This is a genomic window from Microbacterium sp. K2 (genome assembly GCF_051365005.1).
In the GTDB taxonomy this organism is placed as follows: domain Bacteria; phylum Actinomycetota; class Actinomycetes; order Actinomycetales; family Microbacteriaceae; genus Microbacterium; species Microbacterium foliorum_B.
In genome coordinates this window covers 1,412,512-1,635,332 of sequence record NZ_JBLWII010000001.1, presented here as the reverse complement: position 1 = coordinate 1,635,332, position 222,821 = coordinate 1,412,512, and the positions used below count along the sequence as shown (strand labels likewise).

Annotated in this window: 219 protein-coding genes and 3 tRNA genes (2 of these 222 only partly in view); 142 read left to right on the top strand and 80 right to left on the bottom strand. The window is 67.9% G+C overall.

Going from position 1 to position 222,821, the window contains the following annotated elements:
* From hrpB to ACLKOY_RS08050, 3 genes are all read right to left on the bottom strand, one after another.
* Nucleotides 1-253 carry the 5' portion of an ATP-dependent helicase HrpB gene (gene hrpB / locus ACLKOY_RS08060; RefSeq protein ID WP_436453158.1) on the bottom strand. Its footprint begins 2,300 nt before the window's first position, so 253 of the gene's 2,553 nt are visible here — the first part of the coding sequence; its start codon is at nt 251-253; its stop codon lies beyond the left edge, outside the window.
* An 88-nt stretch (nt 254-341) separates the two neighbouring features.
* The gene (locus ACLKOY_RS08055) at nt 342-1,937 is read right to left on the bottom strand and encodes an SPFH domain-containing protein (protein WP_140036194.1); all 1,596 of its coding nucleotides are present in this window, start codon (nt 1,935-1,937) and stop codon (nt 342-344) included.
* A gap of 259 nt (nt 1,938-2,196) precedes the next feature.
* A complete protein-coding gene (locus tag ACLKOY_RS08050; RefSeq protein ID WP_363572146.1) occupies nt 2,197-2,625 on the bottom strand; it encodes a MarR family transcriptional regulator in 429 nt (142 codons plus the stop codon).
* Nucleotides 2,626-2,918: 293 nt separating this feature from the next.
* Here ACLKOY_RS08050 and ACLKOY_RS08045 point away from each other — a divergent pair, with 293 nt between their 5' ends.
* Nucleotides 2,919-3,494 (top strand): VanZ family protein, encoded by a 576-nt coding sequence (locus tag ACLKOY_RS08045; RefSeq protein ID WP_436453157.1) that lies wholly within the window; start codon nt 2,919-2,921, stop codon nt 3,492-3,494.
* Between the two features lie 25 nt (nt 3,495-3,519).
* Here the strand turns inward: ACLKOY_RS08045 and ACLKOY_RS08040 are convergent, their stop codons facing one another.
* Entirely contained in the window at nt 3,520-4,140 is a 621-nt protein-coding gene (locus tag ACLKOY_RS08040) for a DUF1349 domain-containing protein (protein WP_436453156.1), read from the bottom strand.
* Nucleotides 4,141-4,300: 160 nt separating this feature from the next.
* On the opposite strand from ACLKOY_RS08040, the gene ACLKOY_RS08035 reads away from it, so the two are divergent.
* From ACLKOY_RS08035 to ACLKOY_RS08015, 5 genes are all read left to right on the top strand, one after another.
* Entirely contained in the window at nt 4,301-5,032 is a 732-nt protein-coding gene (locus ACLKOY_RS08035) for an ATP-binding cassette domain-containing protein (protein ID WP_436453155.1), read from the top strand.
* Nucleotides 5,032-5,856 (top strand): hypothetical protein, encoded by an 825-nt coding sequence (locus ACLKOY_RS08030; RefSeq protein ID WP_436453154.1) that lies wholly within the window; start codon nt 5,032-5,034, stop codon nt 5,854-5,856. Before ACLKOY_RS08035 ends, ACLKOY_RS08030 begins: the two co-directional genes overlap by 1 nt.
* Before the next feature lie 32 nt (nt 5,857-5,888).
* Nucleotides 5,889-7,115 (top strand): serine hydrolase domain-containing protein, encoded by a 1,227-nt coding sequence (locus ACLKOY_RS08025; RefSeq protein WP_436453153.1) that lies wholly within the window; start codon nt 5,889-5,891, stop codon nt 7,113-7,115.
* A 68-nt stretch (nt 7,116-7,183) separates the two neighbouring features.
* Entirely contained in the window at nt 7,184-8,416 is a 1,233-nt protein-coding gene (locus tag ACLKOY_RS08020; RefSeq protein ID WP_436453152.1) for a sensor histidine kinase, read from the top strand.
* A complete protein-coding gene (locus ACLKOY_RS08015; RefSeq protein WP_436453151.1) occupies nt 8,413-9,072 on the top strand; it encodes a response regulator in 660 nt (219 codons plus the stop codon). Before ACLKOY_RS08020 ends, ACLKOY_RS08015 begins: the two co-directional genes overlap by 4 nt.
* A 37-nt stretch (nt 9,073-9,109) precedes the next feature.
* On the opposite strand, the gene ACLKOY_RS08010 is transcribed toward ACLKOY_RS08015, so the two are convergent.
* Together ACLKOY_RS08010 and ACLKOY_RS08005 are read right to left on the bottom strand one after the other, a co-directional pair.
* Nucleotides 9,110-9,550 (bottom strand): GNAT family N-acetyltransferase, encoded by a 441-nt coding sequence (locus ACLKOY_RS08010; protein WP_436453150.1) that lies wholly within the window; start codon nt 9,548-9,550, stop codon nt 9,110-9,112.
* 159 nt (nt 9,551-9,709) lie between these two features.
* Complete coding sequence (locus ACLKOY_RS08005; protein WP_436453149.1) at nt 9,710-10,354, bottom strand: hypothetical protein; 645 nt, start codon at nt 10,352-10,354, stop codon at nt 9,710-9,712.
* Nucleotides 10,355-10,487: 133 nt separating this feature from the next.
* On the opposite strand from ACLKOY_RS08005, the gene ACLKOY_RS08000 reads away from it, so the two are divergent.
* Nucleotides 10,488-11,495, top strand: coding sequence for an endonuclease/exonuclease/phosphatase family protein (locus ACLKOY_RS08000; RefSeq protein ID WP_436453148.1), 1,008 nt, complete (start codon nt 10,488-10,490; stop codon nt 11,493-11,495).
* A 94-nt stretch (nt 11,496-11,589) separates the two neighbouring features.
* On the opposite strand, the gene ACLKOY_RS07995 is transcribed toward ACLKOY_RS08000, so the two are convergent.
* Nucleotides 11,590-12,309, bottom strand: coding sequence for an alpha/beta fold hydrolase (locus ACLKOY_RS07995; RefSeq protein WP_436453147.1), 720 nt, complete (start codon nt 12,307-12,309; stop codon nt 11,590-11,592).
* A 143-nt stretch (nt 12,310-12,452) separates the two neighbouring features.
* Here ACLKOY_RS07995 and ACLKOY_RS07990 point away from each other — a divergent pair, with 143 nt between their 5' ends.
* Together ACLKOY_RS07990 and ACLKOY_RS07985 are read left to right on the top strand one after the other, a co-directional pair.
* Nucleotides 12,453-13,118, top strand: a complete 666-nt coding sequence (locus tag ACLKOY_RS07990) for a GntR family transcriptional regulator (RefSeq protein WP_436453146.1) — start codon at nt 12,453-12,455, stop codon at nt 13,116-13,118.
* Between the two features lie 146 nt (nt 13,119-13,264).
* Nucleotides 13,265-13,624, top strand: a complete 360-nt coding sequence (locus ACLKOY_RS07985) for a nuclear transport factor 2 family protein (protein ID WP_436453145.1) — start codon at nt 13,265-13,267, stop codon at nt 13,622-13,624.
* 54 nt (nt 13,625-13,678) lie between these two features.
* On the opposite strand, the gene ACLKOY_RS07980 is transcribed toward ACLKOY_RS07985, so the two are convergent.
* From ACLKOY_RS07980 to aztB, 5 genes are all read right to left on the bottom strand, one after another.
* The gene (locus ACLKOY_RS07980) at nt 13,679-14,209 is read right to left on the bottom strand and encodes a MarR family transcriptional regulator (protein ID WP_363572118.1); all 531 of its coding nucleotides are present in this window, start codon (nt 14,207-14,209) and stop codon (nt 13,679-13,681) included.
* A gap of 166 nt (nt 14,210-14,375) precedes the next feature.
* On the bottom strand, nt 14,376-15,587 hold the full coding sequence (aztD, locus tag ACLKOY_RS07975) for a zinc metallochaperone AztD (protein ID WP_436453144.1): 1,212 nt from the start codon (nt 15,585-15,587) through the stop codon (nt 14,376-14,378).
* Between the two features lie 29 nt (nt 15,588-15,616).
* Entirely contained in the window at nt 15,617-16,528 is a 912-nt protein-coding gene (aztC, locus tag ACLKOY_RS07970; RefSeq protein ID WP_436453143.1) for a zinc ABC transporter substrate-binding protein AztC, read from the bottom strand.
* 1 nt (nt 16,529) lies between these two features.
* The gene (locus ACLKOY_RS07965; RefSeq protein WP_436453142.1) at nt 16,530-17,753 is read right to left on the bottom strand and encodes an ABC transporter; all 1,224 of its coding nucleotides are present in this window, start codon (nt 17,751-17,753) and stop codon (nt 16,530-16,532) included.
* A gap of 55 nt (nt 17,754-17,808) precedes the next feature.
* Nucleotides 17,809-18,660, bottom strand: coding sequence for a zinc ABC transporter permease AztB (gene aztB, locus ACLKOY_RS07960; RefSeq protein WP_436453141.1), 852 nt, complete (start codon nt 18,658-18,660; stop codon nt 17,809-17,811).
* Nucleotides 18,661-18,715: 55 nt separating this feature from the next.
* Between aztB and aztA the strand changes: the two genes are divergently transcribed.
* A complete protein-coding gene (gene aztA, locus ACLKOY_RS07955) occupies nt 18,716-19,366 on the top strand; it encodes a zinc ABC transporter ATP-binding protein AztA (protein WP_436453140.1) in 651 nt (216 codons plus the stop codon).
* A gap of 87 nt (nt 19,367-19,453) precedes the next feature.
* Here the strand turns inward: aztA and ACLKOY_RS07950 are convergent, their stop codons facing one another.
* A complete protein-coding gene (locus ACLKOY_RS07950) occupies nt 19,454-20,464 on the bottom strand; it encodes a GTP-binding protein (RefSeq protein WP_436453139.1) in 1,011 nt (336 codons plus the stop codon).
* An 83-nt stretch (nt 20,465-20,547) separates the two neighbouring features.
* On the opposite strand from ACLKOY_RS07950, the gene ykgO reads away from it, so the two are divergent.
* From ykgO to ACLKOY_RS07920, 6 genes are all read left to right on the top strand, one after another.
* Entirely contained in the window at nt 20,548-20,670 is a 123-nt protein-coding gene (gene ykgO, locus ACLKOY_RS07945; RefSeq protein WP_036311902.1) for a type B 50S ribosomal protein L36, read from the top strand.
* Nucleotides 20,671-20,779: 109 nt separating this feature from the next.
* Nucleotides 20,780-21,904 (top strand): FecCD family ABC transporter permease, encoded by a 1,125-nt coding sequence (locus tag ACLKOY_RS07940; protein ID WP_436453138.1) that lies wholly within the window; start codon nt 20,780-20,782, stop codon nt 21,902-21,904.
* The gene (locus tag ACLKOY_RS07935) at nt 21,901-22,734 is read left to right on the top strand and encodes an ABC transporter ATP-binding protein (RefSeq protein WP_436453137.1); all 834 of its coding nucleotides are present in this window, start codon (nt 21,901-21,903) and stop codon (nt 22,732-22,734) included. The genes ACLKOY_RS07940 and ACLKOY_RS07935 overlap by 4 nt, the downstream gene beginning before the upstream one ends.
* Complete coding sequence (locus tag ACLKOY_RS07930; RefSeq protein ID WP_436453136.1) at nt 22,727-23,749, top strand: ABC transporter substrate-binding protein; 1,023 nt, start codon at nt 22,727-22,729, stop codon at nt 23,747-23,749. The genes ACLKOY_RS07935 and ACLKOY_RS07930 overlap by 8 nt, the downstream gene beginning before the upstream one ends.
* A gap of 3 nt (nt 23,750-23,752) precedes the next feature.
* Nucleotides 23,753-25,432, top strand: a complete 1,680-nt coding sequence (locus ACLKOY_RS07925; RefSeq protein ID WP_436453135.1) for an ABC transporter ATP-binding protein/permease — start codon at nt 23,753-23,755, stop codon at nt 25,430-25,432.
* A complete protein-coding gene (locus tag ACLKOY_RS07920; protein WP_436453134.1) occupies nt 25,429-27,087 on the top strand; it encodes an ABC transporter ATP-binding protein in 1,659 nt (552 codons plus the stop codon). The genes ACLKOY_RS07925 and ACLKOY_RS07920 overlap by 4 nt, the downstream gene beginning before the upstream one ends.
* Here ACLKOY_RS07920 and ACLKOY_RS07915 read toward each other — a convergent pair.
* Both ACLKOY_RS07915 and ACLKOY_RS07910 read right to left on the bottom strand, forming a co-directional pair.
* Entirely contained in the window at nt 27,053-27,730 is a 678-nt protein-coding gene (locus ACLKOY_RS07915; protein ID WP_436453133.1) for a LuxR C-terminal-related transcriptional regulator, read from the bottom strand. The two genes, ACLKOY_RS07920 and ACLKOY_RS07915, sit on opposite strands and share 35 nt — an antisense overlap.
* Entirely contained in the window at nt 27,705-28,997 is a 1,293-nt protein-coding gene (locus ACLKOY_RS07910) for an ATP-binding protein (protein WP_436453132.1), read from the bottom strand. Before ACLKOY_RS07910 ends, ACLKOY_RS07915 begins: the two co-directional genes overlap by 26 nt.
* A gap of 114 nt (nt 28,998-29,111) precedes the next feature.
* Here ACLKOY_RS07910 and ACLKOY_RS07905 point away from each other — a divergent pair, with 114 nt between their 5' ends.
* Together ACLKOY_RS07905 and ACLKOY_RS07900 are read left to right on the top strand one after the other, a co-directional pair.
* Nucleotides 29,112-30,650: a PspC domain-containing protein gene (locus ACLKOY_RS07905; RefSeq protein ID WP_436453131.1), complete on the top strand. Its 1,539-nt coding sequence runs from the start codon at nt 29,112-29,114 to the stop codon at nt 30,648-30,650.
* Complete coding sequence (locus ACLKOY_RS07900) at nt 30,647-31,012, top strand: hypothetical protein (RefSeq protein ID WP_436453130.1); 366 nt, start codon at nt 30,647-30,649, stop codon at nt 31,010-31,012. The genes ACLKOY_RS07905 and ACLKOY_RS07900 overlap by 4 nt, the downstream gene beginning before the upstream one ends.
* A gap of 116 nt (nt 31,013-31,128) precedes the next feature.
* Here ACLKOY_RS07900 and ACLKOY_RS07895 read toward each other — a convergent pair whose 3' ends face one another.
* The 3 genes from ACLKOY_RS07895 to ACLKOY_RS07885 are packed head-to-tail and all read right to left on the bottom strand — an operon-like array spanning nt 31,129 to nt 35,062.
* Complete coding sequence (locus ACLKOY_RS07895) at nt 31,129-32,349, bottom strand: acyl-CoA dehydrogenase family protein (protein ID WP_436453129.1); 1,221 nt, start codon at nt 32,347-32,349, stop codon at nt 31,129-31,131.
* Complete coding sequence (locus ACLKOY_RS07890) at nt 32,349-33,575, bottom strand: acyl-CoA dehydrogenase family protein (RefSeq protein ID WP_436453128.1); 1,227 nt, start codon at nt 33,573-33,575, stop codon at nt 32,349-32,351. The genes ACLKOY_RS07895 and ACLKOY_RS07890 overlap by 1 nt, the downstream gene beginning before the upstream one ends.
* Nucleotides 33,572-35,062: an LLM class flavin-dependent oxidoreductase gene (locus ACLKOY_RS07885; protein ID WP_436453127.1), complete on the bottom strand. Its 1,491-nt coding sequence runs from the start codon at nt 35,060-35,062 to the stop codon at nt 33,572-33,574. The genes ACLKOY_RS07890 and ACLKOY_RS07885 overlap by 4 nt, the downstream gene beginning before the upstream one ends.
* A 180-nt stretch (nt 35,063-35,242) precedes the next feature.
* Here ACLKOY_RS07885 and ACLKOY_RS07880 point away from each other — a divergent pair, with 180 nt between their 5' ends.
* From ACLKOY_RS07880 to ACLKOY_RS07865, 4 genes are all read left to right on the top strand, one after another.
* Entirely contained in the window at nt 35,243-36,583 is a 1,341-nt protein-coding gene (locus ACLKOY_RS07880) for an ABC transporter substrate-binding protein (protein WP_436453126.1), read from the top strand.
* The gene (locus tag ACLKOY_RS07875; protein WP_436453125.1) at nt 36,576-37,487 is read left to right on the top strand and encodes a carbohydrate ABC transporter permease; all 912 of its coding nucleotides are present in this window, start codon (nt 36,576-36,578) and stop codon (nt 37,485-37,487) included. Before ACLKOY_RS07880 ends, ACLKOY_RS07875 begins: the two co-directional genes overlap by 8 nt.
* A complete protein-coding gene (locus tag ACLKOY_RS07870; RefSeq protein ID WP_436453124.1) occupies nt 37,480-38,298 on the top strand; it encodes a carbohydrate ABC transporter permease in 819 nt (272 codons plus the stop codon). The genes ACLKOY_RS07875 and ACLKOY_RS07870 overlap by 8 nt, the downstream gene beginning before the upstream one ends.
* Before the next feature lie 137 nt (nt 38,299-38,435).
* The gene (locus tag ACLKOY_RS07865; protein ID WP_436453123.1) at nt 38,436-40,070 is read left to right on the top strand and encodes a DUF5979 domain-containing protein; all 1,635 of its coding nucleotides are present in this window, start codon (nt 38,436-38,438) and stop codon (nt 40,068-40,070) included.
* 66 nt (nt 40,071-40,136) lie between these two features.
* Here the strand turns inward: ACLKOY_RS07865 and ACLKOY_RS07860 are convergent, their stop codons facing one another.
* Nucleotides 40,137-40,679, bottom strand: coding sequence for a small multidrug efflux protein (locus ACLKOY_RS07860; RefSeq protein WP_436453122.1), 543 nt, complete (start codon nt 40,677-40,679; stop codon nt 40,137-40,139).
* A gap of 155 nt (nt 40,680-40,834) precedes the next feature.
* On the opposite strand from ACLKOY_RS07860, the gene ACLKOY_RS07855 reads away from it, so the two are divergent.
* Both ACLKOY_RS07855 and ACLKOY_RS07850 read left to right on the top strand, forming a co-directional pair.
* Nucleotides 40,835-42,058, top strand: a complete 1,224-nt coding sequence (locus ACLKOY_RS07855) for a sensor histidine kinase (RefSeq protein ID WP_436453121.1) — start codon at nt 40,835-40,837, stop codon at nt 42,056-42,058.
* Entirely contained in the window at nt 42,055-42,657 is a 603-nt protein-coding gene (locus ACLKOY_RS07850) for a response regulator transcription factor (protein WP_140036226.1), read from the top strand. The genes ACLKOY_RS07855 and ACLKOY_RS07850 overlap by 4 nt, the downstream gene beginning before the upstream one ends.
* Nucleotides 42,658-42,863: 206 nt before the next feature.
* On the opposite strand, the gene ACLKOY_RS07845 is transcribed toward ACLKOY_RS07850, so the two are convergent.
* Nucleotides 42,864-43,550 carry a cation transporter gene (locus ACLKOY_RS07845; protein ID WP_436453120.1) on the bottom strand — a complete coding sequence of 229 codons (687 nt, stop codon included), beginning with the start codon at nt 43,548-43,550 and terminating at the stop codon, nt 42,864-42,866.
* Nucleotides 43,550-43,897: an ArsR/SmtB family transcription factor gene (locus ACLKOY_RS07840; protein ID WP_436453119.1), complete on the bottom strand. Its 348-nt coding sequence runs from the start codon at nt 43,895-43,897 to the stop codon at nt 43,550-43,552. The genes ACLKOY_RS07845 and ACLKOY_RS07840 overlap by 1 nt, the downstream gene beginning before the upstream one ends.
* A 101-nt stretch (nt 43,898-43,998) precedes the next feature.
* Here ACLKOY_RS07840 and ACLKOY_RS07835 point away from each other — a divergent pair, with 101 nt between their 5' ends.
* A complete protein-coding gene (locus tag ACLKOY_RS07835) occupies nt 43,999-44,478 on the top strand; it encodes a GNAT family N-acetyltransferase (RefSeq protein ID WP_436453118.1) in 480 nt (159 codons plus the stop codon).
* Nucleotides 44,479-44,484: 6 nt separating this feature from the next.
* Here the strand turns inward: ACLKOY_RS07835 and treZ are convergent, their stop codons facing one another.
* From treZ to ACLKOY_RS07815, 4 genes are read right to left on the bottom strand one after another with little or no spacing between them, the layout of a single operon-like run.
* Nucleotides 44,485-46,242: a malto-oligosyltrehalose trehalohydrolase gene (gene treZ / locus ACLKOY_RS07830; protein ID WP_436453117.1), complete on the bottom strand. Its 1,758-nt coding sequence runs from the start codon at nt 46,240-46,242 to the stop codon at nt 44,485-44,487.
* Nucleotides 46,239-48,587 (bottom strand): malto-oligosyltrehalose synthase, encoded by a 2,349-nt coding sequence (treY, locus tag ACLKOY_RS07825; RefSeq protein ID WP_436453116.1) that lies wholly within the window; start codon nt 48,585-48,587, stop codon nt 46,239-46,241. Before treY ends, treZ begins: the two co-directional genes overlap by 4 nt.
* Nucleotides 48,584-50,794: a glycogen debranching protein GlgX gene (glgX, locus tag ACLKOY_RS07820; RefSeq protein ID WP_436453115.1), complete on the bottom strand. Its 2,211-nt coding sequence runs from the start codon at nt 50,792-50,794 to the stop codon at nt 48,584-48,586. The genes treY and glgX overlap by 4 nt, the downstream gene beginning before the upstream one ends.
* Nucleotides 50,791-51,075 carry a hypothetical protein gene (locus ACLKOY_RS07815; RefSeq protein WP_363572065.1) on the bottom strand — a complete coding sequence of 95 codons (285 nt, stop codon included), beginning with the start codon at nt 51,073-51,075 and terminating at the stop codon, nt 50,791-50,793. The genes glgX and ACLKOY_RS07815 overlap by 4 nt, the downstream gene beginning before the upstream one ends.
* 177 nt (nt 51,076-51,252) lie before the next feature.
* On the opposite strand from ACLKOY_RS07815, the gene thrC reads away from it, so the two are divergent.
* A complete protein-coding gene (thrC, locus tag ACLKOY_RS07810; protein ID WP_436453114.1) occupies nt 51,253-52,656 on the top strand; it encodes a threonine synthase in 1,404 nt (467 codons plus the stop codon).
* A gap of 27 nt (nt 52,657-52,683) precedes the next feature.
* Here thrC and ACLKOY_RS07805 read toward each other — a convergent pair whose 3' ends face one another.
* The 3 genes from ACLKOY_RS07805 to ACLKOY_RS07795 all read right to left on the bottom strand — a co-directional run bounded on the left by ACLKOY_RS07805 (nt 52,684) and on the right by ACLKOY_RS07795 (nt 54,657).
* A complete protein-coding gene (locus ACLKOY_RS07805) occupies nt 52,684-53,094 on the bottom strand; it encodes a VOC family protein (RefSeq protein ID WP_140036235.1) in 411 nt (136 codons plus the stop codon).
* A 94-nt stretch (nt 53,095-53,188) separates the two neighbouring features.
* Complete coding sequence (locus ACLKOY_RS07800; protein ID WP_363572059.1) at nt 53,189-53,455, bottom strand: thioredoxin family protein; 267 nt, start codon at nt 53,453-53,455, stop codon at nt 53,189-53,191.
* Between the two features lie 191 nt (nt 53,456-53,646).
* Complete coding sequence (locus ACLKOY_RS07795) at nt 53,647-54,657, bottom strand: FUSC family protein (protein ID WP_436453113.1); 1,011 nt, start codon at nt 54,655-54,657, stop codon at nt 53,647-53,649.
* A gap of 143 nt (nt 54,658-54,800) precedes the next feature.
* Here ACLKOY_RS07795 and ACLKOY_RS07790 point away from each other — a divergent pair, with 143 nt between their 5' ends.
* Together ACLKOY_RS07790 and ACLKOY_RS07785 are read left to right on the top strand one after the other, a co-directional pair.
* A complete protein-coding gene (locus ACLKOY_RS07790; RefSeq protein ID WP_436453112.1) occupies nt 54,801-56,144 on the top strand; it encodes a M20/M25/M40 family metallo-hydrolase in 1,344 nt (447 codons plus the stop codon).
* A 58-nt stretch (nt 56,145-56,202) separates the two neighbouring features.
* Nucleotides 56,203-57,657: an MFS transporter gene (locus ACLKOY_RS07785; protein ID WP_436453111.1), complete on the top strand. Its 1,455-nt coding sequence runs from the start codon at nt 56,203-56,205 to the stop codon at nt 57,655-57,657.
* A 2-nt stretch (nt 57,658-57,659) separates the two neighbouring features.
* Here ACLKOY_RS07785 and ACLKOY_RS07780 read toward each other — a convergent pair whose 3' ends face one another.
* The 5 genes from ACLKOY_RS07780 to ACLKOY_RS07760 form a co-directional block, all read right to left on the bottom strand.
* On the bottom strand, nt 57,660-58,475 hold the full coding sequence (locus ACLKOY_RS07780) for an acyl-CoA thioester hydrolase/BAAT C-terminal domain-containing protein (protein WP_436453110.1): 816 nt from the start codon (nt 58,473-58,475) through the stop codon (nt 57,660-57,662).
* A 17-nt stretch (nt 58,476-58,492) separates the two neighbouring features.
* Nucleotides 58,493-58,750 carry a hypothetical protein gene (locus ACLKOY_RS07775; RefSeq protein WP_056376442.1) on the bottom strand — a complete coding sequence of 86 codons (258 nt, stop codon included), beginning with the start codon at nt 58,748-58,750 and terminating at the stop codon, nt 58,493-58,495.
* Nucleotides 58,751-58,907: 157 nt separating this feature from the next.
* Nucleotides 58,908-60,077: an RtcB family protein gene (locus tag ACLKOY_RS07770; RefSeq protein WP_436453109.1), complete on the bottom strand. Its 1,170-nt coding sequence runs from the start codon at nt 60,075-60,077 to the stop codon at nt 58,908-58,910.
* A gap of 275 nt (nt 60,078-60,352) precedes the next feature.
* The gene (locus tag ACLKOY_RS07765; RefSeq protein ID WP_042538932.1) at nt 60,353-60,757 is read right to left on the bottom strand and encodes a VOC family protein; all 405 of its coding nucleotides are present in this window, start codon (nt 60,755-60,757) and stop codon (nt 60,353-60,355) included.
* A gap of 33 nt (nt 60,758-60,790) precedes the next feature.
* Nucleotides 60,791-61,558, bottom strand: a complete 768-nt coding sequence (locus ACLKOY_RS07760; protein WP_436453108.1) for a siderophore-interacting protein — start codon at nt 61,556-61,558, stop codon at nt 60,791-60,793.
* 102 nt (nt 61,559-61,660) lie between these two features.
* On the opposite strand from ACLKOY_RS07760, the gene ACLKOY_RS07755 reads away from it, so the two are divergent.
* The 4 genes from ACLKOY_RS07755 to ACLKOY_RS07740 are packed head-to-tail and all read left to right on the top strand — an operon-like array spanning nt 61,661 to nt 65,465.
* Complete coding sequence (locus tag ACLKOY_RS07755; RefSeq protein ID WP_436453107.1) at nt 61,661-62,653, top strand: siderophore ABC transporter substrate-binding protein; 993 nt, start codon at nt 61,661-61,663, stop codon at nt 62,651-62,653.
* A gap of 52 nt (nt 62,654-62,705) precedes the next feature.
* On the top strand, nt 62,706-63,695 hold the full coding sequence (locus ACLKOY_RS07750) for an ABC transporter permease (RefSeq protein WP_436453106.1): 990 nt from the start codon (nt 62,706-62,708) through the stop codon (nt 63,693-63,695).
* Nucleotides 63,688-64,713: an iron chelate uptake ABC transporter family permease subunit gene (locus tag ACLKOY_RS07745; RefSeq protein WP_436453105.1), complete on the top strand. Its 1,026-nt coding sequence runs from the start codon at nt 63,688-63,690 to the stop codon at nt 64,711-64,713. Before ACLKOY_RS07750 ends, ACLKOY_RS07745 begins: the two co-directional genes overlap by 8 nt.
* On the top strand, nt 64,710-65,465 hold the full coding sequence (locus ACLKOY_RS07740; protein WP_436453104.1) for an iron ABC transporter ATP-binding protein: 756 nt from the start codon (nt 64,710-64,712) through the stop codon (nt 65,463-65,465). Before ACLKOY_RS07745 ends, ACLKOY_RS07740 begins: the two co-directional genes overlap by 4 nt.
* A 4-nt stretch (nt 65,466-65,469) precedes the next feature.
* Here ACLKOY_RS07740 and ACLKOY_RS07735 read toward each other — a convergent pair whose 3' ends face one another.
* Genes ACLKOY_RS07735 through ACLKOY_RS07725 form a run of 3 tightly spaced genes read right to left on the bottom strand, consistent with a single transcriptional unit; the run spans nt 65,470 to nt 67,404 of the window.
* The gene (locus ACLKOY_RS07735; RefSeq protein ID WP_312171936.1) at nt 65,470-65,667 is read right to left on the bottom strand and encodes a hypothetical protein; all 198 of its coding nucleotides are present in this window, start codon (nt 65,665-65,667) and stop codon (nt 65,470-65,472) included.
* A 37-nt stretch (nt 65,668-65,704) separates the two neighbouring features.
* Nucleotides 65,705-66,664 carry a DNA-3-methyladenine glycosylase family protein gene (locus ACLKOY_RS07730; protein WP_436453103.1) on the bottom strand — a complete coding sequence of 320 codons (960 nt, stop codon included), beginning with the start codon at nt 66,662-66,664 and terminating at the stop codon, nt 65,705-65,707.
* Between the two features lie 35 nt (nt 66,665-66,699).
* The gene (locus ACLKOY_RS07725; protein ID WP_140036250.1) at nt 66,700-67,404 is read right to left on the bottom strand and encodes a winged helix-turn-helix domain-containing protein; all 705 of its coding nucleotides are present in this window, start codon (nt 67,402-67,404) and stop codon (nt 66,700-66,702) included.
* Between the two features lie 330 nt (nt 67,405-67,734).
* On the opposite strand from ACLKOY_RS07725, the gene ACLKOY_RS07720 reads away from it, so the two are divergent.
* From ACLKOY_RS07720 to ACLKOY_RS07700, 5 genes are all read left to right on the top strand, one after another.
* Entirely contained in the window at nt 67,735-68,043 is a 309-nt protein-coding gene (locus ACLKOY_RS07720) for a GNAT family N-acetyltransferase (RefSeq protein ID WP_258184399.1), read from the top strand.
* Between the two features lie 53 nt (nt 68,044-68,096).
* Entirely contained in the window at nt 68,097-68,564 is a 468-nt protein-coding gene (locus tag ACLKOY_RS07715) for a DIP1984 family protein (RefSeq protein ID WP_436453102.1), read from the top strand.
* Nucleotides 68,565-68,893: 329 nt separating this feature from the next.
* On the top strand, nt 68,894-70,339 hold the full coding sequence (locus ACLKOY_RS07710) for an MFS transporter (protein WP_436453101.1): 1,446 nt from the start codon (nt 68,894-68,896) through the stop codon (nt 70,337-70,339).
* 109 nt (nt 70,340-70,448) lie between these two features.
* Nucleotides 70,449-71,603, top strand: a complete 1,155-nt coding sequence (locus tag ACLKOY_RS07705; RefSeq protein WP_436453100.1) for an exonuclease SbcCD subunit D — start codon at nt 70,449-70,451, stop codon at nt 71,601-71,603.
* A 72-nt stretch (nt 71,604-71,675) separates the two neighbouring features.
* Nucleotides 71,676-74,720, top strand: coding sequence for an AAA family ATPase (locus ACLKOY_RS07700; protein WP_436453099.1), 3,045 nt, complete (start codon nt 71,676-71,678; stop codon nt 74,718-74,720).
* Between the two features lie 52 nt (nt 74,721-74,772).
* Here ACLKOY_RS07700 and ACLKOY_RS07695 read toward each other — a convergent pair whose 3' ends face one another.
* Nucleotides 74,773-75,330 (bottom strand): phosphorylase family protein, encoded by a 558-nt coding sequence (locus ACLKOY_RS07695; RefSeq protein WP_436453098.1) that lies wholly within the window; start codon nt 75,328-75,330, stop codon nt 74,773-74,775.
* A gap of 112 nt (nt 75,331-75,442) precedes the next feature.
* On the opposite strand from ACLKOY_RS07695, the gene nadE reads away from it, so the two are divergent.
* The 3 genes from nadE to ACLKOY_RS07680 all read left to right on the top strand — a co-directional run bounded on the left by nadE (nt 75,443) and on the right by ACLKOY_RS07680 (nt 80,609).
* Complete coding sequence (gene nadE / locus ACLKOY_RS07690) at nt 75,443-76,261, top strand: ammonia-dependent NAD(+) synthetase (RefSeq protein ID WP_436453097.1); 819 nt, start codon at nt 75,443-75,445, stop codon at nt 76,259-76,261.
* Between the two features lie 71 nt (nt 76,262-76,332).
* Entirely contained in the window at nt 76,333-79,803 is a 3,471-nt protein-coding gene (locus ACLKOY_RS07685) for a TM0106 family RecB-like putative nuclease (protein ID WP_436453096.1), read from the top strand.
* Nucleotides 79,804-79,832: 29 nt separating this feature from the next.
* On the top strand, nt 79,833-80,609 hold the full coding sequence (locus ACLKOY_RS07680; protein WP_436453095.1) for a hypothetical protein: 777 nt from the start codon (nt 79,833-79,835) through the stop codon (nt 80,607-80,609).
* A 93-nt stretch (nt 80,610-80,702) separates the two neighbouring features.
* Here ACLKOY_RS07680 and ACLKOY_RS07675 read toward each other — a convergent pair whose 3' ends face one another.
* Together ACLKOY_RS07675 and ACLKOY_RS07670 are read right to left on the bottom strand one after the other, a co-directional pair.
* Complete coding sequence (locus ACLKOY_RS07675; protein ID WP_436453094.1) at nt 80,703-81,764, bottom strand: methionine synthase; 1,062 nt, start codon at nt 81,762-81,764, stop codon at nt 80,703-80,705.
* Complete coding sequence (locus ACLKOY_RS07670) at nt 81,761-82,750, bottom strand: putative oxygenase MesX (protein WP_436453093.1); 990 nt, start codon at nt 82,748-82,750, stop codon at nt 81,761-81,763. Before ACLKOY_RS07670 ends, ACLKOY_RS07675 begins: the two co-directional genes overlap by 4 nt.
* Nucleotides 82,751-82,872: 122 nt before the next feature.
* On the opposite strand from ACLKOY_RS07670, the gene ACLKOY_RS07665 reads away from it, so the two are divergent.
* Nucleotides 82,873-83,847 (top strand): LysR family transcriptional regulator, encoded by a 975-nt coding sequence (locus ACLKOY_RS07665; protein WP_436453092.1) that lies wholly within the window; start codon nt 82,873-82,875, stop codon nt 83,845-83,847.
* On the opposite strand, the gene upp is transcribed toward ACLKOY_RS07665, so the two are convergent.
* Nucleotides 83,832-84,464, bottom strand: coding sequence for a uracil phosphoribosyltransferase (gene upp / locus ACLKOY_RS07660; RefSeq protein WP_042538962.1), 633 nt, complete (start codon nt 84,462-84,464; stop codon nt 83,832-83,834). The two genes, ACLKOY_RS07665 and upp, sit on opposite strands and share 16 nt — an antisense overlap.
* Before the next feature lie 81 nt (nt 84,465-84,545).
* On the opposite strand from upp, the gene ACLKOY_RS07655 reads away from it, so the two are divergent.
* Nucleotides 84,546-85,001: a nucleoside deaminase gene (locus tag ACLKOY_RS07655; protein WP_436453091.1), complete on the top strand. Its 456-nt coding sequence runs from the start codon at nt 84,546-84,548 to the stop codon at nt 84,999-85,001.
* A 21-nt stretch (nt 85,002-85,022) separates the two neighbouring features.
* Here the strand turns inward: ACLKOY_RS07655 and ACLKOY_RS07650 are convergent, their stop codons facing one another.
* Complete coding sequence (locus tag ACLKOY_RS07650) at nt 85,023-85,994, bottom strand: cation diffusion facilitator family transporter (RefSeq protein WP_436453090.1); 972 nt, start codon at nt 85,992-85,994, stop codon at nt 85,023-85,025.
* Nucleotides 85,995-86,054: 60 nt separating this feature from the next.
* On the opposite strand from ACLKOY_RS07650, the gene proC reads away from it, so the two are divergent.
* Both proC and ACLKOY_RS07640 read left to right on the top strand, forming a co-directional pair.
* Nucleotides 86,055-86,894, top strand: coding sequence for a pyrroline-5-carboxylate reductase (gene proC, locus ACLKOY_RS07645; RefSeq protein WP_436453089.1), 840 nt, complete (start codon nt 86,055-86,057; stop codon nt 86,892-86,894).
* Nucleotide 86,895: 1 nt separating this feature from the next.
* Nucleotides 86,896-87,183, top strand: a complete 288-nt coding sequence (locus ACLKOY_RS07640; RefSeq protein WP_290159876.1) for a DUF1905 domain-containing protein — start codon at nt 86,896-86,898, stop codon at nt 87,181-87,183.
* Between the two features lie 21 nt (nt 87,184-87,204).
* On the opposite strand, the gene ACLKOY_RS07635 is transcribed toward ACLKOY_RS07640, so the two are convergent.
* Both ACLKOY_RS07635 and ACLKOY_RS07630 read right to left on the bottom strand, forming a co-directional pair.
* Nucleotides 87,205-87,876, bottom strand: coding sequence for a potassium channel family protein (locus ACLKOY_RS07635; RefSeq protein ID WP_042538973.1), 672 nt, complete (start codon nt 87,874-87,876; stop codon nt 87,205-87,207).
* Nucleotides 87,869-89,299, bottom strand: a complete 1,431-nt coding sequence (locus ACLKOY_RS07630; protein ID WP_436453088.1) for a TrkH family potassium uptake protein — start codon at nt 89,297-89,299, stop codon at nt 87,869-87,871. The genes ACLKOY_RS07635 and ACLKOY_RS07630 overlap by 8 nt, the downstream gene beginning before the upstream one ends.
* A 103-nt stretch (nt 89,300-89,402) precedes the next feature.
* Between ACLKOY_RS07630 and ACLKOY_RS07625 the strand changes: the two genes are divergently transcribed.
* Nucleotides 89,403-89,819, top strand: coding sequence for an ArsR/SmtB family transcription factor (locus tag ACLKOY_RS07625; protein ID WP_140036267.1), 417 nt, complete (start codon nt 89,403-89,405; stop codon nt 89,817-89,819).
* Nucleotides 89,820-90,030: 211 nt separating this feature from the next.
* On the opposite strand, the gene ACLKOY_RS07620 is transcribed toward ACLKOY_RS07625, so the two are convergent.
* Nucleotides 90,031-90,849, bottom strand: a complete 819-nt coding sequence (locus ACLKOY_RS07620; RefSeq protein WP_436453087.1) for an ABC transporter permease — start codon at nt 90,847-90,849, stop codon at nt 90,031-90,033.
* Nucleotides 90,846-91,739 (bottom strand): ATP-binding cassette domain-containing protein, encoded by an 894-nt coding sequence (locus ACLKOY_RS07615; RefSeq protein WP_436453086.1) that lies wholly within the window; start codon nt 91,737-91,739, stop codon nt 90,846-90,848. Before ACLKOY_RS07615 ends, ACLKOY_RS07620 begins: the two co-directional genes overlap by 4 nt.
* Nucleotides 91,740-91,852: 113 nt before the next feature.
* Here ACLKOY_RS07615 and ACLKOY_RS07610 point away from each other — a divergent pair, with 113 nt between their 5' ends.
* The 7 genes from ACLKOY_RS07610 (at nt 91,853) to ACLKOY_RS07580 (ending at nt 94,941) form a co-directional block, all read left to right on the top strand.
* The gene (locus ACLKOY_RS07610) at nt 91,853-92,785 is read left to right on the top strand and encodes a TetR/AcrR family transcriptional regulator (protein WP_436453085.1); all 933 of its coding nucleotides are present in this window, start codon (nt 91,853-91,855) and stop codon (nt 92,783-92,785) included.
* Between the two features lie 95 nt (nt 92,786-92,880).
* Nucleotides 92,881-93,072, top strand: a complete 192-nt coding sequence (locus ACLKOY_RS07605) for a helix-turn-helix domain-containing protein (protein ID WP_042538977.1) — start codon at nt 92,881-92,883, stop codon at nt 93,070-93,072.
* A 135-nt stretch (nt 93,073-93,207) separates the two neighbouring features.
* Complete coding sequence (locus ACLKOY_RS07600; RefSeq protein ID WP_003792170.1) at nt 93,208-93,306, top strand: 30S ribosomal protein bS22; 99 nt, start codon at nt 93,208-93,210, stop codon at nt 93,304-93,306.
* An 81-nt stretch (nt 93,307-93,387) separates the two neighbouring features.
* On the top strand, nt 93,388-93,690 hold the full coding sequence (locus ACLKOY_RS07595) for a rhodanese-like domain-containing protein (protein WP_140036271.1): 303 nt from the start codon (nt 93,388-93,390) through the stop codon (nt 93,688-93,690).
* Nucleotides 93,687-93,977, top strand: coding sequence for a glutaredoxin family protein (locus tag ACLKOY_RS07590; protein WP_140036272.1), 291 nt, complete (start codon nt 93,687-93,689; stop codon nt 93,975-93,977). The genes ACLKOY_RS07595 and ACLKOY_RS07590 overlap by 4 nt, the downstream gene beginning before the upstream one ends.
* Nucleotides 93,974-94,273: a Dabb family protein gene (locus ACLKOY_RS07585; RefSeq protein WP_436453084.1), complete on the top strand. Its 300-nt coding sequence runs from the start codon at nt 93,974-93,976 to the stop codon at nt 94,271-94,273. The genes ACLKOY_RS07590 and ACLKOY_RS07585 overlap by 4 nt, the downstream gene beginning before the upstream one ends.
* A gap of 44 nt (nt 94,274-94,317) precedes the next feature.
* Nucleotides 94,318-94,941 carry a 4'-phosphopantetheinyl transferase family protein gene (locus ACLKOY_RS07580; RefSeq protein ID WP_436453083.1) on the top strand — a complete coding sequence of 208 codons (624 nt, stop codon included), beginning with the start codon at nt 94,318-94,320 and terminating at the stop codon, nt 94,939-94,941.
* 10 nt (nt 94,942-94,951) lie between these two features.
* Here the strand turns inward: ACLKOY_RS07580 and ACLKOY_RS07575 are convergent, their stop codons facing one another.
* The 3 genes from ACLKOY_RS07575 to ACLKOY_RS07565 are packed head-to-tail and all read right to left on the bottom strand — an operon-like array spanning nt 94,952 to nt 100,870.
* Nucleotides 94,952-96,259, bottom strand: coding sequence for a M1 family metallopeptidase (locus ACLKOY_RS07575; protein ID WP_436453082.1), 1,308 nt, complete (start codon nt 96,257-96,259; stop codon nt 94,952-94,954).
* The gene (locus ACLKOY_RS07570) at nt 96,256-100,173 is read right to left on the bottom strand and encodes a Pls/PosA family non-ribosomal peptide synthetase (protein WP_436453081.1); all 3,918 of its coding nucleotides are present in this window, start codon (nt 100,171-100,173) and stop codon (nt 96,256-96,258) included. Before ACLKOY_RS07570 ends, ACLKOY_RS07575 begins: the two co-directional genes overlap by 4 nt.
* A 1-nt stretch (nt 100,174) precedes the next feature.
* Complete coding sequence (locus ACLKOY_RS07565; protein ID WP_436453080.1) at nt 100,175-100,870, bottom strand: hypothetical protein; 696 nt, start codon at nt 100,868-100,870, stop codon at nt 100,175-100,177.
* A gap of 235 nt (nt 100,871-101,105) precedes the next feature.
* Between ACLKOY_RS07565 and ACLKOY_RS07560 the strand changes: the two genes are divergently transcribed.
* From ACLKOY_RS07560 to ACLKOY_RS07550, 3 genes are read left to right on the top strand one after another with little or no spacing between them, the layout of a single operon-like run.
* Nucleotides 101,106-101,921: a transporter substrate-binding domain-containing protein gene (locus ACLKOY_RS07560; RefSeq protein WP_056375690.1), complete on the top strand. Its 816-nt coding sequence runs from the start codon at nt 101,106-101,108 to the stop codon at nt 101,919-101,921.
* Nucleotides 101,922-101,955: 34 nt separating this feature from the next.
* On the top strand, nt 101,956-102,753 hold the full coding sequence (locus ACLKOY_RS07555; protein WP_140036278.1) for an amino acid ABC transporter permease: 798 nt from the start codon (nt 101,956-101,958) through the stop codon (nt 102,751-102,753).
* Nucleotides 102,750-103,505, top strand: a complete 756-nt coding sequence (locus tag ACLKOY_RS07550; protein WP_140036279.1) for an amino acid ABC transporter ATP-binding protein — start codon at nt 102,750-102,752, stop codon at nt 103,503-103,505. Before ACLKOY_RS07555 ends, ACLKOY_RS07550 begins: the two co-directional genes overlap by 4 nt.
* Before the next feature lie 81 nt (nt 103,506-103,586).
* Here ACLKOY_RS07550 and ACLKOY_RS07545 read toward each other — a convergent pair whose 3' ends face one another.
* Genes ACLKOY_RS07545 through ACLKOY_RS07530 form a run of 4 tightly spaced genes read right to left on the bottom strand, consistent with a single transcriptional unit; the run spans nt 103,587 to nt 107,537 of the window.
* Nucleotides 103,587-104,666, bottom strand: a complete 1,080-nt coding sequence (locus ACLKOY_RS07545; protein ID WP_436453079.1) for an ABC transporter ATP-binding protein — start codon at nt 104,664-104,666, stop codon at nt 103,587-103,589.
* The gene (locus ACLKOY_RS07540; RefSeq protein ID WP_436453078.1) at nt 104,663-105,457 is read right to left on the bottom strand and encodes an ABC transporter permease; all 795 of its coding nucleotides are present in this window, start codon (nt 105,455-105,457) and stop codon (nt 104,663-104,665) included. The genes ACLKOY_RS07545 and ACLKOY_RS07540 overlap by 4 nt, the downstream gene beginning before the upstream one ends.
* Entirely contained in the window at nt 105,454-106,401 is a 948-nt protein-coding gene (locus ACLKOY_RS07535; RefSeq protein ID WP_436453077.1) for an ABC transporter permease, read from the bottom strand. The genes ACLKOY_RS07540 and ACLKOY_RS07535 overlap by 4 nt, the downstream gene beginning before the upstream one ends.
* The gene (locus ACLKOY_RS07530) at nt 106,398-107,537 is read right to left on the bottom strand and encodes an ABC transporter substrate-binding protein (RefSeq protein WP_436453076.1); all 1,140 of its coding nucleotides are present in this window, start codon (nt 107,535-107,537) and stop codon (nt 106,398-106,400) included. The genes ACLKOY_RS07535 and ACLKOY_RS07530 overlap by 4 nt, the downstream gene beginning before the upstream one ends.
* A 180-nt stretch (nt 107,538-107,717) precedes the next feature.
* Between ACLKOY_RS07530 and ACLKOY_RS07525 the strand changes: the two genes are divergently transcribed.
* Complete coding sequence (locus tag ACLKOY_RS07525; protein WP_436453075.1) at nt 107,718-108,551, top strand: sulfite exporter TauE/SafE family protein; 834 nt, start codon at nt 107,718-107,720, stop codon at nt 108,549-108,551.
* 180 nt (nt 108,552-108,731) lie between these two features.
* Here ACLKOY_RS07525 and aspS read toward each other — a convergent pair whose 3' ends face one another.
* Nucleotides 108,732-110,513, bottom strand: coding sequence for an aspartate--tRNA ligase (gene aspS, locus ACLKOY_RS07520; protein WP_436453074.1), 1,782 nt, complete (start codon nt 110,511-110,513; stop codon nt 108,732-108,734).
* Between the two features lie 129 nt (nt 110,514-110,642).
* On the opposite strand from aspS, the gene ACLKOY_RS07515 reads away from it, so the two are divergent.
* Nucleotides 110,643-111,017 carry a DUF5684 domain-containing protein gene (locus ACLKOY_RS07515; protein ID WP_042539011.1) on the top strand — a complete coding sequence of 125 codons (375 nt, stop codon included), beginning with the start codon at nt 110,643-110,645 and terminating at the stop codon, nt 111,015-111,017.
* A gap of 1 nt (nt 111,018) precedes the next feature.
* On the top strand, nt 111,019-111,648 hold the full coding sequence (locus ACLKOY_RS07510; RefSeq protein WP_436453073.1) for a histidine phosphatase family protein: 630 nt from the start codon (nt 111,019-111,021) through the stop codon (nt 111,646-111,648).
* Between the two features lie 88 nt (nt 111,649-111,736).
* On the opposite strand, the gene ACLKOY_RS07505 is transcribed toward ACLKOY_RS07510, so the two are convergent.
* A complete protein-coding gene (locus tag ACLKOY_RS07505; RefSeq protein ID WP_436453072.1) occupies nt 111,737-112,636 on the bottom strand; it encodes an NAD(P)/FAD-dependent oxidoreductase in 900 nt (299 codons plus the stop codon).
* Between the two features lie 60 nt (nt 112,637-112,696).
* Here ACLKOY_RS07505 and ACLKOY_RS07500 point away from each other — a divergent pair, with 60 nt between their 5' ends.
* The 5 genes from ACLKOY_RS07500 (at nt 112,697) to ccsB (ending at nt 117,419) form a co-directional block, all read left to right on the top strand.
* Nucleotides 112,697-113,101: a MerR family transcriptional regulator gene (locus tag ACLKOY_RS07500; protein WP_042539017.1), complete on the top strand. Its 405-nt coding sequence runs from the start codon at nt 112,697-112,699 to the stop codon at nt 113,099-113,101.
* Between the two features lie 64 nt (nt 113,102-113,165).
* A complete protein-coding gene (locus tag ACLKOY_RS07495) occupies nt 113,166-113,819 on the top strand; it encodes a TlpA family protein disulfide reductase (RefSeq protein WP_290159839.1) in 654 nt (217 codons plus the stop codon).
* Between the two features lie 16 nt (nt 113,820-113,835).
* A complete protein-coding gene (locus ACLKOY_RS07490; protein WP_436453071.1) occupies nt 113,836-114,615 on the top strand; it encodes a cytochrome c biogenesis CcdA family protein in 780 nt (259 codons plus the stop codon).
* A gap of 28 nt (nt 114,616-114,643) precedes the next feature.
* Nucleotides 114,644-116,428 (top strand): cytochrome c biogenesis protein ResB, encoded by a 1,785-nt coding sequence (resB, locus tag ACLKOY_RS07485; RefSeq protein WP_436453070.1) that lies wholly within the window; start codon nt 114,644-114,646, stop codon nt 116,426-116,428.
* Between the two features lie 4 nt (nt 116,429-116,432).
* The gene (gene ccsB, locus ACLKOY_RS07480) at nt 116,433-117,419 is read left to right on the top strand and encodes a c-type cytochrome biogenesis protein CcsB (RefSeq protein WP_436453069.1); all 987 of its coding nucleotides are present in this window, start codon (nt 116,433-116,435) and stop codon (nt 117,417-117,419) included.
* A 15-nt stretch (nt 117,420-117,434) separates the two neighbouring features.
* Here ccsB and ACLKOY_RS07475 read toward each other — a convergent pair whose 3' ends face one another.
* The 3 genes from ACLKOY_RS07475 to ACLKOY_RS07465 all read right to left on the bottom strand — a co-directional run bounded on the left by ACLKOY_RS07475 (nt 117,435) and on the right by ACLKOY_RS07465 (nt 122,955).
* On the bottom strand, nt 117,435-118,031 hold the full coding sequence (locus ACLKOY_RS07475; RefSeq protein WP_436453068.1) for a 2'-5' RNA ligase family protein: 597 nt from the start codon (nt 118,029-118,031) through the stop codon (nt 117,435-117,437).
* A 161-nt stretch (nt 118,032-118,192) separates the two neighbouring features.
* On the bottom strand, nt 118,193-120,157 hold the full coding sequence (locus tag ACLKOY_RS07470) for a YhgE/Pip domain-containing protein (protein WP_436453067.1): 1,965 nt from the start codon (nt 120,155-120,157) through the stop codon (nt 118,193-118,195).
* On the bottom strand, nt 120,154-122,955 hold the full coding sequence (locus ACLKOY_RS07465) for an MMPL family transporter (RefSeq protein ID WP_436453066.1): 2,802 nt from the start codon (nt 122,953-122,955) through the stop codon (nt 120,154-120,156). The genes ACLKOY_RS07470 and ACLKOY_RS07465 overlap by 4 nt, the downstream gene beginning before the upstream one ends.
* 121 nt (nt 122,956-123,076) lie before the next feature.
* Here ACLKOY_RS07465 and ACLKOY_RS07460 point away from each other — a divergent pair, with 121 nt between their 5' ends.
* Nucleotides 123,077-123,700: a TetR/AcrR family transcriptional regulator gene (locus ACLKOY_RS07460; protein WP_436453065.1), complete on the top strand. Its 624-nt coding sequence runs from the start codon at nt 123,077-123,079 to the stop codon at nt 123,698-123,700.
* A gap of 31 nt (nt 123,701-123,731) precedes the next feature.
* On the opposite strand, the gene ACLKOY_RS07455 is transcribed toward ACLKOY_RS07460, so the two are convergent.
* On the bottom strand, nt 123,732-124,709 hold the full coding sequence (locus ACLKOY_RS07455; protein ID WP_436453064.1) for an o-succinylbenzoate synthase: 978 nt from the start codon (nt 124,707-124,709) through the stop codon (nt 123,732-123,734).
* A 59-nt stretch (nt 124,710-124,768) separates the two neighbouring features.
* Nucleotides 124,769-125,788 (bottom strand): GNAT family N-acetyltransferase, encoded by a 1,020-nt coding sequence (locus ACLKOY_RS07450; protein WP_436453063.1) that lies wholly within the window; start codon nt 125,786-125,788, stop codon nt 124,769-124,771.
* A 115-nt stretch (nt 125,789-125,903) separates the two neighbouring features.
* Between ACLKOY_RS07450 and ACLKOY_RS07445 the strand changes: the two genes are divergently transcribed.
* The 11 genes from ACLKOY_RS07445 to ACLKOY_RS07395 all read left to right on the top strand — a co-directional run bounded on the left by ACLKOY_RS07445 (nt 125,904) and on the right by ACLKOY_RS07395 (nt 135,795).
* A complete protein-coding gene (locus tag ACLKOY_RS07445; RefSeq protein ID WP_436453062.1) occupies nt 125,904-126,236 on the top strand; it encodes a PadR family transcriptional regulator in 333 nt (110 codons plus the stop codon).
* Nucleotide 126,237: 1 nt separating this feature from the next.
* A complete protein-coding gene (locus tag ACLKOY_RS07440) occupies nt 126,238-127,197 on the top strand; it encodes a permease prefix domain 1-containing protein (protein ID WP_436453061.1) in 960 nt (319 codons plus the stop codon).
* A 79-nt stretch (nt 127,198-127,276) separates the two neighbouring features.
* Nucleotides 127,277-128,188, top strand: coding sequence for a 1,4-dihydroxy-2-naphthoyl-CoA synthase (locus tag ACLKOY_RS07435; protein WP_140036302.1), 912 nt, complete (start codon nt 127,277-127,279; stop codon nt 128,186-128,188).
* 16 nt (nt 128,189-128,204) lie between these two features.
* Nucleotides 128,205-129,365, top strand: coding sequence for an AMP-binding protein (locus ACLKOY_RS07430; RefSeq protein WP_436453060.1), 1,161 nt, complete (start codon nt 128,205-128,207; stop codon nt 129,363-129,365).
* A 53-nt stretch (nt 129,366-129,418) separates the two neighbouring features.
* Nucleotides 129,419-130,210: a class I SAM-dependent methyltransferase gene (locus tag ACLKOY_RS07425; protein ID WP_436453059.1), complete on the top strand. Its 792-nt coding sequence runs from the start codon at nt 129,419-129,421 to the stop codon at nt 130,208-130,210.
* Nucleotides 130,211-130,274: 64 nt separating this feature from the next.
* Nucleotides 130,275-131,450, top strand: coding sequence for a sensor histidine kinase (locus tag ACLKOY_RS07420; protein ID WP_436453058.1), 1,176 nt, complete (start codon nt 130,275-130,277; stop codon nt 131,448-131,450).
* Complete coding sequence (locus tag ACLKOY_RS07415; RefSeq protein ID WP_436453057.1) at nt 131,447-132,082, top strand: response regulator; 636 nt, start codon at nt 131,447-131,449, stop codon at nt 132,080-132,082. Before ACLKOY_RS07420 ends, ACLKOY_RS07415 begins: the two co-directional genes overlap by 4 nt.
* Nucleotides 132,083-132,180: 98 nt before the next feature.
* Nucleotides 132,181-132,942, top strand: a complete 762-nt coding sequence (locus tag ACLKOY_RS07410; RefSeq protein ID WP_140036307.1) for an ABC transporter ATP-binding protein — start codon at nt 132,181-132,183, stop codon at nt 132,940-132,942.
* Nucleotides 132,939-134,411, top strand: a complete 1,473-nt coding sequence (locus ACLKOY_RS07405; RefSeq protein ID WP_436453056.1) for an FtsX-like permease family protein — start codon at nt 132,939-132,941, stop codon at nt 134,409-134,411. The genes ACLKOY_RS07410 and ACLKOY_RS07405 overlap by 4 nt, the downstream gene beginning before the upstream one ends.
* Before the next feature lie 82 nt (nt 134,412-134,493).
* Nucleotides 134,494-135,150, top strand: a complete 657-nt coding sequence (locus ACLKOY_RS07400; protein WP_363571932.1) for a 2-phosphosulfolactate phosphatase — start codon at nt 134,494-134,496, stop codon at nt 135,148-135,150.
* A 138-nt stretch (nt 135,151-135,288) separates the two neighbouring features.
* The gene (locus tag ACLKOY_RS07395; RefSeq protein WP_436453055.1) at nt 135,289-135,795 is read left to right on the top strand and encodes a DUF3054 domain-containing protein; all 507 of its coding nucleotides are present in this window, start codon (nt 135,289-135,291) and stop codon (nt 135,793-135,795) included.
* An 86-nt stretch (nt 135,796-135,881) separates the two neighbouring features.
* On the opposite strand, the gene ACLKOY_RS07390 is transcribed toward ACLKOY_RS07395, so the two are convergent.
* The 3 genes from ACLKOY_RS07390 to ACLKOY_RS07380 form a co-directional block, all read right to left on the bottom strand.
* Nucleotides 135,882-136,370 carry a SprT-like domain-containing protein gene (locus tag ACLKOY_RS07390; protein ID WP_436453054.1) on the bottom strand — a complete coding sequence of 163 codons (489 nt, stop codon included), beginning with the start codon at nt 136,368-136,370 and terminating at the stop codon, nt 135,882-135,884.
* A 46-nt stretch (nt 136,371-136,416) separates the two neighbouring features.
* Nucleotides 136,417-136,944 carry a hypothetical protein gene (locus ACLKOY_RS07385; protein ID WP_290159804.1) on the bottom strand — a complete coding sequence of 176 codons (528 nt, stop codon included), beginning with the start codon at nt 136,942-136,944 and terminating at the stop codon, nt 136,417-136,419.
* A 111-nt stretch (nt 136,945-137,055) separates the two neighbouring features.
* Entirely contained in the window at nt 137,056-137,916 is an 861-nt protein-coding gene (locus ACLKOY_RS07380) for a spermidine synthase (protein WP_436453053.1), read from the bottom strand.
* Nucleotides 137,917-138,116: 200 nt separating this feature from the next.
* Between ACLKOY_RS07380 and ACLKOY_RS07375 the strand changes: the two genes are divergently transcribed.
* From ACLKOY_RS07375 to ACLKOY_RS07355, 5 genes are read left to right on the top strand one after another with little or no spacing between them, the layout of a single operon-like run.
* A complete protein-coding gene (locus ACLKOY_RS07375; RefSeq protein ID WP_436453052.1) occupies nt 138,117-139,409 on the top strand; it encodes a sugar ABC transporter substrate-binding protein in 1,293 nt (430 codons plus the stop codon).
* A gap of 14 nt (nt 139,410-139,423) precedes the next feature.
* Nucleotides 139,424-140,401: a carbohydrate ABC transporter permease gene (locus ACLKOY_RS07370; protein ID WP_140036315.1), complete on the top strand. Its 978-nt coding sequence runs from the start codon at nt 139,424-139,426 to the stop codon at nt 140,399-140,401.
* Nucleotides 140,398-141,231, top strand: coding sequence for a carbohydrate ABC transporter permease (locus ACLKOY_RS07365; protein WP_140036316.1), 834 nt, complete (start codon nt 140,398-140,400; stop codon nt 141,229-141,231). Before ACLKOY_RS07370 ends, ACLKOY_RS07365 begins: the two co-directional genes overlap by 4 nt.
* On the top strand, nt 141,228-142,739 hold the full coding sequence (locus tag ACLKOY_RS07360) for a glycoside hydrolase family 3 protein (protein ID WP_436453051.1): 1,512 nt from the start codon (nt 141,228-141,230) through the stop codon (nt 142,737-142,739). Before ACLKOY_RS07365 ends, ACLKOY_RS07360 begins: the two co-directional genes overlap by 4 nt.
* A 14-nt stretch (nt 142,740-142,753) precedes the next feature.
* Nucleotides 142,754-143,620 carry a MurR/RpiR family transcriptional regulator gene (locus tag ACLKOY_RS07355; RefSeq protein ID WP_363571918.1) on the top strand — a complete coding sequence of 289 codons (867 nt, stop codon included), beginning with the start codon at nt 142,754-142,756 and terminating at the stop codon, nt 143,618-143,620.
* Nucleotides 143,621-143,674: 54 nt separating this feature from the next.
* On the opposite strand, the gene ACLKOY_RS07350 is transcribed toward ACLKOY_RS07355, so the two are convergent.
* The gene (locus ACLKOY_RS07350) at nt 143,675-144,595 is read right to left on the bottom strand and encodes a sugar kinase (RefSeq protein ID WP_436453050.1); all 921 of its coding nucleotides are present in this window, start codon (nt 144,593-144,595) and stop codon (nt 143,675-143,677) included.
* 167 nt (nt 144,596-144,762) lie between these two features.
* Here ACLKOY_RS07350 and ACLKOY_RS07345 point away from each other — a divergent pair, with 167 nt between their 5' ends.
* From ACLKOY_RS07345 to rpoC, 6 genes are all read left to right on the top strand, one after another.
* Nucleotides 144,763-146,436 carry an ABC transporter substrate-binding protein gene (locus ACLKOY_RS07345; RefSeq protein ID WP_436453049.1) on the top strand — a complete coding sequence of 558 codons (1,674 nt, stop codon included), beginning with the start codon at nt 144,763-144,765 and terminating at the stop codon, nt 146,434-146,436.
* A gap of 86 nt (nt 146,437-146,522) precedes the next feature.
* A complete protein-coding gene (locus ACLKOY_RS07340; protein WP_363571912.1) occupies nt 146,523-147,527 on the top strand; it encodes an ABC transporter permease in 1,005 nt (334 codons plus the stop codon).
* Between the two features lie 34 nt (nt 147,528-147,561).
* Nucleotides 147,562-148,527, top strand: a complete 966-nt coding sequence (locus ACLKOY_RS07335) for an ABC transporter permease (RefSeq protein WP_436453048.1) — start codon at nt 147,562-147,564, stop codon at nt 148,525-148,527.
* Nucleotides 148,524-150,230 carry an ABC transporter ATP-binding protein gene (locus ACLKOY_RS07330; RefSeq protein WP_436453047.1) on the top strand — a complete coding sequence of 569 codons (1,707 nt, stop codon included), beginning with the start codon at nt 148,524-148,526 and terminating at the stop codon, nt 150,228-150,230. The genes ACLKOY_RS07335 and ACLKOY_RS07330 overlap by 4 nt, the downstream gene beginning before the upstream one ends.
* A 230-nt stretch (nt 150,231-150,460) precedes the next feature.
* Nucleotides 150,461-153,964 (top strand): DNA-directed RNA polymerase subunit beta, encoded by a 3,504-nt coding sequence (gene rpoB, locus ACLKOY_RS07325; RefSeq protein WP_363571906.1) that lies wholly within the window; start codon nt 150,461-150,463, stop codon nt 153,962-153,964.
* A gap of 86 nt (nt 153,965-154,050) precedes the next feature.
* Complete coding sequence (gene rpoC, locus ACLKOY_RS07320; protein WP_042539086.1) at nt 154,051-157,926, top strand: DNA-directed RNA polymerase subunit beta'; 3,876 nt, start codon at nt 154,051-154,053, stop codon at nt 157,924-157,926.
* A gap of 64 nt (nt 157,927-157,990) precedes the next feature.
* Here rpoC and ACLKOY_RS07315 read toward each other — a convergent pair whose 3' ends face one another.
* Complete coding sequence (locus tag ACLKOY_RS07315) at nt 157,991-158,584, bottom strand: hypothetical protein (protein ID WP_436453046.1); 594 nt, start codon at nt 158,582-158,584, stop codon at nt 157,991-157,993.
* A gap of 85 nt (nt 158,585-158,669) precedes the next feature.
* Between ACLKOY_RS07315 and ACLKOY_RS07310 the strand changes: the two genes are divergently transcribed.
* On the top strand, nt 158,670-159,599 hold the full coding sequence (locus ACLKOY_RS07310; protein ID WP_436453045.1) for a carbohydrate kinase family protein: 930 nt from the start codon (nt 158,670-158,672) through the stop codon (nt 159,597-159,599).
* A gap of 86 nt (nt 159,600-159,685) precedes the next feature.
* Nucleotides 159,686-159,770 (top strand) — tRNA-Tyr (locus ACLKOY_RS07305).
* A gap of 97 nt (nt 159,771-159,867) precedes the next feature.
* On the opposite strand, the gene ACLKOY_RS07300 is transcribed toward ACLKOY_RS07305, so the two are convergent.
* Nucleotides 159,868-161,985 carry an MMPL family transporter gene (locus ACLKOY_RS07300; protein ID WP_436453044.1) on the bottom strand — a complete coding sequence of 706 codons (2,118 nt, stop codon included), beginning with the start codon at nt 161,983-161,985 and terminating at the stop codon, nt 159,868-159,870.
* Nucleotides 161,986-162,064: 79 nt separating this feature from the next.
* On the opposite strand from ACLKOY_RS07300, the gene ACLKOY_RS07295 reads away from it, so the two are divergent.
* The 4 genes from ACLKOY_RS07295 to ACLKOY_RS07280 all read left to right on the top strand — a co-directional run bounded on the left by ACLKOY_RS07295 (nt 162,065) and on the right by ACLKOY_RS07280 (nt 164,461).
* Nucleotides 162,065-162,562 (top strand): MarR family winged helix-turn-helix transcriptional regulator, encoded by a 498-nt coding sequence (locus tag ACLKOY_RS07295; protein ID WP_436453043.1) that lies wholly within the window; start codon nt 162,065-162,067, stop codon nt 162,560-162,562.
* Nucleotides 162,563-162,712: 150 nt separating this feature from the next.
* The gene (locus ACLKOY_RS07290; protein ID WP_436453042.1) at nt 162,713-162,979 is read left to right on the top strand and encodes a hypothetical protein; all 267 of its coding nucleotides are present in this window, start codon (nt 162,713-162,715) and stop codon (nt 162,977-162,979) included.
* Between the two features lie 15 nt (nt 162,980-162,994).
* Complete coding sequence (locus ACLKOY_RS07285) at nt 162,995-163,858, top strand: hypothetical protein (protein ID WP_436453041.1); 864 nt, start codon at nt 162,995-162,997, stop codon at nt 163,856-163,858.
* Between the two features lie 129 nt (nt 163,859-163,987).
* Nucleotides 163,988-164,461, top strand: coding sequence for a heme-degrading domain-containing protein (locus tag ACLKOY_RS07280; protein ID WP_436453040.1), 474 nt, complete (start codon nt 163,988-163,990; stop codon nt 164,459-164,461).
* A gap of 71 nt (nt 164,462-164,532) precedes the next feature.
* On the opposite strand, the gene ACLKOY_RS07275 is transcribed toward ACLKOY_RS07280, so the two are convergent.
* The 3 genes from ACLKOY_RS07275 to ACLKOY_RS07265 are packed head-to-tail and all read right to left on the bottom strand — an operon-like array spanning nt 164,533 to nt 166,971.
* A complete protein-coding gene (locus ACLKOY_RS07275; RefSeq protein WP_436453039.1) occupies nt 164,533-165,003 on the bottom strand; it encodes a hypothetical protein in 471 nt (156 codons plus the stop codon).
* Nucleotides 165,004-165,035: 32 nt separating this feature from the next.
* The gene (locus ACLKOY_RS07270; protein ID WP_375137401.1) at nt 165,036-165,551 is read right to left on the bottom strand and encodes a gluconokinase; all 516 of its coding nucleotides are present in this window, start codon (nt 165,549-165,551) and stop codon (nt 165,036-165,038) included.
* A 10-nt stretch (nt 165,552-165,561) separates the two neighbouring features.
* Nucleotides 165,562-166,971, bottom strand: coding sequence for a GntT/GntP/DsdX family permease (locus tag ACLKOY_RS07265; RefSeq protein ID WP_363571892.1), 1,410 nt, complete (start codon nt 166,969-166,971; stop codon nt 165,562-165,564).
* 137 nt (nt 166,972-167,108) lie between these two features.
* On the opposite strand from ACLKOY_RS07265, the gene ACLKOY_RS07260 reads away from it, so the two are divergent.
* The 9 genes from ACLKOY_RS07260 to ACLKOY_RS07220 all read left to right on the top strand — a co-directional run bounded on the left by ACLKOY_RS07260 (nt 167,109) and on the right by ACLKOY_RS07220 (nt 173,649).
* On the top strand, nt 167,109-167,816 hold the full coding sequence (locus tag ACLKOY_RS07260) for a FadR/GntR family transcriptional regulator (protein ID WP_436453038.1): 708 nt from the start codon (nt 167,109-167,111) through the stop codon (nt 167,814-167,816).
* A gap of 69 nt (nt 167,817-167,885) precedes the next feature.
* Nucleotides 167,886-168,776: a bile acid:sodium symporter family protein gene (locus ACLKOY_RS07255; RefSeq protein ID WP_436453037.1), complete on the top strand. Its 891-nt coding sequence runs from the start codon at nt 167,886-167,888 to the stop codon at nt 168,774-168,776.
* 9 nt (nt 168,777-168,785) lie between these two features.
* Nucleotides 168,786-169,277 (top strand): FBP domain-containing protein, encoded by a 492-nt coding sequence (locus tag ACLKOY_RS07250; RefSeq protein ID WP_436453036.1) that lies wholly within the window; start codon nt 168,786-168,788, stop codon nt 169,275-169,277.
* 46 nt (nt 169,278-169,323) lie between these two features.
* Nucleotides 169,324-170,118, top strand: coding sequence for an enoyl-CoA hydratase/isomerase family protein (locus tag ACLKOY_RS07245; RefSeq protein WP_436453035.1), 795 nt, complete (start codon nt 169,324-169,326; stop codon nt 170,116-170,118).
* Nucleotides 170,119-170,231: 113 nt separating this feature from the next.
* A complete protein-coding gene (locus ACLKOY_RS07240) occupies nt 170,232-171,206 on the top strand; it encodes a hypothetical protein (RefSeq protein ID WP_436453034.1) in 975 nt (324 codons plus the stop codon).
* Nucleotides 171,203-171,997, top strand: coding sequence for an inositol monophosphatase family protein (locus ACLKOY_RS07235; protein WP_436453033.1), 795 nt, complete (start codon nt 171,203-171,205; stop codon nt 171,995-171,997). Before ACLKOY_RS07240 ends, ACLKOY_RS07235 begins: the two co-directional genes overlap by 4 nt.
* A 124-nt stretch (nt 171,998-172,121) precedes the next feature.
* Complete coding sequence (locus tag ACLKOY_RS07230) at nt 172,122-173,402, top strand: M23 family metallopeptidase (RefSeq protein WP_436453032.1); 1,281 nt, start codon at nt 172,122-172,124, stop codon at nt 173,400-173,402.
* A gap of 67 nt (nt 173,403-173,469) precedes the next feature.
* A tRNA-Thr gene (locus tag ACLKOY_RS07225) sits at nt 173,470-173,541 on the top strand.
* A 34-nt stretch (nt 173,542-173,575) separates the two neighbouring features.
* Nucleotides 173,576-173,649 (top strand) — tRNA-Met (locus tag ACLKOY_RS07220).
* Nucleotides 173,650-173,694: 45 nt separating this feature from the next.
* On the opposite strand, the gene ACLKOY_RS07215 is transcribed toward ACLKOY_RS07220, so the two are convergent.
* A complete protein-coding gene (locus tag ACLKOY_RS07215; protein WP_436453031.1) occupies nt 173,695-174,258 on the bottom strand; it encodes a GNAT family N-acetyltransferase in 564 nt (187 codons plus the stop codon).
* A 126-nt stretch (nt 174,259-174,384) separates the two neighbouring features.
* Here ACLKOY_RS07215 and ACLKOY_RS07210 point away from each other — a divergent pair, with 126 nt between their 5' ends.
* Nucleotides 174,385-174,567 carry a hypothetical protein gene (locus tag ACLKOY_RS07210; RefSeq protein ID WP_056375780.1) on the top strand — a complete coding sequence of 61 codons (183 nt, stop codon included), beginning with the start codon at nt 174,385-174,387 and terminating at the stop codon, nt 174,565-174,567.
* A gap of 65 nt (nt 174,568-174,632) precedes the next feature.
* Here ACLKOY_RS07210 and ACLKOY_RS07205 read toward each other — a convergent pair whose 3' ends face one another.
* Together ACLKOY_RS07205 and ACLKOY_RS07200 are read right to left on the bottom strand one after the other, a co-directional pair.
* Nucleotides 174,633-176,309, bottom strand: a complete 1,677-nt coding sequence (locus ACLKOY_RS07205; protein WP_436453030.1) for an MDR family MFS transporter — start codon at nt 176,307-176,309, stop codon at nt 174,633-174,635.
* Complete coding sequence (locus ACLKOY_RS07200) at nt 176,310-176,921, bottom strand: TetR/AcrR family transcriptional regulator (RefSeq protein ID WP_436453029.1); 612 nt, start codon at nt 176,919-176,921, stop codon at nt 176,310-176,312.
* A gap of 106 nt (nt 176,922-177,027) precedes the next feature.
* On the opposite strand from ACLKOY_RS07200, the gene ACLKOY_RS07195 reads away from it, so the two are divergent.
* The 7 genes from ACLKOY_RS07195 (at nt 177,028) to ACLKOY_RS07165 (ending at nt 182,553) form a co-directional block, all read left to right on the top strand.
* The gene (locus ACLKOY_RS07195; RefSeq protein WP_436453028.1) at nt 177,028-177,636 is read left to right on the top strand and encodes a TetR/AcrR family transcriptional regulator; all 609 of its coding nucleotides are present in this window, start codon (nt 177,028-177,030) and stop codon (nt 177,634-177,636) included.
* Nucleotides 177,633-179,069 carry an MFS transporter gene (locus ACLKOY_RS07190; RefSeq protein WP_436453027.1) on the top strand — a complete coding sequence of 479 codons (1,437 nt, stop codon included), beginning with the start codon at nt 177,633-177,635 and terminating at the stop codon, nt 179,067-179,069. Before ACLKOY_RS07195 ends, ACLKOY_RS07190 begins: the two co-directional genes overlap by 4 nt.
* Nucleotides 179,070-179,072: 3 nt before the next feature.
* Nucleotides 179,073-180,266 carry a M20 metallopeptidase family protein gene (locus ACLKOY_RS07185; protein ID WP_436453026.1) on the top strand — a complete coding sequence of 398 codons (1,194 nt, stop codon included), beginning with the start codon at nt 179,073-179,075 and terminating at the stop codon, nt 180,264-180,266.
* Between the two features lie 159 nt (nt 180,267-180,425).
* On the top strand, nt 180,426-180,893 hold the full coding sequence (locus ACLKOY_RS07180; RefSeq protein WP_436453025.1) for an Asp23/Gls24 family envelope stress response protein: 468 nt from the start codon (nt 180,426-180,428) through the stop codon (nt 180,891-180,893).
* Nucleotides 180,894-181,016: 123 nt separating this feature from the next.
* A complete protein-coding gene (locus tag ACLKOY_RS07175; RefSeq protein WP_436453024.1) occupies nt 181,017-181,583 on the top strand; it encodes an RNA polymerase sigma factor in 567 nt (188 codons plus the stop codon).
* Nucleotides 181,580-182,203, top strand: a complete 624-nt coding sequence (locus ACLKOY_RS07170) for an Asp23/Gls24 family envelope stress response protein (RefSeq protein WP_436453023.1) — start codon at nt 181,580-181,582, stop codon at nt 182,201-182,203. The genes ACLKOY_RS07175 and ACLKOY_RS07170 overlap by 4 nt, the downstream gene beginning before the upstream one ends.
* Nucleotides 182,200-182,553: a hypothetical protein gene (locus ACLKOY_RS07165; RefSeq protein ID WP_436453022.1), complete on the top strand. Its 354-nt coding sequence runs from the start codon at nt 182,200-182,202 to the stop codon at nt 182,551-182,553. Before ACLKOY_RS07170 ends, ACLKOY_RS07165 begins: the two co-directional genes overlap by 4 nt.
* 66 nt (nt 182,554-182,619) lie before the next feature.
* Here ACLKOY_RS07165 and ACLKOY_RS07160 read toward each other — a convergent pair whose 3' ends face one another.
* Complete coding sequence (locus ACLKOY_RS07160) at nt 182,620-183,465, bottom strand: SDR family oxidoreductase (protein WP_436453021.1); 846 nt, start codon at nt 183,463-183,465, stop codon at nt 182,620-182,622.
* Between the two features lie 94 nt (nt 183,466-183,559).
* Here ACLKOY_RS07160 and ACLKOY_RS07155 point away from each other — a divergent pair, with 94 nt between their 5' ends.
* From ACLKOY_RS07155 to glmM, 9 genes are all read left to right on the top strand, one after another.
* On the top strand, nt 183,560-183,925 hold the full coding sequence (locus ACLKOY_RS07155; RefSeq protein ID WP_436453020.1) for a winged helix-turn-helix transcriptional regulator: 366 nt from the start codon (nt 183,560-183,562) through the stop codon (nt 183,923-183,925).
* Nucleotides 183,926-184,024: 99 nt separating this feature from the next.
* Complete coding sequence (locus ACLKOY_RS07150; RefSeq protein WP_363571855.1) at nt 184,025-185,566, top strand: APC family permease; 1,542 nt, start codon at nt 184,025-184,027, stop codon at nt 185,564-185,566.
* A 55-nt stretch (nt 185,567-185,621) separates the two neighbouring features.
* Nucleotides 185,622-186,470 carry a tRNA pseudouridine(38-40) synthase TruA gene (gene truA / locus ACLKOY_RS07145; protein ID WP_436453019.1) on the top strand — a complete coding sequence of 283 codons (849 nt, stop codon included), beginning with the start codon at nt 185,622-185,624 and terminating at the stop codon, nt 186,468-186,470.
* Nucleotides 186,467-187,723, top strand: coding sequence for a hypothetical protein (locus ACLKOY_RS07140; protein WP_436453018.1), 1,257 nt, complete (start codon nt 186,467-186,469; stop codon nt 187,721-187,723). The genes truA and ACLKOY_RS07140 overlap by 4 nt, the downstream gene beginning before the upstream one ends.
* Entirely contained in the window at nt 187,720-188,613 is an 894-nt protein-coding gene (locus ACLKOY_RS07135) for a hypothetical protein (RefSeq protein ID WP_436453017.1), read from the top strand. The genes ACLKOY_RS07140 and ACLKOY_RS07135 overlap by 4 nt, the downstream gene beginning before the upstream one ends.
* 96 nt (nt 188,614-188,709) lie before the next feature.
* Nucleotides 188,710-189,378 (top strand): endonuclease/exonuclease/phosphatase family protein, encoded by a 669-nt coding sequence (locus ACLKOY_RS07130; protein ID WP_436453016.1) that lies wholly within the window; start codon nt 188,710-188,712, stop codon nt 189,376-189,378.
* 178 nt (nt 189,379-189,556) lie between these two features.
* Nucleotides 189,557-190,003 carry a 50S ribosomal protein L13 gene (gene rplM / locus ACLKOY_RS07125; RefSeq protein WP_042539156.1) on the top strand — a complete coding sequence of 149 codons (447 nt, stop codon included), beginning with the start codon at nt 189,557-189,559 and terminating at the stop codon, nt 190,001-190,003.
* A 27-nt stretch (nt 190,004-190,030) separates the two neighbouring features.
* Nucleotides 190,031-190,516: a 30S ribosomal protein S9 gene (gene rpsI / locus ACLKOY_RS07120; RefSeq protein ID WP_042539158.1), complete on the top strand. Its 486-nt coding sequence runs from the start codon at nt 190,031-190,033 to the stop codon at nt 190,514-190,516.
* Nucleotides 190,517-190,530: 14 nt separating this feature from the next.
* Nucleotides 190,531-191,889, top strand: a complete 1,359-nt coding sequence (gene glmM, locus ACLKOY_RS07115) for a phosphoglucosamine mutase (protein ID WP_436453015.1) — start codon at nt 190,531-190,533, stop codon at nt 191,887-191,889.
* 34 nt (nt 191,890-191,923) lie between these two features.
* On the opposite strand, the gene ACLKOY_RS07110 is transcribed toward glmM, so the two are convergent.
* The gene (locus ACLKOY_RS07110; RefSeq protein ID WP_436453014.1) at nt 191,924-192,868 is read right to left on the bottom strand and encodes a Ppx/GppA phosphatase family protein; all 945 of its coding nucleotides are present in this window, start codon (nt 192,866-192,868) and stop codon (nt 191,924-191,926) included.
* 36 nt (nt 192,869-192,904) lie between these two features.
* Between ACLKOY_RS07110 and coaA the strand changes: the two genes are divergently transcribed.
* Together coaA and glmS are read left to right on the top strand one after the other, a co-directional pair.
* Nucleotides 192,905-193,849, top strand: coding sequence for a type I pantothenate kinase (gene coaA / locus ACLKOY_RS07105; protein WP_436453013.1), 945 nt, complete (start codon nt 192,905-192,907; stop codon nt 193,847-193,849).
* Between the two features lie 57 nt (nt 193,850-193,906).
* The gene (gene glmS, locus ACLKOY_RS07100) at nt 193,907-195,754 is read left to right on the top strand and encodes a glutamine--fructose-6-phosphate transaminase (isomerizing) (protein WP_436453012.1); all 1,848 of its coding nucleotides are present in this window, start codon (nt 193,907-193,909) and stop codon (nt 195,752-195,754) included.
* Between the two features lie 100 nt (nt 195,755-195,854).
* Here glmS and ACLKOY_RS07095 read toward each other — a convergent pair whose 3' ends face one another.
* A complete protein-coding gene (locus tag ACLKOY_RS07095; protein WP_436453011.1) occupies nt 195,855-196,685 on the bottom strand; it encodes an endonuclease domain-containing protein in 831 nt (276 codons plus the stop codon).
* A gap of 358 nt (nt 196,686-197,043) precedes the next feature.
* Here ACLKOY_RS07095 and ACLKOY_RS07090 point away from each other — a divergent pair, with 358 nt between their 5' ends.
* The 9 genes from ACLKOY_RS07090 (at nt 197,044) to ACLKOY_RS07050 (ending at nt 203,351) form a co-directional block, all read left to right on the top strand.
* On the top strand, nt 197,044-197,403 hold the full coding sequence (locus ACLKOY_RS07090) for a holo-ACP synthase (RefSeq protein WP_363571838.1): 360 nt from the start codon (nt 197,044-197,046) through the stop codon (nt 197,401-197,403).
* On the top strand, nt 197,400-198,506 hold the full coding sequence (gene alr / locus ACLKOY_RS07085; protein ID WP_436453010.1) for an alanine racemase: 1,107 nt from the start codon (nt 197,400-197,402) through the stop codon (nt 198,504-198,506). The genes ACLKOY_RS07090 and alr overlap by 4 nt, the downstream gene beginning before the upstream one ends.
* Nucleotides 198,503-199,000 (top strand): tRNA (adenosine(37)-N6)-threonylcarbamoyltransferase complex ATPase subunit type 1 TsaE, encoded by a 498-nt coding sequence (gene tsaE / locus ACLKOY_RS07080; protein ID WP_436453009.1) that lies wholly within the window; start codon nt 198,503-198,505, stop codon nt 198,998-199,000. The genes alr and tsaE overlap by 4 nt, the downstream gene beginning before the upstream one ends.
* 20 nt (nt 199,001-199,020) lie before the next feature.
* Nucleotides 199,021-199,644 (top strand): tRNA (adenosine(37)-N6)-threonylcarbamoyltransferase complex dimerization subunit type 1 TsaB, encoded by a 624-nt coding sequence (gene tsaB / locus ACLKOY_RS07075; protein WP_436453008.1) that lies wholly within the window; start codon nt 199,021-199,023, stop codon nt 199,642-199,644.
* Nucleotides 199,641-200,147, top strand: a complete 507-nt coding sequence (rimI, locus tag ACLKOY_RS07070; protein ID WP_436453007.1) for a ribosomal protein S18-alanine N-acetyltransferase — start codon at nt 199,641-199,643, stop codon at nt 200,145-200,147. The genes tsaB and rimI overlap by 4 nt, the downstream gene beginning before the upstream one ends.
* On the top strand, nt 200,144-201,214 hold the full coding sequence (tsaD, locus tag ACLKOY_RS07065; RefSeq protein ID WP_436453006.1) for a tRNA (adenosine(37)-N6)-threonylcarbamoyltransferase complex transferase subunit TsaD: 1,071 nt from the start codon (nt 200,144-200,146) through the stop codon (nt 201,212-201,214). Before rimI ends, tsaD begins: the two co-directional genes overlap by 4 nt.
* Complete coding sequence (locus ACLKOY_RS07060) at nt 201,214-201,720, top strand: hypothetical protein (protein WP_436453005.1); 507 nt, start codon at nt 201,214-201,216, stop codon at nt 201,718-201,720. Before tsaD ends, ACLKOY_RS07060 begins: the two co-directional genes overlap by 1 nt.
* Nucleotides 201,721-201,955: 235 nt before the next feature.
* Nucleotides 201,956-202,135 (top strand): hypothetical protein, encoded by a 180-nt coding sequence (locus tag ACLKOY_RS07055; RefSeq protein WP_436453004.1) that lies wholly within the window; start codon nt 201,956-201,958, stop codon nt 202,133-202,135.
* Nucleotides 202,119-203,351 (top strand): hypothetical protein, encoded by a 1,233-nt coding sequence (locus ACLKOY_RS07050; RefSeq protein ID WP_436453003.1) that lies wholly within the window; start codon nt 202,119-202,121, stop codon nt 203,349-203,351. Before ACLKOY_RS07055 ends, ACLKOY_RS07050 begins: the two co-directional genes overlap by 17 nt.
* 20 nt (nt 203,352-203,371) lie before the next feature.
* On the opposite strand, the gene ACLKOY_RS07045 is transcribed toward ACLKOY_RS07050, so the two are convergent.
* Nucleotides 203,372-204,580 carry a class I SAM-dependent methyltransferase gene (locus ACLKOY_RS07045; RefSeq protein ID WP_436453002.1) on the bottom strand — a complete coding sequence of 403 codons (1,209 nt, stop codon included), beginning with the start codon at nt 204,578-204,580 and terminating at the stop codon, nt 203,372-203,374.
* 143 nt (nt 204,581-204,723) lie between these two features.
* Here ACLKOY_RS07045 and groES point away from each other — a divergent pair, with 143 nt between their 5' ends.
* A complete protein-coding gene (groES, locus tag ACLKOY_RS07040) occupies nt 204,724-205,020 on the top strand; it encodes a co-chaperone GroES (RefSeq protein ID WP_039394204.1) in 297 nt (98 codons plus the stop codon).
* Nucleotides 205,021-205,104: 84 nt separating this feature from the next.
* On the opposite strand, the gene ACLKOY_RS07035 is transcribed toward groES, so the two are convergent.
* Nucleotides 205,105-205,980, bottom strand: coding sequence for a helix-turn-helix transcriptional regulator (locus ACLKOY_RS07035; protein WP_436453001.1), 876 nt, complete (start codon nt 205,978-205,980; stop codon nt 205,105-205,107).
* A gap of 102 nt (nt 205,981-206,082) precedes the next feature.
* Between ACLKOY_RS07035 and ACLKOY_RS07030 the strand changes: the two genes are divergently transcribed.
* The 3 genes from ACLKOY_RS07030 (at nt 206,083) to ACLKOY_RS07020 (ending at nt 209,949) form a co-directional block, all read left to right on the top strand.
* On the top strand, nt 206,083-207,498 hold the full coding sequence (locus tag ACLKOY_RS07030; RefSeq protein ID WP_436453000.1) for an MFS transporter: 1,416 nt from the start codon (nt 206,083-206,085) through the stop codon (nt 207,496-207,498).
* A 103-nt stretch (nt 207,499-207,601) separates the two neighbouring features.
* Nucleotides 207,602-208,540, top strand: coding sequence for an EamA family transporter RarD (rarD, locus tag ACLKOY_RS07025; protein ID WP_436452999.1), 939 nt, complete (start codon nt 207,602-207,604; stop codon nt 208,538-208,540).
* A gap of 143 nt (nt 208,541-208,683) precedes the next feature.
* Nucleotides 208,684-209,949, top strand: a complete 1,266-nt coding sequence (locus tag ACLKOY_RS07020) for an ABC transporter substrate-binding protein (protein WP_436452998.1) — start codon at nt 208,684-208,686, stop codon at nt 209,947-209,949.
* Nucleotides 209,950-210,099: 150 nt separating this feature from the next.
* Here ACLKOY_RS07020 and ACLKOY_RS07015 read toward each other — a convergent pair whose 3' ends face one another.
* Genes ACLKOY_RS07015 through ACLKOY_RS07000 form a run of 4 tightly spaced genes read right to left on the bottom strand, consistent with a single transcriptional unit; the run spans nt 210,100 to nt 214,208 of the window.
* Nucleotides 210,100-210,873 carry an ABC transporter ATP-binding protein gene (locus tag ACLKOY_RS07015; protein WP_140036369.1) on the bottom strand — a complete coding sequence of 258 codons (774 nt, stop codon included), beginning with the start codon at nt 210,871-210,873 and terminating at the stop codon, nt 210,100-210,102.
* Entirely contained in the window at nt 210,870-211,886 is a 1,017-nt protein-coding gene (locus tag ACLKOY_RS07010) for an ABC transporter ATP-binding protein (protein ID WP_375137393.1), read from the bottom strand. Before ACLKOY_RS07010 ends, ACLKOY_RS07015 begins: the two co-directional genes overlap by 4 nt.
* A complete protein-coding gene (locus ACLKOY_RS07005; protein ID WP_436452997.1) occupies nt 211,876-212,853 on the bottom strand; it encodes a branched-chain amino acid ABC transporter permease in 978 nt (325 codons plus the stop codon). The genes ACLKOY_RS07010 and ACLKOY_RS07005 overlap by 11 nt, the downstream gene beginning before the upstream one ends.
* A gap of 8 nt (nt 212,854-212,861) precedes the next feature.
* Nucleotides 212,862-214,208: a branched-chain amino acid ABC transporter permease gene (locus tag ACLKOY_RS07000; protein ID WP_363571810.1), complete on the bottom strand. Its 1,347-nt coding sequence runs from the start codon at nt 214,206-214,208 to the stop codon at nt 212,862-212,864.
* A gap of 216 nt (nt 214,209-214,424) precedes the next feature.
* Here ACLKOY_RS07000 and guaB point away from each other — a divergent pair, with 216 nt between their 5' ends.
* The 9 genes from guaB to ACLKOY_RS06955 all read left to right on the top strand — a co-directional run.
* Nucleotides 214,425-215,927, top strand: coding sequence for an IMP dehydrogenase (guaB, locus tag ACLKOY_RS06995; protein WP_140036371.1), 1,503 nt, complete (start codon nt 214,425-214,427; stop codon nt 215,925-215,927).
* Nucleotides 215,928-216,106: 179 nt separating this feature from the next.
* Nucleotides 216,107-217,165, top strand: coding sequence for a response regulator (locus tag ACLKOY_RS06990; protein ID WP_436452996.1), 1,059 nt, complete (start codon nt 216,107-216,109; stop codon nt 217,163-217,165).
* The gene (locus tag ACLKOY_RS06985; RefSeq protein WP_436452995.1) at nt 217,165-218,154 is read left to right on the top strand and encodes an ATP-grasp domain-containing protein; all 990 of its coding nucleotides are present in this window, start codon (nt 217,165-217,167) and stop codon (nt 218,152-218,154) included. The genes ACLKOY_RS06990 and ACLKOY_RS06985 overlap by 1 nt, the downstream gene beginning before the upstream one ends.
* Nucleotides 218,151-218,864 (top strand): PHP domain-containing protein, encoded by a 714-nt coding sequence (locus tag ACLKOY_RS06980; protein WP_436452994.1) that lies wholly within the window; start codon nt 218,151-218,153, stop codon nt 218,862-218,864. Before ACLKOY_RS06985 ends, ACLKOY_RS06980 begins: the two co-directional genes overlap by 4 nt.
* Nucleotides 218,864-220,351 (top strand): glycosyltransferase family 2 protein, encoded by a 1,488-nt coding sequence (locus tag ACLKOY_RS06975; protein ID WP_436454107.1) that lies wholly within the window; start codon nt 218,864-218,866, stop codon nt 220,349-220,351. The genes ACLKOY_RS06980 and ACLKOY_RS06975 overlap by 1 nt, the downstream gene beginning before the upstream one ends.
* Nucleotides 220,348-220,491, top strand: a complete 144-nt coding sequence (locus ACLKOY_RS06970) for a hypothetical protein (protein ID WP_200955156.1) — start codon at nt 220,348-220,350, stop codon at nt 220,489-220,491. The genes ACLKOY_RS06975 and ACLKOY_RS06970 overlap by 4 nt, the downstream gene beginning before the upstream one ends.
* Nucleotides 220,488-220,835: a response regulator transcription factor gene (locus ACLKOY_RS06965; RefSeq protein ID WP_436452993.1), complete on the top strand. Its 348-nt coding sequence runs from the start codon at nt 220,488-220,490 to the stop codon at nt 220,833-220,835. Before ACLKOY_RS06970 ends, ACLKOY_RS06965 begins: the two co-directional genes overlap by 4 nt.
* Nucleotides 220,832-222,616, top strand: a complete 1,785-nt coding sequence (locus tag ACLKOY_RS06960; RefSeq protein WP_436452992.1) for an ATP-binding protein — start codon at nt 220,832-220,834, stop codon at nt 222,614-222,616. Before ACLKOY_RS06965 ends, ACLKOY_RS06960 begins: the two co-directional genes overlap by 4 nt.
* A 68-nt stretch (nt 222,617-222,684) precedes the next feature.
* On the top strand, nt 222,685-222,821 hold the 5' end (the start) of the coding sequence (locus tag ACLKOY_RS06955; protein WP_436452991.1) for an ABC-F family ATP-binding cassette domain-containing protein. Its footprint extends 1,552 nt past the window's final position; 137 of the gene's 1,689 nt are visible here — the first part of the coding sequence; it begins with the start codon at nt 222,685-222,687; its stop codon lies beyond the right edge, outside the window.

Here is a 222,821-nt window from a genome sequence, read left to right as displayed (position 1 = left end):
ACGGCGAGCCGTCGAGCTGTGCGAGGCGCCGTGCGGCTGCGCGAGCGGCGACGCGGCGCGGCTGGGTGACGATCACTCGTCCGGTCGACCGCGATGCGAGGAGCGGGGGCACGAGCGTGGTCTTGCCCGTGCCCGGGGGTGCGCTCACCACCACGGAGGAACTCGCGTCGAGAGCCGCGGAGAGCTCGTCGAGAGCAGCCGCGAACGAGAGAGCCGCGCCGATGGCGGCGAGGTCGAAGGCGGCGGGTGGCATGCCTCCAGTCTGCCGGGTCTCGGACTCCCGGAAACGACGGATGCCGCGACCGATCCGGCCGCGGCATCCGCTGTGTTCTGTGTGCTGACTACTCCGCTGCGGGAGCCGGCGGTGCGGGCGGCGGCGGAGTGGTCGGGGTCGACTGGCGCGGCGCCGGAGCAGTAGCAGCGGCCACACCCTCGCCGATGCCACGGCCGACGGCCTGACCCTGGATGATCGACGCGAGGTCGAGGCCGGTCGCCGAGCTGACACTGTCGAACACCGACTTCAGCGCCTTCGCGCTGTCGGCGCCGACGAGGTCCGAGGCGCCGCCGTCGCTCGAGCCGCCGATGATCGAGACGTTGCCGATCGCGGCGTAGCCCTTCGAGAACTCCGCCATGATCGACGGCAGCACATCGAGCACGCGCTGCGACAGGAACGCGTCCTGGTTCGACGCGATGGCCTTCGCCTCTGCCTCGACGGCTGCGGCTCGCGCCTCACCCTCGGCACGGATGGCGTCTGCCTCGGCGTTCGCCCGCAGGCGTCGAGCCTCGGATTCGGCCTCGGCCTGAGCACGCAGTGCGTCGGCCTCACCGGTCGCGCGGGCGATCGCTGCTGCGGCCTCACCGGCGGCCTTGGCCTTATCGGCCTCGGCCTGCTGCTCGGCGATGCGGGTGCGGGCCTCTGCCTGCTTGACCTGCTCGATCGCGCCGGCCTCTGCGGCACGCTCACGCGTGTAGAGCTCGGCCTGGGCCCGGGTCTCGGCCTCGTATCGCTGGGCGTCGGCGACGCGCTTGACGTCGGCGTCGAGCTGAGCCTGGCGGTTCTCGGCCTGCTGCTGCAGAACGGCCTGCTGAGCCTGCTCACGGGCGAGGTTCTCTGCCTGCTCGGCCTCGGCACGCGCACGGCCGATGCCGGCGTTCGAGTTCGCCGTGTTCGTGTCGAGCGCGGTCTGCTCGATCAGGTTGGCTTCCTGATTGGCGATGTTCTTCTGGTTGATCGCACGGTCGGCGTTGGTCTGCGAGATCTCGGCGGACTGACGCTTCGCCTGGATCTCGGGAGCACCGAGCGACTGGATGTAGCCGACCTTGTCGGTGATGCCCTTGATCTGGAACGAGTCGAGGATCAGGCCCTGCTCGGCGAGCTCCTGCGAGACGTCGGCGGCGATCTGGTCGGAGAACTTCTTGCGCTCGCGCATGAGCTCGACGACCGAGAGGGTCGCGACGATTCCACGCAGCGCACCTTCGAGCTGCTCGGTGGTGAACTGCTCGATCGCCTTGTCCTGCGAAGCGAAGCGCTCGGCGGCTCGGCGCACGAGGATGGGGTCCGAGCCGATCTTCACGATCGCGACGCCGTCGACGTTGAGCGTGACGCTGTCGAGGGACTGCGCCTCGGCGTTCAGCGACACCTGACGCGAACGCAGCGAGATGATCTCGTGGCGCTGCGTGATCGGGTTGACCAGCGACTTGCCGTTCACGATGACCGTGACGGGCGACTCCGACATCTCGTCTTTGGTCGAACCGTCTGCGCCGATGACGGCGCGCGCCACCTTCTGTTTGCGTCCCGAGATGACGAGCGCCTCATCGGCGCGCGCGACCTTGATCCAGCTGCGTGCGAACAGCAGCAGGATGAGCAGGACGACGATAGCGATGGCTATGCCGATCCCGACGATGATGAGGATGCCGACGATTCCGGCGATCTCCATGGATGACCTCCCTGGTTCCCCCCGAGGGGGCGGTCTTGGATGCCGGCGCGGCCGCGCGGGCGTTCACGCTCCACCCTGCCAGAGATCGGGGGATGCCGTCGAAGGAGTCGAGGACTCTTGATGCCCTCAGGAGGAGAAATGCTCTTCGGGAGGAGCCTCCAGCCCGAGGTCTCCTCCCGTGAGGCAGATCTCCTCCCTGGGGCAGCGGTCCTCCCGTTGGGCAGATCTCCGTCGGGTCAGGACGAGGCCTGCACGCTGCTCAGCGGCCGCGGAGCTTCTCCGCCAGATCGCGCAGCGTCTTCAGCTCGGCGTCGTCGAGTCGCGACATCCGCTCGGCGATCGACCGGCCATGCACCGTGGCGACGCTCCGGAACTCACGGACGCCGGCATCCGTCGCCCTGATCAGCGCACCGCGCCCGTCGTCTGGGTCGGGGCACTTCGCGACGAGCCCGCGCGCGACCATGCGGTCGACGAGACGAGAGACGCTCGGCTGGCTGATCAGCATGTTCGCGGTGACATCGCGCAGGCGGGCTGACATGCCGGGGGAGCGGGTCACGGTGAGCAGGACGTCGTACTCGGCCTGGCCGAGATCGGTGTGATCGAAGTCCGTGTTCATCTCGGTGAACAGCTCGTGCTGTGCGCGGAACAGGCTCTCCCATGCCTCGAGGGCGAGCTTGCGATCGGTCATGGAGAACAGCGTACTGGCAACAGTAAAGGGCCGGTCGGAGAGGCTCCCGACCGGCCCTTGTCCCTTGCACCAAGAGTGTCCTGCAATCACATGCGGTGTATGCCACAGCAAACATTCACCGTGCGATCACTCTATAACGGCGAGATAACGAATGCAACGGTTTGGTCACGGAATCTTCGGTGCTCCCGAAGCGTCGAGCGGGTCGAGCTCCGCGGGCCTCGTAGCAGTTCCCGTTCTCTGTACGATCGGTGCGGTGCCTCTGCACCGCACCATGTAGTCGCCGGAAGCAGTGAATGAAGTTCATCGAAGTCCCCATGCTCCCGATCGTGATCCCCTTCGGAGTCGTGATCTTTCTCCTGTCGATCTGGGCCCTCCGGTCCCGCGGGGGCGTCACACTTCCCCGGGCGAGCGTGGCCGCCATCCTCGGGATCTATGCGGGCGGAGTGCTCGCCAACACCGTGTTCCCGATCTTCCTCCGCGTCGGGACAGGGTTCTATGACGGGCCGCGCCCGCTGGCGCTCTACCTCGTGCCGTTCGCCGACTACGGGATCGAGGACGCTCTCATCAACGTCGCGGTGTTCATCCCGCTCGGCGGGCTCGTCCCGCTGCTCATCGCACGGCCGACCTGGTGGAAGGCGGTGATGATCGTCGCCGGTGCGAGTCTCGCCATCGAGCTGGCGCAGATGGCCACCGCCCGGCTCGCTCTCGGCGGACACCTCGCGGACATCAATGACTGGTTGACGAACATCCTGGGTGGGATCATCGGCTACGGCCTGTTCGTCCTCCTGACGCGCTCGAAGAGGGTCGCGCGATTCGTCGAGCAGTTTCGGTGGCCGGCGCGCGAGCGCGCGAGCAGCCAGCCGGCCTGAATCCCGCCGCCGGACCGGGTGTTCGTCAGGAACCGTCGCGAAGATCGCCGAGCGTCGCCGCCGTGTATGTGACGGCATCGAAGCGCACGTCGCAGCCGTTTCCCATGGGGCTTTGGGCTTCGAGCCCGACAGTGACCTGCTGTTCTTCGGCCCCCAGTGCGAACCCTCGAACGAAGTCCCATCGCGTGCCGTCGACCGATGCGTGGAAGGCGTAGACCGTTCCGATGCGTGCGATGCGCAGCCAGACCTCGTCGCCCTCGACGATGAACGCGTTCGCGTCGTCCGAGACTCCGCGGGTGACGACCGACACGACCATGGGCTTTCGATCGGGGGAGAACTCGAAGCAGAGCTTGGCCCACAGCGTTTCGTCGGCCCAGACGATCAGCACGCCGGCATCGAACGTGTCGGTGAAGTCGACGTGAACTCGAGCGGTCAGAGTGAAGTCGCCCTCAGCGGGATGACCGGTCAACGAGACCGCGTTCAGCTGACTCTCCGCAGCCACGCTGCCGCTCCCGCGCGGGTCGACGAAGAAGTCGCTGTGCGGCTTGGCCGTCACCAGGACGCTGTCTGCCTCTACTCGCCACGGCCAGTCCTCGGAGGGGTGCAGAGGGAAGGGGACGCCAGGGAGATCGACTCGAGTGTTCATCACACCATTGTGGCCAATCGAGATGCCTCGCAGATGAGAGACGGTCGACGCCGTCGGGTGGTGGCCAGCCCGGCTGAACGATCAGGACTGTCCTTTCGGACAGGGCGATCCCGTGCGCCGGGCGGGGGTGCTCGAGAGCCGTGCTGGCGAGGCTGGAGACATGAACATCTCCACATCTCCGCCGCTCCAGGCGCGCGGACTGCACAAGTCCTTCCATGGGCGCGCTCGCGTCGACGGAGTCGGTTTCACCATCGAGTCAGGGAGGGTCGTCGGGCTGCTCGGGCCCAACGGCGCCGGCAAGACGACCACGATCCGGCTGCTGCTCGGACTCATCGCGGCGGACCAAGGCGAGGCACTGGTCTTCGGCCGCCGCTACCGCGACCTCGAGCGGCCGGCCACGATGGTCGGCGCGGTGCTCGACGCCGGTGGCCTGCACCCCGCCCGCACCGGACGTGAGCACCTGCGCATCGCCGCGGCCCGCGCCGGCGTCTCCGTCGAGCGCGTCGACGTGGTCCTCGCCGAGGTGGGCATGACAGCCGATGCCGACCGCCGGTCCGGTGGCTATTCGCTCGGCATGAAGCAGCGCATCGCGATCGCGGCAGCGCTCCTCGGAGAGCCGAAGATGCTCGTCCTCGACGAGCCCTCCAATGGCCTCGACCCGGCCGGCATGCGCTGGCTTCGTGATCGCCTGCGGGCGTTCGCGGACGCCGGCGGTACGGTGCTGCTCTCCTCTCATCTGCTCTCCGACGTGCAGGACATCGCCGACGACATCGTCGTGATCGCCGATGGACGGGTCGTCGCAGACGTGACCCTGGCGGATGCCGTCGCCACGGCGAGCGGAGATCTCGAGGGCTACTACCTCCAGGTCACCGGAATCGCGGGGGTGCGCTGATGTTCCGCGCAGAACTCCTCGGACTGACCACCACCACTGCGACGAAGGTCAGCGCGCTCGTCGCCGTCGTCGGCCTCATCCTCACCCAGCTGATGTTCGTGACCGTGCTCCCCGCGCTGGCTCGCGGCGACATCGGTCCCGGCGCAGCGGCGCTCGGAGCCGACCTCCCCGTGCTCGACCTGACATCGGCAGCGGCGCAGCTCGACGCGATCAACCCGCTCGGCGCGTCGATGGGAGGCGGATCGATCGGCATCGCGCTCCTCGCCGTCGTGCTGCTCGGCACCCTCGCCGGCACCAGTGACGACCGGTACGGCGGCATGGTCGGAGCAGCCCTCGCGTCTCCGCGACGCGGTCGCATCGTCGCAGGCAAGGCCACGGCCGTCACGGTCGCCGGTGTCGTCATCGGCGCCGTCATGGCGGTCGTCAGTCTCATCGCCCTGCTCGTCGCGCTCGCGATGACAGGAACGCCCTTCATCGTCGGCGCCGGCGACGTCGCCGCCACCCTCGGACGGGGTGTCGTCGCGGTCGCGGGCCTCGCCCTGATCGGCCTCGCGGTCGGCATCCTGGTGCGGACGCAGCTCGCCGGCATCCTCACCATGCTCGCGGTGCTCTTCGCCGAGCCCCTCCTCACCGCCATGACCTCGCTGATCGGCGGCGGCTCCGCGCCCGTCTGGACGCAGTTCCTCCCCGTCGCGCTCGCGCAGAACGTCATTCACGGCGGGTCGGCCGACGTGCACGTCGGAGTGGCGCTGGCGGCCCTCGCCGCACTCACCGCGGCGGCGCTCGCCGCGGCATCCGTCGCTCTCTCCCGGCGCGACCTCTGATGTCCGACCCATCCGACAGCAAAGGACACACCATGAACGGCAGCCCCACACCCCAGAACCAGCCCGCTCCCCGACGCAGGACGCGGACGGTGATCGCGATCGCGGCCGCCGCCGTGCTCGTTGCGGGAGCGATCACGGCCGGCGCGCTCTTCCGGGCATCCGATCGACCGGCATCGTCCGCGAATGCGGCGACGACCAGCGATCTCGAGACCAGATTGGAGTCTCTCGTCGATGCCGGCTACCCGGCGGCACTCGCGTCGGTGACCTCGCCGGACGGCGAGGTGGAGAACGCCGTCGCCGGCGAGGGCGACATCGAGACCGGCCAGGCGCCTCCGCTCGACGCAGAGGTGCGTATCGCCAGCAACACCAAGATGTTCGTCGCGACGATCGTGTTGCAGCTGGTCGATGAGCGTCTGGTCGACCTGGACGCCCCGGTCGACACGTATCTTCCCGGACTGATCAGGGGAACGGGGATCGACGGCGCCGGCATCACCGTGCACCAGTTGCTGCAGCAGACGACCGGACTGCCGGAGTACGCCGACCAGATCGCGGCCGATGCCTTCGGCGCGCAGGAGAGGTACATCTCTCCGCGGGACATGCTCGACATCGCCCTCAGTCGTCCTGCGAGCTTCGCGCCGGGGGAGAAGTGGGAGTACAGCAACACGAACTATCTGGTGCTCGGGCTGCTGATCGAGGCGGTCACCGACCGTGCGATCGCCCAGCAGATCGAAGAGCGCATCGTGACGCCGCTGGGACTCGAGCACACGTACTTCCCCGCGCCGGGCGAGCTCCCGCTCCGTGGCGAGCACCCTACCGGATACCACGCCGATCTTCCGGGAGAGCTGCGTGACATCTCCGCCATGGACACCTCCTTCGCCTGGTCGGCCGGCGCCATGGTGTCCACCCCGGCAGAACTCAACACCTTCATGCGCGCGCTGCTGAACGGGGAGCTGCTGAGCGGTGCGGCGCTCGAGACGATGAAGACCTCTGTGCCGGCAGGCGATGAGCTCTGGCCGGAGGCCGAGTACGGACTCGGTCTGCAGCGGTACCCCCTCAGCTGCGGAGGATTCGCCTGGGGGCACGGTGGTGACATCCCCGGCACCCAGACGCGCAACGCCGTCGCGCCGGACGGCACCGCCGCCACGATCGCGGTGACCGCGCTGCCCTGGGCGGTGGTCTCCCCGGATGACGAGGAGGTGCTGCTCGAGCAGTACCGGATCGTCGTCGAGGCGCTCGATGAGACGCTGTGCGATCGGTGATCACACCTCGGTCCACTCCGGGTCCTGCCCCCAGACGGGGGCGGGGCCCGGCGTGGTTGACTGAGTCCATGTCCCCTGCGGAGCCGCCCTCCCGCGCCGAACGCGTGCGCCGCGCGATCCCGCCGGCGCTCGTGCTCGCTGCGGCCATCGGCTACCTCGGCGCCGACCTGTGGATCGACGAGCTCCCCGCGACAGTGCCGGGCGATGTGTCGCCGTTGGTGCACGCCGCTCTGGTCGCCCTGCAGGCCGTCCTTCTCGTGTTCCGCCGGCGCGCGCCCATCATCGTCTTCGCCGGAGCCGTGCTGCTCGACGCCGTGATCCTGGCGACCTCGGCGGGGGAGCTGGGGGTCGGCTCGCTGGGCGTGATCCTCGCCGCCTATGCGATGGCCCGGCACAGCCCGCGCAACCCGGCGCTGACCGCGCTCGCCCTCGGCGCGCTCGTGACCACCGGCGTCGGTGCGAGTGCCCTGTTCTTGGGTTCCCGCGAATCGGTGCTCGTCCTGATCCTCACCGTGATCGCCCGCGTGGTCCTGCAGTACGCGGCTCCCGCCGCCGTCGCCGAGTATGTCCGCGGTCGCAAGCGTCTCGCGGATGCGCTGCAGGAGCAGGCGCGGATGGCCGAGCACGAGCGGCGCGAGCGCGCCGAGCGCGAGGTGCGTGCCGAGCGCGAGGCCCTCGCCCGGGAACTGCACGACATCGCCGGACACCACCTCTCGGGGATCATCGTGAGCGCCCAGGCCGCCACCGCTCTCACCCGCAGTGATCTCGACCGGGCGCGGGAGATGATGCAGACGGTGCAGGACGATGCCCGCATCGCGCTCGCCGACCTCCGACGGACGGTCGGGCTGCTGCGCAGCGGCGATGACACGCCTTCCGGCGCCCCGAGTCCGGTGCCGACCATCGCCGGCACCGGAGCGCTCGTGGACGTCGCGCGGGAACGCGGTCAGCGCGTCTCACTCACCACTGCGGGGGATGCTCGCCCGGTGGGTGCGCTCGCCGAGACCACCGCGTACCGGATGGTGCAGGAATCGCTCGCGAATGCCGCCAGACACGCGCCCGGCGCGGCGTGCGCCGTCACCGTGCGGTTCGGAGCGGATGCCGTGCAGATCACGGTCGCCAACGAGCCCTCCGCCGAAAGCCGAACACGCGAGACGACGGAGAGATCGGGCGTCGGCTACGGGCTCTCCGGCATGGCGGAGCGGGCCGAACTCATCGGGGCGCACCTCTCGGCCGGGCCCGACGACGGCGGCGGATGGACCAATCGCCTGGACATTCCCTTCGACGGACGGAGCGCCCCATGATCCGTGTCCTCATCGCCGACGACCAGGCCGTCGTGCGCGCCGGCCTCGCCGTGATCCTCGGAGCCGAGGTCGACATCGAGGTGATCGGCGAAGCGGTCGACGGCGCCGACGCCGTGCGTCTCGCCCGCAGTCTCCGCCCCGACGTCGTCTGCATGGACATCCGGATGCCGGGAACAGACGGCATCGCGGCCACCCGCGAGATCGTCGGAGACGCCGCCCTGGCGACCGACGTGCTCATCCTGACCACCTTCGACGTCGACGCCGACGTCTTCGCCGCTCTCGAGGCCGGCGCCGCCGGGTTCCTGCTCAAGGGCGCCGACGAGCACACACTGCTCGGGGCGGTCCGCTCGGTGGCCGCCGGCGACGGAACCCTCGACCAGCGGCTGACTCGCCGCATCCTTCACGAGTTCGGCGAACGCCGTCGAGCGAGCAGCGCGCAGATGCCGGCCGAGGGTCCTCCGCTGACCGAGAGGGAACTGGATGTGCTCCGGCTCCTCGCCGAGGGGCTGTCGAACGCCGAGATCGCCGACCGCCTCTTCGTCGAGCTGACGACCGTCAAGTACCACCTCGCCGGCGTCCTCCAGAAGACCGGAGCCCGCGACCGCCTGCAGGCCGTGCTCTGGGGAATCAGGGCCGGGGTCGTCGAGGCGGGGTGACTGCGGCCGCGGTCGAGAGCCACACGGGGCTCGACGTCTATCCGTTCTGATTCGCGTCCCGCGACGTGGGCTCGATGAGCCGGAACAGCCCGGTCATGTCGCCGGAGCTGAAATCGCGAGAGGCGTAGAGGCCGGCGCCCTCGGTGGTCGAGAACAAGCCGACGAAGGCCGTTGCGGGGGCGACCTCAGCGATTCGCTCGGCAAGCTGGTCCAGCATGCGCGCCCCCAGGCCGGTGCCCTGGAAAGCCGGGATGACAGCGAGATCCTGCACGTAGAAGTACTTCACGCCGTCTCCGACGACGCGCCCCATGCCTACAGCCTCGTCGCCGGCATACGCGACCACGCCGAAGGTGGAGCCGGCCAGCGAATCCGCGATCGTCGCCCAGTCGAAGGCGTCGTGCCAGCCCACCGACTCAGCAATCGATCGATGCTCCGCAGCTGTCGCCACGCGGTCGAGGATTGTTGTCGCGTCAGTCATCTCGTTCCGTTCGTGTGTCTGGGGTGTAGCGATGTCGACACCCGGATCGCCGTGATCGAGCGCTGCCGAGCAGTCTGCCACGGTCAGCGCAACCCTTGGAGACTCTCCGAGATCGATGGATGGCGCGCTCGTTGACCTCCGCAAGTCTCCGCCACGGCGTCAGATGAACGTGCTCAACGCACGCCGGTAGCTGTCGCTGTGCTCCCGTGTCGCAGAGGTCGTGAGTAGGGCGTTCTCGCCGACTCTGCGGGTGAACTCACCTGCGCAGGGAACGGTCACGACCTTCGTCAGACCGGCATGCCACGCCGGGATCAGCGCCGACAGATCGCGCCGTTCGGGGTGGTCTTCGAGTCGTGTCGGCATCATCGCCATATGGGCCTCCGCTCCCTGCTGTGACCAGGTGGCGAACGATCCATGGTCGAACGCGGTGTCGCCGAACTCGTCGCGCCAGCTGGGTCCGGCTATGCGGTGGAGAAGCTCGGCGCGTTCGGGTGAACCGTTCGCGGTGGTCGTAAGCTCGTCGAACGACCGCGGATCCTGGTCGCGGCCGGCGTGAGCCAGGGCCGCACGCCAGATGCGGGGCCACGCGGTTGCCCACTCGTCGCGGGTGGCGGCACTGACTGTGGGATCAGGAACGGCGACGGGCGTATCCACCAGCAGCGGAGGCAGGTCATCGCCTTCGGGCTGCAGTTCATACGCTTCCCGCAGCCACAGCAGCTCCATGAGGATGTGCGGGCGGTCGTCGACCGTGATCGACATGTCGTGCGGCCACGGGTTGCCCGGCATCGGTGCGCTGGATCTCATGGTTCCCCCCTCCGGCCCACCCATCCTGGCGGTCTCGCCTGCTCGAAGCAACGTGCGGGACGAAGGACGCTCCTGCCCGCGACCGGAACGGACATCACGGGAACTCCCATGCGGTGTGCGGTTGACTGGACTGATGCGCGCCCCTTCGGTCCGTCCCCTCCGTCTGGTCGCGACCCTGCTCGTCGCGGGGGCGGTCGTGACACTGTTCTCGTGGCCGCAGCTGTTCGGCCTGCAGCGCGCTCTCGTCCTGTCGCAGGTCGTCGCGTTCAGAGCGCTCACCGGCATCGCTCTGTGCGCGGCCGCAGCCTTGTTCGCCCTGGTGGCGTGGCGCACGAAGACCTGGAGCATCGCGGCGGGGCTGGCCGTGGTGTGCGGCATCGCGGGCATCGCGAGCGGCGCCGTGCTCGTCGGGCGGGGCACCGCCGCCGCCTCCTCGGTGCGCGGCGAGATGACGGTGGCGGCGTGGAACACGCAGGGAGGCGCGGTGACCCCCGCGAGCATCGCGCGGCTCGTGTCGGACGTGGGCGCCGACATCGTCAGTCTGCCGGAGACCGACGAAGTCGCTGCCGAAGCGGTCGTCGATCTGCTCGCTCTGGAGGGCTACGCGGTGACCGCATACACGACGCACGGTGAGACGGGGTACTCGGAGATCCCCACTTCCGTGCTCATCGCCGACCATCTCGGCGCATACCAGGTCGACGAGCGCGCGGGCACGACGCCCGGTCTGCCCAGCGTCGTATTGATGCCGACGGACGGTACGGGGCCGACCATCGTGGCCGCGCACCCGTTCCCTCCACTGCCGTGGCAGATGAGCGCCTGGCGCGACGGGCTGGACTGGGTCGCCGACCAGTGCGCCTCCCCGGACGTGATCGTCGCCGGTGACCTCAATGCCACGGTCGACCACCTGTGGGGGCTGGGTGACGGCGACGGGCTGATCGGCTCCTGCAAAGACGCGTCGCTGGAGGTCGGTACCGCTGGAGTGGGAACCTGGCCGGCCTCCGCGCCGCCCTGGCTCGCGTCTCCGATCGACCATGTCCTGATCGGGCCGGCGTGGATCGTGCGGGGGGCGTCCGTGGTCACATCCTTCGATGACGCGGGGAGCGATCATCGCCCGGTCGTCGCGGTGCTCGACAGGCGGTAGCGTCGCCCGGCGCCATGGGAGTGAGCTCTCCGTCGAAGCGGACCGGGGTCAGCGCGCATTGCGAGCACGCTGCCCCCGGGCCCGGTGAATGGCGTCAACGGGCGACAGCCGCCGGCGCCGAGGCAGCGGCGCCCGCTGCGGTGGCGATCACATCGGCGACGGTGTCGGCCTGGGTGATGAACAGGGCATGGCTGCCCGGGACGTTGGTGATGTCGGCGCCGACGCGGTTGGCCATGTGCTGCAGCATGGCCTGGTCGAACGCCCTGTCGTCGGTGGCGATGACCGCCCAGCTCGGCTTGTCGTGCCATGCCGCCTGTGTGACCGCCTCGCTGAAGACGGCCATGTTCACCGGCACCTGGCTGTCGGCCATGAACATCGCATCGGCGCCTTCCACGTCGGCGGCGAACCCCGAGTGGAAGGCTTCGCGGTTGAGCACGCCGAAGCCCTTGTCGTCGACGTCGATGATGAACTCGGGCGTTGCGGCGAAGCCCTCGTACTGCTGTCCGCTGGTCTCGCCGACATCGGGTATGAGCGCGGACACGTAGACCAGGCCGGCGACCTTCGGGTGCACACCCGCCTCTGTGATGACGGTGCCGCCCCAGGAGTGCCCGACGAGAATCGTCGGGCCGTCCTGCGCGTCGAGCACGCGGCTCGTCGCCGCGACGTCATCGGCGAACGAGGTGAGCGGATTCTGGACGATCGAGACTCGGTAGCCGCGAGCGCTGAGGACGTCGTATACCCGGCGCCAGCCGGACCCGTCCGCGAAAGCCCCGTGCACGAGGACGACATTCTTGATGCTTTCGGTGGTTTCCATGATCTCTCCTTCGATTTCAGCTCTGAATGAGCGGTATCAGTGGGTCTAACGCCAGCGATACGCAATATATTGCATAATTCATCCGATACGCAATGGGGCGTGTCAACTTGCGGGACCAGGCATCGGCGTGTGCAATATATTGCATGCCGATTCCTCAGCAGACCACCAGTGTCGACCGCACGCTCCTCCGCGATGATGTTTTCCGTCGGCTGCGTGATGCCATCGTCGACTGCACATTCCTTCCGGGCGAGCAGCTGAAGGATGTGGATCTCGCCGAATGGCTCGGAGTGAGCCGGACGCCTGTCCGTGAAGCGCTCCTGCGTCTGGCGGCGAGCGGGCTCGTGGTGTCGAAGCCAGGCCGATCCACCACCGTGAGTGCGATCGACCCCAAGGCTGTTCGGGATGCTCGGGACGTCGTCGCGGCGATGCACGTGCTGGCTGTTCGGGGGATGGCGGGTGGTGCGACCGAGGATGATCTCGACCGCATGAGGGGGGCGAACCGCCGCTTCGCCATGGCGTTGGACGCCGGAGACGTCTCTGCGGCCGTGGATGCTGACGAGGAGTTTCATCAGGTGCCCGTCGCGTCGCTCGGAAACGATGCGATCGTGGCGGTTCTGGATCAGTTCGGCCCTGTCGTGCGTCGCGCAGAGCGGTCGCGCTTCGCGGCAGACGGGCAGGCATCCCTTGAGCGTCACGAGCAGCTCATCGCGCTGCTGGCGAGCGGAGACGCCCGGGGAGCCGAGGATCTGACTTTCGACACCTGGCATTCCCTGTCCGTCGACGAAGACGCCTCGGCGGAACCTCGCTGAACCGAGCGCAGCACGCGAGCATCGGCTGCCTGTGAGATCACCGAATGCTGTCCCTGGGGACAGCATTCGGTGATACTGTCCTGTAGGACGGTTTCCGGATCGGGGCCGAGGAGAGCACCGCAATGCTCGCGAGAGAAGGGAAGACGATGAGCAAGACACTGAGGAACGACGAACTTCCAGCCGCCGCGCACGGCTTCGTCGACGGATGGCAGGGGCGGGACGCGCGGAAGGTCGAAGCGTGGTTCACTGAGGCCGCAGTGGTCTCCGACCAGGGCGAGACCTTTCGTGGCCTGGATGAGATCCGGTCATGGATCAGCGGATCGATCGACCTGTTCGCGACCACACTCACGTTCCTCGGAGCGCGCGAGGTGGACGGAATGGTGGGAGCGTCATACCGCCTCGAGGGGGATTTCCCGGGCGGAGTCGCAGAGTTGGAGTATCAGTTCCATCTCGACGACGAGGGGCAGATCGTTCGGCTCGACTTCGCGCCCGCGCATTCGGTCTAGTCGACCCGCACAGACGGAAGAGGCCGCCTCGGATCGGAGGCGGCCTCTTCGGCATCACTTCCGGGATGGGAGGAGGCCGCGTTCGAGCATCTTCTCGGCCGAGGTGATCGCATCCTTGACGAATCTCGCCGTCAGCTCGGTGTACGTGTGGACGTCGCTTTCGGACCATCCGTCGAGGACCTCGGCGATCATTCGGTCACCGAGCGCATACACGCCGTGCGCCGCGGCTTCGCCGGCCTCCGTGAGGGTGATGAGGGTCGCCCGACGATCGGAGGGGTCGGTGGTCCTCTGCACCCATCCGTCCGCTTCGAGCCGGCGGACGATCTTGCTCACGTGGGATGCCCCGGTCGCAAGTACTTCGGCCAGGGCGGTCGGTCGCATCGGACCCCAGGCGAGCAGGTGCCGGAGAGTGGCGTGCGCCTGCTGGTCGATGCTCTCTCCGCTTGCCGCCAGCACATCGCCTTGGAAAGCCGGAGAGTCCCACAGGAGGATCAGTGCGCTGAGGTTGGCGAGGAGCTCGGAGCGGTACGGAAAGTCGCTCGCGCGGCGTGGCCGCGCCATGCCTGAGTCTGCACTGTTGTCCATCCTCAGACTCTACTGACGCATCCCCGAAAAAGTGTCGAGGAAGACACTAAAGCGCGCCTGGTTCGACGGGATGGAGTGCCGTGGGAAGAGCGCGGAGTGACAGGCCCACGACTGAAGATGGGGCGGCGTGCGTCGATCTGCACTCCGCCCCATCTCGATCCTGAGGTCAGCCCGCGGCGGGAGCGATCTCGTTCGGCGTCACCTCGAGCTCGGTGCTCGCGAGCACCTCACCGGTGGTGAGGTCGACCGCATGCACGCTGTTCGCTGCCGGTTCGGTGACGTAGGCGATGTTCCCGGCGACGACGATCGCGGGGTGGGCGTCCTGCCACTCGGCCGGGCCCTCCCATGCCTCGACGACGGGGAAGCTGTCGGTGATCTCGCCGGACTCCGGGTCGAGCACGTGGATCGATCCGTCGCTGCTGAGGATGTACGCGAGGTCCTCCGGTCCGCGCACGACGTCGCGGAAGGTGTACTCGACGCCCTCGGGAAGGTCGACGACCTCGAGCGTCTTGGCCTCGGTGTCGATCAGAGTGACGGCGCTGAGCAGGTAGCCCTCGGCGTCGATGTCGTTCTTGTAGTCGCCGACGATGATCGGGCTGGTCTCGCTGACGTAGGCGTTGCCCATGCGGCCGTACGGCTGGTCGGGAGCATCGACCTTCGTGATCTCGCCGTCGTGGTAGATGATCGCGCCGTTCTCGCAACCGAAGACGACGGCCTCATCCTTCGCGGTGCCCTCGCCGTGCACGCCTGGGCACTGGTCCGACGACGCGATCTCGGTGCCCTCGGCATCCTTCGCGACGATGCCGTTGCGGCCGTCGGCGTTGCCCACCGTGGTCAGGAACGTGCCGTCCTCGAGCACGACCGAGACGCCGTGGTGCGCCTCGACACCAGGGATGGTCTCGACCTCGGGCAGGCCGTCGGCGCTCGCCAGGTCTGCGGTGTCGAAGATCGTGGTGTCGCTCGTGCCGTCGGCGTAGAGCACGGTCTTGTCGGCGTGCCGCACGACGTGTCCCGGAGTGTCGGCCTCGAAGATCGTGTCGGTGAGCTCGGGTTCGTCGGTCGATCCGGCGGCGGTGTCGAGCACCTGGAAGCCCTCGCTCATCGTCACCATGACGTGTCGGTCGTCACCGGCCGGGTTGAGACGCGTGAACGGCTCCGACTCGAAGTCGGCGACGGTGTCGAGGGTCTCGCCGTCGAGCACGAGGATGCCGCCCTCATAGGAGACTGCGACGCGGGGGCCCGATTGCGAATCGGATCCGCTGTCGTCGGGGGTGGATGCCGGCGCGGTCGAGCCGCCGGCGGCGCACGACGCCAGCGTGACGACGGCGCCGAGCGCCGCGGCGCTGATCAACGCGCGACGAAGGGGGGAGGTTCGCATGTGCATTCCTCTTTCTCTGTGATGAGGTCTCACTGGGTGAGACCGGTGGTGATGCGTTCGGTGTTGACGCGCATCATGGTCAGGTAGTCGGGTGCGCCCTCGTCGGGTGCGGTGAGCGACTCGGTGAAGAGCTCGATGACCTCGACCTGCACGTTCGCCTCGCTCGCGAGGGCCTGCACCAGGCGGTCCGGCGAGGAGGACTCTGCGAAGATCGCTGGTACCCCGGTCTCCTCGATCGCGTCGACGAGGTCGGCGAGGTCGGATGCCGAGGGTGCGGCGAGTGTCGTGCCACCGGGGATCACCGCGCCGACGATGTCGAAGTCGAAGCGCTGAGCGAGGTAGCCGAAGACGTGGTGGTTGGTGACCAGCGCGCGTCGATCAGCGGGGATCGTGGCGAAGGAGTCCGTCATCTGCGCGTCGAGCGCGCGGAGCTCCTCGCGGTAGTCCGCGATCGTCGAATCGATCGCCTCGACGTCGATGCCGTCGACCTCTGCGAGAACGGGCCCGATGGCGTCGACCACGTCGATCATGCGCTCGGGGTCGGTCCAGAAGTGCGAGTCCGGCATCCCCGCGGCGTCGCCTTCGCTGTAGTCGAGGACATCGATGACATCGCCGGCCACGAACGCGGGCACGTCGACGGCCCCGTCGAGGTGCTGCTGCAGCCCCTCCTCCAGGCCGAGCCCGTTGGACACCAGCAGGTCGGCGCTGCGCAGAGTGGCAGCTTCCTGCGCCGAGATCTCGAACGAGTGCGGGTCGGCGTTGGGCTTCATGAGCGTCACGACCTGCACCTGGTCGCCGACCAGCTCTTCGACGACGTCGCCGAGGATGTTCGTCGAGACGACGATGGTCGGGCGGGAGTCGCTCGCTGTCGAGCAGGCGGCGAGGCCGGTAGCGGTGAGGCCGGCGAGGGCGAACGTCGCGAGGAGGCGGGCGGGGCGCATGTCAGCGTCCTGTCTCGGCGACGAACGCCGGTTCGGTGGCGGTGTCGAAGGTGCGGGCGACGCGCGCGGCATCCGCATAGTCGATCTCGTAGAGCCTGTGCTCGGCCGGTGCGCTCAGGTAGGCGCGGTGCTGATCGGCGATGAGCGTCGGCGCCATGCCTGCGGTGAGGGACTCGGCCGCGAGTGGCGGTGTCTCCGCGACCACGGCACCGCTTTCGTCGTCCAGCACGAGCACACGGCCGTCCTGAGCGAGGGCGAGCAGGTGGCCGTCTTCGTCGTCCACCGCCGTCACGTGCACCAGTGGTGCGGGGGAGGGGAGCAGCGTCCACGACCTCGCGCGGGTGTCGAGCACCCAGATCCCTTCGGAGCCGGCGAGCCCCGCGACGGTCGGGCGTCCCTCGCGGTTGTCGAAGTCCGTGGCGGCCGGCATCGCCGTGCCTTCCGGGTAGGGGATGCGCTCCACCTGCAGCTCATCGCCGTCGACGTGCGCGAGGAGGGCGCCGTCTTCGCATCCGATGACCGCACCGACCCGCGTGGTGATCGTGCCGGCCGGAGTGGCACACGGCTCTTCGAGACCGGTCTCCTCGCCGTCGACGGTGTACCCGCGCACACTCGTGCCGATGCCGTCGGTCGCCTCGGTGACCAGTGCGAACGAGCCGACCGGTACGACGAGGCCGTCGTGCGGCTCTCGCTCGATGCGGAACAGCTCGCCGATCTCGCCCTTCGACAGCGCCTGGGTGTCGAGCAGCACGGCATCTCCGGAGCCGGCGAACGAGATGCCGGTTCCGCCGGTCGTGGAGAGATTGGTCGTCGCGACGGTGGCGTCACCTTCTCCGTCCACCGCGCCGAGCAGAGCGGGTTCAGCGCGGTAGTAGTGGAAGTGATCGACGTGATCCCAGGTCCAGACGCCGCTGTCGACGATCTCGACTCCGTCGCTCGTCTCTGCGAACAGGTACCGTCCGTCGGTCGCCATGTCGGTGGGCGCCGGGATCTCGCCGATGTCCGTGACGCTCTCGTCGAGCAGGTCCAGGTGGCTGACGGTGCCGTGCGGATCGATCGAGGTCAGGCCGAGCTGCGGTTCGGCCACCTCTTCCGCGCCGGCGATGTCGCCGTGTCCGTCGTCCGTCGTTCCGCCCGAGGGCGGCTCGGCGGGGGTCGTGCCGCAGGCGGCGAGAGCGACTGTGAGGGCGCCGGCCAGGGCGAGCAGAGTGATGCGAGAGCGCACGGGGTCCTTCCTTGTCGTGTGTCGTGCGAGAGGTCGCGGCGTCGCGACAGCGGGGTCAGACGCGTCGCGTCCGGGCCACGCGAGAGTCGAGGGCTGTTCGCGTCGCCCACGAGAGGCAGGCGAGCAGGATCGCGGATGCCGCGACGGAGGCGCCGGCCGCCGTTGCGGCGTACCAGGACGCGAGAAGACCGAGGAGCACGGCGGCCACGCCGAAGACTGCCGCCAGTGCCATGCGGGTCGGAATGCGGGTGGTCCAGTGTCCGGCGGCGACGGCGGGGGCGAGCAGCAGGCCGACGACGAGCATCGAGCCGACCGCCTGGTAGGACGCGACGACGGCGAGAGTCACGAGCCCGACGAGCGCTGCCTGTGCGATCTGCGGTCGCAGCCCGAGCACCGACGCGATGCGTGCGTCGAGGGACAGGGCGACGAGCGAGCGATGGAACAGCGCGGCGACGATGAGCCCGAGCGCGGCGGCCGCGGCGAGCAGCACGAGGTCGCCGGAGCTGATCGCGAGGATGTCGCCGAAGAGGATGGCTGTCGCGTCGGTGGCGAAGCTGCCGGAGTGGGAGATGATGATGACCCCCAGCGCCAGCATCGAGACGAACAGCAGGCCGATGCTCGTGTCGTACGAGAGGCGGGCGCGCCGCTGCAGCGCCCCGATTCCCAGGCTCATGGCTATCGCGCTGAGCGCGCCGCCGACGAGAACCGGCAGCGAGAGCACGGTGGCCAGAGCGACGCCCGGAAGCATGCCATGCGCCAGGGCTTCGCCGAGGAATGCCATTCCGCGGATGACGACCCACGTGCCGACGACGGCGCAGAGGATCGCGACGAGCGCCCCGCCGAGCATCCCGCGCTGCAGGAAGTCGAGGGCGAACGGGTCGAGAAGTCCGGTCGGATGAGCAGTCACAATCTACGAGCCTAGACGTTTTTGAGAATGATTATCAAACTCATAAAGTGGAGTCATGACTTTTCTCGGATCGACCCAGACCGTGGCCGCACGCCTCACGGGCATCCACGTCTCCTTCGACGGTCGCGCCGCGCTATCGGGTGTCGATGTCGACATCCCTTCGGCGACGGTGACCGTCATCACCGGCCCGAATGGAGCCGGCAAGTCGACGCTGCTCGAGGTCCTCGCGGGGACGCGGGAGCACGACGGAGAGCGGAATGTCAGCGGGGCCGTCGCCTTCGTGCCGCAGCGAGCGGCGATCCCGCAGGGGCTACCGGTGTCGGTGAGAGACGTCGTGAGCGTCGGCGCGTGGGGTCGGCTCGGACTGTGGCGACGAATGGATGCCACGGCGCGCGAGCTCGTCGAGCGATCGATGGATCGACTCGACATCGGCGCGCTCTCACGGCATCCGTTCGCGTCTCTCTCGGGCGGCCAACAGCAGCGCACCCTGCTCGCCCAGGGGCTGGCACGCGACGCCGACCTGCTGCTGCTCGATGAACCGACCACGGGTCTGGACGCGGCGAGTGGACTCCGCATCCGAGAGGTGCTGCGCGAGGAGGCGGCGCGCGGTGTCGCCGTCGTCTGCGTCTCGCACGACCCCGCTGTCATCGGGGATGCCGAGCATGTGGTTGCCCTGCTGGAGGGGCGAGTTCGCGTCGACGGCTGATCGGTCGTGAAGCCTGCCTTGAGGTGTGCTGTCGGTTCGGGTGAGCGGATGCCGGGTGTCACACGCGAGCGGTGTGATGGTGAGCCTTCATGGCAGCTCCTCGACGTCGACGGGCCAGGCAGGAAGCGGGTCGGCGAATCGTCGCCACGCCGTGGGGCCTGCCGTGAGCTCGTCGTCGGTCACGGCCGCGGCGTCGAGAGCGCCTCGGATCGCGTGCTGGTCGAGATCGACGCCGGTGAACGCGAGATCCTGCGCCGTCGTCGCAGCCTCGAGCTCGGATGAGAGCGGGTCGATCCAGATCGCCGAGCCGACTTGATCCCAACGGGCGAGGACGCCGGCGCGAGTGGCGAGACGGCAGAAGCCTGCCGACCGGAGCACGGTGCCGAGTCGGCCGGAGTCGATGTCGTCGAGCGCCTGGGTGAGCCGGCCGGGGTGGAACGGACGCGGCTGGTCGTAACGCAGCGTCGCCACTCGGGAATCGGTCATGTGCGGGTCGTGTTCGTCGTTCAGGGAATGAACCCAGCCTGCTCGCTCGAGCAACGGCCTCGGATCCTGCGGAGAAGCGCGCAGCGCGCGAAGATCCTCTCCGGGACCTCGCGACAGTCGAACGCGCGCCGTGGGATTGAGATGTGAGGCGATCGCCATGAGAAGCGACAGCTGAGCCGTGGGGATGGGCTCCCAGTTCACGAAGCAGATCAGGCTCGCGACTTCCAGGTATGACGCCGCTCGGCGTGCGCGCGAGCCGAAGTCACCTCTGTCATCGCCCTCGCCGACGACCTCCATGAGGGGCTCACCGTCGCGGAGGTCATGCTGCATGTGCAGTGCATCCACGACGCAGATGATCGAGGACTGTGGGTCGTTGGCCAGGTCGAGGTGGGGCAGATCCAGTCCGCTCGCGACATCCGCCACGATGCTGGACGGCATCCGTGCCACCGAGGGATGTTCGGGCGAGACCGAGATCGACTGTTGCACTTGCGGCGGCTTCCGCTCGACCAGGGAGATCAGGCGGCCACCGGTCGCGCGGGCGAGGTGGGCAGCATAGGACTGCCGCTCGGGCACGCACACTCCGACGACGACGAGGGGATTGCTGTTATCCACGAACGACCTGCTCTCCTTCTTTGACTGAATCTCCGTCCCACCATAGTCTGTTAATGAGAAAGATTATCAATAAGGAGATCGCTATGAAGGTTCGTGCCTCACTCAAGTCGTTGAAGAATCAGCCGGGTGCTCAGGTCGTGCGTCGTCGGGGAAGAGTGTTCGTGATCAACAAGCTCAATCCGCGCTTCAAGGGGCGCCAGGGGTAGGCGTGACGCGAGGAGGGGCCGGCGGAATCACCCGTGGCCCCTCTGCGTTCGTCTGTCGACGGCTGATCAGATTTTGCTAATGATTATCATTCTCACTAATGTGAGCGCTGTGCCTCGCCCCTCCCTGTCTCTCGCGCCGGTGCGCGAGCAAGCCCTCGGCCCGATCCCCGTCGGTCCGCGACGTCAGCTGTCGCGTCGCGCGGCGCTGCTGTGTCTCGCGCTGACGATCGCGATCATCGCCTTGATCGTGCTCTCCGGTGCTATCGGGTCAGTGCAGGTGCATCCGGTCGAAGCGGCACAGATCGTCCTCGGTCACCTCGTCCCAGGGATGCCCTGGATGATTGACGGGTCGTTGACCACTTTGCAGGACCAAGCGGTCTGGCAGTTCCGGCTCCCGAGGGCGCTTCTGGCTGCGCTCGCAGGCGCCGGCCTCGCGCTCGCCGGAGCGCTCATGCAGGTGACTGTTCGCAACCCGCTCGCAGAGCCCTACATCCTCGGTGTGTCTTCCGGAGCGAGCGTCGGTGCAGTGGCGGTCATCGTGCTCGGGTCTGCGGCGCTGGGCGGGCTCTCGATGAACGTCGCCGCCTTCGTCGGAGCTCTCGTAGCGTGCGCCTGTGTATGGGCACTGGCGCGCAAAGACGGAGCTCTGTCCCCGACCCGGATGATCCTCTCCGGTGTGGCCCTCGGCACACTGCTCAGCGCGATGACGAGCTATCTGACGATCTCGACCGACGCGCAGAACGTGGTCAGCGTGCTGTTCTTTCTGCTCGGCAGCGTCTCGGCAGCAACCATGTCCAGCCTGATCGGCCCTGCTGCGGCGCTGGTCGTCGCCGGGGTGATCGCGATGCTGCTGTCCCGATCGTTGAACGCTCTGATGACGGGCGATGAGTCGGCCGCGTCGTTGGGGGTGAATGCCACCGCCCTGCGGGGGCTGCTGCTGGTCGTCGCCTCGCTGCTGACCGGCGCCGTCGTGTCGGTCGCGGGGGGCATCGGGTTCGTCGGGCTCGTCATCCCCCACGTCGCGAGGATCGCCGTCGGCGCGGACCACCGTCGCCTGATCCCGGTGACGATGCTCGGCGGTGCTGCCTTCCTCATGATCGCTGATCTGCTCGCCCGGACAGTCGCGGCACCGACGGAGATCCCTCTGGGGATTCTCACCGCCTTCGTCGGTGCTCCCTTCTTCCTGTGGCTGATGCGCCGAAGCGGAGCTGAACGGGCCGGGTTCGGCAGATGAGGGTCGACATCGAAGGAATCACCGTCACCCTCGGCGGCCGCGACGTCGTCAGCGGGGCATCGCTCACGGTGAACTCAGGAGAAGTGGTGGGACTCCTCGGTCCCAACGGCAGTGGGAAGTCGTCGTTGCTCCGCACCCTCTACCGCGCGGTGAAACCACGACACGGTGTCGTGCGGCTCGACGGCGATGACCTGCGAGCGCTCACGGGCCGGCAGGTGGCCAGAGCGGTCGCGGTGATGCTTCAGGATCCGCCCACCGACTTCGATCTGAGCGTCGAGGAGACCGTTCTGCTGGGCAGGGCTCCGCACCACGCGTCGTTCGGTCGCGACTCTGCGGAGGACCTTCTCATCGTCGCCGACGCGATGCAGCAGGCGGAGATATCCGACGTCCGCGACCGGATGGTGGCGACGCTCTCAGGCGGACAGCGGCAGCGCGTCATGCTGGCGCGCGCCCTGGCCCAGGAGAGCCCCGTGCTCGTGCTCGACGAGCCCAGCAACCATCTCGACATCAGCCACCAGCACGAACTGATGAGCACCGTGCGCAGCCTTGGCCGTACGGTCATCGCTGCCCTTCACGACATCAATCTCGCCAGCCAGTACTGCGACCGCGTCGTCGTTCTCGCTGGAGGGCGGATCGCGGCGGAGGGAACCCCTGCCGCTGTCTTCACCCCGGAACTGATCCGCACCGTCTTCGGAGTGGATGTCCGCGTCTTCGCAGACGACGTCGCACCGGTGTTCGCCTTCCGTCGCCTCGGCGGGTCATCCGTCCCTCGTTCCACAGGCTTCACCCCGCACCGATCCGAACAGAAAGCAGCATCGACTCATGATTGACCCCACACGCACTCGTCTGCGCGGCACCTTCGCGGCCTTCGCCGCGCTCTCGGCGGGAGCAATGATCCTCACCGGATGCGGCACATCGGTGACCGCTGACACCACCGGCACCGCAGACAGCGATGACCTGATCACGGTGGCGAACTGCGAGCGAGAGATCGTGCTCGACGGCCCGCCCGAAGCGGTCGTGGGAATGCACCCCGCGCAGACCGAACTGCTTCTGCGTCTGGGCCTCGCGGATCGCCTTGTGGGCCAGGCCCAGTCCACCGCGCAGGCGCTTCCGGATGACGTCGCAGCGCTGGCCGAGGATGTCCCGGTCGTCGGAGAGACCATGCCGCCCAGCCGTGAAGACCTGCTCTCGGTCGAGCCCGACTTCGTCTACTCGCCCACGACCTACGAGTTCACCGCAGAGCAGGGGTTCGCGAGCATCGAGCAGCTCGAGCAGGCCGGCGCCGCCGTGTATGTCGCAGCCGGCGGCTGCAAGGAGCGGCGGATGGACGGCGAGGTGACCGATCTCTTCCTCGACCTCGAGAACCTCGGCACGATCTTCGGTGTCGAAGACGCCGCCGCAGACCTCATCGCCGAGAGCGAAGCCGATCTGGAGGCCGTTTCGGCGGCGGTGTCGGACGTCGACAGGCTGCGTGTCGCGCAGGTGTACGTCGAGGGCTCGACTCTGCAGGGCATCGGAGCGGGAATCGAGTACGACATCCTCCGATCCGCAGGGGCGGACGGCATCTTCACCCCGGAGCAGCCTGCCTTCGCCGGATTCTTCGCTGCCACCGTATCTCCGGAGTCGCTCGCGGCAGAGGAGCCGGACGCGCTGGTGTTCTCCGTCTACGACGACGCCCACGAGGCCGCAACGCGCGAGTACCTCACCTCCACCTTCCCGGACATGCCCGCCGTGCGTGACGACCGGCTGATCGCGGTGTCCAGTGCCGACATGTTCCCCGGAACGCTCGGGAACATCGAAGTCGTGCGACAGATCGCCGAGGCGCTCTACCCCGACGAGTTCTGAGCGATGATCCACCGACGACTCCTGCAGCTCGCCGGCGCCGTGCCCCGCGCGATCCTCGCGCTCGCCGCCGTCGGGCTGCTCGTATCCGCGCTCCATGTCGTGTTCGCGCTCGCGGTGTCGTCGGTGATCGTGGAGCTCGTGCGGGAGAGCGGCGACGTGCTGCCGCTCCTGGTGCTGCTGGCCGGGGTGACGCTTCTGCGCGGGGTGGCGCTCTGGGCGCGAGAGCCCATCGCCGTCCGCGTCGGCGCGTCTGTGCGCATCGCGCTGCGCCGGCGGCTCCTCGGTCAGCTCGCAGCCGTATCGGCCACCGAGCGAGATTCGGGTGCGCTGACAGCGACGGTGATAGACGGTGTCGACGGTCTCGATGCTTACTACACGCGCTATCTTCCCCAGCTTCTGGTCGTGCTCATCGTGCCGGCCGGCGTGGTCGTCATCGCAGCGACGGTGTCTCCGTCGGCCGGACTCGCCCTCGCTGCCTCCGTCGCAGTCGCCGTGATCGCTCCTCGCGCATGGGATGCGCTGCTGTTGCGCAACGGCCGCGCTCGGTGGGAGCGGTTCAGCCGGCTCTCCTCCGATTACGTCGAGGCACTGCAGAACATCCCGCTGTTGCGCGCATTCGGTGCTTCGGGGCGCACCGCAGAGCGACTCGCGGTCGACGCCGAGGGGCTGCGCCGTTCGACCATGACCCAGCTGCGACTGTCTCTGGTCGAGACCGCGGTCAGCGCGCTGGCGATGCACCTGGGGGTCGTTCTCGCGGTGTTCGCGGCGTTCAGGGCAGTGAGCGACGGCAGCGCGTCCGCTGCGACGATCCTCAGTGTCCTGCTCCTGGCTCGTGAGTGCTTTCGACCGGTGCAGGATCTCGGTGCGCAATGGCATGCCGGGTATCTCGGCCTCAGTGCCGTCGACGGCCTCGACCGTCTGCTCTCCCTCACGCCCGCGATCAGGGAGAACGGCACATGCGACGAATCTGCCCGCGGTGGACGAGTCGACATCGATGACGTCGGCTTTCGCTATCCCGACACGGACAGTGGGCTGCGGGAATTCGATCTGCACATCGGCGGCGGGCGGACTCTCGCAGTGCTGGGCACATCCGGGTCGGGGAAGAGCACGCTCGCCCGACTGCTCGACCGCGAGGTGGACCCGGACTCGGGACGGATCCGCGTAGACGGAGTCGATCTTCGCGAGTACACGTCCGGGGCGCGCAGCAGAACCGTCGTGGTGGTGCCGCAGGACCCTGTGCTGTTCGCCTGGACGGTGCGCGACAATCTGAGGCTGTACCGGCCCGACGCCGGTGACGCAGAGATCGTCTCGGCCGCGCGGGCGGCGGACATCCACGACGTCATCGTAGCGCTGCCCGACGGCTACGACACCGTGCTCGCCGAGAACGGCGAGCAGCTCTCGGGCGGGCAACGGCAGCGCCTCGCGATCGCTCGGGCCCTGCTGTCGTCGGCGCCTCTGCTCGTGCTCGACGAGGTGACCTCGGCTCTCGATGTCGACACCGAGCAGCGGGTCATCGACGGCGTCGCGGCGGCGGCATCCGATCGCACGATCATCCTGATCGCTCATCGTGAGAGTGCGTGCGGGCATGCCGACCAGTGGATCGTGCTGCAGGGCGGCCGACTCCGGGCGCGCGGTGACGGGCCGCCGCCGGTCGGCGTGGTCGCCGGACAGGGCGTGCGATGAAGACGGTCCTTCGAATGCTGCCCATCGTGGCATCGCGCCGCGGGCTCTTCATCGAGACCGTGCTGTGGAGCGTGGTCACGCAGGCGACATTGCTGGCGATCGCCCTGGGCCTGGCCGTCGTGGTGGGACGAGTCGTCGCAGACGAACCGGTTGCGAGCTTCATCTTCCCCGTCTTGATAGGCCTCGGAGTGATCGCCGCGCTGACGGCGTGGCGGGAATCCTGGGTCTCGCATGATCTGGCCTACCGGATCATCGGGGATCTGCGGTCGCGCGTGTTCGATGCGCTCCGACACGCCTTGCCGATGCGCTCCCGCCGTCGCCGCACGGGAGACCTCGCGACCACCGTGATGGGTGACATCGAGACTCTTGAGTGGCTCTACGCCCACACCGCGGCGCAGACCCTGAGCGCATTGCTCATCCTCTCGGCGAGCGTAACGGTGTCCTCGACGATCAGTCCGCTGCTGCTGTGGGTATGGCCCCCGCTGCTCGTCGTCGGCGTCGTGGTCCCGCTGATCACCGCTCGACGTGCTCGACGCGACAGCGACGCCATGGCCGCCGGCGCAGCCACGCTTCGTGCCGATCTGCTCGACAGTGTGCGCGGCCTTCGCGAGCTGCTCGGTGCCGACGCTTTCGAGGTCCAAGCCGATCGACTCGCTGCCGACACGAGAGCGCTGGCCCGACTGCAAGTGCGCGAAGCCGCGCGTGTGGGGGCGGAGCGCAGTGTCGCCGATGCGACCCTCGCTTTCGCGACGCTGGGAGCGATCCTCGTCGTGATCCTCGACAGCTCCGCGATCGCTCCGGCCGAGATTCCGCTGGCGGTCACCGTCGCGGTCGCCGGCCTCGCTCCTGCTTCGCAGATCGCCGATCTCCTCCGCAGCGCCGGGACGCTTCGCGCGGCGGCGGAGCGCATCTCCGGGGTGCTCGAGGAGCCGCCTGCCGTCGCCGATCGGGCGGCGCGGTCCAGCACCTTGCCCGAGTCGGGACTCGTGTTCGATCGAGTCTCTTTCTCCTACGACGAGCGACGCAGAGTGCTCGATGAGATGAGCCTGCATGTGCGCCGCGGCGAGACTGTCGCACTCACCGGCCCGTCCGGTGCAGGCAAGTCCACGGCAGTCCGGCTCGCTCAGCGCCTCTGGGATCCCGACACGGGAAGCATCCGAATCGACGGCGTCGATCTGCGCGATCTGCCCGACGATGCACTCAGATCCCGCATCGCGGTGGTCCCGCAGTCGTCGCCGGTGCTGCGCGGAACGATTCGCTCGAACATCCTCCTCGGCGACCCTGAGGCGACAGACGGCATGATCGACACCGCTGCGCGGGCGGCTGGCCTCCTGCATCCGGAGACTCTTCTGCCCCTGGGGCTCGATACCCCGGTGGGGGAGCACGGTTCGGGGCTGTCCGGAGGGCAGCGCGCCCGTGTCGCGATAGCCCGGGCGCTCCTGCGTGACCCGCGCGTGCTCGTGCTCGACGAGGCGACGGCGTCATTGGACCCTGAGGCCGACGCGGCGATCATGGAGATCCTGAATCGCGTCGATGATCGGGCGGTACTGCTCGTCTCTCATCGCCCGGCGACGATCCGGGCAGCGGACCGGGTGGTGTCGCACGGCGAAGAGCTGCCCGCTAGAGCAGTCGGCGCTGCGATGCCCAGACCGTGAGCTCGTGGCGCGACGACAGCTGCAGCTTCCTCAGCACCGATGAGACGTGCGTCTCGACCGTCTTGATCGAGATGAACAGCTCGGCGGCCACCTCCTTGTATGCGTAACCCCGGGCGATCAGCCGCATCACCTCCTGCTCGCGCGCCGACAGTCGGTCGAGTTCGTCGGTCGTCGTGGCGATCTCGCCGGCGACAGCGCCGAACGCATCGAGCACGAACCCGGCAAGCCGCGGCGAGAACACCGCATCCCCGCCCGCGACGGCGTGCACTGCGCGGCTGACCTCCCCGCCCGATGAGCCCTTCGTGATGTAGCCGCGCGCGCCAGCGCGAATCACTCGCACGACGTCGGCCGCGGCATCCGACACGCTCAGGGCCAGGAACCGGGCCGTCGTCGGCAGCGAGCCGCGGATCACCGACTCGCCGCCGGTGGAGTCGTCGCCGCTGCCACCGGGAAGGTGCACGTCGAGGAGCACGACATCGGGCACGGTCTCGCTGATCATCGCGATGGCGGACGGTACGTCGGCCGCCTCGCCGACCACCTCGACGCTCGCGTCGAGATCGGCGCGGAGCCCCGAGCGGAAGATCGAGTGGTCGTCGACGATCACGATCCGGATGCTGTCAACCACGACCGTCCTCGCCTTCATCGGTGTTCGCCTGCGCGTTCGGCACCTGCGCGTTCGCCGCTCCCCGGGGCGCGGTCGACAGTCGCAGATGCACCTCGGTGCCGCTCTCGTCGCTGCGCACGGTGCCTGAGCCCCCGGCTCTGCGCATCCGACCGATGATCGATTCCCGCACGCCCAGGCGGTCGCTCGGCACGTCGTCGAGTCGGAAGCCGCGGCCCCGATCGCGCACGAACACGTCGACGTCGGTCGTGGTGCCCTCGATGTAGACCGAGACCTCGCCCGTCGCGTGCCGTGCTGCGTTCAGCATCGCCTCTCGCGCCGCCGCGGCGAGTTCTCCGCTCGCGCGCTCCGTGGAGAGGCCGGCCGAGACCACCTCGATCCGCACCGGGTAGTCGAGCTCGAGGCCCCCGGCGTAGTCGCGCAGGTCGGTCGCCAGATCGCTGTCGGCCGGGGCGTCGCCGTCATACAGCCAGGCGCGCAGCTCACGCTCCTGCGCTCTCGCGAGCCGAGCCGCCTCGCTCGATGCTCCCGCCCTGTTCTGGATCAGCGCGAGAGTCTGCAGCACAGAGTCATGCAGGTGGGCGGCCATCTCACTCCGCTGCTCCTCACGGATGCGTCGCACACGTTCGCCCGCCAGGTCGCGCCACCGTGGGATCATGGTCGACAGCAGCACGGCGAGGATCCCTGCGAGCGGGATCAGCACGAGTGCGACACCGGTGCTGCTGACCGGCCGGGTCAGGAGCAGACCGAACAGCATCGCGAGGAGTGCGACCGAGAGGATCCGGACCAGCATCGTGTGACGAGGACCGCGGGCGGTGTCGGTGCGATCGATCAGGGTCGCCCACAGCCCGGCCCCGGTCGCCGCTCCCACGGTGCCGAACACGACCACGGCTGCTGCATCAGGTGGAATCGTTCCCGAGAGCCAGTCGCTGCCTCCGCGCCAGAACAGCACGATGAGCATGCCGACGGCTGCCGGTGCGAGCAGCATCCAGGCCACCGGCACCCGTCGCGTCGGGGTGTCATCGCCGTCTGTCCAGGGAGTGAAAGCCCAGCACCAGGCGTAGAGCAGGACGCCGGCCCCGCCGCACACCGTGAGAGCGATGAAGAGCGCGCGGACCATCCACACCCGCACACCCAGGTGACGGGCGAGACCGGCGCTGACACCCGCGACCAGGCAGTCGCGGTCGCGCGTCAGGGCCGGACGAGGCTCGTGCCGGGGGTCTTCTCCTGCTCGCGGCGACACGGCGGTGCGAACGGATCGCGCAGAGGCGGTCGCGGAAGAGGACATGTCGCCATCCAATCATCCGTCGCGCGGATCCGGGGCCTCCCCGGGCGAGAATCAGGGGCCGCTCAGGGGTTCACCCCATGGCAGGGACCCGACCGGGGGAGACAGGATTGACGCATGACGATTCCGACTGCGCCACCGCCTCCCGCCGACCAGGCCGCCCCGCCGAGGCCGGCCGTTCCGCACGGCGCCGAGCGCTTCCTCCTGTGGGTCGCCGGTCTCGGCGTCGCGCGCTCCGACGGCTGGCTCGGCGGGGTCGCCGCCGGCATCGCGGCCCGGTTGCGGATCGACCCGCTGATCGTGCGCGGCGTGCTCGTGGTGGCAGCGCTCTTCGGCCTGCCGGTCATCTTCCTCTACGCCCTGGCGTGGGCGCTGCTGCCGGATCTCGACGGCCGGGTCCACGTCCGCGACCTGCTGCGTAGGGACTATCAGCCCGTGCAGCTCGGTCTTCTGGGCATGGCCATCGTGGGGCTGATTCCGACGGCTCCGCTCACCGGACGCCTGTTCGGGTTCGGATACGAGAGCTGGTCGGCGCTGGCAGTGTTCAGCTGGATCGTCGGGCTGGTCGTCGTGGGCGGCCTGCTCTTCTTGATCGTGCGTGCTGCGAGCCGCACCCCGGGTGCTTCCGCGCCTGATCTGCCGGTGGGTTCCGCAGACCAGGCGGCCCCGGCGGCATCCGTTCCCCTCGGCGGTTCGGGTACCGCCGAGGGGACGGATGCCACATCCGCAGATGCTGAGTACACCGCGCCCGCTGCCTTCGCCGACGACGTCCCGCCTGCTCCTCCCGCGCCGCTGCCGTCCGGGGCGCAGGACCCCGCCGAGGTCGCCGCGTGGCGGACCCAGCACCGGGCGTGGAAAGAGCAGGATCAGGCGTGGCGCCGGCGGCAGCAGGATGCCGAACGCATGGCCCGCGACGAGGTCAGACGCGAGCGTCAGGCGGAAGCCGCGGTGTTCGCCGCCGAGGCCGCGGAACGCCGTCGCATTCGTCGCGCCTCCCGTCCGCGCGCCGGCTTCGCGATCGTCGCCTCAGTGCTCGGTCTCGCCATCGTGGTCGGCGCCCTGGTCGGGCTCGGCAGCGGCGACGCCGCCGTCGGGGGTGCCCTCGGCCTGCTGTCGGCGGCGCTGGTGCTCGCGATCGGAATGATCGTGGCAGGTGCCCTCCGACGGCGCAGCGGCTTCCTCGCCTTCACGACCGTGCTGACGCTCGTCGCCGGACTTGTGGCGGGCGGGTTCTCGGCCTTCCAGGGCGTGAGCGTCGGGTGGGCGTCGATCTCGAACAACGAGGCGGCGCACGTGCGCCAACCGTTCGGCGACCTCTACATCTCACTCAACCAGCACCGGGACGCTCCGCGCCCGATCGTCGTGGAGAAGGGCGCCGGTACCACCTGGATCTCGGTCGATCCCGGTGTGCAGCTGCAGCTGCGGGCGACCGTCGGAACCACCGACGTCAGCTGGACGCGCGTCGAGGCCGACACCGGCACCATCGTCGACAGCGGCACATGGACGGCGACGGAACGCGGCGGCGACTCGGTCGTGGCCGAGGCGATCTCGGCTGAGAACGCACCGACGACGACCGTGCAGCGCGTGACCATCGATCAGGACAGCGGCGAGATCAACATCACCCTCATCGAGGCTGAGGAAGAGGACGAACGATGAGCACTCAGACGACCACCGAAGCGGCGACAGCAGCGGCGACCGCGGCATCCGCACCCCACACCGAAGCGGTCACCCCGCCGCGCACACGCTGGGCGGCCATCGTCTGGGGCGTCCTGTTCGCCGCCATGGCGGCGACCTCGCTCTGGCTGATCGCCGACGACGACCGCCGCTCGGGCGTCGCCGACTGGGCGCTCACCCTCACGCCCGTCACGATCAGCACTCTGATGATCCTGACCATCGGCGTGCTCGTGCTCGTCACCGGTGCATCCGCAGTGCTCCGGACAGTGCAGCGCCGAGCGGTGCCGCGCCGGACGAGCGCCAGCATCGCGCGGCATTCCGTCGACGATCTTCCCATCGAGTAGCTCGAGGGGCGTGGTACACGAGGTGCCCGGCTCATGCGGCTTCGGCCGGAGAACCGGGTGCCTGTGTCGTTCCCTCCGTCTCGAGACGGGCGACGTGGGCGGCTTCGGTGAACGTCTCAGTGCTCGGCCGCACTCGCCTCCAGAACCTTCGCCTGCCCGACCGACCAGACGAACTCGGGCGTCCGGCCGTTGACGGCGTGGTCGCCGAGCTGTCGGGCCTTGAAGATCCACGGGTTGTGGGATGACACCGTGCGGGCGTTCCGCCAGTGGCGATCGAGAGCGGTGCCCGACCGCACGGCAGAGGCGCCGAGCGTGTCGAACAGGCGAGAGGCGGCGCGGGGTACCAGATCGGTGAGCACGATCTGCGCCTGCGCGGAGCGGAGTTCGGCCGTGATCACGGCATCCTCTGTCTCCGGCGTGCCTAGCACGTCTGCTGCATGCTGCACAGCTCGCGCGACGTCGAGCACGAGAGCCCTGGCTGTCGCACTCGTCGCCGTCAGCTCTCCGACGATCTGCAGGATCTGAGGGTCGTCGGCCACTCGTTCGGCGCTGCCGTGGCTGTAGGTGCGAGTGCGTGCCCGCACCTGAGCAACGGTGTCGCGTTCGATCGCGGAGGCGATCCCGGCCAGCACCGACAGCAGCGTGAGCTGATAGACCGCTGTCTGGAAGGGAAACCGTGACGTGAACGGCTCGACGTCGTCATCGTCGACCGAGGCGTCCGTGAAGACAGCCGTGCCGGTGCCCGTCAAAGGCTGCCCGAAGCCGTCCCAGTCATCGGAGATCTCCACTCCGTTCTGATGCCTGCGGATCAGGGCGGTGACGGTCGTGCCGTCGAGATCGACGGTCGCGTCGATCCACTCCGCGAAGATGCTGCCCGTCGTGTAGAACTTGCGACCGTCGACGCGCCAGCTGCCATCGGCGCGCCGGGTCACGCGCGTCGCATTCGTCCCTACGGCGGCGGCACCGTTCTCCGACCACGCGTTGCCGACCAGCTCTCCGTCGGCGATGCGCTCGAGCCAGCGGGAGCGCCGCTCGCTCGGCGTCGCAGCCAGGATGTGCTCCACGTATGCGATGTGGCCACGGAAGATCTGCGGCAGGTTCGAGTCGGCCGCGGCGAGCTCGATCAGCACCTCGGCGAAGGATTCCCAGTCCAGCCCGAAACCGCCGTGCTCGATCGGCAGCCGGAGCCGACCGAAGCCGGCTGCGCGAAGGGCGGCGACCTCGGCGAACGGCAGCTCGTGATCCTTCTCCCGTGCGACTGTGCCCGCCGCGATCTCTGCGAAGATCGGGCGCAAGCGCTCCCGCGCGGCGTCGAGCCGCCGCGTCTGCTCACCCATCAGGTGTACAGCGAGATCGGCTGGAGCTCGCCGTTCAGTGTCCACGCGCCGACCTCGAGCTTCTTGTAGTCGATCGGATCGTGCAGCGAGTGCGTGCGGATGTTCCTCCAGAACAGGTCCAGCCCGACATCCGCACGCGCGGAACTCGAGCCGGTGATCTCGAAGATCCTGTTCGCGACCTCGATGCCGACCTCGGTCGAGACGACCTTGACCTTGGCGATCTCGATGGCCAGCTCCCCTCGGCGCGCCGCCGTGACCCCGTCTCCCTCATCCACGACCTCGTCGAAGAGACGCCCGGCGCGGTCCGCCAGCGCCTCGACCGCCGCGATCCGCGAAGAGAACTCGCCCACGACGCGCTGCACGAACGGGTCGTCGCGGTACGAGTCGGCCTGGCTGAGGAACCAGGCGCGCGGGCGCGCACGGACGATGTCGAGTCCCCGGGCGAGTGCTCCCTCGGCGACACCGAGGTAAAGGTTTCCGAAGGCGAGCTGGATGCCTGGCGTGATCAGCGTCGAGAAGGGCTCGTCCCCGAGTTCGCCGAGCACGTCGTCGGCAGAGACGCGCACGTCTTCGAAGCGGACGGACCCGCTCGCCGACAGCCGCTGTCCCAGTGCATCCCAGTCGCCGAGATATCGGATGCCGTCGCGGTCGTGGTCCAGCACGACGAACAGCACCTGACCGTCGCGCTCGCCGCCGCGCACGAGTGCGGCCGCCAGCACGACGTCGCCGGCCGAGGCGCCGGTCGAGAAGCGCTTGAGACCGTTGAGCCGATACCCCTCGCCGTCGACGGTCAGTTCGAGGTCGGGGTCGGTCGGGTTCACGGAGTCGCCCCACACCCATCGGCCCTCTGTGGTCTTGCGGTGCCATTTCTCCTGCACCGACGGGTCGGCTGCGAAGCCGATGTTGCCCGAGTTGATGTAGTGGTACGCGAGAACCTGGGCGACCGACGCATCGGCGCGCGACAGGACGCGGATGACGAGGAAGGCCGTCTCCCAGTGCGCGCCGCCACCCCCGAACTCGGCCGGCTGCAGAAGCGTCACCAGCCCCGCATCGCGGAGCAGGTCGAGCTCGACCGTCGGGTCCTGGTTCGCTCGGTCGCGCTGCAGCGCATCGCTCTCGAGCTCGGCGGCGACGCGCTCGGCGATGGCGCGCCAGTGCGCGCGCTCTTCGGCATCCGCCGTTCCCGTCCATCGGCTGCGGTGGGTGGTCTCTGCGATGACGCTCATCGGGCGCCCTCCTTCTCGGTGAGTTCTGTCAGGTCGTCGACTTCCGCCGAAACGGAAGCGGAAGCGGCATCCACCAGCGGCCCGCCGAGCGTTCCGTCCAGGGCAGACGCGCCGCCCGCGTACGCGCCGCGGTAGGCGTGCGCCGGATGCCACTCCGGCACCACGGGGGAGCCGTCGCCGCTGAGTCGTCCGCGCAGCGTGCCCTCGGGGTAGTCGTCCCAGGTGCGACCGCGGCGGCGGAGTTCGGGCACGAGGTGGTCCACGATGTCCTCGAACGACCCCGGTGTCACGACGTAGGCGATGTTGAAGCCGTCGACACCGCCGACCTCGACCCATCGTTCGAGCTCGTCCGCCACGGTCTGCGGGCTGCCCACGATGACGGGACCGATGCCGCCGATACCGACGTAGTGGGCGATGTCGCGAGGCGTCCACTTGCGCTCAGGGTCGGCCTTGGTGAAGACCGAGAGGGCCGATCGCCCGGCGTCCGTGTCGACGTACTCGAGCGGGACGTCGGGGTCGTACTGCGACAGGTCGAGTCCCGTCCATCCGGCATAGAGCGCCAGCGCGCCCTCGACCGAGACGTAGCGGCGATAGTCGTCGAGCTGGGCCTGCGCCTCTTCGTCGGTCGCCGCGACGACGACCGTGACGAGGGTGAGGATCTTGACCGAATCGCGCGGACGCCCGAGGGCCTCGGCACGGTCGCGGATGTCATCCGTCACCGGACGCGTCGCCTCGGGACGCAGTCCGTTGATGAAGATCGCCTCGCCGTGCTTCGCGGCGAACTGACGTCCGCGCGGGGAGGCGCCCGCCTGGAACATCACGGGAGTGCGCTGCGGGCTGGGCTCGGCGAGGTGGATGCCGGGAACCCGATAGTGCCGCCCCTCGTGGCCGATCGGGTGCACACGCGACGCATCCGCGAAGACACCCGCCTCACGGTCGCGCAGCACGGCGGAGTCCTCCCACGAGCCCTCCCACAGCTTGTAGGTGACGTCGAGGAACTCCTCGGCGATCTCGTACCTGTCATCGTGCGCGATCTGCGTGTCGAGTCCGAGGTTGCGGGCCGCGGAGTCGAGGTAGCTCGTCACGACGTTCCACCCCACGCGGCCGCGGGTGAAGTGGTCGAGCGTCGAGAACCTGCGCGCCAGCGCGTACGGCTGCTCGTAGGTCGTGGCGACGGTCACCCCGAATCCGAGATGCTCGGTCGCGTGCGCCATGGCGGAGATCTGCACGACGGGGTCGCCGAGGGGAACCTGCGTCGCATCACCGAGCGCCGTGGCGGCCGAGTCACGATAGACGTCGTACGTCCCGAGCACGTCGGCGATGAAGATCGCATCGAACCTGCCCCGCTCGAGGGTCTTCGCGAGATCCACCCAGTAGTCGAGGTCGTGGTACCGATCGGCCCGATTGTCGGGGTGCCGCCAGAGTCCTGGAGCCTGGTGAGTCACGCAGGTCATGTCGAAGGCGTTCAGGATGATGCGGCGTGACATGGTGCTCCTCAGGAGATCGGGGACTTCGCGACCATAGCCACTCGAGCCGCGCCGCGACCCGCCGGATGACTCTTCGCGTCGCTCCACGACGAACTGTTACGTCAGCGATGCGGAGGCCCTGGTGCGGCTCCTAGCGTGAGCGCCGATCTGCTTCCCCGACCCGACGCCTGAGGAGCCCCCATGTCATTCCTTCCGAGCCGCCGCCGACGCCGCGTCCTTCTCGGCGCCGCCGCTCTGACAGCCGCGACCATCGCCGTCGCCGGCTGCGCGCCTCAGGCTCCTGAGTCCGGAGGGGCCGGCGCCGACGGGGACTTCTCCGGTCAGACGCTGAACGCGCTGCTCATCACTTCGCATGAGGGCGCGGGCAACTGGCTCAAGGAGCACTTCGAGGATGAGACCGGGGCCGAGGTGAATCTCACGATCGTGCCGTACGACGAGATCGGCTCGACCCTCGCTCTCGACCAGCAGTCGGGTGCGAACACGTTCGACGTCGCCGCTCCCTGGTACGTGTCGATCGGGGATCTCGCCGAAGGCGGCTCCATCCAGGACCTCACCGAGTGGATCGACGAGACGCCGGCGCTCGACACCGACGACTTCATCCCCTCGATCAACGACCCGTACACGCTGGTCGGCGACCGACGTTACGGCCTGCCCTTCGACGGCGACACCCACGTGCTCTTCTACAACAAGGAGATCCTCGAGCGGAACGGCATCACCGAGCCTCCCGCGACCTGGGACGAGTACCTGGCCGACGTGAAGACCATCACGGAGAACGAGGGCGATGAGGGCGTCTACGGGTCGGCGATCTTCGGCCAGAAGTCTCCGCTGATCCTCGGCGCGGCCTACGCGAACCGCCTGGCCGGCTTCGGCGGCGAGTTCGTCGATGACGACGGCAATCCCACGATCAACTCTCCGGAGGCTGTGGCAGCAGCCGAGGCGCTGGTGGATGCGGTGCCCTACGCCTTCCCGACAGCAGCTGAGACCGACTTCGGCGTCGGTAACGGCGCGTGGTACGACGGCAAGGTCGGCTTCATCGAGAACTGGACCGACCTGGGAGTGGGTTCGGAGACGAACCCCGATTCGAAGGTCGCGGGCAAGTGGGGCGTGACCACGTTGCCCGTCGGCGGCGAGAACACCGAGGCGCGCGCCTCGCTGGTGGCCGGCTTCACGTGGGTCATCGCGGCGAACACCGAGAAGACGGATCTCGCCAAGGCGTTCATCGAGTACGCCGCGTCGAGCGAGGTGAACTCGGAGCTGATCGTCGCCGACCCGCAGACGGGCATCGACCCGAACCGCGAGTCCTCGCTCGAGAGCGAGGCGTACGGCGAGACCTACCCCGACCTGCAGCGGGTCAATCGCACGACGCTCAGCGACTCGTTGGCCTGGCCCACCGGCGAGAACGCATCGCAGGCGGCGCAGATCCTCACCGACGAACTGGCGAAGCTCATCGCGGGCGAAGGCGGCAGCGCCCAGGAGACGCTCGACCGCGTGCAGGCCGAGTGGGAAGAGATCCTTGGCTGACGCCTCATCGATCCGTTCGCGGAGCGCCCGCCCCTCCGGCCGAGTGCCGAGACGGGCGGGTGCCTCCGCGCTGCTGCTCACGGCACCGACCATCCTGTCGATCGTCGTGCTCGGGGCGTATCCGCTTCTGTTCGTCCTCGCCGCGGCGTTCACCGACTCGACGCTCGGACGTCCCTTCCAGGAGTGGGTCGGGACGGCGAACCTCGAGACGATCCTCTCGGATGCCGACGTCGTCGCCTCCTTCGCGCGGACGGTCGTCTACGCGGTCGTCGTGGCCGTCGCGAGTGTCGTGCTGGGGGTCGCCATCGCGGTCGCGCTGGAGCGGGCGACCCGCTCGGGTGCGGTCGTGCGCACTCTGCTCCTGCTTCCGCTGATCACGCCGCCGGTGGTGGTGGGCACCCTGTGGAAGCTCGTGTTCAACCCGGGGGGCGGACTCCTCGCCACCGTGCTGCCCGGCATCTCGCTCGCACCGCTGTCGACGACGGCGTGGGCTCTGCCCGCGATCGGTCTCGCCGACGTCTGGCAGTGGACTCCGTTGATCGTGATCCTCGTGTATGCCGCACTGCTCGCGCAGGACGCTTCGGTGCGCGAGGCCGCGTCTCTCGATGGCGCCCACGGAATCGGCCTGTTCCGCAACATCACCTGGCCCGCGATCGCCGGCACGGTGCTGGCCGCACTCTTCATCCGGCTCGTCGTCGCGATGAAGGTCTTCGATCTCGTCTTCGTGATGACGTCGGGCGGGCCCGGACAGGCATCCACGGTGACCACCTACCTCATCCAGCAGGTCGCCCTGAAGGAGTTCGACATCGGTCGGGCATCCGCGATCACGATCGTCTTCGCCGTCATCGTCACGGCGGTGACTCTCGTGGTGGCGGTGCTCGCACGAAAGGCCCGACATGACTGATCGAACGAACCCTCCTCGTCCGGTCGCGAGCAGCGTGCTCTTCGTGGCGCTCGCCGCGACCCTGGTTCCGCTCGCCTACCTGCTGTCGGTGTCTCTGATGGGTCGGGATGAGACGGTCGCGGGTGAGCTGTGGAGCGCTGATCCGCAGTGGTCGAACTGGGGCGAGGTGATGGCCACCGACATCCCGCGTTCGATCCTCAACTCCCTGGCCGCGGCTCTCGGCGGCGCTGCCGTCTCACTGGTAATCGCCGTCCCCGGGGCCTGGGCCATCGTGCGTCACAACGCGGGTGGTCGCACGCTCGCAGCGACCCTGATGAGCCCGTGGCTGCTCCCGCCGATCGTCGCGGTGGTCCCGCTGCTGACACTCCTGCGATCGGTGGGGCTGAACAACACGCTCCTCGGGCTCACGCTCGTCTACGCCCTCGTCAACGTCCCCGTCGCCGTGTGGCTGCTGGAGGGCTTCATCCGCAGGCTCCCGGTGGAGATCGAGGAGGCAGCGCGTATCGACGGTGCAGGGACCCTCCGGATGCTGTGGTCGGTCGTCGTGCCGCTGCTGCTGCCGAGCCTCGTCGCGATCGGGATCATCGTCGCCATCCTCAACTACAACGAGTTCCTGCTCGCGACCTTCCTCACGCAGAGCGTGGATTCGCAGACCTTCCCGGTCGCGCTGTCGCTCTTCTACGGAGACCGCACGCCGCACTTCGGCAAGATCGCGGCCGCGTCGTTCATCGGCGTGATTCCGGTCTTCGCCGCCGCGGTGTTCTTCCAACGCTGGCTCGTGGGCGGGCTGACCGCCGGGGCCGTGCGCTGAGGCGGGGAGCGTGCACCTCCAGCAACCCATGCCGGTATATCGGAGCTGTATACCGGTTGCCGCGTAATCCCGGGGCAGTTTCCTGATCTCTTAGATGGGTCGCGACTGGGAGCGACTCGACTCGGATGGGGAAGACGATGACTGGGGAGCGTGGTTTCGTGCGTGCGCGGAGAAGGACGATTGGCGAGGCGAAGACGGCCGGCGGAGCGAGCAGCCGAGGGCGGGGCATCGCGGCGATCATCGTGGGGATGGTCATGGCGCTTGCAGGGCTGATGGGGTCTGTCGTGCCGGCCGCCGCGGCTCCGAGCGTGACTTATCCCGGAGCGATCGGCAGGATCTCGCTCGAGAATGCGAACGGCGGCGGGCCGCTGGTGCAGTGGCAGACCGTCCGGATCTCGGGGGCGTGGGCGGTGCCGGCCGGAGCGCAGGCGGGAGAGACCTTCGGGATGACGCTCCCCGCCGAGTTCAGCCGGCAGTCGGCGGGAGAGTTCACGATCTCGGATCCGGTGACGGGCCTGGTCATGGCCGACTGCGTCGTGGCTGCGGGTGCCGGGCCGGACATCGTGTGCACTCTCACCGAGGCGGTCGAAGGTCTTGAGGAGGTGGGCGGCTCCTTCTGGATGAAGGCGAGAGCCTCGCAGACGACGACCAGCGAGACGGTCGAATTCGACCTGGGCGACACGGTCGAGATCGTAGACCTCCCGGGTGATGGCGGAGTGGTTCCCGAAGATCCTGCTGAGGAGGAAGAGCCGTACAAGTACGGTGGGCTGACTGCGACCGATGGGCTGTTGAAGTGGGTCATCGGGATTCCGAGCGGCTATGTCGACGACGGCTCCTTCACGATCAGGGACACGCTCGATTCGGGCCTCACGGGACATCACTACACCGGCGACGTGAAGCTGATTCAGCGCGCGGTCGTGAACGGCGCACTGGTCGGAGACCAGAGGGAGGTCGATCCCTCTGCCTACGTGATCGATCTGGCAGAAGACGGGCGTTCGTTCGAGTTCGCGGCATCCGGTCTGCCGGCCGGAGGGTTCGCCTACGAACTGGTCTACTTCACCCAGGCGGACGCGCCGGTGTCCGAGGGCGACATCTTCGGCAACCGCGCGATCGTCGACACCTTCGAGACATCTGCGACCCACACGGTCGTCGAGTCCGGAGGGGGCGACGGCAGCGGCGTCGCCTACACGACGTTCTCGATCACCAAGGAGATCACGGGCGCGCAGGCGGATGCCGCTCGCGACGCGACCTACACGGTGCAGTACTCGGTCAAGGGCTCGGATGCCCCCGCAGCCACGATGTCGGTTCCCGTGGGGGAGCCGGTGATCAGCGCCCGTGCGCCGCTCGGATCGACCTTCGTGATCGAGGAGATCGACCTGCCGGAGATCGAGGGAGTGACATGGGGTGAATGGACGATCGCCGGTGAGGGCGTCGTCGACGGCGGTGATGGCACCTACGAGGTGACTCCGGGAACGACTGCCGGCGTCGAGCTCACGCTCACCAACATCGCCAACCTGGTGCCGGTCGTGACCCCGACGCCCACTCCGACTCCGACTCCGATCCCCACCGCGACTCCGACTCCGGTGACCACGCCGTCTCCGACTCCGGCCCCGGTCACGACGCCGACGCCGACCCCGGTCGCCGGTGGGCTGGCTCTGACGGGAGGCGAGTCCGGCGCAGCATTCCTGGCTCTCGCACTCGCGTTGGTCGTCGGCGGCGGACTGGCCACGGGCATCGCCGCGAAGCGCCGGTCGAGCGCCGCGCGTCGCTGACGTTCGTCACACACCGAAGCCCACCCGCCCTGTGCGGGTGGGCTTCGGTGCGTGCGGCGCGGTGTCTCAGCGGATCGCGTAGACGGCACCGCCGACGATCACAGCCACGATCGTGGTCCAGCCGACGATCGCGACTGCCTGCCAGATGAGGATGCGGACCTTGCCGACGCCCGACGCGGCGAGCATCGTGGCCGTGAAATGCGTGGGCAGCAGCAGCGGACCGAGCAGGCTGACGCCCGGCACGCCGTAGCGCTCGAAGGCCCGCTGGAACTTCTCGCGGCGGGCGCTGCCACGGTCAGAACCCGCGGAGTCCGCAGGCACCGTCTCGACGGCTCCGCCGCCGGCGACCACAGCCTGCCGACTGCGCGACCGGTTCACGATCGCTGTTCGCGCCCCCGAGCTCGCGATGACGAGCACGGCGACGCAGAGGAAGTTGCCGATGATCGCCGCGATCGCCGCGACGAAAGGATTGATGCCGCCGATGATGCCGATCGACACGGCACCCTCGCCCTCGATGAAGGGGATCGCCCCTGCGAGGGCGACGATGAGCGGCTGCACGAGTTCGGGAACCTGGGCGACGAAGCCCTGGAAGGTCTCGATGAGATTCATGGGGTGGCTCCTGCCGGTCTGAGTGACGGTGTCTCCGTCGCGATGCATCCAGTTCATCGCTTTTCGCCCGACCGCGGCAGTGTCGCAGCGTCACTGCTTTCCGGGTGGTTCGCCCGCGGCATCCGTGACATGTGTCACGCCCGTACTCTGGGGGCATGAGCAGCACTTCTCCGGTCGTCGACCACTCCGGTGACCCGACACCCGGCGCGCGTCAGCTCGCCCGGGGCATCACCGCGACCTGGTGGTACACCTTCTCGGCCGTGGTGTTCCTCGAGCTCTTCCTGGTGCTGGTCTGGACGCTGCAGGCGCTCGCCGTGCCGGGTGGCGCGGTGGCGCCTTTCGTCGTGGGTCTGGGGGGCCTCATCTGGTGGGCCTCGACGATGGTGCTGCTCGTCGGCTACCGGCATCGGGTGGATGCGGAGCCCGGCATCGCCTGGATGCGCATCGCGCTGCCGTTGCTGGTGGCGATCGGGTACGGACTCGTCGCCGGACTGATGATCGACAGCTGGCTGCTCGCCCTCATGCCCGTCGCTCAGTCGGTGGTGCTGCTCAACTGGCCCAAGGGAATCCGCCTGCGGGTCGTCGTCCTGACCACGCTGCTGCTCGTGCTCGTGGCCTTCGTCGATGCGGCAAGGGGAGCGGCCGACATCGGCCTCCCCGGGTGGATCCCCGCGTTGTACGCGATCCTCATCCCGGCGATGTCGGTGAGTTCCCTCTGGTGGTGGGACGTGCTGGTCACGGTCGATCGCGCCAGGGCCTCGGAGTCCCGCCTCGCAGCGACACAGGAGCGTCTGCGCGTGGCCACAGATGTGCACGATCTGCAGGGACATCACCTGCAGGTGATCGCGCTGCAGCTCGAACTCGCCGAGCGACTCATGGGGATCGATCCCGACGCGGCTCTGGAGCAGCTGCAAGCGGCCAGGGTGAGCGTCGACGAGGCTCGCCAGGGCACCCGCGACCTTGCGACGCGCTTCCGCTCGGTGCCGCTGCGAGACGAGGTCGCGAATGCGCGAGACCTTCTCACGGCGGCCGGACTCGACGTCGAGGCCGACATCGCGCCCGACGCCGACGATGCGCCGTCGTCGGCGCTCGCGCCCGTGATCAGGGAGACCACGACCAACGTCCTGCGGCACGGCGCCGGCCGGCGCGCCCGTCTCTCGCTCCGCCGGGTCGCCGACGGATGGCGCTACGAAGTCGCGAACGATGTGGCACCCCGCGCCGGAGACGAGCCCGTGGGGTCGGGGCTCGACGGTGTGCGGCGACGCATCTCGGAGGCCGGCGGGACCCTGGAGGTCAGGGAGGACGCCGGCGAGTTCATCGTCTCGGTGACGGTGCCCGACTCTGAGACGCAGCCCGTCGACGGAGAGGGACAGCGATGATCCGGGTGCTTCTCGCCGACGATGAGGGCATGATCCGTTCGGCCCTCGCCGCGCTGCTGCGCCTGGAAGGCGACATCGAGGTGGTGGCCGAGTGCGCCGACGGAGAGCAGGCACTCGCTGCCGCGCTGGCTCTGACCCCCGACGTCTGCCTGCTCGACCTCGAGATGCCGGGGCTCGACGGCGTAGAGGTCGCCGAAAGGCTGAACCGAGCCATCGTCACGCGCTGCGTCGTGGTCACCCGTCACGCCCGCCCGGGGGTGCTGCGGCGGGCTCTCGCATCAGGCGTCGCGGGCTTCCTGCCGAAGTCCCGAGGCGCCGATCAGGTCGCCGATGTGATCCGCAGGGTTGCGGCGGGAGCTCGCTACGTCGACCCCGAGATCGCGGCAGACGCGCTGAGCGATGAGCGGTCGCCGCTCACCGATCGTGAGCTGGACGTGCTGCGTGCGGGGCGCCGCGGTGAGACCACGACTCAGATCGCGAGGGCGCTGTCGCTCGCTCCCGGGACGGTGCGCAATCACATCTCCGCAGTGCTCGCGAAGCTGTCGGTCGGCACCCGGCAGCAGGCAGTGCTGATGGCTGAGGAGCGCGGCTGGATCTGACGCCGGGGCGACGAGCCCGCGAAGACCAGGAGGGCGGGTGGGGCCGTGGGAGGTGCCCCACCCGCGAGCCGCTCAAAGGGGAGAGTGCGGCTCAGACCGGAAGCGGGCTCTTGTTCCCCCTGGCCGACTTCTGGTCTCATGTGCAAGACCCGAAAGCTCACCGAAAGTGACGCCGGGGTCAGAATCTCGCTGAAGTGCTTTCGAGTTCAGTGCTCATGACGCGCCTCGTCCTCGTGCGTGTGGCCTGCGTGCTCGTCTTCCAGGATCATGCCGACCGAGGTCGCGCAGGCGTCGCCCTTCCAGGCTTCGAGGCCCTCTCGCACAGCGAAGATCGCGATGACGAGCCCGACGACGGCATCGGCCCACCACCAGCCGAGCAGGCTGTTGAGCGCCAGCCCGATCAGCACCGCGGCTGACAGGTAGGTGCATATCAGCGTCTGCTTCGAGTCGGCGACGGCCGTGGCTGATCCCACCTCGAATCCCGCCCGTCGCTCGGCGAACGACACCAGCGGCATGATCACCACGCTGAGTGCGGTCAGCACGAGACCGACGGGGCTGTGCTCGGGGCGATCGCCGCCGAACAGCGACAGCACGGACGACGTCGTGACGTAGATCGCGAGCGCGAAGAACGCCACGGCGATCACTCGCAGTGTGGGCTTCTCCCAGCGCTCGGGGTCACGCCGCGTGAACTGCCAGGCGACGGCAGCGGCCGACAGCACCTCGATGCTCGAGTCGAGTCCGAAGCCGATCAGTGCGGCAGACGACGCAGCCGACCCCGCGGCGATCGCGACGACGGCCTCGATCAGGTTATAGACGATCGTGAACGCCACGATGAGACGGATGCGGCGATGGAGCGTCGCGCGCCGGTCGGGGGTGAGAGTGGTCGCCGACATCAGCAGCTGCACCCGTCTCCGTCGCAGCAGTCGGGTTCGACGATCAGCATGACGCGCATCAGCTCGTCGAGGGCCGTGGCGAGGTGCGGGTCTGCGAGCGCATAGCGGCTGCGGCGTCCGTCGGGCACGCTCTCGACGAGTCCGCATCCACGCAGGCAGGCGAGATGATTCGACAGGAGCTGACGGCTGACCCCGAGCTCGTCCGCGAGATCCGAGGGGTACGCCGGCGATTCGCGAAGAGCGAGAAGGATGGCTGCCCGCGTCGCATCCGACAGGGCGTGGCCGAGGCGAGCGACGGCGGCGGTATGCGTGGGCGAGGCGGTGAGAGTCACGATGCAACAGTACATTGAAATCTGAATTCAGAAAGTGGTGAACTCATTCTCGGCAACATCCGTGAAATCTCGCCTCGATATCGTGATCGGCGTTGGTCCCGAATCGAGAGGAAGACATGAACGTGACGGTCGAACGGGTTGCATGGTCGCATCCGGATGCCGAACGGCTCAGAGCTGCGCAACGCAGCGAACTCGATGCGCGGTACGGCAGTGATGATCACGAGCCGGGCGTGATCCCCTCGGCCGATGACGTGCCCGTGTTCCTCGTAGCTCGGGACGGCAGCGGTGACGCCGTCGTCTGCGGGGGGCTCCGGCCTCTCGATCCGGAGGTGCTCGGATCGGATACGGCGGAGATCAAGCGGATGTACGCCGCGCCCTCTGCGCGCGGAACGGGCGCGGCCGTCGCCCTGCTGCGCGCGCTCGAGGCGGAGGCGCGGCAGCTCGGCATCCGGTCTCTGGTGCTCGAGACCGGCACCGCTCAGCCGGACGCCGTGCGCTTCTACCAGCGCGAAGGCTACGTGCCGATACCGCTGTTCGGACACTACGTCGGGAGCGACCTGTCGCTGTGCTTCGCGAAGGTGCTCGACGCCGCCTGAAGCGGTTCAGCGCGGCGGCGCGACGATCACTGCAGACTCGGGCGGAAGCACGATGGTCCGCGCCACCATCCGACTGGGCGCCGTCTCGAGCAGGATCCTCGAATCGGGGCCCAGGTCGAACTCCACCTCGTCCGCGGTGAGGTTCACCAGCACCGCGAGTTCACCCCGCTCGATGCGGTAGGCACGATGCTCGGGCGCGCCATCGAGATGCGAGACCGAGACGACGTTGTGCGACATCGCGGGGTCGGTGAGTTCGGGCACCTCGCGCCGCAGCGCGATCAGGCGTCGATACAGATCGAGCATCCGAGCGTGCTCCGGTGTGCCGACCTCGCTCCAGTCCAGCCGCGATCGCTCGAAGGTCGCAGGGTCCTGAGGGTCGGGCACTGCGGCCGGGTCCCATCCCATCCGTGCGAACTCGGAGATCCGCCCCTCGGCTGTGGCCCGCGCGAGCTCGGGTTCCTTATGAGAGGTGAAGAACTGCCAGGGAGTCGAGGCTCCCCATTCCTCGCCCATGAACAGCATCGGGGTTCCGGGAGCGGTCAGGGTCAGCACCGCGGCGACGGCGAGCCGATCGGACGACAGCGACGCGGTGAGCCGGTCGCCGGCTGCGCGGTTGCCGATCTGGTCGTGATCCTGCGCGAACGTGACCAGACGCCAGGCGGGAACGCTCGACGGCAGCGGGGCGCCGTGCGCTCGCCCGCGGAACGACGAATACGTGCCGTCGTGGAAGAACCCGCCCTGCGTCACCTTCGCGACCGCATCAGGCGCGGCGAAATCGGCGTAGTACCCGTCGGTCTCGCCGGTGAGCGCGACGTGCATCGCGTGGTGCCAGTCATCCGACCACTGAGCGGTGAGACCGTATCCTCCGGCCTCCCGGGGGAGGACCATGACGGGGTCGTTGAGATCGGACTCGGCGATCAGGCTCAGCGGGCGATCGACCTCGCGCGACAGCGCATCGACTCGCTCCGACAGCTCGTGCAGGAGATGCGGTGTGCTCTCGTCGTGCAGGGCGTGCACGGCGTCGAGACGCAGACCGTCGACGTGGAAGTCGCGCAGCCACATCAGGGCGTTCTCGATGATGTACTCGCGCACGGCCGGTTCATCGAGGTTCACCGAGTCGCCCCACGCCGTGTGCTCGCCTTCGCGCAGGTAGGGGCCGAACTCGGGCAGGTAGTTGCCGCTCGGGCCGAGGTGGTTGTAGACCACGTCCTGGATCACGGCGATACCGCGGGCATGAGCGGCGTCGACGAACCGCTGGTACGCGGCCGGGCCGCCGTATCCCTCGTGCACGGCGTACCAGAGCACGCCGTCGTATCCCCAGTTCCACTCGCCGCTGAACGCGTTGACCGGAAGGAGTTCGACATGGGTGATGCCGAGCTCGACGAGGTGATCGAGGTGTCCGGCGAGCGAGTCGAGCGTGCCCTCCGGTGTGAAGGTGCCGACGTGCAGCTCGTAGATCACCCCGCCGTCGAGCGACCGGCCGCTCCAGTCGGTGTCGTTCCACTCGAAGCGGGTGGGGTCGAACAGCGCGGAGGGTCCGTGCACGCCTCGAGGCTGTCGGCGGGAGCGGGGGTCGGGGCGCAGCTCGGAGCTGTCGCCGAGGAGGAAGCCGTAGCGCTCGCCCTCGGCCATCGCCACATCGGTGCTCCACCATCCCGATCCATCATCCGCCCGATCGAGATCGTGTTCCGAGATCGTCGTGCAGGCGGGGGTGAGACGCCGCAGCCGCACCCTGTCGACGCGTGGAGCCCAGACCGAGATCATCGCTCATCCACCAGGAGCGCGACCGGATACGTGTCGAGGAGGTCGGAGAGAAGGATCGGCCCCCGCCCGAACCGACGGCCCGTGATCGCGTCGGTCGCGGGCAGCTCGCGGCGCAGCAGCACGGTGTCGCCCCATCCGCCGCGGCGGGCGAGTCCTGCGGGCAGACGCGTCGCGACCGCGAGCACACCGCCCCGGTCCATGGCGACCGCATGATCCGATGCCTCCCCGGCGACGCCGCCCGGGCGATACCGGTAGAACAGCTCGCGGTTGTCCCGGCGCAGACGCAGTGCGCGAGAGGTGACGAGCATCTTCGCGAGACCCGAGTCGTCGACAGGGGGAAGGATGCCGCGTGCGACATCGTCGTCGAGCCGCCGGAGCATCGCCGATCGTTCAGCGAAGTCCACGGGCCGCCGATTGTCGGGGTCGACGAGAGAGTGATCCCACAGCTCTGTGCCCTGATAGACGTCGGGCACGCCGGGGGCGGCGAGCTGCAGGAGCTTCGCAGACAGCGAGTTCACCCGGCCGTGGTCGATGATCTCGTGCACGAACCCGTCGACGATCGAGCGGGCATCTCCGTTCGCCGCGTGTGCGATCGACTCGATGCCCTTCTCGAACTCGAGGTCCGGATGCTGCCATCCGGTCGACTCCGCGGCCTCGCGCGCCGCCTTCAGGCCGTAGGCGAGCAGTCGCTCGGATGAGATCGGCCAGGCGCCGACCGCAGCCTGCCAGAGCAGCGAATCGAGGGGACCGTGTCCGGTCGAGGCGACGGCCCGGAGCTCGGTCAGCACCTCGGCCCAGCGATCCGGAACCTCGGCGAGCACCGAGAGGCGCGCGCGAACGTCCTCGGATCGTTTCGTGTCGTGCGTCGACAGCGCCGTGAGCGAGTGCGGCCAGGACGCGAGCCGTGCTCGCTGCGCATCATGGAACCCGTCGACCGAGACGGAGGCGATCGACGGGTCGCCGCCGACCTCTGTCAGGGTGCCGAGGCGGGTGTGGCGATAGAACGCGGTGTCCTCGACGCCCTTGGCCATGACGGCGCCCGTCACCTGCGGAAAGCGCTCAGACACCTCGAGCGTCGTGTCGAGCAGCAGCGGCTCCAGCTCGGCGATCGAGGCCGCGAGGTCGGGGCGTCGGCGCGCGGCGTCGTCGAGAGCGTGCTGCAGGTGCTCGCGCCCCGCCGGCAGGTACGCCCTGTAGACGGGGAAGCTCGCGATGATCTCGGCCAGCGCGTCCTCTGCACCGACCACACCGAACGGCAGCGCCCTCACCAGGCGGCGCACCTCGGACTGCAGCAGCTCATCTGCGATCATCCGCTTGGTCGTGTGGATCAGGTCGTGCCACGACTCCGCCGCGGGCATACCGGTCTCGGAACGCAGCCGCTCGTCGAGTCGGTCGAGGGCTGCGACTCCGTCGCCGTCGATCAGGACGCGGTCGATCTCGCCCATCGCGTCGTAGCCGGTCGTACCGTCGGTGCGCCACCACGAAGGCAGCTGCTCGCCCGGTTCGAGGATCTTCTCGACGACCGTGTACGCGCCGCCGGTGATGTCTGCGAGTCGCTCGAGGTACCCGCCGGGGTCGGTCAGCCCGTCTGGGTGGTCGACCCGCAGCCCGTCGGCCAGCCCATCGGTGATCCACCGCGCGATCTCCTCGTGCGACTCGTCGAACACATCGGGGATCTCGACGCGGATGCCGGCGAGTTCCGAGACGGCGAAGAAGCGGCGATAGTCGAGGTCGGTGTTCTGGTCCTCCCAGAACCGCAGCTCGTAGTGCTGGGCGTCCAGGAGGGCCGGCAGGTCGTCCGCGAACTCTCCGGAACCCGGTGCCAACGGCAGCACGTGGTCGAAGTACGACAGCGTTCCGTCGGGGGCGTCGTCGGCAGGAGTGGTGTCGACGACGATGTCACCGGCCTCGAGGACCTCTGTGAGCGACGAGCCCAGGATCGGCAGACGCACTCGACCCTCCGACAGCCGTCGGTCGATGTCGAACGCCACCGCATGACGTGACGAGCGTCCGAGCCTCAGCAGATCCCACCACCAGATGTTGGCGCGCGGGATCGCCACGCCGACGTGATTCGGCACGATGTCGACGAGGATGCCGAGCCCGGCTGCGCGGGCCGCGGCGGCGAATCGCTGCAGGCCCTCGGGGCCGCCGCGGTCGTCATCCACCCGGGAGTGGTCGACGACGTCGTATCCGTGGTCCGACCCCGGCACTGCGGCCAGGAGTGGTGACAGGTATGCCCACGACGCACCGAGGTCGGCAAGATACGTCGTGACCGAAGCCGCATCGTCGAGGGTGAAGCCTGAGCGGATCTGCAGACGATAGGTCGAGAGCGGGCGATGAGTCATCGAGGCAGCTCCGGGGTGGGCGCCGGAGCCGGGGCCTCGGCCTGCTCGGTCTGGATGCGCAGCGACGCTTCGACCGAGTTGTCCGTCGACACCACCGTGCGGTCGGCGTCTCGCAGCACGAGGAGCGAGTGGGCCTCGAGCGAGACCGTGGCACCGGGATCCAGCGATGCGCCGTCTGCTCGCTCGCCGGCGGTGTCGATCATGACCTCCCACGCGTGGCCGTGCCGCTCATCCGGAAGCGCGGCTTCGACGGCATCCGTCCCGCTGTTGAAGTAGACGAGGAAGTTCTGGTCGGTGACAGGCCGACCGCGTCGGTCCTTCTCGCGGATTCCCTGACCGTTGAGGAAGACTCCGATCGCGAGACCGAACCCGGAATCCCAGTCCTCCGGTTGCATGCGTCGGCCATCCGGACGCAGCCAGACGACGTCGGGCACGCGCTCGCCGTCGTCCGACCGCACCGGGCGGCCGTCGAAGAAGCGGCTGCGCCGGAACGTCGGATGGTCGCGGCGGAGCCGGGCAACCGCTGCGGTGAACTCCACGAGCGGCAGGTCGGCCGACTCCCAGTCGACCCAGGTGAGCTCGTTGTCCTGTGCGTAGCCGTTGTTGTTGCCGTCCTGGGTGCGCCCGAGCTCGTCGCCGTGCGCGATCATCGGCACCCCCTGCGACAGCAGCAGTGTGGCGAGGAAGTTGCGCTGCTGCCTGGCGCGGATGCGGTTGATGCCCTCGTCGTCGGTGGGACCCTCCGCGCCGTTGTTGTCGGAGCGGTTGTGAGATTCGCCGTCGGCGTTGTTCTCGCCGTTGGCCTCGTTGTGCTTCTCGTTGTACGAGACGAGGTCGCGAAGCGTGAATCCGTCGTGAGCGGTCACGAAGTTGATCGACGCCACGGGGCGGCGACCGGAGTGCTCGTACAGGTCGGCCGAGCCGGTGAGACGCGAGGCGAACTCGCCGAGCGCCTGGGGCTCTCCCCGCCAGAAGTCGCGCACCGTGTCGCGGTACTTGCCGTTCCACTCCGTCCACTGCGGAGGGAAGTTGCCGACCTGGTATCCGCCCGGGCCGACGTCCCACGGTTCGGCGATGAGCTTCACCTGCGAGACGATCGGATCCTGCTGCACGAGCTCGAAGAAGGCCGCCAGTCGGTCGACGTCGTAGAACTCGCGCGCGAGAGTCGAGGCGAGGTCGAACCGGAAGCCGTCGACGTGCATCTCGGTGACCCAGTACCTCAGCGAGTCCATGATCAGCTGCAGTGCGTGCGGGTTGCCGGCGTTGAGACTGTTGCCCGTGCCGGTGTAGTCGGTGTAGTAGCGGCGGTCCTCTTCGAGGCGGTAGTAGGCCTCGTTGTCGATGCCCCGCATCGAGAGCATGGGCCCCATGTGATTGCCCTCGGCGGTGTGGTTGTAGACAACGTCGAGGATGACCTCGATGCCCGCCGCGTGGAGCGCACGCACCATGGCCTTGAACTCCTGCACCTGCTGACCGTGCTGCCCGCTGGAGGAGTAGTCGTTGTGCGGCGCGAAGAAGGCGAGGGTGTTGTAGCCCCAGTAGTTCGTGAGGCCCTTCTCCTCGAGGGTCGAGTCGTAGATGAACTGATGCACCGGCATCAGCTCGATCGCGGTGACGCCGAGGTGCACGAGATGCGCGATGACCGACGGGTGACCGATCGCCGCATACGTGCCCCGTAGCTCCTCGGGGACATCGGGGTGCAGCTGGGTGAGCCCCTTGACGTGCGCCTCGTAGATCACGGTCTGCGCGTAGGGGATCTTCGGAAGGCGGTCGCCCGCCCACTCGAAGAACGGGTTCACGACCACGCCCTTCACCATCGTCGCGCCGGAGTCCTCGTCGTTGCGCGAATCGGGGTCGCCGAAGTCATAGCCGAACAGGGGCTGCCCCCACTCCACACGACCCGCGACCGACTTCGCGTAGGGGTCGAGCAGGAGCTTGTTCGGATTGAATCGCTTGCCCTGGGCGGGGTCGTAGGTGCCGTGCACGCGGTACCCGTACAGCTGCCCCGGCTGCACGGAGGGCAGATAGCCGTGCCACACGAACGCGTCTACCTCTTCGAGCGGAATCCGCTCTTCATTGCCGTCGTCGTCGAAGAGGCACAGCTCGACCTTCTCGGCGCCCTCGCTGAACAGAGCGAAGTTCGCACCCTGACCGTCGAAGGTCGCGCCGAGCGGGTACGGGGAACCGGGCCAGATCTCGCGGCTCACTGAGCGCGCCGCATCGAGACGGCGCGGTGCAGGACAGTCCGCACCGCGTCGTGGAAGTCGTGCACCTGAGCGATCTCGTCGGCGTGATGATAGGGATGGCCCACGTAGCAGACGAAGACCGGATGCACGTGCTCGACGTATCCGACTGGACCTTCGTGGAGCACGACGTACCGATCGAGGTCGACACGTTCGTAGAGGGGCTCGGCCGGCGTGGAGGCTTTCATGGGAGCCTGGCCGTCCGCGGGCTTGTGGTCATGCGCGGTATGGGTCTTCGCAGTCATGAGGGCTCCTGTTCTGTTGATGGGCTCCACGCTAAGAGATCCGAGTTCACAGGGGAATACCATTGCCTCCGCGGGACGAACGCGCTATGTCGTGAGAGCAGGCCGGGGCCGTGCAATCACCCCGCGGCCACCTGCGAGAATGGAAGCCCCGTGCCGATCCCGAACCGAGGAGCTCCCGTGCAGTACATCTCCACCCGAGGCGGCATGCAGCCGCTCCCGTACTGCGAGACCCTGCTCGAGGGTCTCGCGCCCGACGGTGGACTGGCCGTGCCCGAGACCATGCCCACGGTCGACGGTGAGACGCTCGAGCGCTGGCGGGCACTGACGTACCCGCAGCTCGCCACGGAGGTGCTCGGTCTCTTCGCCACGGACATTCCCCGGGCCGACCTCGCACGCATGACCGAGGCCGCGTACGAGCCGTTCCCCGAAGCGGTCGTGCCGCTGCGCTCGATCGATGACGACATCACTCTCGTGGGTCTCTCCGAAGGGCCGACGTTGGCCTTCAAGGATATGGCCATGCAGTTCCTCGGGCAGGTGGTCGAGTACGCGCTCGAGCGCAAGGGGTCGGTGCTCAACATCCTCGGCGCGACCTCCGGAGACACCGGATCGGCCGCCGAGCACGCTCTTCGCGGCAAGGACCGCATCTCGGTCTTCATGCTGTCCCCGAAGGGACGCATGAGCGCATTCCAGCGGGCGCAGATGTTCTCGCTCGATGACGAGAACATCCACAACATCGTGGTCGACGGTGTGTTCGACGACTGCCAGAACCTCGTCAAGTCGCTGGCGGGCGATCTCGACTTCAAGCGCGCTCAGAACCTCGGTGCGGTCAACTCGATCAACCTCGCCCGCATCACCGCCCAGGTCGTCTACTACTTCTGGGCATGGCTGCGCGCGACGGATGCCGGCGGATGGACCGAGGTGTCTTTCACGGTGCCGTCCGGCAACTTCGGCAACATCCTCTCGGGCTTCTTCGCGAAGGAGATGGGGCTGCCGATCCGTCGCCTCGTGCTCGCCGCCAACGAGAACAACGTGCTCGACGAGTTCTTCCGCACCGGCGTCTACCGGCCGCGGAGCGCGGCCCAGACGCTCGCGACCTCGAGCCCGTCGATGGACATCTCGAAGGCCTCGAACCTCGAGCGCTTCATCTTCGAGCTCGTGGGGCGCGATGCCACCCGCGTGGTGAAGGCCTGGCAGGATCTCGACACCCAGGGCTTCTTCGATTTCACCGCCGATCTCGCGCGTTTCGTCGACGAGTTCGGCATCGTCAGCGGCACCTCGACGCACGCCGACAGGCTCGCGACGATCAAGGCGGTCTACGAGGCGACGGGCGACATCATCGACCCTCACACCGCCGACGGGGTCAAGGTCGCCCGCGAGAACATCGAACCGGGTGTGCCGATGCTCGTTCTCGAGACCGCGAAGCCGCAGAAGTTCGCCGAGACGATCCGCGAGGCGATCGGTGTCGAGCTCGAGTACTCGTCAGAGCTGCGCGCCATGCTCGATGCTCCTCAGCTCCGCACCGAGATGGCCGACGATGAGCAGGAGCTCCGCGCCTTCATCGACGCGAAGGCCCTGCGCTGAGCCGGATCTACTAGGTCGAGGGGCGACTCACTCGGGGTCGCCGTGCAGCATCCACGGCACTCCGAACCGGTCGACGAGCATCCCGAAACTGCCGCCCCACGGGGGAGTGTCGAGCGGCATGGTGATCGCCGCGCCGTCAGACAGGGCGTCCCACACCTGCTGCGTCTTCTCCTGCGAGTTTCCGCTGAGCGAGACCGAGAATCCCTGCGGCGGCTCGAACGGGATGCCGTCGGGGGTGTCTGACGCCATGAGCACCAGGCCGTCTGGCGTCGTGAGCTGCGCGTGCATCACGAGATCGTGCTGATCGGGGTTCTGCACCATGTCGGGGAACTCGCCGAAAACGTTGATCTCGAGGTCACCGCCGAGGATGCCCTGATAAAACTCCATCGCCTGTCGCGCTTCGGTGCGGAACGAGAGATACGGATTGAGTGTGGCCATGACTGCCCCCAGAGATGTCAGGCGGGGCCGCCGTCGGCCCTGCTGCGGCTCATTCTGCGATGGGGGTCGGACATCCGCAAGAGCGACTCCTCGCTCAGGCGGGGAGCGCCTTCACGGCGGCCGTCAGCACCTGAGGCACCGTCGGCACGCCTTCTGCCCGGAAGACCTCTGCGCCCGAGGCATCGCGGATGATGACCGTGGGGGTGAAGCGTATGTCGAGCGCCTCGGCAGCATCCGGCTCCGAGGCGACGTCGATCTCGGTGACGGTCGCATCGGGAAGGTAGCGCACCGCATCAGCCACGACCGCACGGGTTCGCGAGCAGGCGCCGCAGAACGCGGATGTGACCAGCGTGAGTTCCATCGCTCTCCTCTCGGCTCTCGATGTGCAACCCGGCGCCGGCCCGTCGTGTTCCCGGATCGAGGTCAGAACTCGGTGCGTTTGACGAGGCCCCGATTCGTGCGGATGTGCTCGTAGTCCCACTGCACGACCCGTGACTCCGACAGCCAGACGGCGAGACGGTCGGTGTCGATCTCTGACGCGTCGACCGAGGGTCAGGTGCGAGGCGTCGTGGACCGCGGATGCAGCAGACCGGAGAGCGCACCGAGCGCAGCCCCGACGAGGGTGTCGACGATACGTTCCCACGCGACGTCCATCGAACCGATCTCGCCGGTCGCCGCACCTGTCAGCAGCAGCACGAGCGGCGTGATGAAGACGAGCGCGAGAGCGTAGTGGCGCACCACGACGAGCTCGATCGTGAACTGCAGGGCGCCGAGAAGCAGCGCCAGCCAGAGACCCGACGGATGCAGCAGGGCGAGAAGCGCGTAGACCCCTGCGCCGACGACGGTCCCGAGCATGCGGTGCAGTCCGCGCTGCACCGCGGCGCGGCGGGCTGCCGCGACGCCGATCACCGCGACGGCCGATCCGACGATCCAGTACGTCCGCGTCGGGTCGATCACCAGCCCCAGCAGAACGCCGACGACGGCGACGAGGGCGACTCGGACCACCAGCATGCGCGAATCGGCCGTGAAGGCGGGCCCGGGCAGGAGCTCACGCAGCGGCCGGGCCGAGATCGACCGTGCGCGGGGGAGCAGAAGCGGCGTCATCGCGATCAGATAGGAGAACACACACCCGGCCGCGAGCGCGGCGAGGTAGACGATCGGTTCGATCGGCGAGCTGACGATCACATGGGCCGAGAGTCCGAAGACCAGCACGAAGAAGAGGGGCCCCGGTGGGCCGAGGCGGAAACCGAACGACAGAGCCGCGCTGACGACCGCGACCACCACGACGCCGATGCTCACGAGCCACGGGTTGGCAGACGCAGCGACTCCGAGCGCGGCGCTGGCGATCAGCCCCGCGGCGACGAAGGGCAGGATCCTCGCGCGATCGACCACCGGGGCAGTGCCCGCGAAGAGCACCGTGAACGCGCCCGACGCCGCGACGTAGCCGAGCGACGGCTGGCCGAGCAGGGTCATGACGGCGATCGGCACCGCGATGCCCAGAGCCGCCTGGGTCGCGAGGTGCCAGCGCGGACCGCGCTTGGGTGCCAGGGCGAACAGGCTCATCCTTCCATTCTCTCGCGGGCTCGTCGCCCCGAGTGACGGCCGTGAGCCGTTGCGGTCGCGGTTCGTGCCGCTCGGCTCCGCGCCACGCGGCACGAACTGCGCCCGGAGCGCGGCTGGAAGCCGATGATCGGCCCGGCGCTACGATGGCCGACGTGACAGAACCTCGACCGGGAATCGCCGAACGGCTCTCGCAGATGATCCAGCTCCCGACCGTGTCGGCCGAGCTGGATGAGCGCGGAACCGAGCCGTTCGAGGCCTTCGTCGGACTGATTGCCGACCTCTATCCGCTCGTCCACGAGCACCTGACGCTCGAGCGGCATACCGATTTCGGGCTGCTCTTCCACTGGTCGGGCAGAGATGCCGGAGCCGACGGGCCGGTCGTGCTGATGGCGCACTACGACGTGGTCCCGGTGGATGAGAGCGATCCGTGGACGCATCCTCCGTTCGCGGGCGTCATCGCCGACGGGGTGGTCTACGGGCGCGGAGCTCTCGACGACAAGGGCCCGCTGATCGTCGTGCTCGAGGCGGTCGAGAATCTGCTCGCCGAGGGTTTCATCCCCGCACGGGACGTCTATCTCTCGTTCGGCGGCAACGAGGAGACCTTCGGCAGAGCAGCTGAGGAGATCGCGCGGGTGCTCCGCGAGCGAGGCATCGTCCCGTGGCTCGTGGTCGACGAAGGTGGCGCGGTCGTCGAGGCGCCGCTGCCCTTCGTTTCAGGGCGAGCGGCGATGATCGGCGTCGGTGAGAAGGGCATCATGACTCTCACCCTCTCGGCGCGCGGCGAGGGCGGCCACGCATCGGCACCACCCTCTCTCACGGCTGTGCGGCGGGTGGCGAGGGCCGTGGATCGCCTCGGTCCGCGGACGTTCCGACCTCGTCCGTCGGATGCGATCGGGCGGATGCTGTCGCAGCTCGGCGCTCAGACCCCCGGCCCCGCACGGCATCTGCTGCGTCTGCTCGGCTCCGCCCCGCTTCTGACCGGCCAGCTGTTCGCCGCACTCGGAGGCGAGCCCGCAGCTCTCGTGCGCACGACCGTCGCCCCGACGATGCAGTCGGGTGGCACGGCGGCGAACGTCCTCCCCTCGCAGGCGTCGGCGACCGTGAATCTGCGCATCGCTCTGGGCGAGACGACGCAGCAGACCGTGCTGCGGGTGCGTCGGCGCATCCGGGATCCGCTGGTCACGGTCCGCGTCGAGGAGGCGAGCGAACCATCACCCGAATCTGCGACCGACAACGCCCAGTTCGCGGTGCTCGCCGACGCGCTCGCGGTCTCGCACCCCGGAGTCCCCGCCGTGCCGTACGTGATGATGGCGGCGACGGATTCCCGCCACTTCCACCGTTTCGCGCCGGCCGTCTACCGCTTCGCACCGCTCGACATGTCGAACGCGCAGCGGGCGTCGATCCATGGCGTCGATGAGAACGTCGAGATCGCTGCGCTCGAGCGGGGGGAGCGGTTCCATCGGGCTCTCCTCGAGAAGCTAGGGTGATCTCGCCCCTTTACGGGCGTCTCGCCGCCCGACTCAGCCCTTTCACCGAGGAGCCGCGATGACGCGCACCCGCACTCTGGGAACCCTCGCCACGGTCGTCGGCTTCCTCGCCTTCGTCGAGTTCACCAGCGGCGTGCTGCAGGGGTACTACACGCCCATGCTCACCGACATCGCGCGGCATCTGGGCATCCACGACGCCGACGTCAACTGGCTGGAAGGCACGCAGCTCATGCTCTCGGCGCTCGTCGTGCCGGCGTTCGCGAAGCTCGGCGACATGGTCGGTCACAAGCGGATGCTGTTGATCTCGACGGCGCTGACCGCCGCAGCGGCGCTCGTCCTGCCGTTCACGGACTCGTTCCCCGTGTTCCTGATCGGCTGGGCGCTGATGGGCTTCTACGTCGTCTGGCTGCCGCTCGAGATCGCGCTCATCTGGTCACGCTCCCGCCGGATGGAGGGGCGATCGTCGATCACAGCGAAAGCCGCAGGGCTGCTGGTCGCGGCGCTCGAGGGCGGGGCGATCATCGGTGCTCTCGTCGGCGGTGCGCTCATCGACGTCCTGCCGCTGACGGTCGTGCTCCTCATTCCCGCGGCCCTCGTCGTCGTCTGCTTCTTCGTGATCCTGTTCGGGGTGCAGGAGTCGCCCGATCCGACCGGCGGTGTATTCGACACGGTCGGCGTCGTGCTGATCTCGCTCGCCCTGATCTGCTTCACCGGCGGGCTGAGCCTGCTCCGTCTCGAGGGCGGACTCGTCAACCCCTGGTCATGGGCGGTCGTCGTGCTCGGCATCCTGCTGGTCATCCCGTTCGTGCTCTGGGAGCTGCGCTGCGACGACCCGCTCATCGACGTGCGCATGTTCCGCTCACCGGCCCTCGGGCCCGTGTTCCTCACGGCCGGACTCTTCGGGGTGAGCGTGCTGGGAGCCCAGGCCCCGCTGTCGACGTTCGCCCGCACCGATCCGGGCGTCTACGGCTATGGGCTCGGAACAACGGGCTTCGCGACATCGCTGATCATCGGGCTGTACCTGATCGCGATGATCGCGGGTGCACTGCTCTTCCCTCTCGTCGCTCGACTGGTGAGCCCGCGGATCACTCTCATGGGCGCGTCTCTGCTCGTCGGCATCGGGTTCCTGCTGTTCCTGCCTTTCCATGACTCCTATGTGCAGGTGGTGACCAACATGGTCATCGTCGGACTCGGCTCCGGCGCTCTCGTGGCGGCTCTCCCCGCGGCGGCTGCGTCGGCGGCGCCCGCGACGCAGACCGGTGTCGCGACGGGGCTCACCAACTCGGTCAAGACGGTCGGCGGAGCGATCGCCTCGTGCATCTTCGGGATCGCACTGCTCAACGGCGTGAGCGGAGTGGTCGAGGGCACCGCAGGGTCATTCGCCGGCTACGTCACGGTCTGGGTGGTCTGCGGCGTGACTGCGCTCGTCGCCGCCGCGATCCTCGTCTTCGTTCCGAAAGAGGCTTTCACCGACCGGACGGATGCCGAGGCCGTCGCCACTCCGATCGCCTGACATCAGCCCGGATCGAGGCCGAGGATCCGCGAGATCTGAGGCCAGGCCTGCGCGCCGAGCGCTGCATCGGCGCGCGGTGTGCCGCCCCGAGCCATGTGCATGCCGCCGGCCGCGGGGGCCTCGCCGGGCAGGAGCAGACGATGCCCTGCATCCGGATGCTGGACGATCGTCGTACTTCTGCCACGGGCATGTCTGCGCTGTGAGATCGCCGTCGTGAACGCGGCGCTCGGCCACACGCGGTCGTCGCCGCCGGCGATCAGCAGAAGGTCTCCGGAGATCCGCTCGACGGGAATCGTCGCCGCCTCAGTGAGCGCCGGGTCGAGGTTCAGGCTCGACGAGTACAGCGAAAGGTACTCCGGCGGATCGGTGGTCGGCGTCCATGCCGGGTCGAACTCGACCGACGGCAGCGGAGAACCTCCCAGAGTCCAGTGCGACGACCACCGACCCTCTGCCAGCCCCGACCAGACGACGGACGAGGGGGAGACGGCGATGGTCGCGTCGACCTCGACGGTGGTCGACGTGACGAGGGCCGCCTCGGCGCCGAAAGACGTTCCGAAGGTCGCCACGCGATCGTGGTCTCGCTGCAGCAGCTCGATCTGATCGATGAACATCTCGATCGGGACCTCATGGGGCGCCGGTCGCTGGCCGATGCCGCCGAACCAGCGGATCGCGCGCACCCGAGCGCCGCGATGGCTGAGCAGATCGGCGCGAGCGGACTCGAGGCGCCCACTCGAACCCGCGAGCAGCAGCACCGCTGTGCCGCAGGGCCGCTCGGGGAATGCGTCGTAGACGTCATCCGAGGCGATGGACGAAGGCATGAGGTGGTGGGCCGATGTCAGTCGCGGTCGAGCCCGAACGAGCGCTTGACCACGGCCTGCATGTCGCGGTCGAGTCCGTCGATGCGCGTGTTCACGGTGTCGAAGCGGGCGTTCATCTCGCCGCGGAGTCCGCCGATCTGGGCGTTCATCTCGTTGCGGAGGCCACCGATCTCGGTGCGGACGACCCGGATGAACAATGTGGAGACGACGGTCAGCATGCCGAACATGAGCGCGGTGAAACACCCGATCATGGTCCAGATCTGAGCGTCGGTCATGAGGTACACCATGTCATCCTCGCATCGTTCCACGCCGAGCAGCGGAATCGTGGTCGCTGTATACCGTCATCCCGAGCAGTGTGAGGAACTGCGAGTCGCAGGGCGGTCGTGCAGGAGGGGTGGGCGGGGATTCCTCATCACTCGCCCACCCCCGTGCTCAGTCGCCCTTGACGTTGACGAGCTGACGCAGCGTGTGCCTGATCTCGACCAGGCTCGCGGCATCCGTCATCACCTGATCGATCGGCTTGTACGCCTGCGGGATCTCATCGATGAAGGCGCTCGTGTCGCGGAACTCGATCCCCTCCATCGCCTCACGCAGCTGCTCGTGCGAGAACGTGCGCCGAGCCGCCGAGCGCGAGTACTCCCGGCCGGCGCCGTGCGGTGAAGAGTTCAGCGACTGCGGGTCACCGAGCCCTTTGACCACGTACGACGCCGTTCCCATCGAGCCCGGGATGAGTCCCGGACGACCGGCATCCGCCTGGATCGCGCCCTTTCTCGACACCCACACCCTCTTGCCGTAGTGCTTCTCCGACTCGGTGAAGTTGTGGTGGCAGTTGATGCGCTCCTGCTCGTCGACCGGGGCGCCGAGAAACTCCGACACCTGCCGTGCGACCCGGTCCATCATCTCCTCGCGGTTGAGCAGTGCGAAGTGCTGGGCCCACCGCAGCTCGCGGATGTACCGGGTGAACTCGGGAGTGCCTTCGACGAGGTACGCGAGGTCGGGGTCGGGCAGCTCGATCCACCACTGCTTCGCCAGCCGCTGCGCGACGGCGATGTGGTGACCGGCGATCCTGTTGCCGACGCCTCGAGAACCCGAGTGCAGGAAGAGCCACACGCGGTCGAGCTCGTCCACCGACACCTCGATGAAGTGGTTGCCGGAGCCGAGCGTTCCGAGCTGCAGTCGCCAGTTCCTGGCGTACTTCTCAGGGTCGAACTCGCTCTGCTCAGCGAGCGTCTCGAGCTCTGCGATGCGCGGTTCGGCACTCGCGACGATCTTGTTGTTGTAGCGCCCCGCCGACAGCGGGATCGCGCGCTCGATCTGCTCGCGCAGCTCGGCGAGATCGCGACCGGCGAGGTCGCCCTTCGTGAACTGGGTGCGAACCGCGATCATGCCGCAGCCGATGTCGACACCGACTGCGGCGGGGATGATCGCGCCGAGCGTCGGGATGACCGAGCCGACCGTCGCTCCCTTGCCGAGGTGCGCATCGGGCATCAGAGCCAGGTGCGGGTGGATGAACGGCATGCGCGCGGTGGTGTGCGCCTGATCGAGTGTCTTCTCATCGATCATCGACGCCCACGAGAGCAGCCGTGTGGAGAGCCTCTCCATGATTCCTTCCTTGAGTGATGTTCAGCCACAGGTCGGGAGTCTCGAGAGAAACAGAAATGCCCCGAACCTGACGGTGCGGGGCATGAGAACAGCGGATGCTGTCACACGGCGCGCGCCGGAGGGTACGACTCGTAGCGGTCATTGCGCTTCTGCTGAAGCGGCAAGACCGCGGCGAAGGGGAAGTTCCGCAGGGCGGTCATCCGTCGTCTCCTCGGCGTGAATGCTGTGCGCGATCGGCACAGCTTTGCCACAATAGGGCGCGACACGCCCGGGAGTCAAGCGGAATCGCGCGGGGGGTTGTGCATGAACTCGACGCGGATGCCGTCGGCATCCTCGACGAAGGAGGCGTAGTAGCGGTCGGTGTACCGCGGGTACTCCTTCGGGTCTCGGACGGCCGTCCATCCGGCATCGAGCGCCACTGCATGCAGGCGATCTACCTCATCGCGCGAGGGCATGGCGAACGCGATGTGCTGCCAGCCGACCCGGCCGTGGCGGTGAGGGCCGGAGTCCTCATCCCATGCGTACAGGATGATCTCTGTCTCGTCGCCGTTGTTCCATGAGATGGAATGGTCGTCTTCCCCGCCGCTCACGTAGCCGAGCGCCATGAGCACGGGGTGGAACTGGGCTCTGCCCCGTTCGAGGTCGTCGACGGTGATGCCCAGATGATCCAGAAGTGCCATGCGTTCAGTCTTCCAGTCGAGGCACGCGCGGCACTAGTGCGGCGCGTGGTACTCGGCTTCGCCGCGCTTCCAGTAGCCCTTGACGACCGCGTTCGCGGAGTCGATGCCCCAACGGTCGAGCAAAGCGCGGCCGGGCTTGACGATCGACTGCTCGGCCGCGATGAACACGAACGGGTCGTCACCGGTCGCCTCTTCCGTCGCCAGGTCGTCGAGGAACGCGATGAGCGCGGACCCGGAGGGTGCGTCACCCCGATGCAGCCATTCGATGTCGACGGGCGCTTCGATGTCGATCTCGCGCCCCGCCGATACCGTCTCGATCACGATCCGGGCCGGAATGCCCGCGGGGATGAGCGCCGCGAAGCGCCGGATCGCGGGGATCGCCGTCTCGTCTCCGACGAGCAGCCAGGAGTCGGGGCTGCCGTTCAGCACGGCCGACCCGCGCGGCCCGCCCACGCCGATGGATGAGCCCAGAGGGGCAGTCGCCGCCCAGGGCGCCGCGACACCTGAGTCGCCATGCACGGCGAATTCGATGTCGAGCCAGTCCTCACCCCAAGCGAGCGGTGTGTACTCGCGACTCGGCGCAGCCCGCATCTCCTCGACGGATCCCACGGGGCCCGCAGGGAAGAACAGACGCATGTGGTCGTCGGAGCCGGGGGACTCGAAGCCCTCGAGGTCGCCGCCCGTGAGGCGCACGCGCACGAAGTCGGGTGCCAGCCATTCCCGGGCGCTCAGCGTGACGGTGCGGAAGCGCAGATCGAGGCCTCGGCGCTCGATGGAGAAACCGGATTTCGTATCGCTCATAAAGTAAGGCTAACCTATCTTCGAGGCGGAGTTAGGGGAACCTAAGTCCGCCTGTCCTGCGCCGCCCGCGCGCACCAATCACCGCAGAACAGGAGTCTCTCCATGTCCATGCCCAGAATCCTCAGCGCCACGAGCGTCGGTCTCGTCGGTCTCCTCGCCCTCGCCGGCTGCGCTTCCGGAGCCGAAGCCGAGCCGGCCGAGACCGCGCCCGCCGCCGACTCGGTCACGATCGAGGACAACACCGGATCGCATGAGATCGCCACTCCTCCCGCGTCCGTCGTCGCACTGGACAACCGGACCTTCCAGACCCTCTCCGACTGGGGTGTCGAGCTCTCCGCCGGCGCGGTCGCGCTCATGCCCGACACCGTGTCATACCTCGACGACGACTCGATCGTCGACATCGGCCTGCACAGCGAGCCCGACCTCGAGGCGATCGTCGCCGTCGAACCCGACCTCATCATCAGCGGACAGCGCTTCACTCAGCACAACGAGGCCATCTCCGAGCTCGTGCCCGACGCCACGATCATCGATCTCGAGCCTCGCGAGGGCGAGCCCTTCGACGAGGAGCTCAAGCGGCAGGTGACCGTGCTCGGCGAGATCTTCGGCAAGCAGGATGACGCGCAGGCACTGGTCGACGACTTCGACGCGGCGGTCGAGCGGGCGAAGGCCGCCTACGACGACGCCGACACGGTCATGGCCGTGAACACCTCGGGTGGCGAGATCGGCTATCTCGCCCCGACCGTGGGTCGCTCGCTCGGGCCGATCTACGACATCCTCGGGCTGACCCCGGCACTCGAGGTCGCCGACGCCTCGGACGACCACCAGGGAGACGACATCTCGGTCGAGGCGATCGCCGCCTCGAACCCCGACTGGCTCCTCGTGCTCGATCGCGACGCCGTCTTCGCCGCAGCGACCTCCGACTACGTGCAGGCATCGGAGATCCTCGAGAACTCCGAGGCGCTCGCCGGCGTCACGGCCGTCGCTGACGAGCAGATCGTCTACATGCCGACCGACACGTACCTGAACGAGGGCATCCAGACGTACACGACGTTCCTGAACGACTTCGCCGACGCCCTCGAGGCCGCACAGAAGTAGGTCGCTCGGCGGCATCCGCTCGAAGGCGGATGCCGCCGGCCGGCGTCTCACGATGACCCGCACCGCGTTCTCCACCGAGCCGCCCCGGTCTGCCGGGCGGCTCTTCGACGTCAAGCTCCTCGTCGGCATCCTCGTCGTCGTCGCCCTTCTCGTCGTCTCCCTGTTCACCGGGGTCTACGACATCGCCGGGGCCGCTGACGGTGCCGAGATGTTCCAGATCACTCGCGTCCCGCGCACGATCGCCCTCGTCCTCGCGGGGGCCGCGATGGCGATGGCCGGATTGGTGATGCAGCTCCTCACCCAGAATCGCTTCGTCGAACCCACGACCACAGGCACCACCGAATGGGCAGGGCTCGGGCTGCTCGCCGTGATGGTGCTCGTGCCGAACCCCTCGATCCCGCTGAGGATGGCAGGCGCGATCATCGCGGCCTTCATCGGCACCATGGTGTTCTTCGCCTTCCTGCGGCGGGTCTCGCTGAAGTCGTCTCTCATCGTCCCGATCGTCGGCATCATGCTGGGTGCCGTCGTCGGGTCGGTGTCGACCTACTTCGCGCTCGCGACCGACTCGCTGCAGGCTCTCGGGGTCTGGTTCGCAGGCAGCTTCACCTCGGTGCTCCGCGGACAGTACGAGATGCTCTGGATCGTCGCGATCGTCGGAGTCGTCGTCTTCATCGTCGCCGACCGTCTCACGATCGCAGGGCTGGGGGAGGAGATCGCCACGAACGTCGGGGTCGACTACAACCGGGTGATCCTGCTGGGCACAGTGCTCATCGCCGTCACCACGGGCGTCGTCACGGTGGTCGTCGGCAACCTTCCCTTCCTCGGGTTGATCGTGCCCAACATCGTCTCGATGGTCCGCGGCGACGATCTGCGCAGCAACCTGCCGTGGGTCTGCCTGCTCGGCGTCGCGATCGTCACGGTCTGCGACATCATCGGACGGACGATCATCATGCCGTTCGAAGTGCCGGTGTCGCTGATCCTCGGCGTCGTCGGCGCGATCGTCTTCATCCTGCTCCTGCTGAGGCAGCGTCGTCATGGCTAGCGCGACAGCGGTCGGCACCCGCACCTCCGGATCCTTCACGACGCCGCGCGCGCGGCGTCGGTACGTCATCGTGCTCGGCATCCTCGTCGTCCTCTCCGTGGCCTTCGCCTTCGCTCTGCTCGCGTGGGAGAACCCGATGCCGATCGGATCGCCCGGATTCTGGCGCATCGCGAAGCTCCGGGTGACGAACGTGACCGTGATGGCCGTGGTCGCGGTGGCGCAGGCGATCGCGACCGTGAGCTTTCAGACGGTCACCAACAACCGCATCATCACGCCGTCGATCATGGGATTCGAGTCGCTCTATCGCGTCGTGCAGACCACCACGGTGTACCTGTTCGGCGTCGCCGGTCTTGTGGCGATCCAGGGTGTCTGGCAGTTCGGCCTGCAGGTCGTGATCATGGTGGGGCTCGCGATGGCGCTGTACGGATGGCTGCTGTCGGGGCGCTACGGCAACCTGCAGATCATGCTGCTCATCGGGATCATCATCGGCGGGGGCCTCGGGGCGATCTCGACCTTCATGCAGCGGCTGCTCACGCCGAGCGAGTTCGACGTGCTCGCGGCGCGACTGTTCGGCAACGTCTCCAACGCCGACGCGTCGTATCTGCCTCTCGCGATTCCGCTGTGCGTCGCGGCCTCGGCGCTGCTCTGGATGAGGTCCAGGAGACTGAACCTGCTCGCGCTCGGCCCTGACGTGTCGCGTTCGCTCGGACTCGACCACAAGCGCGAGCTCTACATCGTGCTCTTCCTCGTCGCCGTCCTGATGGCGACATCGACCGCGCTGGTCGGGCCCATGACGTTCCTCGGCTTTCTCGTCGCGACCCTCGCCTACCAGTTCGCCGACACATACGACCATCGACTCGTCTTCCCCGTGGCCGTGCTCACGGCCTTCACGATCCTCGCCGGGGCGTACTTCGTCATGAAGAACGTCTTCTATGCGCAGGGCATGGTCTCGATCCTCATCGAGCTCGTCGGCGGAACCGTCTTCCTCATCGTCATCCTCAGAAAGGGCAGGCTGTGATCACACTCGACGGCGTCCGCCGCGACTACAGCGACGAGGTCGCGATCGGCCCCGTGGACCTCGAGATCCCCGCCGGCGGGATCACCGCGCTGATCGGTCCCAACGGCGCGGGCAAGTCGACGCTGCTGACCATGATCGGACGGCTCGGCGGCATGGACGCCGGGGCGATCGAGATCGCGGGATTCGACGTCGCGACCACGAAGTCGAAGGACCTCGCGAAGATCGTCTCGGTGCTCCGCCAGGAGAACCACTTCGTGACGCGGCTCACCGTGCGCCAGCTCGTCGGATTCGGGCGCTTCCCGCATTCGCAGGGCCGGCTGACCCGCGACGATGAGGAGATCATCAGCAGAGCGATCGACTTCCTCGACCTCGGCGACCTGGAAGGGCGCTATCTCGACGAGCTCTCCGGCGGCCAGCGACAGCGGGCCTACGTCGCGATGGTGCTGGCGCAGGACACCGCGTTCGTGCTGCTCGACGAGCCGCTCAACAACCTCGACATGAAGCATGCCGTGCAGATGATGAAACACCTGCGTCGGGCGGCTGAGGAACTCGGGCGGACGATCGTGATCGTGCTGCACGACATCAATTTCGCGGGGCACTACGCCGATCACATCTGCGCCATGAAGGACGGTGAGGTGGTGGAGTTCGGTCCACCCTCCGAGATCATGACCGGCGAGGTGCTCACTCGGGTGTTCGACACCTCGGTGCAGGTGGTCGAGGGCCCCTCCGGTCCGCTGGCCGTGTACTACTGACGGCTCAGAGCTCGACGCCGTGGTCTTCGTCGTTGACGCCGGCGTTGCGGCCGCGGCGGGATTCGTAGCCGATGAACCAGCCGAGCCAGACGATCGCGGCCAGCAGGATGCCGAGCCAGACGTTCTGGAAGATCAGGCCGATCACGACACCGAGGATGAGAAGCCCTGCGGTGACGGAGAATCGGAGTAGGTTGCGCGACATGGGCTCAGCCTACGGGCGATCCTCTCATCGGGGGAGGTCAGCGACTGCGGTGGTCTTCGGGGGAGAGCCGTGGCCCCCGGCGGGGCTCGCTCACTCCACTCGCGAAGATGAGCCGGATGACGCGCTGGCGGTGGCCTGCCCACGGGGCGAGCAGATCGAGCATCCCGTCGTCATCGGTGCGATGTCCGGTGAGCGCGTACCCGACCTCATGGGCCAGGTGGTAGTCGCCGACGCTCACCGCGTCCGGATCGCCGAGTGCCCGGATGCGCGTCTCGGCCGAGGTCCACACACCGATGCCGGGGAAGCTCGTCAGCACACGGTCGCGCTCGTCGCCCGTGGATGCGGCCAGCAGCGCGCGGGACATGCTGTCGGCCCGCTCGGCGACTCGCACGATGGTCTTCGACTGCGGCGGCTGCACCGCGACCCGATGCCAGTCCCACGAGGGGATGCGACGCCACTCCGCCGCGGTCGGCGCGGTGTACATCGGGCGCGGGGTCGGGCCGGGTGCGCGCTCGCCGAACTTCGTGACGAGCAGCCTCCAGGCGCGGAAGGCCTCGAGACCGGTGACCTTCTGCTCGATGACGGCGCACGCGAGGGCATCGAACACCACGCCGGTGCGAGCCAGACGGATGCCGGGCGAACGGCGGGCGACCTCGGAGATCAGCGGATGGTGCGAGGGATCGAAGCCAGACGGGTCGTCGCCTGCGCCGCATAGGTCGGGCACGGTGTCGAGCGCGTGATCGGCGCCGCCGCCCCACGCGGTGGCCCTGATCTCTCCGCCCTGTGCGCGCAGCGCCAACGTCGCGGCGCCGAGCGGAGTCCGGAGGGTGCGCCAGATCACCGGACCGTCGAAGACCATGGTCGGGTCGCCGGGGCCTCGCCGCAGCATCCCGACCGTCGAGCGGAGATCGACGGGTGCCGCGGGTCGATACACGGTCTCTCGCGGTGCACCGGACGGAGCCGCGTCGGCGGCTCCGGCATCCGCGGTCAGGGTCATGCGCCCCACCATACGTGGCGGGCCTGACACTCGGATCAGAAGCGGTCGGGCGAGGGGGTGCCGTGGCCGTAGCGGATGACGACGTCGGCGTGACGGTCGAAGCGGTAGCCGATGCCCCGCACGGTGCGGACGATGTCTTCGTAGCGGCCGAGCTTCGCGCGCAGACGCCTCACGTGCACGTCGATCGTGCGCTCGCCGGGGGTCTCGTCGTCCTGCGCCTGCCACAGTGCCGAGACGAGTTCGCTGCGCTCGATCGTGCGCCCCTCGCGGAGCACGAGGTACTGCAGCAGCTCGAACTCCTTGTAGGTGAACGCCGCGGACTCTCCGTCGATCAGCACGCGCTTGCGCGAGATGTCGACGACGACGCCGCCCTCTTCGTCGGTGGTCTCCTCTTCTGCGGCGGCCTTGGTGCGCGCGATGGCACCGGGTTCGTGCAGCGCCAGACGGACGACGTCGAGATCGCGGCCCCCAGATCCGTGTGGGGCGAGTGCGACGGTCGCGTGCGTCTCGGCGCCGGGAGCGAGCTCGGCGAGAGTGCGGCGCAGGGCGTCGACCAGGAGCGGAAGGCTGACTCCGGCTTCGGCTGCCTTGATCTCGTCGAGACCGACGTAGAGGGCGAAGCCGCGGGGCGAGCGGACGGCGGGAAGATCAGCGTCGAGCGGGGCGGCCGCGGGTGCCGATGCGGCGGTGCGGACGGTTGCGGTGGCGGCGGGACGCTCGAGAAGTGCGGTGTTCGACATGATGATGAAGTCCTCAGGACGTGAGCCGGGAAGAGGCTCTGATGCGTTGCATGAATGACCGGGCGAGCCGGAAGAGCGAGCAAAGGGTGGATGCTCGATGACCCATACCTCGCAGATCGCGAGAAGTCAGGTCAGACGGAGTGGCTGTTCGTTCAGCGACACATTCGGCAACACATGCCAACGCGACCGGGCATCATCATCCCGGCAGTCCTGTTCGCCTCCTGGGCGGACAAAGGGCTTGCGTTGGTAGTCATGGGGGGATTATGTCGGAAGAAGTCCGCGCGTGTCAAAACGGCCGACCGTGGTGGGGGCGGGCGTAACGTGGTGAGGGTGACCATTTCGACGCTCGCATCCGGTTTCATCCTCACCGACGAGAAGGACGCATCGCGGTACACGCTGACGCGCGACGGGCAGCTGGTGAGCGTGCTCGACTACCGCGACGACGGACGCACGATAGCCCTGACGAGGGCCTTCACGATCCCTACTTTCCGCGGCCACGGCTACGCGGGGACTGTCGTCGAGGGGGCAGTCGCCGACATCGAGGCGCGCGGAGATCGAAAGGTCGACGCGGTGTGCTGGTACGTCTCCGATTGGTTCGAGGCGCACCCCGAGCACGCCGCTCTCCTGCGATCGCGCTGACGCATCGTTGTGTGACGCTGTGTTACACGGTGGCGCCCTGACAGGATGAAGCCATGAAACTCGCAGAGGCACTCACCGCCCGCGCAGACCTGCAGCGCCGCATAGAGCAGCTGCGTGCGCGCATCACCGCGAACGCCAGGTACCAGGAGGGCGAGGAGCCCGCAGAGGATGCTGCCGCCCTGATCGTCCGAGCGGATGCCGATCTGCTGCTGCTCCGCGACCTCATCAGGCGGATCAACGCGACGAACTCGCGTCTGGATCTGGGTACCGACGGAACCATGACCGATGCTCTGGCCGCCCGCGACGTGCTCCGGCTGCAGCACTCGCTGCTCGCGGACGCCGCCGCGGCGGCATCCGGGGCGAACGACCAGTTCCTGCGTCAGATGCGGTCGGAGCTGCGTCAGATCTCCGCGCTTCCCGTCGCCGAGCTGCGCTCGCGCGCGGATGCGGTCGCGCAGGAGCTGCGCGAACTCGACAATCGGATCCAGCAGGCGAACTGGCTCCACGATCTGGAGGAGTAGAGCGGAAGTCGGTAGTCACGACGAGGCGGGCACACCCCCAGCCGGAGGGGCAATTCCGGCTCATGTTGGGCGAAGGGCAGCCCGGACTCGCATCGCGCAGCCCCGCACGCCGCACATGTGACCGCGCATCGCGCATCTTGCATCACCACGTGTCGATCATCGTGACGAGGGTGGGTCAGGGGACCTTCCGCTCGCGATCCCACAGCCTCATCTCGGGTAATATGGTTTCTCTGCTCAGCCCCGTCGGCTGAGGTGGTCAGGCGCTCATGGAGCGCGCTGGTCCGAGGCTCGAAACCTCCGGCATCGTCCCCGACACCGGAGGTTCTTCCATGTCATCGTCCCTGCGCGCCCGCCCCCAGACCCGGTGGTGGGCGCTCGTCGTCATCTCCCTCACGCAGCTGATCGTCGTTCTCGACGGCACGATCGTGAGCATCGCCCTGCCTCAGGCCCAGGCGTCTCTCGGCATGAGCGACGGCCAGCGTCAGTGGGTCGTCACGGCGTACGCCCTGGCCTTCGGCGCACTGCTCCTGCTCGGTGGTCGCATCGCCGACTACGTCGGGCGCAAGCGCGTCTTCATGATCGGGATGGTGGGCTTCGGCGCCGCATCCCTCTACGGCGGCCTCGCGCAGTCGGGGTGGGAGCTGATCCTCGCTCGCGGCCTGCAGGGCGTCTTCGCCGCACTTCTCGCTCCGGCGGCTCTCGCGCTGCTCACCGTGACCTTCCCGTCGGGGCGTGAGCGCAACACGGCGTTCGCGGTCTTCGGAACCGTCGCGGGAACCGGCGCTGCCGTCGGCCTGCTGCTGGGCGGATTCCTCACCGAGTTCACCGACTGGCGCTGGTGTCTGCTGGTCAACCTCTTCTTCGTCGCGATCGGCCTCGTCGGCGGAGCGCTCTTCCTCACCGAGAGCAAGGCGGAGGGCGACAACCGATACGACGTCTGGGGTGCGATCACCGTGACCCTCGGTCTCGGATCGCTCGTCTACGGCTTCAGCCTCGCCGAGAACGGCTGGGGCGACCCGCTGACCATCGCGTTCCTCGTTCTCGGTGTCGTTCTGCTCGCCGTGTTCGTGTGGGTCGAGAGCCGCGTGTCGCAGCCGCTCCTTCCGCTGCGTGTGGTGGCCGACCGGGTCAGGGGCGGTGCCTTCCTGATCCAGGGAGTCGCCGGCGCGATCATGATCGGCGCCACCCTCTATCTGACCTTCCACCTCCAGTTCGTGCTCGGCATGGGCGCACTCCAGGCGGGAGCGGCGACCCTTCCGCTGCCGATCGCGACGATGATCATCGCTCCCATCGCGACGAAGCTCCTCACGGTGATCGGGCCGCGTCCGATGATGATCGTCGGGCCGCTCATCGCGGCAGCCGGGCTGTTCCTCCTCTCCGGGATCACCCCCGATGGGGCGTACCTCGTGCAGATCGCGCCGGGGCTCGTGCTCCTCGGCATCGGAATGGGCTTCGTATTCATCCCGCTGCAGAACCTAGCTCTGACCGGAGTCGCACCGCACGACGCGGGCATCGCATCGGCCGTCGCCAACTCGGCCATGCAGATCGGCGGATCCATCGGACTCTCCGTGTTCACGGCCGTGTACGCGGCGTCGGTGGGCGGGCATGCGCAGACCGAGCTCTCCCCGTCGCGGCTGACCGACGCCTACGGATGGGTCTTCATCGTCGCGTCGATCCTGATGGTCGTCGCTGCCGTGATCGCCGCCGTCATGGTGCGCGGCACGAGGGACGAGCTGATGCCGTCGCAGCCGGGGCTCGCGGTCGGCGCGCACTGAGACGTCCGCGGCATCCGTTCCGCTCGGGTTCCCGTCATTTCGGGGGCCAGGAACGGATGCCGCGGCACGCCTGGGGCCGAATGTCGGTGGGGGTTCGTAGCGTGTGAGTATGCGAATCCTGCACACCTCCGACTGGCACATCGGCCGCACCTTCCATGGCAACTCGACCATGGACGCGCTGGCCGAGGTCCTCGGAGCGCTCACGGTGCAGGTTCGCGAGAACGCGGTCGACGTTGTCATCGTCGCCGGCGATGTCTTCGATTCGGCGACGCCGGCCGGCCCGGCGTACACGCTTCTCGGCGATGCACTCGTGGCGCTGCACGAGACGGGCGCCCGCGTGATCGTCACGAGCGGCAATCACGATTCCGCCGCTCGACTCGGGTTCCAGGCGCGGCTGCTCCGCGACGGCATCCACGTGCTGACCGATCCGCTCGCGATCGGCACGCCGGTCACGCTGAGCGACGCCGATGGCCCTGTGCACTTCTACGGCATCCCGTACCTCGAGCCGGCCATCGTGAGACAGCACTGGATCGGAGCCGATCTGCGGACGCAGGCGCAGACGCTGTCTCATGCGATGGATCTCGTCCGGGTGGGGATGCAGGCGCACCCGGGGCGATCCGTCGCGATCGCGCACTGCTTCTCCGCCGGAGTCGACGCCACGGTCGGTCTCGAGCGCGAGGTGCGGCAGGGTGGTCTCGACGTCGTTCCGCTGTCGGTCTTCGACGGCCCAGACTATGTCGCCCTCGGGCACATCCACGGGCGCCAGCAGATCAGCGAGCGGGTGCGCTATTCGGGCGCTCCGCTGCACTACAGCTTCGGAGAGCAGCACAAGCCGCGCGGTTCGTGGCTGGTCGACCTCGATGCCACCGGCCTCGCATCGGTCGAGTGGCTCGATCTGCCCGTCCCTCGTCGCCTGGTGACCCTGACGGGCACCCTCGACGAGATCCTGTCTCCCGAGAACATCGCGGCGCACTCCGACGACTGGGTCTGCGCGGTGTACACCGATGCTCTCGCCCAGACCGAGCCGATGCGTCGCCTCCGCGAGCGGTATCCGCACTGTGCCATGGTTCAGCACCAGCCGGCTGAGACATCCGCGGAGGTCGAGCGCTCCTATGTCGATCGGCTGCGCGGTGCTGTCAGCGACCCCGAGCGCATCGAGGCCTTCCTCGAGCACGTCCGCGCGGGCCATGGTGCCACCGAGCGCGAGGGCGAGCTGATCCGCGAGGTCCTCGACGACCGCGTCCGCGCCGAAGCCCTCATCTGATCCGGTGGCGACTCGATACAGTCCGGTGGCGCGTCACCGCGATCATGCTCCGAGAGTGAAGAAGGTGCTCTGATGCAGCTGCACCGACTGGAGGTCGAAGGATTCGGCCCGTTCCGCGAGCGGCAGACCGTCGACTTCGATGCGTTCGCCGACGACGGGATCTTCCTGATCGCCGGGCGCACAGGTGCCGGCAAGTCCAGCATCCTCGACGCCGTCTGCTTCGGCCTCTACGGCGGAGTCCCGCGATACGAGGGTGGCGAGAAGCGGCTTCGCAGCGATCACTGCGAGCCAGACGACGTGACCGAGGTCGTGGTGGAGTTCAGCACTCCGGCAGGTCGATACCGCGTCATGCGTTCGCCCGAATACGAGCGCCCCAAGAAGCGCGGCGGGGGCATGACGGTGCAACCCGCAGCCGTGCAACTCCACACGATGGTCGGCGGCGAATGGATCGGTCTCGCCGCGAAAGAGCGCGAGGCCGCCTACGAGCTCGACGAGATCCTGCAGCTCAGCCGCGAGCAGTTCCTGCAGGTGATCCTGCTCGCGCAGAATCGCTTCTCGGAGTTCCTCCTCGCGGGGAGCAAAGAGAGACAGTCGTTGCTGCGGCGGCTGTTCGGCACCGAGCGGTTCGAAGACGTGCAGGCGCGGTTCGACGAACGACGCAAGGCGGCCGAGCAGGCCCTCGGGGCACGCCTCGCAACGGTGTCCGCCCGCCTCGACGAAGGCGAGCGGCTCGTCAGCAACGCCGACCTCGGGCACGACAGCAGTGCTGATGTCGGCCACGACAGCGACCCCGACCTCGGCCACGACAGCGGGGGGCAGGGAGATGACAGGGGCGCGATCGAGTCAGAGCCTGTCGCGGTGACGAGCGAGGAGCGCCTCGACGGTCTCCGCCGTGCGAAGGCTCGCGCCGATTACCGCGCGAAACGTCGAGCGGCCGAGCGCCTCGAGGCGGAGAAGCAGTCGGATGCCGCAGACGCCGCGCTCGCGATCGCGCGCGAGGAGCAGCGGGCGCAGATCGAGCGAAATCGGGCCAGGGCCGCGCTCGCACGCCTCGAGGCAGACGAGCCGCACATCGCCGCTGCGCGCAGCGAGCTGCAGAACGCCAGAGCTGCAGAGTTGCTGCGGGGCCCGATCGCGACCGCGGCAACGGCGGCGGAGGCGCACGAGACGGCACTCGAGGCCGAGGAGCGAGCGCGAGCGGCCTGGGAGGCGCACGACATCGTCGCGGACGATCTCGCCGAATGGGCTGCCGACCGCACCGCGCAGATCGGTGCCTGGCAGCGGGCGGCGGAGCTGGAACGCTCTGCGTCAGCCCTCGATGCCGAGTTCGCTGCGGCCTCCGATGCAGTCGCGGCGGCGACCACGCGCATCGAAGCGACAGAGGCCGATCGTGTCGCTCTTCCCGCACAGCTCGACGAGCTCACACTCGCGCGCGACGCGGCGAGGCAACTCGCCGGTCGCGTCGGAGACCTGGCCGCAGCGCGGGATGCTGCTGCAGTTCGGCATGCGGCGGCGCTCGAGGCAGTCCGTCTCAGAGCCGCCCATGGCGACGCCGAGCGGGAGCTCGCCGACGCGAGTGCGGCGCTCGCTGCTGCTCAGGCAGCGCTGGCTCAGCTCAGGCAGCGTCGACTCGACGGATTCGCGGGGGAGTTGGCGACATCGCTGCACGAGGGTGAGGCGTGCCCGGTATGCGGGTCGCACGAGCACCCGGCTCCCGCCGTGCATGCCGATCCTGTCTCTGCCGACGACGTCGACGAGGCCGAAGCCGCACGTGACGCCATCGCGCAGCGCGAGCGAGATGCGGCGGAACTGACATCGACACTGCGCGCCGACCTCGCCGCGGCGATCACCCGCGCAGACGGTCGAGAGGTCGAAGAGGCCCGTGCCGACCTCGACGCGGCGACAGCCGCGCACGCACAGAGCACGGATGCATCCGATCAGCAGGCCGCGCTCGAGCAGCGGCGTGAGATTCTGCTCGAGCGCATCCGCCGCCTCGACAGCGACCGCGAACGCGATTCCGCGGCGCTGGCTGCAGCGCGCGAAGCACACGCGCTCGTGGCGCAACGCGTCGCCGATACGCGGGAGGCGATCGCCGAGGCGAGAGGATCCTACGAGTCCGTGGCGGAGAGGCTCACGGCGATGCGCGTCGAGGTCCAGGACGCTCTCGCGCTCGTCGAGGCGGTCGCAGAACGGACGCGCCGGGCCGAGGCGGTGACCGTTGCGAAGGCCGAAGAGGACGCGGCGCTGGAAGCATCGGAGTTCGACGGCGTCGCTGCGGTCGAGCTGGCACTCCGTACCGCCGCCGCGCAAGCGGCTCTCGAGAGCCGAGTCACTCAGCACTCCGTCCAGCGAGAGAAGGAGCGCGCGATCCTTCTCGACCTCGAGCTCCGCACACTTCCGGAGGAGACGATCGATCTCGGTCCTGCCGAGCTGCTGTCCCTCACCGCGCGGCAGCGCTGGTCCGCCGCGGTCGCCGAGGCAGGACGGGCGGCAGGCGTGTCAGAGCAGCTCAGCGCGGTCATCGAGGCCGCGGCATCCGAGCACGCCCGCATCGCAGACGACGCAGCCGACTACGAGGTGCTGCGAGGACTCGCCGACACGATCGCCGGGCGAGGGGCGAACGCGCGAAAGATGACGCTCGAGACGTTCGTCCTCGCCGCCGAACTCGAAGAGATCGTCGACGCGGCGAACCGTCGACTCAGCGACATGTCGACCGGGCGCTATCAGCTGCGCCACTCGGATGCGCTCGCCGCCCGCGGGGCTGCATCAGGGCTCGGCATCGTCGTGTTCGACGCATTCACCGGCCAGACCCGGCCCGCGCAATCGCTGTCGGGAGGCGAGACCTTCCTGAGCTCCCTCGCCCTCGCTCTCGGACTCGCCGAGGTGGTCACGGCACGAGCCGGCGGCATCCGTCTCGACACCCTGTTCATCGACGAGGGGTTCGGATCCCTCGACGGCGACACGCTCGATGTCGCCATGCGCACGCTCGACGAACTACGACAGGGCGGCCGCACCGTCGGTGTCATCAGTCACGTCGAGGCGATGCAGGAGCAGATCCCCGCGCAGCTCCGGGTGCGTGCGACGTCGAGCGGTCCGAGCGTGATCGAAGCGCGCTGAGACTGGGCGCGTCCCTCGCGGGAGGGAGCAGGATTCAGTGGACGCCTGTCCGTCAGACGCCGTACTCCCGGCGGATCACCTCACGCAACTGAACGCTGCATCGCGCGATCGCCTCGCGGAAGTCGACGAGCGCGCCGTCTTCTGCCCGGTCGGAGATCGCGCGGAACGCGCGGATCGGCACTCCGAACTGCTCGGCGACCCAGATGTACGCGTAGGTCTCCATGTCGACCAGACCGGCACCGGAAGGGCGGATGACGGCAGTGATGCCGGCATCGCCGACGAAGCTGTCGCCGGTCGCGATCAGCACGCCCTCGCGGCCGGTCGACACGCGCGCGGGCAGCGACACATGCTGACCCGCGACACCGTCGAGATCGAACACGTCGTGCTGCAGCGCGCTGCCGATCTCATGCACGGTCGCGTCGAGTTCAGGGTCGATGCCGCCGGCCGTCCCGACGACCACCACCTCGGAGTACTCCTTCGCGTCGAGCGCGCGGGTGAGGCCGAACACGGCCTGCATCTTGCCTTCGCCCGTGACGAGCTGGTCGAATCCCTCGAGCTCCTCCGGGAACGCTGCGAGTTCGGAGGCCATGGCTGCGACGAGAAGTTTCACTCCGCCATCCTGCCAGGTCGATCGGTCGCCGCGAAGTCCTGCGCGTGCGACCGACGTCATCTCGATGTAACACTGGAGGAGGATACTGGCGTCGGGCAGACCGGAGGAACACATGACCCTGCAGCAGCAGATCTCTGAAGCACTCGGCGTGAAGCCCGAGATCGATCCGGCAGCCGAGGTGGAGAGCCGCGTCGGCTTCCTCGTCGACTACCTGCGCACCACCGGCGCGAAGGGTTTCGTGCTCGGGATCTCGGGCGGGCAGGACTCGACACTCGCCGGACGACTCGCACAGCTCGCGGTCGAGCGTGTCCGCGCCGAGGGGGGCGAGGCGAAGTTCCTCGCGGTCCGCCTGCCGTATCGGGTGCAGAAGGATGCCGCGGATGCCGAGGCTGCGCTCGAGTTCATCGCACCCGACTCCTCGGTCGAGGTGAACATCCAGAACGGCGTCGACGGCGTCGAGGAGGACATCGAGTTCGCCGTCACGAGCGACATCAGCGACTTCAACCGCGGCAACATCAAGGCGCGCGTGCGCATGGTGACTCAGTACGCGTTGGCGGGGCACGATGGCCTGCTCGTGATCGGCACCGACCACGCGGCTGAGGCCGTCACGGGCTTCTACACGAAGTTCGGCGACGGCGCGGCCGACATCCTTCCGCTCTCCGGTCTCAGCAAGCGTCAGGGCCGGTCTCTGCTGCTGCTGCTCGGAGCACCGGATCGTCTCGCCTACAAGGTGCCGACGGCCGACCTGCTCGACGGTCAGCCCGGTCGGGCCGACGAAGACGAGCTGGGGCTCACATATGAGCAGATCGACGACTTCCTCGAAGGGCGCGAGGTCGACCCCGACGTCGCGGGTCGCATCGAATCCCGCTACCTCGCGACCCAGCACAAACGCAACCTTCCGGTGACGCCCGAAGACACCTGGTGGCGCTGACACGCGTCGCCTCGTGATCCCGTGTCGGATGCCGCGGCTAGTGTCGAAGCATCCGAGGGAACGGGAGAATCGTGCGGATCGACACTCAGGCGCAGCGCGTCATCTGGAGCGCGAGCGACCTCAAGGCGGCCGCCGAATGCGAATTCGCCTGGTGTCGAGCGATCGATGCGAAGCTGGGCCGCGTTCCCGCCGTCGAGGAGCCTGAGGACGCGACTCTCGCCAGGGCGGCGCTGCTCGGAGACGTCCATGAGCAGAACGTCCTGGCGCGGTACCTCGACGAGCTCGGTGCCGATCGGGTACATCTCGTGGACAAGGTCTCGTCCGTTGACGCTGAGGCACTCGCGGCGGCTGTCGACGAGACCGTGCGAGCGCTCGGCTCCGACGCCGTCGTCGTCTTCCAAGCTGCCTTCGCGACACCCGAATTCGTCGGGTTCGCCGACTTCCTCAAGCGCGACGACGACGGGCGCTGGCGGGTGCAGGATTCCAAGCTCGCCCGCAAGGCGCGGGTCACCGCACTCATGCAGCTGGCGGCATATGTCGATCAGCTCGACCGGCTGGGCATTCCCCGATCCGACGAGGTCGATCTCATCCTCGGCGACGGAACACTGAGCACCCACGCAGTCGACGACCTCCTTCCGCTGTTCCAGGTGCGCAGAGCACGCCTGCGCGCGCTCATCGCCGATCGTCGGGTCGACGAGGGGGCCACCGGTGCCCCGCTGGGCTGGGGTGACGACCGCGGCGAGCTCGAGGTCGTGGCCTGCGGGCGATGCGCGACGTGCGAGGAGCAGGTGATCGCGCATCGCGATCTGCTGATGGTGGCGCGCATGCGGCCCGTGCAGCGTGCACGGCTGCGGGCGGCCGGGATCGAGACCATCGATGCCCTGGCCGACGCCGTCACGCCCCCTGACGGCATGAACACCGACACGTTCGAGACGCTGCGGGCGCAGGCGAGGCTGCAGATCCGCGCGGATGCCGAGGGCGCGCCGACCTATGACGTGCACTACGCCGCGGCGATCCACACCCTGCCCGTGCCGAGCCACGGCGACATCTTCTTCGACTTCGAGGGCGACCCGCTCTATACCGAACCGGCGCCTGACGGCGAGGCTCACTGGGGGATCGACTACCTCTTCGGATGGGTCGACAACACCGACCAGTACACGGCGCTGTGGGCCCACGACTTCGCGGCGGAGCGAGAGGCGTTCGAGCGCTTCCTCGACTTCGTGAAGGTGCGCAGAGCCGCGCACCCCGGCATGCACATCTACCACTACGCCCCCTACGAGACCTCGCACCTGGTGGCGATGGCCGCGAGGCACGGCGTTCGCGAGAGTGAGATCGATCGGCTGCTGCGTGAGGGCGTGTTCGTCGACCTTTATCCCCTGGTTCTGCGCACCGTGAGAGTCGGCACGAGGTCGTACTCGATTAAGAAGCTCGAGCCGCTCTACATGGGCGAAGACGTGCGCACGAGCGACGTGCAGAAGGGCGACGACTCGATCGTCCAGTATGTGGCAGCCCGCGAGTTCGCGGCGGCAGGGGAGCAGGAAGAGGCCGACGCGGTGTTCGCCGATCTCGCCGATTACAACCGCTACGACTGCGTGTCGACGAGGCGCCTTCGCAACTGGCTGATCGACATCGCCCGGAAGGAGGGGGTGAACCCCGCCCCGCCCGATGAGGCCGACGAGGTCATCTACGAGCCGTCCCCCCGGTCGGTCGCGCTCCTCGCCGACGCGGAACGGGCCGTGGAGGCCGGCGGTGACGGGCAGGTGCATCGGATCGCGGCGGCAGCGATCGACTACTTCCCCCGAGAGGCCAAGAGCTTCTGGGTGTCGCACTTCCAGCGACTGCGCGAGCCCGTCACGATGTGGGACGGTACTCGCGATGTCGTGCGAGTCGATCGCATGTCGTCGACAGTGCAGCGAGACTGGAGCGTCGGTGAGGGGCGCCGGGTGATGTCGCGTGACATCGAGATCCGCGGCGAGGTGTCGCCGGGAACGACCCTCGGCGCCGGATCTCAGCCGTTCGCCCTGTACCCGGTGCCTGCGCCTTTCGACACCGAGGCCCCGTCACGCGCGGTGCATGTCCCGCACACGGTCACGGTCGCCGACGTGCTCGACGACGGCTATCTGATCACCGAGACGGCGATCCAAGGACAGACCTGGGACGAGCTGCCTCTCGCTCTCACCCCGGCGGCGCCGCCACGCGTCGTCTCGCTGCAGGGCGCGATCGACGAATGGGCCGACACGGTCCACGCGGCAGCGCCCGGGTTCCCTTCCGATGCGGCCACCGACATCCTGCGCCGGATCCCTCCGCGGACGCTCTCGGGCAGCCTGCTGCCGGAGAGCGGCGGTGACACGATCGATGCGATCGTGCGCGCCGTCCTCGATCTCGACCGCAGCTATCTCGCCGTGCAGGGCCCTCCGGGCACAGGCAAGACCTACACGGGCTCGCAGGTGATCGCGCGGCTGGTGAAGGAGCACGGCTTCACGATCGGCGTCGTCGCGCAGTCGCACGCGATCATCGAGAATCTGCTCGAGCGCGTGGTGGCCGACGGTGTTCCCGCGGCCCAGGTCGCCAAGTCCCCGAAAGACCCGTCGAAAGACCCGTCGTACACGGTGATCCCCAAGAACGGCATGGCCGCGTTCCTCGGCGAGCATGCCGAGCACGGCGCCGTGGTGGGCGGCACCGCCTGGGACTTCAGCAACACCGCTCGGGTGGAGCGGGCAGGCCTCGACCTGCTCGTGGTCGATGAGGCGGGGCAGTTCTCCCTCGCCTCCACGATCGCCGTCGCGGCAGGCGCCAAGCGGCTGCTGCTGCTCGGAGACCCGCAGCAGCTTCCCCAGGTCAGCCAGGGCGCGCACCCCGAGCCCGTCGACACGTCGGCGCTCGGCTGGGTCATGGACGGCGATGCGGTGGTCCGACCCGACTACGGCTACTTCCTGGCACGCTCATGGCGTATGCATCCCCGCCTCGCCGCGCCGGTGTCGAAGCTCGCGTACGCCGGGCAGCTCGCATCGGCTCCCGGCACCGAGCGGCGTGCGCTCGAGGGCATCGATCCCGGTCTGCACATCGTCCCGCTCCGCCACCGCGGCAACGCCACGCAGTCGCCGGAGGAGGCCGACGAGGTGGTGGCACTCGTGCGCGACCTCGTCGGGCGAGCCTTCACAGACAACGATGCCGACGCCACGGTCCGTCCGCTCGCGCAGACGGACATCATCGTGGTCACGCCCTACAACGCACAGCGTCAGACCGTGCACGATGCGCTCGTCGCAGCGGGCTTCCCCGACGTCCCGGTCGGCACGGTCGACAACTTCCAGGGCAAGGAGGCGGTGGTGTCGATCACGTCCCTCGCGGCGTCCAGCGGACGCGATGCCCCACGGGGTCCGGAGTTCCTGCTGCTGCAGAACCGACTGAACGTGGCGATCTCGAGAGCGCAGGTCGCGGCGTACCTCATCCACTCACCGGCCCTTCTCGACGACCTGCCCCGCACACCCGAGGGGGTCGCTCGCATGAGCGCCTTCGCGCGGCTGGTCGGTGCGGCGAGCTGAGGCAGCACCGTGAACAGCGAGGCAGAGCGATGACCCACACGATCGATGAGATCCTGCGCGCGTCGGCGGCGTGGGTCTGGTTCCCCCGCGACAGCGATCAGCAGAAGAGTCACCTGCAGCTGGTCCGTTACCCTGCGCGCTTCGGCGGCGGAGTGCGGGGATCCCAGGTCGACTCCGATGCCGACCCCGTCACCGTGCTCGACCATGCGATCGAGCAGACAAGGGCCTGGCGCGAGACGGAGTTGCGGTTCTGGACCAACGCGTCCGATCGACCCGATCTCGAGGAGGAACTGCGGCGGCGAGGAGCGGAACACGTCGACACCGTCGCTGTGTTCGCTCGCCCGATCGAGGGATCGATCGTCGACGTCCCCTTCGGGGTCAGCGCAGAGGTCGTGCGGACGCTCGACCAGGTTCGCGAGGTCGACCAGATCAACGTGCCCGTCTGGCAGCAGCAGCCACTCGACGAAGGAGGGCTTCGCGTCGAACTCGATGAGATCACATCGAATCTCGACGCCGGAAAGAACTTCCGCGTGCTCGCGCGATTCGACGCGGACGGCGAGGCGGTGAGCACGGGTGGCTGCACGATCGCCGACGGGTTCGCCCGGCTGTGGGGCGCGGCCACGCTCGAGCATGCACGGGGGAGAGGTGCCTATCGCGCCGTCCTCGCCGAACGGCTGAGAGTGAGCGCCGCACTCGGAGCCACGACCGCCCTCGTGAAGGGTCGCACGGCGACGTCGGCGCCGATCCTCGCGAGAGCCGGATTCACGTACCACGGAGACGAGCGCGGCTACCGACTGACCGTGTGAGTCACGTCATCGGAATCGTCGGCGACAGCGAGTGCCCCGCCGACCGTGCTGCACCGGTGTGCAGACTCCGCTTCGCCCGGGGAGATGCGGTGATCAGGCCACGCTGTCGCCGAGCTCCTCACGCAGAATCCGTGCTCCTGCCGCCAGCGCGCTCAGCTTGTCGAGCGCGATGCGCCTCGGCAGCGGTGCCATGCCGCAATTCGAGCTGGGAATAAGCAACTCTGCGTCGACGAACTCGAGCGCGCGGCGCAGGGTGTCGGCGACTTCTTCCGGAGTCTCGATCTTCTCGCTCGACACATCGATCGCCCCGAGCATGACCTTCTTGCCGCGGATGAGCTCGATGAGGTCCATCGGCACGTGCGAATGGTGGCTCTCGAGCGAGACGATGTCGATGGATGACCGCTGCAGAAGCGGGAACGACTCCTCGTACTGCCTCCACTCCGCCCCGAGGGTCGCCTTCCAGTCGTTGTTCGCCTTGATCCCGTAGCCGTAGCAGATGTGCACCGCTGTCTCGGCGCTCAGCCCTTCGACCGCGCGCTCCAGTGCCGCGATGCCCCAGTCCTTCATCTCATCGAAGAAGACGTTGAACGCGGGCTCGTCGAACTGGATGATGTCGACTCCCGCGGCCTCGAGCTCTCGCGCCTCCTGATTGAGGATCGTCGCGAACTCCCACGCGAGCTTCTCGCGGCTGCGATAGTGGCGGTCGGCCAGGGTGTCGATCATCGTCATCGGGCCCGGCAGCGCCCACTTGATCGGCTGATCGGTCTGCTGGCGCAGAAACGCCGCGTCCTCCACGAAGACGGGCTTGCGGCGGCTCACCGCACCCACGACAGAGGGCACGCTCGCGTCGTAGCGGTCGCGGATGCGGACGGTCTCGCGCTTCTCGAAATCGACGCCGTCGAGGTGCTCGATGAAGGTGGTCACGAAGTGCTGGCGAGTCTGCTCGCCGTCGCTGACGATGTCGATGCCGCGTCGACGCTGCTCGTGCACCGCGGCGCGCAGCGCATCACGCTTGCCCTCCACGAGGGCATCGCCCTCGAGCTCCCAGGGCGACCAGAGCACCTCCGGCCTCGCGAGCCATGCCGGCTTGGGCAGGCTCCCGACGATCGAGGTGGGGAGGAGGGTTCTCCCGGTGGTCGAGCCAGCGCCGGTCATCGGACGGGAGCCGGGTAGGCGGCGGCCCACTGATCCAGTACGCGCCGGTGGGGCGTCACGAAGTGCTCGTCCGCGTATCGTCCCTGCACGACCGCGAGCTGGCTGCGCTCTTCGCGGTCATACGTGATCTCCGTCTGCTGGAAGTCTTCGTGCGCCAGGCTCGGACGGTACACGCTCTCCGCGGGCGCGTTCGCGTTGTAGATCTCGGGCCGGTAGATCTTCTGGAAGGTCTCCATCGTGCTGATCGTGCCGATGAGCTGCAGATCCGAGTAGTCGCTCAGAAGATCGCCACGGAAGTAGAAGGCGAGCGGGGCGACGCTGCCGCGCGGCATGAAGTACCGCACCTGCAATCCCATCTTCCCGAAGTACTCGTCGGTGAGCGAGAAGGAGTCCTGGACGTACTCGGCGCCGAGCACTGGGTGGTGATTGCCGTTGCGGCGATACGTCCTGCTGGTCGAGACGCTGATGCAGATGACCGGCAGCGTCGGGAACCGCTCCTGATACGCGTCGGACTCGAGGAAGTGCTGGAAGAGCTTGCCGTGCAGCACGCCGAAGTCATCGGGAGTCGCGAATCCGCCGGCGGCTGCGCTCGCCGCGGGCAGGACGACGCTGAAGTCGTAGTCGCGAAGATAGGAGGAGAAGTTGTTCCCCACGATCCCGTGGTGGCGCTCTCCGGTCAGCCGGTCGACGATGTGGATGTCGAGGACTTCGAGCACCGGGAACTCCCGATCCTCGCCGTCGGCGAACCGCAGCTGCACGGAGACGATGTCGAGCTCGACCGAGTAGCGGTCGCCGTCAGGGCTGTCGCCGCGTGCGAGATCGTTGAACCGACGGTCGATCATCGTGAGGGCATTGCGGAGGTTCTGCTGGCGCCGCTCGCCGCGGGCGAGGTTGGCGAAGTTGGTGGTGATCCGCGAACTGTCCGACGGAGCGTAGTCCTCGTCGAAGCGTGTGGTGGTGATGCTGAACGTGATCTCGTTCGCCATGAGGGGCCAATCCGGGAGAAGAGAGGCCGGCTCGGCCTCGCGAAAGCTGTGTTCTCATGGTGCGTCCGCAACGAGGTCATCGGGTAATTCGGCTCCACTATGCGGTGATATAGCCTTCTCCTATGCCCAGGCGATCGAGCGGAATCACGCTGCAACAGCTCCAGTACTTCATCGAGGTCGCCGCGGAAGGTTCGATCACCGCCGCGGCCGACGTGCTCTATGTCGCTCAGCCCACCATGTCGGCGGCGATGAAGGACCTCGAGAACCGCGTGGGTCGTGCTCTTCTGACGCGCTCGGCCAGGGGAGTCACGCTCACCAGCGACGGGTCGGAGTTCCTCGGGTACGCCAGACAGATCGTCGAGCAGGCCGAGCTGCTCGAGCAGCGCTATCTGGGGCGGCCGCCGTCACGCCGCCTCCTCGGGGTGTCGACGCAGCACTATTCCTTCGCCGTCGATGCGTTCGTGCGGATGGTCAAGGGCTCGAGCGCGGCCGAGTACGAGTTCTCACTGCGGGAGACCCGCACGTGGGACATCATCGAAGACGTGCGGACGCTGCGCAGCGAACTCGGCATCCTCTTCCGCAACGACTTCAACCGGAACGTCATCGACAAGCTGCTGCGAGACTCGGGTCTCGCGTTCCATCCGCTCTTCGTCGCCGAGCCGCACATCTTCGTCTCGCGACGGAACGCGCTCGCCTCTCGAGAGCGGGCGACGCTCGACGATCTCATCGGTCTGCCGCGGCTCACCTTCGACCAGGGGGCGAACAACTCGTTCTACTTCGCCGAGGAGATCCTGTCGACCCTCTCGAGCGCTCGGGAGATCAGGGTCTCCGACCGAGCAACGATCTTCAACCTCATGATCGGACTCGACGGCTATACGATCTCGACGGGCATAATCAGCGACGATCTCGATCCCGAGATCGTCGCGGTGCCCCTCGACGTCGACGATCACATCGAGATCGGATGGGTCGGGCGCACGGCGATCCCCCTCACCGAGCAGGCGAAGCGGTATCTCGTCGAGGTGCGCGACGTCGTCGCGGGCTTCGGCGTGGCGCTGCTCGACGAGGGCGAGCCGGCGATGCTTCAGACGGTGCCGTAGAGGCGGTCTCCGGCGTCGCCGAGCCCGGGAACGATGTAGCCCTTCTCGTTCAGACGCTCGTCGAGCGCGCCGAGCACGATGGTCACATCGCGGTCGCCGACGAGCGCCTCGATCGCGGCGAGACCCTCCGGCGTGCCCAGCAGGCAGATGGCCGTGACGTCCTTGGCCCCGCGGTCGAACAGGAACTGGATGGCCGCAGCCAGCGAGCCACCGGTTGCGAGCATCGGGTCGATGGCGAAGCACTGGCGGTCGCTGAGGTCGTCGGGCAGACGCTCGGCGTAGGTGGTCGGCTCGAACGTCTCTTCGTCGCGGACCATCCCGAGGAACCCGACCTCGGCGGTCGGCAGCAGCTTGACGAGACCTTCGAGCATGCCGAGACCTGCCCGCAGGATCGGGACGACGATCGGACGCGGCTCGGAGATCTTGACGCCCATCGTCGTGGTCACCGGAGTGGTGATCTCGACCGGACTGACCTTCACGTTGCGGGTCGCCTCGTACGCGAGCAGCGTCACGAGCTCTTCGGTCAGCTGGCGGAAGACCGGCGACGGTGTGCGATGGTCGCGCAGCACCGAGAGCTTGTGAGTGACGAGAGGGTGGTCGGCGACGTGGACACGCATGCTTACAGGCTAATGCGCCGGACGCCCCCGTACGACATCGGATGCGCGGGGCGGCTTCTGCGGCTGTCGTAGGCTCGACCCATGACCGCCGCCGACATCATCGCGATGCGCCGCGCGCTCGAGCTCGCGGCCGACGCGGCGGCAGCGTCGGAGATCCCCGTCGGCGCGGTGGTGCTCGACGCCGAGGGGCGCATCATCGCGGAGGGTCGCAACAACCGCGAGGAGACCGCCGATCCGACCGGTCACGCCGAGGTCGAGGCGCTGCGTGCCGCCGCGGCATCCGTCGGCTCGTGGAATCTCGACGGCCATACCCTCGTCGTCACGCTCGAGCCCTGCCTCATGTGCGCTGGGGCGATCCTGCAGGCGCGAATCAGCCGAGTCGTCTTCGGCGCCTGGGACGACAAGGCGGGGGCCGCCGGTTCGATGTACGACGTGCTGCGCGACCGTCGGCTGCCCTATCGTGCCGAGGTCATCGGCGGGATGCAGGCAGACGACGCCACGGCTCTGCTGCGGGACTTCTTCGAGCAGCGCCGCTGACGGTCGCCGACGTGGTGCGGGTCAGTCCGAGGACTTGAGCACGAACACGTCGGTCGACGGCTCCGGATCGAGCGACGGCCGATACACGTCGGGCTCGATGTAGATGACCCTGGCCGCCGGCACGGCCTCGCGGATGCGAGCCTCGATCGCGTCGATGTCGACGGCGGCCTCGCGCAGCGGCTTGTCGGAGTTGAGCGCGATCTTCGCGGCCACCATCAGCTCGTCGGGGCCGAGGTAGAGGGTCTTCATGTGGATGATCTTCTCGATCTCGTCGCCGGCGTTGATCGCGTCGACGATGCGATCGTGATCGGCCTGCGTGGCTCCTTCACCCACGAGGAGGCTCTTGGTCTCGACTCCGAGCACGATCGCGATGATCACGAGCAGGATGCCGATCATCAGGGTGCCGAGAGCGTCGAACAGCGGGTTGCCGGTGATCACGGTGAGGCCGACGCCGAGCAGTGCGAAGGTGAGCCCGGTGAGTGCTCCGAGGTCTTCGAGCAACACGACGGGCAGCTCCGGCGCCTTCGCGCGGCGGACGAACGACACCCACGACTGGCCCTTGTCGCGCACGAGGTTGCTCTCCTTGACGGCCGTGCGCAGCGAGAACGACTCGAGACCGATCGCGACGACGAGCACGACGAGCGGCAGCCACCACCAGGTCTTGTCGAGCTCGTGCGGGTTGGTGAGTTTGTCGATCGCCTCGTAGATCGCGAACAGGCCACCGACGGAGAACAGGATGATCGACACGACGAAGGCGTAGACGTAGCGTTCCCGGCCGTAGCCGAACGGGTGCGCTCGGTCGGCCCCGCGCTTCGCCTTGCGCCCACCCACCATGAGCAGCAGCTGGTTGCCCGAGTCGGCGACCGAGTGGATCGCCTCGGCGAGCATCGACGCGGATCCTGAGAGCGCCCAGGCGACGAACTTCGCCAGGGCGATGCCCAGGTTCGCCAGGAACGCCGCGAGAATGGCCTTGCCGCCGCCGGATGCACTCATGCGTCGAGTCTAGATCCGCTCGTCCGTGGTCGCCCGGAGCGCCCGCCGTAGGATGGCGACATGGTTGATTCTCTTCCCGCTCTCGCGTTCCTCGGTGCCGGTTCGATGGGCGGCGCGATCCTCCGAGGGGTCGTCGCATCCGGGATCCCCGTCGACGGAGGCATCACCGCGACGAACCGCTCAACCGAGAAGGCGGCGGCCTTCGCCGACCTCGACGGCGTCACGAGCATCGCGCTCTCCGAGACGCCGGACGGCAACGCGCAGGCGGCGCAGTCGGCTCGGATCGTCCTGGTGGGCGTGAAGCCGGCGATGGTCCCCGATCTGCTGCGCGAGATCGCGCCCTCTCTGCCTGACGACGCGATCGTGGTGAGTCTGGCGGCCGGGGTCACTCTGCAGACCTTCGCCGACACCCTCGGCGCCGACGTCAGCGTCATCCGCTCGATGCCGAACACCCCGTCGACGGTCGGCAAGGGCGTCACGGGTCTCGCGGCGGGAGCGGCCGCATCCGCTGACGACCTCGCTCTCGTGCACCGTCTCTTCGCGACTGTGGGTTCAGTCGTCGAGGTTCCGGAGTCGCAGATCGACGCGCTGTCGACGATCTCGGGGTCGGGACCCGCCTACGTCTATCTGCTGATCGAAGAGCTCACGAAGGCCGCCGTCGGCATGGGCTTCAGCGAGAGCGACGCGCGAGTCATGGTGGAGCAGACCTTCATCGGAGCGACCGCGCTGCTCGACGCCTCGGGCGAGGAGCCGGCCGAGCTCCGCCGCCGGGTCACGAGTCCCAAGGGCACCACCGAGCGAGCCGTCGCGGTGCTGCAGGATGCTCACCTGGACCGGACGTTCGCGGAGGCCGCGGATGCGGCGCTGGCCCGGGCGAAAGAGCTGGCGGCCGGCGGCTGACATGCAGCTGCGGTTCACGGGAGAGATCTGGTTCTGGCGCGGACCTGCGCCGTTCCACTTCGTCACCGTGCCACCTGCCGAGAGCGAGATGATCGGCGAGATCGCGAGCGTCGTCACGTATGGGTGGGGCATGATCCCCGCATCCGTGACGATCGGGCGCACGACCGTGACGACGGCACTGTGGCCGAAGGACGGCGGCTACATCGTGCCGATCAAGAAGGCGCTGCAGGATCGTGAGGGCGTCGGGATCGACGACGTCGTCGAGATCACGCTCGACATCGACGCCTGATCTGCGGAGCGGGCGGCCGGCTCAGCGGTCGAGCGCCGCGAATCGCTCGATGTCGCTGTTGGTTCCCGAGACGATGATGAGGTCGTGGTTCGTGACGATCGTGTTCGCCTCGGCGTAGCGGAACGGCTTGCCGGGGCTCTTCACTCCGACCACGGTGACCTTGTACTTGCTGCGCACGCCGGACTCGTTCAGGCCCACGCCGCGGATGAACTTCGGCGGGTACATCTTCGCCAGGACGAAGTCGTCATCGAAGCGGATGAAGTCGAGCATGCGACCAGAGACGAGGTGGGCGACGCGCTCGCCGGCCTCACGCTCGGGGTAGATGACGTGGTTGGCGCCGACGCGGGCGAGGATCTTGCCGTGTGACTGCGAGACGGCCTTGGCCCAGATCTGGGGCACCTTGAGGTCGACGAGGTTCGCGGTGATCAGCACCGACGCCTCGATGGATGAGCCGACGGCGACGACCGCGACCTGGAAGTCCTGAGCGCCGATCTGCCGCAGCGCGTCGATGTTCTTGGCATCGGCTTGCACGGTGTGCGTCACGCGGTCGGACCACTTCTGCACGAGCTCCAGGTTGCCGTCGATCGCGAGGACCTCGCGGTCGAGGCGATCGAGCTCGCCGGCGCATGCAGCGCCGAAGCGGCCGAGGCCGATCACGAGGACAGGAGCGTCGCCCCGGAGCACTTCAACCAACGATCGGCCTTTCCACGGGCAGCGAGTAATACTGCGATCGCGATGTCGCGGCGACTGCCGCGGCGAGAGTCACTGTACCAACGCGCCCCATGAAGATGGTGGTCGCGAGCACGTACTTGGCGGAATCGGGGAGCTCAGCAGTGAGGCCGGTCGAGAGGCCGACCGTGCCGAACGCCGAGATCACATCGAACAGCACATGACTGATGTCTGCTTTGGTGATCTGGGCGATGATGATCGTCGACAGCGCGACGATCGTGGCACCCCACGCGACGACGCTGAGTGCCACCCGCTGCACGTCACTGGGGATGCGGCGGCCGAAGACCTCGACCGACTGGCGTCCCTTGGCCTCCGACCACACGGCGATGGCGAGCACGGCGAGAGTGGTCACCTTGATGCCTCCGGCGGTGGATGCCGAGCCGCCGCCGACGAACATCAGCATGCTGGCGGCCAGCAGTGATGACCCGTTCAGGTCGTCCATCTCGATCACGTTGAACCCGCCCGAACGGGTCATCGCCGAGAGGAAGAACGCCTGGAACGTGGTGTCCGCGGCATCCATCGACCCGAACGTCTTCGGGTTGTTGTACTCGAGGATCAGGAAGACGGCTGCGCCGAGCACGAAGAGGAGAACGGTGGTGACGAGGGTGAGCTTGGTGTGCAGCGACCACTTCTTCACGTGCCACACGTGCTTGGCCAGCGTGTAGATCACGGGGAAGCCGATGCTTCCGAGGAAGACGCCCACCATCAGGAGCGACAGCACGAGGTAGTCGTCGGCGAAGACCGCCACGCCGCCGTCGTTGGGTGCGAACCCGGTGTTCGTGAACGCCATCGCGGCGAAGTACGGGGCCTCCCACAGGGCGGCGATCGGGTCGACCTTGGCCAGGACCAGTGCGGGGTAGAGGAGGATTGCGAGTGCGCCCTCGATGATCAGCGACGACACGGCGACGGTGCGCAGGAGCTGGCCGACCTCGCCCAGTCGAACTGTCTGGCTCTCGTTCACCACACCGCCGTGTGCGCGAAGCGGGTTCGTGTCGCCGGCGGCCATGAGCTTGGCCCGCAGTCCGAGGCGCTTCGAGATGACCAGGCCCATCAGAGAGGCGAGGGTGAGCACGCCGAGGCCACCGATGTTCACGCCGATGAAGATCAGCACATGCCCGAACGGAGACCAGTGATTCGCCATGTCGACAGTGGCGAGTCCCGTGACGCAGATGGTCGACACGGCGGTGAACAGCGCATCCGCCAGCGGCGTGACCGTGCGCGATGCCGACGCGATCGGCAGTGACAGCAGCACGGTGAACACGAGGATGAGCAGCGCGAAGATGACGATCGCGAAGCGTGAGGGCGACGAGGTGATGAGGTGCTTGCCCCACGATGCGACGTTCTGAAGACGCTGTCGAGGTGACGACGCCGAAGCGATGCCCGACATCGAGTCCCCCTTCGCTTCACCTCGCCACGCACCGCGGCTGCCCGACGTCGATCGCCGAGCCTTCGTCATGGTACTCCGTGCCAGGGACGACTACCCTGAACACATGACGGACATCTTCGACGTGATCGCAGACGGTACGAGGCGAGACATCCTCCAGCTCCTCCTGCGACGCACCACCGAAGGGGACGCCGGCACGAGCGTGAGCCATATCGTCGCCGACCTCGGCATCAGCCAGCCCACTGTGTCGAAGCATCTGAAGGTGCTCCGCGAGGCCGAACTGGTCAGCGTGCGCGAAGACGGCCAGCGCCGCTTCTACAGCCTCGCCGTCGAGCCTCTCGAGGTCGTCGACGACTGGCTCGTCCCGTTCCTCATGGACGCCTACGGCGATGACGCGCCGGACATCGCCTACCCCGGGCAGCCACTGCCCGACTCTGCGGCACACGCCGCAGAGGTGGTCGGTCGTGCGGCGGCATCTGCGAAGCACGTCGTCGCCAACGCCTTCAAGCGCTTCGGCGGCTGACGCCCCGTACGCACGTCGCCCCGGACGCACGTCGCCCCCGACGACAACGGGGGGCTTGTCATCGGGGGCGTGGCCGCGGGCCCCAGCCCGCGTGACTCGGACGGTGCCATCGTGAGTCGTGGATTCAGCATCCCAGCGCAGCCTGAGCGGTTCCGGCATACGTCCTATGTCTGCGCTGTGACGAGCGTGAGCCGTCCGGGGGAGTCGTTCCTCAGCGCCGCGCGGCTCTGCGTCGGAACAGCCACGCACCCCACACGGCCGAGCCGGCCAGGATCAGGACGCACCACCCGATCGCCCACAGCGGCTCAGTCGCCAGCGGAGCATCGGTGAGCAGGCCCCGGATCGTGTCGACGATCGGCGTGATCGGCTGGTAGGTCGCGACGGGCTGCAGCCACTCCGGCATGCTCGCCACGGGCACGAACGCGCTGGAGAGATAGGGGAGGAACAACAGCACGAACCCGTATCCGTTCGCGCCCTCCGGTGACCTCGCCGCCAGACCGATCGCTGCGAACAGGTAGGTGATCGCCAGGATGTACAGGGCGATGAGCCCGGCCAGCGCCAGCCATTCGATGAACGATGCATCGGGACGGAAGCCGACCAGGATGCCGACGACGATCACGATGGCGGTGGCCACCAGGTTGCGCAGCAGGCTCGCCACGACATGACCCGTGAGCACCGCCCCCGCGCGCAGCGGCATCGTGCGAAAGCGGTCGATGATCCCGGTGCGCATGTCGTTTGCGACGTACACGGCGGTGGAGGAGGCTCCGAAGCCGGCGCACGTGAGGATGATGCCGGGCACGACGTAGTCGACGTATGCACCGGAGGGGTCGATCGCGCCGCCGAACACCCATGTGAACATCAGCATGAGCATCACGGGCAGCAGGATCGCCATCAGCAGCGATTCGCCGTCGCGCAGCGAGTGCCGCAGGCTCCGGCCCACGAAGACGGCCTCGGCGGTCAGGCCCCGCAGACGAGGGCGCGGCCGGAAGGTCGAGGGCGGTGTGAGGGTGACCGCTGTCGTGGCGTTCATGAGCGCTCCTTCGTGAGCTCGGCCACGGGCTCGGCCGTCGTGACTGCGAGGAAGACGTCGTCGAGGGTCGGCCGGCGAAGCGAGACGACGCCGTCGAGGCCCTCTTCGTCGAGGCGGTCGAGCGCTCGCCGCAGGTCGGCGACGGTGCCGTCGGTCGCGATCTCGCGCACCAGGTCGCCCTGCGCGTCGTGCAGCTCGACCGTGTCGCCGCCGATGCGCGCCTTGAGCTCGTCGGCGGTGCCGAGCGCGGCGATCCGACCCTCGTGCAGCACCGCGATGCGGTCGGCGAGCTGATCGGCCTCCTCGAGGTACTGCGTCGTGAGCAGCACAGTCGTGCCCGCGGCCGCGACTGTGCGGATGAGGTCCCAGAGATCGCGCCTGCTCCGGGTGTCGAGGCCCGTGGTGGGCTCGTCGAGGAAGAGCACCTCGGGGGTGACGACGAAGCTCAGAGCGAGGTCGAGACGCCGCCGCATGCCCCCTGATAAGGTCCGCACGGATCGGGTGGCCGCATCCGTGAGGTCGAAGCGCGAGATGAGCTCGGCCGCCCGGCGTGCCGACTCGATCCGGGTCATGCCTGCAAGCCGGGCGAACATCACGACGTTCTCGATCGCGGTCAGACCGTCGTCGACGGCGGCGGACTGTCCGGTCAGGCTGATTCGTCGCTGGACCTCTCGAGCTTCGGTGCGCGTGTCGAACCCGGCGACGAGAGCACGGCCGGCGTCTGCGGTCGTCAGCGTCGTGAGGATGTTGATCGTTGTCGTCTTGCCCGCGCCGTTCGGCCCAAGCAGTGCGAAGACCTCGCCGCGTGACACGGTGAACTCGAGGTCGTCGACCACTCGTCTCTTTCCGAAGGCCTTGCTCAGCCCGCGGACTTCGATCGCCTGATTCATCGGTGCTTTCCTTCCATGCTGGAACTGTGTTCGGGTGAAACTGTGTGCGTGATACACAACTGTGTATGACGATAACACACTGTTTACGTAATATACAGAAGTAGGATGGCGGCATGACCGAGATCGAGCCTCCGGAGCTGCCGCGCGGAATCGCACTCGCCTGGGGGGTCGCGACGAACCCCCAGCGGGGCCCCAAGCGCGAGATGAGCGTGGAGCGCATCGTCGACGCTGCCGTCGAGTTGGCGGATGCCGACGGGATCGGCGCCGTGTCGATGGCTGCCGTCGCGGCGGCGCTCGGATTCACGCCCATGTCCCTGTATCGATACGTGAGCGCGAAGGACGACCTGCTGCTGCTCATGCAGGAGCAGGCCACGGGGTTGCCGCCGGAGACGGTGCGAGAGCTCGACGGCTGGCGCGCGAGGCTGCTTGCGCTGTACACCGAGCAGGTGCTGCTGTATCAGCGCCACCCCTGGATGCTGTCTCTGCCGATCAACGGCTCGCCGATCACGCCCCACAGCTCTGCGTGGCTGGACGCGAGTCTCGAGGCGCTGGAGGCGACGCCGCTCTCGGCAGATGAGCGCATGGCCGTGGCGCTGGCGGTCACCGGGAACGCGCGGTGGTGCGGAATCGTGCAGGCCGGCTACACGGAGCAGGCCCGAGGCAGCGGACTCGGGCCGGATGAGGTGGCGCGCCGCGAGTCCGAGCTCTACGACCGCGTCATCACGGCAGACGAGTTCCCTGCGCTGCGCCGCGCGATCGACGACGGGGTGTTCACCTCGCCCTCCGATCCGTTCCGGTTCGGCATCGAGCGCGTGTTCGACGGTGTCGCCGCCTACATCGACTTCCTCGACCGCGGAGCGCCGGCTCAGCCGGTGACCGACTGGATCGCCCTCGACCCTGTCGAGCTCTCGGGTGATCGGCGCCTCAAGGACGCTCAGAAGGCTGTGCGGGAGGCCGAGAAGGCACTCCGGCTCGCGCACAAGGCCGAGCGTCAGGCGCTCCGCGAGGCTCGCGAGCGAGTGGCGAGAGCGGCCAAGTCCCGCTGATCCGGTGATCCTCACTGATCACACACGCCACATGGGTTTACACGCGTCCCAGATTCCCCCTAGAGTGTGCACAAATCGAGAAAGGGGTACGTGGGATGCCCGAGGTTCCAGATGTCCGGTTCCTTACGGTGGCTGAGGTCGCCGAACTCATGCGCGTGTCGAAGATGACCGTCTATCGAATGGTGCACGCTGGGGAGCTGCCTGCCATTCGCTTCGGTCGCAGTTTCCGGGTTCCGGAATCCGCGGTGGCCGATGCTCTGCAACGACCGATAGCCGACGTCGGCTGACGCTCTCGTCTCGGTCTCGAGAGCGCGTGCGGCGAGAGCTCCACTGTTTGCTAGACTGATCCGAGGCATTTTTCCGTGCCCGTACCCGGGTGTCCGTCACCGACGACACCCAGCCACTGACTTAGTGAGGTTTCCGTGGGTTCTGTCATCAAGAAGCGCCGCAAGCGCATGGCGAAGAAGAAGCACCGCAAGCTGCTTCGTAAGACTCGCCACCAGCGTCGCAACAAGAAGTAAGCGACCAGACACGAGCGCCTGTCTCCGGACGGGCGCTTTGTGTCTCTGCCCCCGGTTTCCCACTTGTCGCAGGAGCATGCCATGAAGTCGATCACCGTCACCGAGCTCGCCGAACGTTCGAACACTCCGCTCATCGATGTCCGCGAGGTCGACGAGTTCGCAGCCGGACACGTTCCCGGCGCGGTCAACATCCCGATGTCCGAGATCGGCAACCGTCTCGAAGAGCTTCCTGCAGAGTCGTTCGACGTGATCTGCCAGGCCGGCGGACGCTCGGCACGCGTGGTCGAGGCGCTCGAAGCCCGCGGTTACGACGCGACCAACGTCGAGGGTGGAACGGGCGAGTGGATCGCTCAGGGCCGCGATGTCGAGGTGCCGTCGGCGTGACCACGCTGACCCTCATCGGCAAGCCCGACTGTCACCTGTGCGACGTCGCGTCCGAGATCATCGACTCCGTGGTCGCCGAACTCCCTGACGCGGCTGCCGAGCGCATCGAGATCGTCGAGGCGTCGATCAAGGACGACCCCGCACTCTACGAGCTGTGGTGGGAGAAGATCCCGGTCGTCCTCATCGACGGGGAGCTGCATGCGCACTGGCGCCTGTCGGCCGACCGGCTGCGCGATGCTCTCGAATCCGCCGTGCAGCACGACGCACTGGAGAAGGAAGCGCGATGATTCGTCACGTCGTCACCTGGAAGCTCGCCGCAGACGATGCAGCGACGCGCTCCGAGCAGGCCGCCGAGGTCGCTCGCAGGCTGAATGCACTCGACGGCGTCGTGCCGCAGCTTCGCTCGGTCTCTGCGGGCGCGAACGTCGCATATCCCGACGCGAACTGGGACGTCACCCTCGTTGCGGACGTCGATTCGATCGAGGCCCTCGAGCAGTACCAGGTGCACCCGGCTCACGAAGAGGTCGTGGCGTACGTGCGCTCGGTGGTCGCGTCGCGCGTGGCCGTCGACTTCGAGGTCTGAGCCGCCGGTCTGCAGCTGTCGATCCGACGGGAGCAGGCGGATTCATGGGCGAGATCACCTGGCGCGACGTGAACGTCGTGTGGGCGCGGCCCTCCGACCTTCACGGGTTCACCGAATCCGACGCCGCCGCGATGGGGCAGGGGCAGATCGACCGCTTCCGCGAGCTGACCGGCAGTCGGGCCCAGGGGTTTCTGGCGGGGAGGGCACTGATCCGCGAACTCGTGCGCGGATTGCACGGGTCCGACGAGGTTCGGCTCTCCAGCCGCTGTGCCCGATGCGGCGCGGATCACGGCCAGCCGCGCTCCGCCGGCGTCTCGCTCAGCGTCAGCCACGCCGAGGATCTGGTCGTGGTGGCGGCGACAGCGGGGTCGACCCTGCTGGGCGTCGACGTCGAGCAGGCGACAGCCGATGGCCGCCTCGACGGGTTGGGGCCGCTGTTCCCCGACGGCAGCGCTCCGGATCTCGCGGCGTGGACGCGCATCGAAGCGGCCGTCAAGGCGGATGGTCGCGGCTTCGAGATCGAGCCGTCTGAGGTGCTCCTGCAGCCGCGCTCCGATGGCGTGGAACCGCGCGTGTGGTCGGCCGTGCTCCCCGGGCGCCTGGAGCCCCTCGAGGTCACGACGCTCATCGGGCCGCCCGGATACGTGCTGAGCGTCGCGGTCGGCTGATTCTCTGCCGTCAGCGCTGGCGTCGGGCAGCGGGGAGTGCGGGCAGCGGGAGCTCGTCGATCCAGGTCCGCACGAGGGCGCGCGCCTGACCGCCGGCGACCTCGTCGACCAGTCCGAGGAAGTCGTCGCTCGTCACCGCGAGGCGAGCGAAGCGCGACGTCCACTCGCGCGTCAGAGCGAAGAACCGCTCGTCGCCGATCGTCAGGCGCAGGGCATGCAGGGTGAGGGCGCCGCGCTTGTACACGCGGTCGTCGAACATGTCGTTCGGGCCGGGATCCGAGAGCACGAGGTCCTGGGGGAGTGTGCGGAGAGCGGCGTGATGCATCAGGGCCTTCGCGTGGGCGGTGGGCCCTCCCGCGGCCTCGGACCACAGCCACTCCGAGTAGCACGCGTATCCCTCGTTCAGCCAGATGTCCTGCCAACGGGCGACGCCGACGCTGTTGCCGAACCACTGGTGTGCGAGCTCGTGCGCGATCAGCCGCTCGCTTCCACCCAGACCGTCGACGTGGTTGGCGCCGAAGATCGCCATGCCCTGAGCTTCGAGCGGGATCTCGAGCACGTCGGGGGTGACGACGATCTTGTACGACTCGTAGGGGTACGGGCCGAATGCCTCGACGAACGTCTCCATCATCTGCGGCAGTGCGGCGAAGTCGGAGCGCACCCTCGGTGCGAGCGCCCGAGGGTGGAACAGCCGCCCCGGCGTCGCGCCGAGCTCGACCCTGTCGTCGTCGTACTGACCGAGCTGCACCGTCATCAGATACGTGGCCGTCGGCACCGGCTGGTCGAAGGTCCAGCGAGTGCGGCCCCGCTGCGTAGACCGGGTGGCTGCGCCGCCGCTCACGACGGTGTATTCGGGATCGGCGGTGAATTGCAGGCGATACGTGGCCTTGTCGGAGGGGATGTCATTGCACGGGAACCAGGTCGGAGCGCCGGTCGGCTGCGACGCGACCAGCACGCCGTCCTCGAGCTCTTCCCAGCCGAGGAGTCCCCACCGGGTGCGGCGGGGCGAGGGAGCCCCCGAGTACTCGACGGTGACGGTGAGTTCCTGACCGCTCGCGCGCTCTCCGCCGAAGGTCACCTTGAGCCGCCGGTCGTCCTGCCGGAACGAGGCGGCTCGGTCGCCGCTCACCCGCACCTTCGTGACCTTGAGTCCGACGAGGTCGAAGGAGATGTGCTTGGCCGACTCGTGCATCCGCAACCGGATCGTCGCGATGCCCGCGAGGCGGTTCGTGGTCACGCGGTAGTCGATGGCGAGGTCGTAGTGCAGCACCCCGTAGCGCCGGTCGCCGCTGTGCGGGGTGTAGGGGTCGACGTTCATGCGTCGGAGGCCTGGTAGGAACGCACCTTGACGGCACGCCAGGGGCCGATCGGGTTGCCGCTCCACCTGCTGCCGACGGGCACGAACTCGCCGCGCATCACGAGCGACGCAGGGCCGACCGTCGCATCCGCTCCGATCGTCGCCGCGGGGAGGATCACGCTGTGCGGCCCGAGGGTCGCACCGTTCTCGAGGGTCACTGCGTCGATGCTCATCACTCGATCATGGAACAGATGCGTCTGAACCACACATCCGCGGTTCACCGTGGCGCCGTCGCCGAGCGTCACGAGATCGGGCTCGGGCAGCCAGTAGCTGTCGGTCCAGACGCCTCGACCGATCTTGGCTCCGAGCGTGCGCAGCCAGATGGCGAGGGCGGGCGTGCCGGAAGCCGCGTTCGCGAACCAGGGGGCGGCGACCATCTCGGTGAACGTGTCGGACACCTCGGTGCGCCAGACGAAGCTCGACCAGAGCGGATGCTCTCCGGCACGGATCGGCCCGACGATGATCCACTTCGCCGCCGTCGTGACAAGGGCGGCGATCGCGCCGGCGACGAGCATGACGACGCCCGAGAGCACGACCGCCCATCCGAGCCCCCATGTCTCGACCACTGCGGCGAGCGTGAGCATCACAGCGAGTCCGATCGCACAGGTCACGAACACCGGGATGACGCGGCCCAGCTCCCAGAGCGCTCGCGCGATGCGCAGACCGGTGCGGGGGCGATAGGTGCGCTCGAGGTCGGAGTCGTTGACCACTCGACGCAGTCGCGCGGCGGGCGAGCCCAACCACGACGACCCGGCCTTCGCCTTGGGCGGGGCGACGGACAGCACGGCCACCAGACCGTCGCGGGGCACGTTGTGCCCGCCGGCCGCCATGCCGGAGTTGCCGAGGAACGCGCGCTTGCCGATCCGCGCAGTGCCCAGTCGCATCCACCCGCCCTGCAGTTCGTAGGTGGCGACCATCGTGTCGTCGGCGAGGAACGCGCCGTCGGCGATCGTGGTGAGCTTCGGGATGAGCAGCACGGTCGACGCCTCGACATCGCGACCGACGTCGGCACCGAGAGCGCGCAGCCAGAACGGCGTGAAGCTGCTGGAGTACAGGGGGAAGAGGAAGGTGCGCGCGGAGTCGAGCAGTCGTTCGGTCGTCCACGCCTGCCATGCGACGCGGGAGCGCACCGGGTACACACCTTCGCCCAGGCCGACCCCGAGCACGCGCACGAGCAGCAGCACCAGGGCGGCGAACACCACACCCGCGAGCAGCACGGCGGGAACCAGCAACGCCAGGATGCCGGGGATCGCGGCTGCGAGGGAGTCAGCTCCTCGGATGCCGAGTGTCACCACCCATGCGCCTGCGGCCAGCGAGACGACAGGCAGCAGGCCGAGGAACGCCGAGGACGCGGCGTAGGCCCACAGCCAGCGGGTGCGGCTCGGCGGACGACCGGCCGCGAACGGCTTCGAGACACCGCCGACGCGTGCTGCCGGGGATCCGGCCCAGCGCTGCCCTGACCGGACGCGCCCGAACACGGCTGAACCGGGTGCGATCTCGGCGCCGCGGCCGATCTTCGTGCCGGGAGCGAGGGTGCTGCGTGCGCCGATCGTCGAGTCGGCGCCGATGCGGATGCCGCCGATGCGCACGGTGTCGCCGTCGATCCAGTACCCGGTGAGGTCGACCTCGGGCTCGATCGAGGCCCCGGCCCCGATGTCGAGCATGCCCGTGATCGGGGGCACCGTGTGCAGATCGACGTCCTTGTGGATGCGTGCGCCGAGCGCCCTGGCGTAGTAGACGACCCAGGGCGCACCCGCGAGGCCCACCGGGTCGACCTGCTGCGCGATCTGCTCGGCGAGCCAGAGACGCAGGTGCACGCCGCCGCCCCGAGGGTAGTCGCCGGGCCGGAGACCGGCGAGCAGAAGGCGGGCAGCGACCGCGGCGATGGTCATCTTGCCCAGCGGGGTCACGAAGATCACCAGGCCGACGATGATCGCCCACACCGGAACGGCGGGAAGGAACTCGAATCCGGGGGTCAGGCGCAGGATCCAGCTCGCGGTGAGCACGAAGAGCAGCCAGCGGATGCCGGTGAACACGAACAGCGGCAGCCCCGCGATCGTCTGCACCCACTGCATCCGCCGCGGTGTCGGTGCCTGCTGGCTGAAGACCCGCTCAGCGGTGTCTTCGTCGTCGGCTTCGTCGTCGACGGCATCGGCCATCTGACGAAGCCTCGGCAGATCGTAGACGTCGGTCATCGTGAACTCTGGCGCGCGGGTGCGCAGGCGCGAGACCAGCTGCGCGGCAGCGAGTGAGCCGCCACCGAGCTGGAAGAAGTCGGCGTCCTCATCGCTCGGGCGGACGCCGAGCACGGCGAACCACTGCTCGGCGAGCCAGGCGGCGGTGCCGGAGAGCGACGATTCGCCCTCATCGCCGGAATCGAGAGGCCACGGGAGCGCCGCCTTGTCGACCTTGCCGGAGGTGCGGACGGGCAGGTCATCGACGGTCGCGAGCAGCGGAATCAGGGGAGCGGGCAGCATCTCGGCGAGCTCGCCGCGCGCCACCTGCCGGTCGAAGCCCTCGTCGGGGACCACATAGCCGACGAGGATCGGCATTCCGGCCTCGGTCTTCTGCACGACCACGGTCGCCGCCGAGACGGAGCTCAGCCCCTGCAGCGCCGTCTCGACCTCACCGAGCTCGATGCGGCGCCCGCCGATCTTGACCTGGTCGTCGGCACGACCCTGGAAGATCAGGCCCTCGGGCTCGACGCGCACGACGTCGCCGGAACGATAGGCGCGGTCCCAGCCGAGCGTCGGCATCGGTGCGTACTTCTCGGCATCCTTGGCGGGGTCGAGATAGCGCGCGAGGCCCACGCCGCCGATGATGAGCTCGCCCGCTTCGCCGTCGGCGACGCGCTGACCTTCTGCATCGACCACGGCCAGCGACCAGCCGTCCAGGGGCAGGCCGATGCGCACCGGACCCGTGCCGTCCATGAGGGACGCGCACGCGACGACCGTGGCCTCGGTCGGGCCGTACGTGTTCCATACTTCGCGTCCGTCGGATGCCAGCCGCGCGACCAGCTCCGGTGGGCAGGCCTCGCCGCCGAAGATCAGCAGGCGCACGTTCTCGATCGCATCCTGGGGCCACAGGGCTGCGAGCGTGGGCACCGTCGAGACGACCGTGATGCCGTGCCCGAGCAGCCAGGGACCGAGATCCTCGCCCGACCGGACCAGAGCCCTCGGCGCCGGAACGAGACACGCGCCGTGGCCCCAGGCGAGCCACATCTCCTCGCACGATGCGTCGAACGCGACCGACAGGCCCGCGAGCACGCGGTCGCCGGGGCCCAGCGGAGCATCCTGCAGGAACAGGCGCGCCTCGGCGTCGACGAACGCCGCCGCGGATCGATGCGAGACGGCGACGCCCTTGGGCACCCCGGTCGAACCGGACGTGAAGATGATCCACGCGTCGTCGTCGACGGTCGGCGGTGCGACGACGGGCACCGCCGAGGTGCTCGGATGCGGCGTCGCGCTGGAGAACAGCTCCCTCGCGTCAGAGGTGTCTGCGGGGCGGTAGCCCGCGTCGGTGATCATGCCGACGATGCGCGCCTCGCGGAAGACGAGATCGGCCCGCTCCTGGGGGTCGTCCGCATCGACCGGGACGTATGCCGCGCCGGCCGCCATCGCGCCGAGGATCGCGATGTAGAGGTCACGGCGGCCGGAGGTCATCCTGATGCCGACGCGATCGCCCTGACTCACGCCCTGCTCTCGCAGCACGGCGGCGGTGCGCCACACCTGAGCCAGCAGCTCCGCGTAGCTCAGAGCGCCGTCGGCGTCTTCGACTGCCGATGCATCGGGATGCCGCTCGGTGGTGTCCCGGAGGATGTCGATCAGTGTGCGGGGGAGTGGCGCCTCGGCAGCGCGGTCGAGCGCCTCCTGCACGTCAGTTCGCAAGGAGGTCGAGCAGTGCGGCCTTCGACAGCCGCGAGTATCCGGTGCGGCCCTCGGCGCGAGCACGGGCCCGGAGCTCGACGACGGTGAGATCGCTCAGCCCGGACGCAGAGGCTTCCGCCGGTGCGGTCTTCTTCGGCGTCGCCCTCTTCGTGGTCGTCGCCTTCTTCGCAGCAGGGGCGGCAGGCGTCGTCGGTGCCTTCGGTGCGACCGCGGGCGCCGCCGGCTCGGTGGTCTTCGCGGCGGGAGACGTGGAAACGTCGGGCGTGGCCGTGGCCTTCTTCGACGCCGACGTGCCCTCGGCGGACGGCGTGGTGGCCGACTCCTTCGCGCCTGGCTTCTTCGTCTCGGACTTCTTCGCGCCCGGCTTCTTCGTCTCGGACTTCTTCGTCTCGGACTTCTTGTCGGCCTTCTTCTTGTCGGCCTTGCTCGGAGCCTGCAGACGCGCGGCGGCCTCGTGGAGGCGCTCGGTGGCGGCGGTGGCCGCCTTCGCGACCTTCTTCGGACGGTCGGCGATCTTCTTCTTCGATGCGCTGGCCGCGTCCTTCGCGTCCTCGACGAGAGGCTTGAGCTTCTTCGCCGCCTTCTTCGGAAGGGTCTTGATCAGCTTCTTGGCGTCCTTCGCGGCATCCTTGGCGGCATCGAGTGCTGCCTCGGCGTTCCTGTGGGCGGGGGTCTTCTTGGCCATGATCGATCCTCCTGTGCGACCCGAGCGCGTCCGCCGGGTGTTGGCAGAGAGGATACTCAGGCAAGGTGAACAATCGGTGCCGCGTCGGCGGTGCGCCATGTCATATCCCGTCACACTTGCAACACAAATGTGATCCGCTGAAGGCGGCTGGCGACCGGTCGGGCCGCGTGGTGCATGTTTAGATGTTCTCCTACCCCTCCGTGGGCAACCACACCCTCGTCGTTCAGGAGCTGACATGCGCCGTCGCAACATCATCGCCGGGATCGCGCTCGCCGCGACCGCCACTCTCGCCCTCGCCGGCTGTGCGACGGGCAGCGGAGACGCAGGCTCGGGCGAGCCGGCGGCCGGTGACGAGTACGGCCTCATCGAGGCGGGCACCCTGACGGTCTGCTCCGACATCCCCTACGCTCCGTTCGAGTTCGAGGGCGGCGACAACGGCACCGGCTACACCGGCTTCGACATCGACCTGCTCGACGCGATCGCCAAGGAGCTCGACCTCGAGCTCGCGGTGCAGGACGTCGGATTCGACGCGCTGCAGTCGGGCACGACGCTCGCGGCCGGCCAGTGCGACGTCGGCGCCTCGGCGATGACGATCACTGACGAGCGCAAGGCGAACATCGACTTCTCCGAGCCCTACTACGAGTCGCTGCAGTCGCTGCTGGTGCGCACCGACTCGGGCATCGAGTCGATCGACGACCTCTCCGGCAAGAATGTCGGCGTGCAGCAGGGCACCACCGGCGAGGCGTACGCGACCGAGAACGCCGAGGGCGCCCAGCTCGTGCAGTACCCCTCCGACGGCGAGCTGTGGCCCGCGATGCAGGCCGGCCAGATCGACGCGATCCTGCAGGACCAGCCGGTGAACCTCGAGCACGAGAAGGCCGACAGCGCCTACAAGATCGTCGAGGAGTACGAGACCGGCGAGTCCTACGGCTTCGCCTACGCGAAGGGCGAGAAGGACGCGCTGCGCGAGGCGATCGACGGTGCGCTGCAGGATCTTCGCGACAGCGGCGACTACCAGACGATCTACGACACCTACTTCACCGCGAAGTAATCGGCGAGCGACGTAGGACAGGGAGACCTTGACAATGGCGTTGAGGCGCACCACGAAGAGCAAGCTGTATCGGTACACCGTCTACGCGATCCTGATCGCGGTCGTCGTCTGGCTGATCGTCAGCACCGACTGGGCGAGGATCGCGCAGCTCTACTTCAACCCGGAGATCGCCGCCAAGATGCTCCCGGGCATCATCACGACGGCGCTCGTGAACACACTGTGGTTCACGGCGGTCGCGTTCGCGGGAGGTCTGCTGCTCGGCATCCTGCTTGCGCTCATGAAGCTGTCGAGCATCGGGCCCTTCCGGTGGATCGCGACGGCGTGGATCGAGCTGTTCCGCGGGCTTCCCGCGATCCTCACGATCTTCGCCATCGCCTTCATCCTGCCGATCGGACTCGGCGTGCCGGGGACCAAGCTCGGCGGCCCGGTCGTGCTCGGACTGATCGGTCTGATCCTGGTGGCGTCGGCCTACATGGCCGAGACGATCCGCGCGGGTATCCAGGCGGTTCCGAAGGGGCAGACCGAAGCTGCACGCTCCCTCGGCATGTCGCCCATGAAGACGACGTTCTGGATCGTCGTGCCGCAGGGCTTCCGCATCATCATCCCGCCGCTGACCAACGAGTTCGTGCTCCTGCTGAAGGACACCTCGCTGCTCTTCGTCGCGGGATCCTTCATCTGGTCGAAGGAGCTCACGAACTTCGCGCGTGACGCGAGCACGCAGAACGCGAACGGAACGCCGTTGATCATGGCGGCGGCCCTCTACCTGATCGTGACGATCCCCCTCACGCGCTTCAGCGCGTACCTGGAACGAAGGATGTCGAGGCAGCGATGATCACCGATCTGATTGACGTCCACGCGCCGGCGATCGACCTGCAGGGGCTCGTGAAGAGCTTCGGCGACAACGAGGTGCTCAAGGGCATCGACCTCACCGTCACAAAGGGCGAGGTCGTCTGCATCATCGGCCCGTCGGGCTCCGGCAAGTCGACGCTGCTGCGCTCGGTCAATCTGCTCGAAGAGCCCACCGGCGGCAAGGTGCTCATCGAGGGCATCGACATCACCGACCCTGATGTCGACATCGACCGGGTGCGCACGCGCATCGGCATGGTGTTCCAGAGCTTCAACCTGTTCCCGCACCTCGATGTGATGGGCAACCTCATGATCGCGCAGCAGCGCGTGAAGAAGAGGTCGAAGGCGGAGGCCGAGAGAGTGGCCAAGGAGATGCTCGGGCGCGTCGGACTCTCCGAGAAGGCCGACGCCTTTCCCGGGCACCTGTCGGGCGGTCAGCAGCAGCGCGTCGCGATCGCGCGTGCGCTGTGCATGAACCCTGACATGATGCTGTTCGACGAGCCGACCTCGGCGCTCGACCCCGAGCTCGTCGGCGAGGTGCTGCAGGTCATGCGCTCGCTCGCCGATGAGGGGATGACCATGCTGGTCGTCACGCACGAGATGGGCTTCGCTCGCGAGGTCGGGTCGCGACTGATCTTCATGGACGGCGGATACATCGTCGAAGAAGGCGACCCCCGCGAGGTGCTCGCCAACCCGCAGCATCCGCGCACGCAGGACTTCCTGGCACGAGTGCTCTGATCCTCGGATCACCCGCGCCTACAGAGACCCCCTCCCGCTGATCCAGCAGGAGGGGGTCTCTGTATGCGCGTCGGCGGCGAGTCAGCCGCGCGGATGCACGGCCACAGGCTCGGGAGCGACGGCGATCCGCACTCGATCTCCGAAGGCCGGGTGGATGCCGGGAGCATGCTGGAGGCGCACCAACTCACCCGACTCCGTGCGCACGAGCGTTCGGCGCATGCTGCCCAGGAACGTGCTCTCCTGCACGAGGGCGTCGGTCGCGGCATCCGCCTCCGACGCGAAGTGCACGTTCTCCGGACGCAGGTAGACGTCGACGGGCCCGTCGGCCGGCGACTGCAGGGGGAGTTTCTGGCCCCACACCACGACGTGGTCGCCCTCGGCGACGCCCGACACGACGCTCGAAAGACCGACGAACGCGGCGACACCCGCCGTCGAGGGTGTCGTGTAGAGCTGCTCGGGAGTGCCGATCTGCTCGACGGTGCCTGCGTTCATCACGGCGATCCGGTCTGAGACGGCCAGAGCCTCCTCTTGATCGTGCGTGACGAACACGGTGGTGATGCCGAGGCGAAGCTGGATGCGACGGATCTCGTCACGCAGCTGCACGCGCACCTTGGCGTCGAGGGCGGAGAGCGGCTCGTCGAGCAGCAGCACCTTCGGCTCGGTGACCAGAGCGCGGGCGAGCGCCACTCGCTGCTGCTGACCGCCCGAGAGCTGATGCGGGAAGCGGTCGGCGAAGTCGGCGAGCCCCACCAAAGCCAGGGCGTCGAGAGCCCGCTTGGCCGCCTCGGCCTTGCCCACCCCGCGGCGCCGCAGCCCGAACGCGGTGTTCTCCGCCACTCGCAGGTGCGGGAACAGCGAATAGGACTGGAAGACCATGCCGATGTCGCGCTTGTTGGTCGGCACGCGCGAGACGTCTCCGCCGTCGAGCAGCACGGCGCCGCTGTCGAGACCCTCGAGGCCGGCGAGCACCCGCAGCAGAGTGGTCTTGCCGCAGCCGGAGGGGCCGAGCAGAGACACGAACTCGCCGGGGGCGATGTCGAGGTCGACGCCGTGCAGCACCGTGTTGCCCGAGTAGCTCTTCACGATGCCCTGCAGCTGCACGCGGGTGCCCTCGCCGGCCTCGGCGAGCAGCATGTTGTCGGCGGTGTCGGGGAGGGTCATGAGCGGGCCTTTCCGTTGCCGCGAGCGAGGCGGCCGATGAGCAGAAGCAGAAGGAAGACGAACAGCAGCGCCAGCAGGGTGAAGATCGCGGGAGCGTAGGCGTCCTGTTTCTGGACGACCACCATGGCCGTCTGGAAAACCTGGCGGTTCAGGAGCGAGGCGATCGTGAACTCTCCGAGTACGACGGCGATCGAGATCAGCGACGCCGCCAGCAGCCCCTGGCGCAGGTTCGGGGCGAGCACCTTGAGCACGACGGTCGGCCAGCTCGCACCGAGCGATCGCGCGGCCTCGGCGAGGGTGCGCATATCGGCCGCGTCGATGGAGGCCTGGATCGAGCGGTACGCGAACGGCAGCACCGTGATGCCGTAGGCGAACGCCAGCGTCCACGTGCCGGTGCCGAGTGCACGCCCGATCTGCAGGTAGATCGGCGCGAGCCCGACGACCAGCACGATCGCGGGGATCGAGATCGGCAGCAGCACTGCGAACTCGAACACGGGCCTGAGCTTCGCGAAGCGCAGGTTCACCAGGATCATCGTGGGTGCGAGCAGCAGCAGCACGATCGCGACCGTCACGACGGCCAGGATCAGGGAGTTGCCGAGGCCCATCCAGATGGGCTTGATCGCCGCCGACTTCTCGGGGTCGAACAGGGCGGCCCAGCGCTCGAGTCCGAGGGTCCCGTCGGTCTGGCGCAGCGTGTAGAGGAACGTCGAGATCAATGGGATGGCGAAGAAGGCGCCGACGACGATGCCGATGATCCATCGTGTCGCGAGAGAAGGGCCGAGACGGGTCATGACTGCCACCTCGCGGCTCGTCGTTGGATGAGCGAGTACAGGGCCATGACGACTCCGACGATCACGATCATGCCCAGCGCGAGTGCGCCGGCCAGGTTCTCACGGCCGAGCACGGTCTCGCTGGTGAGTGCTGCGCGGATCTGCAGCGGGACGATCTGCGCGCCCTGGCTCGCAAGGGCCGCGGCCGTGGCGTACGACGAGAACGCGTTCGCGAACAGCAGCAGCAGGCTCGCGAGAAACGAGGGGGCCAGCACCGGGACGCCGATGCGCAGCCAGAAGCTCGAGCTGGTGCCGCCGAGCGTGAGGTTCGCCTCGGCCCACTGCGGCTTCAGCGCGGCGAGGGCGGGCATGAACGTGATCACCATGAGAGGGATCTGGAAGTAGATGTACGGCAGGATCAGCCCGGGCAGCTCGTAGAGCCAGGTGCCGTTCTCGAAGATGTCGAACCCGAAGGTGTCCTGCAGGAACAGCTTGAGCACTCCCTGGATGCCGATCGTGGCGATGAAGGCGAACGCGAGCATCACGCCACCGAACTGCGCGAGCACGCCGGCCGCGGCATCCACCGTCGAGCGGACCGCCCCGTCGGGGTTCATTCCGAGGAGGGCATAACAGACCAGTGCTCCCACGATCGCGCCGACGACGGCTGTCAGCAGCGACAGCCCGGCCGAGTTAGCGAACGTGGCGAGCACGACGGGGTCGCCGAGGGCCGAGACGTTCGCCCACGTGAACGAGCCGTCCTTCGTGAAGAAGCCCGAGCCGATCGCGAGGATCGTCGGCACGGCGAGGAAGAGCAGCACGTAGGCAGCGAAGGGCACGAGACCGAGCCAGGCCGCTGACGGCGCCGAGCGCCGGGGCCCCGAGCTGACGGGCCCGGCGCCGGCCGGAGTGAGGGGGACGGGGGCGGATGCCGTGGCATCCGCCCCCGTCGTGGTGGCAGTGGTCACTGGACCGCCGCTGCCCACTTCTCGCCGAGCAGCGTACCGGCGTTCGTCGACTGCTCCTCGGTCGGGACGACCGTCTCGTTCGGGACCTCGGGAAGATCCGCGGCCATGTCGGCGTCGATCGTGCCGGCCTCGGTCATGGCCTCCATGCGAGCCGGACGAGCGCCGCCCTTGAGCCACAGGTTCTGCACCTCGTCGCTGTAGAGGAACTCCTGCCACAGGCGTGCGGCCGCCGGGTTCGGGGCATCCTTGTTGATCGCCTGGTTGTAGTAGCCGGCGTAACCGGTGCCGTCGAAGACGACGACCTCCCAGTTCTCGTTGTCAGCCTTGTGCGAGGCGTTCAGGTAGTCCCAGTCGAAGACCACAGGGGTCTCGCCGCTCGCGACGGTCGCCGTGGTGACGTCGACCTTGAGCAGGTTGCCGGCCTTCTGCATGTCGGAGAAGAAGTCGATGCCCGGCTGGAAGTCGTCGAGCGTCCCGTTGGACTGCACCGTGGCGAGGCCCACAGCGGCGAACGCCGCACCGGCCTGCGTCGGGTCGCCGTTGATCGCGACGGCCCCCTTGTAGGCGGCATCCTTCAGGTCGTCGAGCGACTCGGGAGCGTCGAACTTCGAGGAGTCGTAGCCGATAGACATGTATCCGCCGTAGTCGCCGACGAAGAGTCCGGTCGGCTCCTTGAGTGCGTCGGGGATGTCGTCCCACGTCTGCACCTGGTACGGGGCGAACACATCGGTGTTCTGCAGGGCGACCGTGAGGCCGAGGTCGAACACGTCGGGTGCGGTGTCGAGGCCCTCGTTCGTCTTCGCGGCCTGGATCTCTTCCGCGCTCGAGACGTCGGGTGAAGCCTCGTTGATCGTGATCTCGGGGTACTTCTCGGCGAAGAGGTCGAGGATCTCGCCATAGTTGGCCCAGTCGCGCGGAAGGGCGATGACGTTGAGCTGGCCCTCGGCCTTGGCGGCCTCTTCGAGCTCGGCGAAGGAGCCGAAGTCCTCGACCGAGGTGGCTGCGGCGGCGTCGACCTCGTCGCTGCCGGCGGCCGGGGCCTCAGCGCCCGTCGCGCAGGCGGTCAGGCCGAGCGCTGCGGTGGTGAACAGGGCGATGCCGGCGCCGATGCGCGCGCGGCGGTGGAAGTTGGTCATCAGGGTCCTCTCGGTGCCCGGCGTTGCGCGCCGGATTCGGGTTGCGAGAGGACACTATGAGCCGCGGGTTGCCGATCATCGCGGCCTCGGTGAACGAGAGGTGTCCGGGTCGTGGCGGGTCGCCCACGCCCGGCATGACGCCGGTGGTCGGGGTGTCGTGCGGTCTGACATCCTGGACGGATGGACATCGGTGGGATGCTGGGGCTCGAGCAGCTCACCTGGGGAACCCTGATCCTCATCGTCGTCGCGGCGTTCGCCGCCGGGTGGATCGACGCGGTCGTGGGTGGCGGCGGGCTGCTGCAGCTGCCTGCGCTGTTGCTGATCCCCGGCATCACGCCGATCCAGGCCCTCGCCACCAACAAGCTCGCCTCCGTGTTCGGCACGGCCACGAGCAGCGTCACGTACTACCGTCGAGCGAAGCCCGACATCCGCACGGCTCTACCGACGGCGGTGATCGCGCTCGTCGGGTCGTTCGGCGGGGCAGCCGTCGCGACGATCCTGCCTGCCGCGGCCTTCAAGCCGATCATCGTCGTGGCGCTGCTCGCCGTGGCTCTCTTCACGGCGTTCCGGCCGCAGATGGGTGCGGCGACCCGGCTGCGATTCAGCGGTCACAAGCACCACATCATGGCGGGGCTCTCGGGACTCGTGATCGGCTTCTACGACGGACTCATCGGACCGGGGACGGGCACGTTCCTGGTGATCTCGCTCGTCGCACTGCTGGGCTACGACTTCCTGCAGGCGAGTGCCAAGGCCAAGATCGTGAACCTCGCGACGAACACCGGCGCCCTGCTGCTGTTCATCCCGCACGGCGCCGTGCTGTGGCTGCTCGGCGGCATCCTCGCCGTCGCGAACGTCGCGGGCAGCTACCTCGGCTCGCGCATGGCGATCTCGCGCGGCACGACCTTCATCCGGGTCGTGTTCCTCGTCGTGGTGGTCGCGCTGATCGCCAAGCTCGGCGTCGACGTCTGGAACGAGAACATCGCCCCGGCGCTCGCTGCTGTGGCCGGTCGTTGAGCGAGGCCGGCGGAGCCGCCCGAGACGAATCGCGGTGAGGTCGGCTCGCGTCGTTTCGTATCCGTCGACTTCGTCGTCTTCGCTCTACGAACGGACTTACGTACGCGCGGCCGCGGCGGCGCAGGGCAGGCGAAGAGGCCCCCTCCTGCGTGAGCGGGAGAGGGCCTCTTTATGCGAGGGTCAGGCCTCGTCGTCCTCGGGCTCGAAGTCGACGCCGGCCTCGGCACGCTGTTCGGGCGTGATCGGAGCCGGAGCAGCGGTCAGCGGGTCGAAGCCGTTGCCCGACTTCGGGAACGCGATGACGTCGCGGATCGAGTCGGTCTTCGCCAGGTGCTGCAGCACGCGGTCCATGCCGAGCGCGATTCCACCGTGGGGCGGTGCGCCGAACTTGAACGCGTCGAGCAGGAAGCCGAACTGCTCCTGGGCGACCTCGTCGCTGATGCCCATGACCTCGAACACGCGCTTCTGCACGTCTTCGCGGTGGATGCGGATCGATCCGCCGCCGAGCTCCGAGCCGTTGCACACGATGTCGTATGCGTAGGCGAGGGCAGATCCGGGGTCGGTGTCGAACGTGTCCTGGAATTCCGGCTTCGGTCCGGTGAACGCGTGGTGCACGGCGGTCCAGGCTCCGGCGCCGACGGCGACGTCACCGGATGCCACGGCATCCGCTGCCGGCTCGAACATCGGAGCGTCGACGACCCAGGTGAACGCGAACTCGTCGGGGTTCAGGTAGCCGAGACGGCGGCCGATCTCGACGCGGGCGGCGCCGAGAAGAGCGCGGCTCTCCTTGGTCGATCCGGCAGCGAAGAACACGCAGTCACCGGCGGAGGCGCCGACGAACTCGGCGAGCCCGGCCTGCTCGGCCCCGGACAGGTTCTTGGCAGCAGGGCCGCCGAGCGAGCCGTCCTCGTTGAAGAGCACGTACGCGAGGCCGCGGGCGCCGCGCTGCTTGGCCCAGTCCTGCCAGGCGTCGAGCTGCTTGCGCGGCTGGCTCGCGCCGCCGGGCATGACGACGGCACCGACGTACTCGGCCTGGAACACGCGGAACGGGGTGTTCGCGAAGTACTCGGTCGCCTCGACGAGCTCGAGTCCGAAGCGCAGGTCGGGCTTGTCGGAGCCGTACTTCGCCATGGCATCGGCATAGGTCAGGCGCGGCAGCGGGGTCTGCACCTCGACGCCGATCGTCTTCCACATCGCCTGGATGAGCGTCTCCATCAGCGTGATGACGTCTTCCTGGTCGACGAAGCTCATCTCGATGTCGAGCTGCGTGAACTCCGGCTGACGGTCGGCGCGGAAGTCCTCATCGCGGTAGCAGCGGGCGATCTGGTAGTACTTCTCGACGCCGCCGACCATGAGCAGCTGCTTGAACAGCTGCGGCGACTGCGGCAGGGCGTACCAGCTGCCGGGGTGCAGGCGGGCGGGCACGACGAAGTCGCGAGCACCCTCCGGAGTCGAGCGGGTGAGCGTCGGTGTCTCGACCTCGGTGAAGTCCTCGCCGTGCAGCACATCGCGCACGGCCTTGTAGACGTTCGAGCGCAGACGCAGAGCGGACGCCGCCGCGGGGCGACGAAGGTCGAGATAGCGGTACTTGAGGCGCGCCTCCTCGCCGACCGTCTCGGTGTCGGCGACAGCGGTCGACACCTGGAACGGCAGCGGAGCGGACTCGTTCAGCACCTCGACGTCGGTCGCGATGAGCTCGATCTCGCCGGTCGGCAGGTTCGGGTTCGCGTTGCCGTCGGGGCGACGCGAGACCTCGCCGGTGACCTTGAGGACGAATTCGTTGCGCAGCGGGTGCGCCACCTCTTCGTCGCGGATGACGACCTGCGCGATGCCCGATGCATCCCGAAGATCGATGAACGCGACTCCTCCGTGATCACGACGGCGATCGACCCAACCCGAGAGGGTGACGGTCTGACCGATTTGCTCGGCTCGCAGTGAGCCTGCCGAGTGGGTGCGAAGCACGGAGGATTCCTCCTGATCTGGGAAATGATGAACCCGCCCATTCTACGGGGGCGGTGTCGCCTCCTCCGCCGGTGGCATATCGGTCACTAGGATCGCCACGACAGCCATTCGACCAGCGAAAGGGTCATCATGGACTCCAACGGCATCTCCGACCTGTACGCATCGATCTTCTCCGGCACCACGGGGCTCATCGCCCTCGTCTTCTACGTGCTGGTGGTCATCGGCCTGTGGAAGGTGTTCACGAAGGCGGGATACCCCGGCATCCTCGCGATCATCCCCATCGTGAATGTCGTGTTCCTCGTCAAGATCGCCGGGATGTCCGGCTGGCTCGCGCTGCTCTATCTGATTCCGATCGTGGGCTTCATCTTCGGGATCATCGTCGCGATCAAACTCGGCGAGCGGTTCGGCAAGGGCGGGCTCTTCTCGTTCTTCCTGCTCTTCGTCTTCCCCTACATCGGGTATCTGATCATCGGCTTCGGCGAGTCCCGCTACCGCGCGGTCTGACATGGTGGCGTCTCGACTGCACCTCGTCCGACACGGTGAGGTGCACAATCCGAAGCGCGTGCTCTACGGCCGGCTGCCCGACTACCACCTGAGCAAGGCGGGGCGGGAGATGGCCCAGGCGGCCGCCGATCATGTCGCCTCGCTCGACAGACCGGTGGCAGCGCTGTACTCCTCGCCGCTGGAGCGTGCGCAGGAGTCGGCCGAGCCTTTCGCGACACGATTCGACCTCGTGCCCGAGATCGACATCCGCATCATCGAGCCGACCAACGTGTTCGAGGGCACGCAGATGCGCCGTTCGCTGATGAACCCGCTCAACTGGTGGCACCTGCGTCAGCCGTCGCTGCCGAGCTGGGGCGAGCCCTACGCGTCGATCGCCGAGCGGATGCTGGGCATGATGGGCGAGGCCTGGCGATCGGTCGACGGCGGTGACCTCGTGATGGTGTCGCACCAGGCGCCGATCTGGATCACCCACCTGCGGGTCGCGGGTCTGCCGCTGCAGCACGATCCCCGTACCCGGCGCTGCGCACTGTCGAGCGTCACCTCGTTCGAACTCGTCGGCGACGTGTGGCGAGAGGTCGCCTACGCCGAACCCGCGTCCACCGGCGGTGCGGTCGACGTCGGGGCGGTCTGAAGTCTGAGCTAGCGGCTCTCGTCGCAGTGATGGTCGCTCCCCGAGTCGGGAAGCGACCATCACTGCACTGCGGCGAAGATGCTCGCGATCACGGAGCCATCAGCGACTGGATAACCCCGACCGCCGCGAGCTGACCGGCCGCGGCGGCCAGCAGCACCGAGGCCATCGGCCCCGGAAGCGACGCACGGTGTGCGAGGTCGCCCGCGGCGAAGACGCCGGCGAGTGAGGTTCGACCGAAGTCGTCGATCTCGATCGACCCGGACGGCAGCATGCGCAGCCCGAGCTGGTCGGCGAACGGCGCACGGTGGCGGAGCGAGCCCGATGCCACGAAGACGCCGGCCACAGTCCGATCGCCGGAATCGGTGGTGACCCGCACATCGTCGCCGTCCGGCGCTACCGCCGTCACGAGGTCCACGCTCACCCGCGCTCCCCGCCCTTCGAGCGTCTGCACCTCTTCTGTGGAGAACGCCTGATCGACCGGGAAGACCGTGATGTCTCCTGCGATGCGACCCAGAAGCCCGATCAGGTGCTCAGCCCGAGGTGCGGGGCCGAGGATGGCGATGGAGCGCCCCGCATGCTCGTGGCCGTCGCAGAACGGGCAGCTGAAGGCCTTCACTCCCCACAGCTCCTGCAGACCGGGCACGGATGGCAGATCGTCGGCGACGCCGGTCGCGAGGATGACGCTCTTCGCCTCGACGGAGACTCCGTCCGCGAGCAGCACGGTGAACGCGCCCTCCACACCCGAGACCGACTGCGCTCCGACGTCACGGATCTCGACGTCGGCATACTCGGCAAGCTGAGTGCGTGCGGTCGCGCGGAACTCCGCCGGGGGAGTTCCGTCGTTCGCGACGACGTTGTGCATGTGCAGTACCGTGCCGTTGCGGTACTCACCGGAATCCAGCAGCAGCGTCGAGCGGTGCATCCGTCCCAGGGTCAGTGCCGCCTGCAAGCCGGCGGGGCCTGCTCCGATCACGATCGCGTCGTACATGTGGTGTCCTTCCGAGGGGCGGCGGTTGCTTTCGTCCTCAGTCTGTGACTTCATGTCAACATGAAGTCAAGTGTCGAGAGTCCCTGGTCCGTCGGCGAGGTGGCTGCCCGTTTCGAGCTGCCCACGAACGTGCTGAGGCACTGGGAGACGGTCGGGCTGCTGCGACCCGCACGCGACTCCGCCGGGAGGCGCCGGTACGGGCAGGACGACGTGGTGCGCATCGCGGTGATCCAGCGCAGCAAGGCGGCGGGCATGACCCTCGACCAGATCGCCGTCTTGCTCGACGACGGAAGCGCCGGGCGGCACGAGGTGCTGCAGCAGCATCTCGACGATCTCGACCGGCGGATGGAGGACATGCGCCGATCGCGCGAGATGACCGAGCACGCAATGGGATGCCGCTCGCACGACATCGCCACCTGCCCACGTTTCCGGGCGAGCGTGGCCGACGTGCTGGCCCGCCTCTGACCGTCGCTGCGCACCCCTGGGGCGTCCGGCCCATGCATAGGAACCCCCGCGTAAACTGGGAATCGTGCCACTCGCCTCGACGGTTCGTCCGATCCGCAGCGGCCGCTCCTCCCGCATCCGGCCTTCCCGCCGCGCGGTCGGTGCCGCGCTCGCCGCGGTACTAGCCATCGGTCTGAGCGCCTGCGCTCCCGATCCCGTGAACGATTCGTTCCTGAGCGGTGACAACCCCGGTTATGTCGCGGCCGACGGAGCGATCGTCGAGATTCCGGTCGCCGAGCGCGGCGAACCCGTCGTCGACTTCGGCGGCGTGACCGAGAACGGCGACGACTTCAGCAGCTCCGAGCTTGCGGGCAAGGTGACGGTCGTCAACTTCTGGTACGCGGGTTGCGCACCATGTCGTCTCGAGGCGGAAGACCTCGAGAGCGTGTGGCAGGAGCACGGCGGAGACGACGTCGCCTTCCTGGGGATCAACACCCGTGATCAGGCCGACACCGCCAAAGCGTTCTCGGCGGAGTTCGGCGTGACCTACCCGAGTCTCATCGATGTCGACACCGCTGAGGCGAAGCTCGCCTTCGCATCGTCGGTGCCGATCCAGGCGACCCCGACCACTCTCGTGCTCGACAAGCAGGGCCGGGTCGCCGCCCGGATCATCGGCCCGATCGACGGCACCTCGATCCTCTCGACGCTCGTCAAGGACGCGCTCGCGGAGGACTCGTGAGTCTCTCGGGAGCGGCGTGAACCCCGAAGCCATCATCGGATCGGGAGCCCTCTGGCTCGCGATCCCCGTCGCGATGCTCGCCGGCCTCGTCTCCTTCCTGTCGCCGTGCGTACTGCCGTTGGTGCCCGGCTACCTCGGGTTCCTCGGGGGAGCCGTCGCTCCTCGCGGCGCGGCGAACACCACGGACGGCACCGCCGTCTCGACGGTCGAGGCTCCCGCCCGCAGTCGACTCGTGCTCGGTGTGCTGCTCTTCATCCTGGGCTTCACCCTCGTCTTCATCCTCTACACGGTGCTCAGCGGCACGTTCGGCGTCTTCTTCATCCGCTGGGGCGACCTGATCACGCGCATCCTCGGAGTCTTCATCATCGTCATGGGCCTGATCTTCCTGGGCGCCTTCGGGTTCGCGCAGCGAGAGATCCGATTCCACGTCGACTCCAAGGTGGGCATCATCGGTGCGCCACTGCTGGGAATCGCGCTCGGAATCGGCTGGGCTCCGTGCATGGGGCCGACGCTCGGCGCGATCATCGCTCTCTCGTTCAACGCCGGCGACCCGGTGCGCGCCGGGTTCCTCGGCCTCGCCTACTCGCTCGGCCTCGGCATCCCGTTCCTGCTCGTCGCCCTCGGTTTCGGCTGGGCCACGAAGACGGTCGGTTTCCTCCGTCGCCACATCCGCGTCGTGAACATCATCGGCGGCGTGCTGCTGATCGTCCTCGGCGTGCTGATGGTGACCGGGCTCTGGACCGACATCATGTCGCGACTCACGGTGGTGATCGGCAGTGTCCCCCTCCCGTTCTGATGAGAACACGACGCATCGGAAGGATGACGTGAGCAGCACAACCGAGAGGTCCAGCGATCCGCTCCGACCGTCAGACCACGTCGACGGCGAGGAGTCGATCACCCAGCCGCGCCTGGGCTTCGTGGGCTGGCTGCGCTGGGGCTGGCGTCAGCTGACCTCGATGCGCACCGCGCTGATCCTGCTCCTCGTGCTCGCGATCGCCGCGATCCCCGGCTCGATCTTCCCTCAGCGGATGGCCGACCCCAACGGCGTCACGGAGTGGGAGCGCAACAATCCCGATCTGTTCCCGGTGCTCGACTCGCTGAAGCTGTTCGACGTGTATCTGTCGCCGTGGTTCTCGGCGATCTACCTGCTGCTGTTCGCCTCGCTGGTCGGCTGCGTGATCCCGCGCATCCGGCACCACGCCAAGGCGCTGCAGGCGCGGCCTCCCCGCACTCCCGCACGACTGAAGCGGCTGGCCGACTTCCGCGCCGTCGAGCGCGCGTCGACGGACGCGCCCGCCGACGCTGCGACCACGATCGACATCGCGACGAAACAGCTCAAGGCTCTCGGATACCGTGTGGAGCGCTACGACTCGGGGCGCACCTCGTCGGTCTCGGCCGAACGCGGCTACTGGCGCGAGACCGGCAATCTCCTCTTCCACCTGGCCCTCGTCGGCGTACTGATCACCGTGGGCGTCGGGGGCGGGTTCGCCTACACCGGCCAGCGAGTGCTGGTCGAGGGTGAGACGTTCGCCAACACGCTGCTCGACTACGACTCGATGAACCGCGGCCGGTTCGTCAGCGACGGCGCCCTCGCGCCGTATTCGATGCGCCTCGACAGCTTCGACGTCACCTACCAGCCCTTCGGCGAGCCCGGCTCGGGTCAGGCGGGCGACTTCTCGGCCAACGTCACCGTGCAGGAGAACGGCGAGGAGCGCACCGGCTCGGTCAAGGTCAACGAGCCTCTCGGCGTCGCCGACGACAACGTCTTCCTGCTCGGCAACGGGTATGCCCCGACGATCACGGTGCGCGACCCCGACGGGGAGGTCGTGTTCACGAACAGCACGCCGTTCCTGCCGCAGGACAACAACATGACATCTCTCGGTGTCATCAAGATCCCCGACGGACTCAGCGAGCAGATCGGCCTCGTCGGCTTCTTCTATCCGACAACGGGTGTGCTCGACACCGGTGCGTTCTTCTCGGGCTTCGGAGATCTGACCAACCCGACCCTCACGCTCGACGTGTACACGGGCGATCTGGGCATCAACGAGGGCGTGCCGCGTTCGGTCTACGTGCTCGACACCTCGGACATGACGAAGGTGACCGGACGCACGACCGATCTCGAGTCGATCGAGCTGGCCCCTGGTGACACGGCCGACCTGCCGAACGGACTCGGAACCGTGACCTTCGAAGACGAGTCGCCGGCCGGGGCCACCGACGCCTCGCAGTCGGTCAAGCGCTTCGCCTCGCTGCAGATCCACCGCGACGCGTCGGGGCCGTGGGTTCTCGGCTTCGCGCTCCTCGCGCTCGGCGGACTCATGCTCGCCCTGTTCATCCCTCGGCGCCGAGTGTGGGTCAAGGCGACGGCAGATGGTGGCGTCGTCTCGCTCGAGTATGCGGGTCTCGCACGCGGCGAGGATCCGACTCTCGCGACGGCTGTCGACGACCTCGTCGCCGGTCACGCGCGTCTGATGGACGCGGCGGGAGTGACGACAGCGGTCGAGGCGCCGAAGCCGACCGACATCGACTCCGACCAGGCTGAGACGGCGTCCGAGAACGTCCGCGAGGGTGACCCCGAACGCCCCGCATCCGACACCCCGAAAGTAGACTGACACCATGTTCGATCTCGAAGTGATCTCGCCGATCCTGCTGTGGACGGCGATCGCGATCTACGCTGCGGCCTTCGTGGCCTACGCCTTCGACCTCGCCCGCCGGTCGCAGCTGTCCGCCGATGCGGCGAGCGTGCGGGAGTTCGAACTCGTCGGTGCCGGAGCGAGCGCGCGCGGTGCCAAGGGAGGGAAGGGTGCCTCGGCATCCGACTCCGCGGTCGCCCCGCAGCGTTTCGTGATGGCTCGCATCGGCACCTCGCTCACCGTGCTCGCCTTCATCTTCCACCTCGCCGCCACGCTCACGCGCGGTTTCGCGGCCGGGCGCGTGCCCTGGGCCAACCTCTACGAGTTCGCGATGATGGGCACGCTGCTGATCGTCGCGGTGTTCCTCGCGGTTCTGACGCGCGTCGATCTGCGCTTCCTCGGCACGTTCATCACCGGTCTCGTCGTCGTGCTGCTGGGGCTCTCAGCCACGAACTTCTATGTCGAGGTGTCGCCTCTGATGGACCCGCTCAAGAGCGTGTGGCTGGTGATCCACGTCTTCGTGGCATCCCTCGGCACCGCGTTCTTCGCCCTGGCGTTCGCGCTGTCGGTGATCCAGCTGATGCAGTCCCGCCGCGAGCGGCTGATCTCCGAGGGCGCCGAGAAGACCGGCCCCGGGTTCCTGCGCACCTTCCCCGGGTCGGAGCGCCTCGAGAGCATGGCCTACCGCTTCACGATCATCGGATTCATCCTCTGGACGTTCACCCTCATCGCCGGTTCGATCTGGGCCTATTACGCGTGGAGCCGCTTCTGGGGCTTCGACGTCAAGGAGACGTGGACCTTCGTGATCTGGGTGCTCTACGCGGGGTACATCCACGCTCGTGCGACGCGCGGCTGGCGCGGCAACCCGTCGGCCTGGCTGGCGATCGTCGGCTTCTCGGCCGTGCTGTTCAACTTCACGATCGTCAACGTGTTCTTCAAGGGTCTGCACGCGTATTCGGGCCTCAGCTGAGCGCCCGAGCGGACCTCATCTGAACGAGCGCAGTCCGAACGGGATCACTTCGGAGTGCTCGACGCCGTCTTCGTACCAGACGAGCTCGGCCTCGCTGATGGTCTCGGCGGGGCGCGAGCTGAGCGAGCGACGGGATTTGTGCGACAGCTCGGTCCACGCCGCAGGTGCGAGCGTCTTCGCGTAGATCACCGACAGGTGGAACGTCCAGTCCTCCGTGCTGCGCTCGTCCAGTCGACGGAAGTCGGTTCCCTCGAGAGCCTCACTGAGATTCGCGTAGGCCGACACCAGCGACGGGGTTCGTCTCAGGCGCAGGATGACGACCTGCCACGGAGCCGGGAACACGTCGACGGCCTCGGCGACGACTTCGATCGGGCGCTGCGCCACCGCCCATTCGCGGATCAAGGCGAGCAGGTCTTCCCGACGCTCGGGCTCATGGAATGCGCGGAGCGTGACGTGCTCGGTGTTCGGGTGCGGAGCGTCCATCCGGCCGAGGGCCGACCTCTGCTCTGCCCGGTAGACGTCCGACACCGCTCTCGTCGGGCGCAGCACGAGATACTGCTGCCCCTCGAGTGACTCGAGCTGGGCGGGAGATGTCATGAACGGGCGACGCATCTTCTGATCGTACGTGCGTAGGGCCAAGTGCGAATACCGCCTCTGCCCGGCGGGCACGGCTTCGGACGTCGACGACGACGCGCCGCGAATCGAGAACGAGTCGCGGCGCGTCGTCGGGTGCGGTCCGAAGATGTGCCCGGGCGGGGTGCCCGGAGAAGCGCTCAGGCGGTCGCCAGAGCCGCTCTCACCGACGTCGTGCGACGCAGGGCGACGGCGACCGTGGTCGCGACGAGTGAGAGCACAGCCCACACGATGAGGCCGGCGGCTGCGCCTCCGTTCGCGGCGATCAGTCCGGCGAACGCGGGGGCGGTCGGCAGGGAGGCACCGAGATCCGCGAGCCAGTCGGGCACCGTCGAGATCAGCCCTGTCGCGATCGCCAGCACCCCCACGAGCGCGCTGATCCAGCGACCGATGCCGCCGAAGACGGCGACGAGCGCCTGGTTGACAGCGGCGAAGACGACACCTGCGAGCACGGCGATACCGGCGAACGCCCACCACGTCGCGGCGTCGTAGCTCGCGACGAACTGCACGATCAGGGAGACCAGCAGGCCCTGAGCGGCGCCGATGGCGGCTGCCGGGGCGAAGGCGCGCAGCGCGAGTCCCGCAGATGAGCGTCGCGAGGTGAGAGTGCGCGCGGTGTGCGCCCGCATCACGAGGAACGAGGCGAGAGCACCGAACCACAGCACTACTGCCGTGAGCAGCGGGATCGCGGTCGGACCGAAGATCGTGGCACCGTCGGCGCCCTTCGACGCCACAGGGTCGGCGATCACCGAGGCGAGCGAGGTCGACTCGGAGTCGCTGAACGAGGGGAGGGACTCGGATGCCGTGCGCAGCCCACCGGCGAGATCACCCGTGCCGGTGGCGAGGGTGTCGAGGCCGGTCGCGAGCTCGGAGGCGCCGGTCGCGAGCTCGGTCGTCCCGTCCGACAGCTGAACGGCTCCGGTCGACAGTGCTCGGGCACCGGCAGCGGACTCGTCGAGACCTTGGGACGCAAGCTGGTTCAGGCCGTCCGCGAGGCTCGTCGCGCCGGCGCCTGCGTCACCGAGCTGGGTCGCGAGGGTCGTGAACGCGCCGGGAAGAGTCGCGATCTGCGGTTCGACGGCCGTGAGATACCCCGATGCGGTTCCCGCTGCTTTGGCGGCTGCTCCTGCGTTCGCGGCCTCGGTCGCGAGCTGAGCACACAGCTCTCCCGAGACGGCAGGATCGCAGCTCGCTGCCATCGTGCCAAGCGTCTGCGCGAGGCTCGCGGTCTTCGTCGCGGCGTCGGTCGCGGCATCGGTTCCGGTCGCGACGGCCCCCACGAGCGCGGGCATCTGACCTGCCTGGGTGTTCAACTCCGTCGCCCCCGCGGTCAGTCCGCTGCCGATCTGACTCGCGCCGCCCGCAGCCTCGCGGGTCTTCGTCGCGAGCGTGTCGAGCCCGGAGGCGAGCGACGAGGCGCCGTTTCCGAGCTCGGTGGCGCCCGAGGCGAGCTGTGTCGCCCCGTCGGGGATCGCGGCCGCGCCCGTCGCTGCATCGCGTGCGCCGGTGGCCAGCTGGGCGGCGCCGTCGGCGGCCTCGCTGATCTGATCGCCGATCGTGGTGAAGCCGACGAGGATGTTCTCGGTGGTGGCCTCCGACAGCAGTGTGCCCATGCTCGAGGCGGCGACGTTCGCGATCTGACTCGTGATGAGATCGTCGGCGACGAGCCCGTCGTCCGGCGTGGTGACCTGGATGGTCGCCTGCTCGGCGTCACCTCCGCCGTCCGAGATCGCCTGCCCTGCCGAGGTCGCGGCGGCGGAGAACTCCTCGGGGATCGTGATGACGGCCTGATACGACCCGTCAGCGAGGCCGTCTGCCGCGTCCTCCTCGTTCGAGATCACCCAGGTGAGGTTGGAGTCGAGGTCGTCCGATCCTTCGACGAGTCCTGACGCGAGCTGCCGACCCAGCGGCGTCAGCTGTCCGTCGATCTCCACTGGCTCGTCGAGGTTGACGATCGCGGCGGTCATCGAGTCGAGGCGCTCGGTCGGGTTCTGCAGTGCGGCGACCAGGATGCCGCCCACGGCCGCGGGCAGCAGCAGGACGCCGAGGATGGTCAGCCACGTGATGGGCTTGCGCGAGCGGGCGCGTTCGATGGGGAGGGTCATGCGTTCACCTCGGTCGATTCGGTGGTGCCGTCCACGGTGCGGGGCACCGAGGACTCGGGTCGTGTCTGTGCTGCGGGTGCGTCGATGTCGATCACGTCGGCGGGCGTGCGGCCGGCGTCTGCGAGGATCTCGAGGCCGATCTCGGCGTCGAGCGCAGTGAGCAGGATCGCGGTCGTGCTGCGGGAGTCCCGCAGTCGTGCGGCGAGCTGATCGCGTTCGGGGCGCGAGAGCCGGTCGGCTGCGTCGATCACCACGAGCGCGGGCCGTCCGCGAAGCGCCTCGGAAAGGTCTGCCGACAGGCTTCCGGCATCCGCGGTCATGACCGCTCCGACATGCGCGCGCACCCATGCCGCTCGTCCTGGAAGCAGATGACCGGCGACGCGGAGACGTCCGTCGTCGGGAGTCGCACGGCCGGCGATCAACAGCGCCAGGGCACGCAGCGCGCCGGGGGACGAGCCGGTGAGCACGGCGGACCCGCCGGGGGAGAGGCGCAGGCGGAGACCCTCGATGCCGGCATCCGTCGCCGCGAGATCGTCGGCGGCCACGACCGAGTCGTCGCCTGGCCATTCCGCCAGGTGGCGCTCGCGTTCGACCGCCTCGCCCTCGATGTCGACGCTCGGAAGGATCTTCTCCAGCCACGCCGGGATCTCCCATGCGCGCTCGCCGAGGATGGCCATGAGAGCGGGGATCAGCGTCATCCGCACCAGGAACGCATCGATCGCGATGCCGGCCGCGAGGCCCAGAGCGATGGGCTTGAGCGAGGAGTCGCCTTCGGGCACGAACGCCACGAACACGGCGAACATGATGAGTCCCGCAGCCGTGACGACCTTCGCAGACCCCGTGAAGCCGCTGCGCACGGCTCGCAGCGCCGCGGCGCGACGCGTGGCTCGGTCGGGGCGCTTCCCGTCGGGGTCGTGCACGAAGTCCTCGCGCATGCGCGACACCAGGAAGACCTGGTAGTCCATCGCAAGCCCGAACAGCACACCCATGAGGATGATCGGCATGAAGCTGATGATCGGGCCCACCTTGGCGACGTGCAGGGCATCGGCGAACCAACCCCACTCGAACACCGCGCCGACGATGCCGAAGGCGGCCACGATCGAGAGCAGGTAGCCTGCGGCGGCGGTGATCGGCACCCAGAGCGAGCGGAACACGATCGTGAGCAGGATCAGCGAGAGACCGATCACGAAGATGCCGAAGGGCAGCAGCGCGTTGCCCAGTTGGTCGGAGATGTCGATGCCGACGGCGGTGAAGCCGGTGACCTTGAGGTCGATTCCGAACTCGTCGAGCCATTCGTCATGATGCGATCGCAGCTCGCGCACCAGGTCGGCCGTCGCGGGGTCGTCGGGTGCCGTCTCGGGGACGATCTGCACGATGCCGGTGTCGGCGGTCTCGTTCGGGGTCGCGAGGGCGACCTCCTTCACTCCGTCGATCTTGGCGACCTCGTCGCCGAGGTCTTCCATCAACGTGAGGGGGTCGGTCGAGGTGACGATCGTGCCCGTGAGGATCATGGGTCCGTTGAAGCCGGGGCCGAACTCCTCGGCCACGAGGTCGTAGCTCTGCCGCGCCTCCGAGTCCTTCGGCAGCACGCCGGCGTTCGGCAGCGCGAGGTTCAGGCTCAGAGCAGGCACCGCGACGATGCCGAGGCCGATCACGACGGCGAGCGACACGAGAATCGGGCGCTTGGTCACGCCGGTCACCCAGCGCTCGCTGAATCGCACACGCTGAGCGGGAGCAGGCTTGCCCTTCTTCGCCTTCGGAGCCTTGCGCGGCCGGCCCGCCACCCGGCCCTTCATGAAGCCCAGGAATGCGGGGGTGAGCGTCACCGCGATCGCGACGGCGACCGCGACGGCGGCGGATGCCGCGATGCCCATGGTCGTCAGGAACGGGATGCCGGCGAAGCCGAGTCCGATCAGTGCGATCAGCACGGTCACACCGGCGAACACCACTGCGGAGCCGGCCGTGCCGACGGCGCGGGCAGTGGACTCCTCGGGGTCGACCCCCTCGCGCACCTGGTCCTGGTGCCTGGCCATGATGAACAGCGCGTAGTCGATGCCGACCGCGAGGCCGAGCATGAGGGCGAGGAGAGGAGTGGTCGACGAGACCGTGGCGAAGGCGGTCGCGGCGAAGATGCCCGCCATCGAGATGCCCACGCCGAGCACCGCGGTGAGCAGCGGGAGCCCTGCGACGACGAACGATCGGAAGGTCACGATCAGCACGAGCAGGGCGATGAGCAGGCCCACCGCCTCGGTCAGTGTGACACCGGGGATGGAAGTGGCGAACAGTTCGCCGCCGAGAGCGGTCTGGGAGCCGTCGGGGAGCTCGTCGGCGAGTTCGGCCACGACGGCGCGCAGGTCGTCCTGGGTCTCGTCCGAGACGTCGGACGCCTGACCGTCGAACTGCAGGCTGATGATGCCCGCGGTCTCGTCGTCGTTGAGCATGCCGCTGACCATCTCGTCGAACGGGGACGTCGCAGAGAGCACGGAGTCATCGAGATCGGCGAGCCGGTCGACAGCATCCTCGATGTCGGTCCGATACGCATCATCGGCGATCGAGTCGCCGTCCGCGGCGACCACGATGATCTGCGCGCTGGTTCCGCTGACCTGGGGGAAGGAGCGGTTGAGCTGCTCGAGACCCGCCTGGGATTCGGTCCCCGGGATCGAGAACGAGTTGTCCGTTCCTGCCCCGAGCACGAGCGCGCCGGCGCCGGCGATGCCGAGCGCGAGGAGCCAGGAGACGAGGACGCGCCACGGGTGCCGGTATGACCAACGGCCGAGCGAGGACAGGAGTGTGGACACGAGGCTCCTCAGGAAATACGGGCCGGATACACAGGTGTATCCGATACATACCTGTATCGTAAGGTGGTCCGAGCCCCGGAGTCTGTGTACGGGGTGTGAGAATGTGAGACAGGAGGATTCGATGACGACACCCGCCACTCGCAGCCGGGAGAACACGCGAGCCAGGCTTCTCGACGCGGCTGCGCAGGTCTTCGCAGAGGTCGGCCTCGACGGCGCCTCGGTCGAAGCGGTCTGCGACCGCGCCGGGTTCACTCGTGGAGCCTTCTATTCGAACTTCGAGTCCAAGGACGAGCTGTTCCTGATGCTCGCCGGCAGCGTCGGCGAGCAACGCGTCAACGGCGTGCGCGCCCGAGTCGCGGAGATCGCCGCAGAGGGCGGCCTGTCAGAGGGGTGTGATCCGGTCGAGCTCGTTCAGCGCATCATGGACGCCGGCGGCGATGACCGGCTCGGCGTGATGCTGATGAGCGAGATCCGCATCCGCGCCCTGCGCGATCATCAGTTCGGCGCGGCCTACCTCGTGCAGGAGCGCGAGATGGTCTCGAGCATCGCGGTGATCATCACCGACATCGTCTCAGTGAGCTCACTCGAGTTGAAGGTTCCGGCCGAGGATGCCGCCCGCATGCTCATGATCCTCTGGGAGGGCATGACCGTTCGCGGTGCGATGGCCGGCCAGGACTCCGATCAGCTGCGGCACGCCGGCAGCGAAGAGCTGGGCAGGCTCGTGCAGCTGCTGCTCGCCGAGTGACGGACCTGCTCGGCCTGCAGATGAGCGCGGCTCAGCGTGCGGTGAGCGCCTCGTAGCAGCGGCTGAGGCGATCGAGCCACCAGTCGCGACGGTCGTCGTCAGCGGCGAGTCGAGTCAGTGCGGCCGCATCCGGCGTCACGCGCCCGGCGGGGATCGAGCCCTCGACCGGCCGCAGGTCGGCGACGTCGTCGAGGAACAGGGATGCGGTGCCGAGCCCGCAGTCGTAGTCGAGCGTCGGCAGGGCGGCGGCGAGGGCGGCGCCCTGCGAGAGTCCGATCGCGGTGTCGAGCGCACTGGACACGACCACGGGAAGGCCGGCGGCGGTGATGATCTGCAGCGCGTGGGTGATTCCCCCCAGCGGCTGCGCCTTGATCACGAGCAGGTCGGCTGCCTTCTCCCGCGCGACCGCAAGCGGGTCGGACGACTTGCGAATGCTCTCGTCGGCCGCGACCGGGATGCCCATGTACTTCACGCGGGTGCGCAGTTCGGCGAGCTCGGGCACCGTCGCGCAGGGCTGCTCGACGTACTCGAGATCGAACTCGTTGAGGGCATGCACCGCATGCTCGGCCTCGTCGACGTTCCAGGCCCCGTTCGCGTCCACGCGGATGCGTCCTTCCGGGCCCATCGCCTCTCGCACGGCTCGCACACGAGCGACGTCGTCCGCCAGCGTCTGGCCGGGCTCGGCGACCTTGACCTTCGCGGTGCGGCACCCGGCGAAGCGGGCCAGCACCTCGGCGACCCGCGCCGCCTCGATGGCGGGGATCGTGGCGTTCACACCGATGCGCTCGCGCAGGGGTGCCGGCTGCGACCGCCACGCGAAGTCGATCGCCGCAGCGAGCCAGGTCGCCGCTTCGGCATCCTCATACTCCAGGAACGGGGAGAACTCCGCCCAGCCCTCGGGGCCTTCGAAGAGCAGCGCCTCTCGGGTGTCCACTCCCCGGAAGCGGGTGTGCATCGGAAGCGAGACGACCCTGGCCGAGGCGAGCAGATCTGCGAGCGGTGGGAGCATGTGCTCATTCTGCTCTGTCCGAGCCGCCTCCGGGGATCCGCCGTGCCGACGGAGTCTCCTCAGATCAGACGCTTCTGCAGTTCGCCCAGTCGTTCGCTCGGGCGGAAGCCGAGCAGTGTGTTCACGGCGAGCATGTGCGCATTCGATTCCGCGTTGTAGGTGTAGATGGCACGTGCCTGAGGCGTCTCACGGTGCAGCATCCGCAGGTTGGCGACCTTGACCGCGATGCCGAGCCGGTGGCCACGATCGGCCGTACGCACGAGCGTTCCCCACTGATACGCGTTGCCGTCGTCGGTCGACACGACGAGCTGTGAATAGGCGGCGGCGTCGCCGTCCGGCGCGAGTGCGATCGTCCCGAACGAGATGCGGCCCTGCAGGTCGAGCAATTCCTCGTTCTCCCGGATGCTGTCGACGTCGGGCTTCTGCGGTTCGATGTCGAGCTCGCCGGTCGGCGCCTCGGTCTCGAGCGTCGCGTCGAGGATCGTCCAGCGCTCGACGACGTCGTCGGGGATGCGGCCGACCCAGCTCCGGATCTCGTACTGCGCGATCGCAGCTGCGATGTCGCTCTCTATCTGGTCGAGCAGTCCGGGGTCCACAGGCAGGGGCAGTCTGCTCTGCACGTCGCCGAGAGCGAGGCTGTATCCGTGTCGCCTGGCGAACTCGCGGCCGGGGGACCCCGCTCCCTCCGCACCGAGCTCGAAGGGCCACGACGCCGAACCCTGCGCCGTCGTGCGGTCGGATGCCACGGCTTCGCGCTCGAGGAAGGCGAGTGCCTCCGTACCGATGCCCCGTCGTCTGTGGCGTGGCGGCACGCTGATCGCGAGGTGTGCGACGTGCGTGTTGTCCTTGAGCGGCAGTCCGAGGCTCGCGGATCCGACGACGTCCGCGCCGTCGCGAAGCAGATAGGCGCGCCGGTCGACGACGGCCGATTGCTGCTGCAGCTCGCTGCGGCTCTCCGCCCGAGACCAGACGACGGCATCCGTGCCGCGGTCCGCTCGTTCGGCGGTGGCGTAGCACTCCCACCAGGCGCGCACCTCGGCGTCGTCGAACGGATCTATGCGGGAGATCTCGATCGTCATGCCCCCACGGTAGTTGCTCGATGGGGAGGTGCCGAGGGGTCGCATGCGTGGTGCATGACCCGTCACACAGATGTGTGATTGACAATGGTGTGTGATACACAGTAATGTGATCGAGATGAACGAGACCCTCGACACGCATCTGCAGGAACTGCGCCGCGGCACCGTGGTGCTGGCCTGCCTGCAGCTGCTGCGCACTGCGGGGTACGGCTACGGACTGCTCGAAGACCTCGAGCGCCGCGGCTTCGCCACCGACGCGAACACGCTGTACCCGCTGCTTCGCAGGCTCGAGAAGCAGGAGTACCTCACGAGCGAGTGGAACACCGACGAGGCGCGGCCCCGCAAGTTCTACCGCACCTCGGAAGCCGGCATTCGGCTCGCCGACACCCTGACCGAAGAATGGCGATCGCTGACCGCGGCGATCGCGACCCTCACAGCTGAGGAGATCTGACATGACAACGACAGCGACACTCACGGAGCGCTATATCAGCGCCACGATCCGCAGCCTCAGGCCCGAGGTGCAGGACGACGTTCGCGCAGAGCTCGAAGCGTCGATCGCGGATGCGATCGACGCGAGGCTCGACCAGGGCGAGGCGCAGGCAGACGCCGAACGCTCCGTCCTCACCGAACTCGGCGACCCCGGCATCCTCGCCGCGGGCTATGCCGACCGCCCGCTGCACCTGATCGGCCCCAAGTACTACCTCGTCTGGTGGCGGCTGCTGAAGCTGCTGCTGATCATCGTTCCGATCTGTGCGTTCGGCGGTGTCATGCTCGGACAACTCATCGACGGCGCCCCGACGGGCGAGATCATCGGGGCGGCCGTGGTGGCGGCTCTCGGTTCCATCGTCCACGTCGGGTTCTGGGTGACGCTCGTGTTCTTCGTCCTCGAGCGCACCGGCGCCGACACCGGAGTGAAGTGGAGCGTCGACCAGCTGCCCGAACCCACGCAGAACGGTGCCGGTCGCGCCGACGCCATCGCCTCGATCGTCTTCCTCGTGCTCGGCGCGGGGGCGGTGTTCTGGGACGCGTTCGTCGGCTTCTTCCCGACCGAGGGCGCTCCGATCGCCCTGCTGAACCCGGCGCTGTGGCCGTGGGGCATCACGTTCCTCCTCGCGCTCTTCGTCGCAGAGGCGTTGTTGGCCGTGGCCGTCTACGCCCAGCGTCGCTGGACGATCGGCACCGCGGTTGTCAACACGGCGCTCGCGGTGGTGTTCGCGGCCTGGTCGCTGACGCTGCTGGTGAAGGGAGAACTGCTCAATCCGGAGTTCCTCAGCTACGTCTTCACCGACAACGGTGTGACCGATGAGACGATGCGCATCCTGACCGTGATCACCGGCTTCGCTCTCGTCGCCTTCCCCCTGTGGGACATCATCGACGGATGGATCAAGACCGCTCGCGCTCGCCGCGGCTGACCGCAGATCCCAGACGGCGTCGCCTCTTCGGGGCGACGCCGTCTGCGGCTGCAACCCCCGCGGGAATAGGCTGGATGCTGTGACCAGCGCATTCGTCTCAGACCTGTTCGACCCGGACGAATGGGTGCTCGCGCCCGGTGCCGAGGACTACACCGACATCACCGCCCACGTCAGCACCGACGGTGGAGTCGCCCGCATCGCGTTCAACCGCCCAGAGGTGCGCAATGCCTTCCGTCCGCACACGGTCGATGAGCTCTATCGCGCGCTCGACGACGCACGGCAGAACCCTCGCATCGGTGCTGTACTGCTCACAGGCAACGGGCCGAGTCCGAAGGACGGGGGCTGGGCATTCTGCTCGGGCGGCGACCAGCGCATCCGCGGCCGCGACGGCTACAAGTACTCCGACGACGAGAAGACCGTGCACGACCCCGCGCGGGCCGGTCGCCTGCACATCCTCGAGGTCCAGCGCCTCATCCGCTTCATGCCCAAGGTCGTCATCGCCGTCGTCCCCGGGTGGGCGGCCGGTGGCGGGCATTCGCTGCACGTGGTCTGCGACCTCACGATCGCCTCGGCCGAGGAGGCGCGGTTCAAGCAGACCGATGCCGACGTCGGCAGCTTCGACGCCGGCTACGGTTCGGCGTACATGGCGAGGCAGACCGGTCAGAAGTTCGCGCGCGAGGTGTTCTTCCTCGCGGAGGAGTACTCGGCCCAGCGTGCCTACGAGGCGGGGGCCGTGAACCGGGTCGTTCCCCACGCCGAGCTCGAGCGCGAAGCGTTGAAGATGGCGCGCACCGTGCTCACCAAGTCGCCCACGGCGATCCGCATGCTGAAGTTCGCGTTCAACGCGGTCGACGACGGGCTCGTCGGGCAGCAGGTGTTCGCGGGCGAGGCCACGCGTCTCGCCTACGGCACCGATGAAGCGGTCGAGGGTCGAGACTCGTTCCTCGAGAAGCGCGACGCCGACTGGTCGTCGTTCCCCTGGCACTACTGAGCGGATCGAGTTCCACATGGTCGCGCTGACGCCGACGGATGCCGAGGATCCGGCCGAACTGCGCGACGCCCTGGCGCGGGCGCTCGACGGCGGGCCCGCGCTCGGGTTCGGGATGCTCGGCGATGCACCGACGTGGGTGCCGGACGGCACAGCCGTGGTGATCGCCACCTCCGGCTCGAGCGGTGTTCCCAAACGCGTCGCTCTGAGCGGCGAGGCGCTGCGCGCGAGTGTCGAAGCCACGGCGGCAAGGGTCGGCGGCGGACGCTGGCTGCTCGCCCTCCCGGCCGGATACGTGGCGGGGCTCCAGGTGATCGTGAGGTCTCTGATCGCCGGCACGCACCCGGTCGCGTTGAGCGGTCGCTTCTCACCGGAGTCCTTCGCCGATGCGACGCTGTCCATGCTCCGGCCGTCGTCCGGAGCCTCCCTCTCGATCCCCGAGCTGTACACATCCCTCGTCCCCGCACAGCTGTCGACGCTGCTCGATGCCGCGGAAGACGCGCCCGTCCGCGCCGCGCTGCGGGCGTACCGCGCGATCCTGGTCGGGGGGCAGGCGCTGCCGGTGCCTCTGCGGGAGCGTGCCGCCGATCTCGGCGTCCGGCTCGTCCGCACCTACGGTTCCACCGAGACCAGCGGAGGATGCGTGTACGACGGCGTGCCCCTAGACACGGTCGCCGTGCGCACTGTGGACGGCGAGCTGCGCATCGCCGGGCCGATGCTCGCCGACGGCTACCTCGGTGACGGGGAGCTGACGGCGAAGAACTTCTCGCGTGACGAACACGGCATCCGCTGGTACCACACGGGCGATCTCGGGCTCTTCGACGACGGCGTGGTGCGGGTGCACGGTCGTGCCGACAACGTGATCGTCTCGGGCGGCATCAACATCTCTCTCGACCGCGTCGAGCGTGTGGTTCGCGGCGTACCAGGACTCACGGGCGCCGTGGTCGTCGGCGTGCCGGACGAACGATGGGGCGAGGCCTCGGTCATCGTCGCGCCCCGGGGCGAGGCGCTGCGGCGCAGCGAGGCCGAGCAGCTCGCGCACGCGCGGGAGATGGTCGCCGACGAGCTCGGCAAGCATGCGCGCCCCGTGCGGCTGATCATGGTCGACGAGCTCGCCGTGCTGGCCTCCGGCAAGCCGGATCGCGAGACGATCCGGCGGGCCGTCCTCGAGCTGCACTGAGCTGCACTGACGGTCGATTCCGTTCTGCAAGAGGTTTCTTGCCAGACTGAGTCATGGCCACCTACACGCACGGACATCACGAGACCGTCCTCCGCTCGCACAGCAGCCGCGACATCTCCAACTCCGCCGAGTACCTCCGCCCGCACCTGGCCGAGACCACCAGGCTTCTCGACGTCGGAGCGGGGCCCGGCAGCATCACGGTCGACTTCGCAGCGATCGTCGCTCACGTGACGGCGACCGAGATCGACGAGCACGCGCTCTCACTCTCGCGCGATCTCGCGTCGAGCAAGGGGCTGCACAACCTCGACTTCGCGGTTGAAGACGTGCATGCGCTGAGCTTCGCCGACGACACCTTCGATGTCGTGCACGCACACCAGGTGCTGCAGCACGTCGGTGATCCCGTGCAGGCGCTTCGCGAGATGCGCCGTGTGACGGTGCCGGGGGGAGTGGTGGCGGCACGCGACGCCGACTACGCGGGCTTCATCTGGTTTCCCATGCTGCCCGAGCTCGACCGATGGCTCGACCTCTACCGGCGAGCGGCACGAGCCAACGGCGGAGAGCCCGACGCCGGGCGACGTCTGCTCGCCTGGGCACGCGCGGCCGGGTTCGACGACGTGACCGCGACGACCTCCAACTGGACCTACGCGACTCCCGAGGATCGCGCCTGGTGGGGTGGCATGTGGGCAGACCGCATCCTCGAGTCCGCGCTCGCCCGGCAGCTGGTCGACAGCGACATGGCGACGCCGAACGACCTCCAGGCGATCAGCGACGCGTGGAAGCGCTGGGCCGACGACGGCGACGGGTGGTACCTCGTGCCGCACGGCGAGATCATCGCCCGCGCCTGACACGCGCCGCGGATACATCTGCAGGCGGATGCGGGGCGGATGCCGAGCCGCGTAGCGTGGGGGAGTGATCCGCCCGCTCTCCCGTACGGCGCTCGTGCTCGACATCGTCGGGGCGGCGCTGCTCTTCGTCATCCTCACGCCTTTCTCGGTCGTCTTCTACGGTCCGGGGACGATCGGCCAGGGAGTCGACGGTGCTGCGGTCGCGGCGGTCGTGATCGCGGGCATCCTGATGTTCGGCGGCGTCGCGATCGGCAGGCTCGCTCCCGGGCTCGCGCTCGCCGCGGCCTGGGCGGGGGCGATCGTGCAGATGCTCTCCGGATTCGGGCCGCTTCCCATCGACGTCGCCATCCTCCTCGTGCTCTATGCGACTGCCGCCTGGGGGTCGCGGGTCGTTCTGTGGTGGGGATTCGGCTCGGCGCTGTTCGGGGCTTTCGTGTCGGCGGTCTACCTGGTGGTCGTGACCGGTGTGACCTCCGGAACCAGCGGCTGGGATCAGCTGACCACCGGCACTCTGCTTCTCGTCGTCTCTGTGCTCGCTCTCGGCTTCGCGTGGGTCTGCGGCCTGCTGTGGCGCGTCATCCTCCGCGCTCGTCGCACACGATCCGCGCAGCTCGAGGCGGAGTCGCTCGCGGCTGAGGAGCAGGAGCGCGTGCGAATCGCCCGCGACATGCACGACATCGTCGCTCATTCCCTGGCAGTGGTGATCGCGCAGGCCGACGGCGCCAGGTATGCGGCCGCCGCTAAGCCCGAGATGGCCACCGAGGCGCTGGGCACCATCGCCCAGACCGCTCGCAGTGCCCTGAGCGACGTGCGCCTGCTGCTCACCCAGCTGCGCCACCGACAGGGCGACGGCCCCCAGCCGACGCTCGCAGACCTCGAAGCGCTGTTCGCGCAGGTTCGTCAGGCAGGCGTCGAGCCCCGCATCACCGTCGATCCGATGCCACCGGGGGAACCGCCGGGGGCGATCCAGCTCGCGGTGTACCGGATCCTGCAGGAGGCGCTCACCAATGCCATCCGACACGGCGACGGGGCGGTCGATGTGCACCTCGCCTGGCTTCCTGATCGCGTCGACATCCAGGTGCGCAACACCGTGGGCCGCGAGCAGCCGCAGATCGGCGCCGGCCACGGAGTGATCGGCATGCGCGAACGCGCGCAGCTCGTGGGCGGTAGCCTTCAGGCGGAGCGTCAGGGCGCACAGTTCGTCGTCGCCGCGTCGCTCCCGATCGGAGAAGTCGCATGATCAGGGTCGTCCTCGTCGATGATCAGGCGCTGTTCCGCGCCGGGGTCCGCATGCTGCTCGCCTCGCAACCCGACCTCGACGTGGTCGGCGAAGCGGGCGACGGCCGAGAGGGCGTCTCCATCGTGCGCGCGACCCGGCCGGATGTGGTGCTGATGGACATCAGGATGCCGGTCATGGACGGCTTGGCCGCGACCGCCGAGATCCTCGCTCAGCCCGACCCTCCCCGCATCGTGATGCTGACCACCTTCGACCTCGACGAGGCGGCCGCTCGCGCCATCCGTCAGGGGGCCAGCGGGTTCCTTCTCAAGGACGCCGACCCCGAGTTCCTCCTCGCGGCGATCCGCACCGTCCACTCCGGTTCGAGCGTGATCGCCGCCTCGGCCACGCGTGAGCTGTTCGAGCACTTCGCCGAGGCGCCGAAACCGGTGCCCGTGCAGTTCTCCGCGCTGACCGACCGTGAGCGCGAGATCTTCGCGCTCGCAGCCAGGGGGCTGTCGAACTCCGAGATCGCCGCTCGCGAATACCTCAGCGAGGCGACCGTGAAGACCCACATCAGCCGCATCCTGACGAAGCTGTCCCTGCGCGACCGAGTGCAGCTCGTGGTCTTCGCCTTCGAGCACGGGCTCGCCTGACCTGACCGAACGGGCGCCGCGGGATCATCCTTGCGATGTAGACGGATGCGCCGTCAGGGCGACGTGGTGGCACACCCGCCGTCCGTAGCGTCGAAGGCATGGAGATCACGACCACCGACCTCGGGCTCGCAGCCCGCGTCCAGCACCTCACGAAGACCTACGGCGCCGGCGAGGGCACCGTCCACGCGCTGGACGACGTCAGCGTCGGCATCCGCCGTGGGCAGTTCACCGCCATCATGGGTCCGTCCGGTTCGGGAAAGTCCACGCTCATGCACATCATGGCCGGCCTCGACACCCCGACGCAGGGGAGGAGCTGGATCGGCGACACCGAGATCACGGAACTCGGAGATCTCGACCTGACGATCCTTCGCCGACGCCGAGTCGGATTCATCTTCCAGGCGTTCAACCTCGTGCCGACGCTCACCGCCCTCGGAAACATCATGCTGCCGTTCGAGCTCGACGGACGCCGACCGAGCGCGATCGAGAAGGCGCGCATCGACGGATTGATCGAGACCCTCGGGCTCGGCTCACGGCTGCAGCACCGACCGCATCAGCTGTCGGGCGGCCAGCAGCAGCGCGTCGCGATCGCCCGTGCGCTCGCCACGGCACCCGACCTGGTCTTCGCCGATGAGCCGACCGGAAACCTCGACTCGAAGACCGGACGCGAGGTGCTGCAGCTGCTCGCGACCGCGAGCCGCGAGCACGGGCAGTCGATCGCGATGGTCACGCACGACGCGATCGCGGCGAGCTACGCCGACCGGGTGCTGTTCCTCGGCGACGGGCGGATCGTCGCCGATCACCCGCGTCAGAGCGCTGAGCAGATCTCGGCATACATGCTGGCCGCCGAGGTCGCGGCATGAGCGCCGTCATCGACTCCCCGACCCGCACGGTCGTCCCGCAGACGTCCGCGACCGGTCCGCGACTGTCCTGGCTGCGCGACCGAGGGATGGGAGCCAGCATCCTCGTCGCGACGCTCTCGGCGGCCTTCGGGGTGGTGCTGGTCGAGACCACGGCGTATCTCGGAGCGGTGCTGCAGGCAGACCCGTTCATCGGCGACAGCGAGACCCTCGCATTCGTGGTCGGGCTGCTCTCGGTGCTCCTCACGGGCGTCGCGATGTACGTCGCGGCGATCGTCACCGCCAACACCTTCTCGACGATCATCGCCGGACGCACGCGTCGGATCGCACTCATGCGCCTCATCGGCGCGACCGCACGGTCGCAGCGCGCTGAGGTCGGCAGACAGGGCTTCGTGGTCGGCGTGATCGGCGCGGCGCTGGGCCTGCTCGCGGGTCTCGCGATCGCTGCTGTCGGAGTGCAGATCGGATCCGGACTGATCGAGAACCTGCCGCAGGGATTCACGCTCGCCCAGCCGTTCATCGCCCTGCCTGTGATCGGCGTCGCTCTCACCACCTGGGCGGCGGCCTGGGCGGGATCCAGACGCGTGCTCACCGTCACACCGCTGCAGGCGATCGGCGGCTCGGTCGAGCGCAGCCACGACGAGATGTCGCGCCCCGGGCGTCACATCGGCGCATGGGTGCTGCTCGTCGCCGGCACCGTCCTGCTGGCGGCAGGCGTCGTCGTAGGTCTCGCGCATCCACTCGGCGTGGTCGTCGCGTTCTTCGGCGGGCTGCTGTCATTCACCGGACTCGCGCTCGGCTCGGTGCTGTTCATGCCACCCGTGCTGCGTCTGGTGGGGCGGATGTTCGGATCGAGCGCCACCGCACGGCTCGCGGCCGAGAATGCCCTGCGCTATCCGGAGCGCTCGTCGCGCATGGCGATCGGCGTGGTGATGGGGGTCACGCTCGTCACGATGTTCGCGGTCGCGCTCGAATCGGTCAAGCAGATGCTGATCGGTCAGGTAGAGGGCGAGACGCCTGCCGAGTTCTTCACACCGTTCGACGCCTTCGCGTCGGTGATGATGGTGCTCGTCGCCGTCTCGGCGGTGATCGCCGCGGTCGGCCTGGTCAACCTGCTGACCATCGGCGTCGTGCAGCGCCGTCGCGAGCTCGGACTCCTCCGCTCGATCGGACTGTCCAACGGGCAGGTGCGTCGCATGGTGCTGCTGGAGGCCGCGCACATCACGGTGGCCGCGACGCTGACCGGGTTGATCCTGGGCATCGCGTACGGATGGATCGCGGCGCAGTCTCTGCTCGGATCCGTGCCGACCCTGCCCGACTTCGAGCCCGCAGGGCTCGTCGCGCCTCACGTGCCGTGGCTGCCGGTCGTGATCATCGTCGCGGCGACCGCGGTGCTGACCCTGGTCGCGGCTGCGACGCCGACCCGTCTCGCCACCCGGGTGGCTCCGGTCGACGCGCTCGCCGCAGACTGACGGTGACGTGCGTCCAGCACGCCCCGTGACCCAATCGGTCATCGGGGCGTTCTGGCGCATCCGGTCGTTCTAGGCTGGACGGATGCCGTCTCCGTTCGACCAGTCCACTTATCAGGTGCGCCTCGAGTGGGGCGTCGAAGGACTCGACCGCCTCGCATCCGCCGACGTCGTCGTGGTCGTCGACGTGCTCCGCTTCTCATCGACAGTGGCAGACACCGTCGCATCCGGATCCGCCGTCTCGCTCGACGACGCACGGGCGTGGTCTCGCAACGGCGCAGCGGTCGCCGCCCGCGCCGGTGAGGCCGTGGTGCTGGTCGGAAGTCTCCGCAACGCCTCGGCAGTGGCGCGGGCGATCGCGACGCTGCAGGATCGCAATCAGGCGCGCACATCGGTGAACGTGATCGCGGCGGGCGAAGCCGACGCCGACGGTGCGGTGCGGTTCGCGGTCGAAGACCACCTGGGGGCCGGAGCGATCGTCGCCGCGTTGACCGATCTCGGCATCGACCACACTGCGCCGGATGCGGCCGTGGCGGCCGAGGGGTTCCGAGCGCTGAAACGGGCGCTGCGCCACATGGTCAGCGCCAGCGGATCGGCACGCGAGCTCGCAGACGGGGTCGCAGCGACCGATCGGATGCAGGCATCCGGGGCGGTCCCGACGACGACGTCGAGCGCCGCCGAACTCGATGCCCTCGATGTCGTGCCCGTGCTGCGCGACGGGGTCTTCGTCGCGTTCGACTGACCCCTTCGGCCAGGCTCGCGGCGACGGGATCACCGGAACCCCGCGATGGAGCCTCTCGCCGACGTCGACTCGCAGTGCGGTCGGCAACAGGCCGTGTGCTCGGCGCGGGTTTCGGCACTCGCGACGTAGGGTCGTGGCATGAGGTTCGTCCCCGCTTTCATCGTCGATGCCGTCCTGGTGCTCGTCTTCGCCGTGATCGGCCGTGCCTCGCACGGTGAGAGCCCCGGCGGGTTCCTGATCACCGCCTGGCCTTTCCTCGTCGCGCTGCTGGTGGGTCACGTCGCGGCCGCTCTGCTGCCGGCGAGGCCGCGTCGTCCGTGGTCGCTGGTCTGGGGTGCCGTCGTCTGGGCGGTCACGGTCGTCGGCGGACTCCTGCTGCGGGTCGCAGCGGGGGACACCGCTCAGATCGCGTTCATCATCGTCACGACACTCGTGCTCGGAGTCTTCCTCGTCGGCTGGCGCGCCGTGGCGGCATTCCTGCGCAGGCGCGCGGGACGTCCGAGCGACAACAGTTCGATACACGAGGGATCTGCCGACGCGGCAGACGACGACGAGAGCACCGACGATGCGGCTCTCGACGAGGAGGACTCAGAGGCGGAGTCGGCTCCTGAGACCGATCCCGAGTCGGGCCCGCAACCGCGCTGACCGCTGCGGGCGGGTGCGGGGTCGATGTCGCATCGGTATCGGTCTCCTGCCGTGCGTTCTTGACCTTGCAGCGCGCCGGTGGGCTGTCAGCGCGACATCTGGGCGGCGAGCCTCGTGTCGGCCGTGATCTCGCGACGTGTCCAGTCGAAGAGGTAGCGGGCGTCGTACGATCGCGAGCATCGCGCGCACGACGTCGCGCGCGACGGGCGCCGGTGACGGTAGGTGACATGACCGGCGGGGCACCGACCGACCCACGGCGCGAGTTCGACCGCCGTCTCGCCATGATGTGTCGTTCCACCGACATAGCCCAGGTCGCGGGCCACGCGCTTCCAGGTCGCGCCATGGGCAGCCTCGTGACCGGCGAGCGCATGCGCCACCTCGTGCAGCAGCACCTGATGGATCTCGTCGTCGTCGAACCGAGCCGCCAGATATCGGGACACGGTGATGCGCTTCTTCGTGTAGTCGCACTGCCCCGCTCGACGCTTGGCATGGTCGAAGCCGAACGACCAGCTGTCGTCGAGGTGCATCGTGATCAGTGCCTCGCCCCAGACGCGCACCCGGTCAAGTTCCGCCATGCGATCAGGCTAGGCCATACCGCCGACATCGCGGCTCAATACGATCTCAGCCGGCGACGAGCTGCGTCGTACGGCGCCGTTCGGCAGCTTCGATCGCGAGCAGCACCGTCTCGAGCTCCTGGTCCTGGGCTCCCGCTTCACGGCGCAGGAACAGAGACTGCTTGAAGCTCTCGCGGGCCGTCTCGTAATCACCGGCTTCGTAGGCGTTCTTGCCGTGGTGGTGATGGGCGAACGCCGCGATCGAGACCCAGCGCTGCCCTTCCGCCTCGGCGGCGCACGTGGCGAGCTCCTGTGCGGCAGCGGCGTGCGCACCGCGGTACTGCAGGATCGTCGCGTGCAGCACGCGGGCACGCAGGACGTCCTTGCGCGTACCTGCCATGCGCGACTGGCGCACGGCCTCGTCGGCGAGGGGGAGCGCTTCGTCGAGACGGTCGAGGACCTTCAGCAGCCAGACCCGCTCCAGCAGAGCCGGAAGGCTCCGCTGACTCTCGATCTCCTCCAGCCGCGCGGCGCATTCACCGAGGTCGACCAGCTCGCGAAGGCTCTCCTGGTCGTATCCCTGGATGAAACTCATTGCTCTCCTTCCTCAGCGTCCCCCGTCAAGTGTGCCTCGCGACAGCGCCGTCGTCGGGGCGGCACGCCCCACGGCGTCGCATCCGGATCGTGATCCGCGAGATCAGAACGCTCAGCGAAGGAACAGCGAGGCATCCGGGCGGGGGGAGGCCACGGCATCCGCGTCCGTGACCACGCGTGCGCCCTGAACGAAGGCCGTCGCCTCGGCGCCCTGGGCGATCTTCGCAGGATGGGGTCCGGCGGCCAGGATCCGCGGCAGCCATTCGCTCGGCAGGGGAGCGGCCGACGCCGCGATCACGAGGTTGCCGAACCTGCGGCCCTTCAGCACCTGCGTATCGGCGAGGACGCCGATCTCGGGCAGCACCTCGGCGATCGTCGCGACCTGACGCCGCGCGAAGGCGAGGCCGGGGCCGTCGGCGACGTTCACGAGCAGCACGCCTCCGGGTGCGAGAAGCTCGGCGAGTTCGCGGTAGAACTCGATGCTGGTGAGGTGGGCGGGGGTCTGGGCACCCGAGTACACGTCGGACACCACCAGATCGCAATTGCCGACGATGGCCGGCGGAAGACGGCGGACACCCTCGCGGGCGTCACCGATGCGCACCCTGATCGACGCGCCTCTCGGCAGCGGAAGGTGCTCGCGCACGAGTGCGGCCAACGGGGCCTCGAGCTCGATCACCTGCTGCCGCGAACCCGGCCGTGTGGCCTCGATGTAGCGGGGGATCGTCAGCGCTCCCGCTCCGAGGTGCACTGCGGTGAGAGGCCCTTCCGCGAGCTGGTCGATCACGGCGCCCATGCGCACGATGTACTCGAAGTGCAGGTGCGTGGGGTCATCGAGGTCGACGTGCGACTGCGGGGTGTCGTCGACGATGAGCTCGAAGCCGGTGGTGAACTCCGAGGGCACGATGCGGGCTGTGCCTCCGTGGTCGAGACGGGCCTGCGGGTGCTCGGTGTCCTTCGCTCGCGTCCTGCCCATGCTCCGAGACTACGCGCTCACCGCGCTCTGAGACCTTCGGGCGAGAGCCCAGGAGGCGCCGCGAGCCTGCTCGCCGAGGCCGATGTTACGGCCGGATGACGTTTCCGAGAATAACTTGCAGGGAATTAGTTAGTGATGAATACTTTTTCCTAAGTGGTAGGCACCCGATGCCGCCAGGACGTTCAAAGAGGAGATCCCTGATGCACAAGCGCATTCTTCCGGTCGTGGCGCTGGGCGCCGCGGCCACACTGGGCCTGGCGGCCTGTGCCGGTGACGGAGCAGCCACCGGCGGAGCCGTCGACGGAGAGGGCCAGGAGCTCACCGTCTGGATCATGAAGGGCACGAACCCCGACGCGACCGCGTTCTACGACGAGGTGTCGAGCGCCTTCGAAGACGAGACCGGAGCCACGGTCAAGATCGAAGAGATCCAGTGGGCGGATGCTCACGACCGCTTCGTCACGTCGATCGCGGGCGGCACGACGCCCGACATCGCCGAGACGGGCACCACCTGGACGGCGGAGTTCGCGGACGCAGGTGCGCTCGAGCCGCTCGATGAGTATGTCGACGCGGAAGACGGCCTGCGCGACGACCTCGTCGAGGGCCTCGCGGTCGCGGGCACCTACGACGAAGAGCTGTACGGCATGCCGTGGTACGCCGGTGTCCGCTCGATCGTCTACCGCACCGATGTCTTCGACGAGCTCGGTCTCGAGGCTCCGAAGACGTGGGACGACATCGTCACCGCCGGTGAGGCGATCAAGGCCGCAAAGCCCGAGATGCTGCCGTTCCCCGTCGCGGGCGACGCCGAGTTCCAGGTGTACCCCTGGGTCTGGGGTGCGGGCGGCGAGGTCGCGACCCTCGACGGCGAGACCTGGACGAGCGAGCTCGACAGCGATGAGTCGCAGGCCGGCATCGAGTTCTACACCGGACTCGCGACCGAGCACGGCTTCTCCTCCGCCGGTGCCACGACGTGGAAGGAGACCGACCTCCGTGACTCGTTCACTCAGGGGAACGTCGCCATGATGCTCTCGGGCTCGTGGACCCCCAAGGCGCTGATCGAGGCCAACCCCGAGCTCGAAGGCAAGATCGGCGCAGCCGTGATCCCCGGTGAGGACGGCGGAATCGCTCCGTCCGTGCTCGGCGGCTCGCACCTGTCGGTCTTCAACACGACCGAGAACGCCGACCTCGCGTGGGAGTTCGTCAAGCTGATGACCACCGGCGAGTTCGCCGAGCAGTGGGCTGACGAGACCGGCTACTTCCCCGGCGTCCAGTCGGCGATGGAAGAGGCTCTCGCCTCGACCGACCCGCTCGTCGCTCCGTTCGCGCAGCAGATGGTCGAGGGCGGCGCATCCGTGCCCGTCACCCCGAACTTCGGAGCCGTCCAGGCGAAGAAGACCACCAACTCGATGATCCAGGCGATCCTCGGCGGGCAGAAGGACGTCGCCACGGCGACGAAGGATGCCGCAGCCGAGATGACCGAGCTGCTCAACAAGTAAGGCTGTATCCCTTCATGTCGATGGTGCAAGCGCCACTGCCGGCCACGAAGGCGGAGTCCACCTCCGCCTCCGTGGCCGGCGGCCAGCCCAGGCGGCGAGGACTCTCGCTGCTCACGGCCCGCCCCTGGCTCCTTCTCGCTCCCGGGCTGGTCATCCTCGCGGTGCTCATGCTCTGGCCGCTCATCCAGGTGTTCATCTTCTCGCTGCAGGACTACGGTCTGCGCGAGATCAACACCGGCGAGAACAACTGGATCGGCGTCGACAACTACGTCGAGGCGCTCACCAACCCGACACTCTGGGCCGTCGTCCTGCCCAACACCGTCGGCTTCGCAGCCGTCGCCGTGTTCGTCACGGTGGCGGTCGGCACGCTGGTCGCGCTGCTGCTCGCGAAGCTGGGCACGGTCTGGCGCACCATCGTCTCGAGCTGCATCATGGTCGCGTGGGCCATGCCCGCCGTGACCGGCACCTACGTCTGGACGTTCATCTTCGACGCCGACCGAGGTATCTTCAACACCACCCTGCAGAACCTCGGCCTGATGGACGAACCGGTCAACTGGTTCACCAACCAGTGGTCGTTCTACGCGATCGTGCTGCTCAACGTCGTGCACCACGGCTTCCCGTTCGTGGCGATCACGGTGCTCGCCGGTCTCCTCGGCGTCTCGAAGGAGATGCTCGAGGCCGCAGCACTCGACGGGGCCAACGCCTGGATGCGCTTCTGGAAGATCATCTTCCCGACGCTCAAGCCCGTCTTCTCGGTCGTCATCATCCTGTCGACGATCTGGGACTTCAAGGTCTTCGCGCAGGTCTATCTGATGCCCGGCGGTGGGGGAGGCAACCGATCGGTGCTCAACCTCGGCGTCTGGTCGTATGTCGAATCCTTCGGCCAGAACCGCTACGGCTTCGGAGCCGCCCTCGCCGTGCTGCTCACCCTCGTGCTGATCGGCATCACGATCGTGTACATCCGCTCCCTCATGAAGGAGGACGAGCTGTGAATCCTCGCCCGTCCGCCATGTCGCGCCTCGGCACCGGCATCGCGATCGCCGCCGTCCTGATCTTCACGCTGTTCCCCGTGTACTGGATGGTGTCCAGCGCCCTCGACGGCAAGGCCTCCAGCGGTGGGCAGTCGCTGCTCCCGCAGGAGTTCACGTTCGACAACTTCGCGTACGTGCTCACCGACGGCGGCTTCGGCACCTATCTGCGCAACTCCGCGATCGTGGCCCTCGTCACGGTGCTCGTCAGTGCGCTCGTGTGCCTGCTCGCGGCGGTCGCCGTCGCGCGCTTCCGCTTCAAGTTCCGCACCACCATCCTCATGATGATCCTCATCGTGCAGATGGTTCCGCTCGAGGCCCTCGTCATCCCGCTGTTCCTTCAGGTGAAGAGTCTGGGGCTGCTCAACAGCATCCTCGGTCTGATGGTCGTCTACGTCGCGCTCTCGCTCGCCTTCGGAATCTGGATGCTGCGCGGATTCGTCGCCGCGGTTCCGGTCGAGCTCGAAGAGGCCGCGTACATCGACGGCGCGAGCTGGTGGCGGATGTTCCGCTCGATCCTGCTGCCGCTCGTGATGCCCGGCCTCGTGGCCACGAGCATCTTCAGCTTCATCACGGCGTGGAACGAGTTCATCTTCGCCATGACGATCCTCGGCAGCGCGACCGACCAGTACACGGTGTCGATCGGTCTGAAGTCGTTCTTCGGCCTGCACTCCAACGACTGGGGCAGCATCATGGCCGCGTCGACGATCATCACCATCCCCGTCATGATCTTCTTCGTGATCGTGCAGCGTCGCCTCTCGGCCGGAATGGTCGCCGGAGCGGTGAAGGGATGACCGACGAGCTCACGCGCCTCGCGAATGCGGTGCTCTGGCCGGGCTTCCTCGGCACCGAGGCACCCGACTGGCTTCTCGCCGAGCTGCACGACGGCCTGGCGGGCGTGGTGTACTTCAGCCAGAACGTCGGCGATGGCCTGTCTGCCCTGAGCGACGAGCTCCTTCGTGCGAATCCCGACGCCCTGATCGGGATCGACGAGGAGGGCGGCAACGTCACGCGCCTCGAGTCCGAGGCGGGTTCGACCCTCCCGGGGGCGGCCCAGCTCGGGATCGTCGACGATGTCGAGGCGACGAGGGACTCCGGTGCCGAGCTTGCTCGACGAGTCGCGGCGATCGGAGCCAACGTGGTGCTCGGGCCCGTCGCCGATGTGAACACGGATCCGCGGAACCCCGTGATCGGCGTCCGGTCCTTCGGCAGCGACGAAGAACTCGTGGCCCGACACGTGCAGGCGGCGGTCGACGGTCTGCAGAGCAGTGCGGTCGCTGCGTGCGTCAAGCACTTCCCCGGACACGGCGACACGCATCTGGATTCGCACCACGCGCTGCCCGAGATCTCGCTCGGCATCGAGGAGTTCGAGCGCGTGCACCTCGCGCCGTTCCGTGCCGCGATCGCCGCGGGAGTCGATGCCATCATGACCGCGCACATCGTGGTTCCCGCATGGGGGCAAGAGCCGGCGACGCTGAATCCGCGGGTGCTCGGAATGCTGCGCGACTGGGGCTTCGACGGAGTCATCATCACGGACGCCCTCGACATGGCGGCCATCCGCGAGACCGTCGGCATCGGCCAGGGCGCCGCACGTGCGCTCGCGGCCGGCGCCGATCTGCTGTGCATCGGCAACCCCACGAACCGAGGCGAAGCGACATTCCCCGATCAGGACAGACGAGACTTCCTCGCCGCCCGCGACGGGATCCTCGCGGCCGTGAGCGACGGCTCGCTGCCGCGCGAACGACTCGCCGCCGCGGCCCAGCGGGTCGCCCGACTCGGCGAGACTCTCCGGTCCCGTGCCGTCACCGCGCCTCCCGTCGACTACGACGCATCGGAGATCGTCCGACGAGCGATCACCGGTGCGACAGCGGATGCCGAGGCGCTCGCGGTCGTCGACGCCCGCCGTCGTTCGACTCTGGCTGTCGACAGTGCCTCCGCGTATGTGGCCGAGACGCTCGCCGCCGACGGCCACCGTGTGCGTGTCGACGTCGCGCGCACGTCGATCGACGAGCAGGACGCGGCTCTCGAGCAGGCGGTTCTGGCCGAGGGCTTGACCGTCATCCTCCTGGATCGCCCTGACGCCGACGACGCGCAGCGCTCGCTGGTCGAGCGCGCTGCGGTGCGCGACCCCGAGGCGGTCGTGGTCAACGTCGGACTCGCAGCCCGGCGGCCTCTGCCGCTTGCCGTCGTGGAGGTCGCGTCCGCGAGCAGGGTCGGCGCCCAGGCCGCCAGAGATCGACTGATCGGCGGGCTCTCGCGCCGCGCCGATCAGGGGCGCGGCAGCGCAGGTGGGGCCGACTGAGGCAGGATGACACCGTGGACGACGATGTTCTCGCGCTGGTGCGCCGATCCGTTCCTCGACTGAGTGCTGCAGAAGCACGGGTCGCGGAGACGATCCTCGGCGACCCCACGCTCGTGGTCGATCTCGCGATCAACGATCTCGCGCAGCTCTGTCACACGTCTCTGTCGACCGTGGCCCGATTCGCGCAGTCGCTCGGCTTCAGCGGATACCGCGAGCTGCGGGTCGCGGTCGCTCGCACGGTCACGCTCGCCCAGGCGCAACGGGCGCGTTTCGGTCTCGACACCACGGCGATCGACCCTGACGACGAGCCGTCGGCGATCGCCGCGAAGCTCGCTGCCCAGGAGATCGACGCGATCGAGAAGACGGCGCTCGGGCTCGATGCCGACGCACTCGACCGGGTCGCGAGAGCCGTCGTGGCGGCCCGCCACGTCGATCTGTTCGGCCAGGCGGCCTCGTCGTTGACCGCCCAGGACCTTCAGCAGAAGCTCGCGCGCATCGGCTGCTCGGTCGCGCACTCCGCCGATCCGCATCTCGCCCTCACGACGGCGTCGCTGCGCACATCGGACGACGTCGTCATCGCCTTCTCCCATGGAGGAGAGACTCAAGAGGTCGTCCGCGCCGTAGAGATCGCCCGAGACGCGGGCGCGCTGTCCGTGGCGATCACGAGCGCCCCCGACTCGACGCTCGCACTCGCTGCCGACATCGCGCTGATCACCTACGCGCAGGAGTCGCCGTTCCGCATGGCGGCGATGTCGAGCCGCATCGCGCAGCTGGCCCTGGTCGACATCCTCTTCGTGCGTGTCGTGCAGCACCGGGGCGAACCCGTGGTCATTCCGCTCCAGCTCACGCACGACGCTGCGGCGTCCCGTCGCCAACGCTAGGAGCCGCCGCGGAGGCGCTCGTGCGATCGTCAGCGGTGCGAATCAGGGGGCTGATCAGTCGATGTGATCGCGGGTGCTCACCAGCGCTCGTGTGGCGATTCTGTGCGCGCGGGCGAGGCTGCCGGTGAGGGAGAGCCCGGTCAGCACGCCGGCGAGGAACCCCGCGGCGAACGCGTCTCCCGCGCCGATGGATTCCACGACGGGGACGTCGAGCGACCTGCTGTCGGTGCGCTCCGCTCCGTCGAACGCGACGGCACCGTCGGGGCTCGTGGCGATCAGATACCTCGGCTCGGGGAACAGCTCGCGCAGCCGATCCGGCTCGGCGGTGCCGAACACCGACTCCGCGTCGGGTCGCGTGCAGAACGCGATGTCGGCGCGACGGACGTAGTCCGAGATCAGAGCGCGCCCCTCGTCCTCGCGTCCGCGCCAGAGTGCGGGGCGCCAGTTCACGTCGAAGCTCAGCAGTCGACCGTCGCGGGGCGCATCGAACAGGGCATCCTGCGCTGCACGGGCGGAATCCGAGAGGGCGGGCGTGATCCCCGAGGTGTGCACCAGTGCCGCCTGAGCCAGAAGAGCGGATGCTGCGGGGGACTCGAGGGTCGCAGGCGACAGCGCCGCGGCCGCCGAACCCGAGCGGTAGTAGTGCATCGTCCCGTCGATGGAGCCGTCCGGCCGAGGTGACAGCTCCTTGACGTAGAGACCGGTGGGGGCCTCCGCGTCGACGTCCACGGCCGAATCGTCGACCTCGTGCCTGCGTAGCTCGGACGTGAGGAACCGCCCGAAGCCGTCGTCACCCACGCGGGACACGACAGCGGTGCGGATGCCCGCCGATGCCAGTGCGATCGCGGTGTTCCACTCTGCCCCGGCGAGGGAGCGATGGAAGGTGCGCACGTCTTCGAGGGGTGCGGCGGTGGCGGGGACGAAAGAGACGAGACCCTCGCCGACGCAGACGGCGAGGGGATATGTGTCGGGCACGTTCTGGAGGCTACCGGATCGGCCAGGGCGCCGGACATCCGTAACAGGAATGCAACCTGGAGGTGTTTGCATCGGTATGCGCACTGGGTAGCGTCGAGTCATCACCGTTCCGGATTCGACGATGTCTCCGGGATGCGCACAGCAGCGCTCGACAGGAAGGTCACACAATGCACCACACAGTCATGCGTCGGCGAGGACTCCTCGCCGTCACCGGAGCCGCACTCGCGGCGCTGGTCCTCTCCGGATGCGTCGCCAGCGAGCGCAGCGACGACGGTGGAGAGGCTGCCGGAGATGTCGACGGCACTTTCGTGTTCGCCGCATCCTCCGACCCGGCCAGCCTCGACCCGGCATTCGCCCAGGACGGCGAGAGCTTCCGTGTCTCCCGGCAGATGTTCGAGGGTCTCGTCGGCACCGAGCCCGGTACGGCTGACCCGGCACCGCTGCTCGCCGAGTCGTGGGAGTCATCCGAAGACGGCATGAGCCACACCTTCACCCTGAAGGAAGACGTCACGTTCCACGACGGCACCCCGTTCAACGCCGAGGCCGTGTGCGCGAACTTCGACCGCTGGTACAACTGGACCGGCCTCGCCGCATCAGAGGCGTTCGGCTACTACTACAACAAGCTCTTCAAGGGCTACGCCGACAGCCCGGCGGACGCCGTCTACAAGTCCTGCACGCCTGACGGCGACTATTCCGTCACGATCGACCTGAACAAGCCGTTCGCCGGCTTCGTCGCGTCGCTGTCGCTGCCGTCGTTCTCGATGCAGAGCCCCTCGGCGCTGCAGGAGTTCGGCGCCGATGACGTGGGAGGCTCCGCCGAAGCTCCTGTGCTCTCGGAGTACGCGATGGGCCACCCGGTCGGCACCGGCCCCTTCCAGTTCGACGAGTGGGCACCGGGCGAGCAGGTCACGCTCAAGGCCTACGGCGACTACTGGGGCGAACCCGGCCAGATCGACGAGATCATCTTCCGCACGATCGACGACCCGACCGCTCGTCGTCAGGCGCTCGAGTCCGGCTCGATCGACGGCTACGACCTCGTCGGCCCCGCCGACACGCAGGCGCTCGAGGACGACGGCTTCACCATGGTGTCGCGCCCTCCGTTCACGATCCTCTACCTCGCGTTCAACCAGGCCATCCCCGAACTGCAGGACCCGAAGGTCCGTGAGGCTCTCTCGTACGCGGTCGACAAGGACGCACTGATCAGCCAGGTCCTGCCCGAGGGCACCGAGAAGGCGATCGAGTTCGTGCCCGACACCGTCAACGGCTACAACCCGGACGTCACGACGTACGACTACGACCCCGAGAAGGCCAAGTCGCTGCTCGCAGAGGCCGGTTACGACGAGGCCAACCCGCTGAAGCTGACCTTCAACTACCCGGTCAACGTCTCGCGTCCGTACATGCCGGACCCCGAGCAGATCTTCACGGTGCTCTCGTCGCAGCTCTCCGAGGTCGGAGTCGAGACCACCCCTGTCTCGGAGGAGTGGGTCGAGTACCTCGACCGCACCACGGGAACGGCCGACCACGGCATCCACCTGCTCGGCTGGACCGGCGACTACAACGACACCGACAACTTCGTCGGCGTCTTCTTCGGGCAGCAGAGCTCCGAGTGGGGCTTCGACAACCCCGAGCTGTTCCAGAAGCTGAACGAGGCTCGTGGCGTCTCCAACCTCGAGGACCAGACGGCCCTCTACGAGGAGATCAACGAGATGGTCGCGCAGTTCATCCCCGGAGTCCCGCTCGCGCACCCGGCGCCGACTCTGGCGTTCGACCCGCGCGTCGAGAGCTACCCCGCCAGCCCGGTGAACGACGAGGTCTTCACGGACATCGTCCTCACCGAGTAGGTCTGACCGACTGAGATGCCCACCCGGGCCTCCGCGCTCGCCGCGGAGGCCCGGGACCGGCGTACCTTCTGATCAACGGAGACCTCTTGCTGCGCACCATCGGCAGGCGACTGCTTTTCCTCATTCCCACCCTGATCGGCCTCAGCATCCTGCTGTTCGCCTGGGTCAGGGCCCTGCCAGGCGGCCCGGCCGTCGCACTTCTCGGCGAGAAGGCGACCCCGGAGGCCGTCGCCAGGGTCAACGAACTCTACGGCTTCAACAGGCCGATCCTGGAGCAGTACTTCATCTGGGTCGGCCGCCTCCTCCAGGGCGACTTCGGAACGTCGATCCAGACGAACCGCCCCGTGACGGAGGAGTTCTTCCGCCGCTTCCCCGCGACGATCGAGCTGAGCGTTCTCGCGCTCATCTTCGCGGTCGGCGTCGGCATCCCGCTCGGCTACTGGGCCGCTCGCCGCCACGGCAAGTTCACCGACCACGCGTCGGTGGTGCTGAGTCTGGTGGGCATCACCATCCCGGTGTTCTTCCTGGCGTTCATCCTGAAATACGTGTTCGCGGTGCAGCTCGGGTGGCTTCCCTCGGACGGGCGTCAGAACCCGCGAATAGATGCCACGCACCCGACGGGGTTCTACGTCTGGGACGGCATCATCACCGGCGAGTTCGACGCCTCCTGGGATGCCCTCATGCACCTGGTCCTCCCGGCACTCGCGCTGGGCACGATCCCGCTCGCGATCATCGTCCGCATCACGAGGGCGAGCGTTCTGGAGGTTCAGAACGCCGACTACGTGCGAACCGGTCGAGCGAAGGGCGTCGGGTCGTCGACGCTGCGCAGTCGCTTCATCCTGCGCAACGCGATGCTGCCGGTGATCACGACCATCGGCCTGCAGACCGGACTCCTGATCTCGGGGGCGGTGCTCACCGAGACGGTGTTCGCGTTCCCCGGCATCGGATCCTTCCTCGCGAGGGCGATCTTCACACGGGACTTCCCGGTGCTCCAGGGGTTCATCATCTTCATCGCTATCGCCTACGCGTTGATCAACCTGGCGGTCGACGTGTCATACAGCTTCATCGATCCGAGAGTGCGGGTGCAGTGATGGCCCGTCTCGTTCTCCGAAAGGGGGTGGCGTCATGACCATCTCGCTCCCACCCGCACAAGGCCCGTCGGCGGCGAGCGGCTCGGTCGTCGACACCGTCGCCGTCAATCAGGCCGGCCTCAAGGAGGGGCCAGGCGGATTCTGGCGCGATGTGTTCCGCCGCCTCCGCCGCAACCCCACCGCCTGGATCGGCGCCGGCATCGTCCTGGTGTTCATCCTGGTGTCCGTGCTGGCGCCGGTGCTCGCTCCCTACCCCGAGACCGCGCTGCCCGGCGCGAAGTTCATCACGCCGACGAACATCCCCGGACCAGGAGAGATGCCCGAGTTCCCTCTCGGCCTCGACCGCTTCGGCGGCGACGTGCTCTCGAAGCTCATCTGGGGCGCGCAGGCGTCGCTGCTGATCGGTGTCATCTCGACCGCACTGGGTCTGGTCGGCGGAATGATCCTCGGGCTTCTGGCCGGCACCTTCGGCGGCTGGGTCGACACGCTCATCATGCGCATCGTCGACATCATCCTCTCGGTGCCGAACCTGCTGCTGGCCGTCTCGATCGCCGCGATCCTGGGCCAGACGCCCTTCGCGGTGATGATCGCGATCGGTGCATCGCAGGTTCCGATCTTCGCGCGCCTGCTGCGCGCGTCGATGCTGCAGCAGCGATCGAGCGACTATGTGCTCTCAGCCCAGACCCTGGGTCTCGGGCGCGGTCAGATCACCATGTCGCACGTGCTGCCCAACGCGATCGGCCCGGTCATCGTGCAGGGCACGCTCACGCTCGCGACGGCTGTCATCGATGCGGCTGCGCTGTCGTTCCTCGGTCTCGGCGGCGGTCGCCCCGAGACGGCCGAGTGGGGGCGCATGCTCACCTACGCGCAGGCCGAGCTCGCCATCGCGCCATGGCTGGCATTCCTACCCGGTATCTGCATCGCGGTCACCGCACTCGGCTTCACCCTGTTCGGTGAAGCTCTGCGTGAGGCCATGGACCCGAGGACGAGAGCACGATGAACGCTGCGAAAGAGAACCGGGTGTCAGACGCACCCCTGCTGTCGGTCGAGGGCCTCGCCGTCGACTTCGCCACCATGGACGGCGTCGTGCACGCCGTCGAAGGCGTCGATCTCGAGATCGCCCCGGGCGAGACCATCGCGATCGTGGGGGAGTCGGGGTCGGGCAAGTCGACGACCGCGATGGCCATCATCGGGCTGCTCGCCGGGGGCGGTCGCGTAGCTGCGGGCAGCATCCGCCTCGACGGCCGTGACATCACCCGTGCGTCCGAGAACGAACTGCGAACGATCAGAGGGCGTGACATCGGCCTCGTTCCGCAGGACCCGATGTCCAACCTGAATCCGGTCGCCAAGATCGGCACCCAGGTCGCCGAGACGCTCCTCGCGCACGGTCTCGCCACCAGGCAGAACGTGAAGGAGAAGGTCGTCGAGGCGCTCACGGCCGCGGGCCTGCCCGATCCCGAACGCCGCGCGAAGCAGTATCCGCACGAGTTCTCCGGCGGCATGCGTCAGCGGGCGCTGATCGCGATCGGTCTGGCGTGCAAGCCTCGGCTGCTGATCGCGGACGAGCCGACCAGTGCGCTCGACGTCACCGTGCAGCACACGATCCTCGACCAGATCGGTCAGATGACGCGCGAGCTCGGCACCGCGGTGCTGCTCATCACGCACGACCTGGGCCTCGCCGCCGAGCGTGCCGAGCGCGTCGTCGTGATGCACCGCGGCAGGGTCGTCGAGCAGGGGCCTGCGAAGCAGATCCTCGAGGCGCCGCAGCATCCGTACACCCAATCGCTGGTGGCGGCGGCCCCCTCGGTCGCGGCGGCGCGACTGCGACCGGAGGCGTTCCGCGTCGAGGAACGACCCGCCGACGAGGCGGATGCTCCCGCGACGGCGGATGCTGTCACCCCCGGGGCGTCGGCGGCCGACAACATCGTCGAGTTCGAGCACCTCACCAAGGTCTATCCGGTTCGAGGGCAGAAGGAGGACTTCGTCGCCGTCAACGATGTCTCCCTCGCGATCCCTCGGGGCGAGACGGTCGCGATCGTGGGCGAGTCCGGGTCGGGCAAGACCACCACGGCGCGGATGCTGCTGAAGATCATCGAGCCGACGAGCGGCCTCATCCGCTACGGGGGCAAGGACATCGCATCCCTCGACCGCGCGGAGACGAAGGACTTCCGTCAGCGGGTGCAGCCGATCTTCCAGGATCCGTACTCGAGCCTGAACCCGATGTTCACGATCGAGCGCCTGATCTCCGAGCCGCTCGACTTCTACAAGCGGGGGAGCAGTGCAGACCGGCGTAAGCGCGTCCGCCAGCTGCTCGACGACGTGGCGCTGCCGCAGTCCATGCTGCGGCGGTATCCGTCGGAGCTGTCCGGCGGACAGCGGCAGCGCGTCGCGATCGCCCGTGCGCTCGCCCTCTCGCCCGATCTGATCGTGTGCGACGAGCCGGTGTCGGCGCTGGACGTGCTCGTGCAGGACCAGATCCTGAAGCTGCTCGGCGACCTGCAGACCGAATACGGGCTCAGCTATCTGTTCATCTCGCACGACCTCGCCGTCGTGCGTCTGATCAGCGACTACGTGTGCGTGATGAAGGACGGAGCCCTCGTCGAGGCGGCTTCGTCGGAGGAGATCTTCACGAACCCTCGCGATCCGTACACGCGGCGTCTGCTGGCGTCGATCCCGGGGAACGAACTCAACATCGCCTCCTGAGGCGGTCCGCGGAGGATCCTCTCGGCCTTCTTCGGGTGCCAATACCGCAGCATCCGAAGAAGGTCAAGGATTGAGCTTGCCATGTCGCAAGTTCCTGCGTATAGTTGGTAGTTGCGCTCGCTTCTCCCTGCCCTCATATGGTGGTCGGCATTTCGTTGAGCATCCGGGCGCACACTCACCTGACGACAAAGGAATCGAGAAGCCCTGCGGGGCTCACGGAGGTTATTCCCTTGGCTGCTGCTCGCAACGCATCCACCACCACCACCACTAAGAACGGACGCGGAGCATCCCGTCTTTCGTTCGCCAAGATCTCCGACACGCTGACGGTCCCTGACCTTCTCGCTCTGCAGACCGAATCCTTCGGCTGGCTCGTCGGCAACGACGCCTGGAAGGCTCGTGTCGCAGAGGCCAAGAAGGCCGGCCGCACAGACGTGAACGAGAACAGCGGCCTCGGCGAGATCTTCGAGGAGATCTCCCCGATCGAGGACCTCGGCGAAACGATGCAGCTGTCGTTCACGAACCCGTACCTCGAGCCGGAGAAGTACTCGATCGAGGAGTGCAAGGAGCGAGGCAAGACCTACGCCGCTCCGCTGTACGTCGAGGCCGAGTTCATGAACCACCTCACGGGTGAGATCAAGACCCAGACGGTCTTCATGGGCGACTTCCCGCTGCAGACCGACAAGGGAACGTTCATCATCAACGGCTCCGAGCGCGTCGTCGTCTCGCAGCTCGTGCGTTCGCCCGGTGTCTACTTCGACAAGACCCCCGACAAGACGTCCGATAAGGACATCGTGTCGGCGCGCGTCATCCCGAGCCGTGGTGCATGGCTCGAGTTCGAGATCGACAAGCGCGACCAGGTCGGCGTGCGCGTCGACCGCAAGCGCAAGCAGTCGGTCACCGTGTTCCTCAAGGCGCTGGGCATGACCAGCGAGGAGATCCTCACGGAGTTCGCCGGCTACACCTCGATCGAGGAGACGCTCGCGAAGGACACCATCGTCACGAAGGAAGATGCGCTCCGCGACATCTACCGCAAGCTGCGTCCGGGCGAGCAGGTCGCTGCCGAGGCTGCGCGTGCGCTGCTCGACAACTTCTACTTCAACCCGAAGCGCTACGACCTGGCGAAGGTGGGTCGCTACAAGATCAACCACAAGCTCGGTCTCGACGCACCGCTGACCGACTCGGTGCTCACGGTTCAGGACATCGTCGCGACGATCAAGTACCTCGTGCGTCTGCACGCAGGCACGGAAGAGACCTTCCCCGGCATCCGCTCGGGCAAGAAGGCCGACATCCGCATCGCGACCGACGACATCGACAACTTCGGCAACCGTCGCATCCGCGCGGTCGGCGAGCTGATCCAGAACCAGGTCCGCACCGGTCTCTCCCGTATGGAGCGCGTCGTCCGCGAGCGCATGACCACGCAGGACATCGAGGCGATCACGCCGCAGACCCTGATCAACGTGCGCCCCGTCGTCGCCGCGATCAAGGAGTTCTTCGGAACCTCGCAGCTCTCGCAGTTCATGGATCAGAACAACCCGCTCGCGGGTCTGACCAACAAGCGCCGTCTCTCGGCTCTCGGCCCCGGTGGTCTGAGCCGTGACCGCGCAGGTGTCGAGGTCCGTGACGTCCACCCGTCGCACTACGGCCGCATGTGCCCCATCGAGACCCCTGAAGGCCCGAACATCGGTCTGATCGGTGCTCTCGCGACCTTCGCGCGCATCAACTCGTTCGGATTCATCGAGACCCCGTACCGCAAGGTCGAGGGTGGCGTCGTCACCGAGCACATCGATTACCTGACCGCTTCCGAAGAGGTCGACTTCAACATCGCGCAGGCGAACGCCCCGCTCGACAAGAACGGTCGCTTCCGCGAGAGCCACGTCCTCGCACGCCCCAAGGGCGGTAGCGGTGAGGTGGATCTCTTCCTCCCCGAGGAGATCGGCTACATCGATGTCTCGCCGCGCCAGATGGTGTCGGTCGCGACCTCGCTCGTGCCGTTCCTCGAGCACGACGATGCACAGCGCGCGCTCATGGGCGCCAACATGCAGCGTCAGGCTGTGCCGCTGCTGCGCAGCGACTCGCCGCTCGTCGGAACCGGTATGGAGGGCTACACCGCCATCGACGCCGGCGACGTGCTCACGGCTGAGAAGCCGGGTGTCGTCACCGAGGTCTCCGCAGACCGCGTCACCGTCATGCTCGACGAGGGTGGAACGCAGGACTACCACCTGCGCAAGTTCGACCGCTCGAACCAGGGCACGTCGTACAACCAGAAGGTCGTCGTCAACGAGGGCGACCGCGTCGAGGTCGGAGAGGTCATCGCTGATGGCCCCGCCACCGAGAACGGCGAGCTGGCACTCGGAAAGAACCTGCTCGTCGCGTTCATGACGTGGGAAGGCTACAACTTCGAGGACGCGATCATCCTCAGCCAGGACCTCGTGAAGGACGACACCCTCTCCTCGATCCACATCGAGGAATACGAGGTCGACGCCCGCGACACGAAGCTCGGCAAGGAGGAGATCACCCGTGATCTCCCCAACGTCAGCCCTGAGCTGCTGAAGGATCTCGACGAGCGCGGCATCATCCGCATCGGTGCCGAGGTCCGCCCCGGCGACATCCTCGTCGGCAAGGTCACGCCGAAGGGCGAGACCGAGCTGTCGGCTGAGGAGCGTCTGCTCCGCGCGATCTTCAACGAGAAGAGCCGCGAGGTCCGTGACACCTCTCTGAAGGTGCCCCACGGTGAGCAGGGCACGATCATCGCCGTCAAGGAGTTCAACGCCGAGGACGGCGACGACGAGCTCGGCTCCGGCGTCAACCGCCGCGTCGTGGTCTACATCGCCCAGAAGCGCAAGATCACCGAGGGTGACAAGCTCGCCGGTCGTCACGGCAACAAGGGCGTCATCGCGAAGATCCTCCCGATCGAGGACATGCCGTTCCTCGCGGACGGAACCCCGGTCGACATCGTGCTGAACCCGCTGGGTATCCCGGGTCGAATGAACTTCGGCCAGGTGCTCGAGACCCACCTCGGGTGGATCGCGAAGCAGGGCTGGAAGGTCGAGGGAACCCCCGAGTGGGCTGCGAAGCTCCCGAAGGATGCCTTCGAGGCCGCTCCCGGCACCAAGGTCGCCACCCCGGTGTTCGACGGTGCGAGCGAGGAGGAGATCGCAGGTCTTCTCGACGCGACCATCCCGACTCGCGACGGTGTCCGCCTGATCGACTCCACCGGAAAGGCCCAGATGTTCGACGGCCGCTCCGGCGAGCCGTTCCCGGCGCCGATCTCGGTGGGCTACATGTACATCCTGAAGCTCCACCACCTGGTCGACGACAAGATCCACGCGCGTTCGACCGGTCCGTACTCGATGATCACCCAGCAGCCGCTCGGTGGTAAGGCGCAGTTCGGTGGCCAGCGATTCGGTGAGATGGAGGTGTGGGCCCTCGAGGCCTACGGTGCCGCATACGCGCTCCAGGAGCTCCTCACGATCAAGTCCGACGACATCCTCGGCCGCGTCAAGGTGTACGAGGCGATCGTCAAGGGCGAGAACATCCAGGAGCCCGGCATCCCCGAGTCCTTCAAGGTGCTCATGAAGGAGATGCAGTCGCTCTGCCTGAACGTCGAGGTCCTCTCGGCAGACGGCACGCTCGTCAACCTGCGTGACACGGACGACGAGGCCTTCCGCGCTGCGGAAGAGCTCGGCATCAACATCTCCAGCCGCTTCGAGGCCGCCTCGATCGACGAGATCTAAGGTTCAGGCCGCCGACTGAGCAGCATGCTCGGTCGGCGGCCCACCTCCCCGATTTCTTCAAAAAGAATTCCTACACAGGAGAATTTGTGCTCGAGTCAAACACTTTCGATGAGCTTCGCATCGGCCTGGCCACCGCGGACCACATCCGCGCCTGGTCCTACGGCGAGGTCAAGAAGCCTGAAACCATCAACTACCGCACCCTGAAGCCGGAGAAGGACGGTCTCTTCGGAGAGCAGATCTTCGGCCCGTCCCGCGACTGGGAGTGCGCCTGCGGAAAGTACAAGCGTGTCCGCTTCAAGGGCATCGTCTGCGAGCGCTGCGGCGTCGAGGTCACCAAGTCCTCGGTCCGTCGTGAGCGCATGGGTCACATCGAGCTCGCCGCTCCCGTCACCCACATCTGGTACTTCAAGGGTGTTCCCTCGCGTCTGGGCTACCTGCTCGACATGGCGCCGAAGGACCTCGAGAAGGTCATCTACTTCGCCGCCTACATGGTCATCTCGGTCGACGAGGATGCTCGTCACCGGGACCTGGGCACGCAGGAGAACAACATCCGCCTCGAGCTGAAGACGCTCGGAGACCGTCGCGACGCGAAGATCGCCGAGCGCCTGGCACGCCTGGAGGAGGAGCTCGCTTCCCTCGAGGCCGAGGGCGCCAAGGCCGACGCGAAGAAGAAGGTCAAGGACGCCGCCGAGAAGGAGATGTCGCTCATCCGCAAGGGTGCCGACGAGGCGATCGCCAAGCTCGAGCGTGTGTGGGAAGACTTCCGCACCCTCGAGGTCGGCGCACTGCGTCCGGAGGACGATGTCTTCCACGAGCTGCAGGACCGCTTCGGTCAGTACTTCGAGGCCTACATGGGCGCCGAGTCGATCCAGCGTCGCCTCGCGGCGTTCGACCTGGCTGCCGAGGCCGAGAGCCTGCACCTGCAGATCTCCGAGGGCAAGGGTCAGCGCAAGATCCGCGCGATCAAGCGTCTGAAGGTCGTCAACTCCTTCCTGGAGACCGGCATGAGCCCGGCCGCCATGGTTCTCGACGTCGTCCCGGTGATCCCGCCGGAGCTGCGCCCGATGGTGCAGCTCGACGGTGGCCGCTTCGCGACCTCCGACCTCAACGACCTCTACCGTCGTGTGATCAACCGCAACAACCGTCTTCGTCGCCTGATCGACCTCGGTGCTCCCGAGATCATCGTCAACAACGAGAAGCGGATGCTGCAGGAGGCCGTCGACGCACTGTTCGACAACGGTCGCCGCGGTCGTCCCGTCACCGGAACCGGCAACCGCGCCCTGAAGTCCCTCAGCGACATGCTGAAGGGCAAGCAGGGTCGCTTCCGTCAGAACCTGCTCGGCAAGCGTGTCGACTACTCGGGCCGTTCGGTCATCATCGTCGGACCCCAGCTGAAGCTGCACCAGTGCGGTCTGCCCAAGCAGATGGCTCTGGAGCTCTTCAAGCCGTTCGTGATCAAGCGCCTGATCGACCTCGGTCACTCGCAGAACATCAAGGCAGCCAAGCGCGCTGTCGAGCGCACCCGTCCCGAGGTCTGGGACGTGCTCGAGGAGATCATCCGCGAGCGTCCCGTGCTGCTCAACCGTGCACCCACCCTGCACCGTCTGGGCATCCAGGCCTTCGAGCCTCAGCTCGTCGAGGGCAAGGCCATCCAGCTGCACCCGCTCGTCTGCGCGGCGTTCAACGCCGACTTCGACGGTGACCAGATGGCTGTCCACCTGCCGCTGTCGGTCGAGGCTCAGGCCGAGGCCCGCGTACTGATGCTCGCGTCGAACAACATCCTGAAGCCGTCCGACGGCCGCCCGGTGACCCTGCCTTCGCAGGACATGATCATCGGTCTGCACCACCTGACCACGGTCAAGGCGGGCGCAGCCGGTGAGGGCCGTGCATTCGGTTCGGTGGGCGAGGCGATCCTGGCCAAGGACGAGGGAACCCTCGACCTGCAGGCCAAGGTCCGCATCCGCATCCCGGGTCTGACGTTCCTCGAGGGCGAAGCTCCCGAGGGCTACGAGCGTCACGGTCTCGTCGACGCATCGCTCGGTCAGGCGATCTTCAACGACACGCTGCCCAAGGGATACCCGTTCGTCCGCGAGCAGGCTGACAAGAACAAGCTGTCGCAGATCGTCAACAAGCTGGCCGAGGAGTACCCCAAGGTCGAGACGGCTGCGTCGCTGGACCGCATCAAGGACGCCGGTTTCTACTGGGCCACGCGCTCGGGTGTGACCGTCGCTCTGAGCGACATCCTGACGCCGCCGAACAAGGCTGAGATCGTCGCCGGCTACGAGAAGCAGGCCGCGAAGGTCCAGTCCCAGTACGAGAAGGGCCTGACGACCGACACCGAGCGTCGCCAGGAGCTCATCAAGATCTGGACCGAGGCTACCGACGAGGTTCAGGCCGCGATGCGGGCGAACTTCCCCGAAGACAACACCATCAACCGCATGGTGTCGTCGGGTGCTCGTGGTAACTGGCTGCAGATCCGGAACATCGCCGGTATGCGTGGTCTCGTCAACAACCCCAAGGGTGAGATCATCCCGCGTCCGATCATCTCCTCGTACCGCGAGGGTCTGTCGGTGGCGGAGTACTTCATCGCGACGCACGGTACCCGTAAGGGTCTGGCCGACACCGCTCTGCGTACCGCCGACTCGGGTTACCTGACCCGTCGTCTGGTGGATGTCTCGCAGGACGTCATCATCCGCGAAGAGGACTGTGGCACGTCGAAGGGCCTCGAGCTCCCGATCGCCGCTCCGAACTCGCAGGGCGAGCTGGTGCGCGACGCGAACGTCGAGAACTCGGTGTTCGCTCGTACCCTGGCCTCCGACGTGGTCGACAGCAAGGGCGAGGTTCTCGCCTCTGCCGGTGACGACGTGGGTGACGTGCTCATCGACAAGCTGGTCGCGCTGGGCGTCGAGAGCATCAAGGTGCGCTCGGTCCTGACCTGCGACTCCGCTGTCGGTGTCTGCGCGCAGTGCTACGGCCGTTCGCTCGCGACGGGTAAGACCGTCGACATCGGAGAGGCCGTCGGCATCATCGCGGCCCAGTCGATCGGTGAGCCCGGTACCCAGCTGACGATGCGTACCTTCCACACCGGTGGTTCGGCTTCGGCCGATGACATCACGCAGGGTCTGCCCCGCGTGCAGGAGCTCTTCGAGGCGCGTACCCCCAAGGCTGCGTCGCCGATCGCAGAGGCCGACGGTCGCATCACGATCGACGAGACGGACAAGGCCAAGAGGCTCATCCTGACGCCCGACAACGGTGACGAGGAAGTGATCTACCCGGTCCTGAAGCGTGCGACGCTTCTGGTCGAGGACGGTCAGCACGTCAGCGTCGGTCAGCCGCTCCTGGTCGGAACGCTCGACCCCAAGGAGGTCATGCGTGTCATGGGCGCCCGCGAGGTGCAGCGTTACCTCGTCGGTGGCGTCCAGGGCGTGTACCGCTCGCAGGGTGTGCCGATCCACGACAAGCACATCGAGGTCATCGTCCGTCAGATGCTCCGCAAGGTCACCGTCGTCGATCACGCCGACACGACCCTGCTTCCGGGTGAGATGGTCGACCTCAAGCGCTACCAGGCGATCAACCGCGAGGCTGTGGCAGAGGGCAAGCGCCCCGCGTCCGGTCGTTCGGAGCTGATGGGTATCACGAAGGCGTCGCTCGCGACGGAGTCGTGGCTGTCGGCCGCTTCCTTCCAGGAGACGACCCGCGTGCTCACCGAGGCTGCGATGCAGGGCAAGCGCGACCCGCTGGTCGGTCTCAAGGAGAACGTCATCATCGGTAAGCTCATACCCGCCGGAACCGGTCTCTCGAAGTACCGCGACGTCACGGTCGAGGCCACCGAGGAAGCCAAGAGCGAGCGCTACCCGAACCGGATCTTCGCATCCGACGGTGCGTACGCTGACGGCGACTTCGGCTACGTCGACTTCGACGCGTTCTCGACGGACGACATCACGCCGGGTACGTACAACTGACGTACTGAGTGAGTGAGAAGGCCCCGGGCGATTCGCCCGGGGCCTTCTTCGTGCCCGGATGAAGTCAGTCGAAGAGGTGCGCCACGATGCTCGAGGTGTAACCCTCGGGGGCCAGGTTCGAGTACTGGGTGTCGATGAGGATGTCGTCGCGCCAGAACAGGGTGCGGCCGTCCGTCACGGGGTACTGCTCGTTCGGCCAGGTCTTCTCGCACCGGGTTCCGCCGTCGGGAGTGAAACAGCTGAAGCCCTCGGTCGTGACGAGCGCGTTGAGCATGTCGAGCGCGGGGCCGCGGTTCATGAGGGAGATCGTCGTGACGAGGCTGGTGGTGTCGGCGCGGGGATCGCGCCAGATGCAGGTGAGAGTCCCATCGTCGCCGACGCCGGAGGGCCCGGCGTTCGCATCATTGAGCGGGATGCCGTCGAGCTGCGCGAGCACGTCGTCCGACAGGATGGCACGGCAGTCCGTCGGCAGCGCGATCGGCGTGGCTGTCGGAGTGGGGGACGCTGCGGGCGAGGGGCTCGCTGAGTCGTCGGGGTCGGCGCTCGCAGAGGGATCGGGCGATGAGTCGGACCCGGATTCCGCGGGACCGGAACCGCAGCCGGTGAGCACCGCGGCGAGCAGGAGAGCCGCAGCTCCGGCGGCGATTCGAGCGTTCATGCGCTCACCGTAGCGCTGAAGGGGTCTGGCGCAGGGAAGCCGCGCGAACCGTCACAGAAGCCGCTCGCGCGGTAGTGTCGGCAGAATGAGTGATGAATCCTCCCGAGCATCCGGTGCAATCGTCGTCGGGGATGCGCTGATCGACGAGATCCACGACGGCGGCGGGGTGCGAGAGCTGGTCGGCGGCGCAGCGCTGAACGTCGCCGTCGGTCTTCGCCGGCTGGGTGTGCCGACGACGCTGATCGCGATGGTCGGAGAAGACGAAGCGGGTGCGCACATCCGCGAGTACCTCGACGATCACGACGTGCGGCTGATCGCGAGCGAGGCGCCACTGGGGTCGTCCCGTGCGATCGTCCAGCGCGGGCCGGACGGCGAGCCTGTCTACGTCTTCAACGAGGCGGCGCAGAGGCGCAGCATCCGGTATCCGGACGAAGCAGTGCAGGCGATCGCTGACGCTGGTCTCGTGGCCGTCAGCTGCTTCCCCTTCGACGTGCCTGCTGAGGTCGATGCGCTGCTCGAGGCTGTCGGCGATGCTCGTCTCGCCGTAGACCCGAACCCGCGTTCGGGGATGCTGAGTGACCGTGCCGAGTTCGTGCGCGGCTTCGAGCGTGCGGCTGCCGGGGCATCGATCGTCAAGGTCGGCGCCGATGATGCGTCGCTTCTCTACGACGGCGATCTCGACGCCCTCAGGGCACGGTTGCGCGCCCTCGGTGTCAGCGCGGTCCTCGCAACGGCGGGTGCGGATGGGGCGGCTCTCGAGTCGGATGCCGGAATCGTCACGGCGCCGATCTCGACGCTGCCCGGTCGCGTCGTCGACACCGTCGGGGCCGGCGATGCGACCCTCGCAGCCGTGGCTGCGGGACTGGCGCACGGCACGCCCTCCGACGCTGACGGGTGGCGGCAGCTGCTCGTTCGAGCGATGGATGTGGCCGCCGCGACCTGCCGCGCCGAGGGCGGCCTGCTGCGGACTCCGGAGTCGCTGGCCGACCCCGACCAGGGCGTCTTCGGGAGCTGAGCGCTCGATTTCTCACGCCTGCCCTCGGCAGGTATGATTATCTATCGTGCCCCCGGTTGGCTGTCGAAGTCGGACGGGTGCGCTCTGGCGAGTTACCCAAGCGGCCAAAGGGATCTGACTGTAAATCAGACTGCTCAGCATTCGGGGGTTCGAATCCCTCACTCGCCACCACACGATGAGAAACGCCCCCGTGCTTCGGGGGCGTTTCTCGTTTCGGTGCTCTCAGGTCGATTCGTCCTCGGGCCCGCCTGAGCCGCCGCCCGCGGTCCTAGCCGACGCTCACGACGTCAGGCCTCTGTTCAGCGGAAAGCGCGTCAGCGCCTTGACGGGTGGCCTCGGCGTCGGAGAGCGGGGGCCGGCGCGGCCACCAGAAGGCGTCTCGGGTGATGAAGGCGAGTGCCGGGACGATGACGGTGCGCACGAGGAGCGTGTCGATCAGCACACCGATGCAGACGATGATGCCGATCTGCGTCAGCGTGATGAGTGGCAGGACTCCGAGCACGGCGAACACCGCGGCGAGCAGGATGCCGGCGCTGGTGATCACGGCGCCCGTCGCCGCGAGAGCGCGGATCATTCCCTGCGTGGTCCCGAGATGCGAGGCCTCCTCTTTCGCTCGAGTGACGAGGAAGATGCTGTAGTCGACGCCGAGCGCGACGAGGAACAGGAAGCTGAACAGCAGCACGTTCGTGTCGATGGCGGGGAAGCCGAAGAGCGGCGACTGGAAGAGCCACCAGCTCAGCCCGATGGCCGAGAAGAAGCTGGCCACGACGGCGATCAGGAGCAGCAACGGCGCGACGAACGCGCGAAGGAGGAGGACGAGGACGACGAAGACCAGCGCAAGGATGAGCGGGATGAGAAGAGCCTGGTCCCGGGCCTGCGCATCGGCCACATCGAGCGCCTGGGAGTCGAGGCCGCCGACGAGGCCCTCGCCGGATCCGACGTCATCGAGAGCCGCGCGCATGCGCTCCACCGTCGCGAACGCCGCCTCGGTCTCGGCGCTGGCATCGAGGGTGACATCGATCCTCGCCAGCTCATCCGTCGTCTCTCCCATGGTCGCCGAATCGACGCCGTCGAGATCTTCGAGGGCAGCAGCAGCGGCGTCGGCATCATCGAGAGGAACGACGACGATCGCGGGGGAGGTGGTTCCGGCCGAGAATGCGTCGGCGAGAACCTCCTGGCCCTGCACCGCCTCAGGCTTCTGCAGGAAACGGTCATTCTGCGACAGCCCGGTCTGCACGAACAACAGGCCGCTGGCCATGGCACCGAGCGCCACGAAGCCGACGGACGCCACCAGGACCGGTCGCTTGGACACTCCGCGACCGAGCTTGCCCCAGACGCTGCGCGAGATGGCGTCGGGCGAGTTGAACCGGGGGATGTAGGGCCAGAACAGACCGCGACCGAACAGCACGAGGGCAGCGGGGAGCACGAAGAGCGCGAAGAACATGGCGACGAGGATCCCCACGGCGCACGCCAGTCCCAGCGCACGGTTGCCGGCGATCTCAGCGAGAAGCAGCGTGAGGAGCGCGAGAGCGACGGTCGATCCGCTGGCGATGATGGCGGGACCCGCTCCGCGAAGAGCCCGCTGCATCGCTTCCCTGCGGTCTTCGTGCAATCGCAGTTCGTCTCGGTATCGAGCGATCAGGAGGAGGGCGTAGTTCGTTCCCGCGCCGAAGACGAGCACCGACAGGATGCCGGTGATCGACGCGTCGAGCTGGATGCCCACGGCGCTCGCCACCTGTCGCGCGACGATCCCGGCCAGGGCGTCTGCCAGGCCGATGACGACCAGGGGGACGATCCACAGCCAGGGGCTGCGGTAGGTGATCAGAAGAAGCACCGCGACGACGATGACGGTGGTGAGCAGCAGGGTGAAGTCCGCGCCGTCGAAGACGGCGGCGATGTCGACCTCGAAGCCCTCTGCGCCGGTGAGATAGACGCGTACCCCATCGAGGTCTGCGGCGGAGATGTCACGGATCTCCTGTGCGCGAGCGGACTGTTCGGCGACGTCCGGCTCCGGCTCGAGGGGCACGATCACCAGTGCGACCGTTCCGTCCTCCGAGATCTGCGCGGGCGGCACGGCGCCGTCGCGTGAGAGATCCGCCAGCTCGCCGAAGGCCTTCTCGTCTATCAGAGCGAGGGCGTCAGCGTCCAGCTCACCATCTTCGGCGGCGAACACGACGAGCGCCGAGGTCGCGTCTGCGCTCGGGAACTCCTCCAGAAGTTCGTCGACCTTGACCGACTCCGCCGACGAGGGGAGCCCCACGGAAGGAGCGGTTTCGGAATCCTCGCTCCCCGCGAGGGCGAAGAGCGCGGCGGCTGCGACGGCGGTCACGACGAGGATGATCCAGGACGTCTTCGCGGACGTCAGGAAACGGGTCAGAGCACTCACGAGATTTCCCCACCTTGGTTAGTAGTTCGACAATCGAATTATATGACTATCGAAAGAGAGTAGCGATATCGTTGAGGGTATGCAAGCGAGCGAGGGATCATCACCAGAGGCCGAGAGAGCGGCGTTCGCGCCTGCCCGACCGGCGACGGCGCTGCTGCGAGACTTCCTCGAACTCAGCGAGCTGTTCGAGTCCTCCCTCGCCGACGAGCTGGGGGTCAACCCCACCGACCTTCAGGTCATGGAGCACCTGATCATGAGCGGGCCGCTGGCTCCGACCGAGCTCGCTCGGAGAGTGGGGCTCTCTGCGGGGGCGACCACCACTTCCGTCGATCGCCTCGTCGCGCTCGGGCATGTCTCTCGAGAGCCTCGCCCGAACGACCGTCGAGGCATCCTCGTCGCTCCGCGGCCCGAGTCCCGCGACAAGGCGATGGGGCGTCTGATCCCCATGATCATGGGTGTCGATGCGGAGCTGGACTCCTTCACGGCGGAGGAACAGGACGTGATCACCAGGTATCTCCGACAGGTCACCGAGTCACTGCGCGCACACGCCGGCATCGGGATCTCGGCCCCAGACTGAGAAACGAGTCGCGGATGACGCGGGTTGCAGCGATCTCGGAACCGCCGCCGTGTCGAGATTCCTAGACGGTGTTCAGAAATCCCTGGACACCTCGGTGCAGCGGGCGCATAATCTGATCCACAGGACATGGTTTTAGCAAAGGAGCACGCCATGAGCGATCCGAATGAACCGACGGAGCTGTTCGACTCGGCCGCGGGACCCACCGGTGCGTCGATCACCGATTGGACAGACCTCGGGCGGGAGATGTGGGCCTACCTCACCGGTCGTGGAGCCGCCGTCAACTACACGTTCGAAGACATGACCGTCGAGGTGCCTCGCGATATCGGGCCCGACGCGCCGCGGGCGACGTGGAAATTCAACGGCACCCTGCGGGTGACGACCAGCGACAGCGCGTCCGGTGGCACGGGCTCGGTCTGAGAACGAGCTTCTCCGATGATTCGCCTCGATATCGATCTGCACGTGGAGCAGGCCAGCCCGGACGGCGGCCCTCCGACGCGGTTCAGCGTCAGGGCTGAGGGTCAGGAGGTCGTCGTCACGCTCGAATCCACTCCTGGGCTCGGCAGCATGAGCCGTCGTGACCTGACTCAGCTCGTGCCGCTCGCCGATGGACTCGCGCGGCGCGGAATCCGTGTGCGTGTGGAAGGACCGCGCGGGACTCTCGTTCAGTTCGGGGATGTGAAATCGGGGCCCGTGGGTCGGGCGATCGCCGGCTCCTCGCACATCAAACTGGGGCATCTCTCGACGCTCCTGTCTGAGGTCCAGCACCGGGAGCGCGACAGCGGCTTCCGGCTTCCCGTCCCGCCCTCGACGCCGTTCCCCCTCGTCCCCACGGTGGCACGGAGAGTTCGGCGGCGAGTCACGACGACCCATTACCTTCCCGGCTCCGGTCGTCCTCGGTTGATCTTCGCGGTCGGCTCAGGCGATTGGAACTTCAGCAGGCCGCGAGAGTTCGACCTGCTCCCGGGGCGCACGGTCATCGGTTCCGGGCCAGACGCCGACCTGCGCTTGGAGGGGCTCGAAGCCCGCCACGCCGAAGTCCGTCACAACGATGACGACGAGTACGTCCTCTATTCGTATGCGGCGACCGGCGGTGGCCGACCGAATCTCCCGCACAGCACGGAGAACGCCAGGATCTTGCGGACCGGATCTCGCATCGAGATCGGGCCATGGCGCCTGGCGTACTACCGGGAGGAGTTCGCCGACCACGGGCGTCCCTTCGGCGGACGCCAGGGAGGCGAGTACGAGTTCCAGAAGCAGCAGCCGGTGCGACCGTACGGATCGGGCGAGCTCGGCTGACCGATTCACTCCCCAACGGAGGGGAGCCCCATCGTGCTCGGGGTGCTCAGGGTGCGGCGCGCGCTTCGTTAGCAGTGATGTGCGGCGGCTACAGTCTCAGGCGAACCATCTATGAAAGAGGCACTGCTGATGACTGACCAGACGAGGCTCGCGCAGCTGGAGAAAGAGCACGTCGAACTGGTCCTGCGTCGGTTCGACCGCGCGGACGCGTGGCAGCTCGGGAGGTCCATCGCAGAGCGCGCGCTGGCGCAGGGAGCTCCGGTTGCGGTCGATGTGCGCACCGCCTCCGGCATCCTGTTTCACGCATCGCTGCCGGGTGCGACGGCCGACAACGACGCCTGGGTGCAGAAGAAGGCCGCGACCGCCCTGCGGTTCGAGACCAGCACCGCGCTGCTCGAAGCACGTGTCGCGAGCGGCGGGCGCGACATGTTCGAGCCGGGATGGCTCGACGCCGTCACGTATGCGGTCGCCGGAGGCGCGGTGCCCATCCGTGTCGAGGGTGTGGGCGTCGTCGCCGTCGCGACCGTGTCGGGGCTTCCGTCAGCGGATGATCACGACCTCGTCGTCGAGGGGATCACCGCGTTGGAGCTGCTCGTCGGGTGAAGCACCGAGCGCTGCCAAACCTCGAGGCATGCGAGCGCCGATTGCGCCCGGATCGTCACTGATGAGTGTGGTCAGGGCCCGATCTGGATCTCGACGTACGGATAGTGACAGTCGCCGGGCGCACCTGTCTGCTCGCAGTCCTGATCGGGTGCGAGCATCACCAGCGCTGGTCCCGTGAGACCGGGTGGCAGATCGACTGAGACCGCGGTCGCTCCGATCTCGAGTCGTGAGCCGGTTCTCGTGTCACCATCTGAGGTGCGGACGATCACCTCTCCCGCCCACTGCTCGTCGATGCTGCACTCAGCAGGATCGGTGGATACGGAGACGGTCTCGCCCGCCCGTGGCGATGCGGAATCGATCGTCAGCATCATGGCCACACCCTCGCACGCTCGCGACGCAGGAAGGGGACTGATCGGTGCGCCACTCGTCGCGGTGTCCTGGTTCTGGGGGCCGATGCCCTGTGGTGAGCATCCCGCCAGCCCGGCGCCGAGCAACAGCGCCACGAGCAGTGCTCGCAACGGGTTCCGCATCGAGTTCCTCATGACTCTTCAGTGTCTCGAGCCGAGTAATCGTCTCAGTAGTCAGGGTGCAGGCGCAGCCGGGAGGCGATCTGCGCTGCCTGCTCGGCGGGCGTCAGCGCGATGTCGATCTCGATCGCCCTCTCGTCGTCTTCCAGCGGCTCGAGCGTGGCGAACTGCGAGTCCAGCAGCGTGGCGGGCATGAAGTGACCCTGACGGCGCAGCATACGATCGAGGATCAGCTCCCGCGAGCCGGTGAAGTGCACGAACGTGACCGCGTCCCGGCGAAGCACGTCGCGGTAGCTGCGGCGGAGCGCCGAGCACGTGACGATGCCGGGCTCGCCTGCTTCGACGCGTTCGTCGATCCACTCGGCGATGCGGTCGAGCCAGGGCCAGCGGTCGTCGTCGTTGAGCGCATGGCCGGCCGCCATCTTGGCGACGTTCGCCTCGGGGTGCAGGTCGTCGCCCTCTTCGAAGGCCCAGCCGAGCCGGCCGGCGAGCATGGCCGCGACTGTCGACTTTCCGGTGCTGGCGACGCCCATGAAGACGAGGACGGGTGCGTTGACGGACATCATGGCGCGCTCAGACGAAGAGGCTCAGGACGAGGACTCCGGCGAGGCCGGTGACCGAGATGAGGCATTCGAGTACTGTCCATGACTTCAGAGTCTGGGGGATGCTGAGGCCGAAGTACTCCTTGATGAGCCAGAATCCTGCGTCGTTGACGTGCGACAGGAACACCGAGCCCGAGCCGATCGCGAGCACGAGCAGTGCGACCATGGGGGAGTCGAGGGTCTCGGTGAGCGGCTGCAGGATGCCGGCGGCGGTGATCGTCGCGACGGTCGCCGATCCGGTGGCGATGCGGATGACCACGGCCACCAACCAGGCGAGGATCAGCACCGAGACCGAGGAGCCGGAGACGAACTGGGCGATCACGTCTCCGATGCCGGTGTCGACCAGCACCTGCTTGAAACCGCCGCCGGCACCGACGATCAGCAGGATGCCTGCGATCGGGCCGAGCGACGATCCGACGATGTCGTTGATCTTGGTGCGGTCGAAGCCGGCGCCGCGTCCGAGGATGAAGAAGCCGGCGAGCACGGCGATGAGAAGCGCGATGACCGGGGTGCCGAGGAAGTCGAGAGCGAGCTTCCAGGGGGCGTCCGACCCCGCGGCCGAGATGTCGGCGACGGCCTTCGCGAGCATGAGGAACACGGGCAGCAGGATGCTGAAGAGCGTGGCGCCGAACGAGGGGCGACGACGCTGCTCGACGCCCTCGTCCTCTTCGGTGACGAACAGCTCGGGCACCGGCACATCGACCCAGCGCTCGGCGAAACGCGCGAAGAGGGGACCCGAGATGATCACGGCGGGGATCGCGACGATCACACCGAAGGCGAGAGTGAGGCCGAGGTTCGCTCCGAGGGCATCGATAGCCGCGAGAGGGCCGGGGTGCGGCGGCACGAGGCCGTGCATGGCCGAGAGGCCGGCGAGCGTCGGGATCGCGATGCGCATGAGCGGCGCACCCGAGCGACGGGCGACGAGGATGATGACAGGCACGAGGAGCACGAGGCCGACCTCGAAGAACATCGGAAGGCCGATCACGGCGCCGATGAGGCCCATGACCCAGGGCAGCGAGCGGGCGCTGGCCCGGCTGACGAGGGTGTCGACGATGCGATCGGCGCCGCCCGAGTCGGCGAGGAGCTTGCCGTAGATCGCGCCGAGCGCGATCAGGATGCCGACGCCACCCATCGTCGTGCCGAAGCCGGTCGAGAAGCTGGTGACGGATGCGCTGATGTCCATGCCCGCGATCGCGCCGGTGGCGAGTGCGCCGATCGTGAGCGAGAGGAAGGGGTGCAGCTTCACCCAGGTGATGAGGACGATGATGATCGCGATCCCCAGTACTGCTGCGGTGATCAGCTGACCAGCGGGGCGGTCCGGCGTGGCAGTGTCGGTGACTGCCGCCATGAGCGCGTCGGTGGCGGGGGTGAAGAGTGCCATGAGCTTCCTTGATCCGGGCGTGGTTTACGACCTTATGTCGTACATAATAAGCACGCATACCACGTCATGCGCAACATAAACGAATCATGAGTGTGAGATGCACCGTCTGAGGAGCCAGAGACGGGCATACTCGACATATGACCGTCTCCGGCGCCGGAAGCCCTGTGCACGACTCGCTCGTCGCCGAGCTCGGCAGGGCGATCGTCGACGGCGAGCACCCGCCGGGCTCGCGGATGCTCACGGTCGAGCTGGCTAGCGAGAGAGGCGTGTCCCGCTCGGCGGCGCGTGAGGCCGTTCGCGTTCTGGAGTCCTTCGGGCTCGTCTGGGTCCGCCGCAAGTCCGGCGTCGAGGTGCGGCCCAGAGCCGACTGGAACGTCTACGCCCCCGAGGTCATCGCGTGGCGTCTCGCCGGCCCTGGCCGTGACGAGCAGCTGCGAGAACTCAGCCAGCTGCGATCCGTCATCGAGCCGCTCGCAGCGCATCTCGCGGCCGGCTCGGCCACCTCGGAGCAGAAGGTCGACCTCGTCTCGCTCGTCGTGGCGATGGGGCAGGAAGACCACGAGGCCGATCGCGAGCGATACCTCACGGCCGATGTCCGGTTCCACAGACTCCTTCTCGACGCCTCCGGCAACGGGATGCTCGCCGCGCTCGGTGGCACGGTGGAGGCGGTGCTCCGCGGGCGCACCGCCCACTCCCTCATGCCTCACGTGGCCAACCAGAACGCGGTGCAGTGGCATCGCGATGTCGCGTTCGCGGTGGCGAGCGGAGACGCGGATGCGGCGGCGACCGCCATGCGCAACATCGTCTCGGAGGCTGACGAGGCCATGCAGCGCGCCGCCGAGTAGCGCCGCACCCATGCGTCTGCGGCGCGAGGCGGGTGACACCGAGGCCCTGCATCCGTCACACTGAGTGCCATGGGATCAGCGTTGACCACCATAGGACTCCCCGTCGCCCTCGGCATCATCATGCTGGGGCTCGGTCTCAGCCTCACGCTCGCCGACTTCGCTCGAGTGCTGAAGCAGCCGAAGGCGGTGATCATCGCGCTGCTCTGCCAGCTCATCCTGCTGCCGGCGATCTGCTTCGGTCTCGTGCTCCTCTTCGAGCTGCCGCCTGTGCTCGCCGTCGGCATGATGATGCTCGCAGCCTCTCCGGGAGGCACCACCGCGAATCTGTACAGCCATCTGTTCCGTGGCGACATCGCGTTGAACATCTCGCTCACGGCCGTCAACTCCGTGGTCGCCGTGATCACCCTGCCGCTCATCACGAACTTCGCGATCGCGTACTTCCAGCCCTTCGACGACCAGCTCGGCCTGCAGTGGGCGAAGGCTCTCGAGGTGTTCGCGATCGTCCTGCTGCCCGTCGCCCTCGGCATGCTCATCCGTCGGCTCGCACCGAAGTTCGCCGAGGGGATGGACAAACCGGTGCGCATCGCGTCGGTCGTGATCCTCATTGTCGTGATCGGCGGGGCCGTGGCCTCGAACTGGTCCCTGCTGGTGGCGAACTTCACGCAGCTCGCCCTGATCACCGTGCTGTTCTGCGTGATCAGTCTCGCGATCGGCTTCCTCGTGCCGCGTCTGCTCCGCGTCGGCCGACGCCAGGCGATCGCGACCTCGTTCGAGATCGGCATCCACAACGCGACTCTCGCGATCGTCATCGCCCAGTCCGTGCTCGGCTCCGTCGAGCTGAGTCTGCCGGCGGCGGTCTACGGGGTGCTGATGTTCTTCGTCGCATTCGGCTTCGGGTTCCTGATCCGCGATCGCTCGGAGCCCGCTGACTCGGCCTCCGCACCGACTCGAGCTTCATAGACTGGTCGGATGCGAGCGCTCACCGAGGCAGACATCCGTGCGTCCTTCGTCAACGCGGATGAGGACGAGCTGCGAGTCATGGAGATGCCGCACGACTTCGTCCTCGTCGACTGGGACTACCTGGACTTCTTCGCATGGCGCGATCCGAGCGCCGGGCGTCGCGGCTATGTCCTGACCCAGCATGAGGGGGAGATCTCCGGAGTCGTCCTCCGAGTCTCCGACCCCGGCCGCGGGCGTTCGGGGATGTGCAACATCTGCCACACGATGCAGCCAGGCAACCAGGTGGCACTCTTCTCGGCCAGACGTGCCGGCGAGGCAGGGATGCGCGGAGATTCGGTGGGAACCTACATCTGCGCTGATCTCTCATGCCACGAGAACGTGAGGCTTGCACACCCCCTCGCACCCAACGAGGTGCTGGCACCCGGACAGGTGGATATGCGCCTCGACGGCACTCGACGGCGTATGGAGGCTTTCACCAAGCGGGTGCGGGACGAGAGCTGATCGCAGTTAGCCTGGTGGCCAACGTCCTGTGCTCGAAGGAGAAGCCATGAACGATGCCATCCTGTTCGCCGTCGACGGGGGACTGGCCCGGCTCACGCTGAATCGCCCCGCGAGGCTCAACGCCTTCAATGCCGATCTGGCGCACGCCTGGCGCGATGCGACCGCAGAGGCCACGTCGCGGTCAGACGTCAAGGCGATCCTGATCGACGCGGCCGGCCCGGCGTTCTGCGCCGGCGGCGACGTGATCGACATGGCGACGACCATGGGGTCCGCCGACGACATCACCGCGCTCGCCGAAGTGATCAACACCGGCATCCGCTCGCTGACCGAGTCGGCAGTGCCCGTCGTCGCCGCAGCACATGGCACGACGGCGGGCGGTGGGCTCGGGATTCTGCTCAGCAGTGACTACGCCGTCGTCGGCTCGCGGTCTCGCCTCGGCAGTCTCTACGCGAACATCGGGCTCACCCCCGACCTCTCGGTATCGGCCCAGCTCGCTCGGGCGGTCGGACAGCGTCGGGCGCTGCAGCTGGTGCTGCAGGACCGCCTGCTGTCCGCCGCCGAGGCCGTGGAATGGGGCCTCGTCGCCGAGGCTGTCGAAGGGGCGGACTCGGCGGAGGAAGCCGACCTGGTGCGAGCCCGCGCCGAAGAGGTCGCCCGCTTCTGGCTGGACGGCGCCGCAGAGGCCTATGGAAACGCCAAGCGACTCGTTCGCTCGCAGCCCGAGCGGACGTTCGCAGAGCAGCTGAGCGAGGAGGCGCGGTCGATCGGCGCCGCCATGGCGACGCCGGATGCCCAGGCTCGGATCGCCGCCTTCGCCGCCTCCTCCGCGCGCAAACGCTGATCGCTGCACCGGAGCCGATTCACTCCGATGTATCCACGGATCGCGCCGCCGCTGCTGCCTTCGCGGCGCCGCGTGCAAGGATGAACGCAACGCCGCCCAACGAGAGGAACGCGATGACGCAGCCGGAGATCGCCCAGCAGCCCCCTGCGCTGGTCGAGAAGAAGAACATGTCACTTCTCATCAGAGGGGCGATCTGGATCGCCATCGGCGCGCTCATCGCCGCCGCGCTCGTCTGCGTCGTGTGGGTGCTGGTCGGCGATCAGGACGGGCTGATCGGCCGGGCCTTCCTCACCATCCTTCTGCTCGCGGCGTTCGCAGGCATCGCGATCCTCGAGGCCGGACTCGCACCGAACCGTCCCGACTGGCTCGCCCTGTCGAGCATGGTCAGCTGGATCGTCGCTCTGCTGGTCGGAGCCGTCAAGATCTGGCTGCCCGAGGACGATCAGTTCTTCACCGGTGCAGAGCGCTTCTTCCAGCTGCTCCTGGTCGTGGGAATCCTGCAGCTCGCCCTGCTGCACGTGCGCCTGTTCACGCCGGCTGCGCAGCGCCACGTCACGACGTTCACCCGCATCATCTACATCGCGACGATCGTGTTCCTCGGCGGACTCGTGGCCATGCTGATCTTCTTCCTCACGTTCCCGAACACCTTCGACTATGGCGAGCTCTACTGGCGCATCGTCGTGGCGCTCACGATCCTCGCGGCGGTGGGAACCACGTTGATCCCCCTGCTGAACGCTCTGTTCGCTCCTCGCAAGCCTGCAAGCGCTCGTGCCGCCGTCGCCCACGGCGTCGCTGCTGCTCCCGCATGGCCGACGTACGCAGACGGTCGCACTCCGCTGCCGGTGCTGCCCGACGGTTCGCCGGACTGGAACGCCTACTACACGGGTCACCCGTCCTCTCAGCCTGCTCAGGCCCCGCAGCAGGCGCTGCCGGCTGCTCCAGCCCCGCAGCCATTCCCGGTCGCACCCTTCCCGGCCTCCCCGGACCCGTACTCGCAGGCACAGTCGGCGCCTCCTGTGCCGCCGGCGCCAGATGCCCCTGCTGCCTACCCGGCAGCTCCGCCGGCCCCGCCGTTCCCGCCGCAGTGAGCCTCGAACTCGAGCTCGCCGACCTCGCCTCTCGGATCGCACGCGAGGCCGGCGACCTGGCACGCACGCGTCGCGCCGAAGGCGTGCACCTCGCCGCGACGAAGTCGACGCTCGCCGACATCGTGACGGACGCCGACCGCGAGGTCGAGCTGCTCATCCGTGAGCGCCTGCGGGTCGCTCGACCGGGCGACGGCTTCCTCGGTGAGGAATCGGAGGCCGAGCGGGGCGAGAGCGGAATCACCTGGGTCGTCGATCCGATCGACGGCACGGTGAACTACGCCTACGGGATTCCGTCCTACGCGGTGAGTATCGCGGCGGTGCGCGGCAGTGCCGTCGCGGGAGAGTGGGAGGCCCTCGCCGCGGCCGTCTACGCCCCGGCATCCGCAGAGATGTTCACCGCTGCGAGGGGCCACGGCGCGTTTCTGGGAGACGCGCGACTCTCGGTCACGACCGAGACGTCGGCTGGTGCGCTGCTGGCCACCGGCTTCGGTTATGACCCGGCGACGCACGACGGCGACCTCGCCACCGTGCGCAGGATCATGCCGATCGCCAGGGATCTCCGTCGTGCCGGTGCGGCCGCGCTGGACCTCGCGTTCGTGGCCGCCGGGCGACTGGACGGCTACTTCGAGCGCGGCCTGAAGCCCTGGGATCATGCGGCAGGCGCGCTGCTCGTCACCGAGGCGGGAGGCAGCGTCTCGCTGATCGATCGAGACTCGACGAGACCCATGCTCATCGCGGGTGGAATCGAGGTTCACCGACGCGTGCTCGATATTCTTCGAGATGAAACGTGAACGATTCATGGCATTCACAGGTGGATCAGGCTAGGGTTTATCCGATCGTTACTTTCATCGGCCCGAATCGGTGAAGGTCCTAAGCGCCCCCGAGCTTGACGTTTTAAACCCGAGAGAATCTGACTTGCCCTTCGAGAATCCCCAGGCTGCCTCTGCGCCCACGCGCCGGTCCAGCCGTCTCCGCACTGCGGCCTTCGAGGCCTCTGCGGCAGGAGTGACAGAAGCCGTCTCCGAAGCTGCACCCGTTTCCGAACCCGCGTCCGGCGGCGCCGAGGCTCCGACATCGCGCCGCGCCGCGCGCCAGCGACTGAACACCGCAGAGGTGTTCATCGCCGCGAGCACGGTCGCCGCAGCGTCAGCAGCATCCGACTCGGCAGATGTCGTCGCGGTCGAGCCGACAGAGGCTCCCGAGGTCGTCATCGAGCCGGTTGCGGAACCTGCCGTCGAGCCTGCGGCACTGCCCGAGATGGCCGATGACGCTCACCCGGAGCCTCAGCAGGTCGATTCGGGCGAAGCGGGGCACCGCTCGAGCTCCGACGACGCCTTCGAGACTGCGGCCCGCGCATTCCGCCGCGCCGCGCCGAAGACTGCGTCCACGCCGACCGTCGAGCCCGAAGCCGCTGCGGCTGAAGAGACGCCTGTCGAGCACGTCGCCCGTCGTCGCCCGTCGGCCCGCAAGTTCCTCACAGTCGGCGCAACCGTCGGCGTGATGAGCCTCGCCGGACTCCTCGCGGTCGGAATGACGCTTCCTGCTGAGGCCGTGGCCGCAGTGCAGGGCACGCAGGCGGTCACGGCGACATCTCTCGTCGCCGCATCGGGCTCCAAGTCGGCGGATAAGGCCGGCGACGAGATCCAGGCCTTCGTCACCTCTTCCGATGTGCAGAACGAGTCGCTCGCAAGATCCGACAGCTTCTCGACCGTCTCCCTGATCCAGGTGGCATCCGAAGAGGGCATCAACTACTCGAACGAGGTCTTCACCAACGACGCCGAGGCTGCGATCCAGTGGCCCTTCAAGGTCGGCGTGGGCATGAGCTCGGGCTACGGCATGCGCTGGGGTCGTCTGCACGAGGGCATCGACTTCGTCCCCGGCGAGGGCGCGCCCATCCAGGCGATCGCCGACGGCGTCGTGCGCACCGCCACCGAGCAGGGTGGCGCCTACGGCGTTACCGTCTACATCGATCACGTGATCGACGGACAGATCGTCACGAGCCACTACTCGCACATGCAGTACGGCTCGCTGCAGGTCAAGGCCGGTCAGACCGTGAAGGTCGGCGACATCGTCGGGCACACGGGAAACACCGGCCGTTCCTACGGCGCGCACCTGCACTTCGAGATCATCATCAACGGTGGCACCATCGACCCGCTGCCGTGGCTGCGCGAGAACGCGGGTCGCACCTCGTATTGACACCTCGATTTCATGAGGACGCCACAGTGATGGTATTCTCGTGTGGTTGCCCCGCGAGGGGCAGCACGCCCCGATAGCTCAGTGGCAGAGCACTTCCATGGTAAGGAAGGGGTCGTCAGTTCAATCCTGACTCGGGGCTCACAGCGTTCGTATCTGCGATGCGGATGCGGTGTGGCAGGGTAGCTCAGCTGGTCAGAGCGCACGACTCATAATCGTGAGGTCGCGGGTTCAAGCCCCGCTCCTGCTACAGATCAAAACCCCCGGTTTTCCGGGGGTTTTGTCGTATCCGGGCTCAGGATCGACCGGCTCCCGCCCGGGCGTGCGCCGTGAGCTGCGCATACATGAACATGTCTCGCGGCCGCCCGTCGATCCTCTGCCAGGCCTTCAGAAGCCCCTCGCGTTGATAGCCTGCGCTCTCGGCCACTCGGCAGGATCCCTCGTTGGTCGGTTCCACATAGAGTTCGAGACGATCGAGGCGTTCGAGAGTCGACGCCCACGACGTCAGGGTGGCGAGCGCGTCGGCTGCGTAGCCGCGTCGGCGCTGGGACGCACCGATCCAATAGCCGATGCTCGCGCGTGTGCTGCCGACAGGAAAGAGGCCGATATGGCCGACCGTGCAGTCATCGAGGTCTGCGATCGCGAACGCGTAACCCGCGCCCGACTCGAGCCTCTGATGCTGGCGACGGATGAACGCCAGGGCTGCGCCTTCGTCAGATGTCCGCGGAACCGTGGTCACGAGCGGGATGAGGGCGTCGTGCGAGGCCTCCTGGACGAGGGCGACATCCGTGTCGCGCCATGCGCGGAGCTGTACGTGTCTGCCGGAGAGGGTCGGAAGGACGAGGGGAGCATCGCTCATGATCCGATGGTCGCATGACGCCCATCCGAACGCACGCCGCGCGGCGCGACGATGTCAAGGGGATGCCGTCTCGGGGCTCGCGGCGGTCACACTGATCGTCCAATACCCCCGACGATAGGAGCGATCATGTCAGACCCCCAGGCGGGCCCCGATGAAGGTGCCGAGATCGACGCGACCGGCGTTGATGCCGACTTCGTGACGAACGACCCTGATCCCGAGATCGACCCCGCGACCCCGGGTGAGGATCAGAAGGCCGACGGCGACAACGCGGATCACCCTGACGAGCTCGAGGTCGGCGACCTTCCCTGACGCTGCAGACACCACGGGCCCGCTCCTCGACGTGAGGAGCGGGCCCGTGGGCTGTGCGCGGAGCGTCAGCGAGCGGTCGGGGGCGCGTCGTCGTCGACGACGACGCGGGCATCGCCATCCGAACCGGCGGCGGTCCGAACGATCGTGCCTCGCTGCTCTGCTTCCAAACGCTCGGCCTCCTCGCCGCTGATGGCCTCACCTCGGGCGACGAGCCCGGCCTGATCCGACAGCGGGATCTGCTTGAGGAACAGCGACAGCACGAGGGCCAGCACGATGAACGGCACGAGGAACCAGAACACCGGCGCGAGAGCATCCGCGTACGCCGTGACGATTCCGTCTCGGACTTCGTCTGGCAGTGCATTGAGCGTGGCAGGGTCGATGGTCGACGCCGCCTGAGATGCATCCTCAGGCGAGGCCCCGGCGTCGGCGAAGACGCCGAGCAGGTTCTCGGTCAGCCGAGTCGTGAAGATCGTGCCGAACACCGCGGTGCCGAGTGACGCGCCGACCTCGCGGAAGTAGTTGTTCGTGCTGGTCGCGGTGCCGATCTCGCCGGCGGGGACGGCATTCTGCACGACCAGCACGACGACCTGCATGATCAGACCGAGTCCGGCGCCGAACACGAACAGGAACGCGCAGATCAGCCAGATCGGCGTCTCAGCCGAGAGCGTCGTCATCGCCACCATCGCGATGCCGGTCAGGATCGTTCCGACGATCGGGTAGACCTTGTACTTTCCGGTCTTCGAGATCGCGATACCCGAGAAGATCGAGGTTCCGATCAGTCCGACCATCATCGGAATCATCAGCAGACCGGATGCCGCGGCGGAGGTGCCGGACGACATCTGCAGGAACGTGGGCACGAAGCCGATCGCGGCGAACATGCCGATGCCGAGCACGAGCCCGATCGCGGTGGCATTGACGAAGATCGGGTTGCGGAAGAGGCTCAGCGGGATGATCGGGTCCTGCACCTTCGCCTCGGTGATGACGAAGGCGGTCGCTGCCACGACGAGTCCGGCACCCCAGGCCCAGGTCGCGAGGGAATCCCAGCCGAACTCCTTGTCGCCGCCGAAGTCGGTGAAGAAGATCAGGCAGGTCGTCGCGATCGAGAGGAAGATCACACCGAAGATGTCGATCGGCTTCTCGGCCTTCTTGCTCGGCAGCTTGAGGGCGACCAGGGCGATGATGAAGGCGGCGATGCCGACCGGGATGTTGATGTAGAAGGCCCACTGCCAGGTCATGTGGTCGACGAAGAACCCGCCGAGCAGAGGACCGGCGACAGCCGACAGGCCGAAGACGGCGCCGAGCGGGCCCATGTACTTGCCGCGCTCGTTGGCGGGCACGATGTCGGCGATGATCGCCTGCGACAGGATCATCAATCCGCCGCCGCCGAGGCCCTGCAGTGCGCGGAAGGTGACGAACATCCAGAAGTCGGTGGCGAAGGCGCATCCGACCGAGGCGAGCGTGAAGAGGGCGATCGCGACCAGGAACAGGTTGCGCCGACCGAGGACGTCGCCGAACTTGCCGTAGATCGGCATGACGATCGTGGTGGCCAGCAGATAGGCGGTGGTGATCCATACCTGGTGATCGACACCGCCGAGCTGACCGACGATCGTCGGCATGGCGGTCGACACGATCGTCTGGTCGAGGCTCGAGAGCAGCATCCCGGCGATCAGGGCGCTGAAGATGATCCAGATGCGCCGCTTCGTGAGCAGGAAGGGCGCATCCTTGGTGGCTGTGGCGGACATTCAGTCGGCTTTCTGTGATGGTGCGAACACGGCGCGGGCGATCTCGAGGCGTCGCCTGACGAGATCGCTGAAGGAATCGGTCGAGTGGTGGTGCAGCAGTTGGTCCATGCACAGGCGCACCAGCGCGCCGACGGTGTGGACCATGACCTCGGCGTGCAACTCGGCATCGGCGCCCTCGCCCCGTCGCCGCACGACGAGCTCCATGTCGCGACGCTCGTTCTTCGCCAGCTGTTCGAACGCGGCCTTGAGCAGCCGAGGCTCCGGCTCGATCACGGCGAACATGGCGGGCGCGTCGTCGAGCGGATTGAAGAGCTCGAATCGGGCGATCGTCAGTCGGATGAAGTCGTCGAGCAGCTCGCCGGTCTGGGCGACGAACTCGGCTTCGAGGGCCTCCTGTCGGGAGTCGATCGCGGCGAACCCGAAGACGGCGTTCTCTTTGCTCTCGAAGTAGTTGAAGAACGTGCGCCGCGAGACGCCCACCTCCGCGCAGAGTTCCTCGACCGTGAAGCCGGCGAAGCCGCGCTCCGTCGTCAGGCGGCGCGCCGCATCGGTGAGCGCGCGGGTCGTCTCGCGCCTGCGCTGCTCTCGCAATGAATCTGCACTCTCGCTCATAGAGTGCAATATTGCACTCCTAACCTAAGAGTGCACTGTGAGTCGCAATCCACATCGTTTCACATCCGTAATACTTACGAAACACTCCGTATCGTATCGTTGGGCCATGACCTCCGATCCGACCGAGAAGCCCGGCCGTCCCACCGACGAGGACCTCACTCGACGCATCCTCACGACGGCGGGCGAGATGCTCGGTCGCCACGGGTACCAGGCACTCAGCGTGGAGCAGGTGTCGAAGGCGGTCGGCTGCGGCAAGACCGCGATCTATCGCCGCTACGCAGACAAAGGCGCGCTCGTCGCCGCGGTGCTCCGATCGCAGGTCGAGGTCGGAGCCATGCCCGATCGCGGAGACATCCGCGCCGATCTGCTCGAACACGTGCTGCAGAACCAGCGCAACCAGGAACTGTCGCCCGAGCAGAGCCACGGCCTGCGCGCGATGTTCGAGCCAGACGTCTTCCCCACGCTGTGGGACTCCTTCTTCCAGCACCGCCGTCGGCAGGGCGTCGAGATCATCGACCGAGCCATCGCCCGCGGCGAACTCCCGGAGGACGTCCACCACGACATCCTCCTCGACACGATCGCCGGGCTCACCCTGTACCGGCAGTCCGTCAAGCGCATCCACATCGATGAGCGCCACTACGTCGACATCATCGACGCTCTCGTCAGCACCCCGCCGCGTCGCCTTGCAGACGCTGATGAACAGGCTTCCCCTTGACCACTGACACTCCACCCCTCACCCGATCCCTGCCGAATGTGAGCGCTCGCGCGGTCGTCGGCTTCCTCGTCTTCTGCGAACTCGCGAGCGGATTCGTCCAGGGGTTCTACGCCCCTCTGCTCGGCGAGATCGCGGGCCACCTCCAGGTCTCCGACGCCGACATCACCTGGTTCCTCACGGTCCAGACCCTGGCCGCAGCAGTCTGCGTGCCGCTGCTCTCGAAGCTCGGGGACATCTTCGGGCATCGACGGATGCTGCGGATCGCCGTGGTCGCCGTGCTGATCGGCACCCTCGTCACCGCGTTCCTGCCGAGCTACCCGCTCGTGCTCGCCGCCCGCATCCTCGTCGGTCCGCTTGCCGTCTGGCTGCCCCTCGAGATCGCGCTGGTGCACAACCGCATCAAGGGTGAGACTGCCCGCACCTCGATCGGCCTGCTCGTCTCCTGCCTGACGGGCGGTGCCATTCTCGGGACGATCTCGGCCGGCGTCTTCTCGGCGATCCTGCCCACGCTCACGCTGACACTGCTCGTACCGGTGCTGTTCGTCGCCGTCAGCGTCTACGCCGTCTTCTTCAAGGTGCCCGAATCCACATCGCGCACCGGGGCGAAGATCGACGTGGTCGGATTCATCGGCATCGGACTCGCGATGGTCGTGCTGCTGTTCGGTCTGCGTCTGGCGTCGACTGACGGGTTCGCCTCGACCTCGACCATCGCCACCCTCGCCGCGGCAGTAGTCATCTTCGTGCTCTGGGTGCTGTGGGAGCTGCGCGTCACGTCGCCCGCGATCGACGTGCGGCTGATCGTCTCGCCGCGCCTCGGGCCCGTCTACCTCACGGCGTTCCTGTTCGGCATGGTCATGTTCGGTGCGCAGGCACCCTCGACGACGTTCCTGACGGCCGATCCTGACACCGCGGGGTACGGCTTCGCGGCGACCGCGGGAACAGCGTCGGCGGTCACGGCGGTCGTGACGATCCTCGCCACCGTGGGGGCAGCGACCTTCGCGCCGATCGCGCGCCGGATCGGCATCCGTGCTGTCCTGGTCACGGGGGCGGTTCTCGCCGCATCGGGATCTCTCATCCAGATCGCGTTCCACGATGAGCTCTGGCAGATCTTCGTGATCTCGGCGATCAACGGCATCGGAATGGGATTCCTCCTGGGTGCGCTTCCGGCCCTCGTCGCCGAACTGGCGCCGAGCGACTCGACCGGCATCGCGACCGGGGTATACAACTCATTGCGCACCCTCGGAGGGTCGGCTGCGGGCGCGGTGTTCGCCGTGCTGCTCGCAGGCTTCACCGCATCCGGATCCCTCAGCTCGTCGATCGGCGGCTACATCACCATCTGGAGCGTCTGTGCCGGCGTATTCATCGTCGCCGCGCTCGCGTTGGCGTTCATGCGGATGCCGCACGAGACCGACTCCTCCCTCACGAAAGGCTGACCCTTGACCACGCCAGACTTCGCGGCGGATGCCGTCGCGATCCTGCCCGACCTGGTCGCGCTGCGGCGCGCCCTGCACGCCGACCCCGAGCTCGGACTAGACCTCCCTCGCACGCAGCAGAAGGTGCTCGATGCCCTCGCGGGCCTGCCGCTGGAGATCACCACCGGCACCCGCACAACCTCGGTGGTCGCGGTGCTGCGCGGTGGGCTGCCAGGGCCCGCGGTGCTGCTGCGCGGCGACATGGACGCCCTGCCGATCGACGAGACGACCGGCCTCGACTTCGCCTCCGCCAACGGCACCATGCACGCGTGCGGTCACGACCTGCACACCGCGGGGCTGGTCGGTGCGGCGAAGCTGCTCGCTGCTCGGCGCGACCAGCTGCACGGTTCGGTGATCTTCATGTTCCAGCCGGGGGAGGAGGGGCACGGCGGAGCGAAGATCATGATCGAGGAGGGTCTGCTCGACGCTGCGGGAGAACGACCGGTCGCCGCCTACGCCATCCATGTCGCCCCGGGCCCCCGCGGCGTCTTCGCGACGAGAGGCGGAGCGGTGGCCGCCGGGTCCAACCAGCTCTTCGTCACCGTGAAGGGGCGAGGAGGGCACGGATCGCAGCCGCACCAGACGCTCGACCCGGTTCCCGCGGCGGCCGAGATCGTGCTCGCGCTGCAGAGCTTCGTGACCCGGCGGTTCGACGCGTTCGACCCCGTCGTGCTGTCGGTGACCCGACTCTCGACCGGAGACGGGGCGGTCAACGTCATCCCCGAGCAGGTCGAGCTGGCGGCGACCGTCCGCAACATGTCGCCGGCATCGCTCGCGACGCTGCAGGAGGGACTGCCCCGCGTGATCCAGGGGGTGGCTGCCGCTCATGGGCTGTCGGCGGAGGTCCGGTTCGACACGATGTATCCGGTGACGGTGAACGACCCGGGGGAGACGTCCGAGACCGTCGGCGTCCTGAAGGGTGTCTTCGGGGAGCAGCGGGTCGTGATCATGCCGACGCCCATGATGGGCTCGGAGGACTTCGCCTTCGTGCTCGACGAGGTGCCCGGCACGTTCATCGCGTTGATGACCTCACCCCCCGATGCTGATCCGAGCACGATCGAGTGGAACCACTCGCCACGGGTCGTGTTCGACGATGCGGTGCTCGGCGACCAGGCTGCTGCGCTGGCGTCCGTCGCCTTCGCCCGCACGACGCGCTGACATCGACTCTCGGCTGAGGCCGCTCCCTGCTCGGGGAGCGGCCTCCGTCATGAATCAGGTCCAATTTGTGACGAATCGTTCGTAGCATCCGTCTTAGTGGTGTCGCTGCACTGCGGCCCTCCCCGCTGGGGATCCCACACACTGATGAAGGAGCACATGATGGCGAACGTCTCGAACGCACAGCAGCCCAAGGTCAAGGTCGCCCCGGCAGGTTCGACCGTCGCCTCGACCGGCCAGACGATCATCGAGAACGGCGTCGTCGCCAAGATCGCCGGCATCGCGGCTCGTGAGGTTCCCGGCGTCTACGCCCTCGGTGGCGGAGCAGCGCGCGCGGTCGGAGCCATCCGTGATGCCCTCAACTCCACCGACCTCACCCAGGGCGTCAGCGTCGAGGTCGGCGAGACCCAGGTCGCCATCGATGTGACGATCGTCGCCGAGTACCCCGTGTCGCTGCAGAAGGTCGCCGATGACGTGCGCGCGGCGATCTCCGTCGCGATGAGCGAGTTCGTCGGCAAGCAGGCTGTCGAGGTCAACGTCACCATCAACGACGTGCACATCCCCTCAGACGACGACGCGAGCGACGACACTGTCGCCGCCGACGTCGATGCGGAGACACGTGTCCTGTAGCCCCGCGAGGTGCGTATCAACCAGCGGATCAGCATCTCGTGACCGCGCCGTCGGATCGTCGATTCGATCCGTCGGCGCGTCTGCTCCGAACATCTCACGGGGTACGGAAGAGGGAGTCGACGCATGGGTGGGGAACGATTTCGCTCTGCTCTCGAGCAGGCCGACGACCGGATCGTCGCCGGTCGGGCGATGGACGGCGACGTGGCCGCGTTCGCGGTGCTGGTGCGCAGGTACACGCCGATGATGCGTGCGTACACGCAGCGGATGCTGAACGCCTCGGCCGATGTCGACGACATCGTCCAGGAGACGTTCGTGACCGCGTGGCAGCGGTTCTCCGAGCTCGACGACCCGGCGAAGGTCAAGAGCTGGCTGATGCGCATCGTGAGCCGCAAGGCGGTGGACCGCATACGCGCGCTGCGACCGACGCTCGACGTCGATGACCTGGAGCAGGCGGCTCCGTCGCACGACGCGCCCGCGCGTGTGGTGGAGGCGCGCGCGGGGATCGAGGCCCTCGGTGCGGCGCTGCAGGAACTGCCCGCAGCTCAGCGCGAATGCTGGGTGCTGAGGGAGATGGGCGGCTACTCGTACGACGAGATCGCTACGGAGCTCGACATCTCGGTGTCGACGGCACGTGGTCTTCTCGCTCGAGCCCGAAAGTTCATGATCGTGCGAATGGAGGCCTGGCGATGACTGAAGAGCAGGAAGCTCCCGACGTGCGTCAGCTCGGACTCGAGCCGGGTGATCTCGACGGATACACGCTCGAAGAGCTGAGCGATTATCTCGAGGCCGGCAGGCTTCCGGTCGATGCGTCGATCGAGGGCTCGCCCGGGTGCCAGCTCGCACTCGACGCGCTCGAACGGCTGCAGGGTCTGGGCGGGCAGCTGATCGAAGCGGATGCCGCGGCGAGCCCGGAGGTCGACGACAGCTGGGTCGACCGCATCCTCTCGGGGATAGCGATGGATGCCCGTGCCGGACGCCGCGTCCCGTTCGCCGACCCCGACCCGTCCGTCGACTTCGGCATCACGGAGGGGGCGGTCCGAGGACTCATCCGCTCGGCCGAGAACGCCGTACCGGGCATTCTGGTCGGTCGATCGACTCTCGACGGAGACGTCACCGTCGTGGGCGAGCCGATCCGGATCGCGATCGAGGTCAACGCCGTCTACGGGGAGTCGATCCCGACGGCGGTCGATCGGCTTCGCGAAGAGGTCGCCGAGCGTCTGCGCCGGCAGACCGACCTCACCGTGACCGCGATCGACGTCACGGTACGGGATGTCCAGCGGATCAGCAGTGCGGCGGAGGAGGCATCATGAGCACGACAGCCCTACCGGGACTCGCCGAGCGGATAGAGGCGGCGGTGCTGGCGACGCCCGGCGTGCGCAGCGTCTACCGAGCGGGTTCGCTGGTGTCGAACCTCGTCGGAGCGGGGGCCGTGGCGGTCGGCGTCAACAGGATCGATGAGCCTCTCGTGGCCGTCCGAGTGGTCGATGACGGGGTCGAGGTCGAGGCATCGCTCGGCATCGAGTACTCGGCGAGTGCTCTCGATCTGCTCCGAGACGTCCGCGCGGCCATCGGGAAGGTCCTCGCGGAAGACGGGCTGGGGACCGTCGGAATCGTGCTCACGATCGCGTACGTCCATCCGCGAGAGGCATCGTCGGACTGAGCACGTGAGCACACGGAGGCGCCGATCCTGGGTGAGGATCGGCGCCTCTCGGCACTCGACGAGTGATCAGGCGATCGGGCGGAGGCCGTCGACGAGGGGCGTGGTCGGCCGACCGATGAGCCGGGCGAGGGTGCCGTCGGTATCTGCGAGGGCGCCTCCGGCGATGCCGGCGTCGAGAGCGACGACGAATCCTGCCGTGCCCTCGTCGAGACCGGCCGCCTGGAGGCCGGCGAGCTGCTCGTCGGCGGTCAGCGGCTGATACTCGACGTCGCGACCCGTGACCTCGGCGATCGCACCGGCGAGATCGGTGTAGCCCCACGCGACGTCTCCGCCGAGCTCGTACACCTGGCCGATGTGACCGTCTTCGAGCAGCACGACGGCTGCGGCTTCGGCGAAGTCCTTGCGGCTCGCGGAGGCGACACGTCCGTCACCGGCTCCGGAGGCGAGCACACCGGTCTCGGCTGCGCGGGCGACGTCGGCGGCGTAGTTCTCGGTGTACCAGTTGTTGCGCAGGATCACCGAGGGGAGACCGGATGCTGCGATGAGCTCTTCCGTGGCCTTGTGCTCGGGCGCGAGTACGAGATCGCTCGTCGTCGCCTTCGGAGCGCTGGTGTAGACGAACTTCGTGACTCCCGCGGCCTTGGCGGCGTCGATGACGGCCTGGTGCTGGGCGACCCGCTGGCCCACTTCAGAGCCCGAGACCAGCAGCACGCTGTCGACGCCCTCGAGTGCCGCAGCGACGGAGGAGGGGTCGGTGTAGTCCAGTCGTGCGACCCGCACGCCGAGATCCGCGGCCTTGGTGACGTCGCGCGCTCCGGCGATGATCGACTGCGGGTCGGCGCCGCGCTCGAGGAGGCTGGCGATGACGAGGCGTCCGAGGTTGCCGGTCGCGCCGGTGACGAGGATGGTCATGGGGTGTCCTTTCGTAGGTGACAGGAGCGACAACCTTGCGATCGGTGGTGAACATTCCAGGCCATGGGTACCCACTTTGAAGTAAGGTACGTACATGGCGGTTAGTTATGCGCAGATCCGGGAGGCAACTCCGCAGATCTTCGAGCCCGGATGCAGCACGCGAGTGATCCTGGACCATGTGATGAGCAAGTGGGGGGTGCTGGTCCTCTCGTCGCTCTCCGACGGTACACGTCGCTGGGGTGAGCTGCGCCGCGAGGTCGGCGGCATCAGCGAGAAGATGCTCGCCTCCACCCTGCGCACCCTGGCTGAGGATGGACTCGTGCACCGGGAGTCCTTCCCGACAGTGCCGCCGCATGTCGAGTACAGCCTGACTCCGCTCGGCCGCGATCTCATGGAGCGCATGCTGCCGCTCGTCGAGTGGGTCGCCGACCACGCCGACGGAATGATCGATCGCGATTAGGTCGACGGATTCCGTCGCAAGGCACTGCTGGTAGCCACGAAATCCGTCGGTCAAAGAAAACGATTGACGCGATATACGTGGTGCCCGTATGTTCTGAGCATGTCAGCTACGACGCCGATCCATCTCGAACGCCCCGACGGCAAGGGGCTCGCAACCGGTTCGCTGGGGCTGTGGGGGTCCACCGTCATCGGACTCGCATCCACCGCACCGGTCTACTCGCTGGTGGCCACGCTCGGATTCGTGGTGCTCGCGGTCGGAGCGCAGGCGCCGATCGCCTTCATCATCGCCTTCGTGCCGATGCTGCTGATCGCCTTCGCCTACCGTGAGCTGAACAACGCCGTGCCCGACTGCGGCACCACGTTCACGTGGGGCACGAAGGCCTTCGGGCCCTGGGTGGGCTGGATGGGCGGCTGGGGCGTCGCGGTCGCCGGAATGGTCGTGCTCGCGAATCTCGCCCAGATCGCCTCGGTCTACTTCTGGTCGCTGATCGGCTTCGACCTCGAGAACAACGACTGGCGCATCATCCTGGTGGCAGTGCTCTTCATCGCCGCCATGACGTGGGTGAGCTGGCGAGGCGTCGAGATCGGCGAGCGCATCCAGAACGTGCTGCTCGGCATCCAGTACCTCGCTCTGGCGATCTTCGTGGTGGCCGCCCTCTGGCAGTTCTTCGCCGGCACGGCACCGAACCCGACTCCCTTCGACATGGAATGGCTCAACCCGTTCGGATTCACCTCCTGGTCGGGCTTCACGGAGTCGATCCTGCTCGCCCTCTTCATCTACTGGGGCTGGGACACCTGCCTCGCCCTGAATGAGGAGACCAAGGACCCGAAGAAGATCCCGGGCCGCGCGGCGCTGCTGACCACCGTCATCCTGCTGTTCACCTACGTGGGCGTCACGATCGCCGCCATGATGTACGCGGGCCTCGGCGACACCGGAACCGGACTCGGCAACGAGGCCAACGCCGACGACTTCTTCCTCGCGATCAAGGACGGCCTGCTCGGACCCTTCGGCTGGGTGCTGGTGGTCGCGGTGATCATCTCGGCGATCTCCTCGACGCAGACGACGATCCTGCCCACCGCACGCGGAACTCTCGCGATGGGTGTCTACCGTGCTCTGCCCGCCAAGTTCAAGGACGTGCACCCGACCTACAAGACGCCCTCGTTCTCGACGATCGTCATGGGTGTCGTCGCCTCGGCGTACTACGTCGGCATGACCCTGATCAGCGACAACATCCTGCAGGACTCGATCCTGTCGCTCGGCCTCGCCATCGCGTTCTACTACGCGATCACCGGCTTCGCCTGCGTCTGGTACTTCCGCAAGGACCTCACGACCTCGGCTCGGGACTTCTTCTTCAAGGGGCTCTTCCCGCTGCTCGGAGGCCTCATGCTGACCGGCGCGTTCGTGCAGTCGGCGATCGACATGTGGGATGTGGACTACGGCTACACGGTGCTCTTCGGCATCGGCGGCACGTTCGTGATCGGCATCGGCTCGCTCGCCTTCGGTCTCGTGCTGATGTTCCTCTGGTACCTGTTCCCGCGGTCGAAGCGGTTCTTCCGCGGCGAGAGCCTGAACCGCGACACCCAGGTCATGGTGCCGGACGAGCCGGGCGAGGTCATCCGCTCGATCGACGGCGGCATCTGAGCTGCGGCATCCTGTCCGAGCCGGATCGCGCGCGGGTACGCTCTAGGCTTTATCCGTGCGCATCCGGCTCGACATCGCCTATGACGGCACCCACTTCCGCGGGTGGGCGAAGCAGCCGAGCCTGCGCACAGTGCAGGGGACTCTCGAAGCCGCGCTCGCCCGCATCGTCGGCTCTGAGGTGCAGTTCGTGGTCGCCGGACGGACGGATGCCGGAGTGCACGCCCTGGGCCAGGTGGCGCACGTCGACCTCGACGAGGCGCAGTGGTCGCGCATCGAGTCGCGTCAGGGCCGGGCGCCGCAAGACCCCGCAGCGTCGATCGCACGGCGTATGCGCGGTGTGCTCAGCGCGTATCCCGACGCGACGGTGACCCGCAGCTCGATCGCCCCCGAAGGGTTCGACGCCCGCTTCTCGGCGGTCTGGCGACGCTATCGATATCGGCTCGCCGACTCGACCGCCGGGTACGATCCGCTTCGACGCCACGACACGACCGCGCACCGGGGCGTTCTGGACGCAGAGGCGATGGATGCCGCTGCGCGGACGCTCATCGGCCTGCACGACTTCGCGGCGTACTGCAAGCCGCGTGAAGAGGCGACGACCATCCGGACCCTCCTCGACTACCGCTGGTCGCGCGATGCCGATGGCGTGCTCGTCGCCGAGGTGAAGGCCGACGCGTTCTGCCACAGCATGGTGCGCGCACTGGTCGGTGCGTGCGTCGCGGTGGGAGAGGGGCGGCTCGACGTCGACGACCTGGTCGTGCTGCGCGACGCGCTCACCCGCACCAGCGAGTTCAAAGTGCTGGCGGCCCGTGGGCTGACGCTCACCGAGGTGGGGTATCCGGCCGACGAGCTGCTCTCGATCCGGGCGGAGCAGACACGCGCTCGCCGCGACTCCACGACAGCATGACGGGGCGCGACGGCGTGTTCGTCGAGGTCTCGTCTGCAGGCTGGGCGTTCTGGCGGGCGCTCCTCGACACCTGCGTCGGCCTGATCGTCGGCTCGCTCTACACCTTCCTCGGCATCGTCGTGATCGGCATCGTGGGGGAGGAGGCGCTGTCATCGCTGTATTGGCAGGTCGACCTCGATCCGCTGTTCCGCGCGAGCATGGGCGTGATCCTGCTCGTCGCCGCAGTGCTGGCGATCGGTGTGCCCTTCGTCTTCGTCGCCGAGCGCTACGCCGCCCTGCGTGCCGTGGAATCGAGTGCGGGTGCCGATCCGAGCGCCGTCCCGCAGCGGTCGCTGCGACTCGAACTCAAGGCGGCGCCCGCCTCTCACCTGCAGGCCACCGGCCTGGTGGTGTTCTGCTGCCTCGCGGGCCTCGGAGGCATCTTCGCGCTCGGCGTCCTGTTCACGGAAGACCTGCGTGAGGATGCCGTGAGCTGGGTCGCGCTGCTCGTCTTCGCGGTGCTCGCCTTCGGCGCCGAGATGCTCCGTCGCATCGGGCGACGGGCCGTCGAGCGCGATTCCGCACGCATGGGCACGCAGTGGGGGCGCTGGAAGAGAGGCGTTCCCCGAGCGCAGCAGGCCGATGCTGAGCGTCGGGCGGCCGCTGTCGCAGCGGTCGTGCCGCGTTGGCTCACGGTCCCCAGCGCTCGACTCCTCCGTCGGATCGCCACGGTGCTGCTCGCGGCTAGGTTCATCTCGTTGGCCGCGTTCATGCTCTCGGTCTTCATGCGCCAGCAGTGCCGCACCTGCGACCCGGTCTACTGGGACGAGCCGATCGAGAGCGGCATCGACCTGTTGAGCCTGAGCAGCGGTGCGGCGATCGCGGTGTGCGCAGCTCTCGGCATCCTCGCCTGGGTCGGAGGCGTCGTCCTGCAGTTCGCGAGGGAGAGCGCGCTGAGCCGCTGGGTGTCTGACGGCGCCGCCCGTCGCATCGACGTGGGCCTCGTCGAGCCTCTGCTCTCGGGCAACCGGGCCGCGGTCCGGTTGCAGTTCGGACTCTCCGCACTGGGCGCGGGTGCCGTCGTCGTCGGTGTGGGTGCTCTGTGGGCCGAGTGGACCGCGATGGATGCGTCATCCGTGCTCTGGGTGGCGGCGATCCTGATCGTGCTCGGGCTCATCATCGGCTGGTCCGACGCCGCGCGCAGCCGTCGCCAACGACAGCTCGCCAGAGACGCGCTCTTCCCGGGCGATGTCGGACCCGCGGGGGAACTGTGACGAATCGCACAGACGACCGCAGCGGGGCGTTCGCCGCTGCTCTGCGGGCAGCGATATCCGAGCGCGGGGTCACTCTCGCGCGTCTGCAGAGCCAGCTGAAAGACGACGGCAACCCGGTCTCCATGGCGACGTTGAGCTATTGGCGCTCGGGCGATCGCCAGCCCGAAGGCGCGCAGTCGCTGAGCGTCGTCGAGGGAATCGAAGATCGCCTCGGTCTGCACAGGGGACACCTCGGCAGTCTGCTGCTTCCTTCTGCGCGCCTCGGACCGATCGCGCCGCCTCGCCTGCCCTTCGATGAGGAACGCGAGCAGCGCGAGACCGAAGAGACGCTGCAGGCGCTTCATGCGGCACCGCAGGACGCTCTGCGAGACCTGTCGACGCACGTGACGGTGTTCGTCGGTGCGGACGGTGCGGTGGAGAAGACCATCATGCGCTCGCTCGTGCAATCGACGAGGGGCGCGATCGCCGAGGTCCCTCTCATCGACGTCGCCCCGATGGAGACGGATGTGATGTCGGTGATCTCGGACGTCGTGGGCGGCCGGATCGACCGCGAGTATCTGCACCCGGGGCGGTTGCTGTCGGGTGTGGTGATCGCGCTCGATGAACCGATCGTCACGGGCGGCACGACCCTGTTCGAGTTCACCGAGACCTTTCCGCCCGGATACCCTCCGAGGCAGTCCGCCTGGCACGCCACGTCGCGACAGGCTCGGGAGAGCCTCGTCTGGGTGCGCTTCCATCCGGATGCGCTGCCCACCTGGTGCGAGGAGTATGTGGAGACCGATGACGAGTACGTCTCGACGATGCGCGCGGTGCGCAGTGGCTCCGTGCATCTCGCTCGGCACGGATTCGGTCCGGGCGTCATGGGCATCAGGTGGGGATACGACGAGTGACGCCCGAGAGGCGCGGACGCCGCGAGGACATGCGTTTACCGAACGGACGGGCGATTTCCACCGGAATCCAAGACTGACGCACTACCGTGAAGTGCGATGAAGGTCATCTCGTACAACCTGCAGAAGCACCGCGCCGCAGGCGAACTAGCGGCACTGGTGTCGGCGCACGACCCTGACATCCTGTGCCTGCAGGAGTGCGATGTCGCAGATCTGCCAGAGACGATCGGCGACCTCACGCTCGCCGACGCGACTCAGGGGAACCGTCTGGGACTCGCCATGTTCTACCGAGCCAGCGAGTTCCACCTCCAGGCGATCAAGACGATCGAGCTCAAGAAGTCGCTGCACGACCGCATCGCCAAGCCCGCGCACGAGCGGGTTCTGGGCGCGCGGCTCAGAGACATCGATGCGGGGCGCGAGTTCATCGCCGCGTCGTTCCACGCAGCCCCGCTCACCGCGTTGAACTCGCTGCGTCGGCACCAGATCAGGGCTGCCCTCACCGAGCTCGCGGCCCTCGGCGAAGGGCTGCCTCAACTGATGGTCGGCGACTACAACTACCCGGTCTTCAAGGAGAACCTCGGTCAGACGATCCGCGAGCACGGCTACGCGCTGACGCTGAGCGACGACCACACCTACACCCGCTATCGCGTGTTCCGTGGTCACTATGATTTCGCCACCTCGGTCGGCTTCGAGATCCAGCGGGTCACCACTCTTCCGCAGGGGATGAGCGACCATCGTCCGATCCTGGTGACGACGCAGTTCGACTGATCGCCGAGCGACTCGGTTTGGGAGAACGTCGGGAATGACGTAAGCTTTCACTTTGGTACTCGACTGCCGAGCACTAACGAACGTGAGCCCTCCACTGGCGTGTTCATCCCTGTAGGGAAGAACCACCCCGGAGTGGGATTCACGAACTTCTCCGTTCGAACAAGAAAGCAGCACTATCGTGACGCGCACTTACTCCCCGAAGGCTGGCGAAGTCCAGCGCGACTGGGTCGTCATCGACGCCACTGACGTCGTTCTCGGCCGCCTGGCCTCGCACGCCGCTACGCTCCTGCGTGGCAAGCACAAGCCCACCTTCGCCAACCACATCGACTCGGGTGACTTCGTCATCATCGTGAACGCCGACAAGGTCGCGCTCACCGGTCAGAAGCTCCAGAAGAAGCTGGCCTACCGCCACTCGGGTTACCCGGGCGGACTGAAGTCGGTCACCTACGCCGAGCTCCTCGAGAAGAACCCGATCCGCGCTGTCGAGAAGGCCATCCGTGGCATGCTCCCCAAGAACAGCCTGGGCCGTCAGCAGCTGTCGAAGCTCAAGGTGTACGTCGGTGCCGAGCACCCGCACGCCGCACAGCAGCCGCAGACGTACACCCTCGACCAGGTCGCCCAGTAAGCGCCGTAAAGACTTAAGGACATACTCGTGGCTGACATCCAGGACACCACCGAAAACCCCCAGAACTTCTCGACCTCGACTCCCGAGACCGACGCAGTCGAGGCGGCTCCCCGCCCCGTGCTCAGCGTCCCGGGTGCCGCTGTCGGCCGTCGCAAGCAGGCCATCGCCCGCGTGCGCCTCGTCCCCGGCTCGGGAACGATCACGGTCAACGGCCGCACGCTCGAGGACTACTTCCCGAACAAGCTGCACCAGCAGCTGATCAACGATCCGTTCACGATCCTCAACCTCGCCGGCGGCTACGACGTCATCGCGCGCATCTCCGGTGGTGGCCCCTCGGGTCAGGCCGGCGCGCTGCGTCTCGGCATCGCTCGTTCGCTCAACGGCATCGACGAGGAGAACAACCGTCCGACCCTGAAGAAGGCCGGCTTCCTCTCGCGCGACGCTCGCGTCAAGGAGCGCAAGAAGGCTGGACTCAAGAAGGCCCGTAAGGCGCCTCAGTACTCGAAGCGTTAAGGTCAACCGCTCCGATGCCGATCTTTGGCACGGACGGTGTGCGAGGACTCGCCAATGGCATCCTCACCGCCGACCTCGCGCTCACCCTGGCCCAGGCGACTGCTGTCGTCCTGGGCCAGGGCCGTACTGCGGAGGCTCGCAAAGCCGAAGGCAAGCGACTCACTGCAGTGGTGGCCCGCGACCCCCGCGTCTCCGGTCACTTCCTCACTGCAGCGGTCGCCGCAGGACTCGCCTCCTCCGGCGTCGACGTGCTCGAAGCCGGGGTCATTCCGACCCCTGCGCTCGCATTCCTCGTCGCCGATCGTGACGCCGACTTCGGTGTGATGATCTCCGCCTCGCACAACGCGGCACCCGACAACGGGATCAAGATCTTCGCCCGTGGCGGTGTCAAGCTGCCCGACATCGTCGAGCAGCGCATCGAAGACGCGATGGCGGGCGAGAAGCTGCGACCCACCGGTGCCGGCGTGGGCAGGATCGACCGATTCTCCGACGCCGAAGACCGTTACGTCGTGCACCTGCTCGGCTCGTTGCCGAACCGGCTGAACGGCATCAAGGTCGTGCTCGACTGCGCCCACGGCGCCGCATCGGGTGTGTCTCCCGAGACCTTCCGCGATGCGGGCGCCGACGTCACCGTGATCGGTGCCGACCCGGACGGCTGGAACATCAACGACGGCGTGGGATCGACCCACCTCGACCAGCTCGCCGAGGCTGTCGTCCGTCTCGGCGCCGACATCGGAATCGCCCACGACGGCGACGCTGATCGGTGCCTGGCCGTCGATGCGCAGGGCAATGTCATCGACGGTGACCAGATCATGGCGATCCTCGCGGTGTCGATGAAGCAGCGCGGTCACCTGACCGATGACACGCTCGTCGCCACCGTGATGAGCAACCTCGGCCTGCACGTCGCCATGCGCGAGCACGGCATCACCGTGCGCCAGACCGCGGTCGGCGACCGCTACGTCCTCGAGGACATGGACCGAGGCGGCTACGCCCTCGGCGGCGAGCAGTCGGGCCACGTCATCATGAGCGAGTTCGCCACCACCGGTGACGGACTGCTCACGGGGCTGCACCTGGTCGCCGAGATGGCCCGTCAGAACAAGACGATCGCCGAACTCGCGAGCGTGATGACCGTGTACCCGCAGGTGCTCATCAACGTGCGCGACGTCGACAAGGACGCGCTCGAGTCCGACCCCGTCGTGCAGGAGGCCGTGCGCGAGGTCGCCGCCGAACTCGGCGACACCGGTCGCGTGCTGCTCCGCAAGTCAGGAACCGAGGCCCTCGTCAGGGTCATGGTCGAGGCGGCGGACGCCGAATCCGCTCAGGCGTACGCCGACCGGCTGGTCGCTGTCGTGCGCGAGCGACTCTCGCTCTGAACCGTCGAGCGCGCCGTGCGGCACCGACCTCGGGTCAGCCGCGCGGCGCGTTCCAGTTCAACTGCTCGATGTACCGCAGCAGCACGCCCTCGCGCAGTGCCCACGGAGACACCTCGAGTTCATCGACGTCGAGCGCGGTCATGGCGGTGTGCAGCGAGACCGCGGCGGCGACGATCTGGAAGGTGCGATCCGCGGTGATGCCGGGGAGCTCCTGCCGCGCGGACGCGGGGAGGCGGGCCAGTCGAGGGATCCACGACCCCAGTGAGGCGCGGGGCAGCACCATGCGCTGGATCCCCGACCATCCCGGCACCGGATAGCCGGCGAGTCTGGCCAGCGACCGGATCGCCTTCGACGACCCGACCACGTGATCGGGCCGCGGCAGTGCTGTGAACCGGGGGAGCACCTCGGCGAGCGTGGCGGTCGCGTGCTCGCGGAGGCGTTCGACGTCGTCTTCGCCGGGAGGGTCGTGAGGCAGGAACTGCACTGTCATGCGGCCGGCTCCGAGCGGGACGGATGCCGCGGCATCCGGCAGCTCATCCCCGCCCGCCGCGACCTCGAGCGAGCCGCCGCCGATGTCGAGCAGCAGCAGCTGTCCCGCCGACCAGCCGAACCATCGCCGTACGGCGAGGAAGGTGAGCTCGGCCTCGGTCTCTCCGTCGAGAACCTGCAGCGGCTGGCCGAGGGCCGCCTCGATGCGGGCGATCACGTCGGCACCGTTCCGGGCGTCTCGCACCGCGCTCGTCGCGGTGGCGAGCAGCTCGTCCACGTTCTCTTCTTCGGCGACCGTGCGCGCTCTGACGACTGCCGCCTCGAGCGCGCGCACTCCCTCTTCCGAGATCGCCCCGTCGTCGGTGAGGTACCGCATCAGCCGCAGGACGGTGCGGTCGCTGGTGGTCGCCAGCGGTCGACCGCCGGGGCGAACATCGGCGGCGAGCATGTGGACGGTGTTGGAACCGATGTCGAGTACTCCCAGGCGCACGGATAGAGACTACTCGTGCGCCGTTACGATGTATCCGTGACCACCGCCGACCCCACGCTGCCGCTCTCTCCGTATCGCGAGATCGGTCGTGACGAATGGGCGCGATTGGCGGCGGGCCTCGACCAGCCGCTCACCGAGACCGAGGTCGTCGAACTCCGCGGCATCGGAGACCGCCTGGATCTCGCCGAGGTGCGCGAGGTCTACCTGCCCCTGAGTCGGCTGCTCAGCCTCTACGCGACGGCGACGAAGCGTCTGGGAGCTGCGACGAGCTCGTTTCTGCAGGAAGACGACTCGACGACCCCGTTCGTGGTCGGAGTGGCAGGATCTGTCGCCGTCGGCAAGTCGACCATCGCCCGCCTGCTGCGCGAGCTGATGAGTCGGTGGCCGGGCACGCCTCGGGTCGAACTCGTCACGACAGACGGGTTCCTGCACTCGAACTCCGAGCTCGAGCGCAGAGGCCTGATGGAGCGCAAGGGCTTTCCCGAGTCCTACGATCGGCGGGCGCTGCTCGAGTTCCTCACCGAGGTGAAGAGCGGGGCTGCAGAGGTGCGGGCGCCGTTCTACTCGCACATGCGCTACGACATCGTGCCCGACGCTCATGTGGTCGTCCGGCGTCCCGACGTCGTGATCGTCGAAGGACTGAACGTCCTGCAGCCACCGCCGGCACCCAACGACGTGGCCGTCAGCGACCTCTTCGACTTCTCGATCTTCGTCGACGCCGACACCTCGCACATCGAGAAGTGGTACGTCGACCGGTTCCTCGCTCTGCGCCAGGGAGCCTTCTCGAACCCTTCGTCGTACTTCAACGTCTTCGCCCATCTCACCGACGAGGAGGCGATCACGACCGCGCTCGGCTACTGGAACGAGATCAACATGCCGAACCTGGTCGAGAACGTGATGCCGACCAAGCACCGAGCCCGGCTCGTGCTCAACAAGGGCGTCGACCACAGCGTCGAGAGCGTGCTTCTTCGCAAGCTCTGAGCAGGCTCGAGGTTTCGTTCGGAACCTTCGCAAAAACCCCGCCTTACTCTTGACCACATGTGTGGAATCGTCGGATACGTGGGCCCGCGCCCCAGCCAGGACATCCTGCTCGCAGGACTCGCCCGTCTCGAGTACCGCGGCTATGACTCGGCAGGCGTCGCGGTCATCGACGGCGACGGCTCGCTGGGCATGCGCAAGAAGGCGGGAAAGCTCGCCATGCTGCGCGACTCGCTCGAGGACGCGGCCCTCGCCGACGGCAACACGGGCATCGGGCACACCCGCTGGGCCACTCACGGTGGCCCCACCGACGAGAATGCGCACCCGCATCTCGCCGATGACGACAAGCTCGCCGTGATCCACAACGGCATCATCGAGAACTTCGCGTCGCTGCGCGACGAACTGCTCGCCGACGGCGTGGCATTCCGCAGCGAGACCGACACCGAGGTCGCGGCCGCGTTGCTCGGTCGTGAGTACCGCAACAACGGCGGCGACCTGCAGGGGGCGTTCCGCGCCGTGGTCAACCGCCTCGAGGGCGCGTTCACTCTGCTCGCGATGCACCAGGACCACCCGGGGCTCGTCGTCGGCGCACGACGCAACTCGCCTCTGGTGATCGGTCTCGGCGAGGGCGAGAACTTCCTCGGCTCCGACGTCGCCGCGTTCATCGAGCACACCCGCAAGGCGCTCGCCATCGGCCAGGACCAGATCGTCTCGATCACCCCGGATGCCGTCGCGGTCACCGACTTCTCCGGCACGCCGGTCGAAGCCGAGCCGTTCGACGTGTCGTGGGATGCCGCCGCTGCGGAGAAGGGCGGATGGTCCAGCTTCATGGCCAAGGAGGTCGCCGAGCAGCCCGAGGCGGTCGCCAACACGATCCGCGGTCGCATCCAGGGCGATCAGGTCGTCATCCCCGAGCTCGACGGCCTCGACGAGCTGTTCCTCGGCATCAACCGCATCATCATCACCGCGTGCGGCACGGCCGCCTACTCGGCACTCGTCGGCAAGTACGCGATCGAGCAGTGGGCGCGGATCCCCGTCGATGTCGAACTGGCGCACGAGTTCCGCTACCGCGACCCGGTGATCGGCGATGACACGCTCGTCATCTCGATCAGCCAGTCCGGCGAGACCATGGACACACTGATGGCGGTCAAGTACGCGAGAGAGCGCGGAGCGCGCACCCTCTCGATCTGCAACACCCAGGGCGCGACCATCCCTCGTGAGTCCGATGCCGTGGTCTACACGCACGCCGGCCCCGAGGTCGCGGTCGCGTCGACCAAGGCGTTCTCGGCGCAGATCACCGCTCTGCTGCTGCTCGGTCTGCACATGGGGCGCGTGCGCGGATCGGTGCAGGACGCATCCGTCGACGTCGCCGAGCTCACTGCCCTCCCCGAGAAGATCGCCAAGGTCCTCGAGAGCGAGCAGGAGCACGTCACTCAGCTCGCCGGCTGGATGGCCGACACCCGCTCGGTGCTCTTCCTCGGTCGCCACGTCGGCTTCCCGATCGCGCTCGAGGGCGCGCTCAAGCTCAAGGAGATCTCGTACATCCATGCAGAGGGCTTCGCCGCCGGCGAGCTCAAGCACGGTCCGATCGCCCTGATCGAGCCCGGGCAGCCGGTCTTCGTCCTGGTGCCGTCGCCCCGTCACTCGGCCGTGGTCCACTCCAAGGTCGTCTCCAACATCCAGGAGATCCGTGCCCGCGGCGCCCGCGTGATCGTCGTGGCCGAAGAGGGAGACGCGGCGGTCCTGCCGTTCGCCGACGAGGTCATCCGCATCCCGCTCGCCGGAGCGATGTTCGAGCCGCTGCTCGCGGTGGTCCCGCTGCAGATCTTCGCCATGGCGCTCGCCACGGCCAAGGGCCTCGACGTCGACCAGCCGCGCAATCTCGCCAAGTCCGTCACCGTCGAGTAAGCCGCTCTCGACTTCTGGGACGGATGGCTGGAGATATCTCGACCGGCTGGCGGATGCAGGATGCTGTGCCGGCCAACCGGGGGATCCTCAGCCATCCGGCTCAGGAACGTGAACGCGCCAGTGCGCTCGTGATGGCGCCGGCCACGACGTCCCAGTCATGGATGATCATGGCGTAGTCGAAGCGGAGCGTCTCGTATCCCAGACGGGATGCTTCGGCATCCCGTCTCAGGTCCCGGTGACGCTCCGAGTGGCCATCGTGATTGCCCTTGCCGTCCGCCTCGAGGATGACGCGCCCCTCGAGCACGAAGTCGACCCGACCTACCCCGTCGATGACGACCTGCGTCGATACGTGGATGCCCAGGAGATGCAGCCGCAGCCTGACGATCGACTCGAGCCCGCTGTCCGCATCATGGCGGGCGATGTCGACGAGCCATCGGGCGCGCGCGGGGAGTGCAGCGCGGATGCGGCGCCGTGCGGCTGCTCCGATCAGGCGCTGCCCCCATGCGGATTCGAAGGCGGCGAAGAAGAACTCGTCGCCATGGCATCCGTACGAATGCACCAGCGCTGCCTCGACCGGAGCCAGCCCCAGATGCATCCGTCCTGCGCGGTAGTGCTCGACGCAGAGGCAATCGCGGTGGCGGTGCGTGCGCCCCGCCTGACCCAGCCACACGTGGGGGTGCTTCTCGTCGTCGAGCACCCAGACGCCGTGCAGTCGGAGCGCCCCGGAACACGTCAGTGCGCCCCCATGGAGGGCCGCTGTGCGCACATTCGGAGCGCAATCCGGCGCGGCGAACACTCCGGCGCGGACGCGTATCAGTTCGCCGCGACGCACCGCGATCGAGAGGTCCTTGCGCGTGCACCCGAACGAGGCGAGTCGTGATCCGCGGGTGATTCCGCCGTGCAGCTGGACGAGGTCGAGTGGCGTGGGCATCGGCCGATCCTCTCGCAAGCACGTGCGGCGAGGTTGCGGTTGCCGCACGGTTGGGGATCGATCTCCTCGCGATGCGGGTTGTGCAGGAGTGGTCAGCCCGGCCGCATGGCTGATCGTTCCCCGCCTGGCGGGAGGCATGAGCGTGACTGGGCCGCCCAGCGGGCGATGACCAGCCATCCGGGGTGGGCGACCGCCGAGGGCGAGCGGACGGATTGTCCGGATGGCTGAGGGTTCCCCGTTTGGCGGGAGGTGTGGGGGTGAGGTGCCAGCCAGGCGAGGGATGGTCAGCCATCCGGGGCAGGACGGGGCGGGACGGGGCAGGAGCGAAGGAGGCGGATGCCGCGACTAGGCTGAACGGGTGATCATCGGGACCGGCATCGACCTCGTGGACATCCCGCGGTTCGAGCGCACGATGGAGCGCACGCCGCGGCTGCTGGAGCGACTGTTCGCGCCGGGGGAGCGGGCGCTGCGCCTTCCCTCCCTGGCCGCGAGATATGCCGCGAAGGAAGCCCTGATCAAGACCCTCGGCGGCTCCGACGGCGTGCACTGGATCGAGATCGAGATCGCCTCCGAGGCGTCGGGTCGCCCGCACTTCGTGCTGTCCGGCACCACTGCCGAAGTCATCGCCGAGCGCGGCATCACCCGACTGCACCTGACCCTCACCCACGATGCAGGCCTCGCCGCCGCATTCGTGGTGGCAGAAGGAGAGCCCCTGTGACAGTTCCGTTCCGCGAGGCCCGCATCGAGCTCGATGCGATCAGCGACAACGTCCGACACTTCCGTCGTCTCACCGGCGTGCAGGTCATCGCCGTGGTCAAGGCGAACGCCTACGGTCACGGAGCCGCAGCCGTGGCCGTCGCGGCCCTCGCCGGCGGTGCGACCCGCCTGGGCGTCGCCGAGATCCCCGAGGCTCTCGAGCTGCGTCGCCAGGGCATCACGGCTCCGATCGTCGCGTGGCTGCACGCGCCGGGCGAGCGGTTCGACCAGGCGGCAGCGCACGACATCGAAGTGGGCATCTCGTCGTTCGACCAGCTCGAGGCCGCCGGTGCCGTCGCATCGGTCGACCGTCCGGTCGGCGTGCACCTGAAGTTCGAGACGGGTCTCTCGCGCAACGGCATCGCACCGGCGGACTGGCGGCGCGTGCTCGCCGAGGCTGCGCGTCTCGAACGCATCGGACGCCTGCGCATCATCGGGCTCTTCAGCCACCTCTCGAACACCTCGCCTCAGGACGACCGCGAGGCCCTGGCGAAGTTCGAGGAGGCGGTCGCCGCGGCGGCCTCGTTCGGCATCCACCCCGAGATCCGGCATATCGCGGCGACCGCGGCCGCGATCGACCTGCCGGAGATGCGACTGGATGCCGTGCGCATCGGCATCGGCATCTACGGCCTCTCGCCCTTCGACGACCGCTCGTCGGCAGAGCTGGGGCTTCGCCCCGCCATGACCCTGCGTGGTGCGATCGCCGCCGTCCGCCGCGTGCCGGCGGGAGCCGGGGTGTCGTACGGATACGACCACCGCACCTCGCGCGACACGACGCTGGTGCTCGTGCCTCTGGGCTACGCCGACGGAGTGCCGCGCCACGCGTCCGGACGCCTGCCGGTGTCGATCGGCGGACGTCGGTACACCAACGTGGGCCGGATCGCCATGGACCAGTTCGTCGTCGACGTCGGCGATGCCCCGGTGTCGATCGGAGATGAGGTCGTGCTGTTCGGCGACCCGACCCTCGGGGTTCCCTCGGCGGCCGAGTGGGCCAACGCCGCCTCGACCATCGACTACGAGATCGTCACGCGCATCGGCCCGCGCGTGCCCCGGCGGTCGGCATGAGCGTCGACCCGGCCTTTCTCGGACGCCGCGAGATCGAGACGTCGGATGCCATGGAGCAGCTCGGCTTCCGCATCGGCGAGCAACTCGAAGCCGGAGATCTGCTGATCCTCACCGGGCCCCTCGGCGCGGGGAAGACGACGTTCACGCGAGGGCTCGCTGAGGGGCTCGGAGTGCGCGGGCCCGTGCAGAGCCCCACGTTCGTGATCGCGCGCACCCATCCCTCGCTCGTCGGACGCGCCCCGCTGGTGCACGTCGACGCCTACCGTCTCGGCTCGGGCGCCGAGCTCGACGACCTCGATCTCGACCTCGCGCGATCGGTCGTCGTGATCGAGTGGGGACGCGGAATGGCCGAGGACCTGACCGAGACCTGGTGGGACATCGAGCTGGAGCGCCCGGTCGGCGGCGACGACGATCTCGACCCGTCCGAGCTCGACGCGGATGCCCCGCGGCACGTGACGATCACGCGCGGCGGGCGCTCAGCGAACACCGGCTGAACGGCGACTACCCTGGAGAGGTGATCCTCGCCGTCGACACCTCCCTGGGCACCGCCGTCGCCCTCATCGACGACGACGGCACACGTGTGTCCGATGCATCGGCCGCCGACCCTCTCGGTCACGCGGAGGTCATCGGCGAGCTGCTCGTGCGAGCCCTCGACGAGACCGGAAGCGGATCGATCGATCAGGTGGTGGCGGGCATGGGTCCAGGCCCCTTCACCGGCCTCCGCATCGGCATCGCCACCGCGCGCACCTTCGCGATGGGCCGGGGAATCCCGGTCGTCCCCGTACCCAGCCACTTCGCCGCGGCGCTCACCGCGATCGAGCGAGAGGCCGTCACCGGCCCGTTCGCCATCGTCACCGACGCCCGTCGGCGGGAGGTCGCGATCACCGTCTTCGAGGGGACGGATGCCGATGGCATCCCGAACATGGTCGCCGACACGGTGCTGGTCGCGCGGGCCGACGCAGACGAGCACCTCGACGGCATGCGTCGCATCGATGTCGAGAGGCTGTCGGCCGTAGACCTCGCCCGCGTGGGTGCCCGAGCGGTGGCTGCAGGGCGCACGCTCGCGGGGTCCGAGCCGCTCTACCTGCGGCAGCCCGATGTCACCGTGCCCGGAGCGCCGAAGAAGGTGGGGCTATGACTCTGCGCGCAGCGACGCCCGATGACCTCGACGCCATCATGGCCATAGAGCATCGTTCGTTCCCGACCGACGCATGGAGTTCTCAGGCCATGGCGCTGGAACTCGCGAGCCCGCACGGCCGCTATCTGGTCGACGAGCATGACGGCGTGATCATCGGCTACGGGGGAGTGCGCGCCCTGCAGGGTTCGCGCGATGCCGACATCCAGACCATCGCCCTCGATGCGGAGCACCGGGGTGCCGGTCGTGGTCGCGCGCTGCTGCGGGCGCTTCTCGCTGCCGCAGCCGAACGCGGAGCCCGAGAGGTGTTCCTCGAGGTGCGTGCCGACAACCCTGGCGCAGAGGGGCTGTACCTCTCCGAGGGGTTCGAGGAGATCGGCCGCCGCCCTCGCTACTACCAGCCCGACGACGTCGATGCGATCGTGATGCGCCTCGTGCTGCAGCATCCGCGTTCCTCGCATCCTGACGAATCCACTGTGGACGCCGCGAAGGAGGCCACCGTATGACCGAGCCTCTGGTGCTGGGCATCGAGACGAGCTGCGACGAGACGGGCATCGGGATCGTCCGCGGGCGCACCCTGCTGTCGAACACGATCGCGTCGAGCATGGACGAGCACGCCCGCTACGGCGGTGTCGTGCCCGAGGTCGCCGCCCGAGCCCACCTCGAAGCCCTGCAGCCGTCGATCGATGCCGCGCTCGCCGAGGCCGGGGTGCGACTCGACGACCTCGACGCCGTCGCCGTGACCAGCGGGCCGGGTCTCGCGGGCGCGCTCATGGTCGGCGTCGGCGCCGCGAAGGGTCTCGCCGTGTCGCTCGACAAGCCGCTGTATGCGGTCAATCACCTGGTGGGCCACATCGCCGCCGACATCCTGACCCCCGACTCCGAGCCCCTCGAGTACCCGACGATCGCGCTGCTCGTGTCGGGAGGGCACACGTCGCTGCTGCACGTGCGCGACCTCACGACCGACGTCGAGATGCTGGGCGAGACCATGGACGACGCCGCGGGCGAGGCGTTCGACAAGGTCGCGCGTCTGCTGTCGCTGCCGTACCCCGGCGGCCCCGAGATCGATCGGGCCGCTCTCGACGGCGACCCGAATGCGATCCGCTTCCCGCGCGGACTGTCGCGGGCATCCGACCTCGCGAAGCACCGCTACGACTTCTCGTTCTCCGGGCTCAAGACGGCGGTCGCACGCTGGGTCGAGCGCTGCGAGGCCGAGGGCGTGCCTGTCCCGGTCGCCGATGTGGCCGCGAGCTTCCGTGAGGCTGTGGTCGACGTGCTCGTGACGAAGGCGCTCGCCGCGTGCGCAGACCTCGGCGTGCCGCGCCTGCTGCTGGGCGGCGGGGTCATCGCCAACCGAAGACTCCGCGAGGTCGCACTCGCCAGGGCCGAGAAGGCGGGCGTGACTGTGCGCATCCCGCCCCTGTCGCTCTGCACAGACAACGGGGCGATGATCGCGGCTCTCGCGGCGGAGCTGATCTCGTCGGGTCGACAGCCGTCGACGCTCGCGTTCGGAGCCGACTCGACCCTTCCGGTCACCGAGATCCAGGTCGACGAGCGCGTCGCGGTGATGTGATGAGCGACGTGCCACGCACGCCCGATCCGATGGGTGCAGAACCAGCGTCCGGTGCCGCACTGCCCCCGACCCGCATCGAGCGTCCGAGCGACGAGGTCGAGCATCCTGCGGGTTCGGCGCGAATCCCGGGGTCGCGCCGCGAGGGATACACGAAGCTGCCGACGGGGCCGGTCGGAGTCGAACCGGTGGTCGTCAGCGGTCCTGTGGCCGACGACATCGGGCGCGGCACCGACTGGGCGCCGTCGACCGACGCGTCGGCCGTCGACGACACCCGCCTCGCCCCGTGGGCGCTGATGGCCGCCATCGTCGCCCTGGTCTCGTCCTTCTTCGTCGGGTGGGGCATACCGATAGCCATCATCTCCGTGATCGCGTCGATCATGTCGCTGCGCCGGCCCGTCGAGAGTCGCGCCATCGCGCGCTGGGCGCTCGTGCTCGGTCTGTGCGCGACGGTCTACAGCCTCGGCTGGCTCGTCTGGGCCGGGATGCAGTTCGAGAGACTCGGATAGCGGATGCTCGACGCGGATGAATCCGTCGAGCTGCGGGCTCTCCAGGCGCGGGCCTACGGTCGTGCCGGCGCGCTGAGTGAGGCGGATGCCGCGCGGCTGCACGAGTTGCAGGCCGGGAGGACGCGGAGGGCAGAGCCACCCGCGCCGACAGGTAGTGGGCTACGACGACCAGGTGCCGATCTGGACCGGGATCGATGTCTCCACCCAGCGATACTGTCTCGTCTATGACGGGTCCATGCCCGACCCTCCCATGGCGTGCGACGACGGCCTGATGCTCGCCGATGCGGACCGGACGCTCGCGCTCGACGTCGCAGTCGACGGTGAGACGACCCGCTACGAGTATCAGTTCGGCTACGGTCAGCAGTACCTCACCGTGACGAGGGGCTGGGAGAGCGACGATGCTGCAGGAGAGTGAATCCGCCGAGCTGCGCACCCTGCAGGCCAGAGCATACGGGCGCGGCGGCGGCCTGACCGAGGATGATGCGGCCAGGCTGCGCGAGCTCGAGTCCATGCGCGTCGAGCCGGACTTGACGGTCCGCGCCGCGGCTGCGGCGGGCCCAGGCATCGACGCGGTCGACGTGCCGCGTTCGCCCGAGGACTCGAGGCCGCCGTATGCCGGAGCACCCGTCTCCGTCCCGACGAACGGAAACCCCTCCGAGGATTCCTCCGAGGATCCCGCCGATGAGGAAGCCGTCGGGCAGCAGCCCCTCGAGGCCCGAGGGCTTCGCGCGGCGATCCGACAGCACTGGAAGGCTGCTGTCGCCGCATCCGCAGCGATGCTCGTGATCGGTCTCGGCGTCGGATGGGCAGTCTTCGGGCACACCGGTGACGCCGTGGCCCTGACCTCCGAGCAGCAGCAGCGACGCGCCGAATTGGAGGCGGAGGGCGGATTCGACCCCGGCAGCCTGCGGGCGATCGGCCAGGACGAGGACGCCCTCGTCTGGTACGCCACGAAACAGGAGGGCGAGACGGTCTGCATCACGCTCGACGCCGCAGGCAAGTCGGCGGATCAGTGTCAGTCGGCCGCGGATCTCGCCAACGGGAACGGGATCGAGGTCAGTGCGAGTGTCACCGCGCCCGGCGAGGGTGAGGAGAGTCCGGAGGAGATCTGGGCATCCGCTGCACGCGCGATGAACGGCGAGGTCGTCGGGATCATCCAGCGCTGGCGCTCGGACCAGAACTCCTGGCTGTCGCAGTTCCAGGGGGACGAGCGGGAGCGGGCCGAGCAGCTGATCGACGAGGGCTTCGAGGAGTACTCGTTCTCGGTCGTCGGCTACTTCCGCGATGCCCCCGTGTGGCGCGCACAGCGCTTCGAGAACGACGACGTCCAGGACTGCCTGATCGTCGACGCCGTCGAGAGCGTCGACTGTCGCGCGTCGGGAGACGAGGGGTACTCCGGCGACGGCATCGAAACCCGAGGAGTCACCGTCGACGAGACGCGGGCCGTCGCTGCGGAATGGAGCGTGCGGCTCGCGTACACACTGAACGGCACACCGTACCTCGTCGTCTCGGGCGACAGCGCAGCAGCCGCCGCGGAGCAGACAGTGGGCCCGGGGGAGACGCTCGAACTCGGCGGCGAGAAGCAGGATCCGATCCAGGTCGACATCCCGGCCGACGACTCCGACGGCTAGCGCCGCAGGTCCGCCCGACGCTACTCGGCCGCAGGCACCCGATCGGCGAGGATCGCGCGGCGCTGATCGCCCACGCGGGTGAGGATGAGCGTCGCCGCCCGATCTCCCCGCAGTGTCAGCTTCTTGCGGAAGGCTGCGGGGTCGATGTCCATGCCGCGCTTCTTGATCTCGAGCGAGCCGACATCGTTCGCCTTGAGCACGGCGTTGATCGCCTTGGGATTGGCGGGCATCGTCTCGCGCACCCGGAACGACTGCACGAACGGACTCGTGAGCGCCGTGTCGGAGGTGAGGTAGGCGATGCGCTCATCGAGCATCCCCGCGTCGAGACTGCGTGCGACGTCGCCGATCAGGCGCGCCCGGATCACCGCCCCGTCCGGCTCGTGCAGGAAGGCGCCGAGCTCACGCACGGGTGCATCCTCGGCATCCGCCCCCGCGGTGAGCTCGTGCGAGCGCTCGCCGCGGATCACGAGGGCGGAGCGGCGGATGCCGTCGCGAGCCAGCGCTCTCGTCCACAGCACCAGCTCGACGACGCTGCCCTCTGCGCTCACCCACTGCGCCTCGGCGTCGACGGGGAGAGAATCCCGGTCGTGGCCAGGGCCGAGCTTGATGCCGGTCGAAATGCGGGACGCCACGTCGAACGCCCAGTCGAGCGGGGGAGAGTAGTCATCGGACGACACGCGCCGCGTCTCGCTGTGGCCTGCGGTACGGCGGGCCGGGTCCATCCAGATCGCCTGGGTCTCGTCGCCGTCGACCGGCACGTGGGCCTCGGCGGTGCCGTGCGTCACGACCGCGTTGTCTCCGAAGGGTGCGAGGTTGTAGGCGGCGATCGCTGCGGTCACCTCGTCGGCATCGACGGCGACCACGTCGAGTCCGGCGCCGGCGAAGGCGAGCGAGTCGCCGCCGATGCCGCAGCCCAGATCGGATACGCGGGTGATCCCTGCCCGGCGCAGCCGCTGCGCATGCCGCGCGGCGACGCCCAGCCGAGTGGCCTGCTCGAGCCCGGCGCGGGTGAACAGCATCCGCGATGCGAAGTCGCCGAACTTGCCCTTCGCCTTGGCGCGCAGCCGCGCCTGGCCCACCACAGCCGAGACCAGTTCGGGGGAGTGCCCGGCGGCGCGCAGCCGAGAGACGATGCGGGCGACATCGGCGACCTGTTCGACGGGGCCGAGTTGGTCGAGCGCCTTCAGGCCTTCGGGGGTGAGCAGGGCGCGCAGCTCGGAGATCTCCACGCCTCCAGCTTAGGCGGCGGCATGTTCGCCCCATTGGCACTCGCATTGCGTGAGTGCCAGCGGAGCGCATAGACTGAATTAGCACTCTCGGGTTGAGAGTGCGAAAAGTCTTCCTGTCAGCGTCAAGAAAGAAGAGGTAGACCGTGTCGGTTTCCATCAAGCCGCTCGAGGATCGCATCGTCATCAAGCAGGTCGAGGCAGAGCAGACCACCGCGAGTGGCCTGGTCATCCCCGACACCGCCAAGGAGAAGCCCCAGGAGGGCGAGGTCGTGGCCGTGGGCCCCGGCCGCATCGATGACAACGGCAACCGCGTTCCGCTCGACGTCGCCGTGGGCGACCGTGTGCTCTACAGCAAGTACGGCGGCACCGAGGTGAAGTTCGGCGCAGACGAGTACCTCGTCCTGTCGGCTCGCGACGTGCTCGCAGTCGTCGTCCGCTGAGACAACGTCTTCGGAAGGCCCGGATGCATCATGCATCCGGGCCTTCCTGCGTGTCCGCACGTTGTCAGGCGGGCGCGAACCGGCTCAGCGCGTCTGGAGCAGTTCGAGGGCCGCTGCGGCAGTGCTGCCGGGAGTCGCACTGTACGCGAGGATTCGCTGGCCGTCTCCCTCGGGCAGGTGGAGGACCTCGTAGCCGAGCGTGAGCTCCCCGACGACCGGATGTCGGAAGCGCTTGCTGCCGCTCGTGCAGAGCTTGACCATGTGCCCCGCCCAGAGCTTCGCGAAGTCCGGGCTGCTCAGGCTCAGCTCACCGATGAGTTCGGCCAGCTGACGGTCGTCTAGGAATCGCGCGGCGACATATCGCAGCGATGCCACCGCCAGTGCAGCCTCTTCCTGCCAGTCGGCGTACAGATCTCGCGTGTGCGGATCGAGGAACAGCATCCGGAGGTGGTTGGGGCGGGCTGCCGGCCGCGACGGCGCGTCGACCTCCACATGGCCCGCCATCAGAAGGTGGCCGGCGCCGTTCCAGTCGAGGATGTCATTGAAACGCCCCAGCAGCACAGCCGGAACTCCCATGGCATGCAACAGCTGCGATGCGCCCCGATGCGGCTGCTCGGGCCTCCGGGGTCGGCGGGCAGCGGCTGCTCTCGGGCGCGCCAGCGCTCGGAGATGCGCATGCTCGTCGGCGTCGAGCTGCAGCGCCCGGGCCAGGCTGTCGACGACCGCGTCGGATGCGTTCTGCGACTGGCCCTGCTCCAAGCGGGTCAGGTAGGTCACCGAGACCCCGGCGAGTCGCGCGAGCTCTTCGCGGCGGAGGCCCGGAACTCTGCGCCGACCGAAGCTCGCCACCCCGACGTCGTCGGGCGTGACGCGATCCCGCCGAGAGCGCAGGAACTCGCCGAGCTCGGTCACCGGCCGTTCTGAGGCGATCGGCCTGGTGAGCTCGGTGTGCGGGTGCATGGTGCCATTCTCCACGACCCTCGCACGCGCAGCCTGTCCCTGGCAGTGCTAGTCAGGAGAGGGGACTGGCTGCCCCACGCCGCGGGGCGGAGGCTGAGGATCGTGACTCATACCGACTCGACTCTCCCCGCCACGGCGCCGCAGGCGAACGATCGCTTCACCCCGGCGCAGGCGCTCGCCATGGGCGTCCTGCTGACGGCGAACTTCACTCTCGCCGTCGACTTCTCGATCCTCAATGTCGCGCTGCCCCCGATCGGGCGGGAACTCGGCTTCGACACGGCGTCGCTGCAGTGGATCGTGACCGCTTTCGCGATCTGCGCCGCGTCGTTCACCCTGTTCTTCGGGCGGGTGGCCGACCTGCTCGGGCGGAAGCGGCTGTTCCTGGCCGGGCTCGTGCTGCTCGGTGCGGCGTCGGTCGTCGGCGGACTCGCGAGCACGCCGGGCGTGCTGCTGGCCGCTCGTGTCGGCCAGGGCATCGCCACGGCGATGGTCACCCCCGCGGCTCTCGCGCTGATGACCACGATGTTCCCGGAGGGGCGCGCACGCTCGCGGGCGCTCGGGCTCAACGGGGCACTCATGGCGGCGGGGTTCACGTCGGGAGCGGTGCTCGGAGGGGTGCTCACCGGAGGCGTCTCGTGGCGCTGGGCGTTCTTCATCAACGTCGCGGTGGCCGCTGCAGCCCTGCTCGTCGGGGCCCTCGTGCTTCACGAGCCGAGGCGCGTCGCACCGGCTCGCCTCGATGTCGTCGGTGCCGTCACCGTGACAGCCGCTCTCGTCGCTCTCGTCTTCGGCATCGACTCCGCGGGGCGCGTCGGGTGGGGTGATCCGGGCACCTGGGGGCCGCTCGGGGTCTCCGCGGCGTTCTTCGCGGTGTTCGCGCTCGCCGAGAGACGAGCGACCGAACCGCTCATCGCCCCGTCACTGCTGAGGAGCAGGCAGATCGCGTGGGGCAACCTCGCCGGTCTCCTCGCGTTCGCGACCGAGACGTCGCTCGTCTTCCTGCTGACGATCTATCTGCAGGAGATCCTCGGGTACACCCCCATCGCGGCCGGGCTGATGCTGGGAGTGCTCGGTCTCGGCACCGTCCTCGGCGGCCTCCTCGCACCCCGCGTCATCGGCAGGGTCGGATCGTCGCGCGCGATCGTCGTCGGGTTGGTCGTCCAGGCCGCCGCCACCTTCCCGCTGGCCTTCGCTTCCGAAGAGCAGGCGTGGGCGATTCCGCTCCTGGTCCTGACATTCCTCGGCGGCGTGGCGAATCTCGTCGCGATCGTCGGCTACGTCGTGACGGCGACGGGGGCGGTTCCCTCGGAACAGCAGGGGCTGGCGACCGGTCTCGTGACGATGAGCCAGCAGGTGGGCATCGCACTGGGCACACCGGTGATGGCGGCTGTGGTCGCGGCATTCGCCGGTGCCGGCCTTCTCGCCGGGCTGCAGGCGGCGATCGGCCTCAACGCGGTGATGGCGCTCTCGACCGCGCTCGTCATCGCCGTCGTCCTCAGACGTGCGCGAAGCCGCTGAACGGACGGGGACGCGCCACCTTTGCATCGATTCCCGCCAATGTCCGACCTGCAGCCGCTGCCGGTCGGACATTGGCGGGAATCGACGGGCGTAGGGTTGTGCGGTGACCCCGACGAATGCCGCATCCCGAGCCACTCGGACAGCGGGAGTCGCGTACGCCGGGGGCGCGTACCTGCTCTGGGGCGTGCTGCCCCTCTACTTCCTGCTGCTCACGCCGACGGGGCCGTGGGAGGTCGTCGCGTGGCGGGTGCTGCTCTCGCTCGTCTTCTGTCTGCTGCTTCTCACCGTGACGCGCGGCTGGGCGGCGTTCGGTGCGATCATCCGGCAGCCGAGACTGCTGGCATGGACAGCTCTCGCCGGCGTCCTGATCTACGTCAACTGGCAGGTGTTCCTCATCGGCACCCTCTCGGGGCACATCGTCGAGACCAGCCTCGGGTACTTCATCAACCCGATCACCACGGTGCTGCTCGGCGTGTTCGTGCTCAAGGAGCGCATCCGCAGGCTGCAGTGGGCTGCGATCGGCATCGCCGCGGTCGCCGTGGTCGTGATCGTGCTCTTCTACGGCTCTTTCCCGTGGATCGCTCTTTCACTGACGGCCTCGTTCGGCGTCTACGGGCTCATCAAGAAGAAGATCGGCCCCGCGGTCGATGCGATCAGCGGTCTCACCCTCGAGTCGTTCTGGCTGATCCCGATCGCCGTCGTGCAGCTGTTGCTCGTCGCCGCCACCCCTGAAGGGCTCACGATGGGCTCCCACGGCGTCTGGCATGCAGTGCTGCTCGCCTTCGCGGGAGTGGCGACGGCGGTGCCGCTGCTGCTGTTCGCCGCCGGCACCCGACGCATCAACCTGACCGTCATCGGGATGATCCAGTTCGTCACGCCCGTCATGCAGTTCATCATCGGCGCGGTGGTGCTCGGCGAGCCGATGCCGCCCGAGCGCTGGGCCGGGTTCATCATCGTCTGGATCGCGATCGGCGTCTTCGTCGTCGACCTCCTGCTCACGATGCGGCGCGGGGGACGCGTGAACGAGGTTCGTACGACCTGACCCGCTCGGCGCGTTATCCATCCGAGACCGTTCTGTATCACACCGTTAACGCATCGCAACAATTGAGTGACATCGCCGCGTATACGTTTGTTGCACTGGGACGGCGCTCGAGTCGTTCCGCTTCATCGAAAGCAAGGAGCAACATGAGCGTCTTCACCAGCTCGCGTGCCGTCAAGGTCCTCGGCGGCATCGCCGTCGCCAGCATCAGCGCCATCGTTCTCGCCGGATGCACGGGGGCTGCGACCGACTCAGCGTCGGAAGCCCCTTCGTCCGAAGAGCGACAGGAGCTCACCCTCAACATCGGCACGGTTCTGCCGCAGACCGGAGCACTCGCGTTCCTCGGCCCGCCCGAGGAGGCCGGAGTGGGTCTCGCTGCAGCGGAGATCAACGAGGCCGCGAAGGGCATCACCATCGAGGTCGAATACGGCGACTCCGGCGACCCCGACAACAAGGCGTACGAGACCACGGTCCCTCGTCTGCTGGGCAATGACGTCCAGGCACTGATCGGTGCGGCATCCTCCGGTGTGACCAAGCTCTTCCTCGACCAGGCGGTCGGGGCCGGCGTGATCACCTTCTCGCCTGCCAACACCTCCCCGGACTTCACCGACTGGGACGACAACGGTCTGTACTGGCGCACCGCCCCGAGCGACCTGCTCCAGGGCGAGGTGCTCGGCAACCTGATCGCCGAGGACGGCCATCAGTCGATCGGCATCATCTACCTCAACGACGCCTACGGCAACGGCCTCGAGTCGGCGCTCACGGAGACGTTCGAGGGTACGGGTGGCGAGGTCGTCGCATCCGAGTCGTACAACGCGGGAGACACCAACTTCAGCGCTCAGGTGTCGACGATCATGGCGCAGAACCCTGACGCCATCGCGGTGATCGGCTTCGAGGAGACGTCGACCATCGTTCCGTCGTTCGTGAACAGCGGCTTCGACGGCGCGAACTTCTACTTCGTCGACGGCAACACCTCCCAGTGGGGTGACACGATGCCGGTCTCCATCGAAGGCTCGAAGGGCACGCAGCCCGGACCGGTTCTCGCGGATGACTTCCAGGACCGGCTGAAGGCGCAGTGGCTCGAGCAGGGCGACGGCGCTGAGCTTGCGGACTTCAACTACGCCGGTGAGTCGTATGACGCCGTCGTGCTGCTGGCACTCGCGTCTCTCGCTGCGAACTCCAACGAACCCGCTGACATCGCAGCAAGCCTGCAGGAGGTCTCCGGTGGTTCGGGCGACGGCGAGAAGTGCGAGTCCTTCACGGACTGCGCGGACATCATCCTCGACGGCGGAGTGGCCGACTACGACGGCTACTCCGGTGGCGTCGCGTTCGACGACGCAGGCGACCCGACCGAAGCGACGATCGGCGTCTTCCAGTACGGTGCAGACAACACGCACACCCGCCTCGACTGAGCGAAGTGTGAAACGAGGGACCCCCCGGCATCGCCGGGGGTCCCTTCTTCGTCCGTGACGTTCATACGAAGACACCCAGAGACCAAGACGCAAGAAGACAGGACGAAGGGGGCGGATGCCGAAGCATCCGCCCCCTTCTCGAGTGCGTCGTCAGTCCTGGCCGAGTGTGCCGAGGTACAGACCGATCACCTTGGGGTCGTTCAGCAGATCGCGTCCTGTGCCCTCGTACGCCACGCGCCCCTGGTCGAGCACGTAGCCGCGGTCGCAGATCTGAAGGCAACGGCGAGCGTTCTGCTCGACCATGATGGTCGTGACGCCGGCCTTGTTGATGTCGGAGACGCGGATGAAGGCGTCGTCCTGACGGACGGGGGAGAGGCCGGCGCTGGGCTCGTCGAGCAACAGCACTGCCGGATCCATCATCAATGCGCGACTCATCGCCACCATCTGGCGCTCGCCTCCGGAGAGCGATCCCGCACGCTGCTTGAGCCGCTTGCCGAGCTCGGCGAAGATGCCGGTCACGAACTCGAGGCGCTCGTTGTACGCTTTCGGCCTCTGGAAGAGCCCCATCTGCAGGTTCTCCTCGATCGTGAGCGAGGGGAAGACGTTGTTCGTCTGCGGGACGAATCCCACTCCGCGCTGCACGAGCTTGTCGGACTTCAGCCCGACGATGCTCTCTCCGTTCACGGAGATGCTGCCGGCGCGAACCTTGACCATGCCGAAGATCGACTTCAGAAGGGTCGATTTCCCGGCACCGTTGGGCCCGATGATGCCGATCAACTCGCCCTTGTGGGCGGTGAGGTTCGAGCCGTTGATGATGTTGATGCCGGGCAGATACCCGGCGTCGAGGTCGGTCACCTGGACGACGACCCGATCGGTGCGCGCTGCTTCATCTTCGACAGCGCCGGTGAGGGAGCTCGGGGTCACTTCTTCTCCTCCTCCTCGGGAGCGGCCGCGGCCGCCTCCTCGATCTTGATCTCTTCCAGGAGTTCGGCGGCTGACGCATCCAGCTCGCCGTCGACCCGACCCGTGACGACGCCGAGATCGACGTCCTGATGGGCCCCCAGGTACGCGTCGATGACCGACTGGTCCTGCATGACGGTGTCGGGCGGACCCTCGGCGACGATCCGTCCCTCAGCCATGACGACCACCCAGTCCGCGATGTGGCGCACCATGTGCATGTCGTGCTCCACGAACAGCACGGTCATGCCGAGTTCCTTGAGATCGAGGATGTGATCGAGAAGCGACTGGGTGAGCGCAGGGTTCACTCCGGCCATCGGCTCGTCCAGCATCACCAGCGTCGGATCGCTCATGAGCGCGCGGGCCATCTCGAGCAGCTTCCGCTGCCCGCCGGAGAGCGATGCGGCATAGTCATCAGCCTTCGCGTCGAGTTTGAAGCGCACGAGAAGGTCGCGTGCCTTCGCCTCGATCTCCGTCTCCTGACCACGCCAGATGAACGGCAGCATGCTCGCCCAGAACTTCTCGCCCTTCTGGCCGGTCGACCCGAGCTTCATGTTCTCCAGCACGGTCAGAAGCGACAGCGCCTTGGTGAGTTGGAAGGTTCGGACCTGTCCCATCTGCGCGACCTTGAACGAGGGGATGCCGCTGAGCTGACGTCCGTCGAAGCTCCACGTCCCCGAGTTGGGCTTGTCGAATCCGCAGAGCAGGTTGAAGAGAGTTGTCTTGCCTGCTCCGTTGGGTCCGATCAGAGCCGTGATGGCTCCGCGGGGTATCTCGAGGTGCTCGACATCGACGGCGGTGAGGCCGCCGAAGCGTCGAGTCACGTTGTCGGCGATCATGATCGGATCGTTCTTGGGGACGCCGGGGACGTTGTCGCCCGTGGCGAGGCCCGTGGTCTTCGGTCGCGAGATGCTCCCCGTCGCCGGGGGCACGCCGACGGAGTCGGAATCCCCTGCAGGAGATGCGCTGTTACTTGACAAAGGTCAGCTCCCTCTTGTTTCCGAGAATGCCCTGCGGTCGGAAGATGACCAACAGCATCAGTGCGACGCCGACGAACACGAATCGCAGCGTCCCCGCCTGGATCGGCGAGATCGGCAGAATGCCCTGCTCGGCGAGCGCGGGAAGGACACTGTCGAGGAAGGCCATGATGACCCAGAAGAGAATGGATCCGAGAACGGGACCGAACACGGTCGCCGCGCCTCCGAGCAGCAGGATGGTCCACACGAAGAACGTGAGGCTCGTCGTGTACGTCGCCGGCACGACCGCCGAGGGAAGCGCGAAGACGACTCCGCCGAGCGCCCCGAAGATCCCGCCGAGCATGAGTGCCTGCATCTTGTAGCCGAAGACGTTCTTGCCGAGCGAGCGCACGGCATCCTCATCTTCTCGGATGCTCTTCAGCACGCGACCCCAGGGGCTTCGCATCAGCGACCACACCATGAACACCGCGATCGCCAGCAGGATCAGGCCGAAGACGCGCACCCAGAGATCGTTCGCGGTGTACGTCCACGGACCGAAGCCGTATGTGCCCTCGGGGAACGGGTTCGCCGCTCGGAACCCCGCGTGGTACCCACCGAGGCCGTCGGCGGAGTTGGTGTACTCGTCGAACACCGTGGTGGTGAACAGGAGGCGGACGATCTCGGCCGCCGCGATCGTCACGATGGCGAGATAGTCGGCGCGGAGTCGCAGCGTGGGTATTCCGAGGATCACGGCGAAGACCATCGCCATGACCATGCCGATGATGATTCCGAGCCACCAGGGCAGCCCGAACGAGATGATCGAGATCGCATAGCTGTATGCGCCGATCGCCATGAAGCCCGCCATGCCGAAGTTCAGCAGGCCCGCATAGCCGAAGTGCACCGCGAGTCCCGTCGCCGCGAGGGCATAGGCGATCGTCGTCGGGCTGAAGAGCCAGCCGGCGGTGTTGTTGAGAATTCCTCCCCAATCCATGTCGCTCCCTAACCGAGTCTCTCTTTACGGCCCAGGATTCCCTGAGGCCTCACGAGCAGAATGAGGATGAGCACCGCGAGGGCGCCCACGTACTTGAGGTCGGACGGCAGCCACAGAGTGGAGACCTCGACGAGGAGCCCGACGATGATCGCACCGACCAGCGCTCCGAAAGCCGTGCCGAGACCACCGAGCGTCACCGCCGCGAAGATGAGCAGCAGGATGTGCACGCCCATGTCCCAGCGCACTCCGGGTCGGAAGTAACCCCAGAGGATCCCACCGAGTGCAGCGAGCGACGCGGACAGCATCCAGACGATCCGCACGACGCGGTCGACGTCGATGCCCGACGCCGCCGCGAGACCGGGGTTGTCCGAGATCGCTCTGGTCGCCTTGCCCACTCGGGTCTTCACCAGCCAGAAGGCGACACCGACGAGGACGACGATGCTGATTCCCATCGACATCATGCTGACGGGTGAGAGTCGGATGGCCCCGAGAATCTGGATCTTCGGGGAATCCGCTCCCGGGAGCTGCGTTGTGGATCCGCCGAGGAAGAACTGGAACGTGTAGCGGATGGCGAGGGAGAGCCCGATGCTCACGATCATCAGCGGAACGAGGCCGATGCCCTTGCGGCGGAGTGGACGCCAGAGTCCGGCGTCCAGTGCCCATCCGAATGCCGCACCGACCACGACGACCACCGGAATCGTCAGCCACATCGGCACGGCGAACGTGACGCCCACCAGTACGGCCATGATCGCGCCGAAGGTGACCATCTCGGCGTGAGCGAAGTTCGTGAGACCTGTCGTTCCGTAGATGAGGGAGACGCCGATCGCTGCCAGAGCGAGGAGCAGACCGAAGTTCAGCCCGTTGATGATGCGTTCGACCACCTGGTCGGCGAACGACGTCGTCTCACGGACTCCCTCTCCGAGGAAGAGGTTGATCACCTTCGATCCGGTGAGTCCGAACTCGACCTCCTGAGACGCGGACTCGCCCTCGACGATCACGCCGTCCGGCAATGTGGACTCGTCCACAGTGAGGGTGTATGCCTCCTTCTCAGGCACGTAGAGACGCCAGCGCCCGTCGGCGTCGGTCACGGTCTCGGCGTCGAAACCGTTGCCTTCGATCGTCACGGTGACATCCGGTATGGGGGCGTCATCGAGCGTGATCACGCCCGAGAAGTAGAAGTCCGTCTGTTCCTGGTCGCTGCCAGGGGTGTCCGGTGCGGAAGCATGCGCTCCGCTCGGCGCACCGAACAGCACCATCACGGCTGCGAGGAGAAGACCGACGAGAGTCGCCGCCCAAGGGGCCACGCGTCTCGTGGTCGAGAAGGTCGGACTCACAGAGCCTCCAGTCCATTCCATAGGTCATGCATCAGCATTGATGTAGACGGTACGAGCGTAATGTGTCGGTTCTGTTTCAACCACCACACCGGCAGGTCTCGGGTCGATAACTATGCGGGTCCTGAGTCGTCGTCGCCGCTCGCGTCGCCACCCTATCGCCTGCGGAATGAAATCGCGGGTCCGGCGCTTAGAATTGGTACACCCTCGCCCCAGATCGCCCCCGCAGGAGGACAATCCATGGACCAGCACGACCCCTTCGGCTTCGTCGGACTCACGTACGACGATGTGCTGCTCCTCCCGGGGCACACCGACGTCATCCCGAGCGAGGCCGACACCTCGTCGCGGATCACTCGCCGGATCTCGGTCGCGACACCGCTGCTGTCCAGCGCGATGGACACTGTCACCGAGTCTCGGATGGCCATCGCGATGGCACGAGAGGGCGGCATCGGCATCCTGCACCGCAACCTCTCGATCGCCGACCAGGCCGCGCACGTCGACCGCGTCAAGCGCAGCGAGTCGGGCATGATCACCGATCCGATCACGACGACGCCGGACGCGACCGTCGAAGAGGTCGACGCGCTCTGCGCCAAGTACCGCATCTCCGGCCTTCCGGTCGTCGACGCCGACGGACGCCTCGTGGGCATCATCACGAACCGCGACATGCGCTTCGTCTCGGGCTTCGAGCGTCAGACCACCTTCGTGAAGGACGTCATGACGTCGGAGGGTCTCGTCACCGCACCGGTGGGCGTCGCCGCAGGCGAGGTCATCGCCCTCTTCGCGCATCACCGTGTCGAGAAGCTGCCGCTCATCGATGAAGACGGCAAGCTCGCGGGCCTCATCACCATCAAGGACTTCGACAAGAGCGAGAAGTACCCTCTGGCCACGAAGGACGACCAGGGTCGCCTGCGCGTCGGTGCGGCCATCGGGTTCTTCGGAGACGCCTGGGAGCGCGCCGAAGCGCTGCGCGACGCCGGCGTCGACGTGCTCGTGGTCGACACGGCCAACGGCCAGTCTCAGGGCGTGATCGACCTCGTCAAGCGGCTCAAGGCCGACGAGAGCTTCGCGCACATCGACGTGATCGGCGGCAACGTCGCGACTCGCGAGGGCGCTCAGGCGCTCGTCGACGCGGGCGTCGACGCCGTCAAGGTCGGCGTGGGTCCCGGCTCGATCTGCACGACGCGCGTCGTGGCGGGCGTCGGAGTGCCCCAGGTCACCGCCGTGTACGAGGCTTCGCTTGCCGCACGCCCCGCCGGTGTGCCGGTGATCGCCGACGGCGGGTTGCAGTACTCGGGCGACATCGCCAAGGCGCTCGTCGCCGGTGCCGACGCCGTGATGCTCGGCTCGCTGCTCGCCGGCACCGACGAGTCGCCGGGCGAGATCGTGTTCCAGTCGGGCAAGCAGTTCAAGCAGTACCGCGGCATGGGCTCCCTCGGAGCCATGCAGACCCGTGGCAAGCAGACCTCGTACTCGAAGGACCGCTACTTCCAGGCCGACGTGCCGAGCGACGACAAGCTGATCCCCGAGGGCATCGAGGGTCAGGTGCCGTATCGCGGCCCGGTCGGCGCCGTCGCCTACCAGCTCGTCGGCGGACTGCGCCAGTCGATGTTCTACGTCGGCGCTCGCACCATCGAGGAGCTCAAGCAGCGCGGCAAGTTCGTGCGCATCACCGCGGCCGGGCTCAAGGAGTCGCACCCGCACGATGTGCAGATCGTGGTCGAAGCGCCGAACTACAAGCGCTGAGACAGAGACAGACAGAGGGCCGGATGCGACAGCATCCGGCCCTCTGTCGTGCTGCGCGGTCGATGCGGTCTATTGGTATGCCAGTATTTAGAGACACCCGCTCGACTTCCCCTCGAGCTCTCCGCGCGAAGGGCGCAGGGAGTGACATGCCGGACGCTGATCGGCAGGGGACTTCCCCAATGAGAGCCGCAGATATGCCCCAGGATGCTCCCCGCGTCCTCGTCGTCGATGACGACCCTGACGTCGCCCTGCTCGTGAAGACCGTGCTGGAGAGGCGGGCGGGGTGCGAGGTCTCGGTCGCGCACGACGGCCACGCCGCCGTCGCGGCACTCGAGACGTTCACCCCCGACGTGGTCGTCACCGACATCGAGATGCCCGGTCTCGACGGCCTCGAGCTGCTGGCAGCGCTGCGTCGCGACGATCCGTTGCTGCCCGTGATCGTGATGACCGCGCATGTCTCGGTCGAGTACGCGGTGTCGGCCCTGCGCGCGCAGGCCGACGAGTTCCTCACGAAGCCGCTCGACAACGTGAAGCTCGTCGAGGCAGTGCTGCGGCTCGCGACCGAGGGTCGAGTGCGACGTGAAGCGAGCCGCACCAAGGAGGTCGTGCTCGCCATCGGCGCGCACCCCGACGACGTCGAGATCGGCGTCGGCGGAATCCTCGCGGCGCACGCCCAGGCCGGCGATTCGATCACCATCCTCACCCTCTCGCGCGGTGCTCGGGGCGGAGACGCCGACAGCCGACAGCACGAGTCGCTCGCGTCGGCCGAGATCCTCGGCGCGCGGCTGTTCGTCAAAGATCTCATCGACACCGAGATCTCGGGCGGCGGCACCACGGTGCGGCTGATCGAGGAGGTCGTCCAGGAGGTGCAGCCGACCATCGTGTACACGCACTCGTCGAACGATCGCCATCAGGACCACCGCGCGGTGAGTGAGGCGACGATCGCCGCGACCCGCCGGGTGGGCACGGTCGCCTGCTACCAGAGCCCCTCGGCAACGATCGACTTCCGGCCGACGCGGTTCGTGCGCATCGACCAGTACCTGGAACAGAAGCTGAGGCTGCTCGAGTGCTTCGGCTCGCAGACGGCGACCCGCGACTACCTCGCACCCGACTTCGTGACGGCCACCGCTCGATACTGGTCGCGTTTCGGCGGAGGAGCGGCCGTGGAGCCGCTCGAGGTCGTGCGCGAGACCGCCGAGTTCATCGGCGCCCACGAGCTCACTCGAAAGGAGAGCTGATGACCGCGCGCGTGCTGGTGACCGGCGCAGGGGGCCCTGCCGGCGTGGCCGTGATCCGCTCGCTCCTGGGGCGATCCGACCTCGAGGTCTTCGCGGCCGACATGGACGGCTGGGCCAGCGGGATCTACCTCGTGCCGCCGACGCACCGGCGTCTCGTGCCACCTGGGCGCGACGAGGACTTCGTCTCGACGGTCGCCCGCATGGTCGAGGATGATGGCCTCGACCTCGTGATCTCCACGGTCGATGTCGAGCTCGCGGCACTCGCCGGCCGACGCGATGAGCTGGCCCCGGCAGTGCTCGCCGCGCCCGCGCAGGACACGCTGTCCGTGGCGCTCGACAAGCTGCTGCTCGCCGAGCGCTGCGAGGCGACGGGACTCACGCCGCGCACCGTGCTCGCGGGCCCCGACGCTCTGGCAGTCGACTGGGAGTTCCCGGCCTTCGCCAAGCCCCGCCAGGGCGCGGGCAGCCGTGGCGTGCGCCTCGTTCCCGACCGGGCGGCGCTCGAAGCACTGCCCGAGGACGAGGGCCTCATCGTGCAGGACTTCCTCCCCGGCGAGGAGTACTCGGTCGATGTCATCGCAGACGCTTCGGGCTCGGTGGTGGCTGCCGTGCCCCGGACCCGTGCCAGGGTCGACTCGGGTGTCGCGATCGCCGGACGCACGGTGCACGACGACGAGCTCGAGAGCGCGGCGGCCTCGATCGCCCGCGCGATCGGTCTCGTGGGCGTCGCCAACGTGCAGCTGCGGCGCGACCGCGCGGGCCGAGCAGTGCTCCTCGAGGTGAACCCGCGGTTCCCCGGTGCCCTTCCGCTCACGATCGCCGCAGGGGTCGACATCCCCTCGCTCGTCGCCGATCTGTTCCTCGGTCGTGACATCCCGTCGAAGATCCCCTTCCGCGAGGTCGCCACGGTGCGGTTCCTCGAGGACGTGATCCTCGAGGTCGACGAGGTCCTCGTCTCGGCGCACGCGGGGCATCAGGAGGAACTGTGACCCACGCGCTGCTCCGAGGCGATCACCACGTGCATTCGACGTTCTCGGATGACGCGGTGTCGACTCTCGCCGAGAACATCGCCGCGGCCTCGGCAGCTGGGCTGACGACCGTGCGTCTGGTCGACCACGTTCGGCAGTCGACGCCGTGGGTGCCCGACTATCTCGCCGCGGTGCGGGCACTGCGGGTGCCCGACGGCCTCACCGTGCTGACCGGTGTCGAGGCGAAGATCCTCACCGCCTCGGGCGATCTGGACATCCCCGAGCTGCCTACGGGGATCGACCGCATCCTGATCGCCGACCATCAGTTCCCCGGCATCGACGGGCCGCTCGGTCCGAGCGCCGTGCGAGAGAGGATCGAGGGCGGCTGGGCCCCGGAGGACGCACTCGATCAGCTGGTCTCCGGACTGATCGAGGCCATGCGACGTCACCCGGGGAACCAGCTGGCGCACTGCTTCTCGATCCTGCCGAAGATCGGGCTCTCCGAGAACGACCTCGGTGCCGAGCGTGTCTCGGCCTGGGCGAAGACGGCGGCCGAGACTGACACGATCGTCGAGGTGAACGAGAAGTGGGGGTGCCCCGGCATCCCGCTTCTCGACGCGCTGCACAGCGCCGGCGCCGAGATCGTCGCGTCGACCGACAGCCACGTGGCCTCCGAGGTCGGACGCTATTCGCGCGTCGTCGAGATGCTCGACGGATGGAGGGCTCGCTGATGGTCGATCTGAGCTGGCTCGAGATCGTCGTCGTCGTGATCCTCCTGGTGTGCGTGCTCGTCGGGACCCTTCCGGTGATCAACACGGGGCTGCAGTTCCTGGTTCTTCCGATCCATGCGTTCCGGAACCACTACAGCCGGGCCGCGCCCCACCATCCGCGCGTCGCCGTGCTGATCCCGGCCTGGAATGAGGGACTCGTCCTGGGACAGGCGATCGAGCGCCTGATGCAGCTCGAGTATCCGGCCGACCGCCTGCGCATCTTCGTGATCGACGACGCGTCGACCGATGACACCCCCGAGGTGGTCGCTGCGAAGGCTGCCGCGTTCCCCGGGCGCGTGGTGCACCTGCGCCGCGACAAGGGCGGCGAGGGCAAAGCGCACACCCTCAACCACGGGCTCGACATCGTGCTCGCGGACGAGTGGACCGAAGCGGTGCTGATCATGGACGCCGATGTGATCTTCGCGCGGGATTCGCTGCGCAAGATGAGCCGTCACCTCGCCGACGAGAAGGTCGGGGCCGTCACCGCCTACATCGCCGAGGGCAGTCGCGACCGCAACTACCTCACCCGGTTCATCGCCATCGAGTACGTGATCGGTCAGCTCTCGGCCCGTCGCACCCAGAACGTCGGGGGAGCGATCGCGTGTCTGGCCGGGGGCGCCCAGCTGCATTCGCGGGCGAACCTCGAAGCCATCGGCGGTCGAATCCCCACCGGCACGCTCGCCGAGGACACGATGACGACGTTCGAGGGGCAGCTGGCAGGACGCCGCATGGTCTTCGAACCCCATGCGGTCGTGCTGGCCGAGGAGCCACGGACGATCGACAGTCTGTGGAAGCAGCGCCTGCGGTGGGCTCGCGGCAACGTGCAGCTGACCTCGATCTACCGCCATCTGTGGTTCCGTCCCAGTCGCGTGCACAATCTGGGCAGCTTCGCATTCGGTCTCGCGTGGTTCACGATCCTGCTGCTGCCGGCGTTCATGATCCTCGCCGCCACTGCTCTGCTCGTGCTGCTCATCCTGCACAGCGAGATCGCGGAGTTCGTCTTCCGCTTCATGTGGATCTCCGCGGCCTGCATCTATCTGTTCTCGATGCTCTACGCGGTGCAGCTCGACGGGCGCATCGGCCGGCAATCCTGGCGCGAGGCGCTGATGTTCCCGGGGCTCGGCGCGCTGATCCTCATGGCGATCGCACTGTTCCCCTGGCTGTTCGAGGCGGGGCTGACCGATCTCGGCCTCGCCGTCACGGATGAGACCCGGTTCGCCTGGGCCGTCGTCTTCTATCTCTGGGGGCCGTTCTCGATGCTCGGCATCTGGCTCGCCCGTGCGGTGGAGCCCCTGCCGGGAGGACGCTTCTTCGCCGGCCTCCTGCTCTACGTCTGCGGATACGGCTCGCTGCTGTGCGCCATCACCGTCGACTCGTACATCAAGGAGTGGCGTCACGCCGACGCCGCATGGATCAAGACCGAGAAGATCGGACGGGTCGACTCATGACCGAAGCACCTTCGAGAAGCGCCGAGGAGGAGGAGATCGCCGCCGACGCGCGTCGCGAGAAGCTCCTGATCCCACAGGCGCTTCTCGCTCTGGGCGTCGTCGTCGTCATCGTGATCGTGCGAGAGCTGTTCCTGCGATGACCGGGCGGCCGCTGGCCCTCGTGGTCGAGGACAGCGCAGATCAGACGGCGCTGCTGAAGCGCTATCTCGACCGCGAGGGGTTCGACGTGTTCGCGGCGGCAGACGGCGAATCCGCGATCGCCGCGTTCGCGACGATCTCTCCCGCCGTCGCCGTGCTCGACCTGCTGCTCCCCGGCATCAGCGGCACGGAGTTGGCGCGTCTCATCAGGGTTCGCTTCCCGGACTGCTTCCTCATCGTGAGCTCGGTGCTCGACGTCGCCGACTACCCCGACGCCGACGCCGCGCTGCCCAAGCCGATCATCGGTGCAGATCTGCGAGCGCTCCTGCGAGGTGTGGCGCGATGACGCCGACCAGCACCGTGCAGCAGACGATGGAACGCGGATGGCGCCGCTACTTCGACAACCCCACGCCGCTGATGAAGCAGGGGCCTACGGCGATCGCGGTCGCGGTCGCGGCTGTGCTCATGTGGACGGTTCCGGGGATCCCCGTGACAGACGTCGCCTTCGCGGTCTTCGGTCTCGTCACCATCGCCGCAGTGACCGCCCTCGCGGCCGTGCTCTCGGCTCGTGGGGTATACGAGGGCTGGGTCGTGATGCTCATCCCGATGATCGACATCGTCGCGTTGGGCGCCATCAGGACCGGCACCGGCGGGCCGGCATCGCTCTTCTCGTCTTTCGTACTCCTTCCCGTGATCTGGATCGCGGCCGCACCGGGGCGCAGGCAGGTCGTCATCGTGGCGGTCCTCTCGTCGATCGCGCTCGTGATGCCGAACCTCATCGATCCCCCCGACGACCCGGCCGACTGGCTGCGTGGTGTGATCGGTCCGCTGGTCTTCGCGACGGTGGGGGCCATCGTCAACGAGCTGTCGCGCCAGCAGCGTCTTCGCACGACCCAGGCCGAGGGTCATGTCGTCGAGCGCACGGCGGCTCTCGCGGTCAACGAGGAGATGCTCGAGCAGCTGAAGTCGAGTGAGCAGCAGTACCGCGCGCTCTCCGAGTCCTTCACCAGTCTGTGGAACTCGATCACCGGGCAGGCCGTGATCGCCACGGACAACGACGGCACGATCACCGCGTGGAATCCGGGTGCGGTGCGGCTGCTGGGCATGCCGGTGCCGGAGGCGCTGGACAACGTCCGCGTCGACAGGTTCTTCGACGCCACCGTGCTCGCGCAGTTCGCGCCCGACGGGTCGAAGCACACGGCCGATCAGGTGCATCCGGGGCTTCGAGCGCTGTTCGCCGACGCCGATGCCGGGCTGCCGGTCGACTCGAACATCGACGTGGAGACCGCGGGTGGGTCTACGGTTCCCGCGCGCATCACGGTCACCCCGTATCAGGACTCCGACGGTTCGCGGCACGGCTACCTGCTGGTGATCACCGATGAGACACGGGCGGTCGAGGTCGCCCGCATGAAGGACGAGTTCGTCGGGATGATCTCGCACGAGCTCAGGACACCGCTGAGCGCGATCATCGGATTCCTCGACCTCCTGCAGAACGATCCGGCCCAGCCCCTCACGACGGATCAACAGGAGTTCGTCGACATCATCGAGCGCAACGCGCAGAGACTGCTGAACCTGGTGGGCGACCTGCTGTTCACGGCTCAGGTCGAGTCCGGCAGGTTCCCGCTCGAGCGTCGTGAGGTCGACGTCGCCGAGCTCACGCGCAGCGCCGTCGCCTCGTCGGGACCGCACGCCCAGCGCGAGGGGATCGAGCTCATCGCAGAGGTGCCGGACGGCCCTGTGCGACTGTCGGTGGACGCCGGCCGGATCGGCCAGGCGCTCGACAACCTGCTCTCGAACGCGATCAAGTTCACCGCCGCCCGCGGTCGCGTCACGGCGAGCGTCCGGTCGGTGGACGGCGGCATCGAGATCGCCGTGCGGGACACCGGCGTCGGAATCCCCGAAGACGAACAGGGGATGCTCTTCACGCGGTTCTTCCGCGCGTCGACCGCGACCCGCAACGCGGTGCCGGGAGTCGGCCTCGGTCTGACCATCACCCGCGCCATCGTGCTCGCGCACGGCGGGACCATGGATGTGACGAGCAGGGAGGGCGTCGGCACCGAGTTCCGGATGCTGCTGCCGGCGGCCCCGCGGACCGAGGCGATCCAGGTCGTCGGCCGCCGACCGTGATCACCGCGCACGCCGGATCCTGATAGCCTGGTCGGCTCGCCATGCGGGCGGAAGGACGGCCACGCACGGTGGGATACATAGATGTTGCAGGGGTCTCGCTGACCCTTCCTGACGGCAGACCGCTGCTGGATGAGACGACCTTCCGGGTCGGAGCCGGTTCGACGAGCGCGCTCATCGGGCCCAACGGCGCGGGCAAGACCACGCT

What these genes read in the sequence shown, in the direction of transcription:
- ACLKOY_RS06975 (WP_436454107.1), top strand. Translation starts at nt 218,864, where the DNA reads ATGGTCGATCTGAGCTGGCTCGAGATCGTCGTCGTCGTGATCCTCCTG.
- ACLKOY_RS07455 (WP_436453064.1), bottom strand. Translation starts at nt 124,709, where the DNA reads ATGCTCCCACCGCTCGCAGATCTGCTCGCCTCGGCCAGGGTCGTCTCG.
- ACLKOY_RS07625 (WP_140036267.1), top strand. Translation starts at nt 89,403, where the DNA reads ATGACGGACATCTTCGACGTGATCGCAGACGGTACGAGGCGAGACATC.
- ACLKOY_RS07380 (WP_436453053.1), bottom strand. Translation starts at nt 137,916, where the DNA reads ATGGGCAGGACGCGAGCGAAGGACACCGAGCACCCGCAGGCCCGTCTC.
- ACLKOY_RS07415 (WP_436453057.1), top strand. Translation starts at nt 131,447, where the DNA reads ATGATCAGGGTCGTCCTCGTCGATGATCAGGCGCTGTTCCGCGCCGGG.
- ACLKOY_RS07770 (WP_436453109.1), bottom strand. Translation starts at nt 60,077, where the DNA reads ATGGAGAGGCTCTCCACACGGCTGCTCTCGTGGGCGTCGATGATCGAT.
- ACLKOY_RS07460 (WP_436453065.1), top strand. Translation starts at nt 123,077, where the DNA reads ATGACGACACCCGCCACTCGCAGCCGGGAGAACACGCGAGCCAGGCTT.
- ykgO (WP_036311902.1), top strand. Translation starts at nt 20,548, where the DNA reads ATGAAGGTTCGTGCCTCACTCAAGTCGTTGAAGAATCAGCCGGGTGCT.
- ACLKOY_RS06985 (WP_436452995.1), top strand. Translation starts at nt 217,165, where the DNA reads ATGACCGCGCGCGTGCTGGTGACCGGCGCAGGGGGCCCTGCCGGCGTG.
- ACLKOY_RS07735 (WP_312171936.1), bottom strand. Translation starts at nt 65,667, where the DNA reads ATGTCGCGCAACCTACTCCGATTCTCCGTCACCGCAGGGCTTCTCATC.
- ACLKOY_RS08055 (WP_140036194.1), bottom strand. Translation starts at nt 1,937, where the DNA reads ATGGAGATCGCCGGAATCGTCGGCATCCTCATCATCGTCGGGATCGGC.
- ACLKOY_RS07800 (WP_363572059.1), bottom strand. Translation starts at nt 53,455, where the DNA reads ATGGAACTCACGCTGGTCACATCCGCGTTCTGCGGCGCCTGCTCGCGA.
- ACLKOY_RS07475 (WP_436453068.1), bottom strand. Translation starts at nt 118,031, where the DNA reads ATGCGTCGCCCGTTCATGACATCTCCCGCCCAGCTCGAGTCACTCGAG.
- ACLKOY_RS08020 (WP_436453152.1), top strand. Translation starts at nt 7,184, where the DNA reads ATGTCCCCTGCGGAGCCGCCCTCCCGCGCCGAACGCGTGCGCCGCGCG.
- ACLKOY_RS07765 (WP_042538932.1), bottom strand. Translation starts at nt 60,757, where the DNA reads ATGGCACTTCTGGATCATCTGGGCATCACCGTCGACGACCTCGAACGG.
- ACLKOY_RS07175 (WP_436453024.1), top strand. Translation starts at nt 181,017, where the DNA reads ATGGGTGGGGAACGATTTCGCTCTGCTCTCGAGCAGGCCGACGACCGG.
- ACLKOY_RS07650 (WP_436453090.1), bottom strand. Translation starts at nt 85,994, where the DNA reads ATGAGTGCATCCGGCGGCGGCAAGGCCATTCTCGCGGCGTTCCTGGCG.
- ACLKOY_RS07630 (WP_436453088.1), bottom strand. Translation starts at nt 89,299, where the DNA reads ATGTCGGGCATCGCTTCGGCGTCGTCACCTCGACAGCGTCTTCAGAAC.
- ACLKOY_RS07245 (WP_436453035.1), top strand. Translation starts at nt 169,324, where the DNA reads ATGAACGATGCCATCCTGTTCGCCGTCGACGGGGGACTGGCCCGGCTC.
- ACLKOY_RS07310 (WP_436453045.1), top strand. Translation starts at nt 158,670, where the DNA reads ATGAGTGATGAATCCTCCCGAGCATCCGGTGCAATCGTCGTCGGGGAT.
- ACLKOY_RS07705 (WP_436453100.1), top strand. Translation starts at nt 70,449, where the DNA reads ATGCGAATCCTGCACACCTCCGACTGGCACATCGGCCGCACCTTCCAT.
- glmS (WP_436453012.1), top strand. Translation starts at nt 193,907, where the DNA reads ATGTGTGGAATCGTCGGATACGTGGGCCCGCGCCCCAGCCAGGACATC.
- ACLKOY_RS07545 (WP_436453079.1), bottom strand. Translation starts at nt 104,666, where the DNA reads ATGACCCTCCCCGACACCGCCGACAACATGCTGCTCGCCGAGGCCGGC.
- ACLKOY_RS07905 (WP_436453131.1), top strand. Translation starts at nt 29,112, where the DNA reads ATGACGATTCCGACTGCGCCACCGCCTCCCGCCGACCAGGCCGCCCCG.
- ACLKOY_RS07930 (WP_436453136.1), top strand. Translation starts at nt 22,727, where the DNA reads ATGATTGACCCCACACGCACTCGTCTGCGCGGCACCTTCGCGGCCTTC.
- ACLKOY_RS07020 (WP_436452998.1), top strand. Translation starts at nt 208,684, where the DNA reads ATGAGCGTCTTCACCAGCTCGCGTGCCGTCAAGGTCCTCGGCGGCATC.
- ACLKOY_RS08025 (WP_436453153.1), top strand. Translation starts at nt 5,889, where the DNA reads ATGAACGGCAGCCCCACACCCCAGAACCAGCCCGCTCCCCGACGCAGG.
- ACLKOY_RS07275 (WP_436453039.1), bottom strand. Translation starts at nt 165,003, where the DNA reads ATGAGGAACTCGATGCGGAACCCGTTGCGAGCACTGCTCGTGGCGCTG.
- ACLKOY_RS07915 (WP_436453133.1), bottom strand. Translation starts at nt 27,730, where the DNA reads ATGAAGGCGAGGACGGTCGTGGTTGACAGCATCCGGATCGTGATCGTC.
- ACLKOY_RS07880 (WP_436453126.1), top strand. Translation starts at nt 35,243, where the DNA reads ATGTCATTCCTTCCGAGCCGCCGCCGACGCCGCGTCCTTCTCGGCGCC.
- ACLKOY_RS06960 (WP_436452992.1), top strand. Translation starts at nt 220,832, where the DNA reads ATGACGCCGACCAGCACCGTGCAGCAGACGATGGAACGCGGATGGCGC.
- treY (WP_436453116.1), bottom strand. Translation starts at nt 48,587, where the DNA reads ATGACTCATCGCCCGCTCTCGACCTATCGTCTGCAGATCCGCTCAGGC.
- ACLKOY_RS07330 (WP_436453047.1), top strand. Translation starts at nt 148,524, where the DNA reads ATGAACGCTGCGAAAGAGAACCGGGTGTCAGACGCACCCCTGCTGTCG.
- ACLKOY_RS07745 (WP_436453105.1), top strand. Translation starts at nt 63,688, where the DNA reads ATGGCTAGCGCGACAGCGGTCGGCACCCGCACCTCCGGATCCTTCACG.
- ACLKOY_RS07890 (WP_436453128.1), bottom strand. Translation starts at nt 33,575, where the DNA reads ATGAGCGTCATCGCAGAGACCACCCACCGCAGCCGATGGACGGGAACG.
- ACLKOY_RS07670 (WP_436453093.1), bottom strand. Translation starts at nt 82,750, where the DNA reads ATGGCGAACGAGATCACGTTCAGCATCACCACCACACGCTTCGACGAG.
- ACLKOY_RS07760 (WP_436453108.1), bottom strand. Translation starts at nt 61,558, where the DNA reads ATGAGCGATACGAAATCCGGTTTCTCCATCGAGCGCCGAGGCCTCGAT.
- ACLKOY_RS07585 (WP_436453084.1), top strand. Translation starts at nt 93,974, where the DNA reads ATGATTCGTCACGTCGTCACCTGGAAGCTCGCCGCAGACGATGCAGCG.
- ACLKOY_RS07775 (WP_056376442.1), bottom strand. Translation starts at nt 58,750, where the DNA reads ATGACCGACGCTCAGATCTGGACCATGATCGGGTGTTTCACCGCGCTC.
- ACLKOY_RS07285 (WP_436453041.1), top strand. Translation starts at nt 162,995, where the DNA reads ATGATTCGCCTCGATATCGATCTGCACGTGGAGCAGGCCAGCCCGGAC.
- ACLKOY_RS07055 (WP_436453004.1), top strand. Translation starts at nt 201,956, where the DNA reads ATGCCCGACCCTCCCATGGCGTGCGACGACGGCCTGATGCTCGCCGAT.
- ACLKOY_RS07250 (WP_436453036.1), top strand. Translation starts at nt 168,786, where the DNA reads ATGCGAGCGCTCACCGAGGCAGACATCCGTGCGTCCTTCGTCAACGCG.
- ACLKOY_RS07920 (WP_436453134.1), top strand. Translation starts at nt 25,429, where the DNA reads ATGAAGACGGTCCTTCGAATGCTGCCCATCGTGGCATCGCGCCGCGGG.
- ACLKOY_RS07265 (WP_363571892.1), bottom strand. Translation starts at nt 166,971, where the DNA reads ATGGCACTCTTCACCCCCGCCACCGACGCGCTCATGGCGGCAGTCACC.
- ACLKOY_RS07895 (WP_436453129.1), bottom strand. Translation starts at nt 32,349, where the DNA reads ATGGGTGAGCAGACGCGGCGGCTCGACGCCGCGCGGGAGCGCTTGCGC.
- ACLKOY_RS07050 (WP_436453003.1), top strand. Translation starts at nt 202,119, where the DNA reads ATGCTGCAGGAGAGTGAATCCGCCGAGCTGCGCACCCTGCAGGCCAGA.
- ACLKOY_RS07575 (WP_436453082.1), bottom strand. Translation starts at nt 96,259, where the DNA reads ATGAACGTCGACCCCTACACCCCGCACAGCGGCGACCGGCGCTACGGG.
- nadE (WP_436453097.1), top strand. Translation starts at nt 75,443, where the DNA reads ATGACCCTGCAGCAGCAGATCTCTGAAGCACTCGGCGTGAAGCCCGAG.
- ACLKOY_RS07255 (WP_436453037.1), top strand. Translation starts at nt 167,886, where the DNA reads ATGGGATCAGCGTTGACCACCATAGGACTCCCCGTCGCCCTCGGCATC.
- ACLKOY_RS07410 (WP_140036307.1), top strand. Translation starts at nt 132,181, where the DNA reads ATGGAGATCACGACCACCGACCTCGGGCTCGCAGCCCGCGTCCAGCAC.
- ACLKOY_RS07925 (WP_436453135.1), top strand. Translation starts at nt 23,753, where the DNA reads ATGATCCACCGACGACTCCTGCAGCTCGCCGGCGCCGTGCCCCGCGCG.
- ACLKOY_RS07360 (WP_436453051.1), top strand. Translation starts at nt 141,228, where the DNA reads ATGACCGACGAGCTCACGCGCCTCGCGAATGCGGTGCTCTGGCCGGGC.
- tsaE (WP_436453009.1), top strand. Translation starts at nt 198,503, where the DNA reads ATGAGCGTCGACCCGGCCTTTCTCGGACGCCGCGAGATCGAGACGTCG.
- ACLKOY_RS07985 (WP_436453145.1), top strand. Translation starts at nt 13,265, where the DNA reads ATGAGCAAGACACTGAGGAACGACGAACTTCCAGCCGCCGCGCACGGC.
- ACLKOY_RS07510 (WP_436453073.1), top strand. Translation starts at nt 111,019, where the DNA reads ATGGTGGCGTCTCGACTGCACCTCGTCCGACACGGTGAGGTGCACAAT.
- ACLKOY_RS07715 (WP_436453102.1), top strand. Translation starts at nt 68,097, where the DNA reads ATGAAACTCGCAGAGGCACTCACCGCCCGCGCAGACCTGCAGCGCCGC.
- ACLKOY_RS07395 (WP_436453055.1), top strand. Translation starts at nt 135,289, where the DNA reads ATGAGGTTCGTCCCCGCTTTCATCGTCGATGCCGTCCTGGTGCTCGTC.
- ACLKOY_RS07785 (WP_436453111.1), top strand. Translation starts at nt 56,203, where the DNA reads ATGACGCGCACCCGCACTCTGGGAACCCTCGCCACGGTCGTCGGCTTC.
- proC (WP_436453089.1), top strand. Translation starts at nt 86,055, where the DNA reads ATGGTTGATTCTCTTCCCGCTCTCGCGTTCCTCGGTGCCGGTTCGATG.
- ACLKOY_RS07795 (WP_436453113.1), bottom strand. Translation starts at nt 54,657, where the DNA reads ATGAGCCTGTTCGCCCTGGCACCCAAGCGCGGTCCGCGCTGGCACCTC.
- ACLKOY_RS07405 (WP_436453056.1), top strand. Translation starts at nt 132,939, where the DNA reads ATGAGCGCCGTCATCGACTCCCCGACCCGCACGGTCGTCCCGCAGACG.
- treZ (WP_436453117.1), bottom strand. Translation starts at nt 46,242, where the DNA reads ATGATCTCGGTCTGGGCTCCACGCGTCGACAGGGTGCGGCTGCGGCGT.
- ACLKOY_RS07730 (WP_436453103.1), bottom strand. Translation starts at nt 66,664, where the DNA reads ATGACCCTGACCGCGGATGCCGGAGCCGCCGACGCGGCTCCGTCCGGT.
- ACLKOY_RS07710 (WP_436453101.1), top strand. Translation starts at nt 68,894, where the DNA reads ATGTCATCGTCCCTGCGCGCCCGCCCCCAGACCCGGTGGTGGGCGCTC.
- ACLKOY_RS07910 (WP_436453132.1), bottom strand. Translation starts at nt 28,997, where the DNA reads ATGTCCTCTTCCGCGACCGCCTCTGCGCGATCCGTTCGCACCGCCGTG.
- ACLKOY_RS08030 (WP_436453154.1), top strand. Translation starts at nt 5,032, where the DNA reads ATGTTCCGCGCAGAACTCCTCGGACTGACCACCACCACTGCGACGAAG.
- ACLKOY_RS07370 (WP_140036315.1), top strand. Translation starts at nt 139,424, where the DNA reads ATGTCGATGGTGCAAGCGCCACTGCCGGCCACGAAGGCGGAGTCCACC.
- ACLKOY_RS07805 (WP_140036235.1), bottom strand. Translation starts at nt 53,094, where the DNA reads ATGGCCACACTCAATCCGTATCTCTCGTTCCGCACCGAAGCGCGACAG.
- ACLKOY_RS07000 (WP_363571810.1), bottom strand. Translation starts at nt 214,208, where the DNA reads ATGGAATGGACTGGAGGCTCTGTGAGTCCGACCTTCTCGACCACGAGA.
- ACLKOY_RS07130 (WP_436453016.1), top strand. Translation starts at nt 188,710, where the DNA reads ATGAAGGTCATCTCGTACAACCTGCAGAAGCACCGCGCCGCAGGCGAA.
- ACLKOY_RS07990 (WP_436453146.1), top strand. Translation starts at nt 12,453, where the DNA reads ATGCCGATTCCTCAGCAGACCACCAGTGTCGACCGCACGCTCCTCCGC.
- ACLKOY_RS07260 (WP_436453038.1), top strand. Translation starts at nt 167,109, where the DNA reads ATGACCGTCTCCGGCGCCGGAAGCCCTGTGCACGACTCGCTCGTCGCC.
- ACLKOY_RS07540 (WP_436453078.1), bottom strand. Translation starts at nt 105,457, where the DNA reads ATGACCCGTCTCGGCCCTTCTCTCGCGACACGATGGATCATCGGCATC.
- ACLKOY_RS07060 (WP_436453005.1), top strand. Translation starts at nt 201,214, where the DNA reads ATGAGCGACGTGCCACGCACGCCCGATCCGATGGGTGCAGAACCAGCG.
- aztA (WP_436453140.1), top strand. Translation starts at nt 18,716, where the DNA reads ATGACTTTTCTCGGATCGACCCAGACCGTGGCCGCACGCCTCACGGGC.
- ACLKOY_RS07290 (WP_436453042.1), top strand. Translation starts at nt 162,713, where the DNA reads ATGAGCGATCCGAATGAACCGACGGAGCTGTTCGACTCGGCCGCGGGA.
- ACLKOY_RS07345 (WP_436453049.1), top strand. Translation starts at nt 144,763, where the DNA reads ATGCACCACACAGTCATGCGTCGGCGAGGACTCCTCGCCGTCACCGGA.
- ACLKOY_RS07835 (WP_436453118.1), top strand. Translation starts at nt 43,999, where the DNA reads ATGAACGTGACGGTCGAACGGGTTGCATGGTCGCATCCGGATGCCGAA.
- ACLKOY_RS07375 (WP_436453052.1), top strand. Translation starts at nt 138,117, where the DNA reads ATGCACAAGCGCATTCTTCCGGTCGTGGCGCTGGGCGCCGCGGCCACA.
- ACLKOY_RS07140 (WP_436453018.1), top strand. Translation starts at nt 186,467, where the DNA reads ATGACGGGGCGCGACGGCGTGTTCGTCGAGGTCTCGTCTGCAGGCTGG.
- ACLKOY_RS08010 (WP_436453150.1), bottom strand. Translation starts at nt 9,550, where the DNA reads ATGACTGACGCGACAACAATCCTCGACCGCGTGGCGACAGCTGCGGAG.
- tsaD (WP_436453006.1), top strand. Translation starts at nt 200,144, where the DNA reads ATGACCGAGCCTCTGGTGCTGGGCATCGAGACGAGCTGCGACGAGACG.
- ACLKOY_RS07215 (WP_436453031.1), bottom strand. Translation starts at nt 174,258, where the DNA reads ATGAGCGATGCTCCCCTCGTCCTTCCGACCCTCTCCGGCAGACACGTA.
- ACLKOY_RS06990 (WP_436452996.1), top strand. Translation starts at nt 216,107, where the DNA reads ATGAGAGCCGCAGATATGCCCCAGGATGCTCCCCGCGTCCTCGTCGTC.
- ACLKOY_RS07750 (WP_436453106.1), top strand. Translation starts at nt 62,706, where the DNA reads ATGACCCGCACCGCGTTCTCCACCGAGCCGCCCCGGTCTGCCGGGCGG.
- ACLKOY_RS06965 (WP_436452993.1), top strand. Translation starts at nt 220,488, where the DNA reads ATGACCGGGCGGCCGCTGGCCCTCGTGGTCGAGGACAGCGCAGATCAG.
- ACLKOY_RS07335 (WP_436453048.1), top strand. Translation starts at nt 147,562, where the DNA reads ATGACCATCTCGCTCCCACCCGCACAAGGCCCGTCGGCGGCGAGCGGC.
- ACLKOY_RS07450 (WP_436453063.1), bottom strand. Translation starts at nt 125,788, where the DNA reads ATGACGATCGAGATCTCCCGCATAGATCCGTTCGACGACGCCGAGGTG.
- ACLKOY_RS07620 (WP_436453087.1), bottom strand. Translation starts at nt 90,849, where the DNA reads ATGAACGCCACGACAGCGGTCACCCTCACACCGCCCTCGACCTTCCGG.
- ACLKOY_RS07780 (WP_436453110.1), bottom strand. Translation starts at nt 58,475, where the DNA reads ATGCCTTCGTCCATCGCCTCGGATGACGTCTACGACGCATTCCCCGAG.
- ACLKOY_RS07790 (WP_436453112.1), top strand. Translation starts at nt 54,801, where the DNA reads ATGGCCGACGTGACAGAACCTCGACCGGGAATCGCCGAACGGCTCTCG.
- ACLKOY_RS08040 (WP_436453156.1), bottom strand. Translation starts at nt 4,140, where the DNA reads ATGAACACTCGAGTCGATCTCCCTGGCGTCCCCTTCCCTCTGCACCCC.
- ACLKOY_RS07155 (WP_436453020.1), top strand. Translation starts at nt 183,560, where the DNA reads ATGGCGGTTAGTTATGCGCAGATCCGGGAGGCAACTCCGCAGATCTTC.
- ACLKOY_RS07870 (WP_436453124.1), top strand. Translation starts at nt 37,480, where the DNA reads ATGACTGATCGAACGAACCCTCCTCGTCCGGTCGCGAGCAGCGTGCTC.
- ACLKOY_RS07865 (WP_436453123.1), top strand. Translation starts at nt 38,436, where the DNA reads ATGACTGGGGAGCGTGGTTTCGTGCGTGCGCGGAGAAGGACGATTGGC.
- ACLKOY_RS07205 (WP_436453030.1), bottom strand. Translation starts at nt 176,309, where the DNA reads ATGTCCGCCACAGCCACCAAGGATGCGCCCTTCCTGCTCACGAAGCGG.
- ACLKOY_RS07515 (WP_042539011.1), top strand. Translation starts at nt 110,643, where the DNA reads ATGGACTCCAACGGCATCTCCGACCTGTACGCATCGATCTTCTCCGGC.
- ACLKOY_RS07280 (WP_436453040.1), top strand. Translation starts at nt 163,988, where the DNA reads ATGACTGACCAGACGAGGCTCGCGCAGCTGGAGAAAGAGCACGTCGAA.
- ACLKOY_RS06970 (WP_200955156.1), top strand. Translation starts at nt 220,348, where the DNA reads ATGACCGAAGCACCTTCGAGAAGCGCCGAGGAGGAGGAGATCGCCGCC.
- ACLKOY_RS07430 (WP_436453060.1), top strand. Translation starts at nt 128,205, where the DNA reads ATGGTCGCGCTGACGCCGACGGATGCCGAGGATCCGGCCGAACTGCGC.
- ACLKOY_RS07445 (WP_436453062.1), top strand. Translation starts at nt 125,904, where the DNA reads ATGAACGAGACCCTCGACACGCATCTGCAGGAACTGCGCCGCGGCACC.
- ACLKOY_RS07200 (WP_436453029.1), bottom strand. Translation starts at nt 176,921, where the DNA reads ATGAGCGAGAGTGCAGATTCATTGCGAGAGCAGCGCAGGCGCGAGACG.
- ACLKOY_RS07580 (WP_436453083.1), top strand. Translation starts at nt 94,318, where the DNA reads ATGGGCGAGATCACCTGGCGCGACGTGAACGTCGTGTGGGCGCGGCCC.
- ACLKOY_RS07655 (WP_436453091.1), top strand. Translation starts at nt 84,546, where the DNA reads ATGACCGCCGCCGACATCATCGCGATGCGCCGCGCGCTCGAGCTCGCG.
- ACLKOY_RS07615 (WP_436453086.1), bottom strand. Translation starts at nt 91,739, where the DNA reads ATGAATCAGGCGATCGAAGTCCGCGGGCTGAGCAAGGCCTTCGGAAAG.
- ACLKOY_RS07385 (WP_290159804.1), bottom strand. Translation starts at nt 136,944, where the DNA reads ATGAGTTTCATCCAGGGATACGACCAGGAGAGCCTTCGCGAGCTGGTC.
- ACLKOY_RS07680 (WP_436453095.1), top strand. Translation starts at nt 79,833, where the DNA reads ATGACCCACACGATCGATGAGATCCTGCGCGCGTCGGCGGCGTGGGTC.
- ACLKOY_RS07530 (WP_436453076.1), bottom strand. Translation starts at nt 107,537, where the DNA reads ATGACCAACTTCCACCGCCGCGCGCGCATCGGCGCCGGCATCGCCCTG.
- ACLKOY_RS07425 (WP_436453059.1), top strand. Translation starts at nt 129,419, where the DNA reads ATGGCCACCTACACGCACGGACATCACGAGACCGTCCTCCGCTCGCAC.
- aztC (WP_436453143.1), bottom strand. Translation starts at nt 16,528, where the DNA reads ATGCGCCCCGCCCGCCTCCTCGCGACGTTCGCCCTCGCCGGCCTCACC.
- ACLKOY_RS07500 (WP_042539017.1), top strand. Translation starts at nt 112,697, where the DNA reads ATGAAGTCAAGTGTCGAGAGTCCCTGGTCCGTCGGCGAGGTGGCTGCC.
- ACLKOY_RS07665 (WP_436453092.1), top strand. Translation starts at nt 82,873, where the DNA reads ATGCCCAGGCGATCGAGCGGAATCACGCTGCAACAGCTCCAGTACTTC.
- ACLKOY_RS07935 (WP_436453137.1), top strand. Translation starts at nt 21,901, where the DNA reads ATGAGGGTCGACATCGAAGGAATCACCGTCACCCTCGGCGGCCGCGAC.
- ACLKOY_RS07725 (WP_140036250.1), bottom strand. Translation starts at nt 67,404, where the DNA reads ATGTCGAACACCGCACTTCTCGAGCGTCCCGCCGCCACCGCAACCGTC.
- ACLKOY_RS07675 (WP_436453094.1), bottom strand. Translation starts at nt 81,764, where the DNA reads ATGACCGGCGCTGGCTCGACCACCGGGAGAACCCTCCTCCCCACCTCG.
- ACLKOY_RS07850 (WP_140036226.1), top strand. Translation starts at nt 42,055, where the DNA reads ATGATCCGGGTGCTTCTCGCCGACGATGAGGGCATGATCCGTTCGGCC.
- ACLKOY_RS07840 (WP_436453119.1), bottom strand. Translation starts at nt 43,897, where the DNA reads ATGTACTGTTGCATCGTGACTCTCACCGCCTCGCCCACGCATACCGCC.
- ACLKOY_RS07555 (WP_140036278.1), top strand. Translation starts at nt 101,956, where the DNA reads ATGGCGTTGAGGCGCACCACGAAGAGCAAGCTGTATCGGTACACCGTC.
- ACLKOY_RS07640 (WP_290159876.1), top strand. Translation starts at nt 86,896, where the DNA reads ATGCAGCTGCGGTTCACGGGAGAGATCTGGTTCTGGCGCGGACCTGCG.
- ACLKOY_RS07885 (WP_436453127.1), bottom strand. Translation starts at nt 35,062, where the DNA reads ATGTCACGCCGCATCATCCTGAACGCCTTCGACATGACCTGCGTGACT.
- ACLKOY_RS07610 (WP_436453085.1), top strand. Translation starts at nt 91,853, where the DNA reads ATGACCGAGATCGAGCCTCCGGAGCTGCCGCGCGGAATCGCACTCGCC.
- ACLKOY_RS07550 (WP_140036279.1), top strand. Translation starts at nt 102,750, where the DNA reads ATGATCACCGATCTGATTGACGTCCACGCGCCGGCGATCGACCTGCAG.
- ACLKOY_RS07995 (WP_436453147.1), bottom strand. Translation starts at nt 12,309, where the DNA reads ATGGAAACCACCGAAAGCATCAAGAATGTCGTCCTCGTGCACGGGGCT.
- ACLKOY_RS07565 (WP_436453080.1), bottom strand. Translation starts at nt 100,870, where the DNA reads ATGGCCAAGAAGACCCCCGCCCACAGGAACGCCGAGGCAGCACTCGAT.
- ACLKOY_RS07900 (WP_436453130.1), top strand. Translation starts at nt 30,647, where the DNA reads ATGAGCACTCAGACGACCACCGAAGCGGCGACAGCAGCGGCGACCGCG.
- ACLKOY_RS07815 (WP_363572065.1), bottom strand. Translation starts at nt 51,075, where the DNA reads ATGACTGCGAAGACCCATACCGCGCATGACCACAAGCCCGCGGACGGC.
- ACLKOY_RS07845 (WP_436453120.1), bottom strand. Translation starts at nt 43,550, where the DNA reads ATGTCGGCGACCACTCTCACCCCCGACCGGCGCGCGACGCTCCATCGC.
- ACLKOY_RS08050 (WP_363572146.1), bottom strand. Translation starts at nt 2,625, where the DNA reads ATGACCGATCGCAAGCTCGCCCTCGAGGCATGGGAGAGCCTGTTCCGC.
- ACLKOY_RS07270 (WP_375137401.1), bottom strand. Translation starts at nt 165,551, where the DNA reads ATGTCCGTCAACGCACCCGTCCTCGTCTTCATGGGCGTCGCCAGCACC.
- ACLKOY_RS07605 (WP_042538977.1), top strand. Translation starts at nt 92,881, where the DNA reads ATGCCCGAGGTTCCAGATGTCCGGTTCCTTACGGTGGCTGAGGTCGCC.
- ACLKOY_RS07095 (WP_436453011.1), bottom strand. Translation starts at nt 196,685, where the DNA reads ATGCCCACGCCACTCGACCTCGTCCAGCTGCACGGCGGAATCACCCGC.
- aztD (WP_436453144.1), bottom strand. Translation starts at nt 15,587, where the DNA reads ATGCGAACCTCCCCCCTTCGTCGCGCGTTGATCAGCGCCGCGGCGCTC.
- ACLKOY_RS07980 (WP_363572118.1), bottom strand. Translation starts at nt 14,209, where the DNA reads ATGGACAACAGTGCAGACTCAGGCATGGCGCGGCCACGCCGCGCGAGC.
- ACLKOY_RS07560 (WP_056375690.1), top strand. Translation starts at nt 101,106, where the DNA reads ATGCGCCGTCGCAACATCATCGCCGGGATCGCGCTCGCCGCGACCGCC.
- ACLKOY_RS07855 (WP_436453121.1), top strand. Translation starts at nt 40,835, where the DNA reads ATGAGCAGCACTTCTCCGGTCGTCGACCACTCCGGTGACCCGACACCC.
- glmM (WP_436453015.1), top strand. Translation starts at nt 190,531, where the DNA reads ATGCCGATCTTTGGCACGGACGGTGTGCGAGGACTCGCCAATGGCATC.
- ACLKOY_RS07005 (WP_436452997.1), bottom strand. Translation starts at nt 212,853, where the DNA reads ATGGATTGGGGAGGAATTCTCAACAACACCGCCGGCTGGCTCTTCAGC.
- ACLKOY_RS07700 (WP_436453099.1), top strand. Translation starts at nt 71,676, where the DNA reads ATGCAGCTGCACCGACTGGAGGTCGAAGGATTCGGCCCGTTCCGCGAG.
- ACLKOY_RS07035 (WP_436453001.1), bottom strand. Translation starts at nt 205,980, where the DNA reads ATGCACCCGCACACCGAGCTCACCAGGCCGATCGCCTCAGAACGGCCG.
- rimI (WP_436453007.1), top strand. Translation starts at nt 199,641, where the DNA reads ATGACTCTGCGCGCAGCGACGCCCGATGACCTCGACGCCATCATGGCC.
- ACLKOY_RS07595 (WP_140036271.1), top strand. Translation starts at nt 93,388, where the DNA reads ATGAAGTCGATCACCGTCACCGAGCTCGCCGAACGTTCGAACACTCCG.
- ACLKOY_RS07180 (WP_436453025.1), top strand. Translation starts at nt 180,426, where the DNA reads ATGGCGAACGTCTCGAACGCACAGCAGCCCAAGGTCAAGGTCGCCCCG.
- ACLKOY_RS07315 (WP_436453046.1), bottom strand. Translation starts at nt 158,584, where the DNA reads ATGAACGCTCGAATCGCCGCCGGAGCTGCGGCTCTCCTGCTCGCCGCG.
- ACLKOY_RS07400 (WP_363571932.1), top strand. Translation starts at nt 134,494, where the DNA reads ATGCCGTCTCCGTTCGACCAGTCCACTTATCAGGTGCGCCTCGAGTGG.
- ACLKOY_RS07860 (WP_436453122.1), bottom strand. Translation starts at nt 40,679, where the DNA reads ATGAATCTCATCGAGACCTTCCAGGGCTTCGTCGCCCAGGTTCCCGAA.
- ACLKOY_RS08045 (WP_436453157.1), top strand. Translation starts at nt 2,919, where the DNA reads ATGAAGTTCATCGAAGTCCCCATGCTCCCGATCGTGATCCCCTTCGGA.
- ACLKOY_RS07755 (WP_436453107.1), top strand. Translation starts at nt 61,661, where the DNA reads ATGTCCATGCCCAGAATCCTCAGCGCCACGAGCGTCGGTCTCGTCGGT.
- ACLKOY_RS08000 (WP_436453148.1), top strand. Translation starts at nt 10,488, where the DNA reads ATGCGCGCCCCTTCGGTCCGTCCCCTCCGTCTGGTCGCGACCCTGCTC.
- ACLKOY_RS07195 (WP_436453028.1), top strand. Translation starts at nt 177,028, where the DNA reads ATGACCTCCGATCCGACCGAGAAGCCCGGCCGTCCCACCGACGAGGAC.
- upp (WP_042538962.1), bottom strand. Translation starts at nt 84,464, where the DNA reads ATGCGTGTCCACGTCGCCGACCACCCTCTCGTCACTCACAAGCTCTCG.
- ACLKOY_RS07165 (WP_436453022.1), top strand. Translation starts at nt 182,200, where the DNA reads ATGAGCACGACAGCCCTACCGGGACTCGCCGAGCGGATAGAGGCGGCG.
- ccsB (WP_436453069.1), top strand. Translation starts at nt 116,433, where the DNA reads ATGTTCGATCTCGAAGTGATCTCGCCGATCCTGCTGTGGACGGCGATC.
- ACLKOY_RS07505 (WP_436453072.1), bottom strand. Translation starts at nt 112,636, where the DNA reads ATGTACGACGCGATCGTGATCGGAGCAGGCCCCGCCGGCTTGCAGGCG.
- ACLKOY_RS07440 (WP_436453061.1), top strand. Translation starts at nt 126,238, where the DNA reads ATGACAACGACAGCGACACTCACGGAGCGCTATATCAGCGCCACGATC.
- ACLKOY_RS07240 (WP_436453034.1), top strand. Translation starts at nt 170,232, where the DNA reads ATGACGCAGCCGGAGATCGCCCAGCAGCCCCCTGCGCTGGTCGAGAAG.
- ACLKOY_RS07525 (WP_436453075.1), top strand. Translation starts at nt 107,718, where the DNA reads ATGGACATCGGTGGGATGCTGGGGCTCGAGCAGCTCACCTGGGGAACC.
- ACLKOY_RS07160 (WP_436453021.1), bottom strand. Translation starts at nt 183,465, where the DNA reads ATGACCATCCTCGTCACCGGCGCGACCGGCAACCTCGGACGCCTCGTC.
- ACLKOY_RS08005 (WP_436453149.1), bottom strand. Translation starts at nt 10,354, where the DNA reads ATGAGATCCAGCGCACCGATGCCGGGCAACCCGTGGCCGCACGACATG.
- guaB (WP_140036371.1), top strand. Translation starts at nt 214,425, where the DNA reads ATGGACCAGCACGACCCCTTCGGCTTCGTCGGACTCACGTACGACGAT.
- ACLKOY_RS08035 (WP_436453155.1), top strand. Translation starts at nt 4,301, where the DNA reads ATGAACATCTCCACATCTCCGCCGCTCCAGGCGCGCGGACTGCACAAG.
- ACLKOY_RS07390 (WP_436453054.1), bottom strand. Translation starts at nt 136,370, where the DNA reads ATGGCGGAACTTGACCGGGTGCGCGTCTGGGGCGAGGCACTGATCACG.
- ACLKOY_RS07295 (WP_436453043.1), top strand. Translation starts at nt 162,065, where the DNA reads ATGCAAGCGAGCGAGGGATCATCACCAGAGGCCGAGAGAGCGGCGTTC.
- ACLKOY_RS07210 (WP_056375780.1), top strand. Translation starts at nt 174,385, where the DNA reads ATGTCAGACCCCCAGGCGGGCCCCGATGAAGGTGCCGAGATCGACGCG.
- ACLKOY_RS07170 (WP_436453023.1), top strand. Translation starts at nt 181,580, where the DNA reads ATGACTGAAGAGCAGGAAGCTCCCGACGTGCGTCAGCTCGGACTCGAG.
- ACLKOY_RS07470 (WP_436453067.1), bottom strand. Translation starts at nt 120,157, where the DNA reads ATGACCCTCCCCATCGAACGCGCCCGCTCGCGCAAGCCCATCACGTGG.
- ACLKOY_RS07150 (WP_363571855.1), top strand. Translation starts at nt 184,025, where the DNA reads ATGTCAGCTACGACGCCGATCCATCTCGAACGCCCCGACGGCAAGGGG.
- ACLKOY_RS08015 (WP_436453151.1), top strand. Translation starts at nt 8,413, where the DNA reads ATGATCCGTGTCCTCATCGCCGACGACCAGGCCGTCGTGCGCGCCGGC.